Source organism: Brachybacterium sp. sponge (assembly GCF_001613775.1).
Taxonomy (GTDB): domain Bacteria; phylum Actinomycetota; class Actinomycetes; order Actinomycetales; family Dermabacteraceae; genus Brachybacterium; species Brachybacterium conglomeratum.
The window spans coordinates 562387-788810 of the sequence record NZ_LRMP01000001.1 but is presented as its reverse complement, the minus strand read 5'-3'; the positions used below and the strand labels follow the sequence as shown (position 1 = coordinate 788810).

Genomic DNA, 226424 nt, shown 5'->3' with positions numbered 1-226424 from the left:
CGTCGAGGTTCCACTCGTCGTCGAAGTAGCTGTCCAGCGGGGCGAGCGCGTCGGAGTTGTGGAACTGGAGCCACTGCATCTCGGGGAAGCAGACGATGTCCGGGACCGTGCGGGCCTGGAGGGCCGCGGTGAACTTCTGGTTGAGGTCGGCGTAGCCGCCGACGGACTCGGCGATCGCGACGATCTCGTCCTGGGATTCGTTGAAGGCGGCGAACTGCTTGGCGAGGACCTCGTAGTTCACCCCGGTGAAGGGCGCCCAGAACAGGATCGGGGTGCGGCCCTCGTACTCGGAGGGGACGGTGAGGTCGGCCTGCGAGAAGCCGTCGCGGACGGAGGCGTCGGCGCTGCCGCCGCCCCCGCCGTTCGGGGCGCCGCAGGCGGCAAGGCCGGCGGCGCCGGCGCCCAGGCCGAGGGCCGCCATCATCGTGCGGCGGGAGAGGTTCAGGGGGCTGCGGGACATGTGCATCGCTCCTTGGAGACGGGCCGGACCGGAGGGCTCCGGTGCGGTCGGGCGGGGTCGTCGGGTCGTGCGGGACCGGGCCGGGCGCTCGTGCGCCCGGTCCGGCGGGTTCGGGGGTCGGGCCGGAGGGGCCCGGGACGGTCGGGACGGAGCGGAGCTCGTCCCGTCGGCCTCACTTCATGGCGCCGGCGGCGAGGCCGCCGATGATGCGCTTCTGGGCGAGGAAGAAGAGGATCAGCATCGGCAGGGAGACGAACACGGCGCCGGCCATGATCACGCCCCAGTTGCTGTAGCCCTCCTGGCTGCGCAGGAACAGCAGCCCGATGGGGAGGGTGCGCATGTCCTCGGTCGAGGTGACGATCAGCGGCCACACGTACTCGTTCCACTTCCCGACCATGACGATCAGGGTGGCGGTGAGGATCATGGGGCTCGACAGCGGCACCACGATGGTGAGCATGCGGCGGATGTGGCCGGCGCCGTCGATCTCCGCGGCCTGCAGGATGTCCTTGTCGATCGTGCGCATGTACTGGTAGATCAGGAACATCGCGAAGGCGCTGGCGATGCCGGGCAGGATGATCCCGGCGTAGGTGTTCAGCCAGCCGAGGTTCGCCACGGTGATGTAGTTGACGATCAGCGTCACGTGACCCGGCAGCATCAGCGAGGCGACGATCAGGCCGAACACGATCTTCTTGAACCGGAACTCGACGAACACGAAGGCGTAGGCGCACAGGATCGCGAGCACGATCTCGAGCACGGTGCCGACGCCGGTGGTGATGATCGAGTTCAGGAAGAAGCGATCGAACGCGGCGGCCTCCCAGGCGCCGACGAAGTTCGAGAACGTCAGCTCGGTGGGGATCCACTGCAGCGGCCAGGTGTAGATGTCCTGGTGCGGCTTCATGGCCGAGGAGAACAGCCAGTACAGCGGCACCAGGAACACCGCGATCGTCGCGAGGACGCCGAGGACCAGCAGACCGGTGACCCACGGCCGACGGCGGGGACCGCGACGGCGACCGGTGTTGCGGGGCACGGGGGCGCCCGCGGGGGCGGCCGTCCCGTCGGGGAGCTGGGCGGAGGGGGCGGAGCTCAGGGTGCTCATGAGTCGTAGTTCACCTTCTTCTCGCCGTAGCGGACCTGCACGTAGGTGATGACCAGGAGGATCGCGAGCAGCACGGTCGCGGCGGCCGAGGCGCTGCCGATGTCGAACTTCTGGAAGGCCTCCTCGTAGACCATCCAGCTCAGCGTGCTGGAGGAGGTCCCGGGGCCGCCGTTGGTCATGATCGAGATGATGTCGAAGGCCTGCGCGGCGGAGATGATGCCCGTGATCGAGAGGAAGAACGTGATCGGGCTGAGCAGCGGCAGGGTCAGGTGGCGGAAGAGCTTCCAGCCGTGCGCGCCGTCGAGGGCCGCGGCCTCGTAGAGGTCCTTCGGCAGGTCGAGGATCGCGGTGTAGCAGATGACCGTGACGAAGCCGAGACGCTGCCAGGTGTAGGCGATGGTGATCGACCACAGCGACCAGTCCGAGGTCGTGGTCCACGCCGGGGAGTCCGCGCCGAACAGCGAGAACGCCCAGCGGGAGAGGCCGTAGTTCGGGTCGAACATGAACAGCCACAGGATGCCGACGGCGGCGCCGGGCAGCATGTGCGGCGCGAACGCCATGGTCTGCGCGAAGCCCGTGAACGGGACCTTCGTGGCCAGCAGGCTGCCCAGCAGCAGGCCGAGCACGAGGGAGCCGATCACGCTGACCCCGGTGAAGATCAGCGTGTTCATCAGGACCTGGCCGAAGCTCGCCGAGGTGAACAGATCGACGTAGTTCGCCGCGCCCACCCACTCGGGGACGGGCTCGACGAAGTCCCACTCGAAGAAGCTCAGCCCGATGTTGTACAGCGCCGGGTAGTACGAGAAGACGATGATCGCGATCAGGTTCGGGGCGATCAGTGCGAGGAAGAGCAGCGCGTCGCGACGGACGCGGCGGCGGCGCTGGGGGGAGCGCCGACGGGCGGGCCGCTGCGCGGCGGGGGTCGCGCCGGCCGGCGCGGACTCGGCGGTCGCCTCGCTCGGCGACGCACCGGCAGCGGCGGCGGCCGTGCGGTCCGGGCCGTGGGTGCGGACGGGGGTTGTCATGGGAGCGCTCCCAGCTTCCTGGTCGGGACAGCTCCGAGGGGGCTGTCGGGGGACGACGGGCTGCGCGACGGACGCGCCCTGCCCGGGGCGGGCGGCCGTCGGCGGACTCGCGGGTCCGCCTCGCCCGCTGCGCAGGACCGGGATCCGGGAGCGGGCACATCGAGGATCCCTGCGGCCGCGGGGCGGGCGCCGGCGTCCTCGACGAGGCCACCGTAGGAAGGTGGGGGACGATCCGCCAAGGAGCCGTCGAGCTCGGTGAACCGACCGTGAACAGCGCCTGACCTCGCAGGTGGGAGCGCTCCCACGCCGTGCTCATCCGGCCTCCGGGTACCCCTGGGCACCGTCGGTCCGCCGCGCGTCCACCGGAAGTTCATCGTCCCGGTGCCGATTGTTCGTCGTCGGCCCGGTCGCGCTCCGGACCCCTTCCCCCGGTCTTCACCTGCAGGTCACCTGGGCGGTCCGCGGCGCCTTTCCGGCCGGGCTATCCTGCCCCGGACCAGCCGCCGACGCGACGCGCACCGGAGCGCACGCGCCGCACCCCGAGGCATCCGGGACGGGAGGAGCCGCCATGCCGCGCCAGCCCACCATGGAGGACGTCGCCCGCGCGGCCGGGGTCTCGCGCTCCACGGTCTCGCGGGTCTTCCAGAACGACGGGGAGCGGGTCTCCCCCGACACCCTCATCGCCGTGCACGAGGCCGCCACGCGCCTGGGCTACGTGCACAACCTCGTCGCCAGCGGACTCGCCATGCGCCACGGCCGCCAGCTGGGCCTGCTGATCCGCGACGGCACGAACCCCGCCTACGGGCATCTGCTCTCCGAGACGAACCGGGCGGTCGAGCGGGCAGGACGCACCCTCATCTCCGTGACCGCCTCCCGCCACGACTACGGCACCGCCGAGGTGGCCGGGCTGCGGCGCCTGCTCGGCCAACGCGTCGCCGGGGTGTTCGTCGGCACCGGCGTGACCGCCGCCGAGGACCTCGTGGAGACCGTGACCTCGGTGCCGCTGATGATCGTCGGCCGCCCCAACGAGCACCCCCGCATCGAGTCCATCAGCTACGACGAGCGCGCCCACGGCCGCGCGGTCGCCGACGAGATCGCCGCGCACGGGCACCGACGGGTCGTCGTGCTCACCGCGCCGCTGCTCTACTCGCGCGTGTTCGACCTGCGGATCCGCAGCCTGGTGGAGCGGTGCGCGGAGCTCGGCATCGCCACCCTCCCCGTGGACCTGCTGCCGGTGGAGCAGGGCGTGGTGCGCGCCCTGGACACCGCACGCGAGGAGCGCGCGAGCTGCATCGCCTGCCCCGTGGACTACGTCGCGCTCGATCTGCTGCGAGCCGCCGCCGAGCGGGGCGTGCGCATCCCCGAGGACGTCAGCACCCTCGGCTTCGACGGGCTCGGCGACGGCCTGGACCTGGTGGGGCTCGCGACGGTGCGCCTGCCCGTCGAGGAGGTCGCCGCCCGGGCGGTCGAGCGGATGGAGGAGCTGCTCGTCGCCGCGCAGGACGACCCCGAGGGCCCGCTCGCCGTCGCCCCGCCGCCGGCGCAGCACACACTCGTCGAGGGGGAGCCCGTGCCCGGACGCACCCTCGGGCCCGTGCCCGCTCACCTGCGGGGCTGAGCCGGCCGCGCACGGTCAGGCAAGCCTGCCCGAAGTGCATCATCGCAGGTCAGGGAAGGCTCACCAGGGGTGACAACGACTGGTCGGAGGACTACCGTCGTGGCCATGAAGATGAGCAACGATCTCGAGAAGAAGTTCCAGGAGCAGATCACCCTGGAGTTCGCCGCATCGATCACCTACCGCCAGCTCGCCATCGAGGCGGACGAGCAGGACCTCTCCGGCATCGCCGCGTGGCTGCGCCACCAGGCCGACGAGGAGATCGTCCACGCCAACAAGTTCATCCAGCACGTCTCGGACCGCGGCAACCACGCCGCGATCGGCGCCCTCTCCGAGCCCGGCGTGAAGCCCGGCCTCTCGGTGCTGGAGATCTTCGAGGCCGCGCTCGCCCACGAGGAGAAGGTCTCCGAGGCGATCCGCGAGCTCTACCGCAGCGCCGACAAGGAGGGCGACTACGACTCCCGCCCGCTGCTGAACTGGTTCGTCGACGAGCAGATCGAGGAGGAGGCCACCGTCTCCGAGATCATCGGCCGCGTGAAGCTGATCGGCGCGGACGGCTCCGGCCTGCTGCGCCTGGACGCCGAGCTGGGCTCCCGTCCCATCGAGTCCACCGAGGCCGACGAGGACTGAGCCTCCCCTCGCGGCCCGGGGCGTGGAAGACTGGCGCACCGGGCCGCGACGTCGCCGCCCGCCGACGAACCCGGAGGTCAGCATGCCGCAGCCGCAGAACTCGCCCTACGTCGCCTTCCCCGGAAACGGCCAGGAGGTCCTCGCCCACTGGCAGGAGCTGTTCGGCGGCGAGCTGGAGATGATGACCTACGACGAGATCCCGGATCTCTCGGGCTTCCCCTTCACCCCGCCCCGCGGCGCGGTCGCCCACGGCACGCTCACCGGCGGCCTGTTCACCGTCTCGGGCGGCGACGCGATCGGCGGGCCGGGTGACGAGCTGCCGCCGCTGGGCTCGGACGTCTACTCCTTCCTCATCGGGCTCGAGGACGTGGAGTCGGCGAAGGACCTCTTCGCACGGCTCGCCGAGGGCGGCGGGAAGGTCGCGATGCCCTTCGAGCTCGCACCCTGGGGCGACCACTACGGCCAGGTCGTCGACCGCTTCGGCGTGATGTTCGCGCTGGTCGTGGGCGGCAGCTCGACGCAGGGCTGAACGCAGGGTGTCGTCGGGCGCTCGACTCGGAGCCGAGCGCGCGGCGCGCTCGAACGGCGGTCGCGGCGCACCGCGGGCGCGCCGGGCACGACGCGCGTCGGCACCTCGCGGTGCCGCCCCTCAGCGCGCGCCCGACCCGCCGCCGCGCAGCCGGCGCACGGCCCGGGCGACGGCCCGCTCGCGCGCAGGGGCGTCGCGGGCGGAGAGCACCGGGTGCAGGACGCTGAAGCGGTTAGTGCGGTTCAGCGCCGCGAAGGCGGCGCGTGCCGCGTCGTCCTCGGCGAGCGCAGCCTCGAGCTGGGGCGGGACCTCGGCGGTGGCCGGGCCGGCATAGGCTGCGTCCCAGCGACCGTCCGCGCGGGCGCGCTCGACCTCTGCGCGACCGCGCTCGCGCATCCTTCCCTCCTCCTCGAGTCGGGCGATGAGCGCGACGTTGCGCTGCGACCAGATCGAGCGCGGCCGGCGCGGCGTGAAGCGCTGGAGGAAGGTCCTCTCGTCCCGGCTGCGCCGCTGGCCGTCGATCCAGCCGCTGCACAGCGCCTCGTCGAGGGCGTCCTGGTAGGACAGGGAGGTCGGCCGGCTGGTCCCCTTCTTCGCGAGCACGAGCCACTCGCCGTCGCTGCGGCCCTCGTGCGCGAGGAGCCAGTCGTGCCAGGCCGACGCGTCGGCCAGGACGAGAGGCTTCTCGGGGGTGCTCGCGGTCATGGCGGCATCCTTCCACCCCCTCTGGTTCTGTTTTCAACTACTTGGTATGGTTGCGGCCATGCGTGCCTTCGGATTCCTCAGCTTCGGCCACTACGGCGGCAGCCCCGCCCAGGGCGGGATCACCGCCCGCCAGATGCTCCACGACGCGATCGACATCGCCGTCGGCGCCGACGAGCTCGGCGTGAACGGCGCCTACTTCCGCGTCCACCACTACGCCCGCCAGTCCGCCGCGCCGATGCCGCTGCTGTCCGCGGTCGCCGCGCGCACGCAGCGGATCGAGGTGGGCACGGGCGTGATCGACATGCGCTACGAGAACCCGCTCTACCTCGCCGAGGAGGCCGCGGCCCTCGACCACATCGCCGACGGCCGCGTGGCGCTGGGCATCTCCCGCGGCGCGCCCGAGGCGGCCGATCGCGGCTGGGAGTCCTTCGGCTACACCGGCTCGACCGACCCGCGCGGCGCGGACATCGCCGCGGCGAAGTTCGAGACCTTCCTGCAGGCCATCCAGGGCCACCCGATGACCCGTGCGGCGGCGCAGCCCTACATGTCCGACGCCGCCCCGCACGCCCCGCTCGCGATCGAGCCGCAGTCCGAGGAGCTCATCCGCCACATCTGGTGGGGCTCGGGCTCCCGCGCGACCGCCGAGCGCACCGGGCAGCAGGGCCTGAACATGATGAGCTCGACCCTGCTCACCGAGGCGAACGGCTCCGCCTTCGGCGACCTCCAGGCCGAGCAGATCGATGTCTTCCGCGAGGCGTTCCGCGAGGCCGGGCACACCCACGTCCCGCGCGTCTCCGTCTCCCGCAGCGTCTTCCCGATCCTCAGCGATCGCGACCGGGTGCTGTTCGGTGCGGGCGGCGGCAGCGGCGGCGACCAGATCGGGATCATCGACGGCACCCGCTCCACCTTCGGCCGCACCTACGTGGGCGAGCCCGACCGGCTGATCGAGCAGCTGAAGGCCGACGCCGCCGTGATGTCCGCCGACACCCTGCTGCTGACGATCCCGAGCCAGGCCGGCGTCGATCTGAACCTCGAGATCCTCGAGAACTTCGCGACGCACGTCGCCCCCGAGCTCGGCTGGAAGCCCAACACCGAGGGCCCCGTCGTCGGCGACCCCGTCACCGCCTGACGAGATGTTCCGGCGACCGGGCAGGCTCGGCGGCCGGTCGTGCGGACGGACAGGCGGGCACGTGACCTGGCGTGGCGCGCGGCCCCGGCGCGGACGGGCGCTCTACGGCACGACGTGGCGATATCGCCACGTCGTGCCGTAGAGCGCCCGCGCAGCCCGGCCGACGACGACGAGACCGACGGAGACGGCACCGCGTAGCCTGCGGGGATGCTCCGCATCGCCTCCGCCAACGTCAACGGGATCCGCGCCGCCCACCGCCGGGGCTTCGGCGACTGGCTCACCACGCGCGGCTGCGACGTGATCGCGCTGCAGGAGGTGCGAGCCCAGGCCTCGAAGCTCCCCGAGGAGGCCTTCGGCGACTTCCACGTCGCCCTCGAGACCGGGACGCTGCCGGGCCGGAACGGGGTCGCGGTGCTGACCCGTCGGCCGCCCGCGGCGGTGCGCACCTGGTCCGGGACGGCGCTGCTCGGCGGCCCGCCGGGGGAGCCCGCCCAGCTCAGCACGCCGACGGGCGAAGTGCTGGCGCTGGATCCCCCGCGGCGGCCGACGGACGACGTCGCCGCCGGCCCCGCGCTCAACCCGATCCCCGCCCCGGACCGGGTGCCGCTCGCCCGCGGACTCTCGCGCTTCGTCGCCGAGGGCCGCTACCTCGAGGTGGACCTCGCGGACGCCCCGGTCACGATCGCCTGCCTCTACCTGCCCAAGGGCGGGCTGCCCGCGCATCTGCAGCGACCCGAGCGGATGCGGGAGGCGCCCGACGGCGGCGCGAAGTACGCGCGGAAGATGCAGTTCATGGACGGCTTCGCCCGCTACCTGACCCGCACGCGCCGCGCCGCCGCGGCCGACGGTCGGGAGTTCCTGCTGATGGGAGACCTGAACATCGCCCACACCCGGCAGGACCTCGCCGCCTGGCGCCGCAACCAGCAGACCGACGGGTTCCTGCCCGAGGAGCGGGAGTGGCTCGGGCAGCAGCTCTCCCCGCGCACGCTCGTGGACGTGGTGCGGCGCCTGCACCCGGACGAGGACGGCCCCTACTCGTGGTGGTCCTGGCTCGGGCAGTCCTTCACCAACGACACCGGGTGGCGGATCGACTATCACCTGGCCACGCCTCGCCTGGCGCGTTCGGCGGTGCGCGCGACCGTGGACCGGGAGCACGACGGCATGCGGCTGTCCGACCACTCCCCCGTCGTCGTCGACTACGACCTGGGCTGACCAGGCGCCCGGCTCGGACGGAGGGCACGCCGCCGGCGTCGCCGACGAGGACGCCTTCCCACGCCCTGCCAGGTCGACCATGACGCTTCCGTGAACCGCCGCGCACGCACGAGTGGCCACTCGATGCACATCTCGCGTGCTCGGGGCGAAGCGACCGCGCACGCCGTCCCGTCCGGTGAGCATGGTCGTCGCCCTCCCCCTCCCGGACAAGGACGACCATGGACCTCTCCTCCGACCTCCGCCCCGCCGAGCCCGCCCCGCCCACCCGCTTCGTCGCCCCCGACCGCGGCGCGAACCTCGCCCGTCGGCGCCGGATGACCCGCCGCCACTTCACCGCCGCCTCGCTGACCACGCTCACCGCGGCCGGGGTGCTCGGCACGGCGCCGGCCCTCGCCGACGACGGGGCCTGGCGCCGCCAGGACCCGTTCACCCTCGGCGTCGCCTCGGGCGATCCGACCTCGAGCTCCGTGGTGCTGTGGACCCGCCTGGCCGTGGACCCGCACGTGCTGGACGGCCGCGGCGGCATGCCCTCGGTGCCGGTCGAGGTGCGCTGGGAGCTGGCCCGCGACGAGCGCTTCCGCGACATCGTGCGCCGCGGCACCGAGATCGCCCTGCCCGAGGAGGGCCACAGCCTGCATGTCGAGCTCGAGGACCTCCCCGCGGACTCCGAGTTCTTCTACCGCTTCCGCACCGGCCGCCACGTCTCCCGCACCGGCCGCACGCTGACCACGCCCGCCGCGGGCAGCAGCCGGAACCTACGCATGGTGCACCTGTCCTGCTCCCACTGGGAGGGCGGCTGGTTCACCGCCTACCGTCGTGCGGCCGAGGACCGCCCCGACCTGGTCTTCGCCCTCGGCGACTACATCTACGAGGGCGGGCCCGGCTCCTCCACGATCCGCAAGCACCCCCACAAGCTGTGCACCACGCTGGAGGACTACCGCCTGCGCTACGCGACCTACAAGACCGATCCCGACCTGCAGGAGCTGCACGCGACCGCGCCGTGGATCGTGACCTGGGACGATCACGAGATCCAGGACAACTGGGCGGGCGTGCACCCGAAGGACGGGGTGCCCACCGACGCCTGGATGGCCCGCCGGATCGCCGCCCAGCAGGCCTACTACGAGAACATGCCGCTGCGGCGCAGCAGCGCCCCCGTCGGCTCCTCCATCCAGCTGTTCCGCCGCCTGCACTGGGGCGACCTGGCGACCTTCCACGTGCTGGACACCCGCCAGTACCGCGACCTCCAGGCCTGCCACGACGGCGGGAAGACCTGGTGGTTCACCGACTGCGCGGAGCAGGAGGACCCCGAGCGCACGATCCTCGGCGCGGACCAGATGCAGTGGCTGCAGGACGGGATGATCGAGGCGGGGACGACCTGGCAGCTGCTCGCCCAGAGCGTCTTCTTCGCCAAGCGAGACAACGCCCCCGGCCCGGAGAGGACGACCCTGAGCTCCGACGGATGGGACGGCTATCGCGCCGACCGCGACCAGATCGTGCGCACCTGGGACGAGCACGAGGTCGCGACCCCGGTCGTGCTCACCGGCGACGTGCACGTCCACTTCGCCAACGAGCTCAAGGCCGACTTCTGGGAGCCGGACTCCTCGACCCTCGGCGTCGAGCTGGTGACCACGGCGGTGACCTCGGGCGGCGACGGCAGCGACAAGGCCAACGGCGAGGACGACGTGTACGCCGAGAACCCGCACATCAAGTACATCAAGAGCCGGCGCGGCTACGTCCTGTCCGAGTACTCGACCGAGGAGCTGAAGGTCGAGTACAAGACCCTCGACGCGGTGACCCGCCCAGGCGCCGAGATCCAGGTGGACCGCACCTACGTGGTGCCCGCCGGGGCGCCGGCGCTGCACCAGGCGTGAGAGGCGGGCCGAGCCCCGTCGGCCGCTCGCCGAATGACCGCGGTGATCTGCACCAGCACCCCTTCCGCGGAGGTTCCCGTCGAGTAAGCTGGGCGCCGTGAGCGTCGGTGGGGCGCTCGCCCCACACACCAGCACGGAGGACCGTGATGCCGCAGCATGCCGCCGCCCCGGCCGCGCCTGCTGCACCCTTCTCCCCGTCCTCGGCCCTGACCGGCACCGAGGCCTCGCGCCGACTGCTGCATCCGGAGTCCGAGGCCCCTGCGCTGACGCTGTGGGGCTCCTCCTCGATGAGCTCCGAGGGCGGCGACGAGGCGACCGCCGTGCCGGTGCGCATCCACGAGCACCTCGCGCTCGCGGCGGCCCCCGCTCCCGTGCACCCCTTCGGCGTGGGCGCGTCCTGGTCCCGGCACACCCTGCTCCAGCGCGGCCTGGACACCCCGACGCTGATCGGCCGGGGCGACCCCGAGCCGGGCACCTCCCGCCTCGAGGTCACGCTCGACTCCGACCTCGCCCCGTCCGGCCCGATCCGGGTGCCGGGCCGGGTCGACGGGATCGACGGGGTCCTCGACGGCAGCTCGGGGACCTGGTACTTCACCCCGTCGGACCCCGCGGACGCGGTCACCGGCGGCGTGTTCGTCTCCTCGCTCGCCGAGATCGCGGAGGGATCGCGGCAGGTGCTGTGGATGGGAAAGAACAACATCCGCGACGTCGAGGGGGTGCTCGAGCACACCGCCCGGATGGCCAAGGCCGCCGCGCCCGGGGACACGCTCGTCCTCGGCCACTGGTGCACGGAGCACGACGAGGCCGGCTCGGCGACGGGAGCGGCCGTCGCTGAGGTCAACGCCGGGCTCGCGGAAGCTCATCGCGATCACTTCCTGGACGTGCAGCACCTGCTGACCGGGGAGGAGGGCCTGGCCAGCTCCCCGCTCGCGCCGCTGCAGCTGCTCGAGCAGGGCACCACCCACGACGCCCTCGCCCGGGCCGTGGTGCCGCCGCTGCTGATCGCCTCCGACGGCATTCACCTCAACGGCTGGGGGAACCTGGTGCTGAGCTGGGCGATCGTGCGACGGATGCAGGAGCTGCGGTGGCTCTGAGACGACCTGCGGCGCCGCGCGTGCGCCCCGACCGGCCCGGCGCCCCGGCCCCGGCCGCCACCCGCGCCGTGCTCGTGACCCCTGCGGCCTCCGCACCGGAGCCGGTCGCTGCGGCACCCGTCGACGAGCCGACGGCCGTGGAGCCGACCGCCCTCGCCGCCGCACCGGCCCTGCCGGAGGTGCAGCCTGCCCCCTTCGAGGCCGCGCCGCAGACCGTCGCGCCGGCGCCGGAGCAGCGCCCCGTCGGCCCCGCCCCTGCCCGCCCCGCGCCGCCGCGCCGCACCCTGCTGCTCGCAGGGGCCGCGGCCGCCGCCGTGGTCGGCGCGGTCTCCGCCGGGGTCGTGCTCCCGCGCGTGCTCGGTCCTGCCACCAGCCCGTTCTCCGATGTGGCCGACGGCGATGCCGGGCTCGAGGCGATGGTCTGGGCGGACGTCACCGGCGTGCTGCCCGCGGCCGGCGGCGCCTTCTCGCCGGAGGCGGTCGTGACCCGGGGCGAGGTCGCCGCGGCCCTGCACCGCTTCGCAGGCACCCCGGCGGTGCCGCTCGAGGACGTGCCGGTGCTCATCGTCGACCTCGGCGAGGACCCGGAGCAGGCCTCCGCCCTGCTGTGGCTGCACGGCCGCGGTGCGCTCTGGGGCGATGCCGAGCTGAAGGTCCATCCCGACGACCCCGCGACCCGCGAGGGGGCCTCGGGGATGCTCGCCGCGCTGCTGCGTCCCGCCCTCGCGGGGATCGGCGCGGTCTGGCCCGCGGGCGGGGCCGACGGGCCCGGCGCGGCCGAAGGGAAGGACATCCCCGGGGGAATCTCGCCGGACGCGGCCTGGCTGACCAGCGCCGGGATGGCTCCCGACGGGTCGACGCACTGGCAGGGCGAGCAGGCGGTGACCCGCGCCGAGCTCGCGGCCGTGCTGCACCGCGCCGACGGCGTCATCGCGGACGCGCTCGGCTGAGCGACCCACCCGCGCCGCGATCGCTCCTCACCGCGGCCGCCCCGCCGGTCGCCGGTGCCCGTCGGCCCGTCGGACCATCGGCCCCGTCGACCCGGCTGCCCCGTCGACCCCGTCGGCCCGGCCGCCCCACCGACCCGGCTGCCCCACCGGCCCGTCGGCCCCGAGGCATAGGGTGGAAACCATGCCGACGACGCCTGCTCATGCCGCCTATCTCCGCCACCCCGACGTCCGGGGCGATCTGATCACCTTCACTGCCGCGAACGACGTGTGGCTCGCCCCGCTCGAGGGAGGCCGCGCCTGGCGCCTCACCGACGAGGGCGCCCCCGTCTCCCACCCGCGCTTCTCCCCCGACGGCGCCCACATCGCCTTCACCTCTCGCACCTCGGGCGGGCCGGAGGTGTGGGTCGCGGACGTCGCCGGCGAGTCCGCACCGCGCCGCCTGACCTTCTGGGGCCGCCCCGCCACGAAGGTCGTCGGCTGGCTGCCCGACGGCCGCATCGTCGCGACCACCAGCTACGCCGCGCCGGTCGCGCGCGATGCCCAGCTGTGGGCCGTCGACCTCGAGGGCACCACCACGCTGCTGCCGCTGGGCCGCAGCGGCGAGGTCGCGATCCACCCCTCCGGCACCACCGTCGTCGCGACGCCGTGGCGCCGCGACCAGGCCTCCTGGAAGCACTACCAGGGCGGCACGGCCGTGAAGCTGTGGCTCTCGCGCGAGGACGTCCCGCTGGACGCGCCCGCCGAGACGCATGCGGCCCGCACCTGGGAGCCGCTGCTCGACGAGATCCTCGCCTCCAAGCTGCGGATCGCCTGGTACGGGGATCGGCTGCTGTTCGCCTCCGACACCCCCGGCCCCGGCGCGGCCCTCACCGATCGCGCCTCGGCGAACCTGTGGTCCGTCGCCGCCGACGGCACGGACCTGCGCTCCCACACCTCCCTCACCTCCGAGGAGGGCTACCTGCGCGAGCCCGCGACCGACGGAAGCGCGATCGTGTTCAGCTCCCGCGGGCGCCTGTTCGCGATGGACTCCCTCGAGGCCGCGCCGCGGGAGATCGAGGTGCTCGCCTCCGGCGTCGGCGCCGCCCGGCTGCCGCGCCCCGCCTCGGCGAGCGAGAACCTGCTGGCCATGCGGCCGCTGCACGACGCGCGCGCGAGCGTCGTCGAGTGGCGCGGCTCCGCGCACGCCCTCACCCATCGCGGCGGTCCGGCGCGGCTGCTCGCCGGGGCCTGCGGTCTGCGACTGCGGGAGGTGCGGCCGCTCGGCCGCTCCCCCTTCGCCCTGTTCGTCTCCGATGCGGAGGCCCTCTCCGATCGTGAGCAGGGCGGCGTCGGCTCCGACGTGCTGGCGCTGGCGCGGCTGGACGGCGGCGGCGAGGAGATCCGGCTGGCCGTGGGCGAGGTGGGCCGGATCCTGCACGCGATCCCCTCGCCCGACGGCTCCCGCATCGCGATCGTCAGCCACGACAACGTGGTGCGCCTGGTGACCCTGCGCGGCCTCGAGGACCCCGCCAAGGAGACGCACGGGAAGGGCGCGCAGGCCGCGACGGCCGCGGACGCCGGCTGGGAGGCCGACGCCGACCGCTCCGTCGCGGCGCCGCGCCTGGACCACGTGCGCGAGATCGGCCGCAGCAGCGGCGGCGAGGTCAGCGACCTGGCCTGGTCGCCGGACGGCCGCTGGCTGGTGTGGGCGGAGCCGAACTCCTGGCAGCTCTCGCGCCTGATGATCTCGGACACCGAGGCCCAGGAGCCGACGGGCCGCGCGCTGACCTCCGGGAAGTTCCAGGACTCCGCCCCCGCGTTCAGCGCCGACGGCAAGCACCTGGCGCTGCTGAGCCTGCGCACCTTCGAGACGGTTTACGACGACATGGTCTTCGACCTCGGGTTCGTCAACGCCGAGCGGCCCTTCCTGCTGCCGCTCGAGCGCACCACCCCCGACCCCTTCGGCCCGCACCCCGACGGCTGGGGCCCCGCCCCGGAGAAGCCCGCGGCCGACGGCGCCTCCGGCTCCGCGGACGACGGCACCGGTCACGGCCCGGCGGGCGGCGCGGGATCGGGGACCCCGTCGGGGGCGGCCTCCGACCCGTCGGCGAGCGCCGCCGCGACCGCCGCGGCCGAGGCCTCCTCCCGCCCCGCGACCTCGCACTCCGCCGCCGGGGCGGAGGACGCGCACCGCCCGCCGGCCACCCGCATCGACCTCGAGCAGGTCGAGTCGCGCCTGGTGCCCTTCCCCGTCGTTTCCGGCTACTACTCGCATCTCACCGCCGTGACCGGCGGCTTCGTCTGGCTGCGCCACCCCCAGCAGGGGGTGCTGGGCTCGGCCCGAGCCGGTGTCGAGGGCGAGGCCCCCTCACCGACCCTCGAGCACTGGTCGCTCACGGACCGGAAGCTCACCGTCCTCGCCGAGGACGTCACCGACCTGGCCGTCTCCGGCGACGGCGAGACCCTGGTGATCCGGCAGGGCGAGAACTGGGTGCAGGTCCCCGCGACCCGCAAGGCCGAGGACGAGGACCCCGCCCGGATCGTCATCGACACGGGGCGCCTGCGCCTGACCGTCGACCCGGTCAAGGAGCGGCGCGGCATGCTCTGGGACAACTACCGGATCATGGCCCAGCAGTACTGGCGCGCGGACATGGACGGCATGGACTGGCACGCGATGACCTCCTGGTACGACCCGGTCATCGAGCGCCTGGTCACCGAGGACGACTTCCAGGACATGATGTGGGAGGTCCAGGGCGAGCTCGGCACCTCGCACGCCTACGTGCAGGGCGGGGTGTACAAGGCCGATCCGCCGATGCTGCCGGCCCATCTCGGCGCGGACCTCGAACGCCAGGGCGGGCGCTGGGTGATCACCCGGATCCTGCCGGGCGACTCCTCCGACCCGGACGCCCGCTCGCCGCTGCTCGCCCCCGGCGTCGATGCCCGCGTGGGCGATGCGGTGCTGCGCGTGGACGGCCGGGACGTCGGCCCCGAGGGGATCGAGGCAGCGCTCGTCGGCTCCGCCGGGAAGGCGACCGAGCTGGTCCTCGGGCGCGACGGCGCCGAGCACCGGGTGGCGGTCACGCCGCTGGGCGACGACTCGGAGCTGCGCTACCAGGCGTGGGTCGAGTCGCGTCGCGCCCTGGTCGCGGAGCTCTCCGGCGGCCGGCTCGGCTATCTGCACATCCCCGACATGGTCTCCTCCGGCTGGGCGCAGATGCACCGCGACCTGCGCGAGGCGACGACGAAGGAGGGCCTGGTCGTGGACGTGCGCTACAACAGCGGCGGCCACACCTCGCAGCTGGTCACCGACCGGATCGCGCGTCGGGTGCTGTCCTGGGACTACCCGCGCCACGAGCGGCCGGGCACCTACCCCGCCTTCGCGCCGCGCGGCGCCGTGGTGCTGGTGACGAACCAGGAGGCCGGCTCCGACGGCGACATCGTGAACGCCGTCTCCCGCGCCCTGGAGGTCGGTCCGATCATCGGCACCCGCACCTGGGGCGGCGTGATCGGGATCGACGGCCGCTACGACCTGGTCGACGGCACCGGCGTGACCCAGCCGAAGTACGCCAGCTGGTTCGAGGGCGAGGACTGGGCGATCGAGAACTACGGCGTCGAGCCCGACATCGAGGTGCCGCTTCCGCCCAGCGCCTGGGTGGCGGGCGAGGATCCGCAGCTCGCCCGCGGCGTGACGGAGGCGCTCGCACTGCTGGAGCAGACGCCCGCCGCGGTCCCGCCGCCTCTGCCCGCCCCGCGCTTCGGCACGCCGAGGGGCTGAGCCTCCCGGCGGTCGCTCCGCCGCGTCTCGCCCGGCCGCGCGCATCAGCGGTCGGGCGAGGTGCGTCCGGGACGAGGTCTGGGCGCGCCCGGGGCAAGGCCAGGGACCTCGGCCCTGGCCGCGCAGGCCGGACGGTCGTACCCTCGGAGGTACCGACGGCGGGCTCGACCGATGGGGGCATCCCGTCGACGGTCGCGCCGCGCCCCCGGAACGGAGGCCCCGATGCCCGCCGACGACAGCTCCACTCCCCTGCTCTTCGATCCCGAGTCCCGTCCGGTCGGGGTGCTCGTCGGATACGACGGCTCCGACCAGGCGATCCAGGCCCTCCACTACGCGGCGACGATGGCGCTGGGGATCGGCTGCCGGCTCACGGTGGTCTCCGCGTTCACGGTGCCCGTGATGGTCTACCCGAACATGGCCTCGCTGCCGCCGGTGCCCGAGGATGAGGCCCGTGCGGCCGCGTCCCGGCAGGTCGCCGCGGGCGCCCTCCCGCACCTGGAGGGCTATCCGGGCGAGGTCGCGCTCGAGTCCGTCCAGGGCGATGCGGCCGGCGTGCTCGTCGAGCTCTCCGCGCTCGCCCGCCTCGCCGTGGTCGGCTCTCGCGGCCGGGGCGGCTTCCTGGGGCGCCTGCTGGGCTCGGTCTCCGAGGCGCTGCCCGCCCATGCGCACTGCCCGACGGTGGTGGTCCCCTCCAGCTACGTGGTGCCCGAGACCACCGGTCGCGAGCGCTTCACCCAGGTGCCGGGCACGGAGCCCGTGGTGGTGGGGCTGGACGGCAGCGAGGACAGCACGCTGACCACCCTCGCGCAGCGGGCGGCGGCGGCTGCCGGGGCGCCGCTGCACCTGCTGCAGGCGATCCCGCCGCTGGACACCTGGTCCGCCTCCGCGCTCGCCGCGGTGCCCGACCAGCAGTTCCTGGACCGACAGCGGGAGGAGCTCCTCGCCCTGCTCGAGGGCGAGGCCCGGGCGCTGCGCGACCGGAACCCCGAGGTGGCGGTCACCGCCTCGGTCGAGGTCGGCGATCCCGTCGCCCTGCTCGTGGAGCGCTCGCGCGACGCGCGGCTGACGGTGGTGGGGACCCGTGGACGGGGCCGCATGATGAGCGCCCTGCTCGGCTCGGTCTCCCGCGGCCTGCTGGAGCGGGCGCAGGGCCCGGTGATGGTGGTGCCGGACCTGGACATCTCGCGGATCGGCCACGACCGGCGACGCCCCCGCTGAGTCGGGCCGTGCCCGGCGCCCCACCCGCTCAGCGCAGCGAGTGGGCGGCGATCTCCGGGAAGCGCACGGCGAGGTCCTGCCGCGGCTCCCGCCCGGGCTCCGCGGCGGCCCCGTCCGTGCGCTCGGCGGTGCGAGCGACCGGATGGGTCCCGTCGGGCCGGAGCTCGCGGGCGATGAGCGCGTTCCCGCGCGCGATCCGCTCGGCGACGGAGAGGCGCTCGTGCTCCTCGCGCGGGGTGACGATCCGGGCGGCGAGCAGGCGGGTGAGGGATCCGAGGGCGACGGCGAGGAGGGCGATGAGGACGATGAACAGGAGTCCGAGGAGTGCTGCGGTCATGGCTCGATCCTTCGCCCGCACACTCTTCAGCACAAGCGATGATCTGCACCCCTCTGTTCAGTCGGACTGAACAGAGGTAGGGTCGCGGCATGCTCGATCCGCTCAAGCTCCGCGTCCTCCGCTCCGTCGTCGAGACCGGCAGCATCCGCGCGAGCGCGGAGGCGCTGGGCTACACCCCGTCGGCCGTGAGCCAGCACCTGTCCAGCCTGCGGCGCGAGACGGGTCTGGAGCTCGTGGAGCGCTCGGGCCGCGGGATCGTGGTCACGGCGCACGGGAGGGCGCTGGCCGAGCAGGCCGGCCCCGCCCTCGAGGCGCTCGCCGCACTCGACCGCACCGTGCAGGACCTGCGCTCCGGGCGCACCGGCACGCTCCGGCTCGGATATGCGGGCTCCTTCGCCGCCACCTGGATCCCGCAGCTCACCCTCGACGTGCGTCGGCACTTCCCCGAGCTGGGCCTCGACTTCCGCGTGCGCGAGTGCACCGATGCGGATGCGGGCGCGGACGGCTTCGACATCGTCGTCGGCGAGGGGCTCCCCCTGGAGAGGGCCGAGGAGTGGGAGTGCCAGGACCTGCTCGAGGAGGGGTACGTCGTCATCGTCGGCCTCGACCACCCGCTCGCGTCGCGCTCCGAGGTGACGCTCAAGGAGCTGGCCGACGAGCCCTGGGCGACCGACGACCCGCTGGACTCCTCCTGGTTCGAGCGCATCGCGGCGGCCTGCCGCGCGGCCGGGTTCAGCCCCGCCGTCGCGGTGAACCCGCGGGACTTCCCCACCGTGCTCGGCTTCGTCGCGACCGGGGACTACGTGACCGTCCAGCCCTCGCTGATCGCGGAGGACCTGCGCCCGGACGTGGTCGCGGTGCCCCTCGCCGGACCGGGCCCGCGTCGCCGGCTGCGCGTGCAGGTGCGCTGCGCGGTCTCCCGCAGCCCGGCGTCGCAGTTCATCCTCGACCGCCTCCACGACCGGGCCGAGCACAGGGCGCGCACCATCCCGGGCGCGGTGCACCTGGGCTCGGGCGCTCGCCCCGCGGTCCCGACGGGCGGCCGCTCCGGCACGACGGGCGACTCGTTCGGCGCGACGAGCGGCCCCTCCGGCGCGACGGACGACTCGTCCGACGCGACGAGCGGCCCCTCCGGCGCGACGGACGGCCACGTCGACGCCGATGCGGGTATTCCCGCCGCCATGCTCTGACACCCCCGCCCGCCCCGGCCCGCACGACACCGACACCGACACCGACACCGACACCGACACCGACACCGACACCGACACCGACACCGACACCGAGGAGGATCCATGACCGCCGAGCACCCCGACCCCGCTGAGAACCCCACCATCGCCGGGAATCCCGACATCGACGCCCGCATCCGCGATCTGCCCGTGCGCGCCGAGCTCGCCGACGGCACCCTGGTGATGGAGGTCGACCTCGCCGGCACCGCCGCGCAGCTGTGGCAGGCGCTCACCGACCCCGCCCAGCTCGCACGCTGGTCACCGGTCGTGCCGGACCGCGCCCTGACCTCGCCGGGCCCGGCCCTCTCGCGTGAGAACCCCGAGGAGGACCCGGTCACCGCCGACGTGCTCGCGATCGCCGGCGAGCATGCGCTCACCCATCGCTGGGGCGAGGCGACACTCGGCTGGATGGTCGACGAGGGGCAGCTCGACCTGCAGGTCACCCTGCCGGACCCGCAGCAGGCGCAGTACTTCGCGGCAGGGTGGCATGTGTGCCTGGCGGTGCTCGACGCCCGGCTCGAGGGTCTGGACCAAGAGCGGATCGTGGGGATGGACGCCCTCGACCACGGCTGGGAGGAGCTGCGGGCCCGTTACGCCGACGAGTTCGGCCACCCGCACGGCCCCACCCCCGGCCAGGACGCCTGACCCGGCGCGCTCAGCGCTCCTCGATGTGGAGGGCGACCTCGATCTCGTCGCCCACCTCGACCCCCTCGGCGCGCTGCACCGCGACCTTCACCGGCACCAGATAGCCGCCCTCCCGCGGGAACAGCGAGGTGGTGAAGTCGGTGTCGCCGATCCGGGCCTCGACCGCGATGCAGCCCCACCCGTAGCTGGCGCTGCTCGAGATCGCGGCGATCGCGTCGGCCTCCTCCTCCGGCACGCGCGCGAAGACGAACGGGGCGGGGCCGCGCCATTCGATCGTCGGTGCCCGGAAGCGGAGGTCCATGCGGGGAGCGTAGACCGGCCCTCTTCCCGCCCCCAGGGGTTACCGAGAAGTCATGCCCCAGCGGGCCACTTGTCAGTCGTCCCGGGCTCCGACGAGCCGGGGTCAGTGGCCTCCGCCGGTGTAGAGCTCGGGCTCGGGCAGGCCGTGCTCCCGGCGCACGCGTCGCGACAGCTTCTCGAGGGCGGTGAGCGCGGCCAGGACGTCGTCGGCCGTCACCGGGAAGGGCATCGAGTGGATCGTCTCGCCCTCCACCGTCGCGGCCTCGGCGACTGCGCGGAGCTCCTTCCGGTTTTCGGGGGTCAGTCCGATCTCGGTGAGGGTGTTCGGCAGACCCACCTTCGTCGTGAACACGATGAAGTCCTCGATCTCCTGGGCGGGAGCGCCCTCGAGGACGAGCTGGGCGAGGGAGCCGATGTTGACCTTCTGGCCATGGGTGAGCCCGTGCGTCTGCGGGGCGGCGGTCAGCCCGTTGTGAATCGCGTGCGCGGCGGCGAGGCCTCCGGACTCGAACCCCAGCCCGGACAGCAGCGTGTTCGCCTCGACCACGGCCTCCAGGGCGGGGGTGACCACGCGCGCGGCGACCGCATCGAGCGCCGGCAGCGCGTTCTCCCACAGGATGTCCCAGCTCAGCTCGGCCAGCGCGGTGCCGGCGAGGGTGGGGCGACCGCCGGCCATCGCCGTGCCGGTGCCGCGGCGGGTGGCACGCGCCTCGAGCCAGGTGGCCAGCGCGTCGCCGATCCCGGCGGCGAGGAAGCGCACCGGCGCCTCGGCCACGACCTGGGTGTCGATGAGGACGAGGTCCGGGTTGCGGGGGAAGAAGCGGTACTCGTGGAACTCGCCCTCGGCCGTGTAGATCACCGCGAGCGCGGAGGTCGGCGCATCGGAGGAGGCCGCCGTGGGCACGCTCGCCCAGCGGATCCCGGCGAGGTGCCCGGCCGCCTTCGCGGCGTCGATGCTCGATCCGCCGCCGAAGCCCACGACCACGTCATGGCCGCCGGCGGCGATCGCGACGACCAGCGCGTCGACGGCATCGGGCGTCGCGAAGCGCTCGAAGCCGACGCGCACGACGGGCAGGCCCGCTGCGGCGAAGGAGGCGGTGACCTGATCGGAGAAGAGGCCCCAGACGGTGTCGTCGGCGACGAGCAGCGGGCTGCTCCCGAGGGCGGAGAGGTGGGTGCCGAGCGCGTCGAGCGCGCCCTTCCCCTGGACGTAGCGGCTCGGGCTGGCGAGGACGGTGAGCTCGGACATGGCGTGGCGCTCCTTCGGGCCGACGGTCGGGCCCGCGACCACGAGCCCGCGCCCCACCCTCGTCCCGTCCCGGGTGCGCGGCAACGAGGCTTCTCGTCGGCCGAGAAGTCCGGCCGCCCCTCCCCGGAGGCGGACCCGAAGATGCCCGACCGCGGCGCTCGCCCCCGCCGCGGGACCTCTGCCCCGCGCGGGCGGGTCCGGCCGCGACTAGGATCGACGGACCGGCGGAGGAGACCCACGGGGGCGGCCCCGTCGGCCCAGGGAGCCCCCGGCCCAGGAGGTCGAGATGCCCGACGACGACGTCACCGCCCAGCCCGCCCGGACCAGCCCCGCCGAGACCGCCGCACCGACCGACGACGCCCCGGCGTCCGTCGCCTCCGACGCGCCCGGCACCTCGCCGGACGGGGACCGGCCGCTCGGCGTGCTGATCGGCTACGACGGCTCCGAGCAGGCCGTCCAGGCACTGCACTACGCCGCCCGCGCCGCGCTGCGCCAGGATCTGCCGCTCACCGTGGTCACCGCCTACACCGTGCCGACCATGGCCTACGCCGAGGCGGCCCTCACCCCGGTCGTCCCGGCCGAGGTCGCGCGGTTGAACGCCGCCCGCGAGCTGCTCGACGAGGCGCGGGAGCACCTGCGCGACTACAGCGGAGCCTTCGACCTGCGCGCCGAGTGGGGCGATGCCGCGGGCGTGCTCGTGAAGCTGTCGGCCCAGGCCGCTGTGGCCGTCGTCGGCGCGCGCGGACGCGGCGGCTTCCTCGGCCGGCTGCTCGGCTCGGTCTCCGCCGCGCTGCCCGCCCATGCGCACTGTCCCACCGTCGTGGTGCATCGCGGCTACGAGCTCGGCGAGGGCGCGCACCGCTTCCAGCCCATCGAGGAGGACGCCCCCGTGACCGTGGGCACCGACGGCTCCGCCCGGGCCGAGGCGGCGCTGGACGTGGCCGCGCAGGCGGCGCTGTCCCGCGGCACCTCGCTGCGCGTGCTCATGGTGATCCCGTCCCTGGAGGACTGGGGCGGCTCCTATGCGGCCTGGCTCCCCGATCCCGACGTGGTCGAGACCCATCGCTCCCGGGCCGCGACCGGGCTCGAACAGGGCCTGGAGCAGCGTCGCAGGGAGCACCCCGAGCTCACGATCACCAGCGAGGTACTGGTCGGCGACCCCGTACGGCTGCTGATCGCGGAGTCGGCGGATGCGCAGCTCACCGTCGTGGGCACCCGCGGGCACGGGCGCGTGACCAGCACCCTGCTCGGCTCGGTCTCCCGCGGCCTGCTCCAGCACGCCGAGGGGCCGGTGATGGTGGTGCCGTCCCACGCGACGTAGTACGCCCGGGACGCCGGCCGGTCGCGCCGACGAGGACATCTCGCGCCGCGCTGCCCGGCCCGACCGGGCAGAATAGGGGCATGTCCGCCTCCCGCTCTCCGCTGCGCCTGCTGCGCGGAGGGACCGCCGCCTCGATCGCGACCGCCGTCGCGCTCGGCGGCCACCTCGCGGGTGGCGGGGCGATGCCGGCCTGGCTCGGAATCCTCGTGCCCTGGTGGCTCGCGGTCGCCGTGTGCACGCTGCTGGCGGGCACGCGCTTCTCCCTGGCCCGGATGGGCGTCGCGGTGCTGGCCAGCCAGGCGCTGTTCCACGGACTGTTCAGCGCGGGCACGCCCGGTGACCCAGGGCGGGCCTTGGTGGACCCGCCGGGCTCCCATCTGGGCCACGGCGCGGGCTACGCAGGGCACGGCGCCGGGAGCGTCGCCGGGCACGGCGCCCACGGCGGCGGCGAGGGCGTCGCGTCGGTCGCCGACCACGCCCTGCACGGCAGCCATTCCGATCTGCGGATGCTCCTGCTGCACGTGCTCGCCGCGATGCTGACCGCGGTGCTGCTGCAGCACGGCGAGTCGGTGCTGATGCGCTGCGCGCGCCTGGCCCTCGCGGTCCTCGCGGTGCTCGCGCATCCACCGCTGCTGCTGCTGATCACGCTGCTGGTGCCCGAGCGGCCGGCCCGGCCCCTGCCCGCGGCACCCCATCTCCTGCACGCCCAGCGTGCCGTCCTCACCCCGCAGCTGCGCCGGGGCCCTCCGGTGGTCCTCGCGGCCTGAGCAGGGACGACGCCCCTCGTCGTCCGGCAGCACCCGGCGCCCCGTGCCCGGGACCTCGCCGCCGCGCGGCACGATGCCCGGCGCCCCCGCGCCCGGCGGCACGGCGCCCGACGCCGACCGCCCCGCGCGTGACGACCGCGCACCGACGCGCCCGCTCAGGCCCTCCCCGATCGACCATCACCCGTCCGGTCTCCCTGCCGCACGGGTCCGCGCCGACCGCTGCCCGCGCGCCCTGCGCCGCGGACCGTCGGCCCTTCGAGAGGACCTTCCATGTCTCAGCTTTCCCTGTCCCAGCATTCCCTCCTGCCCTCCCTCGCCCGTCCCACCCGCCGGGCCGCCCTGGCCGCGGCGCTGCTCCTGCCGCTCGCGGCCTGCAGCTCCGACCCCTCCGACAGCTCCGGGACGGGCGGCGCCTCGGACGGCAGCGGCACGAGCGCCGAGGGGCTCACCCTCGTCGACCCGTGGGTGAAGGCCGCCGAGGAAGGCATGACCTCCGCCTTCGGCACCCTCACCAACGACACCGGCCGTGATCTGCAGCTGATCTCGGCGAGCACCCCGTCGGCCGGGATGGTCGAGCTGCACGAGACCATGGGCGACGGCTCCGGCGGCATGAGCATGCAGGAGAAGGAGGGCGGATTCCCCGTCCCCGACGGCGGCGAGCTCGTGCTCGAGCCCGGCGGGAACCACCTCATGCTCATGGACCTCGCCGCCCCGCTGCAGCCCGGCGACGAGGTGGAGCTGACGCTGCAGTGCGAGGACGGCACCGAGCTGGTCGTCACCGCCACGGTGAAGGACTTCGCCGGCGCCCAGGAGCACTACGAGCCCGAGGGCTCGGCCGGCTCCGGCGCCTCCGACGGCGGCGGCGAGCACGACGGGCACGCCGACGGACACGGCGATCACGGCGGCCACAGCGCCGACGAGCCCGCGGAGGGCTCCGAGGCCGAGGGCGGTGCCGAGTGACCTCCCGCGACGACCGCGCTCCGGCCCGCCCCGGCCGGCGCCACCTGCTGCGGGCCGGCACCCTCGGCGCCGGAGCGCTCGGCATCGGCGCCGCGGGGGTCGGGCTCGGCCGCTCCCTCGGCGACCCCGCCGCCCCTGCCGACTCCGCGGAGGAGGCTTCGACCCACCAGGCGCCCTACGGCGGGCCGACCGTCCCCTTCCACGGCGTGCACCAGGCCGGGATCGAGACGCCCGCCCCTGCGTCGGCGACGCTCCTGGCCCTGGACCTGCGCGAGGACGTGGACCGCGACGGGGTGCTGCGGATGCTGCGGCTGCTCACGGACGACGCCGCCCGACTCACTCGGGGCGAGCCCGCGCTCGCGGACACCGAGCCGGAGCTCGCGACGGAGCCCGCCTCCCTCACCGTCACCGCCGGCTTCGGCCCGGGGCTGATGTCCCGGGCCGAGCGCCCGGCGCCGGACTGGCTCGCACCGCTGCCCGCCTTCGGCATCGACGAGCTCGAGGAGCAGTGGTCGGGCGGGGACCTGCTGCTGCAGGTCGCGGCCGACGATCCGCTGACGGTCTCCCACGCCGCACGGATGCTGCTGAAGGACGCCCGCGCCTTCACGACCCTCCGATGGGGGCAGACGGGCTTTCGCCGCTCCCCCGGCGTCGTGAGGCCAGGCAGCACCCTGCGGAACCTGTTCGGCCAGCTCGACGGGACCGCGAACCCCGCCCCGGGCAGCGGGCACTTCGCGAAGGTGGTCTGGATCGAGGACGGTCCCTTCGCGGGCGGCACCTCGATGGTGGTGCGTCGGATCCGCATGGACCTCGACGGCTGGGACGAGGCCGACCGCGGGGCGAGGGACGCCGCGACCGGCACCCGGCAGGACGACGGCGCGCCGCTGTCGGGCGGGGACGACAGCACCCCGCCGGACTTCGAGAAGGTCTCCGCGAACGGCTTCCCGGTGATCGGGGAGTTCTCGCACATGCGTCGGGCCCGCGGGGTCGACGACGGCGAGCACCAGGAGATCTACCGCCGGCCGTACAACTACGAGCACGCGCCGGCGCCCGGCTCGGGGCTGCTGTCCGAGGCGGGGCAGGTGTTCGTGTCCTTCCAGGCCGATCCGCTCGCGCAGTTCCTGCCGATCCAGCGCCGCCTGGACGAGCTGGACCTGCTGAACCAGTGGACCACCCCGATCGGCTCGGCCGTCTTCGCGATCCCGCCCGGCTGCGCCGAGGGCGAGTTCCTGGGGCAGAGCGTGCTGGAGTAGCCGAGCCGCCGCCGTCCCGTCCGGCCGCGACCGAGCGCCGTCTGCACAGAAGGGACTCCAGCGGCACGGTGCGGAGCTGAGCCCCTCGCCGTGCCGCTGGAGTCCCCTTTCTGCCGGGCCCTCCGCGACGAACCGACGAGGCGAGCGGCGAGGGCGGGAGATCGACAGCCGCCAGGTGGCAACCCGTGGCGAGCCCGTCGGCCTTGTGCGAGGTCCTCGTATGCTGGCCGGAACCCCCTGCGCCCCGGCACGACCGCCCGGACCGTCGTGCTCGCACGCGCAGGCCCCGACGACTGCAGGAGATCATCCATGCCCCGCTTCAACATCCCGGCCGAGGACGCCCAGGGACCCCTGGTCGTCGGGATCGACATCGGCTCGGGCGGCACCCGCGCCGCCGTGTACGACGTCTCGGGCCGCGAGGTCGGCAAGCTCCAGCACAAGGAGATCCACGCCTTCACGGTCGACGACGACGGCACCAGCACGATCGACGCCGACCAGATCGTCGCGGAGATCCGCTCCGCGCTCTCCGCCGTGCTCGGCCACGGCGAGCTGCCCGGCGACGTGCGCGCGATCGGCTTCGACACCTTCGCCTCCTCGCTGATCGCGGTCGACACGGCCGGCAACGCGCTGACCCCGTGCATCACCTACGCGGACACCCGCTGCCACGCCCAGGTGGGCGAGCTCGCCTCCCGGATCGACGTCGAGGACCTGCACGAGCGCACCGGCGCCCGCCTCCACTCCTCCTACACCGCGCCGCGGCTGCTGTGGCTGCGCAAGGAGCATCCCGAGGTCTTCGCCCGCACCAAGCGGTTCATGGCGCTCGGCGAGTACGTCGCCTTCAAGCTGCTGGGCACCCCCGCGCTCGGCACCGCCTCCGCAGCCTGGTCCGGCATGATCGACAGGCGCACCGGGCAGTACGTGCCCGAGCTGCTCGACGCCGTCGGCGTGGACGAGTCGACGATGGGCCCCGCGATCGACCCCGACGACGCCCTTCCCGTCGGCGGCACCCCGCTGGCCGCCGAGTTCCCGCAGCTCGCCGACGCCGTGTGGCTGCCCGTGATCGGCGACGGCCTCGCCGCGAACCTCGGCATCGGCGCGCTCGGCACCGGCACCTGGGGCATCTCCACGGCGACCTCCGGCGCGATCCGCCAGCTCCTGGACACCGACATCCCCGCCCTCCCCTCCGGGCTGTGGGCATACCGCGTGGACCAGCGCCGCACCCTCGTCGGCTCCGCGATGAGCGACTGCGGGCGCGTGCTGGACTGGTGCCGCAACGAGCTCGCGATGCCCTTCGACATCGACGCGACCGACACCGCGACCCTCTTCTCCGGCCCGCCCTCGGCCGGCACCCCGCTGGTGATCCCGTTCTTCTCCGGAGAGCGCGGCACGAAGTGGCGCGGCTCCTCCCGGGCGGTGTTCGCGAACGTCGGCGCCTCCACCACCTGGAAGGACATGCTGCTCGGCGCGATGGAGGGCGTGGCTCTGTCGTTCCTGCGCATCGCCGACCAGATGCGCGAGGCCGGCGGCGAGCCCGAGCGGATCGTGCTCTCGGGCGGCATGACCGGGGCGATCCCCGGCTGGCTGCACCTGCTCTCCGACGCGCTCGCCATGCCGATCGACCACGTGGCCGTCTCGCGCTCGACCATGCGCGGCGCGGCCGTGATGGCCCTCGAGCAGGCCGCACCCGAGATCCCCGTCGCCGAGGCGCCGGTGCTCGCCCGGGTCGAGCCCGTCCTCGCCCACCAGGACTACTACCGCGAGCGCCTCGAGCGCTTCGAGAAGCTCGCCGACCTGGCCTGAGGCGGACCGGCTCGCTTGCACCGGCACTGTACGCGCTGACCGCGGTACATGGTCTGCAGATGGCGCATGGCGTTCCACTATGCCTATATAGGCGTAATGGAACGCCATGCGCCATCACCGCCCACCCCGGGCACGGCGTGGACCAGAGCAGGGACGTGGAAAGGCCCTTGTGCCGGTGAGAGCCCGGCCGCGGACAGGACCTGGTGCACCCAGGCTCAGGTGCACCGCACGGACAGCACGACGCCCCGCGGAACAGATCCGCGGGGCGTCGTGTCGAGTCCGGCCGGAGCCGGGGCACCGGGCCTCAGGGGCGGGGCAGGCGCTGCTCCTCGGCGACGACCGCCGCGACCAGCGGGTCGCCGGCGGCCACGTCGAGCAGGGCGAGCAGGGCGGTGATCCGCTCGGTCGCGTCCTGGATCCCTGCAGCCTCGGCGATCTCGGCGCTCTTCGGGTCCTGCACCTCGTGGCCGCCCCGCACGCGGTCGGTGACCCAGGCGGTCCAGGCGGCGACGGCCGCGACCTCGCCGGGGGCCTTGTCCGGGCCGCCGAGCTCGGCGATCACGGGCAGCGCGCGCACGGGCAGCTTCGCGGTGCCGTCGGCGGCGATGCGGATCAGGTTGTCCGCGAGACGCGGGTTGCGGAAGCGCTCCTCGAGGGCGGCGGTGTAGGCGTCGAGCTCGTCGGCCGGCAGGGGCAGCGTCTCCCGCGCCTCGCTCCAGAGCTGCTCGACCAGGGCCCGCACCTCGCGGTGGCCGATCGCCTCGTCCACGCGCTCCACACCGGCGACCTGGCCGGCGTAGGCCATGAGAGTGTGGGCGCCGTTGAGCAGGCGCAGCTTGCGGCGCTCGTGCACCTCTATGTCGTCGGTGAACTGCACCCCGGCCTTCTCCCACTCGGGGCGGCGGCCGCGGAACCGGTCCTCGATGACCCACTCGGTGAAGGGCTCGGTGACCACCGGGACGGCGTCGGCGAAGCCGGTCTGCTCGCGCACCGTGTCCGCGGCACCGTCGTCGGCCGAGGGGGTGATGCGGTCGACCATCGAGGAGATGACGTCGACGTGGTCCTCGAACCAGGCGGCGGTCTCCTCGTCGAGCTCGGCGCGAACGGCCTTCCCCAGCACCTCGCCGTTGCCGGTGAGGTTGTCGCAGGAGACCAGCGCGATCGGCTCGTCGACGCCGGCCTCGCGGCGGGCCTTCAGACCCAGCGCGAGACGGGCGGGGGCGGAGGTCGCCGGATCCGACCCGGCGGCGTAGCCCTTCTCGGTGATGGTCAGGGTGACCACGGCGGTGAAGGGATCGGCGAGCATCTGCACCAGGGCATCGACGTCGGCGGCGGGGTGGACCTCGTCGATCACGTCCAGCACGCTGACCTCGTCGGCCTCGGGGCCGCGCACGATCAGGCCGTACCTGCCGCCCTGGGCGTTCAGCGCATCCGCCATCGCGGCGGAGCGGCCGGTGAAGGCGACGACGGACCAGCCGCCGGCCACGGCGGTGGCCTGCAGGGTGTGGGCTCGGGCGAAGTTGCCGATGCCGAGGTGGACCAGACGGCCGACGTCGGAGGGGGCAGGAGCGTTCATCAGATCGGTTCCTCTCACGCGGACTCGCCGAGGCGGAAGACCTCGCGAGGCTGCTGGGTGGGCAGGGTGGCGACGAGCTCGACGGCGTCCTCGAGACGCATGCGGTGCTCGGCGACGAGGCCGGCCAGGTGAGTCGCGTCGATGCGGCGCGACATGTCGTGGCGCGCCGGGATTGAGCAGAAGGCGCGGGTGTCGTCGATGAAGCCGCTGGTGCGCGTGTAGCCGAGGGTCTCGGAGACGGCGCGGCGGAAGCGCAGGATCGCATCGGGCGAATCGATGAACCACCACGGCGCCCCTGCGTAGACCGACGGATACACGCCGGCCAGCGGCGCGATCTCGCGGGAGAACACGGTCTCGTCGATCGTGAACAGCACGGTGCGGAAGTTCTCCGCGTGGCCCACGTCGTTGAGCATGGGGCGCAGGTGGTGGACGTAGTCGACCGCGACGGGGATGTCGAAGCCGACGTCCGCGCCGAATTTCTCGAACATCGCGTCGGAGTGGTTGCGGGAGACGGCCGGGTGGAGAGTCATCACGAGCCCGTCCTCGGCGGCCAGGCGGGCCTGGTCGGCGAGCAGGTGGCGGCGCAGCGCCACGGCCTCGTCGGCCCCGATCGTGCCCTCGAGCGCTGCGGAGTAGAGGCGGCGGGCGTCCTCGATCTCGAGCCGCTCGGTGCCGGGGTCGATGTGGGCGTGGTCGGAGGAGACGGCGCCGTGGTCACGGAAGTAGAGGCGGCGGGTGCGCATGGCCTCGAGGTGGCCGTCGTAGGTGCCGGTGTCGACGCCGGCGGACTCGCCGAGGGCGGCGACCAGCTCGGGGAAGTCGGCGCGGGCGGGCTCGAGGTACTTGTCGGGCCGGAAGGTGGGGATCACGCGGCCGGTGAAGGAGGCGTCGGCGGCGAGCGCGTCGTGGGGGGCGAGGTCGTCGACCGGGTCGTCCGTGGTCGCCATGACCTCGATCCTGAACTGGTCGAACAGGGCACGGGGACGGAACTCGGGGCGGGTGAGCTTGTCCGCGATCTCTTCGTACATCGCGTCGGCCGTGCGCAGGTTCAGCACGGTCTCCAGGCCGAACACCTCGGAGAACTCGTGCTCCATCCAGTAGCGGGAGGGGGTGCCGGCGTAGGCGTGCCAGTGCTCGGCCAGCAGGTGCCAGGCCCTGCGGGAGGCCTTCTCGTCCAGCGGTCCCTGGCCCACGCCGAGGTCGGCGAGGTCCACGCCGCGGGCGTGCATCAGGCGGTTGACGTAGTGGTCCGGGGTGATGAACAGCGAGGTCGGGTCGCGGAAGGGCTCGTCGTCGAGCAGGAGGCGAGGATCGACGTGCCCGTGGGGCGAGACGATCGGCTGGTCCTTCTCGAGCTCGTAGAGGCTGCGCGCGACCTCGCGGACGGCGGGGTCCGCGGGCAGGAGTCGGTCGGGGTGCGGGACGAAGGCGTCGTTGCTCATGCGGCCATCCTCGCAACCTTTCGCGAGAGCGTCGGACGGTTGTCACGGGTTGCCGGGGAAAGCGCCCTCCATCAGACTGATCGACGCCCCAGCAAGCGGCCGGGGACCGCGACGGGCGCGCCGCCTCAGGGGGTCTCGCGCGGTCCCGTGCTGCCTCGGGGCACGAGCCGCACGGGCAGCGAGCCCTCGACCGGGGTGCGGTGGGCGGAAGGGTTCTCGATGCGGCGGATGAGGCGCTCGACGGCGGCACGGCCCTGGGCGCGCTTGGGGCTGACGATGGTGGTGAGCCCGCCGCCGACGAGCCGGGAGAGCTGGATGTCATCGTGCCCCATCACCGACAGCTCCTCGGGCACGCGGATGCCGGCGCGCAGGGCGGAGACCAGGAAGCCGAAGGCGACCAGGTCGTTGTAGCAGATCACCGCATGGGGCAGGGAGTCGCGCATCTCCTCGAAGGCCTGCTCGCCGCCCGCGATGGTGGGGGCGAAGGGGCCGTGGCGCTGGATCTGCAGCCCGTGCCGGCGGGCGGCGACGCGGACGGCGCGCCAGCGCTCCCCGTCCGACCACGAGTTCACGGGCCCGGCGACGTAGGTGACGGTGCGCAGGCCGTTCTCGGCCAGGTGGGCGATCGCCTGGCCCATGCCGTGCTCGAACTCGGGGGTGACGGAATCCAGCCCTGCCACGCGCCGGTTCATCACGACGACGGGGATGCGCTTCGACAGGTGGTTGAGCATCGCGTCGGACTGCCGGGTGCCCGAGAGCACGATCCCGTCCACGACGTCGACGGCGCTCTCGAGGCTCGCGCGCTCGCGCGCCTCGTCCTCGACGGCGTCCAGCAGGAGCAGCAGGAAGCCCTGCTCCTGGGCGGCCTCCTGCATGCCGGAGACGAGCTCGGCGAAGTAGGGGTTGGTGAGGTCCGGGACCTCGATGCCGAGGCGCTGGTGGCGGTGGCCGCGCTCCTGCGAGGGCGGGGCGGAGGTGCGGTAGTCCAGGACCTTCGCGGCCGCCATGACCTTCGCATGGGTCGCGGCGCTGACCCGGCCGGGGCGGGAGAAGGCGCGCGAGACGGTGGAGGGGGCGACACCCGCCTCCTTGGCGACGTCGTAGATCGTCACGCGCGCGTCCGCCACTCGGCCGGCTCCGTCCCGCACCCACCGGGCGCTGTCCTCGCGGGCGCTGCGCGCCCGCTGTCCTCGGCAGAGCTTACCCCGAGCCGAAGGCAACCGGCGGCAACCGTCCGCCCGTCACGCGGAGGGGTCCAGCTGCTTGATCACGGTCGCGGGGACGCCGCCGACGACGCAGTGGTCGGGGACGTCCTTGGTGACGACGGCGCCGGCGGCGATGACGACGTCGCTGCCGATCGTGACGCCGGGCAGGATCGTGCAGTGCGCACCGATCCACACGTCATCGCCCAGGGTGACGGGCTCGCCGAGCCCGAGGTGGGCGCGTCGGCCGGCGGCGGTCAGCGGGTGGCCGACGGTGGAGATCACGGTGCCGGGACCGATCATGCAGTGGTCGCCGATGCGCACGGGGGCGATGTCGAGGATGGTCACGTCGTAGTTCGCCAGGAAGTTCTCGCCGACGTGGATGTTCGCGCCGTGGTCGCAGCGGAACCCGGGCTGGACGTCGACGACCTCGCCGCAGGAGCCGAGCAGGGTGCGCAGCGCCGCAGCGCGCGCCTCGGCATCGCGCGGGTCGATCGCGTCGAGCTCGCGGCAGGCCAGCAGCGCGGCCTGCTTGCGGGCCGCGACCTCCGGGTCGTCGAAGCAGTACTCGAGCCCGGCGTCGAGCTTCTCGAGCTCGGTCATCGCCGGGGCGGCGTCATCCGGGGTGCGAGTCATGGGGACCAGTCTCCCAGGCCCGCGGGCCGGGAGCCGCACACCGTCAGTGCACCCCTCCGTCAGTGCACCCCGCCGAGCTCGACGAGCAGGACGCCCACGACGATCAGCCCCATGCCGCCGAGCATCATCGGCGTGAGCGGCTCGCGGAACAGGATCCGGGAGAGCACGGCGGTCAGGACGATGCCGACCGCCACCCAGACGCCGTAGGCGACGCCGAGGGGCATGCCGAGCGAGAGAGCGCCGGAGATCAGGAAGAAGGCGAGCACGTAGCCGAGCACGAGCGGCACGTACCAGCGGCGGTCGCCGCCGGTCGAGGCCATCCGGAGGGACAGCGTCCCGCCGACCTCGGCGAGGACGGCTCCGGCGAGCAGCAGCCAGGTCATCGGGACTCCTCTCCGGTGGCGGGGACGGCGTCGGCGCCCGTCGCGGTGACGGGCGTGGCCGCGTCGGCGGAGGCCTGGTGGGCGCGCTGAGAGCCGATCTCGACGACCACGACCCCGGCGGCGACCAGCACGAAGCCGACGATCTTGAGGACGGTGAGCACCTCCCCGAACAGGATCGCGGAGCCGGCGGCGGCGAGGACCACGCCGGAGGCGCCCCAGATGCCGTAGGCGACGCCGAGGGACATGCCTCGCCGCAGCACCTGGCCCAGCAGGGTGAAGGCGAGGACGTACCCGGCAACGACCAGCACGTACAGCGCAGGGTTGTCGAGCGCTCCGCGCAGGGAGAGCGTGGCGGTGACCTCGCTGAGGATCGCGCCGATGAGCAGCAGCCAGGTCGTCATGCGTCACCTCCGAGCAGGTCGCGGGCGAGCTCGCGCGTCTGGTCCAGCTGCTCCTCGGAGCCGACGTCGAGTCCGCTGGCGCGGTCGAACCAGAGCCCGTCGGCCATCAGGCGCACGGCCAGGAGGCGGGCGCCGCGGCCGGCGTCGACCCCGGAGGGGATGCCGAGCCAGCGGGAGAGCTGGTCCTCCCAGCGCTCGGTGAGGGCGACGCGAAGGTGGGGGTCCGCGAAGATCACCAGATCGGCGGCGTCGATCGAGCCGGTGCAGGCCCAGTCGAGATAGGCGAGCACGCGGTGCTCGGCGGGCGCCTCGGCGAAGTCCTCGATCTCGGCGCCGTGGCGCGCGGCGACCAGGGCGAGCATCTCGCGCTCGTAGCGCGCGGCCATCCGGTCGAGGATCGCGCCGAGCAGCTGCTCCTTGGTGGAGAAGTGGTACATCAGCCCCGGCTTGGTGACGCCGGCGGCGCGGGCGGCGGAGTCGAGGGTGAGCGTGCCGCCCTCGCCGAGATGGGCCTCGGCGGCGTCGAGCATCGCCTCGCGGGCCGAGGGGCGGTGCGCGGGGCGTGCGGGCGGTGTGGAGCGTGCGGGTGGCATGGGACCTCCGATTCCGAGGGGAACACCCGTTACTTTACCCACCGGATGGCCAAGTAACGCAAGCCTGAGTCGCCTCCTGCGTGAGCCGCTTCTCCCCCTGCTACTCCCCCGGCGCAGGGGCCCAGCGGGCGATCTGCGCGGCGAGGTGCCCGGCGCCGTAGCCGTTGTCGATGTTGACCACGCCGATGCCCGGCGCGCAGGCGGAGAGCATCGTCATGAGCGCGGCCTGGCCGCCGGCGGCGATGCCGTAGCCGACGGAGGTGGGCAGCGCGACGACGGGCGCGGGGATCTGTCCCGCGATCACGGTGGGCAGCGCCCCGTCCATCCCGGCGGCGACGACCACGCAGGCCGCCTCACGCAGCTCGGGCAGTCGGGACTGCAGGCGGTGCAGGCCCGCGATGCCGATGTCGGCGATGAGCTTCGTGGGCCGGCCGAGGTGGCGGGCGGTGAGCTCGGCCTCGCGCGCGACGGGCAGGTCGCTCGTGCCGGCGCAGGCCACGATCACAAGGCCCCCGCTCGGCGCGGGCGGCTCGGCCGGCCAGGCGAGGAGGCGGGCCGAGGGGTCATGGGAGGCGTCCGGCAGGGCCTCCAGGATCGCGCTCGCGCGGGCCTCGTCGGCCCGGGTGAACAGCACCGGGCCGAGATCCTCGCGACCCTCGGCGGCGAGGCGCCCATAGGTCCGGGCGATCTCGCGCACCTGCTCGACGGACTTCGCGTCGCAGAGCACCGCCTCGGGCGCCCCGCGGCGGGAAGCGCGGTCGAGGTCCAGGTCGAGGAAGCCCTCGATCCGCCCGGCCCCGTCGGCCGCGCCCGTCCCGTCGGCCAGCGCCTCAGCCACGGCCGCCCTTGCCGACGATCTGCAGCGAGAACAGGCCCGAGCGGATCCCGTCGAGGTCGATCGTGACGTGCTGGAAGCCGGTCTCCTTGCCCGCGGCGACGAGCGCCTCGCGGATCTCGGGCTCCATCGCGCGCGCCAGCTCGTCGGTGGGCAGCTCGATGCGGCCGACGCTCCCGTGGTGGCGGACCCGGCAGTCGCTGAAGCCCTGCTCGTAGACGGCGTCCTCGAGGTCGTCGATCTGGCGCAGCTTCTCGGGGGTGACCTCCTGCCCGAAGGGGATGCGGGAGGCGAGGCAGGGCGCGGCGGGCTTGTCCGCGACGGGCAGGGACAGCTGCCGCGCCACCTCGCGGACCTGCGACTTCGTCATGCCCGCAACGGACAGCGGCCGCAGCACCCGGTGCCGGGTCGCGGCGCCGGCGCCGGGGCGGTCGTGGCGGGTCGCGTCGTCGGCGTTCTCGCCGTAGGCGACCGCGTCGAGCTGCTGTTCGCCGACGACGTCCTCGCCGATTCGGGTGAACAGCTCGTCCTTGCAATGAAAACACCTAGCAGCGTCATTCTTCTGGTAGTCGGGGTTCTCGCCCTCGTGGGTGGGGACCTCGAGCACCTCCGCGCCGATCACGCGCGCGACCTGGTGGGCGAGGCGCCGCTCGCGCCGGGCGAGGGACGGGGAGACGCCCAGCAGCGCGACCACGTTCTCGGCGCCGAGCGCGCGCACGGCGAGCGCGAGCAGGGTCGCGGAGTCGACGCCGCCGGAGTAGGCGACGCCGAGCTTCCTCACGCCCGCGAGCTCGGCGCAGACCGCGTCGGCGAGCTCGAGCGCCTCGCCGGTCAGGGCCTCCGGGGTCATCTCCTCGGCCTCGAAGCCGGGATGGCCGGGCGCGAACAGCGAGGTGGGGGCCGAGGGGGCGGTGCCGAGGGTGAGCGGGACGGGCTGGCGGACGGAGGTCACTTGCTCTGCTCCGCGGTGCCGTCGCGCTCGGAGGCGAGGCGGAAGAGGACCTCGCCCGCGTGGTCGATCACGAGGGTGTCGGGGTCGTCGCGCAGCGCGTCGATGTCGAGGGAGGCGGGGTCCATGTACAGCACGTTGTACGCCTCGGTCTCCTCCTTGGAGATGGAGGTGGCGAAGTAGCGGTTCACGCGCTGCTTCTCCTCGCCGGTCTCGGGGTCGTAGGTGCCCAGGCCCGTGACGTGCGTGGAGTGGGCGAGCTCCCCCCAGGGGTGGTCCTTGAACCGATCCCACTGCTTCGTGAAGTACTCGATGTTGTGGTACCCGATCTCGCGGATGCCGGGGTGCATCTCGGCGACCGCGGTGATGTGCGGGGCGTAGATGATCACGTCGCCGCCGTCGGCGCAGACGGGCTCGGACTTGTAGAAGCCCTTCGCGCCGGTCCACATGTCCTCGTACATCTCCGGGACGAGGGCGACGATCCGCTTGTAGGGCTTCTCGACGTAGGTGATGTGGGTCTGCGCGGAGATCTTCGCCATCGCGGCCCAGGCGGCCTGCGGGTCGCCGAAGGCGATCGCGCCCAGGTCCGCCCCACCCTCGGCGACGTCCATGGTGAAGGCGAGCTTCTCGGAGGGGATCAGCTCGCTCGCGGCGTCGATCAGCTGGCGCACGGGGGTGATGCCGAGGGTGCCGATGATGCGGCTGGCGGTGATCAGCGCACCCACCCAGTGGGAGATGTCGATGACGTCGTGCACCGAGCAGCCGGGGAAGAAGTACTTGTTGCCGCCGGAGAAGCCGACGACCTCGTGGGGGAAGACGGGGCCGACGATCAGGTTCACGTCGGACTCGACGCAGAGCCTGTTGATCTGCACGTTCATGGGGATGTCGGTGAGCAGTCCGCCGGTGAGCTCGGCGATCTGCTCGGCGGGGATGACGCCGAGGTCCGCGATCTGGGAGGGATCGTCCCAGGCATGGTTCAGGACCGTCCACTCCGGGTAGGTCGCCTTCGCGCCGCGCTCGGTGGAGCCGAGCAGCTGGTCGATGGCCTGCTCGCTCATCGCGGCGTGGGTGCCGAGCGCGATCAGCACGGTCACGGAGGAGGCGCGGCCGGCGAGCGCGTCGTGGATCGCGGGCAGCACCTTGGGGAGGGGGACCGAGCGGGTGCCGTCGGGGATGATCAGGCAGACGCTCTTGCCGTCGAGGTCCTGGTCGGCGAGCTGCTCGGTGACGAAGCCGGCGATCTGCTCGTCGGTGAGGATCCCTTCGGCGCCGCCGAGGAGGGCGGCCCGTTCGGCGAGGCCCTCGGGGATCGGGTGGATCGTGGGCTGCTGGGTCGCCGTGGTCTCGCTCATGGCTCCATCATCCCCTCCCTGCTCGCACGGCACCAGGAGATGACGCCGGTTGCCGCGGGGTCCCCAGGTCCTCGGGCGATCGGGCCTCAGTCCCTGCGACCCCTAGGCCGGTGACGATGGCGTCATCCGGCGGTCGCGACCGCGTCAGCCCGCGGGACCAGACGTCGCCCGCGTGTGCTTCGTCCACGGTCGAGGACGGCGAAGCCGATCTGGGCTGCATCGGCCTGGTGCGCCTCGAGGACCTCGAGGACCCCACTCCCCTGTTCGACCTGCGCCTGGCCGAGGAGTACTGCGGCAAGGGGCTGGGCGTCGAGGAGCTCCGCGCGGTCACGCGCCACGTCTTCGAGCACTTCGGCGAGGTGACGCGCTTCGAGGGCCAGACCCGGGAGGACAACCTCGCGATGCGCCGCACCTTTGTGCGCTGCGGCTGGGTGAAGGAGGCCCACTACCGCGAGTCCTGGCCCGTCGAGGGCGGTGCACCGCTGGCGTCCGTCGCCTACGCGACCCTGCGTCGCGACTGGGAGAGCGGCACGACGACGCCGGTGCCCTGGGAGGAGCCCGGGCTCTGAACCGTCCGGCTCGAAGCGCACGCAGGCCCGTGGTCGATCACCCAGCTGGCCACCGATCCGGAGGCCACCGCGTTCTGGCGCCGAGCGATCCCGGTCCCGTTCGAGGAGATGGTGCAGGCCGACTGGGTCGTGGAGCAGAGGTTCACGATTGACCGGCCGTAACCGCGTCGCCCCTGGCCGGAGGCCTCCTCGGGGATCTCGATCGTGCCCTCAACGGAGACGGGGAAGGGCGGGGCATAGGCCGTCTCCCACAGATGCCCGCCGGGGTCGGCGAAGTAGCCGGCGTCGAGCAGCTCCCCAGCGGGCAGATCGGCGAGCAGTCGTGCGGCGGCGCCGTCGCAGAGGGTCGCGAAGGACCGGTCGTAGGCCTCGGCGGCGGCGGTCCAGTCCCTCATGCCTCCAGTGAACCGCACTGCGGCCGCAGGGACGACCGACGCTCGCGAACGGCCCCGCACGGCCCATCTCGACCCCGCGACGGAGCACCGCATCTCGGCCTGGCCTTGCATCCATTGATGCATGCATTAGGATCGCCCCCATGCATTCCCCCACCCTCCCCTGGCTCGATGACCGCGAGAACCGTCCGATCGCGACGCAGATCGCCGCGAGGACGGCCCGACAGATCGCCACCGGCGATATCGAGCCGGGCGCCCTGCTGCGTGAGGTCGACGTCGCCGAGGAGCACGGCGCGAGCCGCACCCCGGCGCGCGAGGCGATGCTGCAGCTGGAGACCTGGGGGCTGGTGCGCCTCCTGCCGAAGAAGGGCGCCCAGGTCACGACCCCGACCGCCCGGGAGCGGGAGGAGCTGCTCTCTGTCCGCGCGATGCTCGAGGGGCACGCCGTCTCCCGCATCGCGCCCGACGAGACCCGTCGCACCTCCCTCGTCGAGGCGCTCGCGCCGGTGCTCGCGGCGCAGGAGGCCGCGACCGGCCGACCCGCGGACTTCGCCGTCCACGACTACGCCTTCCACCTCACCCTCGCCTCCCACGACGACAACCGCGTGGTCGAGGAGGTGCTGCGCGCGCTCGGACCGCGACTGTTCCGCCTCACGCATCTGGCAGTCCTCTCCCCCGCCGCGGACCTGCCCGCCCTGCACCGCGAGCACATCGAGCTCACCGATGCGGTGGCGCGCGGGGACGTCGCCGGCTTCCGCGAGATGATCGAGGGCCACCTGCACACCGGCCACGATGCCTACTCGGTGGTGTCCGAGTGATGCGCGCACGGATCCCGGCCTGGCTGGCCGTCGCCCCGACGGGCTTCCTCCTCGCCTGGGGCGGCAACCACTTCACGCCGCTGCTGCACGTGTACGAGACCGTCGGCGGCTATGCGCCCTGGCAGGCGAACCTGCTGCTGGGGATGTACGTCGCCGGTCTCGTCCCGGGGATGCTGCTGGCCGCGGGGCTCTCCGACCGTCACGGCCGTCGGCCGATCGCGATCGCGGGGCTGCTCGCCGCGGCGCTCGGCAGCGTGGTGCTCGCGGCGAGCATGTCGAGCTTCGTGCTGCTGTGCGCCGGCCGCGTCCTCGCCGGGATCGGCGTGGGTGTCGGCATGTCGGTCTGCTCGACCTGGATCAAGGAGCTCTCCTGCGCCCCGCACGACCCGGGCGCGACGCCGACCGCCGGGGCCCGACGCTCCTCGATGATCCTCACCCTCGGCTTCGCGCTCGGCGCGGGCGTGACGGGCTCGCTCGCCCAGTGGGCGCCGTTGCCGGGGCAGCTGCCCTTCCTCGTCCATCTCGGGCTGTGCCTTCTGGCCGGGATCGCGCTGCTCGCGGCGCCGGAGAGCCTGCCACGCGAACTGCGGGCCCGCGGCGCGCTGCGCGATGACCTGAGGGTCTCCTCGGTGAAGCATCCCGTCTTCGCGCGGATCGTGCTGCCGGCCGCGCCGTGGGTGTTCGCCGCCGCCGGGGTCGCCTACGCCATCCTGCCTGCGACGGTCGAGGCGCAGATCGGGGACTCCGCGACGATCTACGCGACGGGCCTGACGGTGCTCACCCTGGGCGTCGGCGCGATCGCCCAGGGCACCGTGGGCCTGATCGACCGCCTCACCCGCGGCCGCGCGCTGGTCGTGGGCCTGAGCGGCATGAGCGCGGGGATGATCCTCGCCGCCGTCGCCGCGGATCTGCGCCGCCCGGTGCTGGTGGTGGGCGTCGCGGCGCTGCTCGGCGCGTCCTACGGGGTGTGCGTGGTGGCGGGCCTCGTCATCACGCAGTCCCTCGCCTCCCCGCGGGAGCTCGCCGGGATGACCGGCGTATACTACTCCCTCGCCTATCTCGGGTTCCTGCTGCCGACGATCCTCGCCGCCCTCACCCCGGTCCTGCCCTACACGGGAGGCCTCGTGATCGTCGCGGCGGTGTGCGTGCTGTGCCTCGCGGCCGTCGCCTGGGGTCTGCGCCGCCCGCTCCCGACGCCGACGGCCGACGCGGTGGAGGACGAGCTCGTCGACCCCGAGGTCGCCTCGGTCGCCGCCTCCTGAGCAGTCCTCACCGCATGGTCGCGGCGAGCTCCGCCTCGCTCAGCGCGCGGTCCGCGAACACCAGGCGCACGGCCGACGGATCCGGGTTTCCGGCGTCGGGACCGCGATGGCGCAGCGCGAGCCCGACCTTCCGGGCGACTGCGGCGGAGGCGGGGCTGTTCTCGAGCAGGTAGGCGACCACCGGCAGCTCCGGGCGGCGCTCGCGGGCGGCGCTCGCGGGCGGCGTCGACGGCGGCGCGGGCCAGCCCGGTCGCGAACCCGCGCCCCTGCGCCTCGGGCGCGAAGCGGTACCCGAGGTTCCAGAACGCGTCCTGCCGCACCGCGCAGCCTCCGTGCCCCACCCGACTCGCCGCGGTGGCGCTCCCGTCGGCCGGACCCGCGCTCCGCCGGACGTGGCCGGACACACGTGGCCGCGCGCCACCCCGCCCCGTACCGTGTCAGGTGCACAAGAAGTGCCTGCGGCGTCCGCGCCGCCTCCCTCCCCTCCTCGGAGCCACCCCGCGATGAGCACGTCCACGCAGCCGACCGACACCCCCGCGACCACGCGTCGCCGTCCCGGCCTCTCGGCGCGACACCTGCACTTCATCGCCCTCGGCTCCGCGATCGGGACCGGGCTGTTCTACGGCTCGGCCGGCGCGATCCAGGCCGCGGGCCCCTCCGTGCTGCTGGTGTACCTGCTCGGCGGCGCGGTCGTGTACTTCATGCTCCGCGCACTGGGCGAGATGGCGGTGCGGATGCCGATCTCGGGCTCCTTCGCCGAGTACACGCGACGCTTCCTGGGCCCCTGGGCCGGGTACATCACCGGCTGGATGTTCGCCTTCGAGATGCTGATCGTGTGCCTCGCGGACCTCACCGCGATCGCGATCTACATGCGCTTCTGGTTCCCGGACACGGCCCAGTGGATCTGGGTGGCCCTCACGCTGCTGATCGTGGGCGCCGCGAATCTCGCGAGCGTGCGCTGGTTCGGGGAGCTGGAGTTCGCCTTCACGATCGTGAAGGTCGCGGCGGTGGTCGCGATGATCGCGGGCGGCGTGGCGATCCTCGCCTTCGGGCTCGGGGATCCCGCGACGCCGACGGGCCTTGCGAACCTCACGGCCGACGGAGGCTTCTTCCCGAACGGGCCCGGCGGGATGATCAGCGCGTTCATCCTGGTGCTCTTCGCCTTCGGCGGCACGGAGATCATCGGCGTGGCCGGCACCGAGGCGGAGGATCCCGCCACGGCGATCCCGAAGGCCGTGAACACGGTCCCGGTGCGGATCCTGCTGTTCTACGTCCTCGCGATCGGCGTGATCCTGCTGCTCACCCCGTGGCAGCAGATCACCGGCGAGGAGTCCCCGTTCGTGCAGATCTTCGACACCCTCGGCGTGAACTGGGCGGCGGCGCTGCTGAACATCGTGGTGATCACCGCGGCGCTCTCCGCGATCAACGCGGACCTCTTCGGCGCGGGCCGCGTCGTCGCCGGCATGGCCCGTCAGCGCCTGGCACCGGCGGCCCTGTCCCGCACCGTGCGCGGGGTGCCGGTGGTGACCACGCTCGCGATGCTGGGCGTGCTCGTCGTCGGCGTGGTGCTGAACCGGATGCTGCCGGACGAGGTGTTCACGATCGTCGCGTCGCTGGCGACCTTCGCGACCGTGTTCGTGTGGCTGATGATCCTGCTGGCGCAGGTCGCCTCCCGCCGCGGGATGAGCCGGCAGGAGCGGGCAGCGCTGCAGTTCCCGGTCCCCTTCTGGCCCTACGGGCAGGCGTTCGCGATCGCGTTCATCCTGTTCACCTTCGGGATCATGGTGTGGCAGTCCGAATACCACACGGCCCTCGCCGTGGGTGCGGGCTTCACCGTGCTGATGACGCTGCTCTTTGCCCTGACCGGCCGGCGGGCCCAGCGCGTCTGACCGCCTCCCGGGTGGGTCACTGCGGGAGCGGGAGCTTCACGCTCCGGCCCCCGTCGAGCACGATCGCCTCGCCGGTGAGGAAGCCGGAGCGGTCGCCGGCGAGGAAGACCGCCAGGTCGCCGACGTCCTCTGCACGGCCCAGCCGGCCGACGGGGTGCAGCCGCTCGAGCCGCTCCCGTGCGGTCCCGGGATCCGTGGCGGAGTCCAGGTAGCCGTCGCTGAGATCGGAGCTGATCCAGCTCGGGGCGATCGCGTTGCAGCGGATCCCGTGCGCTCGCCGAGGTTGACGGCGAGCGCACGGGCCCGCCTCCTGCCGGTCACGCCCTCGAGGCTATCGCCGCGCGGCTGCTCCTGCCCATGATGCATCCCGTCGCGGGACGCGGAGCCGCCTCATCCCGCGCAGAGGTCGGTGTCCGCCGTCCTGGTGTCGCGGGGAGCCGACGGAACAGCCTCGGGCTCCGACGTCCGCGGGGCGTCGCCCGGTGCGGGCGTGTCCGCACCCCCTCCGTCGTCCGCACCCTCTGCGTCGACCGCGTCCTCTGCGTCGTCCGCGCCCTCCGCCGTCGCCGTCTCGTCGGGCCCGCTGTCCGGGACGTCCGCGTCCTCGTCCTGCGAGACCACCGGCTCGTCGGCCGCGAGCGCCGCGAAGAGCCCGGCGGCCTCCGCGGAGGGCACCACGCGGTTGCGGTCGGTGGGCGCCGGCTCCCACGGCATGGTCGCGAAGGTGATGTGCGAGGGGTCGACGCGCGAGGCGCGCGTCGCGAGGCCCGCGAGGTCCGCGGCCCGGCTCAGGCCCGGATCCACCGTGAGAGAGGACGAGGTGGCGTCGAGGAAGGCGTAGAGCCTGTCGGGCCGGGAGATGACGCGGGAGCTGGTCGCCTCCTGCACCACCGCCGACATCACCATCTGCTGGTCGCCGAGGCGGGCGATGTCGCTGCCGTCCCCCACCGCGTGGCGGGTGCGCGCGAGCGCCAGTGCGTCCGTCCCGCCGACCACCTGCTCGCCAGCCGGGAGATCGAGGTCGGCGGCGGGGTCCTCGAGCGCCTCCGGGAGGCAGACCTGGACGCCGTCCAGCGCGTCGACGATCGCGATGAATCCCTCGAAGTCGAGCTCCATGAAGTGGTCGATCTGCACCCCGGTCAGCTCCTCGACCGCCGCGACCGTGCAGGCCGGGCCGAAGTTCAGGGCGGAGTTGAGCATGCCGCGGCCTCCCCGGGAGGCGCCGCTGCCGGTGTCGGGGCAGGCCGGCAGGTCCATGAGGGTGTCGCGCGGGAGCTGGACCGCGTCGATCCGGTCGTCCTCGGCGGAGAGGTGCACCAGCACGAGGGCGTCGCTGCGGCGCGACCCGTCGCCCTGGCCGTAGGACGCCTGCTGGAGGTCACGGCTGTCCGAGCCGATCAGCAGCACGTCCATCGCCCCGTCGATCTCGCGCGGGACGGGGGTCCCGTCGGCGCGCAGCGGGGCGGTGGCGAGGTTCCCCTCCAGATGGGACACGGTGCCCAGCAGGCCGCCCGCCACGACGAGGGGCGCCGCGAGCGCGAGGATCGCGAGGGCGCCGACCGTCCTCCGTCGGCGACGTACGGTCTCCGGCTGTGCCCTGCGCCGACGGTGCGCGGGTCCGCGGCGTGCGGGTCGGTTCGCCCTCAGAGGCTCCATGGATGTGCCGCCCTCCCGCTGCCCGGTCTCGTCCTGCTCGGTCCGCGGGTCAGAGGACCACGGCGGGCGCCGCCTCCGCCAATAGCCGCCGCGGTCGGATCCATACGAGCGGCGCATGGGTGGCCGGACCTCGCTGGTCAGACGGTGGGAAGGGCCGGCCGACGGCAGAGGTGAAGACTCCGTGCAGGTTGAGCGACCGGACGGGTCAGACGTCGCCGGCGCCGACGTCGGCGGCCCGCACGAGCGCGAGGAATCCCGCGAGCGCCGGGTTCGGCAGCTCGTCCGGGCGGTGGACGATGCCGATCGACCGCTGCACCGCCTCGCGCAGCGGCACGACCCGACCGCCGAAGGCGGGGGCGGTGCGGGCGAGGGCCGCCGGGACGATGGTCAGGCCGTCCACGGCGACCGCGAGCGGGACGAGGCTGTCGCGCTGGGTGGTGGTGATGCGCTGCGCCGGGCGGGCGTCCAGGCTCTGCAGGGCGGCATCGGCGAGCTGGCGCATCGAGGTGCCGCGGGGCAGGGTGACGAAGGACCGCGCCGCGACGTCCTCGCCGGTCAGCGGCTCGTCGTCCCCGTCGGCGCGGGAGTCCTCGGCGAGCACGGCGGCGAACTCCTGGGCGGGCAGCGGGATCGCCGCGAGATCCTCCGGCACGCGGTCGATGACGCCGACGGCGGCGTCGACCCGTCCCACGCGGACCGCCTCCACCAGCGCGTCCGCGTCCTCGACGGTGGAGACCTCGAGCCGCACCCCGGGGTGCGCGCGGTGGAAGCGGCCGAGGTGCGCGGGCAGCTCGGTCGCGACCAGCGAGGGCAGTCCGCCGACGCGCAGCGATCCCGAGGTCAGGGCTCGGGCGGACCCGACCAGCGCCTCGATCGATCCCATCTCCGCCAGGGCGCGACGGCCCGCCGCGACGACCCCGCGGCCCGCGTCGGTGAGCTCGGTCCTGCGGCCGACGGGGACGAGCAGCCTCGTGCCGAGCGCCTTCTCGAGCGAGTGGATGCGACGCGAGAGGGAGGGCTGGGAGATCCGCAGGACGTCGGCCGCGGCGGTGTGGGTGCCGTGGTCGGTCACCGCGATCAGCGCCTCGAGCTGGGCGAGGCTCGGCACGATGTGCGACAGGGGCGGCGCACCGTCCGTCGCGTTCCGCCTCGGTTCGCGGTCCGCCTGCACCATCTGGGTCAGCCTCCGACATCGTCCCGGACGGCTGCCGAGAATCGCTGCACCGAGGATACCCACGCGGCACCGCCCGGGCCCCTCTGCAGGGTCCCGGGCGGTGCGGTGCGGCCGATGCCCTCCACCGCTCAGCGGCGGCTCACTTGCGCAGCGCGCACCCGCCGGTCCAGCCGGTGACCTCGCGCGCGGCGAGGGTCATCTGCAGGAAGCCGACGGTCTCCATCTCACCCGCGAGAGACTGCGCACCTATCTCCGCACCACTCCGCCGCACACCGAGCTCGCGCGCGACACGATCCTCGGGGACCTCTCCGACGAGGAGCTCACCACCCTGGCCGGACTGCTCGAACGGGTCACTGGCCGGCTCGACGCCCGCTGAGGGACGCGGTCGCCGCGGGGGGGTGCGGCACAATGACGGCAGACACCGTCGTCGCCGCCGGGAGGCACCCCATGTCCGAGATCGTCATCGTCGCCGCCGCCCGCACCGCGCAGGGCCGGCTCCAGGGGGCGCTGTCCTGCTTCTCCGCCCCGAAGCTCGGCTCCGCCGCGATCGCCGGGGCGCTCGAGCGCGGAGGCGTGGAACCCGCCGCGGTCGACGCCGTGGTCATGGGGCAGGTGCTGCCGGCCGGCTCCGGCCAGAACCCCGCCCGACAGGCCGCGCTCGGCGCGGGCATCCCGTGGTCCACCCCCGCCAGCAGCGTGAACAAGGTGTGCCTCTCGGGCCTGACCGCCGTGATCGACGCGGCGCGGATGATCGCGTCCGGGGACGCGGAGGTCGTGGTGGCCGGCGGCATGGAGTCGATGTCCCAGGCGCCGCACCTGCTGATGGGCTCCCGCGCCGGCTGGAAGTACGGGGCGGTCGAGGCGCTGGACCATATGGCGCACGACGGCCTCACCGACGCCCACGACCAGGTGAGCATGGGCGAGTCCACCGAGCGGCACAACCCGCGCTTCGAGGTCACGCGCGAGGACCAGGACCGGGTCGCGGCGCTGTCCCATCAGCGCGCGGCCGCCGCGGCCGAGCTGCTGGCAGAGGAGATCGTGCCGGTCTCGGTGCCGCAGCGCCGCGGGGAGCCGATCGAGGTCACGGCCGACGAGGGCATCCGCCCCGACACCACCGCCGAGTCCCTCGCCCGCCTGCGCCCCGCCTTCGCGAAGGACGGCACGATCACGGCCGGGAGCTCCTCCCAGATCTCCGACGGCGCCGCCGCGCTCGTGCTCACCACCTCCGCCCGCGCCGACGCGGAGGGCTGGCAGGTCATGGCCCGGATCGGCGCGAACGGGCAGACCGCGGGACCGGACAGCTCCCTGCAGGCCCAGCCGGCCGACGCGATCGCCCGGGCTCTCACGAAGCAGGGGATCACCGCCGCGGACCTCGACCTGGTCGAGATCAACGAGGCCTTCGGCGCCGTCGTCGCCCATTCGCAGCGCGCGCTCGGCGTCTCCGAGGAGATCGTCAACGTGCACGGCGGCGGGATCGCGCTCGGGCACCCGATCGGCGCCTCCGGCGCCCGGCTCGTGGTGCACATGGCACATGAGCTGGCCCGACGCGGCACCGGCACGGCCGCCGTGGGCCTCTGCGGCGGAGGCGGGCAGGGCGAGGCGCTCGTGCTGCTGCGGTGACCGGGCCGAGGGGGCGAGGGCCGATGCACCCGGGCCAGCTCGTGCTCGCCGCGCAGGACGCGATCCGGCAGATCACGGACCTGCTGCCCGGACTCGAACCCGACGATGGCCGAGCTGGGCCGCTCGACCTGTCAGCGGCTGCTGGAGGACCCGTCGGCGGCGGCGGGAGCCTGATCGAGCACGAGCTGGAGGAAGGCCAGGTCGAGCCAGCGCCCGAACTTGGTCCCCACCTGCGGCAGCACGCCCACGCGGTCGAAGCCGAAGCGCTCGTGCAGGCGCACCGAGCCTTCGTTCGCCGCATCGATGCCGGCGACCATGACGTGCAGGCCCTGTGCCCGGGCGCGCTCGATCAGCGCGGACAGCAGCGCCGATCCGGTCCCGCGGCCGCGCAGTCCCTCGCGCACGTAGAGGGAGTGCTCGACGGTGTGGCGGTAGCCGTCGTGCGGACGCCACGGCCCGTAGGTCGCATAGCCGATCACGGTCCCACCGTCCTCGAGCGCGACGAGGACGGGGAAGCCATCCGCCTGCCGCTCGGCGATCCACTCGGCGCGATCGGCCGCGTCGACGAGGCGCTCGTTCCAGATCGCGGTGGTGTGCTCGACGGCATGGTTGTAGATCTCGGCGATGCCGCGGGCATGCTGCGCGGTCGCGTCGAGGATCTGCATCGGGGCCTCCCAGGGCGTCGTGGACCCGCAGAGCATAGTCCTCCGCACCCCGACCCGCTGGCCGTACCGTGCCTCCATGGACATCGCCCCCTTGGACGACCTCCGCGTGCCGACCGCCCTCGCACTCCTCGCCGAGCTCGGCCTGCCCGTGGTACCCCTCGCGGAGCGCGTCGGGCACGCGCTGGACCTGCAGCGGGACCCTGCGCGCACCCCGTCGCTCGCCCCCGCTCACGCCGAGGCTGCCGCACACCATCCGGGCCACGACCCGGCGCTGCTCGAGGAGTGCCGCACCCTCTCGCTGACGCTCGCGACGACCTGGCGCTGGGGACCGGGAGGACACCTCGCCGGACGGCCGAGCGATCGGCGTGGCGTGGCTGGCCGAGGTGCGGGCGCGCGCCGAGGGATGAGGCCGCGGGGCCGCGGTCCCAGCTCGCACATACCCTGCCCGGGTATCCTCGGGGGTCCTCGCCATCGTCCCGAAGGATCCTCCGATGACTGTCGCCCTGCCGCGTCGCACCCTGCTCGCCGCCCTCGCCGCGACCCCGCTGGTGCTCGCCGGCTGCTCCGCCGGCCCGTCGGCCGCGGAGGAGCTGCTGTCCGCCCACGACCTTCCCGCCGGCACGGCCCGCGAGGTGATCGACGCGCTCGAGGCGCTGCCGCTCGACGAGCGGCCCTCGGAGCTGCTCGCCTCCGTCGGCACCGACGTGCTCACCCTCTCCGACGCCGCCGGGCGGGAGGCGACCCTCAAGCTGCCCACGGAGGAGCTGTACGTCTCGGTCGCGCCGTTCGTGTCCGGCACCCATGAGTGCTTCCTCCACAGCCTCACCACGTGCCTCGGCGAGCTGGGGGAGGAGGAGCTCGCGGTGCGGGGCGAGGACGCCTCCGGGGCGGTGCTGATCGACGAGGAGCGCACCACCGCGCCGAACGGCTTCCTGGGCCTGTGGCTGCCCCGGGACGCGGAGCTCACGCTCACCCTGGCCGGAGAGGCCGGTGAGGCCACGACGACGCTGCGCACCGACGCCAAGGCCCCCACCTGCATCACCACGATGCAGCTGGGGGCCTGAGCAAGGCAGGGCATCAGCGCCGGACGGCGACCGCCTCGGGGCGCAGGTCCAGGCGGCGCAGCAGCTGCGCGTTCAGCGCCACCACGACGGTCGAGGCGCTCATCAGCAGCGCGCCGACGCTCATCGGCATGACGAACCCGATCGGGGCGAGCACCCCGGCCGCCAGCGGCACGGAGAGCAGGTTGTACCCGGCTGCCCACCAGAGGTTCTGCCGCATCTTCCGGTAGGCGGCGCGGGACAGCTCGATCACCGAGAGCACCGAGCGCGGGTCCGAGGAGGCGAGCACCACCCCGGCGGAGCCGATCGCGACGTCGGTGCCGGCGCCGATCGCGAGGCCGACGTCGGCCCGGGCGAGGGCGGGCGCGTCGTTGACGCCGTCGCCGACCATCGCGACCGTGCGGCCCTCGTCCTGGAGCGCGGCGACGCGGCTCGCCTTGTCCTCGGGGCGCACCCCGGCGAAGATCCGGTCGATGCCGAGCTCGGCACCGACGTGCTCGGCGACGTTCTGCGCATCGCCGGTGATCATGACGACCTGGATGTCGCGGGCGTGGAGCGCGTCGATCGCCTCGCGGGACTCCTGGCGCACCGCGTCGGCGAGCTTGAGGGCGCCGACGGCCTCGCCGTCGCGCAGCACGTGCAGCACGATCGCGCCCTCCTCGCGCCAGGCGGGGGTCTCCTCGAGCTCGGCGGCACCGGTCTCCTCGAGGAGGCGCGGCCCGCCGACGCGGATCTCGTGCCCGTCGACCTGCGCGCTCACGCCGAGCGCGGGGGCGGAGGCGACCTCGGAGGCGGCGGGGGCGGAGACCCCGTCGGCCGCGGCGCGCTCGCGGATCGCGCCGGCGAGCGGGTGCTCGCTCTCGGACTCGGCCGCGGCGGCCAGGCCCAGGAGCGTCGGCGCGTCGAGCCCGCTGCCGGGGGCGACGGCGATCTCGGAGAGCTCGGGCTCGCCGCGGGTGAGGGTGCCGGTCTTGTCGAACAGGACGGTGTCCACGGTGCGCATGCCCTCGAGGGCGAGCCGGTCGGTGACGAGCACGCCGGCGCGGGCGGCGCGCTCGGTGGCGAGCGAGACGACCAGCGGGATCGCGAGGCCCAGAGCGTGCGGGCAGGCGATGACCAGCACGGTCACGGTGCGGATGACGGCCTCGTCGGGCATGCCCAGCAGCGCCCAGACGAGCGCGGTGATGACGGCGGCGCCGAGCGCGAACCAGAACAGCCAGGCGGCGGCGCGGTCCGCGATGCGCTGGGCGCGGGAGGAGGAGCTCTGCGCCTCGGAGACCAGGCGCTGGATGCCGGCGAGCGCGGTGCCCTCCCCGGTCTCGGTGACCTCGATGCGCAGGTTCGAGTCGGTCGCGACGGTGCCGGCGACGACGCGGTCCCCCGTCGTGCGCTCGACAGCCCGGGATTCGCCGGTGATCATCGATTCGTCGACGTCGGCCCGACCGTCGACGACGGTGCCGTCGGCCGGGATCGAGGCGCCGGGGCGGACCAGCACGACATCCCCCTCGCGCAGGTCATCGGGGCTGACGGTGACGATCTCGTCCCCCTCGATCCGCTCGGCCTCATCCGGCAGCAGCGCGGCGAGGGAGTCCAGCGCCGAGGAGGTCTGCGCGAGGGAGCGCATCTCGATCCAGTGCCCGAGCAGCATGATCACGATCAGCAGCGCGAGCTCCCACCAGAACTCGAGCTCGTGGTGGAGCAGGCCCAGGGTCGCGCCCCAGGAGGACAGGAACGCGACGGTGATGCCGAGACTGATCAGCAGCATCATCCCCGGTGCGCGGGAGCGGAGCTCGGAGAGCCCGCCGCTGAGGAACGGCTTCCCGCCCCAGACGTACATGACGGTGCCGAGGATCGGGGCGATCCAGCCGAGGCCCGACACGTCCGGGATCGTGTAGCCGATCAGGTCCGCGAACATCGGCGAGAGCCCGACGACCGGCACCGCGAACACCAGCATGATCCAGAACATCCGACGGAACTGCGCGACGTGATCGCCGTGCCCGCCATGTCCCCCGTGCCCGTGGTGCCCGGCGTGCGCGCCGTGACCGGCATGCATGTCGTGGCCGCCGTGATCGTGGTGAGCCCCGCTCCCGTGGTGCCCGGCATCCATGTCGCGCCCGACGTGCGCGTCGTGACCGGTGTGCATGTCGTGGCCCTCGTGGCCGTCGTGCTGGTGCGTGCCCCGATCGCCGCCCTCGACGCCGAGAGCGACGTGGGAGTCCTGTCGTCCGTGTCCCTCGTGCTGCGTGCTCATACTGCGACCCTATACCCCTAGGGGGTATAAGCCAAGGGCGTGGGCCCGACGTCACCCACCGCTCCCCGCCGAACCCCGACCGCCCGCCTCCGAGCCGAGGAGTCGTCGAAGAAATCCACGTACATCACGCACATGAAGCACATGACGTCCACGGAAGTCGCCACGAGAACCCCCGCCACGCACCCCTCCCATTCATCGCCATTCATCGATATGATCGCCGCATGGCGATGCCGATGGAATCCTCTCCCCCGCTCTTCGACGTGGACGAGTCCCAGGCCGCGCTCTTCCACGCACTGGCCGAGCCGACCCGGCTCACCCTGCTCCAGCACCTCTCCACCGGCGAGCACCGGGTGCGGGATCTCGTCGACCACCTGCACCTGGCCCAGTCCACGGTCAGCAAGCACCTCGCCTGCCTGCGGGACTGCGGGCTGATCCGCTCCCGCAGCGAGGGCCGTGCCTCCTGGTTCTCCCTGTCGGACCCGGAGCAGCTGCGCTCCCTGCTCGCCATGGCCGCGACGATGCTCTCCGGCGCGGGCGCGGCGCCGACGATCCACGAGCACCTGCACGACCCGCGCGTCGGCGGCGGTCCGGCCGAGGACGACTCCCCCCGTGGCGAGGACAGCCCGTCATGACCGCCTCGCACACCCACGGCCACGGCCACAGCCATGCCTCCCCGACGACCGGCCGCACCCGCCTCGCGATCGCCTTCGGGCTGACGGCGCTGATCGTCCTCGCGCAGGCGGTCGGCAGCGTGGTCACAGGCTCCCTCGCCCTGCTCACCGACACCGCGCACGCACTCGTGGACGCCTCCGGCCTGCTGGTCGCCCTGATCGCGGCGACGATGCTGCTGCGCCCCGCGAGCCCCACCCGCACCTGGGGCTTCGCCCGGATCGAGGTGCTCGCGGCGCTGGCTCAGGCGACGCTGCTGATCGTAGTCGGCACCTACACCGCGGTCGAGGGGCTGCGCCGCCTCGCCTCCCCGCCCGAGATCGCCTCGACCGAGCTGCTCGTCTTCGGCGCGGTCGGGCTCGCGGTGAACCTGGTGGCGATCCTCGTGCTCGCCGGCGGCAAGGACGCGAGCCTGAACATGAAGGCGGCCTTCCTCGAGGTCGCGAACGATGCGCTCGGCTCCCTCGGCGTGATCGTCGCGGCGCTCGTCATCCGCTTCACCGGCTTCCAGCAGGCCGACGCGCTCGCAGGCCTGTTCATCGCGGCGCTGATCGTGCCGCGCGCGGTGCGGATCCTGCGCGACACCCTGCGGATCCTCATGGAGTACACCCCCGAGGGCGTGGACCTCGACGAGGTGCGCGAGCACCTGCTGGCCCTCGAGCACGTCCAGGACGTCCATGACCTGCACGCCTCCTCCGTCGGCAGCAGCCTGCCGATCCTCTCCGCGCACGTGGTGGTGGCCGAGGAGTGCTTCGGCTCGTCGCACGCGATGGAGATCCTCGAGGAAGTCCACGAGTGCGTGCGCACGCACTTCCCCGTCGCCTTCGAGCACGCGACGATCCAGATGGAGAGCCCCGACGTGCACGCCCGCGAGGCGGCCCGCACCCTGCACGCCTGAGGCCGACGCGGCCCCGAGCCGTCAGTCGAGCACGCGCCGGACGATCTCCTGCATCTGCGCGAGGCGCCCCCACTCGTCGTCGTCACGGCCCGCATAGACGAGGGAGAGCCGGCCGGCGTACCCGGCCTCGTCGAGCACCTCCAAGGACTGCTCGAGGTCGGCCTCGTCGAGCACTCCGGGGGCGGATTCCCGCGCCTTGACCTGGGAGCACTCCGCCTGGCCGGCGACCGCCGCGATCTGGCGGTACTTGTCCTCGCCGTCCCAGTTGCCGGTGTCGATGAGCAGGCCCACCTCGCCGTCGAGCAGGTCCAGCAGGCGTGTGGTCGCGGCCGCGTCCACGAGCAGGCCGCGCCAGTTCTCGGTGAGCACGCGCAGGTCCGGGTGCTCAGCCGCGAGCTCCCGCAGCCGCGCGGCGCTGAGGGCGAGGGTGTCCTCGCTCGGGAGCTGGTCACCGGCGGGCACCCGCACCCGCGGCGCCCCGAGCTGCTCGACGACGTCGAGCCAGGTGGCCAGCCAGCGCTGCTGCTCACGGCCGTGCTCGGGATGGACCACGTCCCCGTCGTCCACCAGCAGCACCTCGAGGTCGACGCCCGCCGCGTCGAAGGCGGCGCGCAGCTCCGCGAGATAGGACGCCTCGGTGGTGGGGAGGTAGAAGTGGCACAGCTGGGCGCTCGCGAACCCGTGCGCCGCGAGCTGCGCCGGCAGTTCGAGCAGCGGCAGGCCCCCGCCGTCGGTGTTCTCCGCGAGCGCTCCGGAGGGCGCCGATCCGGGGGCGACGTAGCGGCCCATCGTGCGGAACAGCGACCAGGTGTGCACAGCATGCGTGGGGTCGAGGGTGAGGGCCATGGGATCTCCAGCGATCGGCGTCGGGCGGATCCGCCCATCATGGCGCACGGAGCGACGCCGCGCAGGGCGGGAGCCGACGCTGCGGCCGACGGGTGTGCACCGCCCGAGCGCGACGCGCCGACGACCCTTGACCGCTCGTCCCGGGTGGAGTGTCCTGGCCCCATGACTTCGCTGAGCGCACGCGCCGAGACCCTCCTCGCCCTCCATCACCGCTCCACTCCGGTGGTGCTCCCCACCGTGTGGGACGCCTGGTCCGCCCGTGCCGCCGTCGAGGCCGGCTTCGAGGCGCTGACCATCGGCAGCCACCCTCTCGCCGACTCGCTGGGCTCCGGCGACGGCGAGCAGATCAGCCTCGACGAGGCCCTCGCCGGCATCGCCCGCATCACCGGGGCCGTGGACGTTCCCGTTTCGGCGGACATGGAGTCCGGCTACAACACCGCCCCGGCCGAGCTGGTCGAGCGGGTGCTGGAGGCGGGAGCCGTCGGCGTGAACATCGAGGACACCGTGCACTCCGAAGGCCGGCTGCGCGGAGCGCAGGAGCACGCCGACTACATCGCGGGGATCCGCCGGGCGGCCGACGAGGCCGGGGTGCACCTGGTGATCAACGCCCGCACCGACGTGTTCAAGACCGAGGAGCAGATCCCGGACCGGCTCGCCGAGGCGATCACGCGGCTGAACCTGCTCGAGAAGGCGGGGGCGGACTCGCTGTACCCGGTGGGCGTGCCGGACACCGCGGCGCTCGAGGTGCTGCTCGCCGCCGTGCGCACGCCGCTGAACGTCACCGCCCACCCGTCGAAGGGCGCCATCCCCGACGGCCTGGGCCTCGACCGACTCACAGAGCTCGGCGTGCGCCGCGTCAGCTTCGGCCCGCTGCTGCAGGCCGCCCTGGGCTCGCACCTCGACGAGGTCACCGCGGCCTGGCGCTGAGCGGCCCTCCACGGACCGGGCGGCCCTGGTCCTCCACCACCCTCCGGGAATAGGGTTTCCCGCGGCGGATCCTGCTCGCGATCGCGACGCCGCCCACCCTCGAGGAGTGATCAGCGATGCAGTACTCCCAGCTCGGCCGCACCGGAGCCACCGTCTCCCGTCTCGTGCTCGGCACCATGAACTTCGGCCCGCACACCTCGGAGGGGGACTCCTTCGCGATCCTGGACCGCGCCCTCGAGCAGGGCGTGACCTTCGTCGACACCGCCAACGTGTACGGCGGGAAGGACCATAAGGGCCGCACCGAGGAGATCGTCGGCCGCTGGCTCCAGCGCTCCGGGAAGCGCGAGGAGATCGTGCTGGCCACCAAGGTGTTCGGCGAGATGGGCCCCGGGGCGAACGACCGCGGTCTCTCCGCGCTGAACATCCGCCGGGCGGTCGACGCGTCCCTGCGCCGCCTGCAGACCGACCACATCGACCTCTACCAGATGCACCACGTGGACCGCTCCGCGCCCTGGGAGGAGATCTGGCAGGCGATGGACCTGCTGGTCGCGCAGGGGAAGATCAGCTACGTCGGCTCCTCGAACTTCGCCGGCTGGCATCTGGCCCAGGCGAACGAGGCCGCGGCCCGCCGCGGCTCGCTGGGGCTGGTCTCCGAGCAGTCGCTGTACAACCTCCTCTCCCGCGAGATCGAGCTGGAGGTGCTGCCGGCGGCCGAGCACTACGGCCTCGGGGTGATCCCCTGGTCCCCGCTGTCGGGAGGGAAGCTGGGCGGGCGGCGGGAGGACGGGGTGCGGCGCCGGGCCGCCGACCGTCGCCACGACCCCGCCGACCTCACCGCGCAGCTGGATCGCTGGGAGGCGTTCTGCCACGAGCGGGACCTGGCGCCCGGGCAGGTCGCCCTCGCCTGGCTGCTGCACCGCCCGGGCGTGCTGGGCCCGATCATCGGCCCGCGCACCATGGAGCAGCTGGACTCCGCGATCGAGGCGATCGACATCGCGCTGTCCGAGGACGACCTCGCAGCGCTCGACGAGATCTTTCCCGGCCCGGGCGGTCCGGCCCCGGAGGCCTACGCGTGGTGAACAGCATCGACGCCCTCCGCGCCGCCGCGGACGTCGGCTGGAAGGACATCGACGAAGGCCGCTGCCACGACGTGCAGCCTGCTGAGCTGGAGGCCTTCATCCACTCGCTCGGCGCCCATTCCCCCGAGGGCGCGACGCACGAGCGATGAGGCGGATTCGGCTCTCCGACTCTGCACAGCAGGACATCTCCGACCTTCTCGGGCACTACGAAGCGACAATCGGACCGAGGGCTCGAGATCGACCGCTGAGCGCCGCGGTCACCCCACCAGCAGGCAGAACGGGTGGCCCTCCGGGTCGGCGAGGACGTAGAGCGGCTCCTCCGGCACCTGCGTGCGGTCCATGAGCACGCGCGCGCCGAGGGCCTCGGCCCGTTCGCGCTGCAGCTCGAGCTCGGCGGCGTCGGGGACGCGGAAGTCCATGTGCAGCTGCATCGGCACGTCCTCGCTCGGCCAGGTGGAGGAGCGCAGCTCGGCCTTGCCCTGGACGGCGAGGACGCGCCGGTCGCGGAAGTCCAGGAGCACGAGCCAGTCCGCGTCGTCGGGCGCGGGCGGGGCGGGCGGCTCGTCGCCGGGCCGGTAGTGCAGCCCGAGCAGCTCGCGGTAGAACTCGGCGAGGGCGCGCGGGTCGCGGGCGTCGATCGCGGTGTGGAGCAGCTCGGGGTGGGTCATCGCGGCCTCCTGGTCGGTCCCGTCACGGTATTCCGACCGCGCCGCGACGACCAGGGCCCTCGCGGAGATCAGACCGCAGGAGGACCCTTCGCCATCCCGCGGTCCGATCCGTCGGCCCCCGCCCCGTTCCTACGCTGGCGATCACGCTCAGGGATCTGGGCGCGCATCGACCACGAGGAGGGCGTTCCCATGACCGCCACGTACGCACCCGCCGTCCACCACGGCACCGGCAAGGGCACCGCGAGCCTGCTGCTCGGGATCTGCTCGCTGCTGGCGGGATGGACGCTGATCGCCCCGGTCCTCGGGCTGGTCCTCGGGTTCATGTCCCGCGGCGACGAGCCCTTCGCCCGCGGCCGCGCCGGCTGGGGGATCCTCCTGAACCTGCTGGCCATGCTGGGCTGGATCCTCGCAGGCCTGCTCCTCCTGGCCACCAGTGCCGGATGGATCGTCTCGGAGGTCGACCTCAGCGGGCTGTTCGGGGGCTGAGGCGAGCTCGCGACAGTACAGGTATTCCTGTACTGTCGCGGCATGCTGGAGACCGTGACCCTCAGCCACACCGCGGCCCTCGCACGCCTCGGCCACGCCCTGTCCGACGACACCAGGGCGCGCGTGCTGCTGGCGCTGCGCGAGGCGCCGGCCCTCCCCTCCGAGCTCGCCGACACCCTCGGCGTCTCCCGTCAGAAGCTCTCGAACCACCTCGCCTGCCTGCGCGGATGCGGGCTCGTGACGGCCGAGCGGGACGGCCGCACCGCCCGCTACCGATTGAGCGACCCCCTGCTGGGCGAGGCGCTCGGCGACCTCATGCGTCTGACCCTCGTGGTCGATCCGGAGTGCTGCACGGGCGAGGAGTGCCGATGCCTCTGACCTCCGCCCTCGCCTCGGACCGCCGACGGGTCCTCCAGCGCCGCATCCGCCTGATCGTCGCCGCGACGATCACCTACAACGTGATCGAGGCGGTCATCGCCCTGATCGCGGGCCGTGCCGCGTCCTCCGCGGCGCTGATCGGATTCGGCCTCGACTCGCTCGTCGAGGTGCTCTCCGCCGCGGCCGTCGCCTGGCAGTTCGCGGGCCCCGATCCGCACCGTCGCGAGCGCGTGGCGCTGAAGATCATCGCCCTCTCGTTCTTCGGCCTCGCCGCCGTCGTCACCGTCGATGCGCTGCGCTCCCTGCTGGGCGGGGAGGCGGCCGGTCATTCCCCCGTCGGCATCGCCCTGGCCGCAGTGAGCGTGGCGATCATGCCGGCGTTCTCCTGGTTCGAGCGCCGCACCGGGCGCGAGCTCGGCTCGGCCAGCGCCGTGGCCGACTCGAAGCAGACCCTGATCTGCTCCTACCTCTCCGGGGCGGTGCTGCTGGGTCTGCTCGCGAACAGCGTGCTGGGCTGGGCCTGGGCCGATTCGGTCGCCGCTCTTGTCATCGCCGCCTTCGCGGTGAGGGAAGGGCTCGAGGCGTGGAGCGGCGAGGCCTGCGCACAGCCCGTCTCGGCCCTGGTGGGCGACCGCAACGGCGGGAGCGACTGCTGCTGACCTCCGCCGGATCGCCGAACATCCCCGAAGGCATGAGGGCCACGCGCCCGCGCACGCTGCCGACGGCCGGGCCCCTCACGGCTCCGGCACGGACTCCAGCTGCTCCTCCGCCGTCGGCCGACGGGACGCGGTGGCGGGGCTGAGCGCCGCCGCGAGGAGCGCGACCGCAAGCGGCACCACCAGTGCGCCGCGCAGCCCGATCTCCTCGCCGAGGAACCCGAGCGTCGGCGGGCCGACGAGGAAGGCGAGATAGCCGATCACCGAGGCGAGGGCGACGCGCGCGGCGGAGTCCGGCCCGGAGTCCCCGGCGGCGGAGAGCGCGAGCGGGAAGCCGAGGGAGGCGCCGAGCCCCCAGAGCACGACGGCGACGACGGCCACGATCTGACTGTCCACGTAGGCGATGAGTGCGAGGCCGGTCGCGGCGAACAGGGCGCTGACCAGGAGCACGCGGGAGCGGCCGACGCGCTCCACGATCGGCCCGCCGGCGAAGCGGCCGACGGTCATCGAGGCCGCGAACAGCGCGAACACGAGCGATCCCATCGTCGCGTCGAAGCCGTGCCCATCGACCATGATCAGCGGCAGCCAGTCGTTGGCGGTGCCCTCGGCGAGCGCCATCGCGAGCACGACCCCACCGATGCACACCAGCCGCAGGTCCTTCCAGATCGCGGGCCGCGGCGTCGCCGCCTGCGCGGCGCGATCGTCGGCGGTGACCTTCCCGGTCCCGACGGGGATCGCGCGCATGGCCCAGAGCAGCAGCCCCGCGCCGACGGCGGCGGTCGCCACCAGATGCGGCACCACCGGGAAGCCTGCGCCGTTGGCGAGGATGCCGAGCACCGCGCCGATCACGGTGCCGAGGCTGAAGCAACCGTGCAGGGAGGGGAGGAAGGAGTGCCCGCCGAGTCTCTCGACGTCCGCGCCCTCGACGTTCATGGCGACCTCGCCGCCGCCCATCCCGCCGCCGAACAGCGCGAGGCCGAAGGCGGTGAGGAGCGGCTGTCCCGTCGAGGCGCCGAGCGCGATGGTCGGCAGCGCGACGACCACGAGCGTCGAGCCCGCGAGCACGACGGGCCGGGTGCCGAGCCGCATCACGAGCGGACCGGAGGAGAGGATCCCCAGCATCGACCCGATCGAGAGGCCGAAGAGCACCAGCCCCATCTGCGCGGTGGAGGCGTCCAGCAGGTCACGCACCGCGGGGGTGCGGGTGACCCACGCGGACATGCTCAGCCCCGGCAGCAGGAACAGGGCGTAGAGCGCGAAGCGGCGTCGGCGCAGGGAGATCGGGGGCGAGGAGGTCACGCGGACGAGCGTACGCAGGAGGCGACCGCAGGTCACGGGCTGTCCGTCGCATCGCCCCTGGTGGACTGTCGGCCCCTGTGCCTACGCTCTCCCCGGGCGCCCGGCACCGAGCCGGCGCCGACACCGAGGAGGACGTCCGCCATGCCCGCCGCACTGCACCCCTACCTCAACTTCGACGGCAACGCCCGCGAGGCGTTCGAGTTCTACGGCGAGGCACTCGGGGCCACGCCCCAGTTCGCCACCTTCGGGGAGTTCCAGGCCGTTCCCGAGGGTGACCCCGCGTCCGACAAGATCATGCACGGCTCCCTCGAGGTCACCGACCTGATCCGCCTGTACGTCTCCGACGTGATCGAGGGGATGGGCGGGTACACCCGCGGCACCAACGTCACCCTCTCCCTGATGGGGGATGACGAGGCGGTGCTGCGCAGCGCCTACGAGAAGCTGTCCGTGGGCGGCGAGATCACGATGCCGCTCGAGAAGCAGATGTGGGGCGATGTCTACGGCGCCTTCACCGACCGCTTCGGCATCGTGTGGCAGGTCAACATCTCCGGCAGCGAGGGCTGAGTGGTCTCCGACGACCTCCGCGGCCTGCTCGAGGCCGAACGCACCCGCACCCACGAGCGGATCGAGGCGCTCCGCCGCGACCACGCCGCGATCCTCGACGGGATGGCGCTGACCTCGACCGACGACGAGCACGACCCCGAGGGGCAGACCACCGCCGTGGACCGCTCCCGCACCGAGGCGCTGCTGGCCGGTGCCGAGCAGCACCTCGTCGATCTCGACGCCGCCGAGCAGCGGCTCGAGGACGGCAGCTACGGCATCTGCGAGGTGTGCGGGCGGCCGATCCCGCGCGCCCGCCTCGAGGTCCGGCCGACGGCGAGGACCTGCGTGGACCACGCCGCCTGACCGTAGGCTTCCCGTCATGACCGCTGCGACCGCCTCCTCGCCCGACGGCACGATCGTCGTCGTCGGCTCCGTGAACGTCGACCTCCTCGCGCAGGTGCAGCGCCATCCCCGGCCCGGGGAGACGCTGCACGGCACGGGCGGGCAGATGCTGCCCGGCGGCAAGGGAGCGAACCAGGCCGTCGCCGCCGCGCGCCTCGGCGCACGGGTCGCGATGGTGGGTGCCGTCGGCTCCGACGTCCAGGCGGAGGCGGCGCTGTCCGCGCTGCGCGAGGCCGGCGTCGACCTCGGCCATGTCGCGGAGATCGAGGGACCGACGGGACTGGCGATCGTGACGGTCGCGGAGGACGGCGAGAACTCGATCGTCGTCATCGCGGGAGCGAACGACGCCATGGACGCCGCCCGCGTCCGGGCCGCGGCCGAGGCCATCTCCGCAGCGCGCATCGTCGTGTGCCAGGGGGAGATCCCGCGGGACGGCATCGAGGCGCTGCCCGCGCTGGTCACGGGGAGATTCCTCCACAACCCCGCACCGGTGATGGAGCTGGATCCGGCAGTGCTGCGCGCCTCGGACCCGCTGGTCGTGAACCAGCACGAGGCCGGGCTCGTCCTCGCCCAGCTCGCCCCCGGCCAGGAGGCGCCCGAGGATCCCGAGGCCGTCGTAGGCGCCCTGCGCGAGGCGGGCATCCCCTCAGCCGTCCTCACCCTCGGCGCCGACGGCTCGCTGGTCGCCGACCAGGGCGGCGCGCGCCGCATCCCGCCCGCCCCGGTCGAGGCGGTGGACACCACCGGCTCCGGCGACGCCTTCATCGGCGCGCTCGCGCTTGGGCTCGCCCGCGGCGACGATCTCGCCACGGCCGCCCGCCTCGCCTCCCGCGTCGGCGCCTTCGCCGCGACCGGCGAGGGCGCCCAGCCCAGCTATCCCACCGCGGCCGACGCGCTCCCGCCGCTGCAAGAGGCCTGAGGCGACGCCCTCACGGCGGACGCCACGGAGCCGGAGCGGACGCGGGAGTATCCTGCGGCGGGGCGTGAGCCCGCGAGGTCGCGCCCCTGCGCCGAGCGGACCCGCCCGGCGGACCCCACCACGAAGGATCGCCCCCATGACTACTCCCCGCGTCACCGTCCAGCAGGCCTGGGATGCCCTCGCCGAGGGGAACGAGAGGTTCATGGCCGGGGAGCTGCGCCACCCGCAGCAGAACGCGGCCCGTCGCTCCGAGCTGACCGGGGCGCAGGCGCCGAACGCGGCGTTCCTGGGCTGCTCCGACTCGCGCGTCGCGGCGGAGATCCTCTTCGACTGCGGCCTGGGCGATCTCTTCGTGGTGCGCAACATCGGCCAGATCGCGAACGAGAACACGGTCGCGACCATGGAGTTCGCGGTCGCGGAGCTCGGCGTCGCCGTCATCGTGGTGCTCGCCCACGGCTCCTGCGGCGCGGTGAAGGCCGCGATCGACCAGACCACCGCGAACCCCAGCGAGGTCACCCCCGCGATCCGCAAGGAGCTCGAGGAGATCCGCCCGGCCGTGCAGCAGGAGTGGTTCGCGACCCAGCAGGTCAGCCCCTACGTCGAGCCGACGCTGATCGATGTGGACGCCGTGGGCCGTCGCCACCTCGACGAGACGGTCAACGCTCTCATGCGCCAGTCCACCGTCATCTCCGACGCGGTCGCCGAGGGGCGGCTCGGGATCGTCGGCTGCCAGTACCAGCTCGAGGAGGGCCGGGTCTCCCCGATCTCCTGGGTCGGTCAGCTCGACGTCGCGCGCTGAGCAGGGCGTTCAGCCGCCGAGCTGCGCCTCGAGGTCGTCGGTGGTGACGTTCGCGCCCGAGGCCGGCTCGACCACGTCGGCCGCGAGCACCCGCAGGGCGGCATCGCCCTCGGGATGCGCCTCGATCCGCACGAAGGCCCGTCGCACCCCGGGCTGCTCGCGGTAGGTCCGGGAGACGGTTCCCAGCACCGTGCGCAGGGACTGCTCGACGCCGGCCCGGTCCTCGCCCGCCAGCACGAGCACCCCGCCGATCGTGGTGCCGGCGTTGGTGGAGTCCTGGAATTGCACGAGGCCGCCGCGGTGCTCGGGCAGCGCCTCCACGTCGGTGCGCAGCGCGTCCTGCACGGCGCCGACGTCGCTGCGCCCGCCGAAGCCGCACGCGGCGAGCAGGCTTCCCACGATCCCCACCAGCACTCCTCTGCGGCCGACGCCTCCCATCGGCCCATCATCCCCCACCGTCACCTCGCGACGCCTCAGTTCTCGCGGTGCACGCCCGAGCGGTAGTGCTGCACGTTGCCGGGGTCGCCGGTGAGGAAGGGGGCGAGGCTCGGGTCCTGGCTGTACTGGGAGAGCGGCGAGTTCGGGTCCTGCAGCTGGGTCTGGACGGAGTTCTGGTACTCGCCGCCGCTGTGGTTGGTCAGCGGGTTCCAGCTCGGGCTGTCGAGGGTGATGTTCGTGGCCCCGTCGCTTCCGCCGCCGCCCGGGCCCAGGGCGAGCCCGCCGAGGTCGATCCTGGGCACCGCGTCCCCGCCGTGCTGGAGGTTCAGCTGGTTCACGGAGGAGGGGACCGAGTAGTTGTCCACCGGCGAGCCGTAGGTCATGACGTTGGTGAGGTTGTACTGCGAGGCGAAGTCCTCGTTCGCGGCGAGGCTCGAGGCGATCATTCCGCCCTGCGAGTGACCGTTGAGCATCAGCGGGGTGCCGGGCGGGATGTCGTTGTCCGCATAGAGCTGCGCGATCGCGTCGGCCGTCGCCTGGGAGCCGGCGGACCAGCCGCCCGAGCCGGCCTGTTCGGCGTTCCCGGTGAGGTCCATCGGATTGTCCCCGGCGCCCGGCCCCCACTTCTCGGTGCCGGGGATGTTCACGATCACGCCGGTGGGAGGGTTGCCGACGACGGACATCGAGACCTCCCCGGTCTCCTTGTCGCCATAGGTGGTGTTGGTGTTCGCGATGATCTGGGAGAGGTCGCTCGGGGGCACGAGGCCGGACTCCTCACCGGTGACGGGGACCGGCGCGTCCGCGTAGCCGGTGCCGTCGTCGGCGAGCTTCAGGTCGATCCCGGTGAGAGCCTCGATGGCATCGCCCGTGCCGCGGATGAGCCCGGTCGCTCCGTCGACCAGCAGTTCCGTGACCCGCGGCCATTCGAAGTCCCGCACGGCGTCGATCGCGGTGCTGACCAGGTCCTTCCCGTCCTGGACGCGATCCCCCAGCCAGTCCAGGCCCTCGCCGATCCGGTCGCCGACCCAGTCCGCACCGTCGCCGATCCAGTCGCCCAGCCAGTCCATGCCGTCGCCGATCACGTCGACGACGTCGCCGGCGGTGTCGCCCAGCCAGTCCATCATGTCGCCGAACCAGCCGCCGTCGCCGTCCTCGGAGGCGCGGTCCTGCTCCTCGACGTGCTGCTGCAGCTCGCGGGAGCGGTCCTCGAGCCCGGGCATCACGAGCGACTCGCCCTCGCGACGGGTGCTCCCCCACTGCTCGCGGAAGGCGTCGGCGTCGGGGCCGACCCAGGCGACCGACCGGACGCTGCCGTCGAGTTCGCCGAGCAGTCCCTCGAGGCGCTGCGCCGCCCGGGCGAGCGCCTCGGACTGTCCCGTGACCTGCTCGGTGTCCATGCCCTGGAAGCTCATCAGGCGGCCCTCCCCGCGGCGTGGGCGGTGACATGGTCGATCGCGCCGATCACCTTCGCGCACAGCGCATCGGCGAGGGAGCCGGGTGCGGCTTCGCGCACCTCGGCGCCGTCCTCGCCGGGGACCAGCAGGGCGAGCTGCTCGCCGTGCTGCCCGAGCGCGTACCAGGAGCCGCCGCCGACGGTGGTCTCCTCCGGGGTCGGGGAGGAGACGACGACCATCTGCACCTGCGCGATCGACGGGGCGTCGGCGAGGTGCTCCGGGGCGGGGGCGGGCTCCGCGTCGGTGAAGGCGGGGCGCTGCGGGACCAGGGCCCGCACGAGCGCGCCGAGGTGCTCGATGGTTGCCAGGCCCAGCAGCACGGCGTTCGAGCGTCGGCCGAGCCGCATCGTCGTGTCGTCGGCGCTGACCTCGTGCTCCTGGTCGATGACCAGCACGAATCGTCCGGCGATCCGCAGCGTGGTGGTCCAGCCGCGGTCCCCGTCGACGCAGACGAGCTCGGCGCCGACCGGCGAGCGCAGCCCGCTGCGCAGCAGCTGCTCCCAGTGCTGGTCGAGGACGAGCGCGTCCTCGTCGTCCGGGGAGTCGACGAGGAGCCCGGCGAGCTCGAGCTCGACGACCTGCTCCTCGGTGAGCTCAGGCGCGGGCTCCTCCCCGAGCGCGAGCGCACGCACCCGGTCGAAGGCCCCCTCGCTGATCCGCACCAGGCGCGAGGGTCCGGGCAGCGCGGTCACCCGCGGCCCCGTCCCCGGCGGCCCCGCCTGCTGTGACTCGTCCTGACTCCCCATGACCGTCCCCTCGTCCGCCGTCGCACCACTCCTGCGGGCAACCTACGGGCGGCCGACGGGGGTGGGAATGGGGAGGACTCCCCATGGACAGGCGGCGGGCAGTCGTCCGACGGACCAGCCGCCCACGCGGCGAGCGGCCTGCGCCCGGCCGCGGCGCACCGGTCGCCGCCGGCCCGGCCCGTCTCAGCCCTCCGCCAGCACCGCCCGCCGCCACCCGCGTGCGGAGCTGATGACCGCGATCTCCTCCGCCCGTCGCAGATCCTCCACCGTCAGCTCCCGCTCCACGAGCTCCCCGGCCTCGAGCGCGAGGCGCCGCCCCACCCCGTCGAGGCAGCCGTCCCCGAGCGGCGGGGTGCACCAGGTGCCGTCCAGGCGCAGGGCGAGGCTCGCGATGGTGGTCTCGACCAGCCGGCCGTGACCCCCGCGGAGGATGACGTCATCGGCCTCCGGGTGACGTTCACGCGCCGCGTCGAAGTGATCGCGCACCGTCGTCTTGTGGGCGCTGAGCCCGTCGGGGAAGACCGTCGGACCGGTGTCGACCGCGAGCCGCACCGGCTCCGGCGCGGGAGTGAGCGGGCGGGGCTCGACGGAGACGCTCCCGTCGCGCCGCAGCCGCAGCCGCACCAGCTGCTCGCCCTCGAACGCGGCGACCTGCCCCAGCGCGGCCTGCAGCGCCTCCTCGTCGATCCCGATCCCGAAGTGCTCGGCCGAGCCGCGCAGTCGCTCGAGATGGATCTCGAGGTGCTGCGCACGGCCGTCCCTCACGGCGAAGGTCTCCAGCAGTGCGAAGGGCTCCCGCTCGCCGCTCGGCAGCACGGCGGCCTTGACCAGCAGCTCGTCGTACTCCCCGTCCGCCGTGGATCCCCAGGTCACGCCGCCGCCCGCGCCGTAGACGGCGGCGCCGCCGGCCTCGTGGTCGATGACGACGGTGCGGATCGCGACGGAGAGGCTCGCCCGCGGGTGCTCCCCCTCGCGGCCCGGGGCGATGACGCCGATCGCGCCGCAGTACACGCCGCGCGGGGTGTCCTCGAGGCGGGTGATCAGCTCCATGGTGGAGAGCTTCGGGGCGCCTGTGATCGAGCCGCAGGGGAACATAGCGCCGAGCACGCCCGCGAGGCCGGTGCCGGGCAGGGGCCGGGAGCGCAGGCGGGAGACGAGCTGGAACAGCGTCGGGTACTCCTCGACGCCGAGCAGCTCGGTGACCTCGACGCTGCCGGGCTCGCTGATCCGGGCCATGTCGTTGCGCAGCAGGTCCACGATCATGACGTTCTCGGCGCGGTCCTTCTCCCCCGTCGTGAGCGTCTCCCGCGCCGCCTCGTCCGTCGCGGGATCCCCGGTGCGCGGGGCGGTGCCCTTCATCGGCGCGGTGGTGATCTCGTTCCCGTCCCAGGTCAGGAAGGCCTCGGGGCTCGCCGAGACGACCGTGTGGCGGCCGATCTCGAGATAGGCGTGGTGGGCGCCGCGCTGACGGTGGGCGAGGTCGCCGTAGAGGCCGTAGGGGTCGCCGACGAGGCGCGAGCGGAGCCGGGTGGTGAGGTTGACCTGGTAGGTGTCGCCCTCGGCGATCGCCGCCCGCACGGCCGCGATCGCCTCGGCGTGCTCGGCCCGGGTCCAGTCCGGCTGCCAGGCCTCGAGCGCGTACCCGCCCGCGGGGGTGAGCGGGGCGGGGTCGGCGTCCGGGGCCTCCGCGATCCCCGCCCACACCAGCGGCAGACCGTCCTGACCGGCATGGACCTGTGCGTCGGGGTCGAGCCCGGCGGCGGCCTCGTAGGCGATCATCACCACCGCCCAGGCGCCGTCGGCGACGGCCTGCTCGGTCTCGGCGAGCGCGGGCCGCACCTCCTCGGGCCGCTCCGCCCGGATCTCCCGCGCGAAGTGGCCGAACTGCAGCGTCGTGCCCGCGACGAGGTCGTCGAGCCGGGCACGCGGCGCAGGGGCGGAAGCGGAGGTCATCCCCGCATTCTGCCCGATCCTCGGCCCGTCGTCGGTGCCGTCCTCGGAGGCGGTGCCGATACGATCCGGTCATGGATCCCGCCACGCCCCGCACCGCCTTCGTCGACGCCACCGCCGGGATCGCCGGCGACATGCTGCTGGCCGCGCTCGTCGACGCCGGCGCGGACCTCGCGGGCGTCCAGCGCGTGCTCGACGCCCTGGTCCCGGACTCGGTGCGCTTCGTCCGCTCCGCCGTGGACCGCGGCGGGCAGCGCGCGGTGAAGGTCGACGTGGAGGTGCTGGTCGACGACCCACCGCACCGCACCTGGGCCTCGATCCGGGACCTGCTCGAGCAGGCGCGCGGCCGCGCCGACGTCCCGGGCCGCACGATCGACCTGGCCCTCGCCGTCTTCGGCCGCCTCGCCGACGCGGAGGGCGCGACCCACGGGGTCCCGGCCGATGAGGTCCACTTCCACGAGGTCGGGGCGCTGGACTCCCTGGCCGACGTGATCGGGGCGTGCGAGGCGTGGCGGCAGCTCGGCATCGAGGAGGCCACCGGCAGCGTCCTCGCCGTCGGCTCGGGCCGGATCCGCGCCGCGCACGGCGACATCCCCGTCCCGGTCCCGGCGGTCGCCCGCCTCGCGCTCGGCTGGCCGACGGTCGCCGGGGAGATCCTCCCCCCGCGCGGGCATGCGCACTCCCACAGCCACGACCACGCGCACGACCATCCCCATTCCCACGACCCGGTCCCCGTCCCCGACTCGGACGCAGCGCTGCCCGCCCACGCCCAGGGCGGTCCGCACGAGCACGGCGGCCGGCGCGTCCCCTCCGACGTCGCCCCCGGCATCGGCGAGCTCGCCACCCCCACCGGCGTCGCGCTCCTGCGCGGCCTCGCCTCCTCCGCCGGGCCGCAGCCGATCCAGGTCACCGAGGCAATCGGCGTCGGCGCCGGCACGAAGGACACCCCGGGCCGCCCGAACGTCGTCCGCGTCCTCGTCGGCCGCGCGTTCACCGCCGAGCCGCACGCCGCCGGGCGGCCTTCCATCGCGCCCCCGACGACCGCACCCCGGTCCACGACGCCGCGGGCGACCGATCCCGGCTCGGCCGATCCCGCCTCGGACGCTCCCGCGGCATCAGACCGCGCCCCCGCCCCCAGCACCCTCGCCGCGAACGAGCTGTCTGCCGACGATCTCCCGCCCGACGCCCACGCCACCCCCACCGTCGCCCTCCAGCTCGAGGCGAACGTCGACGACCTCGACCCTCGTCTCTGGCCTCGCGTCCTCGAGGAGCTGCTGGACGCGGGCGCTCTGGACGCCTGGCTCGTCCCGATCTCGATGAAGCACGGCCGCCCTGCGGTGACCATCCACGCCCTGGTCCGCGAGGGCTCCGAGGGCCCCGCCGCGTCCCTGCTCATGGACCGCACCGGCACCCTCGGCGTGCGGATGCACCGGGTCGAGCGGATCATCCGCACCCGCGAGTTCACCGAGATCGAGGTGCGTGGCCAGCGCATCGCCGTGAAGATCGCCCGCGACCAGGACGGCGCCGTCGTGCGCCGCGAGCCCGAGTTCCGCGACGTCGCCGCGGCGGCCCGCGTGCTCGGCATCAGCGAGCGCACCATGCTCGACCTCGCCAAGGAAGCCGCCTCCGGCCTCTCGACCAGCTGACACGGCCCGTGCCGACGCTCTCCCGGTCCTCACGCGACGACAACGGCACCGGCGACCGCAGCGACCAGCAGGGCTGCTGCAGAAAAGCACGTACATCACGTACATCACGTACGCCGATTTCTTCGACAGCACCGCTGCTCGCCCCCGGTTCACCGTTCCGCCGACGACCACGACCACTGGTCCTCCGTCCGCGCCCCGCCGCCGTCCCGCAGCCCCCGACTTCCCCCGTTCCACAGCGCCCCCGCACGCCCGGGGCGATACTGGGAAGGGACCGACGCCGCTCCCGAGGAGGAGGACCTCATGCCTGCCCTGCCCGACGCGATCACCAAGGCCATGACCATGGCCCGCACCGCCGAGAACGGACGCCACGCGGAGGTCCTGGTGAGCGACGGCCCGCTGCGCCAGAGCGTCATCGCGCTGCGCCGCGGCGTGCGCCTGCCCGAGCACAACTCCCCGCCCGCCGCGTCGATCCAGGTGGTGCGCGGCAGCGTGCGCGTGACCGGTCAGGAGGAGGCGGAGCTGCGCGCCGGCGACCTCGACGCGCTCACCCACTTCCGCCACGCCGTCGAGGCGCTCGAGGACTGCGCCTTCCTGCTCACCACCGTCACCTCGCAGCCCAGCGGCGGCAGCCACGCCACCCGCACCGGCGAGATGCCGGTGATGAAGGACGAGGACCGAGCCTGACGGAGCGGCCTGACGGAGCAGGGCCCGACCGCGCCCGGCAACGCTCCTAGCCCACCATGCCGCGAGCTCCCCTCGCGACGGATCGCCGGGGAGCTCGCGACGCGTCAGAGCGTCAGCCCACCTCGCCGCCGCCCTGCCCGCCGCTCAGCTTCGCGAGCCGCAGCCACGTGTCCACCACCGTGTCCGGGTTCAGGGACATCGAGGCGATGCCCTGCTCGAGCAGCCATTCGGCGAGATCCGGGTGGTCCGACGGACCCTGCCCGCAGATGCCGACGTACTTCCCCGCCGCCCGGCACGCCTCGATCGCACGCCCCAGCATGAACTTCACCGCCGGGTCCCGCTCGTCGAAGGCGTCCGCGACCAGCGCCGAGTCGCGGTCCAGGCCCAGCGTCAGCTGCGTCATGTCGTTCGAGCCGATCGAGAAGCCGTCGAAGTGCTCGAGGAACAGCTCCGGCACCGCGGCGTTCGAGGGGATCTCGCACATCATGATCACCTCGAGCCCGTTCTCCCCGCGCACCAGCCCGTGGCTCGCGAGCAGGTCGATCACGCCCTTGCCCTCGGCGGGGGTGCGCACGAAGGGGATCATGAGCTTCACGTTGGTCAGCCCCATGTCCTCGCGCACGTAGCGCAGCGCCTCGCACTCCATCGCGAAGCAGTCGGCGAAGTCCTCCGAGAGGTACCGGGAGGCGCCGCGGTAGCCGATCATCGGGTTCTCCTCCTCCGGCTCGAACAGCGTGCCGGCCAGGAGGTTCGCGTACTCGTTGGACTTGAAGTCGCTCATCCGCACGATCACCGGCTCCGGATGGAAGGCCGCGGCGATGGTCGCCACGCCCTCGGCGACGCGCTGGACGAAGAACTCGCGCGGGCCCTCGTAGGCGCTGATCCGCTCCGTCACCTGCGCAGCGACCTCCGGCTCGTCCTTCTCCAGACGCTCCAGCTCGAGCAGGGCGCGCGGGTGGATGCCGATCTGTCGGTTCACGATGAACTCCAGCCGCGCCAGGCCCACCCCTGCGTTCGGCAGGCGGGAGAAGGAGAACGCCTGCTCGGGGTTGCCGACGTTCATCATGATCTTCGTGGGCAGCGCCGGCATCGAGTCGACCTCGGAGGAGGAGACCGAGTAGTCGAGGATCCCCTCGTACACGTAGCCGGTGTCGCCCTCGGCGGCGGAGACGGTCACCTCGTCCCCGTCGGCCAGGTCGCGGGAGGCGGTGCCGGTGCCGACCACGGCCGGGATCCCCAGCTCGCGGGCGATGATCGCGGCGTGGCAGGTGCGGCCGCCGCGATCGGTGACGATGGCGCTGGCGCGCTTCATGATCGGCTCCCAGTCGGGGTCGGTCATGTCGGCGACGAGCACCTCGCCGGGCTGGAACTCGTGCATGCGGTCGATCGTGTCGAGCACCCTGACGGGGCCGGCGCCGATCCGGGCGCCGATCGCGCGGCCCTCGACCCGGACGGGGCCGCGGGAGGCCAGGAGGTACTTCTCCACGGTGTTCCCGGCGCGGGACTGCACGGTCTCGGGGCGGGCCTGGAGGATGTACAGCTTCCCGTCGGCCCCGTCGAGGCCCCATTCGATGTCCATCGCTCGGCCGTAGTGCTCCTCGATGACCAGCGCCTGGGTCGCGAGCTCGGTGACCTGCTCGTCCGTCAGGGACAGCCGCACCCGCTCGGCGGGGTCCACCTCGACGAAGGCGGTGGTGCGGCCGACGGCCGTGTCGGTCGTGTAGATCATCTTGGTGGCCTTCTCGCCCACCTGCCGCTTGAGGATCGCGGGCCGGCCCTCGCGCAGCCCGGGCTTGTGGACGTAGAACTCGTCGGGGTTGACAGCGCCCTGGACCACGCCCTCGCCGAGCCCGAAGGCGGAGGTGATGAACACGGCCTGGTCGAAGCCGGACTCGGTGTCGACGGTGAACATGACGCCGGAGGAGCCGATGTCGGAGCGGACCATCTTCTGCACGCCGGCGCTGAGCGCGACCGCGGCGTGCTCGAAGTCGTGGTGGACGCGGTAGGCGATCGCCCGGTCGTTGTAGAGCGAGGCGAACACCTCCCGGATCGCGAGCAGCACGTCGTCGATGCCGCGCACGTTCAGGAAGGTCTCCTGCTGCCCGGCGAAGGACGCATCCGGCAGGTCCTCGGCGGTCGCGGAGGAGCGCACCGCGAAGGACGCCTCCTCGCCGCTGCCGGCGGCGAGCTGCTCGTAGGCGCCCCGGATCCCCTCCTCGAGACCGGCCGGGAAGGGCTGCTCGATGACCAGCGCCCGGATCTCGCGGCCCGCCTCGGCGAGCGCGATCGTGTCGTCGGTGTCCAGGCCCTGCAATCGCTGATCGATCCGCTCCGCCAGGCCCGTCGCGCCGAGGAATTCGCGATAGGCGTCGGCGGTGGTCGCGAAGCCGTCGGGCACCGCGACGCCGAGGGCGGAGAGGTTCGAGACCATCTCGCCCAGGGAGGCGTTCTTGCCTCCGACCTGCTCGAGATCGGCCATGCCGAGCTCGGAGAACCAACGGATGCTCTGCGTCATTGCTGCTCCTTCGGGGTGGGGACGCTCACCGGGCGGTGGTGCCGCGGCGAGCCAGGGACTGGAGGATCAGGGTGGACATCTCCTCGACCGACTTGCTGGAGGAGTCGACGAAGTCGATGCCGTGCGTGTCGTACACGCGGCGTGCCCTCGACAGCTCCCAGCGGGTCTGCTCGAGGGAGGCGTAGCGGGAGGAGGCACGGCGCTCGGAGCGCACGGCGGTCAGCCTCTCCGGCGAGGTCAGCAGGCCGAAGCAGCGGTCCGCGACGGCGGAGATCGAGCCGGGCAGCACCTCGCCGGCGAGGTCCTCGTCCACCAGCGGGTAGTTCGCCACGAAGATCCCGTGCATCAGCGCGAGATACATCGACGTCGGCGTCTTCCCGCAGCGGGACGGCGCGATGAGGATGACGTCGGCCTTCTCGATCGCGCGCACGGACTGCCCGTCGTCGTGCTCGATCGCGAACTCGACGGCCTGCATGCGGCGGTTGTAGCGGCGGGAGTCGCCGACCCCGTGGAGCCGGGCTGGGGCGTGGTCGCCGGTGACGCCGAGCTGCGCCTCGAGCTGGGCGAGGTGGCCGCTGACGAAGTCGATCACGGGTGCGCGGGTGCGCAGCAGCTCCTCGCGCACCGACTCGTCGACGACGGTGAGGAACACCAGCGGCGCGATCTCGCCGTCCATCGCCGCGTCGAGGTCCTCGCGCACCTCCCGCGCCTCCTCGACGGTGCGGAGGAAGGGGATCAGCCGACGTTCGAAGGGGACCGACGGGAACTGCAGCAGCAGCGCGTTGCCCATGGTCTCGGCGCTGATGCCGGTGGAGTCGGAGATGAAGAAGACGGGCACCGCCTCGGCCGCGGGCCGGTCGTCGGCGGGGCGCGGCCGGCGGCTCGCAGGCGCCGTCCGCGCGGCGGGCAGCGGCGGGGGGATCGGAAGCGATGCGTTCATTCGGCGCCCCTTGCGGTGGGCCCGGCCGGGGCCGGGGACACGTCGGTGTGCTGGCCTCACCGTAGCGGCGAGTGCCGTCATCGCGTGCACTCGACCACGAAGGTGGCGCGGCTCACCTCCCGGCTGCGCGAGATCGCCGAGGTGAGCGCACACCCGAGCGCGATCGAGCACGACCGGGGGCGCTCACTCCTGCGAAGCCGGAGCCGCAGGAGCGCGCATCGGCCAGCGCCGCACCAGCTCGTCCCGCAGCCGCTGCTCGCGGAGGTCCAGCACCGCCGCGAGCAGGATCCCCGCGGCGAGCACCACGAGGGCGCCGAGCAGCACCGCCGGGGCGAGCGCGGCGAGGGCGCGCAGCGTCGGCCCGGCGGAGGAAAAGATCTCCCAGGAGGGGCCGTCCTCCCCGATCGGCACCACCCACAGCCCGAGGCCGATCGCGGCGAGGGCCCCGGCGAGGGAGTGCATCGCGAGCAGCAGGCGGGGCGCGCCGGCGGCGAACAGGCTCTGCAGGAGCTCGATGGCGGGCGGGGGCGCCGCGGGGTCGGCGAGGGCGGTGCGCACCGCCCGCATCTCGGCGCGGCGGGCCAGCACCTCGCAGGCCAGGGTGAGGAGCAGGCACAGCAGCACGAGCGCCCCGCACACCCCCACGCCCGCCACGACCAGGTCCACCAGCTGCTCGCCGCGGGGGTCGAGCTCGGCCCGCTCCCCCGCCCGCCCGCCGGACCAGTGCTCGCGGTCGGGATAGGCGAGGGCGAACATCAGCTGGAGGGCGAGGAGGCCGACGGCGGCGCTCGCGCCGAGCACGCCGAGCGCCGCCCCGCCCAGCCGCCGCGCTCCGGCGCCGGGGAGCACCTCGGGCCCGTCGACGCCGCGCGCCGCGGCCACGTCCTCGGCGGTGAGCGCGCGGCCCGCGGCGATGATGCGATGCGGTTCGGTCCAGTGGGCGCGCAGCCGCTGCGCCGTGCGCTCCTGCCGGGGGTCCAGCACCTTCCCGAACAGCGGGATGCCGGCGCCGATCAGGCCCAGCACCAGCAGGCCCGTCCCGATGATCGCGAGGCCCACGGCGTCGAGCCCCGTCTCGAACACGGCGAAGACGGCGATGAGGTAGAGCGGCCCGAGCACGCACAGCAGCACGATCGCGATGATCCGGTACGCGCGGCCGCTGAGCTCCGTCGCCGCCGCCCACTGGCCGGGGGCCGGCACGTCGGAGGAGGGGACGCCCTCGTCGAGCCGACGGGCGAGGGCCCGGGCCATGAGGGGGCCCTCGAGCGCGCCGAGCACGCCGAGCGCCAGGAACGCGAGCGCCAGCAGGATCAGCATCCCCGCGAGAGAGGCTCGGCCCGCCAGGTCGATCGTCGACCCCGCTTCCGAGTCGGACAGCAGCTCCTCGGACACGATCCCGGCGACGACCACGGTCCCGAAGAGCACCCCGAGGCCCACCATCACGTGGACTGAGGCCCGGAGTGCCTGGCGCTGCAGCGCCGGTCCGAGGCCGACGGGCAGCACCCGCCAGCGCGACTCCGCGATCGGTGCGGGCTCACCCATGCTGGAGCACCCCCACCAGGAAGTCGTCCGCGGCGGGGCGGAGGTCCCAGGTGGAGAAACGCTGGGAGAGCTCGAGCCCGGCCGCGGCGGCGTCGGCCGTGAAGTCCTCGATCGCGTATCCGCGGTCGAGCCCGAAGCCGACCACCAGGCGCCCCTCCGGCGCGAGATGCGCGGCGAGCGCCGCGAGCGCCGGCCGGCGCTCCGTCCCCGCGAGGAAGGTCAGCACGTTCCCCGCGCACACCGCGAGGTCGAACAGCTCGCGCTCCCCCTCGCCATCGACCAGGTCGAGTTCCGCGAGGTTCCCCACCTCCCAGCGCCCGGCCGGCTGCTCGGCCCGCGCCACCTCGATCAGCTCCGCATCCAGATCCACACCGACGACCTCATGCCCGGCCCGCGCCAGGCGCCCGCCGACCCGCCCCGTGCCGCACCCGGCATCGAGGATGCGAGAGCCGCGCTGCGCCATGGCGTCGATCAGCCGCGCCTCGCCGTCCAGGTCCTGTCCGGCCGCGGCGAGGCGCTTCCAGCGTGCGGCGTAGCCGGCCGCATGCTCAGGATTGCGCCGCACCGCGGCCGTCCACAGGTTCTCGTCAGGGCCGATGCCAGGGGTCGTCATGACCTCATTGTCGGGCCTGTCCTCAGGCGTACGCGCGCGAGTCGTCCCGGATCTGGCCCACGAGCTCCTCGAGCATGTCCTCGAGGGTGACCACGCCGATCACCTCGCCGCCGGGACCGGTCGCCGCGCCGAGGTGCGCGCCGGAGCCCTGCATCTCGGCGAGCGCGTCTCGCAGCGGCTGGTCGCCGCCGATCCGGGGCAGCGCCCGGATCCGCTCCGCGGGGATCGGCTCGTCGCGCGTGGCCTGGACCGCGTCGAGCAGGTCCTTGATGTGGACGTAGCCGGTCAGGCGCCCGTCGGCCGCCTTCACGGGGAAGCGCGAGTAGCCCTCGACGGCCGCGGCCTCCGCCTGCGCGGCGGTGACGCCCTCGGGCAGGGTCGAGACCTGCTCGAGCGGGATGACCAGGTTCGCGACCGAGCGCGCCTCGAAGCGCAGGGCGCCCAGCAGCAGCGCCTCGTCGTTGTCCTCGAGCAGCCCGCCCTCGCGGGACTCGCTCACCATCGCCGCGACCTCGTTGCGGGTGAAGGCGCTGGTGACCTCGTCCTTCGGCTCGATGCCCATCATCCGCAGCACGAGGTTGCCGATGGAGTTCAGCAGCCACAGCAGCGGCCGCAGCACGGTGACGATGCCCATCAGCACCGGCGCCAGGATCAGCGCCATCCGCTCGGGGCCGGCGAGCGCGATGTTCTTGGGCACCATCTCGCCGAAGACGACGTGGAGGTAGGTGACCAGGGACAGCGCGATCACGAAGCTGATCGGGTGGGTCAGCGCGCCCGGCACGCCGATCGCCTCGAAGGGACCCTCGAGCAGGTGCGCGATCGCGGGCTCGCTGATCGCGCCGAGCGCGAGGGAGCAGACGGTGATGCCCATCTGGGCGCCCGCCATCATCAGCGAGACCTGCTCCATCGCGGAGATCGTGACCTTCGCGGCCCAGTTCCCCTCGAGCGCCTTCGGCTCGATGACGGAGCGCCTCGCGGAGATCAGCGCGAACTCCGCGCCGACGAAAAAGGCGTTCAGGAGCAGCAGGACGAGGGTGGCCAGCAGGCCGACGTAGTCGCTCATCGGGCCACCTCCTCGTCCTCGGCCCGCACATCCGTCTCGTCGGGCACCGCCTCGACGATCACGTGCACGGTCTCGATCCGCATCCCGTCGATCTCGACGACGACGATCCGCAGGCGCGCCGGCTCCTCGCCGGGCGCCGGGTCGGTGTCCACGACGATCTCGTCGCCGACCTCGGCCAGGCGGCCGAGCTCCATCGTGACCAGGCCGCCGAGGGTGTCGTAGTCCTCGTGCTCGGGCACGGTGACGCCGAGCCGTTCGGTCGCCTCGTCGGGACGCATGCGCGCGTCGAGGTCCCAGGAGCCGTCGGGCTCGGGGGTGTCGTCCATCTCCTCGTCGTGCTCGTCGCGGACCTCGCCGACGATCTCCTCGACGAGGTCCTCGAGGGTGATGAGGCCGGCGTGGTCGCCGAACTCGTCGACGACGACGGCCATCTGCAGGCCGCCGGCGCGGAGGGTGTCCATCAGGTCGTCCAGCGGCACCGTGTCCGGCACGAACGTCGCCGGTCCCATCACGGCGTCGACCCTCGTGGTGGGCCGCTCGTCGAAGGGGACGGCGAGGCCGTGGCGGATGTGCGCGACGCCCGCGATCTCGTTCTCGTCGTCCTGCACGGGGAAGCGGGAGTGCCCGGTCTCGCGGGCGAGCTCCAGCAGGTCGGCGACGGTCTGGTCGACCTCGAGGGAGTCGACCCGGCCGCGGGGCACCATCGCGTCGTGCGCGCGCCGGTCGCCGAAGGCGAGGGTGCGCTGCACCAGCGAGGCGGTCTCCTCGGCGAGGGCGCCCTCGTCGGCCGAGCGCTTGACCAGCACGGACAGCTCATCGGCGCTGCGGGCGGAGCTCAGCTCCTCCTGCGGCTCGACGCCGAGCGCCCGCACGACCGCGTTCGCGTTACCGTTGAACAGGCGGATCGGGAGGCCGAAGATCGTGCTGAACAGGCGCTGGAAGCCGACGACCAGCTTCGCGGTGCGCAACGGCTGCGCGATCGCCATGTTCTTGGGGACCAGCTCGCCGAAGATCATGGTCATGCCGGTGGCGAGGACCAGGGCGAGGGCGACGGACGCGGAGCGGGCCGCGACCTCGCTGAGCCCGGCGTCCACGAGCGGCGGGCCGACGAGGGCCGCGATCGCGGGCTCGGCGAGGAAGCCGATGCCGAGGTTGGTGACCGTGATCCCCAGCTGCGCTCCGGAGAGCTGCGTGGAGAGGGTCTTCATGCCCCGCAGGACGCCGCCGGCGCGCTTGTCGCCGCTCTCGGCGGCGGCCTCCACGTCATTGCGGTTGACCGTGATCAGGGAGAACTCCGCGGCGACGAAGGCGCCGCAGGCCAGCACGAGCAGGAGCCCGATCGCCAGCGAGACGAGGGGACCGATCAGATCCATGGACGGATCCCCCCGCGGGAAGTGAATGAGTGCAGGCCCGAAGGCCTGGGACTGTCACTGGGGGCGTCGCTGGCGGCGCTCATGATCTCCTGGTGCTCCTAGGGAACCCCGCCGTCTCTCAGCGGGGAATGCAGGAATGCTACAGCCCGCCCCCTGGACGGCGGGAGGGGATGCGGGGGAGCGCTCAGCGCCCGTCCGCGTCGGCGGCCCGACGCTGCAGGAAGGCGGCGACGGCCCGGAGCTCGATCTCGTCGACCGCGTGCCCGAGCTGCGGGCGGCGCTCCTCCTCGAGCGCAGTGTGCGCGCTCATGAACTCGCGGACCGCCTGCTCCCGCTCGGGGTCGTAGAGGGGGTCGATCCCACCGTGGCCCCACAGCGCGGGCGGACGCACCTCGGCGAGCGCGGCATCGCCCTCCATCGCGGCGGGGAACGGGAAGCCGGAGAGGTTCACGACGAACCGGAGCGCATGCGGATCGCGGCGCAGCAGCTGCAGGGCGACCGCACCGCCCTGGGAGAACCCGATCGCGCCGAGGACGGGGCGGTCCTGCGCGTCGATCCACTCCTCGACGGCCGCGGCCGAGGCCTCGATCGCCACGGGCCGATCCAGGTCCAGGGGCATGTCGAACCAAGCGAAGCCCTGCACGTACCGGAAGATCCCGCGCACGGAGACGTACTCGAAGACGGGCGGGAGGAAGGGCACGAGGCCCGCGAGGTCGCGCTCGTCGCTGCCGAGCCCGTGCATCAGCAGCACGATCGGCGCGTCCTGCGCGCCGCCGCGCACCACGGCGCTCTGGTCGAGGTGCGGGGAGATCAGTTCCACGGGGCCGTACTGGGGCGAGGTCGTCATGGCACGAGGCTATCGACCCGCAGGCGTCGGGGCAGGGAAGAACCCCCAGGTCGCGCGGTGCGCTGGTCGGAAGGACGAGGTCCGACCCCTGGGGGTCCCGGCAGCTCGGTGGTATTCGCTGCGCGTCCGGATGAACGGTCGCCTCAGCGGCGAGCCACCTCACATGTCCGATAAGAAATCACTTCTCGGATCACCTCCTTCCCTGTGTGCTCATACCGTAGGCCCGTCGTCACCCGAGAGCAACGGATTAAACGGGGACGGCGTCGCCGCAGGTCAGGGCAGGGGCGGTTCCTGCTCGGGGAGGATCTCGTCCAGTCCGCCGTCCTCGCGGGCGAGCTGGTCGAGCTGCTCGTCGTCGACGTCGGCCTCCATGCGGTCCTCGTCGCGGTTGCCCTGCTCGGCGGCGGCGGACTCGTCGGCTCCGCGCGCGACGTCCTCGTCGAAGCCGTACCCATCAGCGTTGCGGGAGTCGCGCCCCTCGGTGACGACCCGGTCCGTCTCCAGGGCGTCGTCGATGCTCGTCTCGTCGGGCTCGGCGGCGATCGGATCGAAGCTCTCGGTCATGGACTTCCTCCTAGGCGGTGAGCGCGTCGATGATCGCGGCGTTGAAGGCGTCGAGATCATCAGGGGTGCGCGAGGTGATCAGGCGATAGCCACCCGCCTCGTCGACGACGACCTCCTGATCGGTCCAGTTCGCGCCGGCGTTGACGAGGTCGTTGCGGATCGTGGGCACCGAGGTGAGGTCGCGACCCGCGGCGAGGCCGGCGTCCACGAGCAGCCAGGGGGCGTGGCAGATCGCGGCGACGGGCTTGGCGTCCGCGGCGAAGGCCCGCGTGACCTGCTGGACGGTCTCGTCGGCGCGCAGCTGGTCGCCGTTGAGGGTGCCGCCGGGGAGCACGAGGGCGTCGAAGTCGGAGGCCTTCACCTGGTCGTAGGTGGTATCCACCGGGACCTCGGGGCCGGGGTCCCGATCACCGGCGAGCGTCTTCACGACGCCGGGCTCCGTCGCCGCGACCGTCACGGTCGCTCCCGCCTCCCGCAGCGCGGCGATCGGCTTCGTCAGCTCATCGGACTCCGCGCCGAAGTTGGTGGTCATCACGAGGATGCGTCGATCGTTCAGGGCAGCCATGGGGCTCTCCTTCCATCGGGAACACCGTCGACGCTAGCACCGCCGGGCAGTCGGAGCCCCCCGCTCGACCGACCGTTCGGGGGTGCCCCTCAGGTGCCGCAGAAGGTCATGAAGGCATCGCCCCCGTCGCCCGGCCCCTCGAGATCCTCGAGCCCCTCTCGCCGCTCGAAGGGCGAGCCCACGGCGTCGAGCATCCTCAGCGCCGGTGCCATGTCCCCCAGGTGCGCGGCCCGCAGCGCCGCCTCGAGATGGACGTTGCGCGGGACGTACCGGGGATTCGCGCGGCACATCGCCGCACGGGCCTCGTCGGCCGACCCCCCGTCGCCCCGCAGCGCTTCCCAGCGCCGCCACCAGTCCTCGAACGGTGCCGGCTCCGCGAACAGCCCCGCTGCCGCGCCCCCGCCGAGCTCCCGGAAGAACCCCGTGTGGTCCACCCGCTGCTCCTCGAGCAGGGTGAACAGCGCCTCCCCGAGCTCCCGCACCTCGCCCCGCTCCCCGCGGACACCGAGTTTCGCCGCGAGCCCGTCGGCGTACGCGTCGAGATACCGGCTCTCGAACCCCTCGAGCACCGTCGTCGCCCTGGCCACCGCGGCATTCGGCTCCTCATCGATCACCGGCAGCAGCGCCTCGGCGAAGCGGGAGAGGTTCCACAGCGCGATGCCGGGCTGGTTGCCGTAGGCGTAGCGGCCGCCGCGGTCGATCGAGCTGAACACGGCGCCACGGCGGTGCACGTCCAGCACGGCGCAGGGCCCGTAGTCGATGCCCTCGCCGGACAGCGCCATGTTGTCGGTGTTCATCACCCCGTGCACGAAGCCGAGCAGCATCCACTGCGCCACCAGCTCCGCCTGCGCCTCGGACACGGCCTGCAGCAGTCCCAGCGGCCCGTCGGCCGACGGGTGGTGCCGGGCGATCGCGTGGTCGACGAGCCGCCCCGTCACCTCGGGCCCCAGGTGCCAGGAGGCGTACTCGACGGTCCCCACCCGCAGGTGGCTGGCGGCGACCCGCACCAGCAGCGCGCCCGGCTCGTCGGTGACGCCCTGGCGCGGCGCGATCCGCTCCCCGGTGGTGAGCACGGCGAGGGCGCGCGTGGTGGGGACGCCGCAGGCGTGCAGCCAGCGCCCGATCACGGCCTCGCGCAGCATCGGGCCGAGCGGCGCCTTCCCGTCCCCGCCCCGCGCGAAGGGCGTCCTGCCCGCTCCCTTCAGGTGCAGGTCCCGTCTCCTGCCTCGGGCGTCGACGATCTCCCCCAGCAGCACCGCCCGCCCGTCGCCGAGCTGCGGGTTCGCGGTGCCGAACTGGTGGCCGGCGTAGGCCTGCGCGACGGTGCCCTCGATCTGCCCGGTCAGCAGCGCCATCCCGTCCTCGCCCCGCAGCCAGTCGGGGTCGAATCCCAGCTCGCGCGCCAGTTCCTCGTCGAGCCAGACGAGCTCGGGGCGCGGCGGGACGTCGGCCCGCCACGGCGTCGAGAGCTCGGGCAGCGCGGCGGCGCAGGTCTGGTGGAGTGCGGGGCGGTGCGATGCGGTGCTCTCCATGCCTCGAGTCTCCCATTCGCGCTGTGCAATGTCACAGTTGACATAGTGATCGGCGTCGCCCTACTGTCGTCCGCATCACACCTCCTGCCCCCAACGACGTGAGGCGGACTCCCGCAATGGCATTCCTCGGCACCCTCAACGACTGGATCTGGAACCCGATGGCGTACTTCGCGCTCGCCGTCGGGCTCTTCTTCACCGTGATCACCGGCGCGGTGCAGTTCCGACGGATCCCGGACATGCTCCGCCAGATCGTGGCCAAGCCCCAGGACGACGAGGGCGTCGCCCCGCTCCAGGCACTCCTGCTCACGCTCGCCAGCCGTGTCGGGGTCGGCAACATCGCGGGAGTCGCGACCGCGATCGCCGCCGGCGGCCCCGGCGCTCTCTTCTGGATGGTGGTCACCGCGCTGGTCGGCTCAGCGAGCTCGTTCGCCGAGACCGTCCTGTCGCAGGTGTTCAAGCGCCGCATCGACGGGGAGCACCGCGGCGGCGCGCCGTTCTACGTCGAGTTCGGCCTGAAGCTCAAGTGGCTCGCCGTCGGCCTCGCCGTCGCCTACATGGTCTGCTACGGCTTCGTGTTCTCCGGCGTGCAGTCCAACAACATCGCCGGCTCGCTCGAGGTCGCCTTCGGCATGCCCACCTGGCTGTCGGCGATCCTCCTCACCGGCCTGCTGGGCTTCACCATCATCGGCGGGACCAAGCGCATCATCGGCGCCGCGCAGCTCATGGTCCCGGTGATGGCGGTCGGCTACATCATCTTCACCGTCGTGATCATCCTGATGAACCTGGACCAGGTCCTGCCCTCGATCCAGCTGGTGCTCACCTCCGCCTTCGGCAGGGACCAGATCTTCGGGGGCATGGCCGGTGCCGCGATCGCCTGGGGCGTGCGCCGCGCCGTGTTCTCGAACGTCGCCGGCGTCGGCGAGGGCACCTTCGGCTCCGCCGCCGCCTCGACGAACCACCCCGCCAAGCAGGGCCTCGTCCAGGCGTTCTCGATCTTCATCGACACCGTGATCGTCTGCAACGCGACCGGCATCATGATCATCATCACCGGTTCCTACAACGTCTTCGACGGAGAGAGGGCCGTGGTCGAGAACGTCCCCGGCGTCGAAGCCGGCGTCGCCTACACGCAGACCGCGATCGACTCCGCCATCGGCGGCTTCGGTCCCGTGTTCGTGGCGATCGCCCTGTTCTTCTTCGCCTACACCACGATGATCGCCTTCTACTACATCGCCGAGACCAACCTCGGCTACCTCCGCGGCACCACGGGCGGCTGGCCCAGCGCAGTGCTCAAGATCGGCGCCATGGCGATCACGGCCTTCGGCGCGCTGATCTCGGCGGACGCCATGTGGATGATCGGCGACATCGGCTACGGTCTGCTCGGCTGGGTCAACATGCTGGTGATCCTCGCGCTGAGCCCCGTGGTCCTGAAGGTCATCCGCGACTACGACCGCCAGCGGAAGCAGGGCCTCGACCCGACCTTCGACCCCGCACCGCTGGGCATCGAGGGTGCGGACTTCTGGACGACCTCCCGCGCCCCGGCTGTCGACGCCGACGATCTCCCGGCCCGCTGACATCTCGAAGGAGAGAACCTCATGCGCACCACGCACGTCTACCACGCCGTCGATTCGCACACGGAGGGCATGCCCACCCGCGTGATCACGGGCGGAGTGCCCCCGATCCCCGGGGCGACCATGGCGGAGAAGCGGCTGTGGTTCATGGAGCACCGCGACGGCCTGCGGAAGCTCCTGATGCGGGAGCCTCGCGGCCACGGCGCGATGAGCGGTGTCATCCTGCAGCCACCCACCCGGACCGACGCCGACTGGGGAGTCCTCTACATCGAGGTCTCCGGGCTGCTGCCGATGTGCGGCCACGGCACGATCGGCGCGGCGACCGTGCTCGTGGAGACCGGCATGGTGGAGGTCGTCGAACCCGTGACCACCATCCGTCTGGACACCCCCGCCGGTCTCGTCATCGCGGAGGTGGCGGTCCGGGACGGCCACGCCGAGTCGGTGACGCTGCGCAACGTGCCCTCCTTTCTCCTGCGGCAGGCGGCGGAGGTGGAGGTGCCGGACCTCGGCACCGTCCGCTACGACCTCGGCTTCGGCGGGAACTTCTACGCGATCGTCGAGCTCGAGGAGCTCGGCCTCCCGTTCGAGCGGCAGGCCAAGGACCGCCTGCTCGCCGCGGGCCTGGCGATCATGGACGCGATCAACACCGCCGACGAGCCCGTCCATCCCGAGCGCGAGGACATCCGCGGGGTCCACCACGTCTACCTCGCCGCCCCCGGCTCCGACGCGGTCCACTCCCGCCACGCGATGGCGATCCACCCCGGGTGGTTCGATCGCTCTCCCTGCGGCACCGGGACCAGCGCCCGCATGGCGCAGCTGCACGCCCGCGGCGAGCTCGCCCTGGACACCGACTTCCTCAACGAGTCCTTCATCGGCTCGCGCTTCACCGGCCGCCTCGTCGGCACCGCGACCGTCGGCGACCACGAGGCCGTCCTCCCCACGATCACCGGACGCGCCTGGGTGACCGGCACCGCGCAGTACATGCTCGATCCGACGGATCCGTACCCGGAGGGCTTCGAGCTGTGACCTCGTCGCCGACCATTACCGTGGGTTCGCACGAGCCGGCCCGACAGGAGCACGCGATGACGACCAGCCCCCTCCCGCTGGGAGAGATCCAGCAGAACAAGAGCCTGCGCGCCTCGGTCACCGACGCCCTGCGCAGCGCGATCATCCTCGGCGACCTGGAGGAGGGCAGGCTGTACTCGGCCCCGGCGCTCGCCGCCGCGCTCGGCGTCTCCGCGACTCCGGTGCGCGAGGCGATGATGGATCTCGCCGGCGAGGGCCTGGTGACCACGATGAAGAACAAGGGCTTCCGGATCACGGAGATGACCGGGGCCGATCTCGAGGAGCAGACCCAGATCCGACAGCTCCTCGAGGGCCCCGCGATGCGCGCCATCGCCGGGCATCTCCCGGAGGAGGACCTCCCCGCCCTGCGCACCCTCGCCGAGGAGATCGTCGAGGGCGCCCGCCAGGGGGATCTGCACGCCTACCTCCGCGGCGACCGGGTCTTCCATGCCCGTCTGCTCGAGCACACCGGGAACCGGCGCCTGGTGGACCTCACCACCCGCCTGCGCGGTCAGACGCGTCTGCGCGCGCTGCGCACGCTGGCCGACAGCGGCCGCCTCGTGCACTCCGCCCAGGAGCACCACGATCTCCTCGACCACCTCGTCGCCGGCGACGGGGAGGCAGCCCATGAGCTCATCGTGCGACACCTCGGCCACACCTCCCGCCTCTGGTCCACCGGCGAGGAGGAGGACGGGACGGCCCCCGCCCCCCTCCTAGACCTGGTCTCCCCTCGATGACGCGCGGCACCGACGTCCTGGTCATCGGGGCCGGCGCGATCGGCGCCGCGATCGCCTACTACTCCAGCCTGCTCGGCCTGAGCGTGCGCGTGGTGGACCGGGGCGCCCCCGGCGGCGGGACCAGCTCACGCTGCGAGGGCAACATCCTCGTCTCCGACAAGGAGCGCGGCCCCGAGCTCGATCTCGCCAACTACTCGCTGGGACTGTGGCACGGCGAGCTCGCCGAGCACGGTCGCCGCTGGGAGTTCGAGCAGAAGGGCGGCATCATCGTCGCCTCGCAGGAGTCGAGCATGGTGTCCCTGCGCCGTGCCCTCACCGCACAGCGCGCGCACGGCATCGCCGTCCAGGAGCTCGAGGCCGACGACCTGCTCGCGCTCGAGCCCCATGTCTCGCCCGGCGCCGTCGGGGCGGCCCTCTACCCCGACGACTCCCAGGTCATGCCGATGCAGGTGGTCGCCCATCTCCTCGCCCTCGCGCGCGATCGCGGCGCCGAGGTGCTCCCCCACTGCCCGGTGACCGGCCTCCTGCGGAGGGGCGATCAGGTCGTCGGCGCGCGCACCACTCACGGCGACCTCCCCGCGGGCGCGGTCGTCAACGCGACCGGGCCCTGGGCCGCCCAGCTCGCCGCGCTCGCGGACGTCCACCTCCCCATCGCCCCCCGACGCGGCTACGTGATGGTCACCGAGCCGATGCCGCCCCGGGTGTTCCACAAGGTGTACGCGGCGGAGTACATCGACGACGTCGGCACCTCCGACGCCTCCCTGCAGGCCTCGCCCGTCGTGGAGAGCACCCCGGCCGGAAGCATCCTGCTGGGCTCCTCCCGAGAGCAGGTCGGCTTCAGCGATCGACTCAGCCGCGAGGCCCTGCGGCGCATCGCCCGCAACGCAGCACAGCTGTTCCCCTTCCTCGCCGACGCCCGGGTGCTGCGCCACTACCACGGCTTCCGCCCGTACTCGCCGGACCACGTGCCTGCCATCGGTGCCGACTCGAGAGCGCCGGGCCTGTGGCACGCGACCGGCCACGAGGGAGCCGGCATCGGGCTGAGCGTCGGGACGGGGAAGCTCATGGCCCAGGCCCTCGCCGGACACCGACCGGATCTCGACCTCTCCCCCTTCGACCCGTCCCGCTTCACCGCAGGAGGCACCCCGTGAGCAGCTCCCCCGAGGACACCGTGCACCTCACCGTCGACGGCGCACCCCTTGCCGTCCCAGCGCACCGCACCGTCGCCGCGGCGCTCCAGCTCGAGGGCGAGGCGGCAGGCTGGCGCACCACCCGCCGCGAGGGCGATCGACGTGGCCTCTTCTGCGGCATCGGGGTCTGCTACGACTGCCTCGCGACGGTGGACGGTCGGCGCGGGGTGCGCACCTGCCTCGTCGAGGTCACCGACGGCATGGACGTGCGGACGGGAGCCGGCGATGCGTGAGGCGGACGCCCAGGTCGTCGTGATCGGCGGAGGGCCGGCCGGATTGGCCGCCGCGGTCGAGGCCGCCCGTCGTGCCGACTCGGTCGTGCTCGTGGACGCCGGGCCGCGGCTCGGTGGTCAGTTCTGGCGGCACGGCGCGAAGGACGAGCTGCCGGGTGCCCCCGCGCCCCGCTGGCACCACGGCTGGTCCACGTTCCAGGAGCTGCACGACGGCGTGCGGGAGGCCGCGACAGCGGGGGTGCTCCGCATCCTGCCCTCCACGCACGTCGCCGCCGTCGACGCCCTCGAGGAGGGAGGCTTCGCCCTCCGCCTCGCCCCGACCCCCGAGGCCGACCCGAGCGCACCGGCTCCGCGCACTCTCCGCGCTCAGACCGTCGTGCTCTGCCCGGGGGCGTACGACCGTCAGCTGCCCGTCCCGGGATGGACGCTGCCGGGAGTGATGGCGGCGGGCGGCGTGCAGGCCTTCGTCAAGGTCCAGGAACGCTCCCCCGGGGACCGGGTGCTGCTCGCCGGGACCGGCCCGTTCCTCCTGGCAGCGGCCGCGTCGGTTCTCCAGGCGGGGGCGCAGGTCGTGGCGGTGGTCGAGTCCGGGGACCTCACCGGCTGGGTGCCCCGCGGCGTCACTGGCGCCCTCGTCCCCGGCAAGGGCGTCGAGGGCGCACACTACGCGGCGCTGCTGGCGAAGCACCGGGTCCCGTACCTGCGCAAGCAGGTCGTCTCGAGGATCCTGGGCGAGGGCCGGGTCAGCGCCGTCGAGATCTCGCAGGCCGATCGACGAGGCGCTCGCCTGCCCGGCACCGCACGACGTCTCGAGGACGTCGACGTGGTCGGTCTCGGGTGGGGCTTCGTGCCGCAGGCCGAGCTGCTCGTGCAGACCGGCGCCGCGACCCGGCTCGACGTGGACGGCTCCCTCGTCGGCCTGGTCGATGGCGAGCAGGCCTCCACGGTGCCGGGGCTCTTCCTCGCCGGGGAGATCACGGGCGTCACCGGCGCCGTCGGAGCGGTGGCCGAGGGCCGGCTCGCCGGTCGCGCCGCTGCGGCCCGATGCACCGGGCGTCCCGCGGACGCCTCCCGGCAGGATCGGCTCGCCCGCGCCCGCCATCGCCTGTTCGCCCAGGCCATGCATCATGCGCACCCGGCACCGGAGGGATGGGTCGAGGGAGCCGACGACAGCACTGTGGTGTGCCGATGCGAGGAGGTCACGCTCGGGGAGATCACCGCGGCCCGCGACAGCCTGCAGGCCGAGGACCCCCGCTCGCTCAAGGGGGTCACCCGAGCGGGCATGGGCATGTGCCAGGGACGCATCTGCGGGGCGGCGATGGTGTGCCTGGGCAGCGAGGGCGGCGGTCGCCTGGAGGCCGCCCGCGCCGTCGCGAAGCGCCCGCTGGCCCTCCCCCTGACGGTGGGGCAGCTGTCCGAGGACGAGGAATCCTCTCCCTGACCTCCCCTTCCGCTTGTGCCATTGCACATGGTACCGTCGGAGGCAGGACCGCCCAGTCCGGGCACTCGACGACGAGAGGACCTCCCGTGACCGCCACGCTCCCCGAGCCCGTCCGCACCCTCGCCTTTCTCGACGGGGCCTTCGTCCCCGCCGCGTCAGGGGCGACCTTCGAGAGCATCGACCCTGCGACCGGGACGAAGCTCGCCGACATCGCCGCCTGCGACGCCGAGGACGTCGATCGGGCCGTCGCCTCCGCCCGGACCGCCTTCGAGTCGGGGGCATGGAGCCGCAAGCACCCCTCCGAGCGTCGCGAGGTGCTGCTGAAGCTGGTCGCGCTCCTCGAGGAGAACCTCGAGGACCTCGCGCTGACAGAGGCGATCGACGCCGGCAAGCCGATCACCGACTGCCGCGAGTTCGACCTTCCGGACACGATCAACTCCATCCGCTGGTACGCCGAGGCGGCCGACAAGCTGTTCGGCAAGACCACGCCCGCCGGGGACGGCGCCGTGGGCATGATCGTCCACGAGCCGATCGGCGTCGTCGGCGCCGTGCTCCCGTGGAACTTCCCGCTGGCGATGCTGGCCTGGAAGCTCGGGCCCGCCCTCGCCTCCGGGAACTCGGTCGTGGTCAAGCCCCCGGAGCTGACCACTCTGACGACACTGCGCTTCGCGGAGCTCGCGACCGAGGCGGGTCTGCCCGACGGGGTCCTGAACGTGGTCCCCGGCCTCGGCCATGTCACCGGGAAGGCGCTCGGCCAGCACGGCGACGTCGACGCGATCTCCTTCACCGGCTCGAACGAGGTCGGTCGCGAATTCTTGCGCTACTCCGCCGAGTCGAACCTCAAGAAGGTCGTCCTGGAGCTGGGCGGCAAGGCGCCGCAGATCGTCACCGCCGACAACGCGGACCGGCTCGAGCTGGTCGCCGAGGACCTCGCCGAGGCCGCCTTCGGCAACATGGGCCAGAACTGCACGGCGGGATCACGGATCCTGGTCGACGCCTCGATCCTGGACGACTTCGTGGACGCACTGGTCGCTGCGACGGAGAAGGCCGTGGTCGGCGATCCCCTCGACCCGGCGACCACCATCGGCGCGCTCGTCGAGGAGTCCGCGCTGCACCGCGTCGCACGCTACGTCGACGAGGCCGTCGCCGACGGCGCCACCGTCCGCACCGGCGGCGAGCAGGTCCTCGAGGAGACCGGCGGCTGGTTCTACCCGCCCACTGTGGTCACCGACGTCCGCGAGGACATGGCCATCGCGCGCGAGGAGATCTTCGGCCCGGTCGTGGTGGTGCTCCCCTTCACCGATCTCGAGGACGCGATCCGGATCGCGAACGACACCCCCTACGGTCTCGCCGCGACCGTCTGGTCCCGCGACATCGACGACGCGCTGACCGCAGCCCGTTCCGTGCGGGCCGGCACCGTGGCCGTCAACGGGTACAGCGAGGGCGACATCACCACGCCCTTCGGCGGCTACAAGGCGTCCGGCTTCGGCGGCCGCGACAACGGCCTCGAGGCGTTCGCCCAGTACACCGAGACCAAGACCATCTGGATCACCCTGCGCTGACCCGCGCCCCGTCCCGAAAGGACTCTTCCATGACCGCTACCCCGATGCGGGGCGTCTTCGCCGTCTCGACCACCCCCTTCTCCTCCGACGGCACCCAGGACCTCGACATGTACGGCCGGAGCGTCGAGCGGGTGCTCGAGGCGGGCGTCGACGGCCTCCTCGCCCTCGGCGCGACCGGGGAGGCCCTCGCCCTCGACGAGGCCGAGCGCGAGGCACAGATCCGACACCTGGTGGAGGTCGTCGACGGTCGCGTGCCCGTGGTCGTCGGCTGCATGGCCTACCGCCCCGAGGACATGTCCGCGATGATCTCGAGCTCCGCCCGATGGGGCGCCTCTGCCGCCATGGTCACCCCGTCGTTCTACGGCGGACTCGGCGCCGGCGACGCGGTCGCGGCGCTCACGCCCGTCCTGGAGCGCTCGGAGCTGCCGGTGCTGGTCTACAACAACCCGCACTCGACCGGCACCGACCTCCTTCCCGAGGATCTCGTCGCCCTTCTCGAGCACGACTCGATGTGGGCGGTGAAGGAGACCTCGGGCGAGGCGACCCGCGTGCGCGAGCTGCGCGCGGCGCTCGGCACCGACGTGCAGATCTTCGTCGGGGCCGACGGCCTCGCCCTCGAGGGCTTCACCCAGGGCGCGAGCGGCTGGGTCGCCGCGTCGGCCTGGCTCACCCCCGCACGCTGCGTCGATCTCTGGGCGGCGGCGGCATCCGGCGACTGGAGCCGAGCCGTCTCCCTCTGGGACGGTCTCGCCGGCCCCCTCGGGCAGATCGAGTCCGACCCGGCCTTCATCTCGCTGATCAAGAGGGCTCTCGGCGAGCTCGGGCTGCCCCAGGGCCCCGTGCGCACCCCGCTGCCCACGGCCACCGACGAGGCGGTCAGCGCTCTGGTGGACACCCTGAAGAGTCTCGGCGACCGCCACTGACCTGCCCTCCCCCAGCGCCCCGCCGGAGCTCCGGCGGGGCGCAGTCGTACGTGGGACTGCATCGCGGAGACCTCCCAGGTCCCAGCGCTTTCCGCGCCACCCCTTGACTTCCCGACACATCCTCCCGGAGGCTTCGAGGAGTCGGCCCGCGAAGGCGGGCCGCGTGAAGGCAAGGAGGCCTCCATGTCCAGCAACCGCGCGATCGCCTACCAGGGCCCGGGGAAGGTCGACGTCGTCGACATCGACTACCCGACCTTCGAGCTGAAGGACGGTCCCGGGGTGAACCCCGCGAACGTCGGCCGCAAGCTCCCCCATGCGGCGATCCTGAAGGTCGTCACCACCAACATCTGCGGATCGGACCAGCACATGGTCCGCGGCCGCACCACCGCCCCCGAGGGCCTCGTGCTCGGCCACGAGATCACCGGCGAGGTCGTCGAGACCGGGCCCGGCGTGGAGTTCATCAAGGAGGGGGACCTCGTCTCGGTCCCCTTCAACATCTCCTGCGGCCGCTGCGAGATGTGCAAGACGGGCCGCACCGAGATCTGCCTGAACGTGAACCCGGACCGTCCCGGCAGCGCCTACGGCTATGTCGACATGGGCGGCTGGGTGGGCGGCCAGGCCGAGTACGTCGTGGTCCCCTATGCCGACTGGAACCTGCTGAGGTTCCCGGACAAGGACCAGGCCATGGAGAAGATCCTGGACCTGACCATGCTCTCGGACATCTTCCCCACCGGCTTCCACGGCGCGGTCTCCGCGGGCGTCGGCCCGGGGAAGTCGGTGTACATCGCGGGCGCGGGCCCCGTCGGCACCGCCGCCGCGGTGGGCGCGCAGCTGCTCGGCGCGTCGGTCGTGATCATGGCCGACATGAACGCGGACCGCCTCGCGAACGCGGCGAAGTTCGGCTGCGAGACGATCGACGTCTCGAAGGAGGACCCGCGTGAGGGCATCGCCAGGATCCTCGGCCGCGAGGAGGTCGACGCGGGCGTGGACGCCGTGGGCTTCGAGGCCCGCGGGCACGGCAAGGACGCGGCCGAGGCGCCGGCGACGGTGCTGAACACCCTCATGGACATCACCCGCGCCGGCGGCGCGCTCGGCATCCCGGGCCTGTACGTCACGGGCGACCCGGGCGGCGTCGACGAGGACGCGAAGGTCGGCTCGCTCTCGATGCGGCTCGGGCTCGGCTGGGCGAAGGCGCTCAGCTTCACCACCGGCCAGTGCCCGGTGATGCGCTACCACCGCCAGCTCATGGAGGCGATCCTCCACGACCGGGTCCAGATCGCCGACGCCGTCAACGCCACCGCGATCTCCCTGGACAACGCTCCGAAGGGCTACGCGGAGTTCGACTCCGGCGTCGCCAAGAAGTACGTCATCGACCCGCACGGCGTGACCGGCAAGGTCCAGGCCGTCTGACCTGGCACGATACCTGACATCGGTGTGAGGGCCGCCAGCCCTCACACCGATGTCAGGTCACCCGACGTTCACCCCGACACCACCCAGGTGTCTCCCAGGTCACATACGGTGCTCGAGGCCCTCCCCTCCAGCGAGCAGGATCCTCGATGCACTCCGCGCCCCGCACCCCCGTCCTCACGCAGACCCGCTGGCTCGCGCTCCTCGCGGCCTTCGCCCTCCTCCTCCCCGCGCTCCCGGTCGCGCCCGCCGCGGCGGAGGTCACCGACGAGCAGCTCGCCGCGGGCGGGGTGCTTCGCGACTCGCAGGACTACCGCGTCGCGCCGGGCCTGGACCTCACCACCTTCTCCCGCCTCGAGGAGGGCGGCTGGAAGGAGGGCAGCGTCCTCACCGCCGACCTCACCGAGTCGACCCTCTCGGTCGACGTCACCGACGACGGCACCGTCACGGGCCGCTCCCCGCTGAGCGACGTGATGCACGCCGGCGAGCGCGGCGACCGCGCCGTCGCCGCGGTCAACGGCACCTTCTTCGACATCAACCACTCCGATGCGCCGCTGCGCACCTCGATGAGCTCCGCCGGCGTGCGCATGGGCACCTCCCAGGCGATGCCCGCCCTCACGCTCGCCGACGGGAAGGCCGCGATCCAGGCGCTCTCCGCCTCCGGCGAGCTCACCACGGCCGACGGCGCCGTCCACGAGCTCGAGGGGATCAACAACCCCTCCCTGCCCGAGGACGGGATCGGGGTGTACACCCCGGCGTGGGGCGACTACACCCTGGACCGGCCCGTCGGCGCGCCCGAGGCGATGTCCGAGGAGATCGCGCTGGCGACCGTCGTCGACGGCACGGTCACCGAGGTCACCGACGTGCAGGACACCGCCGGCGACCCGGAGATCCCCGAGGACGGCCAGGTGCTACTGGGCCGCGAGGACGGCGCCGGCATGGTCGCGGACCTCGAGGTGGGCGACGAGGTCGACATCGAGATCGGCCCCGACCAGGACGTCGACCTCGGCATCGCCGGCAGCCATCAGATCCTCGCGGACGGCGAGGTGCCGGACATGGGCGAGGACTCCCTGGTCACGACCTCCCATCCCCGCACCGCCGTGGGCGTCAGCCGCGACGGCAGCGAGCTGTTCGTGCTGGTCCTGGACGGCCGCAGCACCGCGTCCACGGGGATGACCCTGCCGGAGCTGGGGCAGATCCTCGAGGACATGGGCGCGCACAACGCCGTCAACCTCGACGGCGGCGGCTCCTCGGCGCTGGCCGCCCGCACCGCCGGCAGCGAGAGCGAGGCGATCTGGAACAGCCCCTCGGACGGGGTCGTGCGCGAGGTGCCCAATGCGCTGGTGTTCTACTCCGACGCCCCCGCCGAGGAGCTCGCCGACGTGCAGACCTCCCTCGCCGTGGAGGGCGAGGACGCCGTCTTCCCGAACCTCCACCGCTCCCTGGAGGCGACCGGCCTCGCCGCCGACCTCTCCCCGGTGATGGCCGACGGCGCCTTCACCGCGGAGGGCGCGGTGGAGCTCGAACAGTCCGACCAGGCCGGCGCCGTCGTGCGCGGCACAGGTCCCGGCGGCGGCGCCGTCACGTTCACCGCCGCGGGCCATGAGGCACGGCAGGAGCTGCGCGTGCTCGGCGAGCCCGTCGGCCTGCAGGCCTCGGAGCGCTCGCTGAACTTCCCGGACGCCGAGACCCCCCGCACCGTGGCCCTGACCGGCTACGACGCCGACGGCCGTCGGGCCCGGATCGAGACGGCGGACGTGGAGGCCACGGCCTCCGACGGCTTCGAGGTCACCGACAACGGCCTCGGCAGCTGGGGCGTGCGCGCGACCGGCGAGGCCGCCACCGGCACGCTCACCCTCCGCGCCGCGGGCCTGGAGACCACGGTCGCGCTCATCCACGGCACCGAGGAGCAGCAGGTCCTCGACTTCTCGGACCTCTCCGCCTTCAGCGACGACGCGGCTCGGGCGACCGGCTCCTTCGAGGCGGCCGAGGGGCCGGTCGGCGAGGACGGCGAGCCGACGCCCGGCGTGCGCATGACCTACGACTTCACCACCTCCTCGGCCACCCGCGGCTACTACCTCATCGCCGACGAGCCGGCCCGGATCGAGGGCTCCACGCAGGCGCTGACGATGGACGTGCTCTCCGACGGCAGCGGAGCCTGGCCCCGGCTGCAGGTGCGCGACGGCGAGGGCACGGTGACGAACCTCGACGGCGAGAACCTGCACGGCGTGGGCTGGCAGAGCGTGCGCTTCACGGTGCCGGAGGGTCTGCCGCAGCCGCTGACCGTCGAGCGCCTGCGGATCATGGAGACCCGCCCGGAGGCGCAGTACACGGGCGACATCACGGTCGCGAACCTCCGCGCGACCACCACCCCGCAGACCGAGCTGCCGGAGGAGCCGCGGATCCATGACGCGGCGCTGCTGGCGAACGGCGACGTCTCGGACCGTCCGCAGCGGATCGCGGTGATGAGCGATGCCCAGTTCGTCGCCGCCTCCCCGGACTCGGACGCCGTCGAGGGCGCGCGCCGCACCCTGCGGGAGATCCGGGAGGCGTCCCCGGACCTGCTGGTCATCAACGGCGACCTGGTCGACGAGGCCTCGCCGGAGGACTTCGCCCTGGCCCAGCGGATCCTCGAGGAGGAGTGGACGAGCGACATCCCGTACGTCTACGTGCCCGGCAACCACGAGGTGATGGGCGGGGACATCGCGAACTTCGAGGAGGCGTTCGGGCCGACGTCGACCGCGCAGGATCTCGGCGCGACGAAGGTCATCACGATGAACAGCGCCCCCGGCACCCTCGCCGGGGACGGCCTGGGCCAGCTCGAGATGCTCGAGGAGCAGCTGGGCGCCGTGGCGGAGTCCGATGCGCTGACCGGCGTGGTCGTGTTCTTCCACCACCCGACCGACGATCCGCTGCCGAGCGAGTCGAGCCAGCTGTCCGACCAGCGGGAGGCCCGGGCGATCGAGGAGCAGCTCGCCGACTTCCGGCGCACGACGGGCAAGTCCGTCGCGCTGGTGAACGCCCATGCGGGCGTGTTCCACGGCGGCGCGGTCGAGGGCGTGACCACGCTGGTGAACGGCAACTCGGGCAAGTCCCCGGCGGGGACGCCGGCGACGGGCGGGTTCACGGGATGGACGATGCTGGGCATCGATCCGGCCTCGGGCGTGGTGGGCCGGAATCCCGCCACGCAGGACCGGGTCGACTGGCTCGCGGCGGAGACCCGGCCGTGGGTCGACTCCCTCGCGGTCGAGGGCCGGGACCAGCTGGCGGTGGGCGAGGTCGGGGAGGTCTCGGCGACGCTCACGCAGGACGGCCGGGAGGTGCCGGTCGCGTGGCCGGTCACCGCCCAGTGGGGCGGCACCGGGGTGCATGTCGCGACCGGCGGAGCGGGCGACGAGCAGCCGGACCGGCGTGACGTCGTCCGGGTCGATCCGCGCACCGGGGAGATGACGGGACTGCGCCGCGGCGCCGCGACCGTGACCGTCACAGTCAATGGCGAGACGGCGCGGATGACGGTGAAGGTCGCCGGCGAGGGCCGGTGAGCTAGAAAGGCGGGTCGCCGAGCGCGGCGATCGCGTCGGGGTCCGGGGCCCGGAGTCGGCTGCGCAGGTGGGGGTGGGGGTGGGCGATGGCCATCGCCTCGCGACGCTGCTCGTCGACCCGTTCTCGTCGTGGCCTGGCCCGCTCGGCGGCGGCGAGCCGCTCTGCGTCGGCGTGGAGTCGCTGGTGGATCCGCCAGGCGGCTTCGAGTGCCTCGGCGGTGACCGGGGTGACGAGGTCGGTGTGTTCGACGGTGCGGGCACGGATTCCGCCGTCGATCTCCCAGTCGGTGGCGACCGGTCCGGGTGAGCCGCCGAGCTCGCGGCTGGGGTCGGGAACGCGGGTGGGGTCGAGGAGCCCGGCGGTCTTGAGCTGGTGGTGGCGCCAGCAGAGCCGGTGCAGGTTCGCGAGCGAGGTCGGGCCGCCCTCGTCGGGGTTGTCGTGGTCGTATTCGAGGATGTGGTCGTCCTCCGCGGCGAGCCGGGTGGGCCTCCCACATCCAGGCACGGCGCAGACGGGGTGGCGCATCCGCAGCTGGAGCCTCATCTGTGCGGTCGGCGCATAGGTCTCGGCGACCGCATCGCAGGGCGCCCCGATGATCCGGTCGGTGAGGATCCGCAGCCAGGTCGACTCCCCGGCGGCGAGATCGCGGGCGAGCTCGGCGGGGATCGGGGTGAGCCCGTCGAGCATCGCGGGGGTGTTCTCCAGCCCCATGAGCGTCGTGACCGGCACGGTGACGAGGATCTTGTAGGGGCTGCAGGTCTCCTGGACCGGGTCGATGTCCAGCACGGAGTGGGTGAGGATCGCGTAGCGCAGCGTCGCGAGGGAGAGGGCGCGGCCCCGCTCGGCGAGGTCGCCGTCGATGTCGAAGGGCAGCGGCCCCTCCTCGCCGTCGCGCAGGGCGGCGCGCTGGGCCTTCTGCACGGTCCGCGCCGCGACGTCGAGCCGATGCGCGAGCCCCTGGATCTCGAGGATCGGTCCGGTGACGTAGAGCGAGGCGGTGCCGGCCCTCGTGTCGACGTCGAGCAGCTCGACGGAGCGGGATGCCCGCGGCGGCTCGGGGACCGTGCCCGCGGTCGCGAGCCGCACGGCGAGGCGGACCTGCGCCTCGAAGGTGGCCTTGGAGACCGCGGGGATCTCCACCCCGGCGAGGTGGCGGTCCACGGCCTCCTTCTGCTCGTCGTCCAGCCTCCGCACCTGTCGCAGCAGGTAGCGGTGGAAGTCCTCGGGCATGTCGCCGCGCGCGAGGTGGACGAAGGTCGCCGGCATGAGATCCACGGAGGTGCGCGCGTCCAGCACCATTGACCAGGCGCGGGCGGCGGAGGTGCGCAGGCCCACGGCGACCTTCACGCCGGTCATATCCGCGTTCTCGGGGATGCCGCCGGCCTCGGGATCCTCGCGGAAGAACACCGCGAGCTGCCGCAGCTGGTGGGCGTAGAGGCGGGCCCTGGTCTGCATCGTGCGGTGCAGAGCGAGCACCCGCGACGCCTCGATCGTGCCGGGCTCCACCTCGGCGAGCAGCTGCTCCTGGTCCAACGGCCGACGGGCCCGCACTCGCCAGCGTGGGGCGGTGGGCTCCGTCGCGTCGTCGGTCACGGCGGGTGTCTCGGATGTGGCGATGCTGCCCTGGGAGGCTTCGTCGGCGGTCGCCGGGTCAGCAACGCTGCCGGCGCCGGTTCCCGTGCCGGCGTCGGACTCGGACTCGCACGCGGACTCGAGCGGGGCCTCCGGCCCCTCGTCGAACTCCCCCATCACGCCCTCCTTCCCCGATCCGTGGACGGGACGGCCTCGGTGCCGTCCGCTGTCGAGACAGAGAATCTCTTTCAAGATTCCCGACACCTCATACAATACCGCCGAAACGGACATTTCAGAAGGGCTCAGGCGCAATGGGGATGAATTTGTGGATAACCCACCTGTGGGGAGGAGAGGTCGCGGTCGGCGCGTTATGCGACGGTCACTCGGGGGCGGGGGCAGGGCGCTGCGGAGGTGGGAGCGGAGGCAGGGACCAAAGCATCGCGCTGTGGGGGTGGGATCAGGGGCAGGGATGGGAGCAGGGTGTTCCTAGGGCGGGAGGGGGGCGCGAGCAGGGGTGCTGCGGGGACGGGAGCACGTGCCCGACGGGAACGGACGCCGAACGAATCCCGAACGGTGACGAAACCGGAGAGGACAGGTGCAGGACAAGGCAGTCCTCGTGAACACCGAGATCGTCGCCATCCCCGCCCGTCGTGAATTGTCAACACCATCCCCAAGAATGTGGAAAAGCGCGCCTGGGGAGGAGCCGTCGGAATTGATTCTCGGGTCGACGGCGGCGTCAGTGCGGAGCTCATCGGCGCACGCGGCAGGCGCTCGCACGCACCACCCGCACCGGCGACCGCACGCCCGGCACCGAGTAGTGTCATCCCCATGACCGAACGCACCACGTATCTCCTGGTGGACGGCGAGAACATCGACGCCACCCTCGGCGTCTCGGTGCTCGGCCGACGACCCCAGTCCGACGAGCGCCCCCGCTGGAACAAGCTGCTCCAGCACGCCGAGCACGCCTGGCGCCAGCCGGTGCGGGGCCTGTTCTTCCTCGCCGTCGGCGACAGCTTGCCCTCCGGGTTCGTGCAGGCCCTGATCGCGCTGGGGTACAAGGCGATCCCGCTGCGCGGCGAGGGCAAGGTCGTGGACATCGCGATCCAGCGCACCGCCGAGGCGCTGCAGGACCGCCCGGCGGACGTCATGCTGGTCAGCCACGACAAGGACTTCGTTCCGCAGATGACGGACCTCGCGGTGACCCCGGACCGGCGTACGGCGCTGGTCGGCTTCCGCGAGTTCATGGCCACCGACCTGCAGGACATCCCCGGGATCGAGTTCCACGACCTCGAGTACGACGTGCACGCCTTCACGAGCCGTCTGCCGCGCGTGCGGATCATCGACATCGACGAGTTCGACCCGCTGGAGTTCATCCTCTGACAGATCGACGACCGATCGGTCCTCGGACTGTACACACCACGGGGTGGGGCCTGAGGGTGGGGGCATGGCTGGATACACCACGACCAACCCGACCACGGGACGCACCGACAAGCAGTTCCCTGCTCTGGACTCCGCGGGCGTGGAGGACGTGCTCCGACGGACGCACGCCGCCTTCCCAGACTGGCGGGGGACGCCCCCGGAGCGACGCGCCGAGATCCTCGAGCGCGTCGCCGACGCCTACGACTCCCGCTCGGAGGAGCTGGGACGACTGATCGCCACTGAGATGGGCAAGCCCCTGGCGCAGGGGATCGGCGAGGCCGAGCTGGCCGGATCGATCTACCGGTGGTACGCGACGCACGGCCCCGAGCTGCTCCAGGACGAGCTGCTGGACCCGCAGGGAGCACAGGAGTCGCTCGTGCAGACCGAGCCGATCGGCCCGCTGGTCGGCGTGATGCCCTGGAACTATCCGTACTACCAGGTGGCCCGCTTCGTGGCCCCCAACCTGATGACCGGCAACACGATCATCCTCAAGCACGCGGAGATCTGCGCCGGCTCCGCCGAGGTGATGGCCGGGATCCTGCACGACGCCGGGGTCCCCGACGACGCCTACGTCAATGTCTTCGCCGATCACGACCAGATCGCCGAGATGATCGCCGATCCGCGCGTGCGCGGCGTGTCCCTCACCGGCAGCGAGCGAGCAGGGGCCGCCGTCGCCCGGACCGCGGCGGAGCACCTCAAGAAGTCCGTGCTGGAGCTGGGCGGCTCGGACCCGCTGATCGTGCTCGAGGACGCCGACATCGCCCGGGTCGCCCGCGCGGCGGCCACCGCGCGGCTGTCGAACGCGGGCCAGGCCTGCAACTCCCCCAAGCGCATGATCGTCCCGAGCGCACGGCTCGACGAGTTCGTCGCGGCGATCGTCGAGGAGTTCGAGGGCGCGACGCTCGGGGATCCTCTGGACGAGAGCGTCGACGTCGGTCCGCTCTCCTCGCTCGGCGCGCGCGACGGCGTCGTCGAGCAGGTCGCCCGCGCCGTCGAGCAGGGAGCGACTCTGCACACGGGAGGCGACGCGCTGGACCGGGAGGGCGCATTCATGCGGCCCGCCGTGCTCACGGGGGTCACCCCCGACATGGACGCCTACTCCGAAGAGATCTTCGGCCCGGTGGCGGTCATCTACGGTGCGGAGTCCGTCGATCACGCCGTGGAGCTGGCGAACGACGTGTCGTTCGGGCTGAGCGGCTCCGTCTGGAGCGAGGACCTGGCCCGGGCGCAGGAGGTCGCCGACCGCCTGGACGTGGGGATGGCGTACGTCAACGAGCACGGGACGACGCTGCCCGGGCTGCCCTTCGGCGGGGTGAAGCGCTCCGGCTACGGCCGTGAGCTCGGCCGCTGGGGCATGGGCGAGTTCGTCAACGTCCGCCTGCGCCGCACCGCCGTGCGCTGAGCGGTGCCGGGGGACGCACTCCGGGGCGGCGATCGTCGGCAAGTGCTCAGCCCGTCGTCACCCGCTGGTCACTTCCCGGTGCTGGGGTGGAGCGCATGCTCCACGCACCCCGGACCCCCGCCCGCCGACACGATTCCTCGCTCGCCCTCCCTCCCCTCGGCCGACGCGCCCTCCTGGTCGGGGCGGGCCTCGCTCTCGGCGGCACCGCCGCCTCGGCCCTCCCCGACCAGCGCGCCTTCGCAGAGGACGCGGGGCTGGACCCCACCGGCACCACCCTTGAGGCCGTCGCGGTGCCCGAGGCCGGGGAGAACGACTCCTACCGTCGTCTCACCGCCGGCCCCGGCTACGCCTTCGAGGTGCGCGAGGACGCGCTGGACCGCGCCCCGCAGGCCTCCCGCGCCGACACCCGCGTGCCGCTGGCGGCCTTCGTCCAGTTCACCGACCTGCACGTGCTCGACGCCCAGTCCCCTATGCGCTTCGAGTTCCTCCACGACATCACCGGCTCGGCGTTCCGCCCGCAGGAGTCGCTGACCACCCAGGGCGCCGTCTCCCTCATCGAGCGGGTCAACGAGCTGCGCCGCGGCCCCCACACCGGGCGCGACCTCGACTGCGTGGTCACCACCGGCGACAACACCGACAACCACGAGCACGTGGAGCTCGACTGGTTCCTCGCCCTCATGAACGGCGGGGAGATCACCGCGAACACCGGGGCCGACGGGACCTGGGAGGGCGTGCAGACGGGCGGCTCGACCCACTACTGGCATCCCGGCGGCGAGGTCGAGGACCGCTACGCCGAAGCCGGTTTCCCGCAGCTGCCCGAGCTGCTCGCGGGCGCCATGACCACCCACACGAGCCCCGGCCTGGACATCCCCTGGTTCAGCGTCTTCGGCAACCACGACGACTCGATCAGCGGAACCCTCCCCACGGACTGGGACGTCCTGCGGGAGATGTACACCGGCTCGTGGAAGTTCACCGGCTTCGCCTCGGAGACCGCGAACCGGCAGCTCGAGGCGCAGGTGCGCACCGCGGAGGCCGGCGGCACCGGCGAGGCGCAGCGCCAGGCGCTCTCCAGCTCCTTCGACCCCGAGCGCCGGTACGAGGTCACGCCCGACGAGCGCCGCGAGCCCTTCACCCCCGAGGAGTACATCCGCGCCCATCTGGGCCAGACACCGCGCGTCGGCACCCCCGGGCACGGTCTCACCGAGGAGAACGCGGTGGAGTCGACCGGCTACTACACTTTCGAGATCGCGCCGGGGGTGGTCGGCATCGCGCTGGACTCCACCAACCGCGCCGGCTTCACGCAGGGCTCCCTGGGCCACGCCCAGTACCGCTGGCTCGAGGAGACCCTCGAGGAGGGCTCCAGCCGCTACTACGACGGGATCGGGCGCCTGCAGCGCACGCAGTCCGAGGACACGTACTTCGTGGTCTTCAGCCACCACAGCCCGGACACGATGAACAACCTGCTGCTCGAGCCGGGCAACGGGGAACTGCGCCATGCCGGCTGGGACGTGGAGAACCTGCTGGGCCGCTTCCCGAACGTGCTCGCCTGGGTCAACGGCCACACGCACACCAACACGATCGCGCTGCACGGCGACGACGTCGCCGAGCGCCGCTACTGGAAGATCACCACCGCCTCGCACGTCGACTTCCCGCAGCAGGCGCGGGTGCTCGAGGTGGTCGACAACCGCGACGGGACGCTCTCGCTGCTCAGCACCCTGATCGAGGCGAAGGCCCCGTACCAGGGCGAGTGCCTGGCGAGCCTGTACCGGGAGCTGTCCTTCAACGACCTCCACGCCGAGCGGGCCCAGGAGGGCGAGGGGAAGGACCGCAACGTCGAGCTGCTGCTGGCGGCGCCCGGGCACTGAGAGCGGGCCGGCCCGGTCCTGCGGGACCGGGCGCTCCGCCCGCCGCCCTGAGACGAAGAATCCCCTCTGACCTGCTGGTCAGAGGGGATGTCTCGCGGTGCGCAAGGGGGGACTTGAACCCCCACGCTGTTGCCAGCACACGGACCTGAACCGTGCGCGTCTACCAATTCCGCCACTTGCGCGTATCTCCGGCACCGGGTCTCGTGGCGCCGAGGCCGAAGGTTCCCTTAGGTTACCCCCGCCGAACCCTGAGCCCAAGCCGACATCCTGCACAGTAACGAACGCCACTCCGAGCCGGTTCAGCGCTCGACGCTCAGCGCATCGACTCGGCCTCCTCGAAGGCGGAGTCGATGTCGGCCGGATCGATGCGGCGTCGGCCCACCACCACGTAGAGGACGGTCGCGACGATCACCGCGGGGATGCCGACCATCGCGGCGACCTGCATGCTGGGCCGCACGAACACGGTCGCGAAGACGGCGGCGAGGCCCACCAGGCCGACGCCCGCGGTGACCACGCCGCCCGGCATGCGGAAGGTGCCGCCCCGCTCGCCGCGTCGGCGGAAGGCGATGTAGGTCGCGAGGATCAGCGCCCACACCATGATCACCGAGAACACCACGAGGCTCATCATGTAGCCGAACACCCCGCCCACGCCGCTGAAGGCCAGCAGCGCCGCGCCGATCAGGCCGATCGAGCTCAGGGCGATGCCGACGGCGGGGACGCGGCGGGCCGTGACGTGCGCGGAGAAGCGCGGCGCGAGCCCGTCGGAGGCGAGGGAGTGCAGGATCCGGCTGCCGGCGTAGAGGTTCGCGTTCGCGGCCGACAGCGCCGCGATCAGCACCAGCAGGTTCGTGATGTGCGCGGCGCCGGGGATGCCGATCCGGTCGAAGACCATCACGAAGGGCGAGGTGGCGACGTCCTCGCCGGTGCCGGCGGCCTGCTGCCACGGCACCAGGCACACCACGATCCCGATGCACAGCACGTAGAAGAAGGCCAGGCGCACGATCGTGGTGCGGGCGGCGGTGCGGATCGAGCGGGCGGGATCCTTCGCCTCCGCGGCGGTGATCGAGAGCAGCTCGATGCCGCCGAAGGAGAACATCACCACCGACAGGGCGACCCACACCGCGGACCAGCCCATCGGGGCGAAGCCCCCGTCGGCCGTGAGCTCGACGAAGCCGGGCGCCTCCTGGCCGGGCATCCCGAAGAGCACCAGGACGGCGCCGATCAGGATGAACACGAACACCGCGATCACCTTGATCGAGGACAGGAAGAACTCGATCACGCCGAAGGAGCCGACGCTGGAGAGGTTGATCGCGATGATCAGCGCCGCGAACAGCAGCATCCCGGCCCAGATCGGCACCGCGGGCACCCAGTAGGCGAGATAGGCGGCGCAGGCGACCAGCTCCGCGCCGGTCACGCAGACGGTGACGATCCAGTACAGCCAGCGGCTGAGATAGCCCCAGAACGGGGAGAGGTAGCGGGCGGCGAGGGTGCCGAAGCCGCCGCGCACGGGGTGGCGGGAGGCCATCTCGCCCATCGCCAGCGCGATCGTCGCGGCGATCATGGCGCCGAGCGCGAAGGAGATGATCACGGCGGGGCCGGCGATGCCGATCGCCTCGCCGGAGCCGAGGAACAGGCCGGTGCCGAGCGCGGAGCCCATGGCGATCATCGCCATCTGGCCGTGGCCGAGCGAGCGGGCGAGCCGCCCGTCGGCGCGCTCGTCGGAGGAGGAGGTCTGGGTGGTCACCCGTCGAGGGTAGCCCCGACCTGCGGCCGGGTCCGGGACCTGTCAGCCCTCGGTGTCGAGGTCGTCGCGCACGGAGGCGCTCAGCCCGACGAGCAGCAGCACGCCGGCCGGGACGAGGACGAGCAGGCCGATGTCGGCGATCTCCGGGACGAGGGTGAGGCCGTAGCCGGCCGAGAGCAGGAGCACGGCGAGGGCGACGAGCCACATCGCGGAGGGTCCGCGGGGGCGAGGAGCACGGGGACGGCGGGTCGGAGAGCGGGTGGGCTTCTGGAAGGTCGTCATGTCCTGACTCTTCCGGATCCCGTCTCCCGGCACATCCTGCGATGGGAGGAGGCGTCGTCGGGGATGGTCGACCCCGGGGCCGACGATGGTCGCAGTCCGCTCAGGCGACGCCGCGGCTGCGGTCGATCGCGTCCTTGGCCTCCTTGAGGCCCGCGCCGGTGTGCTCGCGATACATCTTGATCGCCTCGATGACCTTGCCCTCCGCGACGAGCCGACGGCACTCCTCCGGAACGCGCGGAGCGCCCGACTCCTCACGGAGCCGCTCGAGCTCCGCCTCGCCGACGCCGGCCCGCTCGGCGAGGAGCCCGACGAGACCCTCGAGCCGTGCGTTCTGGGTCTGGAGGTGCTCGATCTGGATCTGCTGCTGCCTGGCGCGTCCGAACATGGCGACAACCTATCCGGCAGGCGGCCCGAGGAGCCTTCGACGAAGGTCTCGGGAACGCAGCAGCGCCCCGCACCGTGGGGTGCGGGGCGCTGCGGGGGGATCGCGCGGAATGTCGATCAGGCGCTGCCTGCTTGCCTGATCTCCTACCGCTCGTACCTCGCAGTACGTCGATCAGGCCTGGGCGGCACCCTTGGCGGCGACGACCTGGACGACGAGGTTCGCGAAGATCTCGTCGTGCAGGCGCACGGTCGCCTTGTGCTCGCCGAGCGAGCGGATCGGGGTGGCGAACTCGACGGTGCGACGGTCGATGTCCTTGTCGAACATCGCCTTGACGCCCTCGGCGACCTCCTTGGAGGAGACCGCACCGAACAGACGGCCGTTCTGGCCGGCGCGCTCGGCGATGACGACGGGCTTCGACTCGAGCGTCGCCTTCAGGGCCTGCGCCTCCTCGATGTTCGCGATGGCGCGCTTGCCGCGGGCCGCACGGATCTGGTCGAGCTGACGCTGACCGCCCTTGGTCCACGGGGTCGCGAGACCGCGGGGCAGGAGGAAGTTACGGGCGTAGCCGTCCTTGACCTCGACGACATCGCCGGCGGCACCGAGGCCGGTGACCTCGTTGGTGAGGATGAGCTTGCTGGTCATGTGCTTCCCTTCCTCGCTCAGCGACCGGAGGTCGAGTACGGCAGCAGGGCGATCTCGCGGGCGTTCTTCACGGCCTTCGCGATCTTGCGCTGCTCCTGGACGGAGACGCCGGTGACCCGACGGGCGCGGATCTTTCCGCGGTCGGAGATGAACTTGCGCAGCAGCGCGGCGTCCTTGTAGTCGACGGTCTCGAGACCGGCGGCCTTCAGCGGGTTCTGCTTCTTCTTCGGCTTGCGAAGAACAGGCTTGGCCATCGTGGTGCTCCTTCTTTCTGAGGGGAGCCCGGGCATGCACCCGGGATGGGGTTGTTCTGAGGGGTTCTCTGCGCGGGGTGCCGGGATCCGGCGCGCCGATCAGAAGGGCGGGTCGTCGTACCCGCCCTGGTTGCCTCCGCCGGCCCACGGGTCGGCGTTGGGAGCGCCCTGGGGCGCGCTGTAGCCGCCCTGACCGCCCTGGTTGCCGTATCCGCCCTGGCCGCCGAAGCCGCCCTGGCCACCGCCCTGCGGGGCTCCGCCGCCGAAACCGCCTCGGCCGCCGCCACCGCCGCCGCGCTGGACCTTGGTGGCCTTCGCGGTCGCGTAGCGGAGGGAGGGGCCGATCTCGTCGACGTCCAGCTCGATGCTGGTGCGGTTATTGCCCTCGCGGTCGGTGAAGGAGCGCTGCTTGAGGCGACCCTGTGCGACCACACGGGAGCCCTTCTCGAGCGACTCGGCCACGTTCTCCGCGGCGTCGCGCCAGATGGAGCAGCGGAGGAACAGCGCCTCGCCGTCCTTCCACTCGTTCGACTGGCGGTCGAAGGTGCGGGGGGTGGACGCGATGGTGAACGACGCGACCGCGACGCCGGACTGCGTGAAGCGCAGCTCGGGGTCCGCGGTGAGGTTGCCGATCACCGTGATGACGGTGTCATTCGCCATGGGTGCTCCTCTGCTCCGGGGGTGTGGTGGATCGTGCGGGGGTCAGAGACGGCAGGTCACTCGGCGTCGAGACGCATGAGCTTGGTGCGCATGACGGACTCGTTGAGCCCGAGCTGACGGTCCAGCTCCTGCGCGGTCGACGACTTCGCGGTGAACTGCAGGACGATGTAGATGCCCTCGGACTTCTTGTCGATCTCGTAGGCGAACTTCCGCTTGCCCCAGACGTCGACGTTGTCGATGGTGCCGCCCTCGGTCGGGACGACCTGGACGAGCTTCTCGAAGGTTCCGGTGACGGTCCGCTCATCGACGGACGGGTCGAGGATCACGACCATTTCGTACTTGCGCATGTTCTGGTACCCACCTCCTGTGGTCTCTGCGGCCACGGTCTCTCCGTGGCAGGAGGGTTCATGCCGCCCGTGCGGGCATCGGCGATGCACGTCACGGACCGCAACATCCTACCCGTGCGCTGGAGCATCGGCCAGGGAGTGCCCGCCGGTGCGCGGCGCATCACAGGGCGTGCCCGAGCGGAGCCGGGCGGCGCGGCACGACCGATCGGTCCGTCCGCACCACCGCGCCCGCCCTACCGTGGGTGGATGACCAGCACCGATGAGCGCCCCACGCTGCGCCGCACCGTCACCACCACCGGGCTCTTCCTGTTCATCCTCGGGGACGTGCTCGGGGCGGGGGTGTACGTGCTGGCCGGGGAGATCGCGGGCATCGCCGGCGGCGCCCTGTGGGTGCCGCTCGTGGTGGCGCTGCTGCTGGCCCTGCTGACCGCCGGCTCCTACGCCGAGCTCGCGACCAAGTACCCCCGTGCGGGAGGCTCCTCCCATTACGCCACGCGCGTTCGGCCCCTTCGCGGGGTTCCTCGTCGGGTTCTGCATGCTCTCGGCCGGCATCGTGTCCGTCGGCGCGCTCGCGCTGGGCTTCGCCGGTGACTATCTCGGTGCCTTCGTCAGCCTGCCCGCCGTGCTCGTGGTGGTCGTGTTCCTCGCCCTGCTCGCGGCGCTGAACACCCGCGGCATCTCCGAGTCGCTGGGTGCGAACCGCGTGGCCACCCTGATCGAGGTGGGCGGCCTGCTGCTGGTGATCGTGCTGGGCGCGATCGTGATCGGCCGGGGCGAGGGCGACCTGGGCCGGCTCACGGAGCTCGGGACCCCCGAGAACGGACCTTTCGCGGCGGTGCTGGCCGGCAGCGTCCTCGCGTTCTACTCCTACGTCGGCTTCGAGACCAGCGTGAACATCGCCGAGGAGACGAAGGACCCCTCGCGCTCCTACCCCCGCGCCCTTTTCGGTGCGCTGATCGTCACCGGTGTGGTCTATGCGCTGATCGGGGTGGTCGCCTCCGCCGTCGTGCCCACCGAGGAGCTCGCGGGCTCCTCCGCACCGCTGGCCCTCGTGGTCGAGGCGGCGGGCATCGTGCCTCCGGTCGTGTTCAGCGCGATCGCGCTGATCGCGGTGGCGAACGGGGCGCTGCTGACGGGCATCATGAGCTCCCGCCTCGCCTACGGCATGGCGTCCGACGGACTGCTGCCGCGGGTGCTCGCACGGGTCCTGCCCGGGCGCCGCACCCCGTGGGTCGCGATCCTCGTGACCACGGCGCTGTCGATCCTCCTCGCCCTCACCGGGACCATCGACGTGCTCGCGGGCACCATGGTGCTGCTCCTGCTGGTGGTCTTCCTCTCCGTGAACGCGGCCGTGCTGGTGCTGCGCCGCGACCGGCCGGAGCACCGCCACTTCCGCGTCCCGACCGTGCTCCCGGTCGCGGGCCTGGTCTCGTGCCTGCTGCTGATGACGCAGGTCGAGTGGGCGGTGTGGCGACTGGGGCTCCCGTTCCTCGTCGTGGCGGCGCTGCTCGCGGCCCTCGCCGCATGGCGGCGGCGCCGGGCCGGTGAGCTCACCGGCGCCGACGCCGCCTGAGGCTCAGGCGCCCGCGGGGAACCGCTCCCAGACGCGATGGCTCCCGAGCAGGGCGATGATCTCGCCGAGCACGCTCTCGCCGTCCTCGCCGGCGACGAGCCCTGCGCCGCCGGGGGCGGTGCGCGCCTCGAGCGCCTCGCGGCCGGGGCCCCAGGCGCCGATCGCCTTCGCGTGGCGCCAGCACTCGTCGATCAGCTTGCCCACCCGCGGCTCGACCTCGCCGTCCCCGGGCGCGCCGGCCTTCGAGTCCACCGACGGGCGGGAGTCCGGGGCCAGGAGCGGGTTGCCGGCGAGCAGCAGGGCGTCCACCTCGACGGAGGCGGCGGTGCCGAGCGTGCGAGCCACCGGCACTCCGGCGACCTCGCCGCCGCGCGGCGCGATGACCAGCGGGGTCATCGAGGCGGCGACGATCGCCTCGTGCAGATCCAGCAGGCCCGCGTTGTCCGCCTCGGGGTCGACGACGATGCCGATCTTCCTGCCGTCGACGGGCCAGCTGCCGCCGAGCTGGGACAGCGGTGCGCTGGTGGCCGGCCCCTCCTCGGACCCGTCTGCCGGGACCGTCGGCTCCGGGGCGGGCAGGCCGAGGGCCGAAGCGACCCGCGCGCAGAGCTCGCCGTCGATGTTCGCCAGGCTCTGCAGCTGGCGCTCCTTGATCGTGTTCTCGTAGCACTTGCCGAGCTCGAAGGAGTACGCGTCGACGATGTGGTCCTTCTCGACCGGCGTCATGCTGCGCCAGAAGAGGCGGGCCTGGCTGAAGTGGTCCTCGAAGGTGGCCGAGAGCTCCCGCTCCTTCACCCCCTCGGGCACCCGGACCGGCAGATCCTCGAAGGCGTCGTCCATCTCGCCCGCCATGAACGGGCAGCCGCCGTCCAGGGAGTTCGGCTGATAGGGCGCGACACCGGCGTGGTCGCCCTGCTGACCGTAGCCGTCCCGGAGCATGTCGTTGACCGGGGCGTGCGCACGGTTGATCGGCAGCTGCGCGAAGTTCGGCCCGCCGAGCCGGGTGAGCTGGGTGTCGACGTAGGAGAACAGCCGCACCTGCAGCAGCGGATCATCGGTGACGTCGATGCCCGGCACCAGATGGCCGGGGTTGAAGGCGACCTGCTCGGTCTCGGCGAAGTAGTTGCTGGGGTTGCGGTCCAGGGTGAGCCGGCCGATGGGCTGCACCGGCGCCAGCTCCTCGGGCACGAACTTCGTGGGGTCCAGCAGGTCGATGCCCTCGAAGCTCTGCTCCTCGTTGTCGGGGAACACCTGGATCCCGAGCTCCCAGCCGGGGTGGGCGCCGGACTCGATCGCATCGGCGAGGTCGCGGCGGTGGAAGTCCGGGTCGTTGCCGCCCAGGAGCTGCGCCTCCTCCCAGGTCAGCGAGTGCACGCCGAGCTGAGGCTTCCAATGGAACTTCACCAGCGAGGTCTCCCCGTCGGCGTTCGCGAGCCGGAAGGTGTGGATCCCGAAGCCCTCCATCATCCGGTAGGACCGCGGGATGCCGCGATCGCCCATGAACCACAGGGTGTGGTGCTGAGCCTCGGTGTGCAGGGAGACGAAGTCCCAGAAGGTGTCGTGCGCGCTCTGGGCCTGGGGGATCTCCCGATCGGGATGGGGCTTGGCGGCGTGGACGACGTCGGGGAACTTGATGCCGTCCTGGATGAAGAACACCGGGATGTTGTTGGCGACCAGGTCGAAGGTGCCCTCGTCGGTGTAGAACTTCGTGGCGAAGCCGCGCGTGTCCCGGGCGGTGTCCATCGAGCCGCGCGAGCCGACGACGGTGGAGAAGCGGGTGAACACCTCGGTGCGCTTCCCCTTGGCAAGGAATCCGGCGCGGCACACGGGTTCCGCGGTGCCGTACCCCTCGAAGACCCCATGGGCGGCGGCGCCGCGAGCATGGACTACCCGTTCGGGGATCCGCTCGTGGTCGAAGTGGGTGATCTTCTCGCGCAGGTGGTGGTCCTGCAGCAGCACGGGGCCGCGTCTTCCCGCCTTCAGCGAGTGGTCGGTGTCGCGCAGCCGCGCTCCCTGCGAGGTGGTCAGAAAGGCACCCTGCTGGGCGTTCGTGCTGTGCTCCGGTCCCGGCTCGGCACCGGTGGGCGTGCGCGGCTGCGCACCCTGCTGATCGGGCTTCGGCGGGAGGGGCCCGTCCGGTGTGGTCGGCTCCTCGAGCTGGGGCGGACGGCTGCCGGGCCGGCCGGGAGCGGGGGTGGGGGTCTTCTTTGGAGGGGTCATGACGTGTCTCCTCGGGGGCTCGCGCGGGTCATCGCTGACGCAGGTCACGGTAGGCGTGTACGCGGCGGACCGACAGTCGCCCGGGCGTTCGTGCAGGGCAGTGCGCAGAACGATCGGTCCGTGCGGCCGGGCCGATCGGTCCGAGGAGATCAGCAGGCGCCTGCCCGGCCGACCTCGCGATCAGCCCTTCGACCGGTTCCCGCGCATGGCGCGCTTGGCGCGGGCGAACCAGCCTCCGGTGGAGATCGCGTTCGGGACGCCGCCGCCGGCCATGAAGCCGGCGGTCTGCCCCATCAGGCGGGTGTGGCAGCTCTCGCACAGTCGGCGTCCCGTGATCGAGCGGTGCACCCTCCCGCGGATCCGGTTGCGGCACTGCTCGCAGCGGGCGGCCACGGTCAGTCCCCTTCTCGGCTGCCGCCGCGGCCCTCGCGGCCGCCGCCGAGCCCCTGGCCCTCGCCGGGCAGCAGGTCCTCGACCTCGGGGAGGCCAGCCTCGGCCTCCTCGTCGCCACCCTGCTCGTCGGCCGGCGGCTCCTCGGTGGGCTGGTCCGCAGGGGGCTCCTCGTCCGCGGGCGGCTCCTCCGACGGGGGCTGCTCGGTGGGCTCGGGCTCCTCCGTCGTCGGCTCCTCCGTGGTCGGCTCCTCGGTGGTGGGCTCCTCCGTGGTCGGCTCCTCGGTGGTGGGCTCCTCCGTCGTCGGCTCCTCGCTGGGCTCCTCCTGCGTCGGCTCCGGGGCCTGGGTCGGCTCGGGCTCCTGCGTGGGCGGCGGGACGTAGCTGCGCTCCTGCGTCTCGTTGTCCAGCTGCACCTCCTCGGGGAACTCGAGGTACTCCTCGCCCTCCAGGGAGGTCGACATGATGTCGCCCCAGATCTGGGTGGGGAAGGTGCCGCCGGTGATGTTGTCCTCGCCGCCGAAGGGGGTCAGGGTCTCCTCGGAGGTGCCGTCGGCCGAGGGCTGGAACATGCCCACGGCGGTGACCAGCTGCGGGGTGAAGCCCACGAACCAGGCCGAGCGGAAGCTCTCCGAGGTGCCGGTCTTGCCGGCGACCGGGCGGCCGTCCATGACGTTCTGCAGGTCGCGGGCGGAGCCCTGGGTGGGCGGGCCCTGCAGGGCGACGGTCGCGTTGATCGCGACCTCCTCGTCCATGCCCTGGGTGTCGGTGGTCTCGTGCTCGTAGCGCGAGGAGCCGTCGGGCCGGGACACGGACTGCACGACGTAGCTGTCGCGGTGCACGCCGCCGGAGGCGATCGAGCCGTACACCTCGGCCATCTCCGCGACCGTCGGGGAGGCGGAGCCGAGCACGTTCGAGGACTCCGCGTTCAGGCCCGGGGTGTCCTCCGGCAGGCCCAGGGAGATCGCGGTCTCCTGGGTGCGCTCGGGGCCGATCTCGAGGTTCGCCTCCGCGTAGGCGGTGTTGATCGAGTTGGTGGTCGCCTTCTCGAGGGTCACCCGCCCGTAGTCGACGTCGTTGAAGTTCTTCACCGTCCAGCCGCCGCGGAAGGTCTTCGGCGAGTTGCCGTCCCAGCGGGAGTCCAGCGGGTAGCCGTCCTCGAGCGCGGCGATGAGGGTGAAGGTCTTGAAGATCGAGCCGGCCTGCATCCGGGACTGGGTCGCGTCGTTCTGCGCCTGGGTGACGTAGTCGGCGCCGCCGTACATGCCGCGGATCGCACCGGTGGAGGGGTCCATCGTCACGGTGCCCACGCGGTTGTTCTCGGGCCGGTCCTCGGGCAGGTTCTCGACGGCCTGCACGGTGTTCTCCTGGATCGCGGGGTCGATCGTGGAGACGATGGTGAAGCCGCCGGTGTTGATCTCGTCCTCGGTGAAGCCCTCGGCGATCAGCTCGTTGCGCACCTGCGACAGGAGATAGCCGTTGGTGCCGCCGAGGGAGTTCTCGGAGTTCGGCTCGATCGTCTCGGGGAACTCGAGGGCGTCCGCCTCGGCGGGGGTCATCTGCTCCTCGGCGACCTGACGGGTGATTACCCGGTCCCACAGCTGCGTGGACTTCTCCGGATCGTTCGCCGGATCGTAGGTCGAGGGGCTCGGGATCACGGCGACCAGCAGCGCGGCCTCCGCGTCGGTGAGCTCGGAGGCGTCCTTGCCGAAGTAGGCCTGGGAGGCCTCCTGCACGCCGTACGCGCCGCGGCCGAAGTAGATGGTGTTGAGGTAGCGGGAGAGGATCTCGTCCTTGGAGAGCTCCTGGTCCGCCTTCAGCGCCATGATCGCCTCCTTCGCCTTGCCGACGTAGGAGGTCTCGGTGCCGGTGTAGTACCGCTCCACGTACTGCATGGTGATGGTGGAGCCGCCCTGGCGGGCCCCGCCCTGGAGGTTGTTGACGAAGGCGCGGACGATGCCGCGCGGGGAGACGCCGCGGTTCTCGTAGAAGCTCGAGTCCTCGCTCGCGACGACGGCCTGCTTGACGTTGTCGGGGACCTCGTCTGCCGGGAGCTCGGTGCGATTGATCTCGCTGAACTTGCCCATCTCGGTCTCGCCGTCGGCGAAGTAGACGCGAGAGGTCTGGGCGAGCGCGAAGTCGGAGGGCTCGGGCACCTCGGTGTCGTTGTACAGCCACACCGCGAAGCCGAGGCCGGCCAGCACGAACAGCGCCATGGCGCCGACGATCATGCGCAGCGAGGGAATCCAGCGCCAGGGGTTCTTCCTCCCGGCGCGGGGGTAGTTCAGGAAGTTCGTCGCCGCGACCTTCTTGCCGCGGCCCTTCCCCGCGCCCTTCGGGGCGGCGCCGGCGTGGCGGGCGCTCACGGAGGTGCGGGAGGTGGGGCGCTTCGCGGAGCTCGCGGAGGCGGCCGACGTGGCGCCGGCGGCGCCGGCCTTCGCGCCGGAGGTCCCCTTCGACGACGAGGTGCGGCTGGTGCCCTTGGCGCTGCCGGTGCTCTTCGAGGAGCCGCTGCGGCTGCTGCCCTTGGCGGCGCCGCCCTTCGCGGACTTCCCGGAGGGCGTGCGGCGCACACCCGCGGCGCGACGGTTGCCGCCGCCGTTCGACGGGCGTCGGGACTCGCTCATGGCTGCTCCTGGTCCTTCGGGGGCACGGACGGATGAGGGCGCGGCAGCGTCCAGCTCCCCAGTATGGGCACGACCCGGTCCCGACGGAACGATCCGGCGGCGAAACACACAGGGTGTGCACGAGCCGTGCGGCCTCGCTCACACCGCCCCGCACCCGGGGGCGGGAGGGCCCTACCCCTCGGTCCGGGCCTCCCACCAGGCACGCAGCTCCTGCTCGGCGCGCTCGGCGCCGAGCGGGCCGTGCTCCATCCGCAGCTCGAGCAGATGCTTGTACGCCTCGCCCACCTCGCGGCCGGGCGGCAGGTCGAGGATCTCCATGATCCGGTTGCCGTCGAGGTCGGGACGGATCCGCCCGATCTCCTCCTGCTCGGCGAGATGGTCGATGCGGGCCTCGAGCTCGTCGTAGGCGCGGGCGAGGGTGCGGGCCTTGCGCCGGTTGCGCGTGGTGACGTCGGCGCGCGTGAGGCGGTGGAGGTGCTGCAGCAGGTCGCCGGCGTCGGTGACGTAGCGGCGCACCGCCGAGTCGGTCCACGGCGAGTCGACGTAGCCGTGGAAGCGCAGATGCAGCTCCACCAGGCGCGCCACCTTCTTGGTGGTGTCCTTGTCGAAGGTCAGGGCCTTCATCCGCTTCGCGGTCATCTTCGCGCCGACGGTCTCGTGGAAGCGGAAGGTCACCGCGCCCCCCTCCTCGAAGCGGCGCGTGGCGGGCTTGCCCACGTCGTGCATCAGCGCGGCAAGGCGCAGCACCAGGTCGGGGCCCTCGCAGGGCCCTCCCGAGCCGGCCGGGCTCTCGAGGTCGATGGCCTGGTCGAGCACGGTGAGGGTGTGCTCGTAGACGTCCTTGTGGTGGTGGTGCTCGTCGATCTCGAGCTGCAGGGCCGGCAGCTCGGGCAGCACGTGCGCGGCCAGGCCCAGCTCGGTCATCAGCTCGAGGCCGCCGCGGGGATGGGCGCCGAGCATGAGCTTGACCAGCTCCTCCCGCACCCGCTCGGCGGAGACGATCGTGATCCGCTCCGCGAGCTGCTCGATCGCGTCGGCCGTGGCGTCCTCGATCCGGAAGCCGAGCTGGGCGACGAAGCGGACCGCACGCATCATCCGCAGCGGGTCGTCGTCGAAGGACTGCACGGGCGCGACCGGGGTGCGCAGCAGGGTACGGGCGAGGTCGGCGAGCCCGTCGAAGGGGTCGACCAGCTCGAGGGAGGGCAGGCGCACCGCCATCGCGTTGACGGTGAAGTCGCGGCGGGAGAGATCGCCCTCGAGGGTGTCGCCGTACTCGACCTGCGGCTTGCGGGAGGCCGGGTCGTAGGACTCGGTGCGATAGGTCGTGATCTCGACCTTCACCCCGTCACGCACCCCGCCGAGGGTGCCGAAGTCGCGCCCCATGTCCCAGATCGCCCCGTCCCGCGTCCAGGAGCGGAGGATCGCCTCGGTCTGCTCGGGCCGGGCGGAGGTGGTGAAGTCGAGGTCGGCGCTCGAGCGGCCCAGCACCGCGTCCCGCACCGGCCCACCCACCAGGGCGAGCTCGTGGCCGGCGGCCTCGAACAGCCTCCCCAGCTCGTGGACCTCCTCGGGCAGGGCCCGGAACATCGAGGCGGCACGGGTGCGGGCGGTCGCGAGGCGCTCGGCGGTCTCGTCGGCAGGTTCGGTCACGGGCGGTCCTGTCCAGGGGAGGAGGGGATGGAGATGTCGTGGAGGCGGGCGCGCCTCCTCGGCGCCTCTACGGTAGCGGCCGCTTACAGTGTCCCCATGCCGTCGTCCCAACCTGCCGTGCGCCCGGTGCTCGCGGCACTGCTGACGGCACTGGTCATCGCCTCATCAGTGCTGGTCAGCGGCCCGGCGACCGCGCTCCCGGCCGCGCCGGCCGCGCCCGCGGCGGGCCCGTCGGCCCCGCCTGTCCCGGACGACGACGCGCCGGTGACCATGGACCTCGTCTCACTGACCCCCACCTCCCTCGCCCCCGGCGGCACGCTCCGTGCCGAGGTCGAGGTGACCAACGCCTCCTCCGCGCCGCTGACGGACCTCGACCTCGAGCTGCGCACCCGCACCTCCCGGGTCACCGACCGGGGGGCCCTCGCGAGCTGGCAGGCCGAGACCGGGCCCGACGTCGAGGGACCGGCGCTGGCCACCGCCTCCGGGACCCCGCCCGCGAGCCTCGCGCCCGGGGAGAGCACCACCCTCGTCGTCGAGGCCACCGCGGAGGAGCTCGGCTACTCGGAGGAGACCTACTACTGGGGGACGCGCCGCGTCTCCCTCACCGCCGTCGCGGACGACGAGCCGCTCGCGGGCCTGCGCACCTTCGCAGTGTGGCGGCCCGACGGCGCCGAGGAGACCATCACCCAGTCCACGCTGCTGCCGGTGTCCGAGGCCGACGCCGCCTCCGCGGTGCTCGCCCCGGAGGAGCACGCGGCCTCCGCCGAGCAGGGGCGGCTCGCCTCCCTGCGGGCCCTCGCCGCCCGCGAGGACGTCGACTGGTGGCTGGATCCCGCGCTGATGGATCCGCCGACCCTGCCCGAGCCCGAGGCCGACGGCGGCGAGGAGGCGGAGGGCTCCTCGGCCGCGCCGTCCCTGCGCCCCGACCCGGCGTCCACCGCGATCGCCGACGAGCTCGACGCCGCCGTCGGCGAGCGCACCGTGCTCGCCGCCCCCTACGCGGGCGCCGATCTGGTGAGCCTGCGGGAGTCCGGGGCGATGCTGCTCGAGGGCGCCGCCCGGGACGCGGCCGACGGGGTGTGGGAGGCCCGCGGCATCTCGCCCCGCGCCCAGGTCCTCGGCGTCCCCGGCGCGGAGGCGGATGCCGAGGCCCTCGAGGACATGATCGAGGTCGGCGCGACCGCCGCCGTGGTGCCCTCCAGCTCGCTGCGCCCCGACCCGAGCTCCTCGGTGACCCCGAGCTCGGTGGGCGTGTACGAGTCCTCCCGCACCGAGGGCGCGCAGCTGTCCGTGCTCGCCCCCGATCCCGTGCTCTCCGAGGAGTTCTCGCAGCTGACCGGGGACTCGGACGCGGAGCAGACCCGTCAGCGGCTGCTCGCCGAGACCGCCACGATCGCCTCCGAGTACTCCCGCGCGCCCCGCCACCTGCTGATCTCCCCGTCGGCCGGGGCGGACCTGGACCCCGCGTCCGCCGGGGCGGTGCTCGACGCCTTCGCCGAGGCGCCCTGGATCGAGTCGGGCCGCACCTCGACGCTGCTGGACACCGCGGACCAGCAGGCCTGGACCACCGACCCGGGCGCCGACGGCGAGGAGCCGTACGCGCTCGGCCGGCTGCAGGCCGAGGACGTGCACCCCTCCGGCCCGTCCGACGGGAGCTGGCGGGTGCTCGAGGAGACGACCGAGGCGCAGCTGCTGGACCCGGCGGTGCTCGAGGACCTCGAGGGCACGTGGCGCCGGCTCGACGCGCTCAGCGCGGCGATGGAGGACGACGCCCCGCTGGACGCGGCGCGCCGCGAGATCCTCTCCGCGACCTCCCTCGCCTGGCGCGGGGATCCCGGGACCCCGGCCGCCCGGGCGCAGGACGCCGCCGAGCGGGCCGACGCCCTGCAGGACCGGATCCAGGTGGTCCCCGCCTCCGGCTACAACGTCGTCTCCGACACCGCCGCCGTGCCCATCACGATCACCAACGGCCTGGACACCCCGATCACCGTGAAGGTCACGGTCACCTCCGACCGGCCCCTGGTCCAGGTCGGGGAGCCGGCCGTGGTCACCGTCCCGGCGCACGGCCAGACCAACGCGAGCGTGGACGTGGAGGCGGTCGCCAACGGCTCCGTCACCCTCACCACCACCCTCACGACCGAGGACGACCGGCAGCTGACCGACCCCGTCGACGTGCCGCTGACGGTGAACCCGTCGTGGGAGAACTGGACCACGCTCCTGCTCGTCATCGCGATGGGCCTGCTGGTCGTCGTCGGCGTCGCCCGCGCGCGCCGCACCGGCTCCAGCACCCGCGCCCCCGCGATCCGCGGCCCCGAGGACCCGGAGGAGCTCGCCCGCACGGGCCGCACCACGCTGGACACCTCGGTGCCGGAGCGGACCTGGATCGAGCGGGCGAGGCACCGCGACGGGGACCCCGCAGGCAGGCCCGACGAGAGGCCCGAGACCGCGCCCGACCCCGACGATGCCCCTGACCACGACCCCGACGACGCCCCCGAGGAGGACCCCCGATGAGCACCACCCGCCGGGTCCGCAGGGTTCATCACATACCCCGCCACCGCCGCCACGGCAGCCCCTCCAGCCGCTCGAGGCTGCTGCAGGCGAGCGTGCTCATGGCCTCGGGGTCGATGGTCTCCCGCCTGCTCGGCTTCGTGCGGAACTTCCTGTTCGGCGCGATCCTCGGCGGCTCCATGTCCTCGGCGGCCAACGCCTTCTCCGCCGCGAACACCCTGCCCAACACCATCTGGCTGCTGGTCGGCGGCGGCACCCTGAACGCGATCCTGGTGCCCGCGATCGTGCGCGCCGTGAAACGGCCCGATCGCGGCAGCGACTACATCTCGCGCCTGATGACCCTGGTCGCGGCGCTGTCCCTCGGCGTGACCGTCGTGTGCATGGTGGCGGTGCCGCTGCTGCTCACCCTCACCAGCGGCGTGCTGCCGCCGGCGACCTATGCGCTCGCGGTCCAGCTGGGCTACTGGATGATGCCGCAGATCTTCTTCTCGGCCCTGTACGTGATGTGCGGGCAGCTGCTGAACGCCCACGACTCCTTCGGCCCGTACCAGTGGGCGCCGGTGCTCAACAACCTCGTCGGCATCCTCGGGGCGGCGCTGTTCCTGGGCCTGTGGGGCACCGTCGGCGATCCCGCGCAGTGGACGACCCCGATGATCGCGGCGATGGCGCTGATCAACGTCGGCGGCTCCGCGGCGCAGGTCGTGTTCCTGTTCTGGTATGTCAAGAAACTCGACCTGCGCCTGCGCCCGAAGTGGGGGCTGCGCGGCCTCGGGCTCGGCAAGCTCTCCCGGATCGGGCTGTGGTCGCTGGCGATGCTGGGCCTCGGGCAGCTGGGCATCTGGGCGTCTCGCTGGGCGACCGGCGGCGCGGTGCGGATGACCGAGCAGCTGCAGGGGCAGCCCGAGCTCGCGGCCCGCTATCCGGCGCTGCTGACCCTGGAATGGGCGTATCTCGCGTTCATGATCCCGCAGGGCATCATCGCGGTCACCCTGGTCACCGCCGCGTTCCCGTCCATCTCCCGCAGCGCCGCCGCGGAGGACCATGCCGGGGCGCTGGCCCGCTACACGGACACCAACCGGATGCTGTCGGTGCCGATGGTGCTGTGCACGGCGGTGTTCGTCGCGCTGTCCGGGCCGATCATGTGGGTGATCGGCGGCGGCACCGGCGAGATCGGCGCGCGTGCCAACGGCAGCGTGCTGGTGGCCTACATGCTGGGCCTGATGCCCTTCGCGTCCCTGTACCTGATCAAGCGGCTGTTCTACGCCTACGAGGACGCGCGCACCCCGTTCCTCGCGCAGATCCCGATCGCCGCGGTCACGCTGATCTCCGTGCCGGTGATCCTCACGCTCGTGGACCCGCGGTACGCGGCGATGAGCGCGGCGGGCGCGACCAGCCTCGGCAACCTGCTGGCCTGGCTGTTCGGGCTGTGGCAGCTGCGACGTCATGCCGCACGGCACGAGGTGGCGCCGCCGAGCCTGCGCGCCGAGGCGCTGCTGCTCGGGAAGCTGATCGCCGCCGGCGCGGTGAGCTGGGCGGCCGGCACGGGCCTCGTGGCCCTGCTCGACGGCCTGATCTGGCAGCACCGCGCGCTCGCGGTGGTGCTCGGCATGGTGATCGGCGCGGTGATGATCGTGGTGTTCACGGCGGCAGGGCACGTGCTGCGCGTGCCGGAGGTGCGCCAGCTGGTCGGTGCGACGCGACGCCTGGTCCTGAGGCTGCGCCGTCGCGGAGCGGGGGCGACCTCGTAGCATGGTCGACGCAGATGACGGGCATCGACCCGCCGGACGAGGAGAGGGAGGGTCCGTGAGCACGAACCCCGAGCAGGATGCACTGCACGCGAGGTGGACCCTCGAGGGCAGGATCCCGCTGTCCGGTGTGGCCGACGGCGCCGTCTGGCGCCGCGCCCGCTCCGTCGCGACCGGCGAGTCCGTGGTGCTGTTCATCGTCCGCGGCGAGGCCGCGCTCGAGGCGGCCGATGCGGTGCGCCGCGCCTATCTCGTCGAGGAGCCCCGTCTGCTGCCCGTCCGGGAGATCGTCGTGCTCGACGACCCCCGGGAGGAGTCCGACACCACCTCGACCGGTGCGCCCGAGGACGGGCCGACGACGGTCGTGGAGTACCCGATGCCTCCCGCCCCGCCGCTCGCGGCGCTACTGACCGACGGTCCGATGCACCCCGAGACGGCGCGCGCGATCATCGGCGAGGCCGCGACCGGCCTCGAGGCCGCCCGGCGCCGCGGCGTGCGCCATCAGTTCCTCGACTCCAACCGCGTCTTCGTCGACACCCGCTCCGGCGGCGTGCACATCCTCGGCATCGGCGTCGAGGCCGCCTCGCACCCCGGCCTGGACCGCTCCAGGGAGGTCGCCTCCTTCCAGGACACCGCGGCGCTGGTCGCCCTGCTCTACCGGGCGCTCACCGGCCGCACCCCCCAGCACGACGGCACCGGCACCGTGCCGCGGCCCTCGACGCTCGTGGACACAGAGATCCCCGCGGACCTCGACCTGCTGTGCGACCTGGTGCTCAACGAGTCCGCCGACGACATCCCCGAGACCACCCGCGGGCTGATCGAGGCGCTCGAGCCGTGGCAGTCCATCCCGGTGACCTTCGAGGCGTATCCGCGCGGCGCCGCCGGCGGGGCGTCGGGTGCCGGAGCTGCGTCGGGCGACGATGATCGCCCGGAGGCCGCTGCGGAGACCGCAGGGGCGGTCGACGCGGGGTCCGCGACCCGGGACGCGCGGGAGGACGAGGAGAGGGGCGCCGCCGGTCCGGCCGTCGGGGCAGGCGCTGCCGCTGCCGGAGCTGCCGGTGCGGTGACAGGTGCCGCCGTGGTCGCGGGCACGACGTCGGCGCAGGAGCCTTCCGGATCGGGCGCGGACGCGGGAGTGACCGGTGGCGACGCCGGCGAGAGCACTGCGGCCCTTTCGCCCGTCGACGACGCCGCGGAACGCGCAGGCGAGGAGCAGGTCGTCGACGAGCGGTCGGCGGACTCGCGAGCGGACGAGGCGCAGGCCGCGGCGAGCGAGACCGCTCCCGTCTCCGCAGCGAGCGCGGCCACCACGGGCGAGAACGCGCCCACGGACGACGGCGCCTCCGCGGGCCAGGACGCCCCTGCCGGCGAGGAGACCCCGGCGGCGCCGCGGGAGGACCACTCCGCGGCGGCCGCGACCCTCGTGAAGGACCTGCATCTCGACGAGAAGCGGGGCACCAGCCCGTTCCCGGGCCACCTCGACATCACCCAGCCCCGTCGGCCGCAGGCGGAGGCGGCTCAAGCGACCGACGCGGAGCAGGACTCCGCCGCGTCGGGGACCGGTGCGGCGGGAGCCGCAGGCCTCGCCGCAGCCGCCGGCGGGGCCGGAGCCGCAGGCGCCGCCGCAGCGCAGTCCCCGTCCGCCCAGCAGTCACCGTCGGCCGGGCAGTCCCCGTCGGCCGCACCCGAGGCGACGCAGCAGATCCCCTCGCGCACCTCGGGGACGCACTGGCCGCTGAGCCCCGCCGGCTCGCCCGCGGGCAGCGACGGGCGCGCCGAGCAGCCCGGGGCCGGCGCGATCGCGCCGACGGCGGACCACGCCGCCCCCACCCCGTCGGTCGCTCCCCAGCAGTCCAGCGCCGCAGAGCCGAACGCCGCCGCGGGCGAGGACGAGCCCACCGCGGCGATGCCGGCCGTCGGCGCCGCCGCAGGCCCCGCCGCCCACGAGACCGGCCCGATCGTGGTCCAGGGCCGCCGCACCTCCTATCTGGACGAGACCCCCGAGGAGACGACGGTCCCGCACTCGCGCGGCTCCCTGCTGCGCGACGTGGTCGGCGTCGCCGTCGACGCCGACGACCCCGACACCTTCGCCCTCGGTCCCCGGGACCGCGAGAAGCGCTCCCTGCAGTCGCAGTGGATCGTCGTCGGCGGCGTCATCGTGGTCATGCTCGCGCTGGTCTTCGCGGTCACCGCCATCACCCGCGACCTCCGCGAGATCATCGCGGACCCGCTGGCGACCGCCCAGCCCGAGACGACCACGCCCGTCGAGGAGGACACCGGCGAGGCGCCCGCCGAGCCGACCCCCACGGACACGGAGGAGCCGGAGCTGCCCGCCCCCGAGCTCACCGGGGTCGAGGTGTTCACCCAGGGCACCGACCTCGAGCCCGACAACGCCGATCAGCAGGACCGCATGACCGACGGCGACCCGGGGACCTTCTGGTCCACCAAGCACTACCAGAGCGCCGACTACGGCGGTCTCAAGGAGGGCGCGGGCGTGCGGCTGACCTTCGCCGAGCAGTCCACGCTCAGGACCGTCAAGGTCACCACCGCACGCAACACCGGCGGGCTGATCGAGCTGCGGGCCGTGCACGACGACGGCTCCCTCGGCGACGTGCTCGCCAGCGGCGAGCTCGCCGGTGACGGCGAGGTGCTGCTGGAGACCCCGGAGCCCGTCGAGGCCGACGAGGTCGCACTGTGGATCCCGGAGCTGCCGCCGGACAGCAACGAGCAGGGCCGCTATCGCGCCCGCATCGCGGAGATCCAGGTCGGATGACCCCCCGCACTGTGCGCCGGGGCCCTGCACAACGTGGGGGCACCGGCAGGCCGCGCATCCGCTCGGTGCTCGGCATCCCGCTGCCGATGATGATCATCGCCCTGGTCATCGCGGCACTGCTCGGCCTGCAGCTCGCCACCGCCCTGGAGAAGTCCACCACCAGCGCCTCCCACATGGCCGGGGCCTCCGTCGACTCCGCCTCGGGCACCGGGAAGAATTCGACCGGTCTGACCGTTGTCACTGAGGCGACCCTCGGCACCGAGGTCCAACGGCTCGTCGACACCGGCACGATCCAGCCGATGACCAGCTTCGATGCCGCGCAGTGCCTGCAGGAGCAGGGCATCACCGAGTCGATCCTGATCATGGAGGAGGTCTCATGGGGCGGGGAGGACACCACCGGCTGGCTGCTCGTCCACGGTCCTGTGGACCGCGACACCCTGCGCGCCAACGGCGGCATCATCTCCGCGACGGTCGTGCTTCCCACCTGCGGGACCGGCGCGAACGACGAGGACCCCGGCCAGGACCGACTCTGGGCCGGCCATGTGATGATCGGCCCGCTCTGACCCCGTCGGCCCCGCCCGAGCCCCCATACTGGACAGCGGTCCTCCCGCCGACCGCCTCCGCCCCATTCCACGGAAGGACACCCGCATGACCCAGCCGATCCAGGCCCTCAACATCCTCGGCGGCCCCGCACCGGCCGCGCAGCCGCTCGTGCAGCCCGTCGCCAACGACGACGGCACCGTGCACGAGGTCGTCATCGTCGGCTCCGGTCCGGCCGGCTACACCGCCGCGATCTACACGGCGCGCGCCGAGATGAAGCCGATCGTCATCGCGGGCGCCCTCGACGCGGGCGGTGCGCTCATGACCACCACCGACGTCGAGAACTTCCCCGGCTTCCCCGAGGGCGTGCAGGGTCCCGAGCTGATGGCCTCCTTCCAGGAGCAGGCCGAGCGCTTCGGCGCCGAGGTCGTCTACGAGGACGCCGTGGATCTGCAGCTCGACGGCGACGTGAAGAAGGTGACCCTCGAGGACGGCACCGTGTACCGCGCGAAGTCGCTGATCATCACGACCGGCTCCGCCTATCGCAAGCTCGGCATCGACGGCGAGGCAGACCTCTCCGGCAAGGGCGTCAGCTGGTGCGCGACCTGCGACGGCTTCTTCTTCAAGGACCAGGACATCGTCGTGGTCGGCGGCGGCGACAGCGCCGTCGAGGAGGCCACCTTCCTCACCCGCTTCGGCAAGTCGGTCACCCTCGTGCACCGCCGCGACGAGCTGCGCGCCTCGAAGATCATGGCGCGCCGCGCCGAGGCTGATCCGAAGCTCACCTTCGCGTGGAACAGCGAGCTCGTGCGGATCAACGGCCGCGACAAGGTCGAGTCCGTGACCCTGCGCGACACCGTCACCGGGGAGGAGCGCGATCTCGTGACCTCCGCCGTGTTCGAGGCGATCGGGCACCTGCCCCGCACGGACCTGGTGCGCGGCAAGCTCGAGCTCGACGACGAGGGCTACATCGTCTGCCAGGGACGCAGCACGTACACCTCCGTGCCCGGCGTCTTCGCCGCCGGCGACGTCGTGGACCACACCTACCGCCAGGCCATCACCGCCGCCGGCACCGGCTGCCAGGCCGCCCTGGACGCCGAGCGCTGGCTCGCCGACCGCGCCGCCGGGATCGACGCCGCGGCCGACGCCGAGCAGCCCGTGGCGGAGGCCGTCTCGCAGTGACCGTCCCGGCGGTGCCCGAGCCGGCAGTGCCCGAGCCGGAGTCCCCCGTCCGCCCTCCTCGCGTCCCCTCCCGGGGGAGCGCGGGGAGGGCGGATCGCGTCCTGCCCGCGGGGCAGCGCGACCACCCCGACGGCTCGCGCGACCCGTCCCTGGGCGCGGAGCTGGGCGCGGAGCGGGTACCGGTGCTCGTGCTGGTGAGCGCGGACTGGGCGGCGCCGTCCCGGCCCGCCCCCACGCTGCTCAGGGAGCTCTCACGGCGCTGGGGGACCTCCATGCAGTGCCTCCTCGTCGAGGACCCTGCGGACGCTGTCCTGGACCGCTGGGAGATCCAGCACCTGCCCACCTGGCTCCGCTTCGTCGCCGACGACGAGGACGGGGAGGAGATCGCGCTGCACGGCCTCACCCCCGGGGGAGAGGAGCTCGCTCTGGACGGTCCGTGGCGGCTCACGCACCGACGCAGCGGAGCGCTGCCCAAGCACGTCGTGGACGCACAGCTCGGACCCGAGGCCGGCTGAGCGGAGTCTCTGAGGCCGTGAGATCGCCGGCGGCTGCACCGCCGTCTCGAGGCCGCGTCGTCCCTCCCGGGGCGGGACGAGCTCAGCGGCCACGCCGTGTTCACGTTCCGGTCGTGGTCGACGCGCCCGCGCGAAGGACGAGACCTCGGGGCGACATCCTGACTCCGTGCCGCCGTGGCCGTATCCCGCACCGTCCTTGCGGGGTCATCACCGCGGCCGACGAGACGGACTCGCGCTGCGCCCGACCGAGCGGGTCATGCGAGGCGTTGTCCACGTCGTGTCAACCTAGGTGCAACCGCCCGCTCTGACGTGCACCGACAGCGCATCCACATCGCTGTCCACAGCGGTATCCACAGAGCTGTCCTCGTTTTTCCACAAGGTTGTCCACAGTCGGGTGTGGATAACGGTGGAACCTCTCTGACCACGACCTTCGTCACATAAGCTGCCCTGACCTGCAGGTTCATTGAATCCATCGGTCCGGCTGACGTCGGCCCGGGGATGTGCTACTGGACCGGTTGTATCTCAGGTCACATTCTGGACGGTTGGCCTGAAGCGGTTGTCCACAGGGTTCTGCACACTGTGAATGACCGTCGATGGTGCACGTGAATCACAAGGCAGGCGGCGGGGAGAGGGCGCTCCTCACCGCTCCGCTCCCGTGGGCGTCCGCCTTCATCGTGCAGCCCTCCAGACGGCCCGCAACAGCTCCGAGCTCCGTGCCCCACTCCTTCCGCCCTGAAGGTCGCTGACTCGCCCGGTGCACGGGAAGCAGCGCGCTGTGCCCGATCCACAGGGCCGCGCCAACCGGAAGATCACAGCGGTTGGCGGTGGGAGGAGCGTGAGCACGTCACGTGTGACTCGCTCAGCCAGGCTCCGCTGGGCCTTCGACCATCACGGCGCCATGTTCTCCGTGAAACCCTCCTGATCGGTTGAGTCAGGCCTCTGCCGACCGCGACGGCGTCCGCTCAGCGATCCGCTGAAGGCGCGTGCACTTCTCAAGGGGTTTCACGAGGAACTGTGCCTCGCCGGAGACACGCTCCCTTGGACAGGCTGCGCATGCGCTCAGAGCTGACTGAGGAGGCCGCCACGTCACGTGGTCAGCACGTCAGTCGTTGGTCATGAGGTACCGGAGTTGCCGCCGCGCCGCTGACTTCCTCCACGCCGCTGGGAGATTAACACAGCCGTTCCACGTGCAACGAGAAGGTCCAAGAGTGCACAGATTTCAGTACAAGTTCGGCGTGACGCATCGTCCACCATGTCAGCGGAGCAGCCCCTTCTGGCGGGACGGAGCCACACGCTTGGCAGCACGGGATGGGATAGTGAAGCAAAGCTTCGCAACTGACGACCTGCAGAGCCCCCGCCGCGCGCCGTTTCACGGGAAACTGACGGGCGTTCTGCGAGTGTACGGGGGCCGCCACGGCGCCCTGCCGCTGTGCGGGTTTCACGTGAAGCAGGCTCAGTACGGGAGACAGCGGATCGCGCAACTCTAGGCTGCGGCACACGATGCGGGAGTCGTTGCTTAACAGCGTTTCACGGGGAACTCATCCACCTCCCCAGTGGTGGCGAGTCGCGGCACGAAATCGTCAGGTCCTTCTTGGCCTCGCGCGGCCCGACGTAGATCCGCAGGGGAAGCGGTCCTCACAGAACCATCCGGGAAGTCGCGCACCATGTTTCACGGCAAACACTGCCGAAAGAGCGACGGTTGCGAGCTGGCTTGCCCAAGCATGCACCCGGCAACATCGTATGCACGCACGAAGCATCGGTCCCAGGACTAGGCGCTTCATCGAGGGACTATGCAGCTGGAAGCGGAGTGATGCGGCGCCAACGTCACGTACTGCAGTTCCACGCGAAACCTCAAGGGCCGGAGTACGGCAGCGCACATGCAGTCGCTCGGATGTAGACGGGGGACTCGCCGCACGGTCGTCGCCAGCGGCTTCGCCCGCCAAACCGAAGTTTCACGCGAAACGAGTATCAGGGCCACTGCCCGTCCGCATCTGATGCGCGTCGCGCCACGCACTCACTGCGAGCGGGAGAGTGCTTGCGTCCCACCCGGCTCGGTCTCGATTCAGCTGCACGCACAGGTGAAGGGCCGCATCGGCTCGCTTCACGTGAATCTCTTAGTTAACGATGCATTCGCGCCGCCGACTAGGGTGTCCGCTGGGAAGGAGTCACTCATGCCCAGACGCGTGCGTTTCACGGGAAACGTAGGCGGCCTGAAGGTGGTGCGGTCCTCCAGGACAGGCTTTCCCCCGCTGCGTGTATGTCGATTGAAGTCCATGGAGAGAGCGCTGTTGACATTCCGGGGGCGCGACTCAGTAACGGTTCACGTGGAGCCACTCCTCACCACGGCTTCGATCACACATCCGACACCGGAACTCTACCTATGACCCGTCCGGTGTCGCGCGAAGTCACGGAAGACCGATCTGAAAGCCTCACTCGTCGGACTTTGGCCAGCGTTTCGCGTGAAACAGTGCAGTGGGCACGGTGCATGACGGGATCACTGCGACAGATACGGCATTAGTCCCTACGACAGCCAGCTTCCACGTGGGTGCCACAGGCACGGCAGGGGCGGCGCAGCCCGTCCCCCGGAAGCGGAGGACTCTCCTCTTTCGAGGATCATGCACCACGAGCTCTGGAATGCACGTCCAAGGACCGGGCGACTCGGTTTCCCGTGGAACTCCCCCAGGGGAGTGAGTCAGGGCTGCATGAATGGCATCAGATGCTCGCGCAGGCACCCTCAGGAGAGCGGAGCATCTCAGCGCCGACTGCTGAGGCCGCTCACGATCTGCAGCGGGCTGCCACATGTTTCCCGCGAAACCACGACGGACAGAGGCACGTACGGACTCCGCTTCCACAGGGGTGCACACAACTGTGGACAGCCATTCTCCGATGGACGAACGCAGTCCACAGAGTTGTGCACAACGGTGGACAAGCTCCGTTCAGCACTCTGGCCTGCACCGATGGCACGGAAGCATCCTCGTGCGAGGGTGACGCGGGGCTGCGGAGGGAAGCGGAGGACACGTGCGTCCACACCACGTGCACCGAACGGAGATGACACACAGAGCACCTATGGCAGATCCGAAAGCACTGTGAGGCCGCTCACACGCGAGAGGGGGCCCATCCTCTGATGGGCCCCCTCGGGGTGCTGGTGCTCCGCGCGGGCGGACGCGGAGTTCGGTCGGCAGGGTACGGGACGAGCACGCTCCCATCGGTCAGGAGAGGAGCGCGCTCTTCATCGGAGCGACGACATGGTGCACGTTTCACGCCGCGGCGCTTCAGCGCCGCAGCGAGCGGGTGCGGAACGGACCCCGCACTCCCTGGGTCACTCCGGGGCCGGGAGCTCCAGGCCCATGTTCTCGATGAGGCGCTCGAGGTCCTCGAGGTTCGTGAACTCGAGGGTGATCTTGCCCTTGCGCTTGCCCACATCGATGCGCACGGGCGCCTCGAGGCGGTTCGACAGCCGGCTGGTCAGGTCCACGACGTGAGGATCGTAGGTGCCGCGGCGCACGGTGCGGGGAGCCTGCTGCTGACCGCCGCGCGCCACCAGACGCTCCACGGCGCGCACGGAGAGCCCCTCGCTCACGATCCGTTGGGCGAGCTCCTCCATGAGGGTCGGATCGTCCAGGGACAGCAGCGCACGGGCGTGGCCGGCGCTGATCGCTCCGCTGGCGAGACGGCGCTGCACGAGGGCCGGGAGCCGCAGCAGACGGAGCGTGTTGGTGATCTGGGGACGGGAGCGCCCGATGCGCTCTCCCAGCTCGTCCTGAGTGCATCCGAAGTCGTCGAGCAGCTGCTGGTAGGCGTTGGCCTCCTCCAGCGGGTTCAGCTGGGTGCGGTGCAGGTTCTCGAGGAGCGCGTCGCGCAGGAGGTCGTCGTCGCTCGTCTCGCGGATGATCGCGGGGATGGCGGTGAGACCGGCACGGCGGGCGGCGCGCCAGCGGCGCTCGCCCATGACGAGCTCGAAGGACTCCCCGTCCTCGGTGACCGGGATCGGGCGCACCACGACGGGCTGCAGCACGCCGACCTCGCGCAGCGAGTACGCGAGCTCGTCGAGCTCCTCCTCGTCGAACATGGTGCGCGGGTTGCGGGGGTTCTCCCGGACCTCGTGGATCGGGATCTCCGCGAACTCCGCGCCCGGGACGCTGACGAGGCCCTGGCTCTCGAGAGGAGCTCGCTCCGAGCCGGCGTCGGACTGTCGGACAGCGTCGGAAGGCGCTTCCGCGGAGTCGTCGTGCGCATCCTCCTCGGGAGCGACCGCAGCTGCGGGCTCGGCGTCCGTCTCAGAGGACTCATCGGTCACGGAGGGCTCGTCGGCCGGCGCGGAGCCGTTCTCGGGAGCAGGGGCTTTCTGAGGGGTGGCAGCAGGCTGCTCGGTCGTGGAGGACTCGGCAGGAGCTGCCGGCTCGGCGTCCTCCGACGCGGCCGTGTCGCGCACTCGGGTGTACTCGACCGCTTCGACATCGACGACCGGGCTGTCCTCGCCGCGCGCGGGGGCCTCCGACTCCGCAGAGCCGGTCTGCGGGGCCTCCTCGGGCGCGTCATCGGTCTCGGGCTGCGCATCCTGCGCGCTCGACGCCGGGGCCGTCGCCTCGTTCTCCGCGGCGTCAGGAGCGGACTGCGAAGGAGCCTGCTCCTGCTCGACGGGCGAGGAGGCGGCGGTCGGGACCTCGTCGGTCCTGGCCGGAGCGGTCTCGTCGCCTGCTCCGCCTGTCGCGGGGGCGGAGGCGGGGGCCGTCGGCGTCGAGGTGGCCTGAGCGGTCGTGCTCGCATCCTTCGAGGCGGCGGTGCCGTCCGCGGTGCCGGTCGAGTCAGCGGCAGCCGTGGGCGCGGCCGTGCTCTTCTCGCCGGCCGAGCTCGTCGAGCCGGTGGATCCCTTCGTCGGGGAGGAGGTGCTCTTCGGGGAGGGGGCGCTCTTCGCGGGCGAGGAGGTCCTGGTTGAGGAGGTGCTCTTGGCAGACCCGGTGCTCTTCGCGGTCTTCGCCGGCGCGGACGTCCCCGAGGCGCTCTTCGAGTCAGTGCTCTTCGAGGCAGCGCTCTTCGTCGTCGTGCTCTTCGAGGCCGTGCTCCTCGCCCCGGTGCTCTTCGACGTGGTGCCCTTCGAGGCAGTGCTCTTGGACGCGGTGTTCTTGGATGCGGTGGTCTTGGACGCGGTCGAACGGGAGCCGGTGCCTGCCGAGCTCGACGTGCCGCGCCTCGCCGCGGTGCCCTTGGAGGTCGTCGAGGCCTCGGTGGCCGTCGCGGCGCCGGAGCCGCTCGCGTCCGCGCCACCGGAGGAGCTCGCAGCGCCGGAGCGCTTCGCGGTCGACGAGCCGCCGGAGCGGCCCGCGGTGCGGCCGCGTCGCTCGGCAGCGGCGCGCGCCATGCCGGTCGCCAGGTCACGGGCGCCGCCCCGCTGGGGGGCGTCCTCGGAGGAGACCTTCTCGCCGGAGAAGAACATGTCCACGGGGCGCGTGCTCGACGCGGCGGAGCCGCCCTCGTCCTGCGGACGGGTGCGCGTGCGCAGCTCCTGCTCAGGAGCGGGCGAGGAGCCTGCCCCCGGGATCAGGGCGCCGAGACCTCTGCCGAGTCCTCGCTTCTGCGTCATGGCCGTTGTCCTTCCGAGAAATGTCGTCACCGTGGGGGTGACCTCCGTGCCGGGCGCGACATCGCGCGGTGAAGGGAGGTCGAGGTCAGGGAGCGGGGCGGGAGTTCAGCTCGAAGGCCGCCGCCCGGTAGGCGAGCGCCCCGCTGGAGCCGGGATCGTAGGTGAGCACGGTCTGGCCGTAGCTCGGCGCCTCGGAGATCCTCACCGATCGCGGGATCGTGGTCTCCAGGGTCTGGTCGGGGAAGTGGTCCCGCACGTCCTGGGCGACCTGTGCGGCGAGGCGCGTGCGCGCGTCGTACATGGTCAGCAGGATCGTGGAGACCACGAGGTCCGGGTTCAGGTGCTGCCGGATCAGGTCGATGTTGTTCAGCAGCAGCGTCAGGCCCTCGAGCGCGTAGTACTCGGCCTGGATCGGGATCATCACCTCACGGGCCGCGACCAGCGCGTTGACCGTGAGCAGGCCGAGGGAGGGCGGGCAGTCGACGAGCACGTAGTCCAGGCGCGGAAGGCCCTGGGCCTCCCGCTCCTCGAGATGCTCACGGATGGCGTTGCGCAGCCGATTCTCGCGGGCGACGAGGGAGACCAGCTCGATCTCGGCGCCGGAGAGGTTGATCGTGGCGGGGGCGCACTGCAGGCGCTCCATGTCCGGGACGTCCTGGACCACCTCGGACAGCGGCGCCGACTCGACCAGCACCTCGTACATGCTGGGCACCTCGGCATGGTGCTCGATGTTCAGCGCCGTGGAGGTGTTGCCCTGCGGGTCGGCGTCGATCACGAGCACGTGCAGGCCGCCCATGGTCAGCGCGGCCGCGAGGTTCACGGTGGTGGAGGTCTTCCCCACCCCGCCCTTCTGGTTCGCGATGGTCACGATCCTGGTGTGCTCGGGGGAGGTGAACTCGACCTCCTCCAGCTGCCGGCGGCGGGCGTGGTCCCGGGTGAGCTCGCGCATCAGCGGGGTGTCGTCCATCGACCCCGCCCCCTGGGAGGAGCCCTCGCGCTTCTCAGCCACGCGCATCTCCCTTCCTGCTCGCCTTCGGCCGGCGACGCACTTGGACCACTGTAGTGGGAACCTCGACCTCTCCCATCCCGTACCGGGTGATGGTGGGGTCGATCCCGCCGAGCTTCGTGAGCACCTTCTCGGCCTTCTCGATCTCGTCGGCGGCCGAGGCGCCCTTCATCGCCAGCAGCAACCCCTCCTCCTGCACCAGCGGGAGGGTCCAGCGGGCCAGCTTGTCCAGCGCCGCGACGGCCCGGGCGGTGACCACCTCGAACTCACGCTCGCCGTGCAGCTCCTCGGCACGGGCGCGGACGACCTCGAGGCCGAGGCCGAGCTCGGCGTCGACCTCCTCGAGCCAGGTCGTGCGACGCTGCATCGTCTCGATCAGCGTCACCTGCAGCTCCGGGCGGGCGATGGCGATCACGACGCCGGGCAGCCCGGCCCCGGAGCCGACGTCGGCCAGGGTCCTGACCGACGGGTCGATGGCGTCGGCCATCAGCGCGCAGTTGAGCAGGTGGCGCTCCCAGAGCCGCTCCACCTCGCGCGGTCCGATCAGGCCGCGCTCGGGACCCTGCTCGGCGAGCAGGGCGGCGAAGCGCTCGGCGAGCTCGAGCCGGTCGCCGAAGAGGCGCCCGGCCAGGGGTCGGAGCGAGGCGGGGAGCGTCGTCACGGCAGGCCTCAGGACGCCGGGTAGATCACGACGTGACGGCCCTTGCCGTCGCCGTCGGACTCGGAGCGCAGCCCCTCGCGCTTGGCGACGTCGTGGACGACCTTGCGCTCGAAGGGGTTCATCGGCCGCAGCGGGACCGGCTGCCCGGACTCCTTCGCCTCGGCGATCGCGGAGGCGGCGAGCTCCTCGAGCCCGCCCTTGTGCTCCGCGCGGAAGCCGCCGATGTCCAGCATCAGGCGCGACCGGGCACCGGTGCGGGTCTGGACAGCGAGGCGCGCGAGCTCCTGCAGCGCGTCCAGCAGCTCGCCCTTGGGACGGTTCAGCTCTGCGAGACGGTCCGCGCCGCGGATCTCCACGGAGGCCCGGTCGCCGTCCACGTCGATGTCGATGTCGCCGTCGAGGTCCGCGATGTCCAGCAGCTCCTCGAGATAGTCGGCGGCGATGTCGCCCTCCTCCTCCAGGCGGCGCAGGCGCTCCTCGTCGGATTCGGCGTCGGATTCGCCGTCGGCCTCTTCCTCGGACTCGCTCTCGCCCGCGTCCTGCGGCTCGGCGGTCTCGTCGGAGCCGGCGGTCTCCGCGGGGGCGGCGGTCTGCGCGGCCTCGGCGGCCGGGGCGTCCGTGCCCTCGTGCGCCTGCTCGGCGGCGGTCTCGTCGGCCGACGACGGATCGGTGATGGTCTCGTTCATTCAGGGTCCTCCGGGAATGCAGGGATGGACGACCCGGGAGCGACCGTGCTCCCGGGTCGTGAGGTCACTTCTTCCGCTTCTTCTTGCCCTTGTCCAGGGGAGAGCTCTTCGGCGGGGGCACCGGGAAGTCGCCGGACTCCTCCTGCGCCCTGCGGCGCTCCTCGGCGGCCTTGGCGCGGGCCTCGCGGGCGCGCTCGAGCTTCTCCTGGTCGGAGAGCTTCTTCCCGCCCTTGTTCTTGGAGGAGGGCTGGACGCGGATGTTCCGCTCGGGCTCCGGATCGGGCTCCGAGACCTTCTTCGGCGGGGTGAAGTCCAGCGGCTCCAGGCCCTTCCGCTCGCGCTTGGCGTTGATGCGCTCCTGGCGCTCCTTCTCCGCGTCGGACCCGGGGGTGGGGGTCGCGCGGATGACGATGTACTGCTGGACGAAGGTCCACACGTTCGTGGTCAGCCAGTAGATGAGCACACCGATCGGCATGCCCGGCCCCGTGATCACGTAGATGAACGGGAGCATGTACAGCATCATCTTCTGAGTGCTGGCCATGGGGCCCTCGAGAGCGGCCTTCGGCATGTTCTTCATGGTCAGCGACTTCTGGGTGAAGAAGGTGACCGCGCACATCGCCGCGATGATGATGCCGGCGACGATCTTGGTGGTGACCCCGCCGTCGCCGGAGTTCAGGAAGCTGTCGGCGATGGTGACGTTGCCGAGGATGGTCGAGTTGCTCGCGCTCTGGGCCAGCGGGGTGGTCAGCGGGCCGAAGGCCTCACCGCCGGCGGCCTCGGGAAGCTTGTTGAACAGCACCCGGAACAGGCCGAAGAAGATCGGCATCTGCAGCAGCACCGGCAGGCAGGAGGAGAACGGGCTGGCGCCGGCCTCCTTGTAGACCGCCATGGTCTCCTCGGCCATCTTCTGCCGGGACTCCTGGTCGGTCTTGCCCTTGTACTTCTTCTGCACGGCCTGCAGCTCGGGCGAGACCATCTGCATCGCCCGCGAGGCGCGGATCTGGCGCACGAACAGCGGGATGATCAGCGTGCGGACCACCGCGGTGAGGCCGACGATGGACAGCACCCAAGTGATGCCCGAGTTCGGATCCATGAACAGCGACAGCACCGCATGGAACTTCACCATGAGCCATGCGACGGCCCACTCGATCGGATACAGGGGATTCATCGGCCTGGTCTTCCTGCCGCACGGATGCGCATGTCGTTCATGCGAGGTGCCGGCTGTGGTCGGGAGTCTCGGTCAAGGGTAGGCCCTAGGGGGCCGGGTGCCGCAGTCGGCGTGGATTGCTCCACATGCCCGGCGCAGGGACCGGATCGAGCCCTCCGCGGGTGAGGGGATTGCAGCGGAGGATCCGCCAGGCGGTCAGCAGCGTCCCCTTCAGGGCTCCGTGCGTGCGCAGGGCGTCCATGCCGTACTGCGAGCAGACGGGGTCGTAGCGGCAGGCGGGCGGGGTGTAGGGCGAGATGCCCACCTGGTAGCCGCGCACCGGCAGCATCAGCAGCCGGCGCGGCAGGCGGCCCAGACGGCGCAGCGCACCCTCGCCGCCTCGCGCGCGCACCGGCGGGCCGGCGTTCACCGCGACCGCTCCTGGCGGCGGGCGAGCTTGCGGGAGGCGGAGGCGAGCGCCGAGTCCACGTCCTCGCGGAGCTCGGCGAAGGCCTGAGCCTCGATGCCCGGCAGCGCCCGCAGCACGATCGCGCTGCCGGCGGGGAGGGTCTCGAGATGCGGGCGCACGATCTCGCGCAGGCGCCGGGTGACGCGGTTGCGCACCACGGCGTTGCCGATCTTCTTGGACACGACGAATCCCACGCGGGGTGCCTCCTCCCCCTGCGTGAGCAGGGTCAGGTGCACGACCACGTGGGATCGAGCGCTGCGCGCGCCACCGCGGGTGACCGCACGGAACTCGTCGCCGCTGTGGAGCCGGCGACTAGACCAGTACACGACGACGTGACGCCTCGGCCCTGGTCACCGTCGTCTCAGGCGGAGAGCTCGGCGCGGCCCTTGGCACGGCGGGCGTTCAGGATGCTGCGGCCGGCGCGGGTGCGCATGCGGGCGCGGAAGCCGTGCTTCTTGGCGCGGCGGCGGTTGTTCGGCTGGAACGTGCGCTTGCTCATGGTTCTCCTCGATCGTGGGCACGGGCGTGCCCCTCGCGGTGGCGTGTGGTCTGCTGCGCGAACGGATGTCCGGGCGCACCCGCCGGGGCGGGGCGGCTGCCGTGTCCCACATCGGGACGGTGCCGTCGGGCGGCGCGCAGCGCTGACTGCACGATTTTAGGCGCGGGGGTGCACGGGGTCAACGGAGGAGCCCCGCTGAGGGCCGGTTGTGGCCCGATTCTCACTTCCGGGGGCGTGTCGTGACGGCCCCGGAGGGCCGTCGTGCCCTTCGGCTCCCGCCCCTCCGGCCCGGCGGCGCCTGCCGGGGCGGCGCCGCTCACATCGTCACGGTCGTCCCGGTCACGTCGGAGGCGGATCCCCGACCTGTTGTCCACATCGTCGATCCACAGCGGTGAGGATAATGTGGAAAACTGTGGCGACCCGCGCCCGAGACCTGAGGGGGACACCTGATGCCGGAGGCGAACGCCGACGCGATCTGGGACAGCACGCTGAGCATCCTGCGCCGCGACGACACCGTCTCCCAGCGCGTGATGGCCCTGCTCACCCTCTCCCGCCTGATGGCCGTGGTCGCGGACACCGCCCTGCTCGCCGTGCCCTCCACTTCGGCGAAGGAGCTGATCGAGAACCGGATCGCGGGCTCCCTGAAGGCCGCCCTCAGCGAGGCCACCGGCAAGGACCTCCGCTTCGCCGTGACGGTCGACGAGTCGCTGCTGCTGGAGGGGGACGACGAGGACGAGGCCCCCGCACCGCCGCTGACCTCCTCCTCCACCGCCCGCAGTGCACATCCTGTGGACAACGATGTGGACAGTTCCACGGGGGATGTCCACACCCCGCCCTTCCGTCGTGGACGGGGCTCCGTGCTCCCCTCCGAGCCCGCCTCCGGCCGGCCCGCGCTGCCCTCGAGCAGCACCCCGGACTCGGCCTCCTCCGGCGCCTCGCGCCTCGGCCTCGGGGAGGACGAGTTCCACGGCTCCGCGGCCGACGATCCCAGCGCCTACGCGGGGATGTCGGCGCTCAGCGGCGTCTCCGCCCCCTCCCCGGGGCCGGCGCCGCGCCGCCCCGCCCCCGCCGGCGGCTCGACCCTCGGCGAGGACTCGCGCCTGAACAGCAAGTACACCTTCGACACCTTCGTGATCGGCTCCTCGAACCGCTTCGCGCAGGCGGCCGCGTCGGCCGTGGCGGAGACGCCGGCGAAGGCGTACAACCCGCTGTTCATCTACGGCGGATCCGGTCTGGGCAAGACCCACCTGCTGCACGCGGTGGGCCACTACGCCCAGAGCCTCTACCCCGACGTGGTGGTGCGCTACGTGAACTCCGAGGAGTTCACCAACGAGTTCATCAACTCGGTGCAGTCCGGCCAGTTCGGCAAGGCGCAGGAGTTCCAGCGCCGCTATCGCGACATCGACATCCTGCTGATCGACGACATCCAGTTCCTGCAGCGGGCGCCGGAGACGATGGAGGCGTTCTTCCACACCTTCAACACGCTCTACAACTCGGACAAGCAGATCGTGATCACCTCGGACCTGCCGCCGAAGGAGCTCGGCGGCTTCGAGGACCGGATGCGCTCCCGCTTCGAGATGGGCCTGATGACGGACGTGCAGCCGCCGGACCTCGAGACCCGCATCGCGATCCTGCGCAAGAAGGTCGCCCAGGAGAACACCGGCGAGGTGCCGCACGACGTGCTGGAGTACATCGCCAGCCACATCGCCACGAACATCCGCGAGCTCGAGGGCGCGCTGATCCGCGTGCAGGCGCTGCACTCCCTCTCCCGCCAGCCGATGGACGTCACCCTCGCCGAGTCCGTGCTGAAGGATCTGCTCTCCCACGACGACGGCGCGCAGATCACGGCCTCGACGATCATCGCCCAGACCGCGACCTACTTCGGGCTGTCGGTGGAGGAGATCGTGGGCACCGGTCGCAGCCGGCGCCTGGTCTCCGCGCGGCAGATCGGCATGTACCTGTGCCGGGAGCTGACGGACATGCCGCTGATCCGCATCGGCGAGGAGTTCGGCGGCCGCGACCACACCACCGTCATGCACGCGAACAAGAAGATCAGCGAGCTGATGAAGGAGCGTCGGGCGATCTTCAACCAGGTCACGGAGCTCACGGCGAGGATCAAGAGCTCGAGCTCCTCTGCCCGGCAGTGACGCGGGAATGACACGGCAGTGACGCAGCCGACCGCGTGAGCGCGCCGGAGAATGTCATCCCAGGTCAGCCCGACGTTCTCCCCAATTGTGGATAACTCTGTGGACAGTGTGGAACGACGAGCATCTGCGCAGGAGCCGATGTGCACGGAGGAATGACAAGAATCTGACGGCGGCGGCGATCCGTGCACAGGTCGTGCACGAGCTTCCCGTGATTGTCGACGAGTCGTCCACGTCGACAGTGTCGGCTGTGACCTGCTGAGATGTCGGTTATCCACGAGATCCACAGTCGTGATGATGAGGTCTGTAGTTTCTTGCTCGTCGTGGATGTGGAGGGCGGGGGTCGGCAGCAGCGGCCGAGGAGCACGGAGGAGCAGGGGCGGAAGTCAAGGATCTGCGGCGGTGTGTCGTCGGAGGGCTCCGGGAACCGATACGCTGTCCACCGTTCGATCACGATCCGGCTTTCGACCACTGCGAAGGAGTGGCAACGGTGAAGTTCCACCTCGACCGCGGCGTCCTCGGCGACGCCGTCTCCTGGGCCACCCGCACCCTCCCTGTCCGTCCGGCGATGCCGATCCTGCAGGGCGTGCGCATCGTCGCCGATGCGGGCGGCGAGCTGCAGCTCTCGACCTTCGACTACGAGGTCAGCGCCCAGATCCGTCTCGAGGCGGAGATCGAGCAGCCGGGCGAGGTGCTGGTCCAGGGGCGCATGCTCTCGGACATCGTCCGGGCCCTGCCGAACAAGGACGTCACCGTCGCGCTCGAGGGCACGAAGCTCCAGGTCCGCTGCGGCAGCGCCCGCTTCGCGCTCGCGACCCTCCCGGTCGAGGAGTACCCGCAGCTGCCCACGATGCCCCCGGTCGCCGGCACCGTCGCGGCCGACGTGTTCTCCGAGGCGATCTCGCAGGTCACCGTCGCGGCCTCGAAGGACGACACCCTCCCGCTGCTGACCGGCGTGAAGGTCGAGATCAGCGGCGAGACCATGACCCTGATGGCCACCGACCGCTACCGCCTGGCGCTGCGCGAGCTGACCTGGAACCCCTCGTCGCCCGGCACCGAGCTCACCGCCCTGGTCCGCGGCCGCACCCTCCACGAGGTCGCCCGCTCGCTCGCGACCGGCGGCGGCGTCGAGATCGCGCTGTCCGACGAGGACTCCGCGAACCTGATCGGCTTCGAGGCCGGCGGCCGCCGCACGACCTCCACCCTCGTCGACGGCGACTACCCGCCGGTGCGACGCCTGTTCCCCGAGACCACCGCGATCACCGCCGTCGTCTCCACCGGCGCGCTGATCGACGCGGTCAAGCGCGTCTCCCTGGTCGCCGAGCGGAACACCCCCGTGCGCCTGTCCTTCTCCGAGGGCCAGGTCGCGCTCGAGGCCGGCGCCGGCGACGACGCTCAGGCCAGCGAGGTGCTCGAGGCGCAGCTCGAGGGCGAGGATCTCGTCGTCGGCTTCAACTCGGGCTTCCTGCTCGACGGCCTCGGCGCGCTCGGCAGCGAGTTCGCCCGCCTGACCTTCACCGACTCGATCAAGCCCTCGGTGATGACCGGGCAGGACTCGCTCGAGGGCGAGCCCGACAACTCCTACCGGTACCTCATCATGCCGATGCGGATCTGAGGGAGGGAGAGCTCCCTCCGTGCACCTGACCGCCCTCGAACTCACCGACTTCCGCTCCTACCGGCAGCTGAGCCTGCCCGTCCGTCCCGGCATCACCGTCATGGTGGGCCCGAACGGGCAGGGCAAGACCAACATCGTCGAGGCTCTGTGGTACCTCGCGACGCTCTCGAGCCACCGCGTCCCCCACGACGCGGCGCTCGTGCACCGCGGCGAGTCCACCGCGATCGTCCGCGCGAGCTTCGAACGCGCCGGCCGGCCCCTGCAGATCGACCTCGAGATCACCCCCGGCAAGGCGAACCGCGCCCGGCTCCAGGGGCAGAACGTCTCCCGGCTGCGCGACCTGCTCGGCGAGGTGCGGGCGGTGCTCTTCGCCCCGGAGGACCTGGGACTGGTCAAGGCCGATCCGGAGGGCAGGCGCCGCTTCCTCGACGAGCTCCTGTTCGAGATCGCGCCCCGCTTCGCGTCGATCAAGGCCGACTACGACCGGGTCCTCAAGCAGCGCGGCAACCTGCTCAAGCAGATGCGCTCGATGCGGCGGGGCGGCTCGGGGCGCAGCGTCGGCGGGCTGGACCCGGCCGAGTCCGCGGCCTCCACGCTCGAGGTCTGGGACCAGCAGCTCGCCCGTCACGGCGCCGAGTTGCTGCGTGCCCGGCTCCACCTCGTGAACCGTCTGCGCCCGCACCTGGGGTACTCCTACCTGCGGGTCTCGACCGACGAGGGGGCCGAGCAGGCGCTCGACCTGCCCCCTGACCAGCGCGGCGAGGTGGTCTCCCCGGCGGACGTCCGCTACCGCTCCGACGTGCTCGACGAGCTCGGCGCCGCGCCCGGCGAGCTGCCCGGCACCCGCGAGATCCACGACGCCCTGCTCGCCCTGGTCGCGGCGCGCCACGACGAGGAGATCGACCGCGGCACCAACCTCACCGGCCCGCACCGCGACGACCTCGAGATCCGCCTGCACGACTTCCCCGCGAAGGGCTACGCGAGCCACGGCGAGTCCTGGTCCCTCGCGCTCGCCCTGCGCCTGGCCAGCTACGACCTGCTGCGTCTCGAGGAGGGCGACCTCGGCGACGGCGAGCCGATCCTGATCCTCGACGACGTCTTCAGCGAGCTGGACGTGCACCGCCGCGAGCGGCTCGGCCGGATCGTCACCGACGCTTCGCAGGTGCTGATCACGACCGCGAACGACACCGACATCCCCGCCTCCCTCGACGGCGAGATCCACGTGGTCGACGTGACGCTCGGCGAGGCGGTCCCGCGCAGCGGGGGCGGGCTGCGATGAGCGGCGGTGCTCCGCGCCCGAGGATCGCGAACCCGTATGGGCTCGGCACCTGGAGCGGGGCAGCGGCGGGGTCCGAGGAGCAGGCGGCCTCGCCGACGGCTCCGGCCGCCGCGCCCGCGCGGGGCGGTGCCCGCAGCGGCAACGGTGCCGAGCGGGCCCGCGGCGGAGCGCGGCCGGGCGCCGAGGAGGCTGGTGGGCCCGTCGGGTCCCGCTCCGGGGCACGGACGCCCGTCGGCCCTGGGGATCCCGACCGCGAGGAGCAGGTGCTCTACGATCCGCCGGACCTGCCGGCGCCGGCGGATCCCTTCGAGCTCGCCCGCCGCACCGTCAACCGCTCCCGTGCTGCCGCCCGTGACCGCGGCCTCTTCCCGATCTCCGCGAAGACGCAGGCCAGGGACGTGCGCGACCGATCCGGCCGGGCGCCGGGCTACTCCGGCTCGCGTCCGGATCCGCGGGACCCGCAGGGCATCGAGCTGGTGCTGAAGAAGGTGCTGGGGAACCTCGGCTGGAACGCCGGGATGAGCACCGGACGGGTGCTGGACGAATGGGATCAGATCGTCGGCGAGAGGCTCGCGACGCACTGCCGCCCGGTCTCCTTCGAGGACGGGGTGCTCGTGGTCAGCGCCTCCTCCTCGGCGTGGGCGGCGCAGCTGCGGATGCTCACCCCGCAGCTGATCACCACCATCGAGGAGCACGTCGGCTCCCACGTCGTCTCGGAGCTGAAGGTCACCGGGCCCGCCGCCGCGGAGCGCAGCTGGAAGAAGGGCCGACGGACGGTGACCTGGCGCGGTCCCCGGGATACCTACGGGTAGAGCGCCCGGCGGCGTTCATCCGCCGTCATCCTCCCGGCCGACCCTGCTACGGTGTGCTCTCGACGAGCTGATGATGCTCGCGTGCACTGGGGTCGGTGAAATTCCGAGCCGGCGGTGACAGTCCGCGACCCGAGGGCCCATGGCCCGAGGCTGACCAGGTGGAACTCCTGGACCGACGGTGAGAGTCCGGATGGGAAGCGCACGCGGTCGACGTCGCCTGGCGTACCTGCCGACCCTCCGGGCCCGGCCGGCGCCCCCGGTGACGTCGTCCCCTCTCTTCCCCTCCCTCCGGGACCGCGAGCTGCGGACGGAGGAGAGGCCATGGACCCCGGCACCACGCAGGACGCCCCCCGGAGCGACCGCGCAGGGATCACCCCCGCGGAGACCGTCGCGCTGCGCCGCGCGCTCGAGATCGCCGCGGACCCCGCCGTGCCGCTCGGCCCGAACCCCCGCGTCGGCTGCGTGCTCCTGGCCGCCGACGGGACCGTCCTCGCCGAGGGCCGTCACCGCGGGGCCGGCACCGCCCACGCCGAGGCCGACGCCCTCGCCCGTGCCCGGGAGTTGCCCGGAGCCGCGGCCCTGCGCGGCGCGACGGCGGTGGTCACCCTTGAGCCCTGCGACCACACCGGCCGCACCGGCCCCTGCACCCAGGCGCTCCTCGAGGCCGGGATCGCCCGCGTCGTCGTCGCGAGGCGCGACCCGAACCCGCAGGCCGCGGGCGGCATCGACCGCCTGCGCGCCGCCGGGGTCGAGGTCGTGGACGAGGTCCCCGCCGAGCTCGCCGCGGCCGCCGCGGCCCTGAACCGCGGTTGGGAGCACGGCCTCGGCGCGTCCCGGCCGCTGGTCACCGCGAAGATCGCGCTCACCCTCGACGGGCGCGCCGCCGCGGCCGACGGCACCAGCCGGTGGATCACCGGCGCCGCCGCCCGCGAGGAGGTCCACCGGCTGCGCACCACCTGCGACGCCGTCCTCGTCGGCACCGGCACCGCCCGCAGCGACCGCCCCACGCTCACGGCCCGTCGCCCGGACGGGACCCTCCACCCCCGCCAGCCGCTGCGCGTCGTGGTGGGAACCTCCGACGTCCCGGACCTGCCCGCGATCGACGGCGCCGGGGAGGCGATGCACCTGCCCACCCGCGACCCGTCGGCCGCGCTCGCGACGCTCTTCGACCGCGGGATCCGGCACGTGCTGCTCGAGGGAGGACCCACCCTCGCCGCCGCCTTCCTCCGCGCCGGGCTGGTCGACGAGCTGATCGTGCACGTGGCCCCCACCCTGCTCGGCGCCGGCCGCCCCGGCGTCGCCGAGCTCGGGATCACCACCCTCGCCCAGCGGCTCGACCTCGAGCTCACGGACGTCGCCTCGCTGCCCACGCCGGGCGGCGCGAGGGACCTCCGCCTCACCCTCCGTCCCCGCACCACCCCCACCCCGGCCTGACCAGGAAGGACACCACCATGTTCACCGGAATCATCGAGGAGCTCGGCACCGTCGAGGCGCTCGACCTCGGCGCCGACCCCGCCGCCCTGCGGATCCGCTCCCCGCGCGTGCTCGAGGGCATCGCGCTCGGCGACTCGATCGCCGTCAACGGCTGCTGCCTCACCGTCACCGCCGTCGTCGGCGAGACGTGGAGCGCCGACGTCATCGCCACCACCCTCGCCGCGACCACGCTCGGCACGCTCCGCCCCGGCGACCGCGTGAACCTCGAGCGCTGCGTGCGGGCCGACGGCCGCCTGGACGGGCACATCGTGCAGGGCCACGTGGACGGCGTCGGCGAGATCCTCTCCCGCGACGAGCAGGACGGCACCACCCTGCTGCGCCTGCGCCTGCCGGGCGGCCTCGTCCGCTACGTGGTGCCCAAGGGCTCCCTCGCCGTGGACGGGGTCAGCCTCACCGTCGCCGCGATCGACGGCGACGAGGTCACCATCGGCCTGATCCCCGAGACCCTCGAGCGCACCACGCTGGGCACCCGCGCCGTCGGCGAGGGCGTGGACCTCGAGGTCGACGTGCTCGCGAAGTACGTCGAGAAGCTCACCGCCGGTCTGTTGCCCGCGCGCGCCCCGGAGGCCGTGACCGGGACGGAGCAGGGACGATGACCGGCCTGCGCCTGGATCCCGTGCCCGCCGCGATCGCGGAGATCGCCGCCGGCCGGCCCGTCGTGGTGGTGGACGACGAGGACCGCGAGAACGAGGGCGACCTGATCCTCGCCGCCGCGACCGCCACCCCCGAGCAGGTCGCCTTCGCGGTCCGGCACTCGAGCGGGCTGCTGTGCGCACCGATGAGCGCCGAGCGGGCCGACGCCCTCGATCTGCCGCTGATGGTCGCCGCCAACGCGGACCCCTTCCGCACGGCGTACACGATCACGGTCGATGCGGCGGAGGGGGTCACCACCGGCATCTCCGCCGCGGACCGGGCCCGCACGCTCACCGTCCTCGCCGATCCCGGGTCCGTCCCGAGCGACCTGATCCGGCCCGGGCACGTGCTGCCGCTGCGGGCGAGGGCCGGCGGGGTGCTCGAGCGGCGCGGCCACACCGAGGCCGCCGTGGACCTCACACGGATGGCAGGTCTGCCCGCGATCGGGATGATCGTCGAGCTCGTCCACGACGACGGCACCATGCAGCGCGGGCCTGCGCTGCGCGCCTTCGCCGACGAGCACGGCCTGGCGATGATCTCCATCGAGGACCTCGCCGCGCACCGGCGGGAGATCGGGGAGGCGGTGGCGCCGCTCGCGTCGGCAGTGCCGTCCGCCGCACCGGCCGACCCGTCGTCGGCCGCGTCGGCCGGGCCGGTCCCCGCCCTGCTCGAGTTCACCGAGGCTGTGCCGCTGCCCTCGGCCCACGGCGCCTTCCGCGCCCTCGCGGTGCGGGAGGGCACGGCGGAGCACCTGGTGCTGGTGGCCGGGGACGTCACCGGGGAAGAGCCAGTGCTCACACGGGTCCACTCCGAGTGCGTGACCGGCGACGTGATCGGCTCGCTGCGCTGCGACTGCGGCCCCCAACTGCAGGAGTCTCTCGCCCGGATCTCCGCCGCCGGGCGCGGCGTGCTGGTGCTGCTGCGCGGGCACGAGGGCCGCGGCATCGGCCTGGTCCAGAAGCTGCGGGCCTACGCCCTGCAGGACGCGGGCCGCGACACCGTCGAGGCGAACCTCGACCTCGGACTGCCCGTGGACGAGCGCAGCTTCGCCGCGGTCCCACGGATCCTCGAGCACCTCGGCGTCACCGCGATCGACCTGCTCACCCACAACCCCGAGAAGGCCGACGCCCTGCGCGCCGGCGGCACGCGCGTGCACCGGGTCCTCGACCTCGAGGCCCACCCCACCTCCGAGAACCTCGCGTATCTCACCACCAAGCGGGACCGGCTGGGCCACCACCTGACCGGGCTTCCCGCGCTCGACCTCGCCACCACCCCAATCACGACCCCCGGAGGAACCTCATGAGCGGCCACGGCGCCCCCACCCCGCAGATCACCGCCCGTCCCGATGCCCGCGTCGCGATCGTCGCCGCGTCCTGGCACGAGGAGGTGATGGACGGTCTGGTCGCCGGCGCCCTGCGCGCCTGCGCCGAGGCCGGCATCGACGCACCCACTTTGGTGCGCGTGCCCGGCTCCTTCGAGCTGCCCGTGGTCGCGGACCGCCTCGCCCGCAGCCACGAGGCCGTGATCGCCCTCGGCGTCGTCATCCGCGGCGGCACTCCGCACTTCGACTACGTCTGCTCCGCGGCGACCGACGGGCTGAATCGGGTGTCCCTCGACCACGGCGTCCCCGTCGGCTTCGGGCTCCTGACCTGCGACACCGATGAGCAGGCTCGGGATCGGGCCGGCCTGCCCGGCTCCGTGGAGGACAAGGGGCACGAGGCGGCCGCGGCGGCGCTCGCCACCGCGGAGGTGCTCGCGGGGCTCCCGGACGCCGCCCGCTGAGCCCCGACGCGGGTACGCCCGAGAGCGGACATCCCAGGCGCGTCTGTGCCGCCTCCGGACCCCCTCGGGCGTACCCGCCCCCATCCGAGGCTCCCGGAGCGCGTTGAAGAGGCCGTCACGGAGCGTCTGGGACGCATCCAGCGTCGCGTCGTCCACAGGAACGGGGCGTCGAATAGGCCCAGCACCCGTTCTCCGATAGAATGACGGTGGTTCGGCCGACGTCGACCGGGGTCGAAGCAGCCCGGTCACCTCGATGCCGTCGGCCCGATCGCCGAGGCCTGCGGGTGCCGCTCGCGCGCGTGCGCGAGGAGCTCCTGCGGATCCCGCACGCGTCGGGCCGCAGGGACACCGCCGCACGGTGTCGCCGGACCACCCTCGGTCCGTCCGACCGAGGGACGACCGGACTGCGAGGAGCCACATCAGGTGAGCGACAGCGACCGCCCCATGCCCGACCAGGACCTGCCCGAGGGCACCTCGGACCCGTCACCGGGAGCGGACGGCGCAGCACCGGCCCCCGAGGCGGCGACGGCCCCCGCGGCCCCGGCGCCGACCACCGCGGGCGAGAAGGCGGCCCGTGCGCCCGAGCACTACGAGGCCTCGGACATCACCGTCCTCGAGGGCCTCGAGGCAGTCCGCAAGCGTCCCGGCATGTACATCGGCTCCACCGGTGAGCGCGGCCTGCACCACATGGTCCAGGAGATCGTCGACAACTCCGTGGACGAGGCGATGGCCGGCCACGGCGACACCATCGAGGTCACCCTCCTCGCCGACGGCGGAGTGCGCGTCGTCGACCACGCCCGCGGCATCCCCGTGGACATGCACCCCACCGAGAACAAGCCCGCCGTCGAGCTGGTGCTCACCGTGCTGCACGCCGGCGGCAAGTTCGGCGGCGGCGGCTACGCCGTCTCCGGCGGCCTGCACGGCGTCGGCTCCTCCGTGGTCAACGCGCTCTCCATCCGCATGGAGGTCGAGATCCGCCGCCAGGGCCACGTCTGGCGCCAGGCCTACGCCCGCGGCGTCCCCGTCGCCCCGCTCGAGAAGGGCGAGGAGACCGACGAGACCGGCACCACCATCACCTTCTGGGCCGACGGCGAGATCTTCGACTCGACCGTGTACGACTTCGAGACGCTGCGCAAGCGGTTCCAGCAGATGGCCTTCCTCAACAAGGGACTGCGCATCACGCTGACCGACGAGCGCGCCGACGAGGCCCCGGAGGACGAGGAGGTCGACGTCGAGCTCGAGGCCGAGAAGGCCGAGCAGGGCGAGTCCTCCGGCGGCCCCCGCACGGTCTCCTACCTCTACGAGCGCGGTCTGCAGGACTTCGTCGAGTTCATCAACTCGGCCAAGCGCGCCGAGGTGATCCACCCCGACATCATCTCCTTCGAGTCCGAGGACACGGACGCGAAGATCTCCGTCGAGGTCGCGATGCAGTGGACCGGCGCCTATACCGACTCCGTCCACACCTACGCCAACACGATCAACACCCATGAGGGCGGCACCCACGAGGAGGGCTTCCGCTCCTCGCTCACCTCGATCGTGAACCGCTACGGCCGCGCCCAGGGCCTGCTCAAGGAGAAGGACGCCAACCTCACCGGCGAGGACATCCGCGAGGGCCTCACCGCGGTGATCTCCGTGAAGCTCGGCGAGCCGCAGTTCGAGGGCCAGACCAAGACCAAGCTCGGCAACACCATCGCCCGCACCTTCATGGTCAAGGTGATGACCGACCAGCTCACCGACTGGTTCGAGTCCCACCCGAACGAGGCCAAGGCGATCGTGCTGAAGGGCCAGGCCGCGGCGATGGCCCGCGAGGCGGCCCGCAAGGCCCGCGACGCGACCCGTCGGAAGTCCCCGCTGGAGACCGGCGGCATGCCCGGCAAGCTGCGCGACTGCTCCTCGCGCAACCCCGCCGAGTCCGAGATCTTCATCGTCGAGGGCGACTCCGCCGGCGGCTCCGCCGTGCAGGGCCGCGACCCGCGCACCCAGGCGATCCTGCCCATCCGCGGCAAGATCCTGAACGTGGAGAAGGCGCGGCTGGACCGGGCGCTGGACAACCAGGAGGTCCGCTCGCTGATCACCGCCTTCGGCACCGGCATCGGCGAGGACTTCGACGCGACCAAGCTGCGGTACCACAAGATCATCCTGATGGCCGACGCGGACGTCGACGGCCAGCACATCTGCACCCTTCTGCTGACGCTGCTGTTCCGCTACATGCGCCCGCTGATCGAGCTGGGCCACGTGTTCATCGCGATGCCGCCGCTGTACCGCCTGAAGTGGTCCAACGCCCCTCACGAGTACGTCTTCAGCGACGAGGAGCGCGACGAGCGCCTCGCCGCCGGGCAGTCCGCCGGGCGCCGCATCCCCAAGGACAACGGCATCCAGCGCTACAAGGGCCTCGGCGAGATGGACTGGAAGGAGCTGCAGTCCACCACCATGGACCCCGCCACCCGCACCCTCAAGCAGGTCACGGTCGACGAGGCCGCCGACGCCGACACCATCTTCTCCGTCCTGATGGGCGACGACGTCGAGTCCCGGCGCCGCTTCATCCAGGAGAACGCCAAGGACGTCCGCTTCCTCGACATCTGAGCGGGCCCCGGGGCGGCGCCGATCCCTCTCGCGCGCCCCCGGGGACCCCCACGACCCACCGGCCCCACCCGAAAGGCCCTCCCCGCCATGAGCGACACCCCGAACGACCCCACCGGCCCCGAGGACGACCAGCCGTCGGCCGAGACCCCGACCCCCGCCGAGAGCGCCGGGATCGGCGGCCAGGAGATGCCCGAGGGCTCCAGCGAGCTCTCGGCCGACGAGGCCGCCTCCCGCACCGTCACGCTCGTCGACCCCCTCGACGAGGACGAGGTCGACCGCATCACCCAGGTCGACCTCAACCAGGAGATGCAGCGCTCCTATCTCGACTACGCGATGAGCGTCATCGTCTCGCGCGCCCTCCCGGACGTGCGCGACGGCCTCAAGCCCGTCCACCGCCGCATCGTCTACGCCATGTACGACGGCGGCTACCGCCCCGACCGCTCCTTCTCCAAGTGCGCGAAGGTCGTCGGCGAGGTCATGGGCAACTACCACCCCCACGGCGACTCCGCGATCTACGACGCGATGGTCCGCCTGGTCCAGCCCTGGAACATGCGCTACCCGCTGATCCTGGGCCAGGGCAACTTCGGCTCCGCCGGCGACGACGGCGCGGCCGCCCCCCGGTACACCGAGTGCAAGATGGCGCCGCTGGCCCTCGAGCTGGTCCGCGACATCGAGCAGGACACCGTGGACATGCAGGGCAACTACGACAACACCGTCGACGAGCCCTCCGTCCTCCCCGCCCGCTTCCCGAACCTGCTGGTCAACGGCTCCGCCGGCATCGCCGTCGGCATGGCCACGAACATCCCGCCGCACAACCTGCGCGAGGTGGCCGACGCCGTCCAGTGGCTGCTGACGAACCACGAGGCGACCAAGCCCGAGCTGCTCGAAGCGTGCATGAAGTTCATCAAGGGCCCCGACTTCCCCTCCGGTGCCACGATCGTCGGCACCGACGGGATCGAGGACGCCTACCGCACCGGCCGCGGCTCCATCACCCAGCGCGCCGTCGTCTCCACCGAGGAGATAGGCGGGCGCATGGCGCTCGTCGTCACCGAGCTGCCCTACCAGGTCAATCCCGACAACCTCGCCCGCAAGATCGCGGAGATGGTCAAGCTCGGCAAGATCCAGGGCATCGCCGACATCACCGACGAGACCTCCGGCCGCACCGGCCAGCGCCTGGTCATCACCCTCAAGCGCGACGCCGTGGCCAAGGTGGTGCTGAACAACCTCTACAAGCACACCCAGCTGCAGGAGAACTTCTCCGCGAACATGCTCGCCCTCTCCGGCGGCGTGCCCCGCACCCTCTCGATCGACTCCTTCGTGCGCGAGTGGACGAAGCACCAGATCGACGTCATCGTGCGCCGCACCAAGTTCCGCCTGAAGAAGGCCGAGGAGCAGATCCACATCTACCGCGGCTACCTCAAGGCGCTGGACGCGCTGGACGAGGTCATCGCGCTGATCCGCCGCTCCCCGGACGTCGACGAGGCCCGCACCGGGCTGATCGACCTGCTCGAGATCGACGAGATCCAGGCCAACGCCATCCTCGCGATGCAGCTGCGGCGCCTGGCCGCCCTGGAGCGCCAGAAGATCATCGAGGAGCACGACCGGCTCCAGGCCCTCATCGAGGAGTACACCGCGATCCTCGCCGACCCGGCGCGGCAGCGGCAGATCGTCTCCGAGGAGCTCGGCGAGCTGGTCGACAAGTACGGCGACGACCGTCGGACCCAGATCCTCCCCTTCCACGGCGACATGTCGATGGAGGACCTCATCCCCGAGGAGGACGTGGTCGTCACGATCACGCGCGGCGGCTACGTCAAGCGCACCCGCGAGGACCAGTACCGCGCCCAGAAGCGCGGCGGCAAGGGCGTGCGCGGCGCGTCCCTGCGCGAGGACGACGTGGTCGAGCACTTCTTCACCACGACCACCCACCGCTGGCTGCTGTTCTTCACCAACCAGGGCCGGGTCTACCGCGCCAAGGGCTACGAGCTGCCCGAGGCGCCGCGGGACGCGAAGGGCCAGCACGTCGCGAACCTTATGGCCTTCCAGCCCGACGAGCACATCGCCTCCGTCCTCGCGATCGACTCCTACGAGGACGCCGAGTACCTGGTGCTCGCCACCGAGTCCGGCCTGGTCAAGAAGACGGCGATGACCGCCTTCGACTCCAACCGCACCGGCGGCATCATCGCGATCAACCTGCGCGACGTCGACGGCATCGACGGCACCCGCCCCGACCGCGTCATCGCCGCCCGCGCCGTGAACGGCGACGACGAGCTGCTGCTCGTCTCCCGCAACGGCCAGAGCGTGCGCATGCCCGCCGCAGACGACGTGCTGCGCCCGACGGGCCGCGCCACCAGCGGCGTCACCGGCATGAAGTTCCGCCACGACGACCAGCTGCTGGCGATGGACGTGGTGCGCCCCGGCACCTTCGTGGTCACCGTGACCGACGGCGGCTTCGCCAAGCGCACCAGCATCGACGAGTACCGCCTCCAGGGCCGCGGCGGCCTCGGCATCCGCGTCGCGAAGCTGCCCGACGACCGCGGCCACCTCGCCGGCGCCGCCGTCGTCGAGGAGACCGACGAGCTGCTGGTCGTGATGGAGCGCGGCCGCGTGGTCCGCTCGAAGGTCTCCGAGGTGCCGCCGAAGGGCCGCACCACCATGGGCGTCACCTTCGCCAAGCCCGACAAGGGCGACCGCATCCTGCTGGTCACCACCGGCCCGGAGAGCGAGCTCGACGAGGACGAGGCCGAGACGCCGGTCCTCGAGGACGCCGGCGACGGCGGTGAGGGCTCCGCGGACAGCGCGGCGAGCCCCGCCTCGGCCGACGAGGCCGGAGGCGAGGAGGATGTGGAGATCTCCGACATCGCCGCCTCCGCGACCGAGGACGGGCAGGGCGATGCTCTAGGCTCTGACGAGTCCGAGACCTCGCCCGACGACGCAGACCAGAACGAGGAGTGACCCGTGAGCACCAGTGACTCCAGGACCGGCACCGGGAAGACCGACGCCGCCGAGTCCACCTCGAAGCTCCCGGCCTTCGACAGCGCCTCCTCGCCGTCGGAGCAGGGGCTCGGCTCCGGCAAGGGCTCCGCGGCCCGCGGCGCGAGCCGCAGCCCGAAGAAGTCGGCACCGGCCGGCGGGGCGGAGAAGGAGCGCCGCGGCCCGCGCCGGGTGCGCCTGACGCTGGCCCGCCTGGACCCGTTCTCGGTGATGAAGCTGTCCTTCCTCGTCGCGATCGCCGTCGGCATCGCGACCGTGATCGCGGTCGTGCTGCTGTGGAACCTCGTCGAGGCGATCGGCCTGTGGGGCAAGATCGACCAGCTGGGCCGCGACCTGAACGGCGGCAACCCGCTGCCCTTCATGGAGTTCTTCAGCTTCTCGAAGATGACCAGCTACGGGACCATCGTCGCGGTGGTTAACGTCGTGATCATCACCGCGCTCGGCACCCTGGGCGCCTTCCTCTACAACCTCGTCGCCGCGCTGCTGGGCGGGCTGAAGATGACCTTCACCGACGAGTGAGCCCGAGCGGGGTCACCCGCTCCCGCCGCCGCGGACACCCCGACGCCGCCGCGCCTCCCCGAGGCCGGCGGCGTCGTCGTGTCCGGGCTGCGGAACATCTCGGGGCCGCGCGACCTTTTGTGACCGCTAGGACTCATGCGGGCTCCGACATGAGTCGCCAGGGCGGCAAAACCTCACCGGCAGCCCGGGGTCAGGGCTGCTGGAGCTCGGTGACGTCGGCGACCTGGGCGTCGAGGCGCGCGAGGGTCTCCTCGGCGGGGACGGTCGCGGCGACGCCGTGCGCGCCGGCGCCCATCGAGATCCGCCGCTCGGGATCCCCGGCCAGGGACACGTCGGCCACCACCGGCCAGGCCGTGGTCGCGCCGAAGGGCGTGATCGTGCCGCGCTCGTAGCCGGTGACCTCCTTCGCGACCTCCTTGTCCGGCATCGACAGGCGGTTCACGCCCAGCAGCGCGCGCAGCTTCGGCCATGAGATCTCCCGGTCCCCGGGCACCAGCACGAAGAGGTAGTCCCCCTCGCCGCGGCGCACCACGAGGGTCTTGACGATGTCCCGGGGTTCGACGCCACGGGCCGCGGCCGCCTCGGCGAGGGAGCCGACCCTCCCGTGCCGGGTGATCTCGTGGGGCAGGCCCAGGGCCTCCAGGGCGTCGGTCGCACGCTGCTCGCTCATGAGGCCAGCGTAGGCCCCGAGCCCGGGCCCGCAGTCTCCGGGAGCGCAGTCACCGGGAGCGCAGCTCCATCCAGTCGTCGGGCCCTCGAGCGGCGTCCAGCCAGCCCGCTCGTACGGCGGCCTGCCCGCCTCGGACGCCCTCAGCACGATCCGCTTCGCCCCCTCGGCTCCAGGTCCTCGAGGATGCGGTCGACCAGGGCGGCGCCCAGTCGTCGTCCCCTGTGCGCGGGAGCCACGATCGACCCGGCGAGCCGGGCGAAGGAGACGCCGTCGGCGGCAAACGTGAGCGCGGTCGCGCTGACCTGGGGAGCTCGCGGGCTCCGCGCTACGGTCGAGGGATGTCTGTCGCGCGTACCGATTCCCTGCCGAGCACTGTCGCCCCTGAGGAGTACCCGTGGCTCGGTCCGTCGGCGACCTCTGCCCTGCTGCTGGCCGACGGGGTGGTGGGTCTCGAACCAGGCGCGGACGGCGGCGGAGCGGCCCGCGACGGCCTGCAGCACGCCGGTCGGGAGGCCGACCGCGTCGCCCGGGAGCGTCCGGCCGAGGACCAGGATCACCCGGTCGTGGACCGCCGGGTGATCGAGCAGGCCCTCGCCGCCGCGGGCGCCGCGCCGCTGGCCGAGCGGACCCTGGTCCTCGCCGTCGGCTCCAACCAGACTCCCCGGACCATCGCGCGGAAGTACCGACGTGCTGGGCGCGAGCTCGACGTGACCACGCCCTTCGTGCGCTGCACCGTGCACGGCCTCGCCGTCGGGCACGTGCCCCGGGCCGCCGCCCCCGGCTATGTGCCGGCCGCCCCGTACCGCGCCGAGGGGGAGCGGATGGAGCTGGTCGCGACCTGGTTCGACGAGGAGCAGCTGGCGGTGGTCGACCAGACCGAGCCGAACTACGACCGGCTGCGGCTCGGCGCGGCGGACGTCCCGCTCGTGCTCGCCACGGGAGAGCGGCCGGAGCACGTGGACGTCTACGCCTCGCGCTGGGGCGTGCTGGCCCGCGACGGGGTGCCGATCCCGCTGCGGCACCGGCAGCAGGAGCTGTTCGACGAGCTCCAGGGGCTCACCGGCGAGACCCGGCTGATCGGCGACGCGGCGGAGGTCTGCGGCCGGCTCGCCGCGCAGCCCGACCTGGTGCACGACCTCGCCCGCGAGGACCGCCTCGTGGTCACCGACGGGCTGCCGAGGCCCTGAGCTCCGCACGAGCCCGGGCGGTCAGGGCACAGGGGGCGGGGGATGTTTCACGGCGGTCATTCGCTAGCTAGGCTACGCAATGACGGGGCCCTCGCCCACCCGTGATCCGTCGAGGATAGGAGCACCTCCGATGACCGCTCTCTGGTGGGTGCGCGACGACCTGCGCCTGCACGACAATCCCGCGCTCGCCGCCGCCGCGGAGGACGGCGACGTGATCGCCGTGCACGTCGAAGAGCGCATCGAGGGCGTGCGGGAACTGGGCGGGGCGACCCTGTGGTGGCTGCACCACTCGCTGGCGCGCCTCGGTGCTGCGCTGCGCGCACGGGGCGTCCCGCTGGTGCTCGTCAGCGGGGATCCCGAGGAGCTGATCCCCCAGCTGGTGCGCGACAGCGGCGCCGACTCCGTGCTGTGGAACCGCCGGTACCACGCCCCTCGCAGGGCCGTGGATGCTCGGCTGAAGAGCACGCTGCGCGAGCAGGGCCTGCGGGCGGAGAGCTTCGACGGCTATCTGCTGCATGAGCCCTGGACGATCACCACGCAGTCCGGCGACCCGTACAAGGTGTACTCGGCCTTCGCCCGCGCCTGCGGTGAAGCGGGCCCGCCCCGCGCCGCCGACGGTCTCCCGCCGCGTCTGAGCGGACCGCCCGACGCTGTGCGCGCCGGCGGGCACGAGATGCGCACCTGGCTCCGCGAGGAGCACCTCGAGCGGGTCCTCGACCGTCGCGGCTGGCTGCCGACGTCACCGGACTGGGCGGGCGGGCTGCGCGAGGCCTGGTCCCCGGGGGAGCAGGGCGCCCGGCAGCGCCTCGAGGACCTCGACGGGGTGCTGGGCGCGTACGCGGAGGACCGGGAACGGCCCGCCACGGAGGGGACCACCCGCCTGTCCCCGCATCTGCGCTTCGGCGAGGTCTCGCCCCACGAGGTGTGGCATCGGAGCGTGGAGTGCGGCCGCGGGAGGGGCCCGGAGTCCTTCCGCAGGGAGCTGCTGTGGCGGGAGTTCGCCTGGCACCGGCTGTTCCACCTGCCGGATCTCGCGACACGCAACGTCCGTCGACAGTTCGACCGCTTCGACTGGCGGGAGGACTCGAAGGACCTCCGCGCCTGGCAGCGGGGACGCACCGGCATCGACCTCGTCGACGCCGGGATGCGACAGCTCTGGGAGACCGGGTGGATGCACAACCGGGTGCGGCTCGTGACCGGCTCCTTCCTCACCAAGAATCTCCGGCAGCACTGGCGGCGCGGGGAGGAGTGGTTCTGGGACACGCTGGTGGATGCCGACGAGGCCTCGAACCCGTTCAACTGGCAGTGGGTGGCGGGGAGCGGGGACGACGCCGCGCCGTACTTCCGCGTGTTCAACCCCGCCCGGCAGCAGGAGCGCTTCGACCCCGACGGCGACTACGTGCGACGGTGGGTGCCCGAGATCGGCACCGAGCGTCGGGACGACCCGATCGTGGACCTGCGCGCCTCGCGGCGAGAAGCGCTGGCCGCCTACGAGGAGGTCAAGGGCGCGCCGGCATCCTGAGCATCACACCACGGTGAACTGCACGGTGTGCCAGCCGCTCGCACCGTTCGGGGCCGGATCCGCCCGCTCCTCGGTCTGTACCTCGCCCTCGCCGTCGGTGGCCCGCACCGAGACCGAGTGGTCGCCGGGCTCCGCGTCCTCCCAGCGCAGTGACCACTGGGTCCAGGTGTCGGTGGAGACCTCGGCGCCGAGGTCGGCCTCCCGCCAGTCGCCGTCGTCGATCCGCACCTCGATCGCCGCGATGCCGCGCTGCTGCGCCCAGGCGGTGCCCCCGAGCGTGACGGCGCCCTCCGCGTCGGGGGAGAGCTCGGCGAAGGAGCGGGGCACGTCGATGCGGGAGGCGATCTTGATCGGGCCGCGCTCCGACCAGCCGCGGGTGGTCCAGTAGGCGGTGTCGTCGGCGAAGCGGGTGACCTTCAGCTCCGTGAGCCACTTCGTCGCCGAGACGTAGCCGTACAGACCCGGGACCACCATCCGCACCGGATAGCCGTGCTCGGCCGGCAGAGGCTGCCCGTTCATGCCGACCGCGAGCAGGGAGTCGCGGGAGTCGGTGAGCGCCTCGAGCGGGGTGGAGGCGGTGAAGCCGTCGATCGAGCGGGAGAGGACCATGTCCGCGCCGTCCTGCACCCCTGCCCGCTCCAGCAGGGTCCGCACGGGCACGCCGAGCCAGGTCGCGTTCCCGGCGAGGTCACCGCCGACGGTGTTGGAGACGCAGGTCAGCGTCACATGGGTCTCGGTCATCGGCTCCTCGAGCAGTGCGGCGAAGTCCAGCTCGAGCTCCTCGTCGACCAGGCCGTGGATCCGCAGCGTCCACGTGCCGGGGTCCACGTTCGGCACCGCGAGGGCGGTGTCGATCCGGTAGAAGTCGTCGTTCGGGGTGACGAAGGGCGGCATGCCCTCGAGGTCCACCTGGGCGCCGGCGGGGATCGGGGCGGCGAACTCCCGCGGCGCGGGCAGCACGAAGCGGGCGACCTGGCGGGCCCGTTCGCGGCCGGCGTTCACCCCGCGCGCCCCGGCGGCAACGACCACGGCGAGCACGCCCACCAGGCCGACGCCGACCAGCGAACGGCGGCGCAGCCATGCGGCGTCCGGCGCGCCCGTCGGCTCCGACGAGGCCGTCGGCTCCGCCCCGGTCGTGCCGCGCACGGCCCGTCTCAGGAGCAGCAGGGTCGGCACGGCGACGAGGGTGCCGAGCAGGGTGGGGAGCACGTCGAGCGGGGTGTTCTGGGCCCGCGTGAGCACGACGGCCATCGCGAACAGGCCGAGGCCCCCGAGCGCCGCGGCGGCGGGCACGGGGCGGGAGCTCGCCAGCTGCCCGATCATCGCCGTGATGAGGGCGTACACCACGAACATCGAGGCGAACAGGATGAGCTTGTCCCAGGTGCCGAACAGCCCGATGACGAGGTCCTTCACCGCCGGCGGGACGATGTCCACGAAGCCTCCGCCGACGGCGACGAAGGGGGCGGAGGAGGAGCCGAAGGCCAGGGAGGCGAGCTCCGCGACGGCGACCAGCACGAGCCCGGCGACCACGCCGACCAGCGCCGACCGGCGGCCCGGGGCACGCTCCGGGCGGTGCACAGGCGCTGGACCCGACCCTCTCCGAGGCCCGGCCGTACCGTCCTCGCGCTCCCCGTCGGTCGCCGGGGCCCCGCGCCCGCTCATGTCAGCTCTCCCTGCGCCATCGGGGCCATGGTGGGCTGGTCCGAGCCGCCGGCGGGCTCCACGGTCAGGCCGACGACGACGCCCTCCGGGATCGCGCCGGGATGCATCATCGCGGCGGACGGGTCCTCGAGCAGCCCGGCGCTGGTGATCTCGTCACCCTCGATCATCCACACCTGGTAGGTCCGGTCGGCGGGGAGCGCCTCGAGACCGTCGGGCTGGACGATCATCGCCTGCTGCTCGCGGGAGTACATCAGCTCCAGCGAGCCGCCGTCGCCGACGGGGACGGAGAGCCGGGAGGCATCGTCCGCGGCCAGGAGGGTCGAGAGCATCTCCCGCTCCTGCTGCGCCGCGGCCTGCTGCGACTCCATCGCGGTCAGGGTCGCCTGCACCTCCTCCTGCGCGGCGCGCTCGCCGTTCCACAGGCCGATGCCCACGATGGTCGTCAGCAGCAGCGCGGCGGCGGCGACGGCCGTCCACCGGCTGCGTCGCACGCTCGCGCGGTAGCGGTCGAGGGAGACGACCGGCTCCGGTGCGTCCGTGCTCGTCGCCGACCCCTCGGCGGCGGGCGCGCCCGGCGCCGGCGGCGTCGAGGGCTCCGAAGGTGCCGAGGGCGGAGCGGGCTCCGTGCTCGTCGTCGGCCCGGCGACGTCCGCGGCGTCGATGGCCTGCGGGGGATCCTGCTCGACCTGCTCGTCCTCCGGCAGCGGGGAGAGCTGGCGGGTGGTCGCGATGCGCGCCATCACGGCGGATCGCAGCTGCGGGGGCGGGGCCAGCGGGGGCAGACTCGCGGCGAGCTCGCCCGCGGTCTCCTCGAAGGCGCGGGCCTCGGCGGCGGCCTCGGGATCCTCGTCGAGATAGCGGCACATCCGCTCACGCTCGTCGGCGTCCAGGGCGTTCAGCGCCCAGGCGCCGGTCATGGTGTGCTTCTGCTCGTTCACGAGGTCACCCCCAGCCTGTCGCGCAGCACGATCATGCCGTCACGGATCCGAGTCTTCGCCGTCCCGACGGGGATGTCGAGCAGCGCGGCGACCTCCCGATGGGTATAGCCGCCGAAATAGGCGAGGCGGATCGCCTCGGACTGCGCCGTGGTCAGCGCCTTCATCGCACTGCGCACCCGTCCGCTCTCGACCCTCATGATCCCCTCCTCCTGCACATCGACCACCTGCTGCTCGAGCGTGAGCAGACCGTCCTCCGAGTCCCTGCGCCGCGCCGCCTCGCTCGAGCGCACCGTGTCCACCGCGCGACGATGGGCGATCGTGCACAGCCAGCCGCGCGCCGAGCCGCGTCGGGCATCGAAGCGGGTGGCCTGCCGCCAGACCTCCACATACACCTCCTGCAGCACCTCCTCGCTCATCGCCACATCTCGCACCACGCGCCTGATCAGCGCGAACAGCTGCGGTGCGGTCTCGTCGTAGAGGCGGGCGAAGGCGTCCTCGTCCCCGAGCGCGGCGCGGTGCAGCAGCTCGGCGGGGTCGTCCGACGGAGGCCGCATCGCGTGCGGCCCCGGATCGACGGAGGACGCGTCGCCGTGCAGCGGGCGCGGCCCGGCGCTCTCGGGCGGCGGGTGCTCGGGCTCGGAGGGGGTGGGCTCGGGGGGCATGGAGCTCCTTCGGGGAGGGGGCCGAGGGGGCCGGGCCGGGCGATCAGCTCGCCCCGCCCCCTCGGGCCGACAGTGCAGTCTGCTCCGCTCAGTCCTGCTCCGCCATCGACGGCGGCATCAGGACGGTATCGATCAGGTACACGGTCGCGTTCTGGGTCGTGACGCCGCCGCAGATCACGGTCGCGCCGTCCACCATCAGCTCGTCGCCCTCGCCGGTGACCTCGACCTCCTCGCCCTCCACCGTGGTGTGGGTGCCGGCGATCTCGTCGGGCGAGAGCTGTCCGGGCACGACGTGGTAGGTGAGCACGCCGCTCAGCGCGTCGGAGTCCTCGGCCAGGGCGCTGAGGTCCTCCTCGGGGATCGCGGCGAAGGCGTCGTCGACCGGGGCGAAGACGGTGAACTCGTCGCCGTCGAGCGTGTCGGCCAGATCCACCTCGGGGTTCAGCTCACCGGAGACGGCCGAGGTCAGGGTGGTGAGCATCGGGTTGTTCGAGGCGGCGACGCTGACGGGATCCTGCGCCATGCCCTCCACGGAGCCGGCGCCGTCCGGCACCATCGCGGCGTAGTCCGCGCAGCCCGCGCCGACGAGGTCCGCGGCGGGACCGGAGGCCATGTCACCGCCCTCGTCGGAGGCCATTCCGCCGCCGTCGGAGGCCATCCCGCTGTCCGCGGGCTCTTCCTGGCCGGCGGCGGGCTGGCCCTCCGCGGCAGGGGAAGCGTCCTCTCCCATCCCGCCGGAGCAGGCGCTCATCAGGGCGATGGTCGCAGCGAGCGCCCCGAGGCGGGGAAGCATTGTCCGAGTGGTCATGACGATCTCCTTCGTGGTGCTGCGATCGTCCTCGAGGGGTCCGAGGGCGGGACGCCCCGGGAGGGGAATCACGTGAGGAGTTCGGAGCCGCGACCCCGGCGGATGGGAGGAGATCGTCACTGGGCTGCCCAGCCGGTGCGCCGCGCCGCGCCGGGAGGGGTGTGACCTCGCGAACAACCGACCGGACCGGTTGGACTCCGCGGGCAGGCTCGGGGTAGCGTTGTGCGTCGGCGGAGATCCCCGGGAGTCCTCCCGAGATCGCCCTGCACGGGCCTATAGCTCAGTCGGTTAGAGCGCTGTCCTGATAAGACAGAGGTCGCTGGTTCAAGTCCAGCTAGGCCCACTTCGAGGATCGGAGGAACTCATGAAGAAGTTCATCACGACCACCGCTGTCGTGCTCACCACGGCAGTCGCGGGGATCCTCACCTGGCGGAAGGTCGAGTCCGACCGGATCCGCAACGATCTGTGGAACGAGGCGGAGCGCGTCTCCGTCGAGCAGGACATGGCGGCGCACAAGCAGGCGCAGCACTCCTGATCCGCACCGGTGCTGCAGCGAGTACGATCGGCACCACCCACGGGGACTTAGCTCAGTTGGTAGAGCGGTAGCTTTGCAAGCTTCAGGTCAGGGGTTCGACCCCCCTAGTCTCCACCAGGCACGACAGGCGAAGGCCCCCTCCTCCGGGAAGGGGCCTCTTCCTATGTCTGCGCAGGTCAGACGGGTACTCGGGGGTATGGTGGCGACGAGGCGCACCTCCGACTGTGGTAGCGATACGGTAGCATGTGGGTAGTAGTTCGTGATGAGCCAGGTGCGCCCTGTGCGCCCCGAGGGCGACTCTCTGACCAGGGACGATGCAGGCGGCTCTGCGCGGTGCGCCCCGTGCGCCCCGGCTCACGCGATAGCGTCAGGGTGGAGGAGGTGCCCATGGCGAGCAACCTGATCCGCGGGCTGGCAAAGCGGCTATCGAGCACCTCGGTGCCGAAGCAGCGGCGCTCGGGCTATCGCGCAACGAGTACCTCCGGCGGAGGCTGGAGCGGGAAGCCTCAGCTCTCTCCGCTGCGCCGATCACGGCGGAGGACTGGAGTCGATCGGCGGCGACCTTCGGGGATCTCGCTGGCCCCGGCGTGATCGATGCCGCGTAGCGGTGAGGTGCCGGCGGCGTCATCGTCGTCGCGACCTCCTGACGTCCTTCATCGCTCGGTCGGAGTAGTCGTAGTAGTAGTCCGATAGTCGTGACCGTCGGCCTGTCCGACTACCTTGTCCCAGACCTCGCTCGTAGTCGGAGTGAGCGCGCCTGTCGCACCGCTCGGGGCCGGACACCAAGAAGCCTCGCAGCCGATTGACTGCGGGGCTTCTTGGCGTGTGTGGTGTTGTGGGGCAGGATCGACTTGCCGGCAGGGGTGTTTCACGACGAGTCCACTAATTTCGTTCCCGGTCTGACCTGGCGATATGAGCCACTGGAATCGTGAGAAGGGGCTCGCACGTCAGGTTCATTCAATAGGCTAGGGGCATGGCTCTCCAGACCGCTTTGCTCGAGGACCGTCCGCTCGGTGCGCGGGGGTCTCGACGCCGTATCAGCTCCGCGGAGGCCTCTGCGGAGCTCTCGCCCACTGCCTCCGCTGTCTTGGCGGCGCTCCCGTCATGGTGGACCTCGAGGGCACAGGCGGCTGGTCTTAACGGGATATGGCTGGACGTGACCCAGGCCGTCGAGGCGGAGCCGCCGTTCTCGATGTCCGAGCTTCCCCAGCTCGAGGAGGAGTGGGGGGCGCTGACCGGTGAGGAGGTCGGGCAGGCCTACGTCGAGTCGCTCAGCGCGGCGACCCGTTCTCGCCATGGCCGCCATTACACCCCCGCGGAGCTGTCCGGATCGCTCTGGTCGCAGGTACGCGAGACCCTGGGGCAGGGCGGAGCGACGCCGAAACCGTTGCCTGGCCTGGTACGAGACCCCGCCTGCGGTGGCGGCGCGCTATTGCTCCCTGCCCTGCGTGAGCATCTTCGTGCCAGTACTGCCGTCAGCCCACGACTGGTCCTGGCGGGGCTGCCGAGCTTGATCGAAGGCATCGACAACGACCCTGCCGCCGTGTGGGTCGCGAACCTCGTGCTCGCCGCCGAGATGCTGCCCACCCTGGCTCGCATCCCGGAGAAGAGCCGTAGGCCCCTGCCGGCACTCTGTCGTGTCGGCGACGGTCTCGGGCCAGCTGAGCGTCGAGCACGAGCCGTCGTCATGAACCCGCCCTACGGACGCGTGAAGCTGTCCGAGCAGGAGCGCGAGCGGTTCTCCCATGTCATCTACGGCCACGCCAACATCTATGGCCTCTTCATGGCTGCCGCGGCGGAGGGACTGGACGCTCAGGGCGTCCTCGGAGCACTTGTGCCGACATCTTTCCTGGCTGGGCGGTATTTCTCGCCGCTCCGCGAGTTTTTCTCGTCCACGTTCCGGCTCCGAGAGCTCGGATTCGTCGAGAAGCGTTCCGGTGTGTTCTCGACTGTCCTGCAGGAGACCTGCCTCGCCACCTTCACGACGGCGCGCGTTCGCCAGGCCAACATCACGACGCTGAGCGATGACGGTGTCTCCAAGGTCGCGAAGGTCCCCTCGCCGCGTGGCCCTGAGCCGTGGATCCTCCCTCGCCGGACTGACATCGCGGCGGTGTCCGCGGCGGCGTCGCAGATGCCGCTCACACTGGGCAGCGCCGGCTGGAGGGCGTCGACGGGTCCCCTCGTCTGGAATCGGAGACTCGAGGACCTCAACGAGTCCTCAGGCATTCCGGTGATCTGGTCGGCCGACTTCGACGGCGGCACGCTGCACACCGATGCCCGCCGGGGCGCGATGCGGTACTTCGTGGTGCGCTCCGAACAGGACAGACGCACGATGCTCCTCTCCGAGCCAGCCGTCCTCGTCCAGCGCACTACGGCTCCTGAGCAGGCACGTCGCCTGACCAGCGTCCACCTGACGGCCGAACACCTCGAGGAGTTCGGCGGATCTGTGGTCATCGAGAACCACGTCAACGTGCTCAGGCCGACCTCGCCCAAGCCGGCCCTGTCGATGGGTCTCCTGAGCCGCCTCCTCGAGAGTGCCGCGCTGGATGCGGTCGCCCGCTGCATCTCGGGGTCCGTGGCACTGTCGGCCTTCGAGCTGTCCGCGCTGCCGCTACCGGCCGCAGAGACGCTCGCCTCGTGGGAGACGCTCAGCAACAACGAGCTCGCCCACGCCGTCAGCCGGGAGTATCGACTTGGGAGCCGCCCGTGAGGACGGTCATCGATCCCGAGCTCGCCGAGGAACGTCTCGGGTGGATCTTTCCCCGAACCGCTTTCGACACCACGCTCTCCGGCCCGATCGCCGCATGGGCGGTCGCGAGCTTGATCTATATGGATGCCGTCGCACCAGCCGATGAGGATCCGCCGGCCTGGGCACGACCCACGACGATCCTCTGGCAGCAGCAGAACGTGCTCGACGGTCGCACGGAACAAGCTGACCGCGAGGAGTGGAGAACAGCCGCTCTCCGGGGGAGGAAGGCGTACGAGGACCTTCTGGTCGACTGGGAGCTCGAGATCTCACCCCGATACCGTGAGAACAGCCGCGAGACGCTGCGTGACGAGGTCTTCAAGGAGTGGCTCAGCCTCAACGTGATGCGGCAGCGGCCCGGGCTCAGCACGACCAGCAATCTCCCGCGCTGGGCGCTCGAGGGGCATTTTGCCGACCTCTTCGACCCCACGCTCGAGGGTGACGAGCTCACGGAGGCGATTGGCCGCTGGACCGATGACTATCTCGACGCCGGGGCTCGGCTCCGTGCTCACCGTGGACGTGAGTCCGCCTCATCCGAATACGCGGTCACGGTCTCCCTCCCGGATGGGCAGCAGCGTACGCTTGAGCACGGGCAGTCCTCGGAGATCCTCAAGGGCGTCATCGAGGAATGGGCACCGCGTAAGCTGGTCGACCCCGTGGTCCTGACTATCAGCGAGCCGGGAGACAAGGTCTACGTCGGGGACCAGCGAACGCTCGCGGTCCTCGGAGTGCAGATCGATGTCGCAAGCCTGCTTCCCGATGCTGTCCTCGTTGAACTCGGGACAAAGCCCGCCGAGTTCTGGATCGTCGAGGCGGTGTACAGCGACGGCCCGATTCACGAGCGGCGCAAGGCCGAACTGCTCGAGTGGGCCGCTGAACAACGCATCAACCCTGACTCCTGCCGCTTTCTCACGGCGTTCTCCTCGAGGAATGCCTCGCCGGCCAAGCGACGATTGAAGGACATTGCCGCGGGCACGTTCGTCTGGTATCTCGATGAACCTGGCCTTGAGCTCGAGCTGTCCCTGATCGAGGATGGTTCGGAGAAGGTCATCCCGCTGCGACCCTCGGCTCCGTGACGACCGCGATCCCGTTCCCCGCCCCCGTGACCCCTGGCTCGCGCATGGCCCCGGCGGCATGGGCCGAGCCTATGCCGGGAACATGCGCCTGCGGATCCGTCTGCCACATCGTCGGCTGGCACACGTGCCCCTGCGGAAGAGGGCCGCTGCAGGGCGGTCATTGGACCTGGGAATGCTGCTCCTGCAGGCATAATCGCCACATCGGGTGCCGCATCCCCGCTGGCGCTCCTGTGGACGACGCCCGGGTCAGCACCTCCTGGCCAACCCTCGCTCCATGACCGACCCCGAGCCCCTGCGCCGTTTCGTGCCGCTCGAGCACGTCCAGCAGGAACTCTCGATCGCCTACACACAGGCCCTCGCGCTCGTCCGCTCTGGACAGCTGCGCGTGATCAAGGTCGGCGGCCGCGGTCAGTGGCGGGTCTCCCTCGAGACGCTCGAGGAGTACGTGCAGGCGCGCTACGCGGAGACCGCGGCGATGGTCGCTGAGGAGTCCGGTGACGAGCTTCCCGCGCCGGCGTGCGAGTACGGCTACCCGCTGAATCAGCTGATCGACGTCCTCGGCGAGGAGCATCGCGAGCGGCTTCGCGAGTTCTCGATGATGCGCGCGAGCTACTCATGCCCGCAGCACGGGCACGTCATGTACGTCGTCGATGCGGAGCGGTACGTGAGCCTGCGGTCGCGCCGGGGCTGACAGCAGACGCGGCGACGAGCAGCTGGGCGAGCTCCGAGCCGTCAGCTGCGCCGCCGGGCACTCCGCGGCCTCAGGATGGCCTCCTGGAGCCGGTCAGCGGCATCTTCTGAGCCCAGTCTCTGGATCTGGTCCCACAGGACGACCAGGGGGTCGGCGAGGAGCAGGCCCCGGCGGTGCTCCGCGAGCCGCCACAGGGTCGGGTCGCGGGGCTCGCACAGGATCAGGCTCGCCTCCTCGAGCGGGGACGGGACGAAGCCGTGGTGCGCGAGATCGACGGGTCGGTCGATGTACAGCCGAGCCGTGCGGGGGAGCTGCCACGGAGCAAGGAGATCAGCGGCCACGTCGCCGCTCGCCATCGGTGCTGCTCTCGAGTCGTGGGCGACCGCGTACGCGGTCCGCGCTTGTGTGACGGCGTCTTCGAGGCAGTACCAGCCGATCTCGTGGCCGCCTGGTCCCGGGTATTCCTGCAGCCAGAGATCGAGCAGCGCTGCACGATCGCTGACCACAGCGCCCTCACGACTGGTCGCGACCACGTCGCCGAGACTCCGGAGCCCGATGGACACAGCCTGCTGCGTCAGGCCGAGCGAGCCGGCGATGCTCACCTGGCGTGCAGGGGTGTCTGCCAGCACCAGATAGCGCATCACCGCCCAGCGGCCCCACGCGGGACGCCCGGGACGCGCTGCAGGGGGCGGGGTCGGCGTAGCCGGGCCCGCTTCGAGGGTCACGTCGCCGTGAATCAGGCGCGGCGGGTTGCAGATCAAGAGGTCGAGCTCGCCGCGCTCGGCACGGGCGACGACAGCAGGGGTCGCCGAGTCCCCGATGTGCAGCAGCGGGAGTCGACCGCGGTGCCGAGCTGCAGCGAGACGGACCGCCCTCGTGTCGATCCGGGCGACCGGGAGCGCCGGGGACACCTCAAGATCCAGCACGCCCTCGTGGCGCAGACGCCACGTGCCCGGGCCAGCGCCGGCACAGATATGGACGCCAAGCTCGAGCAGGGCGGTGGCAGCGTCGATGGCCATGGTGCCTCTCTACAAGGAAATGGCGACAGCAGGGGATGTTAATTGTGTCCTGAGCGACTCTGGGATGGCAACAGGGTGGTTGCGCGCGGCAACATGAGCTGCTGTTGTTGCGCTGACCTGCCCTGATATGTCGTCGAGAACGGTTGCCAAAGTGTTGATAACTTTATCGAGCTGTGCCCGTCATCCCTCGCCCTCGTCCCCGAGGCCCAGTTCCGTCATGAGCTCGCGGTGCGAGATCGTGCCCGGCTCCTGGCGCGCCTCGGCGACGGCTTCGATGTCGGCAACCAGGGCCCTGTCGGCGTGCAGGTGGCCCGCTCCGGCTGCGGAGTCGTCACGGGCCGGCGGCAGCGTCAGCGGTGAGGGGTGCCTCCGTCCAGAGGTCCCTCCGTGGCAACAGGTTGGTATTGGCTGGCAACTGAATGGACGTGCAGGGCTCTGACCTGCACAAACGATCCGCTGCTGGTCGAATCTCGGGTTGCGGTAACTTGAACGAGCCCCCTAAGGGCGGCCAACTTCTCGTCGCCGTCGGGGTGAGTGATAAGAAACTCGGCCGCCGAGGTGGGGTGGAGGCGGTCGGTGCTATCTTCCGCACGACACGTGTCCACGCACGAGGAGAGCTTGGCGATGAATGAAATCAAGGTTATGTGGCCTGGGGGCTTGAGTCCCGAGGAGTTCGAAGAACGCAAGGGGGAGCCGCTTGATCCAGCACTCATGGAATATGTGCGCGCATATGAATATCTAGGCGAGATGGTGGATCACCCGCTTGTCAGATACTCGGCGTCTATGCCGTGCGTTGCTAATGCCATCTATTCGTCCAAGAAGGCATGGCTTGAACAGGCAATTGCTGCGGGTGATTGGGCTGCAATTGTGGAATTGCATGAGAATCATCATCGTCTCGAGGCATTCCTGCAATACGTCGCTGGGCGCGATGCGCGGCTGATCGATCTTGACATCGAGATGCGCGAACTCGCGACTTTTATCTGGTCCAATTCTGAGAGGATCTGGGAAGAGAGAGGGCTCTGGGAAGGGCTTTTTCGTGGGTGGCGACCTGGTGACGGCCTCCTCCTCGCCGATGGGGAAAGCCGCGATGTCTTTGAGTTGATGCCGGAATCGTTCGTAGTGTTCCGGGGGTCGCGGGGGTCGGAGCTGGAGGGGACGCGCTCATGGACGACGTCTAAAGAGCGAGCACTGTGGTATGCGCAGCGCTTTCCTGGTTCCGCGACATTGATGCGTGGCATGGTCGACAAGGCCGCGGTTGTAGGCTGCATCTCAAGCGAACAGGATCCTGAGTTCATAATCGATACCCGGCATATTCGCAAGTTTAAGTACACCAAGGTATCTCGCACGGTAGACGGCCGCGCATCGGCAACAGAACTCGCTATCGTGGACTCGCTACGGTGAGTGTCCGCTCTCGGCCAGAGTGACCGGAAACGCGTCGAGTTGCTGGCGGTACGCCGGGCACATGCCTTCGACGACCGATTCAACGCGGCAAGATCTGCTGCGCGAATACGGGTCCGATGAGCATCGCGGATCCGATGTCGCAGAGGCCCCGGAGCTCGAAGCGCTCGGCCCGCCAGATCAGGCCGAGCGCCTCGGTGACGTGCGCCTGGCATGCCGGCGGGGTCTGCCGGGGTGGGGGTCTCGGGGCAAGGATGGCTTCGAGGATCTCGACGCCGTGGAACAGCCGCGGCGGGCTGCGGTTCAGGCGTTTGAACTCGCCGTCCCCCGCACGCCGACCACGGCAGGGGCCGCCGGGTCCCTGATGCGCGTCACCCCTCATCCGTCATGAGCTCGCGGTGCGAGATAGCGGCCGGCTCCTGGCGCGCCTCGGCGGCGTTATTCGATGTCGGCGACCTCGTTGGCGTCGTAGATCTCCAGCCAGGTCCGGTACGCGTCCCACAGCGGGTGCTCCGGGCTCACGATACGGCCCGCGATCTCACGGCCGCGCTCGTCCGTGGCGGCGATCTTGGCGCTGATGAGGTCGCCTCGGTGGTCGAGGTGGTAGCGCACCACGATGCACGGCGTTTCGTTGATCTCGACCTCGAAGACCGACTGATGTGCGAGGCCATTCCACATCATGTCGAGCTGGTCCGGAAAGGTATCTGGATCCTTTTTGAATGCCTTCCTGAATCGCGTCAGCTGGGCGGTGATATGAGAATCGAGCGACTGTGCCATGGGGTAATCATTCCATGGGGTGCCCCGAATTGCACGACCCATAGGTGGCCAATTTTAGGCAGAGTGCGAGTGGTTTGTGGCGGCCATGGTGCCAGGTGAGGTAGCAGCGCTCGCGGAGGTCGTGGCTGTGCGCGGATACTGGTCCCATGAGCACCACCGACCACACCTCCGCCTCTGATGTCGACCGTGAGCTGGTCATCGCCCGCGCTCAGGGTCTGGGACGAGGCCGTGATCGAGGACTGGCTGGACGGCAGCAGCGCGTACCTTGGTGGGGCGACGCCGAGGGTGGTGATCCGCCGTGGCCGGAGTGCCGAAGTGCTCGCCGCGATCGCCGACGACGAGGTTGGCGTCTACGGCTGAGGGTGCCCGCGTGACGTGGTCGCGATCGGGACTCGTCGCTGGGGCCCACATCGCCAACCAGACCGATCCCGACGCTTTCGTCTAATCAGTGTCGTCGCAGTAGTTGGGGGAGGTGCTCCATCGATGGGTGATCCTCGATATGAGTGTGTTCGGGTAACTCGCGCGGGCGCTTATTGGAGGGGCGTGAGCGGACGGAAGAGTCTATTGGACAGATCGTGTCCCAATGAAATAGCGCCGGTCGGTCACAGATAGTGGAGATGATACATAAGATCGCTTTGTACCCGCCAGCGTGGTTCGTGTAGGCATTGTGGGCGCATATTCTAATCGCATGCGAAGTGCTTACCGTCTGAATGTATCGTTACGTTTGTTTGCGTTCCCTCGGCCTCTCAACAACTATCGGCTCCTCGAGCCACTCAACCGGATCCGCACCGAGCCGCGCGGCGATGGCCTCCGCGCTGTCGCGCCAGGAGTTGAGTGCGCCGAGGGCGAGATCCGGCCGCCCCCTGCTGAGCGCGGCGCGCGCGGCGGCGACCAGCTCGGCCGTGCAGAGCTCCCGGTCCTCCGGAGAAAGTGCGCTCATCCATGGATACGCCTGGGCGAGCCCTACCTCGAGCGAAGGCGCGTCAAGTGCCGCGGTCACGATCTCCCCCGCGAGACTGAGGAGGGCGTCCTGAGCCTCGAGCTCGTGTTGGCTCATGAGCACCAAGGACTCTCGGTCCTCTCGGAGAAGCGCGACAGGTTGCTGCTCGGCGTCTCGGAGTACCTCCTCGGTGTGCTGGATGAGGTCGGAGACCGGGCGGGTCGATGCAGGGCGCGGGCGGGCTGTGTGAGCCATGAGGTCAGCGTAGGACGCGAGTTCCCTTGCCCTGCCCGGGTACGCGCGGATACTGGGGAGATGGGCAGCGCTCACGAGCCAATCCACCCGGGCGAGATCCTGCGCGAGGAATACTTGCGGCCGATGGGTATCAGTGAAGACCAGGCCGCCGAGACGCTGCAGGTGTCGGGCCAGCAGATCGCTGAGATCCTCGAGGGCTCGCAGCCCATCACATTAGACCTCGATCTCGGGCTCTCCGAGCTGCTCGGGACGAGCTCCGGCTTCTGGGTCGGGCTGCAGGCGGACTACGACCGCGCCATAGGTCGTCAGTCCCGGTAGGCTCCAGCGCCCTTCAGTGCGGTGTACAGCGTCTGTCGGCTCACGCCGAGGTCGCGGGCGACGACTGCCTTCGGCACACCGGTAGCGATTCGCTCCCGCGCCGTGGCGATCTGCTCCGTGGTCAGCGCGGGAGAGCGCTCATAGACCCCGCGCTGCTTCGCGAGCGCGATGCCTTCAGCCTGGCGCTCCCGGATCGTCGCGCGTTCGAGCTCGGCGACGGCCGCGAGGATGGTCAGCATGAAGGTGCCCTGCGGGGTGCCGGTGTTCAGCGCCGGATTGTCGACGAACTCGACGTCTACGCCCTTGCCTTTCATCTGCTCCATGAGCGCCAGCAAGTCGGTGGTGGAGCGGGAGAGCCGATCGGGCGACTTGACTCGGACCAGGTCACCTTCGCGGACGTAGGCGATCAGCTCCTGCAACATCGGGCGGCTACGAACGTCTTTGCCCGACACCCGCTCGGTGAAGAGGCGATCGACGTCGCCGAGAGCCGCGACCTGCCGGCTCTCGTTCTGGTCGATGGAGCTGACCCGCACGTAGCCGACGACCTGTCCCTTGTGTCCAACCACCTCTGACCCCCTCCTCTGATCTGTCCAACCTAACGAATCGTAACCACGCTGGACAGCGTCGCGTGTGGATGTGCACGGTTGATGGCCGCGTTCTTACGGCGCTACTTGGCTCGGTGCGCCCCTTGTCAATCTGCGTCTCCCCGTTGGGGTCGAATGCCATGAGGGTCAGGGGGCGATGCGGCCCCGTTGATACCTCACGACCGTTCCCGAACAGCATTCTCGAGGCGGTAGCCCATGCCGGGCTCGGTGAGGAGGTGCCGCGGGCGGGAGGGATCGTCCTCGAGTTTCTTACGCAGCTGTGAGATGTACAGGCGGAGATATCCCGTGTCCTCGACGTGTTCGGTGCCCCAGATGCGGGTGAGGAGCGTGCGGCGGGAGACGAGCTTGCCGCGGTGGCGGACCAGGGTGTCGATAACCTGCCACTCGGTGGGCGTGAGCCGGATCTGGCGGCGGCCGGAGGGCAGGTTGCGCACCACGCTGCGGGCGGCGAGGTCGATCGTGACCTGACCGAGGCGGACCACCAGCACCTCCTCGTCCTGCGGGACCCGCCGGGTGAGGGCGCGGATGCGGGCCAGCAGCTCCTCGACGGAGAACGGCTTGGTCACGTAGTCGTCGGCGCCCGCGTCGAGCGCCTCGACCTTGTCCGAGGCGCCGGCCCGCCCCGAGACCACCAGGATCGGAGCTTGCGACCACCCCCGCACGGCCTGGATCACCTCGACCCCGTCGAAGCGGGGCATGCCCAGGTCCAGGAGGTAGAGGTCGGGGTGCTCGTCGATCGCCGTGTTCACCGCGTCGGCGCCGTCGGTCGCGGTCACCACGGTGTGTCCCTTCGCCGAGAGCGTGATCCTCAGAGCGCGTAGGATCTGCGGGTCGTCGTCCGCGATGAGGATCTTCATGGGGTCTCCTGTGTCGGGAGCGGAGCGAGGGGGAGCGAGACCACCATCGTCAGGCCGCCGCCGGGGGTGTCCTCCGGGGTGAGCGAGCCGTGCATCGCTTCGACGAAGCCGCGGGACAGGGCAAGTCCGAGGCCGAGGCCGCTGGTGTTGTCGGTGTCGCCGAGGCGCTGGAAGGGGACGAAGACGTCGTCGTGGCGGTCCGGGGGAATGCCCGGCCCGTGGTCGATGATCCGGATCTCCAGTCGGGAGTCGAAGGTGCTGGTCGTGAGGGTCACGGGTCGGTCCGGTGGGGAGTGGCGGGCCGCATTGGCCAGCAGGTTCACCAGCACCCGCTGCAGCAGCACCGGGTCCGCCCCGACGGTGTGCTCGTCATGGGCGAGGGCGAGATGCACCTCGGTGGGGCCGAGACCGAGCTCGTCGAGCGCCGGGGCGATCGCCGAGGAGGGATCCGTGGGGAGGGTCGTGATGGTGAGGACCCCGGCCTGCAGCCGGCTGACGTCGAGCAGGTCGCCCACCAGGGCGGCGAGGGAGTCCAGGCTCTCCTCGGCCGTGAGCAGGAGCTCCCGGGCGTCCTCGGCGGAGAGGTCGCCGTCGGCGGTGCGGAGCCCGCCCACGGCCGTCGCCGCGGCGGCGAGAGGGCGGCGCAGGTCGTGGCTGAGCGCCGAAAGCAGCGCACCGCGCACCTTGTCGGAGGCCGCGATCGGAGCGATCTCTTCCGCGGTCGCAGCGAGCCGGCGGTGCTCGATCGCGGCATCGATCTGCGCGGCGACCACGCTGAGGAGGCGCCGTTCGGAGGCGCGGAGGTCCCCGCCGTGCAGCATGAGGCGGGCGTCCTGGGCGAGCGGGACGGTCGTGGTCCCCGCCTCGGCCCGGGGATCGCCCGAGGTGGAGTGCACGGTGCCGTCCTCCCCGAGGACCTCAACCGCGTCCAGTCGGAAGGCCTCGCGGGTGCGGTCCACGAGGGCCTGGATCGCGTCGTCACCGCGCAGCACGCTGCCGGCGACGGTCTGCAGCAGCTCGGACTCCGCTTCGGCCCGTCGGGCGGCCCGGGTGCGCCGTGCCGCACGGTCCACGACGACGCTCACCAGCACCGCGATCGTCACGTACAGCAGCAGCGCGAGGAGGTGGTGCGGCTCGGCGATCGAGATCGTGTGCAGCGGGTCGATGAAGAAGAAGTCGAGGGTGAGACCGGAGAGCAGCGCGGCGAAGAGAGCGGGCCAGATCCCGCCGGTCAGCGCAACCACTACCACGAGCAGCTGGTAGCTGAGCACGTCGGAGGTGATCGACTCCTCGGTGCGCAGGGCCAGCAGCGCGGCGGTCAGCAGCGGACCGCCCAGCAGCGCGAGGACGAACCCCGCCAGGCGCCGGGCGGGGGTGAGGGCGCCTCCGATCCTGGGCAGGGCGAGGCGCCTGCCCGCGGCGGAGTGGGTCACGATGTGCACGTCGATGTCCCCGGACTCGCGCACCACGGTCGCCCCGATGCCGGGGCCCGTGAGGGCGGCGGCGAGGCGGCCGCGCCGGCTCACCCCGATCACCAGCTGGGTCGCGTCGACGGAGCGGGCGAAGCCGACCAGGGACTCGGGGACATCCTCCCCGACCACCTGGTGATATGTGCCGCCGAGTTCCTCCACCAGGGCACGCTGCCGGGTGAGCGCCCCGGGGCTGCTGCGCAGCAGCCCGTCCTGGCTGGTGACGTGCACGGCGATCAGGTCGCCGCCGGCGGAGCGCGCCGCGACACGGGCGCCGCGGCGCAGCAGAGCCTCCCCCTCGGGCCCGCCGGTCAGCGCCACGACCACCCGTTCGCGGGCCTCCCAGCGGTTGTCGATCGAGTGCTCGGAGCGGTAGTCCTTCAGCGCCTGGTCGACCTCGTCGGCGAGCCACAGCAGGGCCAGCTCGCGCAACGCGGTGAGGTTCCCGAGGCGAAAGTAGTTCGACAGCGCCGCGTCCACCCGCTCGGCAGGGTAGACCAGGCCGCTGCGGAGCCGGTCGCGCAGCGCCTGCGGCGCGAGGTCGATGACCTCGATTTGATCGGCGCGGCGCAGGAATCCGTCCGGGACGGTCTCGCGCTGCGGCACCCCCGTGATCTGCTCGACCACGTCGTGGAGGGACTCGATGTGCTGGATGTTCACCGTGGAGATCACGTCGATCCCGGCGGCGAGCAGTTCGTCCACGTCCTGCCAGCGCTTGGCGTGGGCGGCGCCGGGGGCGTTGGTGTGGGCGAGCTCGTCGACCAGCGCGATGTCGGGTGCGCGCTCGAGCACGGCCTCGAGATCCATCTCCTCGAGGGGCACCCCTCGGTGCTGGTGCCGACGCAGCGGCAGCTTGGCCAGTCCCTCAACCCGTCGTGCGGTGTCCGCGCGGCGGTGGGTCTCGACGATGCCGATGACGACGTCCTGGCCCTCGGCGGCGAGGCGATGGCCCTCCTCGAGCATGGTGCAGGTCTTGCCGACGCCGGGAGCGGCTCCCAGCAGCACCCGGAGCCGCCCCCGTGCCGTCATCGTCAGTCCTCCAGTTCGTCCAGGGCCAGGTTGAGCGCGGCGACGTTCACCGTCGGATCACCGAGGTAGCCGAGATCGCGACCCTCGGTGTATTCAGCCACGAGGTCCTCCACCCGGTCCAGCGACAGGCCTCGCGCCTCGGCGACCCGAGCGGTCTGGAGGGCGGCGTACTCAGGACTGATGTGGGGGTCGAGGCCCGAGCTCGATGCCGTCAGGGCGTCGGCGGGGACCTCCTTCGGGGCCACGTCGTTGAACTCGGCGATCTCGGCGCGACGCTCGGTGATCGCGGCGATCAGCTCGGGGTTCTCCGGTCCGTGGTTGGTGCCGGAGGAGGAGCGGCCGTCGTAGCCGTCGCCGGCCGCGGAGGGACGCGGCTGGAAGTACTCCGGCAGCGGCTCCCCGTCCTGGTCGAGGAAGGACTGGCCGATCAGGGTCGAGCCCACGATCTGTCCGTCGCCGTCGCGCAGGGGCGACCCGTCGGCACGGGCGGGCAGCAGCAGCTGTCCGATGCCGGTGATGAGCAGGGTATAGCCCAGGCCCAGCACGAGCGTGCACAGGAGCAGGGTCCGCACGGCGACGGCGGTGGTCCGCAGGGTGCTGCGGAGGGTGGTGTTCACGGGAGGGTCCTCTCGGAGGTCAGAAGCCGGGGATCAGCCGGACGAGCAGGTCGATGAGCCAGATGCCCGCGAAGGGCGTCACGATCCCGCCGAGGCCGTAGATCGCGAGGTTGCGGCCGAGGATCTTCGAGGCGATCATCGGGCGGTAGGCGACGCCCCGCAGGGCCAGCGGCACCAGGGCGATGATCACGATCGCGTTGAAGATCACCGCGGACAGGACCGCCGAGGCGGGTGAGCTGAGCCCCATGATGTTCAACGCGGACAGGCCGGGGAAGACGCCCATGAAGATCGCGGGGATGATCGCGAAGTACTTCGCGATGTCGTTGGCGATCGAGAAGGTGGTCAGTGCGCCGCGTGTGATGAGCAGCTGTTTCCCGATCGCGACGATGTCGATGAGCTTGGTCGGGTCGGAGTCGAGGTCGACCATGTTCCCGGCCTCCTTCGCGGCGGAGGTGCCAGTGTTCATCGCGACGCCGACGTCGGCCTGGGCGAGCGCCGGGGCGTCGTTCGTGCCGTCACCGGTCATCGCGACGAGCCGCCCGCCCTCCTGCTCCGCGCGGATGTATTCGAGCTTCTGCTCGGGGGTGGCCTCGGCGAGGAAGTCGTCGACCCCTGCCTCCTTCGCGATCGCCGCGGCGGTCAGAGGGTTGTCGCCGGTGACCATCACGGTGCGGATGCCCATGGCGCGCAGCTCGGCGAACCGCGCGGTGAGACCGTCCTTGACGACGTCCTTGAGGTGGATGACGCCGAGGACGGCTCCGTCCCCGTCCCCGGTGAGGCAGGCGACAACCAGGGGGGTGCCGCCCGAGGACGAGATGCGCTCGACGTGCTCCTCGAGGGTCGCCCGGTCGGAGGCCGAGGGCACGACGCCCTCGGTCTCGAGCCAGGCGAGGATCGCAGAGCCCGCGCCCTTGCGGAGGCGGGTGCCGTCGGGCAGGTCCAGGCCCGACATGCGGGTCTGGGCGGTGAACGGCACGACCTCCCCCCGCGGCGCGGTGCCGACGTCGACGCCGCGCTCCCGTGCGAGCTCGAGGACTGAGCTGCCCTCGGGCGTGGGGTCGGCGAGGGAGGACAGCGCGGCCGCCTCCACGAGCTCGTGCATCCCGGCGTCGCCGACGCGGACGAAGTCCGTCGCCCGTCGGTTGCCGTAGGTGATGGTGCCGGTCTTGTCCAGCAGCAGGGTGGTCACGTCGCCCGCCGCCTCCACCGCGCGCCCGGACATCGCCAGCACGTTGCGCTGGACGAGCCGGTCCATCCCGGCGATCCCGATCGCGGACAGCAGGGCGCCGATGGTGGTGGGAATCAGGCAGACCAGCAGCGCCACGAGCACCGTGATCGAGGCCGGGCTCGCCGGGTAGGAGGCGATGGGGTTCAGTGTGATCGCGACCGCGAGGAACACGATGGACAGCGAGGCCAGCAGGATGTTTAGGGCGATCTCGTTGGGGGTGCGCTGCCGGGCGGCCCCCTCGACCAGCGAGATCATCCGGTCCACGAAGGTCTGGCCTGGCGTCGAGGTGATGCGCACGACGATCCGGTCGGACAGCACCCGGGTGCCGCCGGTGACGGCGGAGCGGTCGCCGCCGGACTCGCGCACGACGGGCGCGGATTCGCCGGTGATCGCGGACTCGTCGATGCTCGCGATGCCCTGGATGATGTCGCCGTCGCCGGGGACGAGATCGCCCGCGGTGACCACCACGATGTCGTGCCGGGCGAGGTCCGCCGAGGAGATCTCCTCGGTCGGCACGGTCTCCGCGCCGGGGTCGGCCGTAGCGTCGTACCCGTCGACGAGGCGCGCCAGGGTGCTGGTGCGGGTGCGGCGCAGGGTCGCGGCCTGGGCCTTGCCGCGCCCCTCGGCGACGGACTCGGCGAGGTTCGCGAAGAGCACGGTGATCCACAGCCAGCCGGCGATCGCCGCGGAGAACGTCGCCGGCACCGCAGTGCCGCCGGACGGGGCCGGGCCGTCGCCGATCAGCTCGACGACGGTCATCACGCTGGTCAATAGAGCACCGACCCACACGATCAGCATGACGGGGTTGCGCCACTGGGCGCGGGGGGTCATCCTGCGCAGCGCGCCTGGCAGGGCGGCGCGGAGCTGCGCGAGGGTGAGGGTGCGGCGCGGCGCAGGGGGCTGCGCCGGCGACGACGTGGGCGTCGGCGCGGAGGACGGGTCGGAGTGTTCGGAGTGGATGGTCTTGTCGATGGTCGGCATGGTCACTGCAGCCCTTCAGCGAGCGGTCCCAGGGTGAGGACGGGGAAGAAGACGAGTGCGGTCACGAGCAGCGCCGTGCCGACGGTGAGGCCCACGAACAGCGGGCGGTGGGTGGGCAGGGTGCCGGAGGTCGCCGGGATCCGGTCCTGCGCGGCGAACGAGCCGGCCAGGGCAAGGACCAGGGCGATCGGGAGAAACCTGCCCAGCAGCATCGCCACGCCGATCGCGGTGGTCAGCCACGGCGTGCTGGCGGTCAGCCCCGCGAAGGCGGAGCCGTTGTTGTTCGCGCCCGAGGCAAAGGCATAGAGCACCTCGGACAGGCCGTGCGAGCCGGTGTTGGTCAGCGAGACGTTCTCGATGCTGTGGCGCAGCGGAGGAACCGCGAAGCTGAGGGCGACACCGCCGAGCACCAGCAGCGGCATGACCAGGATGTAGAGGCTTGCGAGCTTCATCTCCCTGGGGCCGATCTTCTTCCCGAGGTACTCGGGGGTGCGACCGACGAGGAGGCCCGCCACGAACACGGCGATGATCGCGATGACGAGCATGCCGTACAGCCCGGCGCCCACGCCGCCGGGGGCGATCTCGCCCAGGAGCATGTTCACCATCGGGACCATTCCGCCCAGCGCCGTGTACGAGTCGTGCATCGAGTTCACGGAGCCGGTCGAGGTGAGGGTGGTGGTCGCCGCGTAGAGCACGGACTGGGGCAGGCCGAAGCGGGTCTCCTTACCCTCCATCGCGGCGCCGGCGAGTTCAGGGGCGGTGCCCTGCCCGGCGAACTCGAAGGCGGCCAGTACGGACACCGAGGCGAGGTACAGGGTCCCCATCGTCGCGGCGATCGCGTAGCCCTGACGGTGATCGCCGACCATCGTCCCGAAGGTCCGCGGAAGGGAGAAGGGGATCAGTAGGATAAGGAAGACCTGGAACAGGCTGGTCCAGCCGGTCGGGTTCTCGAAGGGGTGGGAGGCGTTGGCGTTGTAGAAGCCGCCGCCGTTGGTGCCGATCTCCTTGATCGCCTCCTGCGACGCGACCGGACCGCCCGGGAGTGTCTGGGTGCCGCCCGCGACGGTCGTGACGTCCACGTAGCCCTGGAAGTTCTGCACCACGCCGCCTGCGATCAGCACGACGGCGCTGAGGATCGATACCGGCAGCAACACCAGGAAGGTGCCACGCAGCAGATCGACCCAGAAGTTCCCGATCGTTCCCGTGCGGCGCCGGGCCAGGCCTCGCACCAGCGCGACCGCGACGGCGATGCCGGTGGCGGCCGAGACGAAGTTCTGGACCGCGAGACCGGCGAACTGGACCGTGTAGGAGAGGTCCTCGCCGGAGTACGCCTGCCAGTTGGTGTTCGTCACGAAGGAGATCGCGGTGTTGAACGCGACCCCCGAATCGATCGACTCATTGCCCAGGGAGTAGGGCAACAGCTCCTGGAGCCGCAGGAGACCGAACAGCGCGAGGACGCCCACCAGGGAGAACAGCAGCACGGACCGCAGGTAGGCGGGCCAGGACTGCTCGCGGGAGGAGTCGACGCCGAGGACGGCGAACACGCGCGTCTCCCAGCGCGAGGAGACTGGGGCGGTGAAGACCCAGGCCATGTAGTCGCCCATCGGGCGGTACACGACCGCGAGAGCGGCGACGAGTGTGAGGACGCTCGCGACGAGGTAGAGCCAGTCCATCAGAAACGCTCCGGTGCAAGCAGGGCGATGAACAGGTACACGATCGCGGCGAGACCGAGGAGGAGGGCGAGGATCTCGAGTACGATCACAGCTTCTCCACCGCCCGCGCGATGAGGGCGACGACCGCGAATAGGGCGATCACGCCGACCACGGAGAGGACGTCGAGCACAGCAGGACTCCGTTCTGAGTAGGGGCGGCCGCCGTCCGGCGGTCGCACGCCGAGGTGCGGCGCGATACCGAGCACACACCGTTCACGGCGGCGGGACAGGCGTCCTCACGGAATCCATACGGCTCTCGAGCCGATCCTCATGGACTGCTTACGCCAGTCGTCCCCCGGCTGGGGCTCAGGTCACCGACAGCACTCGGTGCGACACCACACTGGGCTCCCACACACCGGAATCTGCAAAACCGTCACCATTCGCTGTGGGGACGCTAGATAGGGCCTCCAACACAACTCGCAGCGTTCCACGCCACACACTGCCGACGGCCTACCTAGTCGCGTTGCGGAAACCTACAGCTTTACGAGACACACAGCCGAGCGGCGAAGGGATCGTCTCGAGCTGGGTCGATACCGAGCGGCGGTGTCTCGTGAAGTCGTCGCACCGTGTTGCGTCTCAGATCTTCCAGAGCAGCGAGTTTGTGAGGCATCATGTGGTGATGAGGCTTCTGGGGTACACGCGGGTGTCGACGGCGGGGCAGGATCCGGCGCTGCAGCTCGACGCTCTCCATGCGGCGGGGGTGCAGAAGCGGGACGTGTTCTCGGACGTGACGTCCGGGGCGAAGAGTGCGGCGGAGCGTCCGGGCATGAAGAAGCTCCTGGCCTACGCGGAACCTGAGGACACGGTGGTGGTCTGGCGGATCGACCGACTGGGCCGGTCGCTCATCGACGTACTCAACACCGTGAGCCTGCTGCGGGACAGTGGCGTGAAGATCCAGTCGGTCTCCGACGGGATCGATCCCGAGACGTCGTCGGGCCGGCTCATGCTGGGGATGCTGGCAACGCTGGCGGAGTACGAGCGAGAGCTGATCACCGAGCGCGTCAACGCGGGAATCGCAGCAGCCCGGGCCCAGGGCACCAAGTTCGGCCGACCCCCCGTGAACCCGGAGGTCGTGGATCGCAAGCTGGCGATCGCTGCCGAAGAGAGAGCCAAGGGCCGTACCGCTGAGGAGGCGGCGCGCCTGGTGGGGTGGTCACGGGCGACGCTCTACCGCCACCAGCGGGACGCGGCTGCTCGCGAGAGCATCGCGCAGGCGTGACATGGACGGGTCGCAGAAGTGGAAGATTCTGCGGCTCCACGTCGAAGACGGCATCCCGCTGGCGAGTCTCGCACGGGAGACTGGGGTGGGAGAGCGAACGCTCTCGCGCTGGCACAGTCTCTACCGGACAGGTGGCATTTCGGCTCTTGAGCGGGCGCAGCGCGCCGATGCCGGCGTGCGGCGGACCGCGCCTGAGCTGGTGGCTTTCGTGGAGCACCTGGCTCTGACCAAGCCTCGCCCGAGCATCGCGACGCTGCACCGCCTGGCCGTAGCCGAGGCTGCACGAAGAGGCGTGAGTACGCCGAGCTACGCGACGGTGCGGTCGGTCGTGCAGGCATTGGATCCAGGGATGGTGACGCTCGCTCTCGAGGGGCCAGAGTCCTACCGGGACCGCCACGAGCTCGTCTTCCGCCATCGCGCTGAGCGGCCCAATGCCCTGTGGCAGGTCGACCACACCGAGCTCGACATCCTCATCAAGGACCCCAGTGGGAGACCATCCAGGCCCTGGCTGACCACGGTCATGGACGACTATTCGCGGGCGATCTGCGGGTACATGGTCTTCGAGGGCGCACCGTCGGCGATGAACACCGCGCTGGCGCTGCGCCAAGCGATCTGGCCTAAGAGCGACCCCGCCTTGCCGATGTGCGGCATCCCCGACGTCCTTTACGTCGATCACGGCAGCGACTTCACCAGCCGTCACCTCGAGTACACCGCGATCGCGTTGAAGATCCGCATCATCCACTCCGCCGTCGCCCGCCCCCAGGGCAGAGGGAAGATCGAGCGGTTCTTCCACACCGTCAACACCGAGCTGCTCGCGACCCTGCCCGGGCGCCTCACCCCTGGACGCCCACACCCTGTGCCGGTGCTGGACCTTCCTGGTCTCGACCGGGCCGTCGGGGAGTTCGTTGACCAGTACAACCAGCGCGCGCACACCGCGATCCGCACGAGCCCGAAGGCGGCCTGGATCGCTGAGGGATGGTTGCCGCGACTCCCCGAGAGTCTCGAGGAACTCGACGGGCTGCTTCTGCGGGTCTCCAAGCATCGCACCGTCCAGCGCGATGGGATCCGCTTCCAAGGTCAGCGCTACCTCTCGCCCACGCTCGCCTCGTTCGTCGGACGTACGGTCACCATCCGCTACGACCCCCGGGACCTGTCCGAGATCCGTGTGTACGACCACGACACTTTCGTATGCACAGCGATCGATGAAGCTCACCCCAACCAGCGGTACAGCCTCCACGACATCGAAACCGCCCGACGGGCCCGCCGCCGGCAGCTGCGCAAGGACATCAACGACCGTATCCCCACGACTCCACGACCCCCTGCCGACCCTCCCACTCCAGCCACTTCCGTACGCCGGCCCAGGAAGCGCCTGAAGACCTACGAAGAGGACGAGTAGATGAACCGCGACTTCATCGTCACCAAGGAACACCGCCGCTTCACCGAGTTCGCCGGCGCCATCCGCAAGGACGTCACGATCGGCATCTGCCACGGCGAGGCCGGGGTCGGTAAGACGCAGTCCGCCCGCCGGTACGCCCACTGGGACACCCTCGAACCCTTCATCCACGCCTGGGGGCCACGCACCGAGGCCGACCTGAAGCACTACGCCGCCGCCCACCGATCCCGCACCGTGTTCTACACCCCCGAGGTCCTCGCCAAGCACCGCGATCTCATGCGCGACATCGAGTTCTACCGCGGCAAGGTCGGAGTGCTGATCTACGAGCACCTCTGCGCAACCGGGAAGATCACGACCACCGACGTTCCCCGCACCATCGACTTCACCGAACTGATCATCATCGACGAGGCCGAAAGGCTCACGCCGACCTCGCTCGAACTCCTCCGAGACCTCCACGACCGCCACCACGTCGCCCTCATGTTCATCGGCATGCCCGGCATCGACCAACGCTTCCGCCACTACCCCCAGCTCTACAGCCGCCTCGGCTTCTCCCACCGCTACCGCGCCCTCGCACGTGAGGAACTGCTGTTCGTCCTGACCCGCCACTGGAAGCGCCTCGGTCGCACCCTCGACCCCGAAGACTTCACCGACGCCCAGGCCATCGCCGCGATCGAACGCATCACCCGAGGCAACTTCCGCCTCCTCGAACGGCTCTTCCCTCAAATCGGACGCGTCCTGAAGATCAACCAACTCGACACCATCACCGACGACGTCATCGAAGCAGCCGCCAGCACCCTCATCACCAGCTAACGCCACTCACCCCCACCAGAAGCGCGCCATTTACTGATCAGCTTCACAAGCGTCGCGGCCGTAGACGAGCCATGTCCAACAGGGTATGCGTGATTCGACTAGGCGAGGCATCCCTAGGCAGAGGCTCAAGGAGCGCGATATGACCGACTCGACCTACGATCCGATCTCTCGACCGCTCGGCTCTCCCTGAGGGCGGCTCCCTGACTCGTCACGGGCTCATCTCGCGCGGGTGGACCCCCGCACTGATCCGCACTCTGCTCGGCGAGACCCGCTACGCGACTGAGCGCATCATCGCGGCCGAGGCGGACCCGAAGTTCCTGGCGAGGCTGCGCCGGGTCGCGGGTGAGGAGCGGCGGATGGATGTGGATGCACAGTCGTACCGTGAGGCGGCGGCTCGGGTTCGAGACCGGGTCGTCCTCGACGTGCCCGAAGGGGTCACGCGTCGTACGATCGAGCATCAGGCGCTCGAGCAGCGGTATCGCAGCTACTGGCCTGGGGACTACGAGATGGAGCCTGAGCTGCTCGAGGAGCTGCGTGCGGAGGCTGATCCCGAGGATCTCAAGGCGGAGGTGCTGGCGGAGCTGGCCCGCATGGCAGAGGACTCGAGCGTCTACCGCCTGTACCTCGAGGCTTGTCGTGACCTGCCGCCGACGCTGGCCCAGCTCGAGGGGATGTCCCACGACCGCCGGTACCGGTTGGTCCGTGGATGCCGGCGGATCTGCGAGGAGGTCCTTGCTCCTCGCGTCGACGAGGTTGCTCGGGAGGCCCTCGAGGGCCTCCCCTTCACGTCCGCCCGACCGTCCTGCTGAGCTTTCCTCATCATCACCTGAAGCGGGAAGTGCAGCGCCGCGGCACAGTTGATAGCCGAGCTCGATGACTGTCCCTTTCCACACATGGACTGAGCGTGCTCCTCAGGCGACCGATTCGACCTCGTCCGGCGGCACCCCGCGTCGGAACGCTTCCCGCGCTGCCTCGAGGCTGAGCGGCTTCCCGTACAGCAGGCGCGGGATCTCCTCGATCGGGAAGTCCCAGAGCAGGCCGAATCGGGCGAGGTACCAGCCGGCGCGCGTGATGGGCTGCTTCTTCTCGAGCGCGGGCGGCACCGAGAGGACGTACCCCAGCAGCTGGTGAATGTGCTCTCCGGTCAGCAAGGACTGGATCCTGGTGCTGCCGCCGGACTTCACCTCGATCAGCGTCTCGTCCAGCAGCAGGTCAGCCTCGCCGTGTCCGCACAGGGGTCTCGTCATCGACCGTGTCAGCTGCGAGGGGGCCGGGAGACTCTGCGTCGCCAGGTGGAGCATATCGGCGACGGCTGTGACTTCCGCCGGATCCGGGATCTCGAGCATCTCCCCGAGGTTCTCGGTCTTCAGCCGGCTGTGTCGGCGCTCCGGGGTCTGTGCGAGCATCGGCTCCCGGCCTACAGCCGCGTGCAGGCCGAGAAGCATCCCGTGGCGGCCGAGCCCGGTCCTGCGGTGCTCGTCCTCGATCGTGTCCGCGCGCAGGTCGGGGAGCACGCCGCCGAGCATGTGCAGGTAGTGCTTCCACACCTCGTCCCAGGCCTCGAGTTCGGCACGGGTCCTGCTCTTCCCAGTCGCGCGGTCCCTCGGCCCGAACTTCAGTTGGCGCACCTTGTGTCGGCCTGACTCGGCCGTGTCGGTGCACGGATCCTTCGAGTAGCGCAGGGTCAGCAGCTCATCGATGGCGTTGCCGGCCGTAGCGTTCCCGGCGGCCTCGGTCACGAGGCAGGTCAGACCATGAAGGCGCGTGGACGTCGTGAAGACCAGCGGGCCGGTCGACGTCTGCACTGTCGTCGCCGGCTCACCGGTCGGCCGGAACCTCACACCGTCGAGGTTGCTGTAGTGCGCATGCAGGTACCGCTTCCGCGCGTGCCAGTCCCGCATCGGCTTGTCGAACGTGAAGCGAGCGCTCATCCACGCCGGCCCGGGCTTGGGGCAGTCATCCGGGCCTCCTGGGGGCTGTGTGCTGGTCCCGCCCATCTTACCGAGCCGTCTCTCGCTGGACACTGACCGCGAGGGGTCGGCTGACGCCGGTCTCGGCCAGTACTGGTATCTCGCTCGGACCTTCCGGCAGGGCGACCTAGCCCTGTGCTTCCTCGGCCGTCGACCGACCTGTCTACCATAGCCACCCACGACGCCGAAGGAGACCATCATGTGCGGCCGGTACGTGCTCGAGATCGATCTGAGTGCGCGAGTGGCGAGGCGCTCCGTTGCGGCAGACCTGCGGACGGGTTCAGGTCTGCCGCGGCACGGTCTGCGCTGAGTGCTTGCCCCGGACCGGAGCGATCTAGGGCAAGCGCGGTACCGCTTCGCGTTCGACAGGTGAGTCTGCGTGTCTAGAAGTCCCAGTCGTCGTCGCTGGTGTGCTCGGCCTTGCCGATGATGTACGACGATCCGCTTCCGCTGAAGAAGTCGTGGTTCTCGTCGGCGCTGGGGGCGAGGGCGGCGAGGATCTCTGGGCTGACTGACGTCTCGTCGGCGGTGAACCGTGCCGGGTACCCGAGGTTCATGAGGGATTTGTTCGCGTTGTAGCGCACGAAGGCGGCGACGTCGCCCATCAGACCGAGGGGTTCGTAGAGCTCTCCGGAGTAGTCGAGCTCGAGTTCGTAGAGCTCTTCGAGCAGGGTGTACGTGAACTCCTTCATCTCGTCGCGGCGGTCGGGGTGAGCCTCGAGGCCGCGCTGGTACTTGTACCCCGAGTAGTAGCCGTGCACGGCCTTGTCGCGCAGGATGAGTCGAATCATGTCGGCGGTGTTGGTCAGGGTGGCGTGCACGGAGAAGTGCAGCGGCAGGTAGAAGCCGGCGTAGAGCAGAAGGCTGGAGAGCAGGGTGGAGGACACCTTCCGCTTCAACGGGTCGGGCCCGTAATAGTGCTGCAGCACCTTCTTGCATCGCTCCTGCAGCAGGTCGTTGCCGATCGCCCAGCGGTAGGCCTCATCGATCTCTCGGGTACTGGTCAGGGTCGAGAACACCGAGGAGTACGAGCGGGCGTGGACGGACTGCATGAAGGCGATGTTGGTGTAGACGGCCTCCTCGTGCTCGGTGCGGGCGTCCTGGATCTGGCAGATCTCCCCGACGGTGGCCTGCACGGTGTCGAGCATGGTGAGGCCCGTGAAGACTCGCATAGTGAGGGTTCGTTCATGGGGCGCGAGTGCTTGCCAGGCCTGGTGGTCGTTGGACAGGGGCACCTTCTCGGGCAGCCAGAAGTTCGCGGTCAGGCGGTTCCAGATCTCGAGGTCCTTCTCGTCGCTCACGCGGTTCCAGTTGATCGGACGCAGCGGTGCGCTGGGGTCGTGTCGGTATGCCGGAGGGGTGATGGAGCCTTCTACGGCTGTTGTGGCGGTCATGCTGTTCTCCTCTGTTCGTTGTTCTTGTCGTTCGTCGTGGCGGTTCGTGCCCAAAAGCGGTCGAGCCCTTCGCTCACGCGCTCAATGTCGCGCTGGGTGCCCAGGAGTTCGAAGCGATAGAGCTCTGGGACGCCGCACTTTCGGGAGATGACTGGGCCGGCGAGGCAGTAGTGCTCGCCGAAGTTGGTGTTGCCCGCAGTGATGACCCCGCGCAGCAGAGCACGATTGGCGGGATCGTTGAGGAAGGCGATGACCTGCTTCGGCACGGCCCCGGCCTGCTCGCCGCCGCCGTAGGTGGGGACCACCAGAACAAAGGGGCGGCACACGCGGATCATCCCCTCGATGCGGGGTCGGAGCGGGATCCGCACCGCAGGCCGCCCCAGCCTCTCCACGAAGCGCAGCGTGTTCTCGGAGACGCTGGAGAAGAACACAAGATCTGCTGACTCCTGTGGTGTCAGGTCACGTGTCCCGAGTCCCGGTGCTGCGCGCTCGATGCCTGCCGTCATCGATCCCTCCTTCGTTGTCGTCCCATCCGACTGACCTCGAACTACTAGATGTTGGGTCCGCACCCCGCGGGGGTGACACATGTAGTGATATCAGGCCTGGCAGCCCTCAAGCGTACGCCACGCCGGGTTTGTAACTTCGGCATACCGAACCTTACGATCTGAGGGTCCAGAAGTGGCCACGCCTGTGGCCGTGAACGAAGAGAGGTCACCGATGCACGTGCGAGGACGATGGAAGGCTGCGCTCGGCGCAGTCGCTGCGAGTGCGGCGCTGGTGCTCACCGGCTGCTCCGGTGGAGCCAGGCCGGATGCTGCCGACGACGGAGAGAAGCCGGTGGTGTTGACGACGTTCACCGTGCTGGAGGACATCGCGGAGAATGTTGCGGGCGACCACCTCGTGGTCGAGTCAATCACGAAGCCTGGCGCGGAGATCCACGGGTACGAGCCGACGCCAGGAGACATCCGGAAGGCCTCGGATGCCGACCTGATCCTGGACAACGGCTTGAACCTGGAGGTGTGGTTCGGCCAGTTCGTCGAGGAAGTCGATGTACCTCATGTCGTGGTCTCGGAGGGGATCGATCCTATCGACATCGCGGGGGACGCCTACGCGGGCAAGCCCAACCCGCACGCCTGGATGAGCCCGAAGAACGTGCAGGTGTACGTCGACAACATGGTCGCAGCGTTCAGCGATCTCGACCCGGAACACGCTGAGGACTACGAGAGGAACGGGGAGACCTACAAGCAGCAGCTCCAGCAGGTGCAGGATGACCTGACGGGCGAGCTCGAAGGCCTTCCGACCAGCCAGAGAGCGCTGGTGACCTGCGAGGGCGCATTCTCCTACCTCGCCCGAGATGCTGGGCTGACCGAGAAGTACATCTGGCCCGTCAACGCCGAGCAGCAGGCCACTCCGCAGCAGATCACATCCGCGATCGAGTTCGTCGACGAGAACGAGGTCCCCGCCGTGTTCTGCGAGTCGACGGTCTCCGACGACCCCATGCAGCAGGTCGTGGGTGCTACGGATGCACGCTTCGGAGGAACGCTGTATGTGGACTCGCTCTCCGAGGAAGGTGGCCCGGTGCCCACGTACCTGGATCTGATCCGCCACGATGCGGACACCATCACTGCGGGACTCACCGGGCAGGACTCATGACGACAGCGGTGATCAATGTCAAAGGTGTCACCGTCCGCTACGGCGATGTGCTCGCCCTCAACGACGTATCTGTTGCGGTGCGGGCGGGTGCGGTGACGGGGTTGATCGGAATGAACGGCTCCGGGAAGTCCACCTTGTTCAAGGCGATCACCGGCATGGTCCGGCCTGATGCAGGCAGCGTCCTGCTGAATGGCGCGCAGCCGGCGCAGGCCAGGCGGCGAGGCCTCGTCGGCTACGTCCCCCAGAGCGAGGACGTCGACTGGGCTTTCCCCGTCTCTGTCCGAGACGTCGTGATGATGGGAAGGTACGGCCACCAGGGCGCCACGCGCCGTGTTCGGCCCGCTGACCGCATCGCTGTGGACGAAGCCTTGGAGAGGGTGGAACTCACGGAGTACGCGAATCGGCAGATCGGCCAGCTCTCCGGCGGGCAGAGAAAGCGCGCCTTCGTCGCCCGCGGGATCGCCCAGGACGCACGGATCATGCTGCTGGATGAGCCCTTCGCCGGCGTGGACAAGCGCAGCGAAGCCACCATCGTCGATCTTCTCCGCGCACTCGCTGACGACGGCCGTACCGTCCTGGTCTCCACCCACGACCTCCATGCTCTGCCGCAGCTGGCCGACGACGCCGTGCTACTGCTGCGAACCATCCTCTTCCACGGCCCGGTGGACGAGGCCCTCACGCCCGAGAGGCTCGCTCTCGCCTTCGGTCTGGACGTTCTGCAGCAGGAGGGTGCCGCATGACCCCGCTCGACTGGCTCCTCGAGCCGCTCTCCTACGACTTCATGACCCGTGCGCTCGTCACGACCGTGATCGCTGCCGTGGTGTGCGCACTGCTGTCGTGCTGGCTGGTGCTCATCGGATGGTCGCTCATGGGGGATGCCGTCTCTCACGCCGTCCTCCCAGGAGTCGTCATCGCTTACATCCTCGGTGTCCCGTTCGCCATCGGCGCGGTCGTCTTCGGGTTCCTGGCGGTCGGCATGATCGGTCTCGTCCGCGGGACGAGCCGCGTGAAGGAGGACGCCGCCATCGGCATCGTCTTCACCACTCTCTTCGCCCTCGGGCTGGTCCTGATCTCGGTCACACCCAGCCAGACCGACCTCAACCACATCATCTTCGGCAACATCCTCGGCGTCTCCCGCGCAGACCTCGTCCAGATCGCGATCCTGGCCACCGTGGCTCTCATCGCCCTGGTGCTCAAACGCCGCGACCTCACGCTCTACGCCTTCGACCCGACACACGCCCACGCGATCGGCCTATCTCCCCGATTCCTCGGCGCGCTGCTGCTGGGCCTTCTGGCGCTGACCGCAGTTGCCGCTCTCCAGGTCGTGGGAGTGGTGCTCGTCGTCGCGATGCTCATCATTCCCGGAGCGACGGCCTATCTGCTCACCGACCGCTTCGGGCGGATGCTCGTGATCGCGCCGGTCCTCTCGTCACTCTGTTCCGTGGTCGGGATCTACATCAGCTACTGGGTCGACGCCTCACCAGGCGGCCTCGTCGTCCTCACCCAGGGATGCGCCTTCGCACTCGTTTACCTCATCAGTCCCAAGCACGGCTTGCTCAGCAGGAAGGTCGGAGCTCGCCGGTATCGACGCGATACGGCTCGCCGGCGTGAGGATCAGGTGGGATCCGCAGAGACGTAGAGGGCATCTGTCGCAGAGCGTCCCAGCAACGTTGGCGAGCCCGCCTCTTCAGCTCGGACTTCCAGCGCATCGGAGAACGGTGCTCCCGCCGCGACCACAAGAGTGGCCCCGACTCCGATGCCCTGGGACTCGAAGAACTGCAGCATCACCGGGTCCGTGTCCGAGATCCGCTCGACCACAAACCTGCCCGCCAATCCGACGTCGGTGAGACGCCGCGCATCAGGCACGGTCACTGTTCCGTCCGCTGCAGGGATCGGATCGCCGTGCGGGTCACGCCGGGGGCGACCCAGAACGTCATCGATCCTCTCCACCATCAGGTCCGAGACGGCGTGCTCGAGCTGCTCGGCCTCCTCGTGGACCTCGTCCCACCGATACCCGAGCGTCTCCACTAGGAACGTCTCGATCAGGCGGTGCCGCCGCACCATCACCAGCGCGTACGATCGACCAACCTCCGTCAACTCGACCGAGCCATACCTCGCATGGGACAGCAGACCCTGCTCGGTCAGCTTCCGCACCGCATCCGAAGCGGACGACAGAGCAACGCCAGCTCGCTGCGCGATGAGCTTCAACGTGACCGGCTCGTCACTCCACTCGGACAACCCCCAGATCGCCTTCAGATAGTTCTGGGCACTCGCAGACAGCTCATCGACGGACATGGCACGACGATAGCCTCGAACCTTCAACTTCACTATCTACAACTCAAAGCTTCGGAGCACGAGGGGCTCACGTAGTAGGCATCGAACCCGAGGCGCGACCCAGAGCCGGGCTCTCGCCTCATCCGGCACTGACGCAGAACCCTGAGAACAATGCTCAGCCGAATGAATCTCTCCCCCGGCAACACCCAGGGACTGCTCCACTCCTACGCCATCGGCTCCGAACCCGCCTTCGACTGGGACCCCGTGTTCTCCATCGCGCCGCGCACCAAGGCTCCGGTCGTGCGCGAGCACGTCGACGACGCCGGTGAGGTGCAGCGCACGCTCGAGCTCGCCCGCTGGGGCTTCAAGCCCGCCTGGGCGAAGGAGAAGGGTCCGCGGCCCATCAACGCCCGCTTCGAGACGGCGCACACGAACGGCATGTTCCGTGCAGGCTTCGCGAGCTCGCGCGCCGTGGTGCCGATGTCCGGCTACTACGAGTGGGTCGAGATGGACGACGGCAAGCAGCCCTACTACGTCCACCCCGAGAACACAGAGCCCGGAGAGGTGCTGCACGCCGCGGGGCTGACCACCGCCGAGCAGAACGACGAGGGCGGCTGGGACGTGTCCTTCACGGTCATCACCCGCGAGGCGCGAGACGCCGCCGGCGACGTCCACGACCGGATGCCGGCGTTCCTCGACGAGGAGACGATGGGGGAGTGGCTCGCCCCGGGCAAGGTGGAGAAGGACGAGCGCGAGCACCTCCACGGCCTGCTCGGCGAGGTGTCCGAGAAGATCGCAGGCTCGCTGGTGACCCACCCGGTCGACCGCGCCGTGAACAACGTGCGGACTCTGGACCGGAAGGACTCCGGGCTCATCGCGCCCGTAGAGCTCGGGTGAGTCAGTCAGTCGGCATCATCATCTCGTCACTTTGGCACCGGGGTCGTTTCAAGTGTCGACCGCACGACCACAAACTCCGTCGACCAGAAGAAGAAGCAGATGAGCAGGACTACCGTCACCGCCACCCGCTGGGAGCACGGATCTCCGCGTGTGACTATCCGCTGACGAAGCTCGCCGCTCCCGCTCCTTACCACCGTGGGCATGGAGAGCGAGAGCGGGGAGTCAGCAGGAGGCGTCGACTCAGCGAGGAGTCGGACCTCCCGAACGCACCGGAGAGTGCTGATGGTCGTGTGCTCCGGCCGCACTCGAGCGTTCGGCTCGACGCTCCACCGCGATGATGGACATCAGGAACCCGAACAACCACGCAAAGGTACTGGCTACCGCCGTCCCCTCCGGGAGGGCGACGATCTCACTGTGGTTAGCCACGATGCTCAAGAGGACCAGGACCGCCGGCGTCACGATGCTCGCCAGGACTCTCTTGCCACCGGCCAGCCCCGAGCCGAAGCTCAAGGCGGCTAGGGCAAGGACCAGTAGAACTCCCGCGGACATGGGTGCCTCCATCGGATTGTATGGGGAGGGCAGGAACTACTTGCACCAGCCTCCAGTGTAGATGGTCGGGACAAGCACCGGAGGAACGGTGGTGCGAAGTGTGAGAACGGCGCACTGATTGTGATTCAGACTTACGCTCCAAGCGGCGGCTGCGGCTGCGCAAATCACTCCCGCGCCGACTCCGGCAAGAGGTGTCCCGACGAGCCCGATTACTGCCGCGACAGACCCGCAGGTAAAGTTGTTCACCGTAGTGAAGTCCTGCGAGTATTTCTTGTTCAGGAAGATGTCGGCCGCTCCGCCGCGGGTCGACGGCACCACAGCCCTCGCACCGCCGACTGTCCACGTGGGATCGGCGACCACCGGGAATGACGCATCGGTGACGTCCACCGTCTGCACGACGGTGTCCCCCTCGACCGAGTACGACGTGGCGAGATCTCTGCCCTCGGCGTCCTTGGCCCACGGTGCTGAGAGCACTGTGACGATCACGTACTCATCCCCGTCCTCCTCGTAGACGAACGGGATTCCCTCGTCGGTCACATCCAACGCCTGGTTGGGTCCGAGATCGAACTCGTACCGGAAGGAGCTCGCGTCATCAGAGTCGTCGATGCTGGTGATGACCCGCTGCTGGTGATCGTTCAGCTGCTGAGCGTAAATCGGAGAGCCCGAGGAGTCCTCTCCGACCGGACTACTGGCATCGGCACTCTCCATGTTCAGTGACGTTGCGTCACCTACTGTGACCGGGACGCTGTACTCACCGGTCGAGTCGCTGAGGATGAGCCCCACTCCGTCACCGTTCTGCGCAGAAGCGTCGTTGCCGCCCGAACGCCTTTCCGGCGTGCTTGGTTCGGCGATGTCGAGTCGCGTCGCCTCGTCCGGTGTGACCGTTTTGACGAGTTCATCGGTCGTTGGTGCTGCCACTGCGACTCCTGGCGTTGCCGCCAGGAGAAGGCCTGTGACCGCGGCTGTTGTCAGGATCCCCATCTTTGAGGCGCGCACTTTGATCCCCATCGTCGTCGGTGCGTGACGCCAATCACGTTACCCGTGGGGAAGTACGTTGTGAAGCGTTTCGGGAAAATTGCCCATTCAACTATTGTTCGTGGCGGCGAAGTTCACGAACAAAGACCATGAGGTAAACGTTATGCATCCTGCGTGTTCGATGCAGGCCGACCCCATGGCGCTCCGGGTGTCGACCACTGCGGCCGCGGAGAGCTAAGCGTCTCGAGAGTCGATACCCACCACCGAATCCGCCGCATCGACGCGCAGTAGATGTTCGAGTCGTCGCGTGATTGCCCCCGACCGCGAGCTGACGGCTCAGGTGGTCGTCCTGGCCTCGTGCGACGCTCGGTACCGCCGAGCTCGCTGCACCTTCGACGTGTGCTTCTTGACCGGCATCTTCTGAGGTGAGTCGCTTCGGGCCACGACCTTAATCTCGAGGTCGAGCGCTGCGAGCACCCTCGTCAGCGTCGACCAGGTCGGATTCCCGTTCTCCGACAGGGCCGTGTACAGCCCGTCGCGGCTCATCCCGACCTCGGACGCAAGCGCGCTCATGTTGCCGCTTTGGGCGATGATGCCGAGCGCGGCCGGCAGAGCGGTCGGATCCTCCGCAGACTCCTCGAGCGCGACATCAAGAAGCGCCCGCTCGTCCCGCTCGTCCCGCAGGTGGTCACCGGCGTCGAAGGGCTCGAAGGTCTCGACGGCGTTGATCTCGTTGCTCATTCGCGTGCACCTCTCCCGTTCTGGTCCCGCCATGCTCGGGCGATGTCGTGGGCCTGCTCGATGTCCCTGTCCTGTGACGACTTGTCCCCGCCGCACAGCAGGATGATCAGTTGGTGGCCGTCGCGGAGGCAGTAGACCCGGTAGCCCGGGCCCGTGTCGATCTTGAGCTCGAAGACGCCGTCCCCGACTCCTCGAGTGACACCAGCTTTGCCCTGCTTCAACCGCTCGAGTCGCATCAGGATCTTCGCCCGGCCTCGACGATCCCTCAGCCCGTCGAGCCACTTCGTGAACGTCGCGGATCGACGGATCGAGACCATGTGTCGATTCTATCCGACACGTCTGTCGTGGTCCATGTCGCCTGCTAGCTCGCAGCGGCATGATTCGCCAGCGGTGTGCTGTGTGGTCTGCGGTGGACTGGATGGGCAGCTCAGGCGAACCCCGAGTGAAGGGAGGGGGCCATGGACCGAGGTGGCATCCACGGAGTGACAGCTGCAGGAGCTTTGACGGCTCTTCCGGGCGTGCCCCGAGGCTCCGCGGAACCGGCCCGGGCACCGCGAGGCGAGCGACGAGGTGGCAGAGTCGTGTGCTGCGCAGGTCGCCGGCGGCGTGCCCATGTAGCCGCTGTCGCTCGCGATCGGACGCGGGGCGACGTGGGTGTAGTGGAAGCTCGGCCAGCATGGTCTGCAACCACCGACCCGGCGCAGCCTAAGCGCAGGGGCTGCACCCCGGACGGCCGACCGGATGCGCCCGTGGGTTAGGTCGTGTCGACGATGGACAGGGGCCCCTCCCGGCCTCATACTTCAGCTCATGCCAGGACACCTGCCGGGCACCGCACAGATGCCTCGGCGGTTGCTCTTCTCGACGCTCATCGCCGGACTCGCCGGCACTTCCCTCTGCGCTCTCCCCGCGCCGTCAGCACACGCTCTTCCCGCGCCCACCAAGGGCGGCGGCGTGCCCAAGTACGTGACCGACCGCAATGCGTTCTGGGCGCTGCCGGTCCTCGAGACGGGCATGGATCTCGGGATTCGCGACGTCTACGGCTTCTACCGTGCGTACGTCCCCCTCACCCTCGACCAGGGACGCGTCCGAGAGGCAGCGATCTCGGCGATCCAGACGCTGCGCCGAGAGCTATTCGCGCGGGAGGACATGCTGTACCAGGGCATGCCGCTGCGCGCGTGGCTGCTCCGGAACGGCAACGTCCGCGACGCCGAGACGTTTGCTGCCCAGGCCCAGTGGGACTCGCGACTCGAGCTGGCCTCCCTGCAGCGTGTCGCCGAGCTCGTCGCCCGCTTCAGCACCACCAGGCCCACCGGTTTCTCGGGATTCTCGATGAAGCAACTGGGGAGCAAGTACGCCCCGATCAGCGTGGAGTACATCGCCAGAGGTGATGCCTCCGCCGTCTACCAGCTGCTCCTGCAGACATGGGGCCGGGACCAAGTGCCCGCCCTGATCGCCAGTGGGGGAAAGAAGGCAGAGGGGTGCAGTGAGCTGTGGTGGATGCTCAACGCCGAATCAGCGCAACTCGGAGTGGCGGTAACCACGGCTGGTGGCAATGTGCACGCCACCTTCAGACGGGGACTTAGCGGTTCCGCCGAGGTGCCGAGCGAGGGCTCCTATCGCGTGCAGATCGGGTTCCAACCCGGGACCGTGAAGGGTCTCGTACTGCACGCGCCGAAGCTCATGATGATCGGCGACACCGCGATGTCGGACCTGCGCACACCGTCCGGCATCCGTCCACTCGTCGACCTCTTCACAACGTGGGGCCCGGAGTACCTGGATACCACCCCCGAAGGCCAGATCAACGCTAACGCTCCCGGCGTCTACGAGGTGAGCAGCGACATCCAGGTCGAGAAGTACCGAGCCTCGATCGAGGTGCGGCGCTTCACCGACGTGCCGGTCAAGAACGTGTTCTTCCGGGAGATCGAGGACGTGGCAATCGTCGGTATCGCCCGCGGCTGGGACGACGGTACGTATCGCCCTGGGGCGACGGTCAGCCGCGACGTCATGGCGGCGTTCCTCTACCGGCTCGCGAAGTCGCCGTCGTTCACCCCGCCGAAGAAGTCGCCGTTTCGCGACGTCTCCCCGCGCCACGTCTTCTACAAGGAGATCTCCTGGCTGGCGCACAAGAAGATCTCGACCGGCTGGCCCGACGGCACCTACCGGCCGGCCCAGGCCGTCACGCGCGAGGAGATGGCCGCGTTCATGTACCGACTGGCCGGTTCCCCGAACCCGAAGAGGCCGGGGGGAGGTGACTTCGTCGATGTCCCCGCAAGCGCTGGCTTCGCTCGACCGATCAGGTTCATGGCTGAGAACGGCATCTCGCGCGGGTGGGGCAAGTGGCCGCGCTTCGAGTACCGGCCGAAGGAGCCGATCCTGCGCGATGCGATGGCGGCATTCCTGTCCCGCTACAAGAGCCGAGCCGAAGGCGACGGGTTCTTCTAGCCGAGTGGTGAGGCGGCGCTGCGCAGAGAACGGCTCTGACTCAATACGTTGCTGTGAGCTCGCATGCGATCGAGCTAGGACTGCCTCCAGAGCAGATGTTCGAGCTCGGGGTGACGATGCGGTGGAGCGAATCCTCTGACTGGCGTCAGAGAGCCGCCGAGATGCAGAGCGCGCCACCGATACAGATCGATGGCGCGCTCTGCATTGGTCACCTTGTGATCAGCACTGGGTGGGGCGGTTCGTTCGGAATCCTGTGACGAACACTGCCTGGTCGTTGTTCACGCCGCTGGTGATCGCCTGTCGTCCCATGTTGTCGTAGCGGATGGTGAACGTCTGGACGGGCCCGGTGAAGGCGATGTCGATCTGTCCGCCAGGGCCGTCCTCGCTCTTGTTGCCCTCGGTGCTGTTCTGCCACGGGCTCGCGGCAGTGCCCGCCCCAGTGACGGTGGATCCGCTCGGGACTGTGGCGGTGAACCGCGAGCTGCTGGTCAGGGAGACTCCGTCGATGAAGTCCCTCGTCGTGGTCGTCCAAGCGCGGTCGATATCGGTGATGGAGAAGCGCAAGTTGCTGACGCTCTCGCTGAACGTGAATCGGATCGTCTGATAGTCGTTAGCGCTGGGCGTCGCGCTTCCCGTCGCCCCGATCTGCTGCCGGACGTAGTAGCCGACCTGACCGATGCCTCCGACGTTGAAGGTCGAGATGGTGCCGTTCGGGGTGGAGCCTCGCGCCTGACCGAAATACGTGTGCACGATCGTGGCCCGGAGCGGCGAGTTGAGGCTCGGATAGGTGCTGTTCGGGGGGTTCGGGTTGAACGTCACGTTGGTCGTGAACGATGAAGTCAGCGACGGAGTCCCCGAATACTGGGCGAAGCCCCAGTTGAGAGTCACGTCCTGGCTCGCGCAGGTGGGGGACACGGCGAGGGCGGGTGCCGAGACGCCGGCGATGGCGACAGGTGCTGCCCACGCAGCTCCGCGCATCACGCTTCGTCGAGTCGGTGAGTGAGAACTTGCGGAGCGCGGCACGTTACCTCCAGGGCTGGGCGTCGAAGGATGCCCCGATGGCCGCGCGAGCGCGCAGCAACCCAGGCCATCGTTGGTTTCGGTCGCACACTACCCGCGGGTTACCTACAACAGATCGAGGAATCTGGACGTGTGATCGAGACGACGGTGAAGCTGGGAATCTCCAGGCAGAATCCTGAAACTGGGATCCCGAGCGGCTCGGATCCCGACGGCTGCTGTCGCCACCATCGCCATGAAGCGAGGAAACGCCCTGGGGATCGAGCCACACTGATTCAGGTCAGCACGTCAACTAACAGTGACGCCGAGGGTGAATATGGCGAGCATGGCCGGCATCAAGACGAGCACGTCAAAGGCCGGGCTTGAGCAGTACAGAATCACCATCCCGGTTCGCGAAGGGTCGACGTAGAGACCGCGACGGAGCGTGCCGGGAGTGACCGACACCAGCGCCCACGGCAGCGCGAGCGGTGCGAGGACGACGTGCGGGGTGGAGCCATGATCCACGTGGCGCGATCGATGCGATAGCTGGGCCGAGGGGGCCGGGCCAGCAGCTTGACAGGATGCTGAGGAGTCCCATCCAATCCGCGGCCGTTGCGGCTCCGAACTTCAATGGGGGACACCCTGTTCCTCGTGTCGCTCGGTCCAATGACGGGCCGACTCCGCACATGTTCCCGCACGTGTCTTCGGTGCCATAATCCTTGCTCGGAGTTCGCAATGATGATTGATCCGCTTGAGCTGTCCGATCGCGACCATGACGCGCTCACCATGCACCACGACGGCTCTGGAGTGTGGGTGACGTGCACCAGTGGCGACCAGGAGGTCACGATCGGGCCGGTCGCCCGTGACGCTATCTCGGAATGGTTGGCTGCCGGCATCACGATCGCCTAGTCGACGCGATCTCGACGCCGAGATCGCGGTATTGCAGGCCGGAGCGCGACGGATCGACCTCGCCGCGCTCGTCGCGGACTCCAGCTCAGCGCTGGAATCGATTGCAGACGCTGTTGCGGACGTGTGACGACAGCTTGACCCCGCCGACAACCGGGCGCACGAGTGCGCTGTGCCCGATGATTGATCCGCGATCAGTCTCCAACGGTCGCACGTACCCGCTACGGTCTGCCTCATGACCACATGGCGACCGAACGACCTCGTAGAGAAGCTCGGCCTGAAAGCGAACGAGCACGTTCGTCGCACTTTGCGTGCGAAGTACCCCGAGCACCCGAGAAACAAGCCCTGGCGACTCACGCGCGAGATGATCGAAGCCGTCACCGAGTGGAACGTCGCCCGCGGGAACGTCACTTCCCAGCGCGCAGAGGAGGTTCTGGCCGAGTTCGACGCCGCTCAGCCCAATGTCCCCGAGGTCGCCTTCGGTCCGATCCTGGGTGAACCCCCTGCATGCGAGGTCATCGACAACGACGGGCCGGTCAGCCGGGAGGCAGAGCGGCTACTCGAGTGCGCTCGCAACGGGGGCTCCGTGCTTACGGATCATGATGTCTGGACGGACGAGAACATCGAGATCCTCGTCGAACGCTTCGTGAAGCACCCGGACGTCTCAGGCAAGGACTTCTTCACCAAGCTGGACCTGCAGTTGGAAGGCGTCGCAGACGACGTCAGGGTGCTGTTCGCGGAAATCTTCCTGCTGCAGATGCTGCCGCTCATGCAGTTCCTCCCGGCCACCAAGATCGCGAACCTCGAGCGGGTGCTGAGGAACGCGAGCGAAGAGTACGAGATCCCTGCTGAGGTCGTCGAAGCGCTCGAGTCGCCGATCTTCCGTGGCGGCGTCTCCTTCAGCATGCGCCGCTTCCAGCAGCTGTCCACGCTGATCGAGTTCGTGCGTCACCTGCGGACGCTCACTGCGGAGGAGCTGGACCGGGGGTTCGAGGAACCGCTCGCGTGGCGCGAGATCGTGAACAGCTCGCCCGGCTCCCCAGAGCTCTCCCTGCGAGGCTCCCTCACCTATATGGGTCACCCCGACTACTTCTTCCCAATCGTCAACGACGCCCACAAGAAGAGGATCGTCGCGGCGTTCTTCCCCGAGGAGACCGGCCGAGCCGCGAGCGGTGATCTCGATGTCGATCTCGCGGCACTTCGGGAGTGGATGTCGCCGTCACCGGGCCCGTTGCCGGAGTTCTACGAGCCCCCGCTGTCCGACTTCTGGATCGACAGCGACGACGAGGAGTCGCTGGATAACGGGGAGATCGACGCAGCGGGCGATGCACCTTACACAGTGGAGTCGATCATCGGGGACGGAGCCTTCCACTCCCCGCAGGAGCTCCGGCGGATCGTCGACCGCTGGCAGTCGACGAAGAACATCGTCCTGCAAGGTGCGCCCGGCACGGGCAAGACCTGGCTCGCACGACGGCTCGCCTACGCGTTGATCGGCTTCGATGACGAGGAGAGCGTCCGGGCGGTGCAGTTCCACCCCGGCACGTCCTACGAGGACTTCGTGCGCGGATGGCGACCGAGCGGTGACGGCACCCTCGAGCTCGTCGACGGTCCACTGCTGCAGCACGCAGAGCTCGCGCGGCAGGACCCCGACATCCCGCACGTGATCATCATCGAGGAGTTCAATCGGGGGAACCCCGCGCAGGCTCTCGGTGAGATGCTGACGCTGCTCGAGCACACCAAGCGCTCCGAGCGTGAGGCTCTCGAGCTGACCTACACCCGGGAGGACGAGGACCGCTTCCACCTGCCGGAGAACCTCCACGTCATCGGCACGATGAACACCGCGGACCGGTCGCTGGCGCTGGTCGACTTCGCCTTGCGCCGGCGCTTCGCGTTCTTCGAGCTCGAGCCGCAGTTCAATGACGCCTGGAAGGCGCATTTGCGGGACCGATTCCGGGCGGCTCCGGCCGAGCACATCGACGAGGTCCAGCGACGAATTACGGTGATGAACGACGAGATCGCGGCGGATCCGAGCCTCGGGAAGTCGTTCCGGATCGGCCACTCTTACTTCACGCCGGAGACCGAGGCGAGCGAGCTGTGGCCGTGGTTCGAGGCCGTCGTCGAGACGTCGGTCGCGCCGCAGCTGAGCGAGTACTGGCACGACGACCCCGAGGCCGTGGAGCGGACGGTTCAGCAGCTGCTCGCGGAGCTCTGAGGTGTTCGTCGCTGGCGAGGGCGCGACCCGCATCGACGTTCGGAGCGTCTGGTTTCTGCTGCTGTACGCCTCGGACCTGCTCGAGAAGCTCACGGGGGAGACGCGAGAGCACCTGCTGCGCGGGGAGCGCGACAACGACCTGCTGGACGCCCTGGCTGATGTGCTCGCTTCGAGGGTCGAGCGGCGAATACGGACGATGCTCGCGCGCGGCTACCGCCGTCGTGTCGAGCCGCTGACCCGTGTCCGGGGCCGGATCGACCACCTCGGCACCGCGCGCGGGCAGCTCATGCAGTCCGGACGGGTGCTGTGCCGCTACGACGAGCAGACCGTCGACCTGCCCCGTTACAGGTCGATGCTGGTGACGCTGCGCCGAGCTTCCCGTCGTGCGGTGTCCGTGGACGTGCGCCGGCGCTGCCTGACCACGGCGCAGATACTCGAGCGCTCCGGCGTGAGCCCGGTGGATCCGACGCCGGCGCAGCTCTCCAAGGAGCAGTTCGGGCACTTCGATGCCGAGGATCGCACGCTCCTGGCCCTGAGCGCCCTGGTGCGGGACATGTGCGCGCCGGAGCACTCACCGGGTGAGGCCGAACTGCCGGCGATCCTGCGGGACGAGCACGCGCTGCGACGACTGTTCGAGCAGGCCGTGCGCGGGTTCTACCGTCACCATCTCGGGCCGAGGGGCTACTCGGTCCGTGCCGAACGGCGACCCTGGCCGGCCACCGGAGATCCGGCCGACCTCGCGTTCCTGCCGAACCTCAACGCCGACGTGGTGATCCGCGGGCACGGCGAGCAGGTCATCCTCGAGTGCAAGTTCGCGCCGATCTTCACCCACCACCAGGGCAAGGCGATGATCAAGCCCGGCTACGTCCGGCAGCTCGTCTCCTATGCTTCCGTCTTCCGCGGTGAGTTCGCGGGGGCGACCCATGCTGTGCTACTGGGTGCTCGCGTCGACAGCTCCCCGGGCCGCGACCTGGACATCGTGATCGACGGAATCCTCTTCGCGGTGCGACAGGTCGATCTGGCCGCGGGCCCCGCGGAGATTCGGACGGCGCTAGCGGCGGCTGCAAGCGTAAGGGCAGACGTGTGACAACAGCCTGAACCTACTGACGACCAGGCGTACTGGTCCACGGCGTCCTGTGCCTGCGGCTTGATCATCAAGACGTTGTGTTTGTGGTGTTTGGCGGTAGAATAGGCGACATGCAGAACGATTGGCTGACCACGGGAGAGACGGCGACGATGCTCGGCGTCTCCCGTCAGCATGTCGTCGACCTCTGCGACCGCGGCGAGCTGAACTTCTCCCGTGCCGGCACCCACCGCCGGATCCGCCGAAGCGACGTCCAGCGGATGCTCGAGCCGCAGCTGACTCGCGAACAGGAGAGGAGCCTCTGGCTCCACCGCGCGCTGCTCGGACCGCTGATGATCGACCCGACCGCCGTCCTGGAGCAGGCCCAAGAGAACATCCGGCGCTGGCTTCCGCGCCATCGCGCGGACGGCATGGCGGCGAGCTACCTCACCCAGTGGCAGAAGCTCCTGGACGGCGGCGTCGACGACGTCGTGGATGTCCTCGTCGGCACCGACGAGCACTCGAGTGAGCTCCGGCAGAACTCGCCCTTCGCGGGCGTGCTCTCGGACGAGGATCGCCGGCACGTGCTCTCGTCCTTTCGGGACCACTGGAACCAGGAGCACGCGGCCGCGTGAAGCGACAGGAGCTCGCGCACCTGCTTCGCGCCGCCTGCAACATCACGGGCGATCGCGAGGTCCTGGTCATCGGGTCGCAGGCGATCCTCGGCACTTTCGACGAGGACGATCTTCCGGCGGCGGCGACGGCGTCCATGGAAGCTGACATCGCCTTCCTCGATGATCCAGGGCGAGTCAAGGCAGACGACGTCGAAGGCGCGATCGGAGAGTGGTCCTCATTCCACAGCACCCACGGCATCTACGCCGAGGGAGTCCATGTCGAGACGGCGACGTTCCTCCCGGACGGCTGGCGGGACCGCCTGATCAGCTGGCAGCTGCGATCGTCCGAGCCTGCTAATCCTCACTTCCTCGAGCCGCACGACTTGGCGATCTCGAAGCTCGGTGCGGCTCGGGAGAAGGACATGGACTTCGTGGACGCACTCATCACCGCGGGTCTCCTCGATGTCGCGACCCTGGTCCAGCGATGTGCACGGCTCGGTGACGAGCATGCCCTTGTGCGAGCTCGCATCGGGGACTTCCTGGCGCGCTACTCCAGCTGACATGCGAGGTCGCCTGACTGCCGCCGAGCGCGAGGAGATCGCCCGCGCCGGCCACGAACGCTACAAGGCAGGGGAGTCCTGGGAGACGATCGCCCGGGACCTCGACCTCCATCCCGGCAGCCTCCGGCGCATCGTCGCACAGCTCGCACCGGTCGAGTACCGCCGCTGGGGCCAACGAGCCGTCGCGGACCCCGCCGAGATCGCCCGCCGGCGCGGTGAGGGCGAGAGCATCCAGTCGATCGCTGAGTCGCTGAAGTGCTCCCGCACCGCGGTGCGGACTGCGCTCGAGAGCGTGAGCGGTCCGTCGGCCACGCGATACCCGCGGCTCTCCACACGCCGCGACCCCACGAGCGATGAGGTGCAAGAGCTTCGCCGGCTCTACGAGGCGTGCCCCGAGGCCCCGCGGAACCGACCCGGACACCGCGAGACCCGCGCCGAGGAAGGCGCAGAGCTCGCAGAGGCGTGCGCGGCCCTCGTCGCAGAAGGTGTGCCGATGCAGACGCTGTCGCTCGCGATGGGACGCGGCGCGACGTGGGTGCACTGGCTGCTCGGCCAGCACGACCTGCGTCCGGTCCAACGGCAGAGCCGCAGCACTCGCACGCGAGTCCCGCTCGGGGCGGGGCGCACTACTCGGCCGGCCGATCCCTCGTGAGCTCGAAGATCGCGAGCTCCACCTGAGTCCGCGTGCGACCGTACGGCGCGCCCCAGGCGTCGAGCAGTTCGAGGTACCGCTCGTAGCTCGGGGTCCTCGTGGTCATCAGCTTCTCGGAGGGCGTGGTGTTCTCTCGGATCCAGCCAATCACGCGCTTGTCGAGGATCGGGGCGACCTCGGGGCCGTCGATCGTGCCGGTCATCGAGGTGAACGCGAGCCACTTCGTGAAGAACGCGCCACCGAGGTGCTTCACGTGCCCCTCGTTGTTCAGGTAGTAGAAGCCGGCCACTGCGCCGTCCTCCTGCAACCGGCGCGCACCCTCGAGGAGGCGGTCCCGGATCGAGTCGTCGACCGGCTCGTCGCGGTTCCCTCGCCGTGCCACCCCGGTCAGCATCGCCCGTGCGAAGAACGCCCGGCGCGGCTGGGGTCCACCCCAGATCAGCATGGGCACGAACGCCCCCAGCACCCAGTCCCGGGTGAGGTTCGCCTGGACGACGTCGCGCACGCACTGCCGGTCGATCCGGTCCGGCAGGTCCCGCAGCGCGTCAGCCGCGTCGGGGACGTCATGGACGACCGGCTCCCAGACCGAGCGATCCCAGGGGAAAGCCCGCTGGGCTGGCGGTTCCTCGCGCAGGCGGGGGACAAGGACGTCGGGGATCTCCGGGGTGCTCATGGTCCATGTCTAGCGCATTGCGCACAGGGTCATTACCGGGCGCACTTCCACATGAGCCTGGTCTGGATCCCACCGCCCGCGGGTTCCCGGATTCGAGCACCGGGGGCCCTTTCATGCGAGCCGCCAGCACGCCCGCTACGAGCCCCCTGCAATGGCCGTGTTGCGGAAGATTCGATCGCTGGCGACGAGTCCGTGGTCTTCGCCTGATGCAGCGCTGTTTGGACCTCACGTTCTTGCGATAGTGCCAATACCTTCGACGGCAGGAGGCGCGCCCTAGTTTTGGTGAAGCAGTGCAGCGATCACGGGCTTGCTGCCGTCGAGATGGCGGGGGCCATACATGTCCATCAAGCTTCCCCCCACTCCGGTAGTTGCGGCTGCAAAGGCTGCAACGCCCGGGCCGCCCGGAATCGCGGAGATCCCTGCAATAAGCGCTAGGCCAAGGTTCTTTGGTGCATTTCGTTTCGGGACATCAGATTTCGACACCGCCTTCCGTACTTCGTCGATTCGCGGCAGCATCCGGTCGCTGACGAGCTGCGGAAGTTCCTTATCGGATAGGCCTACACTCGCCCGCTGTAATTCGCGTAGTTCGATGCGCCAAGAATTGAATGCTTCTTCCGACGCGCGCACCTTGACGGCGGTATCGGGGTCTAGTGTCAGGTCGGGTGCCATTTGATTGAGCACCTCCTCAACAAGTGGCCGACTCGGAGCGGAGGCCTGACTTCCCCGGACGTAACTCGCGCTTTTTGCTTGGAGGAGTGCCAGTTCGTTGGCGCTTGCGGGTGCGTATCGAGCGCCTAAAGAGCCGCTGAACAGCAGTGTTTTCGCGAGATAATAGAACTCGGGCCTCCAGCGTTTGGGATCTGCGGAATTCTGCAGACCTCCAGGCGGAGAGGCGTGAAGGCCGCGGATGTTATCCCATCTAGGAAGGGGCACTCCTTCCTGCCTGGCTGCGATCTCCACCATGGAGTCAGACCGCAAGTCGTTGCGCACGGAGGAGTCCAATGCATGCCACTCCCTTTCGATGACAGGAAACTGGCTCCGCATTACAACTATGCCACTTCGAAGCAGCGGTTCGAAGTGCTCAAGAGTGCTGAAGATGGCTTTAAGGTCGGCCCGAACCGCATTAATGTCATCCTCTCGATTTGCGCGCCTCCCGGAGTTCGCCCAAAGTTTCGCGCCGTGGATCATTTGGATGCCATTGCTTCCCTTCAGGGTCACTTCCGGGAGGATGCTGAAGTCGGAAAAAAAGTATTCAGCGAGCGGGTCGTGAACGAGGAGCCGCGGCTGGTACAAAAGTGAGCAGTTTAGTTCGGGTCGAAAGACTTCATGCTGCCAACCGTTGCCAAGCCATCCGCCCGGATATATCAAGTCACCGATCGGCTCTGCGCTGGGCTTCATCCGTGAGAGCTTCTGTGCCGCGGCGTTGACTCTCGTGCCCAAGTCGTCAACCTGCGCGGCAGTCAGGCTTTCAGCAACGTCGGCATCGGGGAGACCGCCAAAGAAGTCGTCGAGGACATCTAGTGAGGTCACCAGCTCACCTGCGGGGGGGAGTCGTCATGACCTAAGGATGCACGAGATTTATCGATGAAGCGTAGGTGCCCGGTCCCAGCGCATAGTCCGCGTGCAGCGCAGGTGGAGAAGCGCCGGGATGGCGGTGCGCGGGGCAACCTGGCCCGGGAGGCCAGGTTGCGCTCCTGATCGGGTTCGAGAGCGCGTTCGCGTGACGACGTGCTGACAGAGATCATTGCTCGAGTTGCGAAGGACCTGCTGCTCTTCATCGCAGGTTCGCTTAGCGGCGACGGTGCCCGCGGTAGATCAGCGCGAATCGTCGCCGTCGTTGTGAATGCTGGAGCGCATCAGCTCGAGAAGGATGCCGAGGGGGATCTCGAAGACTGGGTCGAGTGGTTGATCCAGAAAGTCGTCGACGGCAGCCATCAGATCTTCATGGCGATCTTCGCGGATCCCCGTGAGTGGAGTCGCGCCGAGGCGCTCGTTCCCGAGGATGAACCAGGCGCGCGCGACGTCGGCCCCCTCCACGTCGCTGATCCGGAAAAAGGTTTCGCGGGCCAGCCGAAGTCGCCGTGCCTCGGCGGGGGAGGGACGCGGACCAGACTCCAGTGCCCACCTTCGGGGGAGCGTCCGGTCGCGTGTGCCGGAGAGAGCCGCGGCTAGCGTCGGTCCGAGGGTGTCGAGAAGATCCTGTGCGACCAGGTGGATGTCGGGCTCGGCGGTGTCCAGGCCGAGCTCGGCCATTAGAGCTCGGTGGGAGATCTGCTCGTCATCGGCTCGCGCAGCGGCGGCCTCTGCGACGTCGAGCTCGTCGTCCTCGCTGTCCTCGTCGTTCTGGTGGATGGGCATCTGTGTCTCCTGTCCGGGAAGGGTGATGGTGGGAACGCGAAGGCAAAGCACCGGCGTTGAGGGGCTATTCGTAACTAGGGTGCCCCGTTCCGAGGACGAACGCGGCGAGGGGCTTGCCCGCGTCCTGACACATTCCGGCGTAGTCCTGCAGCTCGAGCTCCGTGCGCGTGGACGCGATGGTGTCGCTGCCGCCAGGGACGGGACGCAGGGTCCGCTCATCGATCTGCAGCACGGACTCGCTCGATGCAGACCAGCCTACGAGCTCGCCAGGAGCGTCCCCTTCCCAGCGCGCGGTCACTGTCAGGTCGCCGTTGTCGACGAGGGTCGCGTAGACCTCGTGGGTGAGTCCGCCGGCGCAGTTGTACGAGCGGAAGTGCACATCCGCGCCGTCGATCTCCCAGACCTCGAGCTCAGGAGAGAAGGCCTGCATCGGCCGGAGGTACGTCACCGCCGAGTCGGACTCGGGGGCCAGATCCACGGTCACCTCGGGGAGCGGTGCAGGGATCTCGAAGCCGGACTGCTCGCCGCCGCCGCCATCGCTGGGCTCGGGTGCGTCGCTCTCTCCAGCCGAGGGGGTTGCGTGGTCCCCGCCGCCGTCCGAGTCGGCGGGCGAGTCGGCGGGAGTCTCAGGCACGCTCGCGGGCGAGGATGCTGTGGTGACCGCCCCGGGATCGGTCGGCTGCCCCTGAGCCGTCGGCTGCCCGGGGGCAGCAGCGCGGTCGGCCTCCGCTCCCTTGTAGGCACACGCGGCGCTGCTGGTCAGGAGCGCCGCCGCGAAGATGGTGACAGCGAGGCGACGCACGATGTCGATGCCCATCTCAGGCCTCCCGTCGGGTCTGGCTGCGCAGGGCGCGCAGGAGGCCACCGATGAGCGTCGGGAAGCAGATCATCGACGCGATGATGCCGCCGGCCGCCAGAGCGATCCAGATGTTCCCGAAGACGGTCAGTGCATAGCTGATCAGCGTACGGACGAGCACGAAAGTGATCGCGTAGCCGGCAGCGATGAGGGTGAGGCGCAGGAGGGATGAGCGGTCGAGGATCGCCTGGACGAGGCCGGCGATTGCCCGCAGTGCACCGACGCCCTCCGTGATCCGCTGGTCGTCCGACGGGGCGCTCGGCAGGACGATCACGCCGTTGCGGAGCATGAGCTGGACCAGCATGGTCAGAAACGCGGTGACGCCGGTGGCGGCGATGTCGATCAGACCCCACTGGGCGAGGCCGTAGGCGAGCGAGACCATGCCGCCGATCGCAAGGAAGGTCGCCAGGACCCGCCAGATGTGCGCCCCAGCGTCGGCCGCGGCGTTGTGGATGTGGATCTGCGGCGCGGGGCCGGCGTTCGCGGCGCGGTCGTCGATGGTCATCGGTCGTGGTCCTCTCGAGCAGATGCGGCGGCGTCCTCGCAGACCTCCGCCATGGGGTCACGGTCGGGGGAGGGCTCGCCGTACCAGAGCCACGCGGGCTCGAGCTCGCCGCGCAGCGCACGGCGGCGACCGGCGACGTAGCCGGCGGCGGCCGCGACGGTGAGCAGGATCAGCCCGGTGAGCACTGCCCAGAAGCGGTCGTGGGGGTCAGTGGCGGTCATGCCTTGGTCTCCTCGGTCTCTGCGGCGTGTGCGGTAGCCAGCTGGCTGATGAGCTTGGTCGGGTCGGAGGCGACGGCCTTTGGAGACGGTGCCGTCGCGGGTGCTGAGCGGCGCGCGGACGCCAGAGCCTCGCGCTGGCCGCGGCGGACCGCCGGTGCGGTCCAGCCCCAGGCGTAGGTCGACCAGGCGGCGGAGAGGAAGCCGAGAACGACCTGGGTCTCGAGCCAGGAGAGGATCCCGGCGGCGTACCAGCGCGAGAGCGCAGCCGGCGCGAGCAGCCCACCGGAGACGATCTCGAGCTGAGTGGCGATCAGGTAGATGATCGGCAGGTCCAGGCCGAGCCAGCGCACGAGGATCGCGGCGGCGACCACGACGGCGGCTGCAAGGATCAGCGGGGCGAGTCGCGGTCGGTGCCTGCCCCCGACAGAGGCGAGCGCGCCGTACACGGCCGCGCTGATCAGCCAGGTGAGTCCCAGCACGACGACGCGCAGCGCGACCAGTAGCGAGACTGCCGTGACGGCTAGAGCAGCGCCCTGCACATCCTCGGTGCGGCGCGTCCATCGTGCCCACAGCCCCGGAAGGTCGGCCTCGTGTAGTTGTCCCTCGCCGAGCCCGGCGGCCGAACGCTGTCCGCGGCGAGCACGACGGGCGAGGATCTCGGCGCGGCGAGCAGCGCCGGCCTTGTCCAGCCATGGCCTGCCCTTGATCCATGCGGAGCGCTCGAGCTCCCAGGTGTAGCCGTCAGTCACGGATCACCACCGAAGCGGCGACCTGGGTGGCGGCGGGCGACAGGGGAGTGACGGTAGTGCCGACCACGAAGCCGACGAGGAACGCGCTGAGCATGGCGACGGCGATGATGACCAGCACGAACAGCAGCTTGGCCACGGTGATCCCCTCTCGGTAGTCGAAGCCGCGATGATCGACGAGGGCCTCCGGGCCCCTGGTCCTGCGGCATGGCACCATAGTAAAGTAGTAATTACTACGAGGCAACAAGTGGGAGGGGGTCGGTAGCGTAGTGGAGTAGTAGTCACTACCGATCCCTCCGCAGGAGCACCCCATGACCCAGCCGACCCGACGCCACACCCTCGTCCTGGACCTCGAGGCCGACCAGCGCCTCCGGGAGGCTGCCGCCGAACGCGGCACCCGCCCGGGGATCCTGGCCCGCGCGCTCGTCGCCCTCGGCGTGGACGCCCTCGAAAAGGGCGATGTGGCGACGGAGGGAGCGGTGGCCGCGGCGGTGCAGTCCGAGAGAGCGCGACGAGCCGAGATCGGCCGCGCAGCCATGGCCTCACGGTGGGGCCATGAGGAGCGACTACAGGAGGGTCAGGATGGGGCTGCTGGACAAGGCGACGAGATGGGCGGCGTCAGCCGCTGAGCAGGCGACACCCGCCACTGTCGAGAAGGCCGCCGCAGGGGTGCGCGATGAGCGGACGCCGTACTGCGGATTCGAGATGGACCAGCACGGCAACGCGACGGGGCGGGCGGAGAGCGGGCCGCACCTGCTGGTGCTCGCGGGGTCCGGGGCCGGAAAGTCCCGGCGGGTGCTGGTGCCGCAGATCGTGACCTGGGACGGACCTGTCTGCGCCGTCTCGGCGAAGAGCGACCTCGCGGAGATGTCGGCGAAGCTTCGCGGGCGGCGCGGTGGCCCGCTGTACGTCATGGACCTCACCGGCCAGGCCGACTGGGACTCGATCCCCGACCGCGCGATCCCGGTCATCAACGACCCGTGTTCACTGCTGATCCCGGATGCCGACGGGTCCACCGACGATTCCGCGCTCGCCCTCGCGACCCTCCTTCTGCAGGTGGGCTCGCTCGGCATGAGCGCGACCGGCGGAGGCGGCGGCGACTCTGGGTTCTGGGCGACGTTGGCGCTGCGGACCCTCGCTGCGCTGCTGCAGGCCGGCGGTTGGTACCCCGACCCCGAGACGGGGGAGCCGATCTGGGGCGGCGGCATCGGCTGGGTCCTCGAGGCCGCGATCAACTACGGCGAGATCGGGCAGGAGAAGCCGGAGAGCGACGATGACGACGAGGATGAGCCCGTCTTTGACGAGCCGGCCGACCTCGAGACGCCGTCCTGGGACACCGCGGCACTGCGCGGAGCGCTGATCGGCTCCGCGCACGCCATGGAGCTCGGAGCGTCGAAGGCGTTGGATGCCCGCCAGCGGGACTCGATCGGCATCAACCTGCGCGTCGCGCTGTCTCCGTGGCAGCTGAGGACGGTACGCGGCACCGGCGGCGAGGATGCTGTCGCTTTCACCCCGGAGCTGCTCGAGGATCCCGGGGCGATCTTCTATCTGATCTCCCCGTCCTCCGGCAGCGCCGCGGGCGCGGCGACGGCGGTAATTGAGGCGCTCGTGTCCCACTGGACTCTCAACGCGATCCAGAAGGGCCTGCCGAAGATCGCGATGGTGATCGACGAGTGCCCGCAGATCTGTCCGATCCCGCGCCTCAGCGAGCACGTCGGCCTCATGCGCAGTTACGGCTGTCACTTCACTGTCGCCGCCCAGCACAGCAGCCAGTTCGAGCCGCGGTGGGGAGCAGCGGGGATGAAGATCCTGCTCAATGTCTTCCCGGCCGTACTGATCGGCATCGGGGCGATCGAGAAGGATCTGCTCGAGCAAGCCGCTTGGACCGAGCCGCCGACCGAGCGGCAGGTGGCGTCCCGAGATGCTGGCGGCAGGGCGAGCTACTCTGCCGACCGCGTGGAGTCCCTGCACCCGGCCGAGCTGCTTCCGCGACACCAGGGGGAGGGGCGGCTCCTCCTGCGCGGCCGCCAGGGCCGACGGGTGAAGCTCGTCGACTACTCCGAGATGTGACCCGACCCCGACGTCTAGAACCCCCTGGTGGATATCCACCAGGGGGTTCTCGGAGAATGCGGTCAGTCCTCCTTCAGTGCGGGGCACTCCTCGTCATGCTCGATCGGCTCCCACGGCCCGGCGGCCGCGTCGCAGGCGAGACAGATGTCGTACGGACCCGCACCCAGCAGCAGCATCCCGCTCATCACATACCCTGCCCGGCATTCTGAGAAGGCTCGATCCCGCGGGCCTTCATCCGCGCCTGCCGCGTGCGCATGGTGGCCATGCGCTGACGGGCCGCGGCGACCTGCACGGCCCGCGAGTTCTTCGCGCCGGTCTGCTTCTCCTGACCCTCCTGGGCCTTCTTCTTCGTGTCGGTGGTGCTCATGGTGTTCTCCTCCATCATCCGGTGCCGCCGGCCGGCGGCACGCTTCTTGTCCTGCTGCTCCTGCTGCACCGCGCGCCACTCCGAGCTGTCCGTCCCGAAGCGCCGCGCGGCGACGTTCCTGCCCTCGGCCGCGATCGCGGCGCGGACCTTCTGGACCTCGCGCGGGTCCACTTTCTGCTGTGCCATGCCTGCCCCCTTCGTGACGGCCTGACCGGGAGTCACATCTCGAGTCCGTGGTCTTGCTCCTGCCTCCTCTCCCGCTCGCGTGCTTCAGACGCCCGCACGCGGGCCTGCATCGCTCGGAGTCGCTGCTGCGCTGGGGAGCGGTCCGCCGCCGCCTTCGCGTCCGGATGCGGACTCGCCACCTCGTCCAGTGCCTTCGCGAAGGGCAAGACCTGCTCGAGCGCGCGGTCCGACTCTCGGGAATGTTCGACCCGCTGCGCCTTCCGGTCCTGCTGCTCCTGCCGTGCCCCGGGCGTGTCCTTCTCGTAGACGCCCTGACGCATCTCGTCCTTCAGACGCGTGATGGTGGAGCTGAGCTGCTCCACGTGCTGGGCAGCGTCCTGGGCTCGGGGATCTCGGGCCTGTTCAAGGCGGAACCGCTCCTGAACCGCCGCAGTCCGCTGTTCGAAGGTCTCCGTGCGCGCGGCGCGCTTCGCGACCCGCAGCTGCAGCTGCTCGCGGACGCGAGGGTCCATGTGCTCGCCGAACTCCTCGAGGAACCGAGGGCCGATACCGCGCGGCACGAGGGCCTCGTCCAGCCGCTGCCCACTGGCCAAGGCATCGCGGGCGTGGTCCTCTTCGAACGCGGCCAGCGCTGCGACGACGGCGGCCTTTCGGTCGTTCGTCGGGGTGAGGTCTCGCAGCGCGGAGCGCCAGGGTTCCGGGGTGCTCGGGCTGATTGCAGTCTCGTCCTCCTCGATCGTGCGCAACAGCTCATCGAACGACGCGTCGGAGGAGTCGCCGCCCTCGAGCCAGTCCATGCCGGCCAGGGTCTCGTCGAAGAGCTCGTCCTCCCGCGTGCGGGGCCGAGCGGCGGCAGCGGCGCGGCGGGCGGCAGCGTGCTCGCGCTCCCAGCGCTCGTCCTCCTCGAGAGCCCCCGCCCATGCCGAGGCGAGCAGGAGCTGCTGGCCCTCGACGACGAGGGGCTCGATGTCGGCGCGCTGAGCGTCGATCGCCTCACGGGAGCTGTCGATCTGCTGCACCGGCCCTGCAGTGCGGCGCTGGGGCAGCTCCACCTCGAGGCCCTGCGCCTTGCGGTTCAGCTGCTCGTCGACTGCGGCGATCTGGAAGGCAGGTCCGAGCTGGCGGCCGGTGACGCCGCGCTTCATCGGCGCATCACCGTCGGTGAGCCGGTACGTGAGGTCGTGGGTCCGTCCCGGCTTGCCGCGGCGAAGGCCGGTCTCGGTGACCTCCACGCCCCGTTCCATGAGGGCGGCGACGTAGCAGGCGCGGTCCCGGACCTCGTCGTCGGTGAGCGCCTCGGTAGCGAGGCGGCGGATGCGGTCCGATCCCGACTCCTGCCCGCGACGCGCGTCGTGATAGTCCTTCTGAGAGCTGCGGCGCTGGGCCTGCTGGTACTCGGGCGTCCCGACCCGGGGGAGCTCCTGGCGAAGACCACGCTCGGGATGCTCGTCGAGATAGGACTCGAATCGCGATCGGATCGCATGGATGTCGGTGATCCCCTTCGCGACCTTCTGTCCGGCGCGGTAGTCCCGGCCGTCAAGCGAGAAGTCGCTGTAGACCGTGGCGTTGGTGGCGACGTGGATGTGCACGAGCCCGCTCTCGCCGTTGCGCTCCAGCCAGATGGACTCCTGCAGCCCGGGATAGTGCTCCTCGCGCTCGGCGACCACGGCGTCGAAGAATCTGCCGATGCCGTCCATGTCGTCGCGATGGATCAAGTCCGGCCCCGCGGCGTAGATGGTGTGCAGCGCCTCGGACTGCTTGATCGGGGTGCGGTCGTCCGGCTCGACGCGCAGGTGAGTCGGAGTCTCGCCGTCCCGCACCGGGCGGTACCGCCAGCGCTCGCCCCGGCGCTCCCTGATATGCGTCCCGCGTTCCCCGGTGGCGTGCAGACCGGTCTCGGGATCGACGCTCTCGTGGGCGGCGCGAGCGACCCGGGTGGCTCCGTCGGTGCCGTGCAGTTGGCGCACGGCCTTCCACTCGCCAATCTGGGTGGCGAGGTTCTGGGAGCAGTGCCGCGTCGTCATCAGCATCGGCGGCTCCTGGCCGTCCTTGAGGCTGTCGCGGTAGCGCTGCAGCGGGGCGGCGGCGCGGCCAGCGAGGACCTTGATGGTGATGCTCATGCCGTTGCCGTCCCGAGCAGCACGCCCCGCAGGGCATCGACCAGGAAGCGGCTGTCCGCATCGTCCAGCAGCAGCGGCTCCAGACGGTGCTCCAACGCGGTGAGCGCGGCGGTGAGGTCCTGTACGTCCTGAGCGGTGATCTCGGTGGTGCTTCCGTCCACGGCGACGCGCAGGGTGTTGGCGAGCTTCGCGACCTGGTTGGTGTGCGCGCCGATCTTGGCGTGCTGGGTGGCGACCTGACGCCATGCGTGCTCGAGCCCGGCGATGGTGTTCCGGAGATCCGCGACCTGCGCTGCCGCTTCGGTCGCAAGCTGCTGCGCAGCGAGTGCCTGCTCCACTGCCTCGGAGCCGACGTGCGTCCAGACGGTCTTGAGCGCGGTGGCGCGGGGGAGCGGGGTGCCGGTGGTGGAGAGTGCATGGGCCTGCTGGTCCAGGCGCTCGAGCTCCTGCGGCGACAGCGAGACACCGACGGTGGTGCGCGTCGACGGAGTCGACGGTGATGTCATTTGGGTGCCCCTTCCGGATCGCGCTGCAACAGCTGATGCCGTCCAGGAACCCGAGGGCTTGGACAGCGATCGCTCGTGGCGATCCGGATGAGGCTCATTCTATCGAGCGAAGGTCCGACACGTCTATGACCAGCGACGATGTTGAGCACGGTACCGCGGTACCGTGCCCTGACCCGCGGCGATGCTTTCGAAAGTACTCTGATGCGAAGGAGAAGCGGCAAGCAATCCCCCCTGCTAGCGCGTCCCGCTTCGCGGCCCGGGCTTCGCCCGGATGGGGGTTGCTTGTCCCTCACGGTGCACACCGGGTCCTCGCTGACGCTCGTCCCCGCTGTGCACCTCCGGGCGGGAGGGGCTGCCGCCCCTCGCGCTGCGCGCTCACCCTGCAGCGGATGCCGGAGCATCCGGAGGCCCAGCTGAGCGCACAGGGTGCGCCGACATGGCGACACCCTCTGCACCATCGGGTGCAGAGGGTGTCGCATAGGAGTGAGGGCGCTCAGGCCGTGATGAGCTCGTCCTCCTCGACGTCGGGAAGCAGAACCTCGTCGGTGTTCATGAGCGCGGAGGTCGCGGCAGGGACCTCGCGGGGTGCAGGCCGGCGCTCCTCCCGGCCGGCCTCGTCCTCGAGCTGCAGCTGCTCGAGCAGCTCGGGGTTCGAGGCGGCGAAGGCGGCGACGATGCGGTAGAGCCGCTGAGTACGCACGACCTCGGAGCGGTCGACCGCGACCTTGGTGAGACGGCCGCGGGTGATGCGGGAGCCCGGGTGCTCAGGGTCGACGCCGAGCAGGTCATAGAGGGCGAGGACGAGGCCGACGTGCGCGTCGGCGGCGTGCCGCTTGGCCTTGTCGACGGCGGCGCGCAGAGAGGCCTCGTCAGCCTCCTTGGCAGCCTCGGCCGCCTCGAGCTTGGCGCGCAGGGCAGCGATGGTCTCGTCGTGGGAGGTGGTGGTGAACATGATCAAGCCCTTTCGGTAGATACGGCGGATGTTGCGGCCTCATCTCGTGGCCGCACTGTGGTCAGGGAAAGGGCGGCTGGGGTCGCCTTCGGCCCGGAACTGACCACGATCAGGCCAGTGCTAAGTGCGGTCCGGTGTTGCTGGCCCGTTCGTGGTCCGTCTGTGGTCACGGTCTGGTCGGGGGAGGTGACTTCGTGGGCGGGATTGGACCGCGAACGGCCCGGCGGAGACCATCCAGGAGTGCTGGCCTCTTCGTGGTCAGAACTTGGTCGGTGACGGGCAACCCGTGACCACGGTTCGATCGATGCTGGCCAGGATCGGGCCAGTGATCGACCACGATGAGGCCAGGAGCGGTGAACGGTATCGAGGCGGTACCTTTCGGGCCGCCCACGGGCCGAAGCTGACCGAGATAAGGCCACGGACAGTCAACGAGTGGGCCACGCACCTGCGAGGAGCGGACGATCCGGAGCCTTCAGCGCTGGCGGCGATCAGGGTGGTGGCTGAGAAAGAAGCCGACGATCGCACGGGTGAGGGTGTCCTCGAAGAGGGGCGGGTCGGTGAACCCCTTCGGCGACGGCGAGGGGAGGATGCTGTCCAGAAGGACGAATACCTCTTCCGGCGCGGTAGCGAGGAACTCCTTGACTTCTGCGGGGGTCGCCGGCTCCGAGTTGATCGCCCCCTGGAAGATGAACTCCTTGACGTCCTCCCGACGCATGTAACTGTTGAGCACATCCTGCCGGGGGCGACGGTACTTGCGGTTGCGGACGGTCATGCTGCGATCTCCTCAGTGGTGTTGTTGGTGTGCCAGGTGCAGTCGCGGTAGGTGCAGTTCGGCTGGTCGCGGTGTGCGCGGGCGACTTCGGGCCAACCGGGCTTCTCGGAGCGGTAGCAGTCAGCCCAGTCCGCACCGCGGTCGCCCTTCTCGGCGAGGATCGGCACGGATAGTGCATCTGGGGTGATCCGGTACTCGAACTGGAGCGCACCGAGGATGGCTTCCTCTGCCTCGTCCGCACGGTCGATGGGGACGGACAGCACGATCTCGTCGTGGACGATGGCGCGGAGACCGGGGAGCAGCCACTCCGGCAACCGCAGGATCCCCTCCATCATCAGATCCCTTGCGGTCCCCTGTCCCATAAAGGCAGGAGCCTGTGTGTACTCCTTGCCGGGCTGCACCCTGACCCAGCGCCCGAAGGCGGTCCTCAGGACCTGGGCCGCCGCCTGGCGTCGGATGACGGCCTTGAAGGCCGCGAGGTATGGGTAGCTCTGGTCCAGGCGTGCGAGGTGCTGCTGGGCCTCTTCGAGGCTGATCCCCGCGGACTCGGAGAGCCTGCGGGCCCCCATCCCGTACGACGTCGCGTGGGTGAGGGCCTTCGCCTCAGAGCGAAGCGGATGATGGCCGACAGCGCGGTTCCAACCGTCCTCCCCGAACACCGCGGCGGCCATCTCGCTGTGAAGATCCATCCCTGGCTCGAACGCCTGGAGATAATCGGGGTCCTGCGAGTGGGCGGCCATTGCGCGCGCGTCGATCTGACTGAGATCGGCACAGAGGAGGACATGTCCCGGGTCGGGGAGGAGGAGCGCACGTTCGAGGATGTTCTCCCGGTCCCTCTTCCCAAGAACGGTGAGTCCCGGCTTGGTGATCGAGATGCGACCGGTGGCCTGGCGAGCATCTACGTCGGGATGAATGCGACCATCGGGAGCCGTGTGGTCCAGGAGCATCTGCGCCGTCGATCGCTCCCCGTTCAGGGCACGCAGGACGCTGCAGAGCTCGAGGAGCTCGGACTTGTCCGGGTGCTGCTCCGCGAAGGCGCTGAGCGCCTCCTTGCCGGTTGCGATCGCGCCCTTCGAGGTCCGCGGGGGCTCCACACCGAGCGACTGAAATGCCAGCTCGAGCGCAACCTTCCCCGCCGAGGTCGTGTGCGGCCTCGCCCCACAGAGAGGGAGACCGAACCGCTCGTGAAGGAGGGCCTTCCAGCGGCCGACGCGCTCCTGCTGCTCCGAGACGATGCGCCGTGCGGAATCGACATCCACTCGCCATCCGGAACTCGTGATGTGCCCGAGCCGCCACATGATCTGGTGCTCGCGCGCGGCGTAGTGGTCGACCCGAAGGACGCGGGCGAGCCCTCGCACAAGCTCCACGTCCTCCCGGGCGTATGCCCTGTAGGTCGGATCGTCGACGGGGATCCGGTCGTAGCCTCCATGGTCCCGCGCGAGGCGGGCCAGGGCCGACACCCCGGACTCCTCATCGGTGAGCTTCGATCCGATGCCGTAGCGCTTACACATCGCGTCCAGGCCGTAGCGACGCTCATCGCCGCCCCCGGAGAGCGGGGGGTCGGCGAGACGGCCGACGATGTAGGTGTCGATGACGCGGTGGGTCCGGACGAGCTGCGCGAGATCCAGGCCGTGGTACCGGGCAAGGGCCGGGAGATCGTACGCGAGGATATTGTGGCCCACGACGAAGTCGGCCCGCGCGACCTCGGCAACCACAGTCGAGATGTCCGTGGTCACGATGACCTCGGCGTTCCCGATGGCGTAGGCGGCGAGACGAACGAACCCGGGGTCGCCGTACCAGAGCCGATCGGCGCTGCCGGTCTCCGTATCGAGATAGACGATGTGACTCATGCTGCTGCACCTCCGAGCTCTGCAATGGTGGGGCCGCTGATCTCCGGCGTCGCGCGGGGCACGGTCGGGCCCGCGCCGTTCCCGTGGACCGGGATCGTCTCCAGTGCAGGGGTCGCCTCAGAGGGAGCGGTCGGTTCCGCAGGCTCAGCCGACTTCGCTGAGGGTGTCGGGATCGGGGCGGTCGCGGTCTGCGAAGCATGGGCCGTCGGGGCGCTGGCCCGGAACCGCCATCCGACGAGGTACTGCCCCTGCTCGGGCGGCACCTGGAGTCCACCAGCGCCAAGGGGCCGGCTCAGGATCAGAGAGCGACCGCGCTGCGCCGCCAAGGTCGAGATGCGCGTCCGTCCGGTGAACCGAGCGTCTTCGCTCTTGCGCCAGATGCTGTCCTGCAGGCGCTGACGGAACCGTGGCACGCCCATTCGCTTCTGGCCATTGTCGATGAGATGGGTCATCAGCTGGTCGTAGAGGTCGTTCCCCCAGATCACGGCGTCGGGGTCCTTGACGAGGTGGTCGGCGGCAAAGCTCCAGAAGGGGTCGCTCTCTTCGCGCCACCGCCGAGTGTCGTCCGACACCGACGTCGGCGGTTCCGGCATCGTGCAGTCAGCCTTGTACCAGCGCTGAGCACCTGCCACGATCCAGGCCAGCACGGCCTCCTTGACCCGCTCGTCACTCGAGACGCGATCCCGGAGTCGCGGATCGCCGTGGCGGTCCATCGGCCCCTCAAGCGTCTCGTGAGGCTTCCGGTATCGGAACGGGAACGCGATCTTGATGAATCGTCGCCACGAACCGTCATCACCCTCGAGAATCATCAGATCGTGATTGGTCGAGATAAAGAGCGAGTCGGTCGCAGCGAATTCGATGTAATTCCCGTACATCGGACGGGCGCGCCGAACCTTCGTCCCCACCAATTCCTTGACCCGTAGCATGTCGAGAACACCGCCGTCTGCAGCTTCTTCCTTCACCCCAAGACGCAAGCCGCGCAGGGGCATCACGACGGTCGGGTGGACCTCGCCCTTGCTCATAAACAGCTCCCGGGCGAGGGAGCCGGAATAGGATCCGAGCGCGGCCATGACGGCGTTCAGCAGGGTGGACTTCCCGTTCTCGCCGCCGCCCTGAAGGACGGAGATCCTGTCGTCGTCGGGAACGAGGCCGGTCGCGGCCTGGCCGAAGCGGATCTGCAGGTAGTCAGCGACCTCTGGCGGCACCGCGCGGAGAACCTGATCCCAGTCTCGATGCTGGGAACTGGGATCGAACCGAACTGGGGTCATCTTCGTGACCAGCCGGGACGGGTCATGAGGGTAGGTCTTCGAGGTCCGCAGGTCCACGACGCAGTCCGACGTCACAAGGATGTGGGGATCGGTGTCGAAGTGCTCAAGCCGCTCGGCCAGGTGGCCGCGAAGGAGGAACGTAGCCGCTGCGATCGCAGACTTGCCGAGCCGGTTGAGGGCCTTGCGGACCTGCTCAGGGTCGCCGCCACGGGTGACCTCGGCGAACTCCTTCTTCGAGAACTTCTCAGTCTCCAGAGTGATCAGGGCCTCGTCGGTCAGTGGAGCCCAGATGCGACCATCCCAGTGGTGCCAGCCGCTGCCCAGGACGTAGTGCCAGCTGCCGCGGAGCGCGTCTGCGAGGCGGCTCGTAAAATAGGCGTCGGTGAATCGGGCTGCGGCGCTCCTCGTCGGGCTCAGATCGCTGTCCGACCCGCCGTCAGCGCTGCCTGCCCCGCTTCCCGGCTTCCCGGGCGCAGCGGGCGCGGGGTCGACCCGCACGAGATCGGTGAGGTCGAAGCCAGCTTCCAACATGTCGGTGACGTCGGACTTCTCGGGCATCCCGGTCGGCACGTCGAAGAGCTCGACGGTCTCGGCGACCTCCTCGAGGAGCGCGCAGGCGGTGGAGCCGTGCCGACGGCCAGCCTCGTCGTTGTCCTGGATGATCCGGACCTGAGCTCCGCGCAGCTGCTCCGCGTGGGCGGAGGTGAGCTTGCCAGCCCCGCCGGCGTTCGTGGTCGCCACGACGCCAAAGGAGGCAAGAGTGTCGACGTCTTTCTCTCCCTCGACCAGATAGATCGGCTGAAGGTTCTCGATGCCCGCCTTCACGGCGACCGCGTTGTACAGAGTGGTGCGTGCCTGGCTGCTGATCCCCTGGAGGTTCCAGACATGACCGCTAGGCCGGCTGGCGTCGACGACGCGGTTGCGGATCTGCTTCCGACCCTCGTCGTCCACGCCGCGCACCACCTCGAAAAGGTAGGTGCCTTCCGCGTCGCGGTACGGATAGGTCGCGACGACCTCGCCGCCACCGGGCATCCACTCGGGGAGCCCGAGGGCGGACCGGATGCTCTCGGCGGAACACCCCGCGAAGCAGTGGGTGTTCACGGAGCCGTTCGACTTCTCGGTGATCGCGAGGGACGGGGTCGAGTCGTCGTGGGCAGGACAGCAGGCCTTCCACTCCCGGCCATACTGCGTGTCGCGGGGTCCCGTGACCCGGGACAACATGGCGAGGACGTCGTCGATGCGGCTCTTGCGAGGGTGCGGAGAATGTGCAAGACTCATGATGAATCCCTTTCATGGGGTGTCACCCACGCGAGACAAGTTCCCGCTCGATCGCGTGAGGTGCGGTTTCTGTAAAAGGCCCTCGGCTCAGCTGGGGGCCTTTTGCGTTGTCGTTCTCAGTTGGCCTGCTCTTCAGTCACCTCATGGGCGAGCAGCCACTCCATGACGGCGGTCCGCCGGTAGAGCACTCGACTGCCAATCTTGATGTGCGCCGGTCCGACGCCTCGGTAGCGGAGATCGCGCATGCTCCGAAGCGTGCGGTGGATCATCTCTCCGGTCTCGGTCTCAGTCATGAACTGCTCGGTGTCCGCGGCGGCCATCAGTGTCCCCTCCTGTCGCGACATGTCACTTGGCGTACCTCAATGGTAGTAGATGATGGCGAAGTGCACAACATCGAGGCGTGACGCAGGCTGCTCTTCTGGTCGAAACGTATTGCGACTAGGTCTTGTGCAGGACGTGCAGGACGTTTTGGAAGTTCTCCATAGGGCTTCCTCGCGGGGACTTTCCGATCGTCCTGCACATCCTGCACAGGATGCCACTGACCAGGCGTTTCGTTGTTGCAGGGAGTTCTTCGACGGTCCGGCGACCACCTCCGTGGCTCGTCCGAACCGCCCCCGAGCCAGATGCGTCGACTCCCCACACTCCTTGTAGTACTTATCAGTACTGAGTACGCTCGCCTCATGAGTGAGCGCGCGGATCGTCGGCTGGAATTGGGTCTGACGCAGGCGGAAGCGGCACGGCGTGCCGGGCGAAGCCTGGACACCTGGCGGAAGTGGGAGGCGGACCCCGAGTCCGTTGGCGAACGATCGCGTCGGCGATGCGCGGCCGTGCTGCGCATGGATGCGGGTGAGGTCACGGTCGACTCCGCCATCGGTGCCCACTACGCCCGCACCTGGGGTGAGAATCCCGCGATCACCCCGCGGCAGGCCTATGCGATCAGCCTGCAGCTCAGCGTATGGGCAGATATGTACATCGCCGAGTGGCTGCTGAGCCCCGACGGCCCCCTCCATGCGATCTCCCCGTTCGACGATCTCGATCTCCGCGTAATGATGATGGTCGGCGACAATCGCGCCTGGGCTGAGGGTGTTCGTCGTCGATGCCGAGAGATCGCGGGCGAGATCGAGGACGGCGTCCTGCCCTGCGACCGGCCCGGCCCATACATCGACGAGGTGCTTGTCGGTGCCGCGATGTCGTCTGCCGCGACCTGGATGGCGGACGACCCCGACATCGTCGATGGCGTGCCCGCGCGCGAGAGCGTTGTGCCCGCGGATGATGAAGAGGGCTACATCGTCGGCGACTATGACTGGGGCGAGCTCGAAGACGAGTACGACGACCGGTGCCTTTGGGGCGACTGGGATATCCCACTGCTCCCGGGTAGTCCGATGCTCCGCACACTCTTGCAGCAGCGGCACCCGTACACCTGGCTCGATCCGCAGGTTGACGTCGCCCCTAACGCGGAAGGTGGTCTCGATCGGCTCCTCGGGGCAAAGTAGAAGTTCCCGGCGCGTTGAGCCGTTTTCGGCCTCGAGCTGCACGCCGCTTCGCGCGATGATCGCGAGTGCAGCCGCCACGGCCCCGGGCTCCTCGGTCTCGTTCTCGCGGGCGGTTTCGAGCAGGACGCGCGTGTCCTTCGTGGTCCGGACACGATCCGTAGGGCCGAACCCGCTGAGGTTCGCGCTCATGTGTGTCCGCCTTCTTCGACGCTCCCGCCGCCGGAAAGGGCAGGACCCCCTCGGGCGATGCGCTCGAGGGGGTCCTGTGAATGGGGTGGTGGCAAGTTCTCAACTGGCCAGTAGGTCGCGCCTGCGGTTCTCCCGCGATCTGATGTACGCCGCGAGATCCTCGGGGTCGACTCGCCAGCGGGCTGTCTTCTCCGGCCCGCCGACATTGGTCGCACGAAGCTGGCCAGTCCGGATGAGCCGCCTGGTCCACAGGGGCGTGATGCTGAGCAGCTCCGCCACCTCTGTGGTGGTGAGCAGGCGCTGGGTCTGAGCCAGCTGTCGCATCGAGGTAGTAATCAGCATGCCATCAGCGTACCATCGATGGTTGTGGTTGGTGGCGAATCGGGTAGTGTCTGCTCGAGACCAGGTGAGGTCTCTTCGACTGAGAAACGAGGCGATCCAGATGGCCGACGAACCGCACCAAAACTCTGCAGGGGGGGCCGAGGTTCCGGAGACCGCGTACAGGAACGGGGTGGCGATCCCGGCCGAGAGCGGGATCTTGCATAGCGCATATCAACGGTCAGGGCTGACCCATGGCGAGCTCGCTGTCGCGACCGGCATGAGCGTCGGATCGGTGCGGATCGCGCTGGCCGGCTTCCGCCACCGAGCCGGGGAGGCGCAGAGCGTCCGCCCTCCGGACGACACGCTCGCGAAGCTCGCCGCAGTCTTGGGAGTCGAGCCGCGGATTCTGCGCCTCGTCGGCCGCGACAACGCTGCGGGGATGATCGAAGAGGTCGACGTGACCCCGATCGACCTTGATGCCCCCGCAGCGATCGCGGGCCGCCGTGCATTGATGCAACAGGTCCTCGCTGTCTTCTCCACCGAAGAGCTGCGGTCCGAGATCACGCGCCGTGACGCCACCGGGGAGGACCTCGAGCCGTGACGGTGCACGATCTCTGGGCCGGGCTCTCCCGCGCGGAGATCGCGGATCGTCGAGCCCGGAACGCGCCGCGATGGCAGCGGAGATGGCGTGAGGGCGGCGGCCGGGATGGTCGGCAGCGGAAGGCGTCGTACAAGGAGGCGCAGAAGGCGCAGGCGCTTCTGGACGATGCGGCGCAGCTCGAGCAGCCTCGCGCCCGCCGCATCATGCGGGAGTCCGTCACCGTCAGGACACTCATCGACCGGCACCTCGCGACCAAGGCGGATCGGTCCGAGGGCACTCTGCGCGACTACGACGCGCAGGCGCGCCACGTCAACGACGCGTTTGGCGACAGGGTCGCGTCGACCCTCGAGGCGACCGAGGTCGCGACCTGGGCCGCGCGCTCCGGCGTAGCCGCGCGATCACGGAAAAAGCAGGTGGAGCTCCTTCGCGCCGCTTACCGCCGCGGGGCTCGGGACGGCCTTGTCGACGTCGACCCGACCCACGACATCGTCGTGTCCCTCGGATACAAGGAGGTCTCATACCTGTCCTCCGAAGAGCTGGTGGCGGTGCTCGCCGCGGCCCGCGATGACGTCGACCGTGCGCTCCTCGGCGTGATGGGCCGGATGGGCCTGCGGCAGGGTGAAGCGACGTCGCTCCGGGTTCGCGACCTCGCTAACGGTGCACTGAGCGTCACCACCTCCGGAGCGGCCTCCGACCGGACGAAGACTCGGGCGGGCACCCGGGTCCTGCCGGTGTCGGCGTCGCTGCTGCCGCTTCTCGAGAGCCTGGCCCGCGACCGCGACCCGTCCGCCTGGCTGTTCGAGAGCCCGCGCCGACCCGGGCATCCCGTCGGCGAGAGCTACGCAAAGGGTGCGCTGCTGCGCGCGATCACGGCCGCGAACATCGGCCGCGCCCACCCGATCCAGCACCTCACCCCACACGGGCTCCGGCACACTTTCGCGGCCATCGCTCTCGGCGAGCTGCACTACGACCTCGTGACCGTCTCTCGCGCCCTCGGGCACGCCCGCCCGTCAATTACGCTCGATCGCTATGGCCACCTCTCGCGCAGCGGGCTCGGTGACCTCATGTCAGCGATGGATTTGGCGGTTGGGACTGCCGCATCGATAGGTGACATCTGATCTGGCTTGCCCGCTGGGCGGCCTGGAAGAATGTGCACCATGCCCACCCCCTACCCCCAGGAGTTCCGCGACGATGTCGTGCGAGTGGCCCGGTCCCGTGAAGACGGCGTCACCATTGCGCAGATCGCGAAGGACTTCGGCGTCCACGAGATGACGCTGCATAAATGGCTCCGCCAAGCTGACGTCGAGGCAGGAGTCCGCACCGGGACGACCCGCGAGGAGGCCGCCGAGACACGAGAGCTCAAGCGCCGTGTTCGCCTACTGGAGCAGGAGAACGAGGTCCTCCGCCGTGCTGCGGCTTACCTCTCCCAGGCGAACTTGCCGGGAAGAGGTTCTACCCGCTCGTGAGCGAGCTTGCCGCTGACGGGTTCCCCGTCGCGGTGTCCCTGCGGGTTCTCAAGCTCTCCCGCCAGCCCTACTGCCGCTGGCGAAACCAGCAGGTCACCCGGGCCGAGCTGATCGAGGCATACCGCGCCAACACCCTGGTGGACGCCCATCGCGACGACCCCGACTACGGGTACCGGTTCCTGTCGACGAGGCCGGCGAGGTGATGTGCGAGCGGACCGCGTGGAAGATCTGCCGGGACAACCAGTGGTGGTCCGTGTTCGGGAAGAAGCGGGGCAGGAACGGGAAGCGTCCCGGGCCACCAGTCCACGATGATCTCGTGAAGCGGGATTTCTCCACCGATGACATCAACGAACTGTGGCTGACCGACATCACCGAGCACTGGACCGACGAGGGCAAGCTCCACCCCTGCGCGATCAAGGACGTGTTCTCCGGCCGCATCGTTGGCTACTCGATCAGCGACCGGATGAGGGCCCGTCTCGCGGTGAACGCCCTGGATAACGCGGTGTCTGGTCGTCGCGATGCTGCTGGATGCATAGTGCACTCGGACCGCGGGAGCCAGTTCAGGTCACGGAAGTTCGTGTACGCCCTGAACCGTCATCACCTCATCGGATCGATGGGGAAAGTCGGTGCCGCCGGGGACAACACCGCTATGGAATCCTTCTTCGCACTCCTCCAGAAGAACGTCCTGGATCGCAAGCGCTGGAGAACCAGAGAAAAGCTTCGCATAGTGATCATCACCTGGATCGATAGGACCTATTACCGCCGTCGCCGGCAGGCTCGCCTGGGCAGATTGACCCCCATCGAATACGAGACCATCATGAACCCCGCCGTGGCCCTCGCGGCCTGACACCCCAACTGTCACCTGATCGTGCGGCAGTCCCGCCGTTCTGCCTCGCCGTGGGCCCGCTACGGCTCGCTGATCGACCCCTTCAACCGCGTGGGCGCGGGGTGCGTGCGGGACGCCAGATCGAACGCACAGGCGACGGCCGTGAGTGCTTCGCAGTCCCGGGCCATGAGGAGCTAATCGGAGTTCGCGATCTGCGTGTTGGTGACGCCCGCACTTCATCGGGCAACACGTAGTGCGACGTGGACGCAGAACTCACTGGTCAAGGCAAGGACTCTGTGCCCACCCTCCAGGCCGTCGAGCCGACCAGCTCAGTGTCGCGTCAACCGTCCGCACGCTAGCTCCGGTGTGTTGTCCGCTGAGCAACTCGGCGATGCCTTAGCTGACGTTACCGCATCGTTACCTGCCAGCTACTAGGCGTCCGGCAGATCCAACAGTGCATCGGAGTCCTCCCACAGCGACTTCCCAGGAAAGTGGGTCTTACCTGCGCAAGCCGACCGACGCCAGGCCGCAGTCAAGAGGGGTGGCTCGTAGCAGTCACGTCAGAAGATCCCTCCCTCCCGACGTCGACAAAGCGGACATACGGCGCAACGCTTGGGCGGAGCAGGTTGCCTCACGTCGGCCAGGAATGTACGGTCAATTGACGACAAAATTTCAGCAAAAAGGGGTTTCAATGTTGAACATTGATGTTCGCAACGCGACCGGATTGAAGCTGGGGGGCATGAATCTTTCGCGATTGCCGCTGTTACTTACGCTTGGTGTGGCGGCAATTTTGGCGTTTGGAGTACCGGCCGCCAATGCGGCGAACTACTATTATGCCTCAAATACGAAGACCGCTGAGAACTCGGGGCACGACTCCGGCCTTCGTTCAGTGATCACCGGAGGCTCTGCAAGAGCAGACGACCTGAATGCTGAAGGCGCACAGCCAACGGTTATCATCAAGACGTATCACCCCGCTCCGGGATATTACGAGATTGGGTATTCAACGGGGGGTAGCGGAGCGAACCTGACGCACACCCGCGCAACAAATGTGCATTCTTCATGTGCATGGTACTGGAGCTTCGGGAGCGGAAATATTGGCAGCTTGCCAATGACATGTTCAGCGCGATCCTAGTACCAATACAGGCTGCTAGTGGAATGACGAAATGGAGACGATGATGGAAAAGCTGAGTAAGAAAACTCTACTGGTCCCTGGTGCACTGATCCTGGCCGTTGCATGCACGGCGGTCCCTGCGTACGCGGACGGTGAACATTCGACGTCGGTTGAAACCTTGCTGCCAGAGCTCGGCGAGAGTCAGAGCGCTGAGGATGAAGTCCTCGCAGAAGAGGCTGACCTGGAAGCCTTGGGCGGGATTGATCCGGCGAGCGTGCGTTTCTTGGGTGAGGATGAGCTTGGGGCATACTGGCTTGGACGAGCTGGTAGTTCTGAGGTTTGTCTCGTTGTCCAAGCGCCCGGCCATTATGAAGTTACTTCTTCGAGCTGCGCGGATATCTCCCAGTTTAGTCGAACAGGTCTTTCGTTGCGAACCGGAGAAACCGCAGACAAAGAAAACAACCCGGAGGCGTACCTCATGCCTGCGGACGTCTCGTCGAGTGAACTTGAGCCTTATTCAACGTCGAGTGCTAGTGTTATGAGCCAAACTGCGGAGCCTGGAAGCCGGAGCGGACTTCTAGTTGTTCGAAGCGGAGATGCGCATCGTGACCTCAAGCCAACGGAGATTTCGAGGGGTGACGGCTCGACCTTTGAATTTACCCCCCTTGATAGTGAGGAGTGAACTTAGTCATGAGTGAAAAGCGCGTGTCTGTGGCTCCAGTTTGGAAGAAGATCCTGGTGATTGCCGCCGCGTTGGCAATGTCAGTCCTCATTCTGGGACCTTCCGTATCGGCTCAGGCGGCAACGTATACTTATGCGAATGATGCCCGCCTCGCGTCGGGAGCTGAAATCAATAGCGGCACCCGCCCCACTATTAGTGGAGGGTCAGTGCAAGTTACTCTGGGAATTTCGGTAACTCAGTACATTAAGACATACTACCCGGCTCCTGGCTATGTTGAGATTGGGAAGAATGTTACCGGTGCTGGTCAGGTTGGGAACCTAACGCACGAACGCGTGAAGAACGCCACGAGTGGGTGTGGCTGGTATGATAGCGGTGGGGGAGTTGCGAGTATTACGTGCAAGATGAGGACTTGATGGGAAGGCTCCCATTCGTATTGTATCGGCGAGGCGGTGGCGTGGGATGAGAATGATACTAGGATTCCTTGCAGGGGCAGCAATCGCGATTGTTAACTGCCTTCTCGTTGGAGTCGGCTCGATCCAGGCTTCCGGAAGCAAATCTGGGGCTGTCTATGATCTAAGCAACATGGTCGTAGCGGTAACTGAGCCGCGACTGCCCATCCTTTCCTCATCATCGATCGTGGCTTCAAGTGCGCTGTGTGTTGCGGTGATCGTGATACTTGTTAGTCGCTATAGTCCCGGGGTTCGCGCTTGTGTGCGTCTTGGATACTCGGTGCTTGGTGTGATTGCGATCGTGATGGCGTATTCGATGATGGATGTGCCACCGGAGGGGTTCCTTGAGGGGTGGCGTGGCTGGGTTGTTGAAGGTGGCTCCTTGCCGGTGTTCCAACTCTGCGTGGTCGCTGCCGTTGTCAGTCTGCTTATGGGAGTGGGTAGGCGGGCGAGAACAATTGAGGTTCCGTCTTCTTGAAATGCGGCAGAGGCCGAGGCGAGCATAGGGTAGGAGTGGTCATTCCTGGCTTAGGTGTCGGTTAGTGATCGGCGCTCCTTGCGGAGTCTCGCAATGCAGTGTGAGAGGAAGTGGCGGAACGATTTCGAGCACTCGGCGCGATGCCGCCATGAAGCGCTCTTTGCGCTTCATGGCGGCGTTCCGCGTTTATAGCAATGCCGGCCGCTGTTATCGCCGTGACGCTCGTGACCCATCCGGTGGACCGCCAGGTCAACAACGCCCGGAAGGTCGACCGCACCGACCCCTCGCTGATCGAGCCGATCGAGCTCGACTAAGTCACCCTCCGGTCTGCGGCCGTCAGGGCCTCGCGACGTGCTGAGCGATCAGCGCGGCCGTGCGGGGGCGCTCGACGTGGCTGGGCACGGGCCTTGGACTGGACCTTTTCGAGAGCGTGCTAGCCAGCTCGTGCAGCAGCCGCGCCCCGTCCAGGCTGGGGACTGGTGCATGGGTAGGTGACAGTCCCTACCCATGCACCAGTCCCTTCGCCGAGCTCTCGGATGCCGGAGCCGACCTCGTCACGGTGTCCCGGGCGATCAGCGACGCCCGACCGTCCATCACCCTTGACCTCTACGGCCGCTTCGAGACTGTCGGGGCCGGGCCGCACTCATGGCGAAGATCGACAGCTTCGTCGCTTCGCTGCTCAGGGCCGAGTACTGCGGAGTCCGATCCATCGATCATTGACGCGTCTGCTCCAGTCGCGTAGCCTTCAACCAACACGACAGGCCCGCTTCTCGCGATGAGACGCGGGTCTGTTCTCTTTCTACCCCTTGCCGGGGACGCCAGGATGATGCACACGTGACGACCCCGGACAGCACCTACGCGAAGCCGTTCTTGACGGTGCGCGAGCAGATCCGTCGACTGCGCGAGCGCGGGATGGAGTGTGGCACTCACGCCTACGCCGCCGCCGTCCTGGAGCGCTACGGCTACTACCGGCTGTCGGGATACTGGCACCTTTACCGCGTGCGTCCCGCGCCGCCTGCGCCCGGATTTGATGAGGAAGGCCGCGAGATTCGGCTGGACTCGTTCGTCCCGGGCGTCGAACTCGCGCACGTGGTTTCCCTCTACGAGTTCGACCACGAACTGCGTTCGCGCCTGGGCGACGTCCTCAGCGCCATCGAGATCTCTTTCCGGTTCTTCATAGGCCATCGTCTCGGCAGGGTGGATAAGTTCGCGCACCGGAAGCCGGAGCTGCTGGGCGCGATGCGTGACGCAGATGAGCGCCCTCTCGCTCGCGCCTGGCACGCACTCATCCGGCGACCCGTGGCTCGCCGAGAGACGCCGACCAGGGCCTACCTCGACTGGCTCGATGAGTACGACCGGCACGAGAAGCGTGCGCGGGGAGACTTCGTCCTGCATTTCCGCGACAAGTACGGCCCACATCTGCCGATCTGGGTCGCCACGGAGGTGATGTCCTTCGGCGTCCTGAGCAAACTCTACGGTCTGATGCCCCAAGCGGACCAGGAGGTGCTGGCGGCGCGATTCCAGATCAATGCGGCCGACGGCCGCGGCGATCGCGGGGCCCTGGCGAACTGGCTGAACAGTCTCAGGAACATTCGGAACATCTATGCGCACTACGGTCGTCTGTGGAACCGCACGTTCGACGTTCTGATCGACGCTCCGGGGCGTTCGCGCAAGGACGCCGAGGACCCGCTCCACTCCCTCGCCGGCGAGGGAGTGAACAACAAGCTCTACGGCGTGCTCCTCGTTATGCAGCACTTGCTGCGGAGCATCTCGCCGACCCGAGAGGACGTTGTCGAGATCGTCGACCTCATCGAGGAGCGATCACGGACCGTGGGCTTCAGTACGACTCAACTCGGGTTCCCGTCTGACTGGCGCGACAACCCAATCTGGGATCGCGGCCGCGCGCTCGACGACGCACCCATGCTGGCGGCGAGCCTGCTCGATCGAGTCGATGCCCTCACCGCACCGCAGGCCCGTGCCACGCTGACCGCTGCCGAGCCCGAGCCCAGTGCGGAGCCGAGGACCCCTCGGCAGATGGACGGAGCGAAGAGGGGAGCGCAGAAGTCCCTGCTACGAACCTACCTCCGATACAAGGTGGTCATCGAGATCGAACTCGGCGCGACCAAGTACTACCCTGCGTTCCAGTTCCGCGACGGGAAGATCATCGACGCGCTCGCGGAGATCAACAGGAACTTCGCCTTCAAGTGCCCCGGAGCTTCATCGGCCGAGCTCGCGAAGGCCATGGTGGACTGGTGGCAGGCTCCCCACCCTGATCTCCCGGCTGCTTTGGACGGCTCCGACCAGTCGCCGCTCGACCTCCTTGTAGCGGTGCCCGAGTATGAGTTCGAGGAGACAGTCCGTCGAGCGGATGCCACGAGCAGCTTCGCCGTGCGAGGGAAGGGATGACGCCGATGTCTGCGTGCCGCTCGACACGCGCAGTCGCTTGAAGCGAAAGTGCGCGAATTATGTGGCATACTAAAGTCATGTCCTGGTCGACAGTCGGCTTCGGACGAGATCCCAGGAGGTCCCCCATGGTCCCAGGCTCGCCCGTAGATGCGCTCGGCCCGCACGCCGCCATCGTCCGTGAAGTCGCAGTCGACGTGGTTCGCACCCGGCACGGCTACGCCGCCGACGCCCACCAGGCGGCGCACACGCGGAACGCCCGCGGCTACTCGACTCTCTGGCAGGACCTCCTAGTCGACATGCAGGAGGCGTTCGGGGACCGGAGACATGATCTCCACAGGCTCGCTCCGGCGGGCCACAGAGTTCCGATCGTCAACGGCTGCCTGGTGTACGTGTGGCGTGTCCCCGCCTCAGGCGATCCCGCGCGCTTCGCGACGAGCCCGACGAAGATGAGCTGCTTTGACGCGTCGCCCCCGGACCCGGTTCTATTCGGGCCCGACTTCATAGACGAGCCCGATCCGGTGCGCGAGGTGTCCGCGTCGTCGGGCGACCTCGAGGCAGTGGTGGGCTCGGTGGGGGGCGCGATGCCGGTCGTGCTCGTCATGGTCCACTCGTCGCCGCGGCAGCTGCAGGCAATCAACTGGGCCGTCGCCGAGATCGACCGGGAGAGCGGGAAGGTCAACTTCAACGGGGAAGAGACCATCTGGCAGCTGGAGCCCTCGACGGAAGCCGAGGTCCCCGACGCGGAGTCCTTCGACAGCGGAGCGCCGGTCGTGCCGGCCCTCGAGCCGCAGACGCAGGAGAGGCCGCAGTCCGATGCGTGAGGACTCCCCAGGGCTATTCGATCTGCCCGGGCAGGGGCAAGTGCACGGCCGATTCGAGCCTGCTCGGCTGACCCAGGCGCGGGTGCGGCAGGCGATCAGCAAGACGCAGCTCGCCGGGAAGGTGGGCGTCTCGGCGGCCGCGATCGGCCAGTACGAGGCTGGCGTGAACTCGCCACGGCCGGACGTGCTGGACCGCCTGGCCGACGCCCTGGAGGTTCGCCCGGGCTTCTTCGGCGCGGGACGCCCCCTCGCCCGGCTGGAGACGGTCAGCACGCACTTCCGTAGCTTGCGCTCGGCGCGCGTGAGCGACCGGCAGAAGGCGCTGGCCACGGCGACTCTCGTGTGGGAACTGACGTTCGCCCTGGAGCGCTACGTCAAGCTCCCCGAGGCCGACCTGCCCGTTCTTCCGGCAGGCACTGCGCCCTCGGAGGCGGCCGCGCGCCTCCGTGAGCACTGGGAGCTGCCGGACGGGCCGGTGAAGCACCTGGTCGCGACCGCCGAGTCCCGCGGCATCGTGGTCGCCGTGCGCCCAGAGGGCGAGATCGACGCGGTCGACGCCTTCTCCGCCGTCATCGTGGGCCGCCCGATCCTCATCACGACCCCTCGACGTAGCGGGAAGGTCTTCCCCCACCGGTTCTCTGTGGCGCACGAGATAGGGCACCTCCTGCTGCACGGTGACGCCGAGGAGCACAGTGCGGTGATTGAGAACGAGGCCGACGAGTTTGCCGCGGCGTTCCTCACCCCTGCGTCATCGATGGACGCGCTCCTTCCCCAGCGACTCGACCTCGCGGCGCTGGACAGGCTGGGGCGGACTTGGGGCGTTTCGCCGCACTCGCTCGTGCGGCGGATGGTCGAGCGCGGCCGCACCACCGAGTCCTCCGCACGCAGGGCCTACCAGCGCCTGGCGACGACGGTGGACCCGTCCGCGGACCCGACGACCGCATATCCCGGCGAGTTGCCCACTCTTCTGAAGAAGGCGGCGGAGCTCGCTGAAGACCACGGGGCCGGCATTCCGGCCCTGGCCGAGCTTCTGAAGATCAGCCCCAGGCTGGTTCGCGACCTCCTCGGCGAAGTGGATGAGCGTCCGGTCCTTCGTCTCGTCGGCGGGGGCTGACTGTTGGAGTTTCGGATCCGGTTCCGCATGTCGGCTGTGCTGCTCGGTGTGTACCGCGTCGTGCATGATCGGATTGATCGCCACGAGCCGATCTAGCGTTTGTGATCGAACGACGGAGGTGACGGCATGGAGGCCGTGGCGATGCTCGGCTTCGGCCCGGTGCGCCCGAGGTGCGCCCCGGCTGTTGTAGACGGCCTGTTTGACCAGGCATAAGGAGCCCTGACCCTCTGCTTTGCAAGCTTCAGGTCAGGGGTTCGACCCCCCTAGTCTCCACCAGTGATCACGAGGGCCCCTCCGCACGGAGGGGCCCTCGTCGTCGTTCTCGAGCCGTCCTCACGCGCAGGCTCTTCCCGACCGGTGGACGGTCGGCTAGATTCTCCAGGCATGACACTCGACCCCGTCATCCGCCTCCGACTCTCGACGATGATGTTCCTGGAGTTCTTCGTGTGGGGCGCCTGGTTCGTCACGCTCGGCACGTATCTCGCCGCGGATCTAGGGGCGAGCGGCAGCCAGATCGCGCTGGCCTTCCTCACCCAGTCCCTCGGCGCGATCCTCGCCCCCTTCATCGTGGGCCTGATCGCGGACCGCTGGTTCGCCGCCCAGCGCATCCTCGGCGTGCTGCACCTGTTCAGCGCCGTGATGCTCTTCCTCGCCGGCCGGCAGGGCGAGTTCGGGGCGTTCTTCGTGTTCGCGCTGCTGGCGATGATCTCCTTCATGCCGACGCTCGCTCTGGCGAACTCGATCTCCTTCCGCCGCCTGACCAGCCCGGAGAGGCAGTTCCCGGCGATCCGCGTGTTCGGCACCATCGGCTGGATCGTGGCGGGGCTGCTCATCGGCTGGCTCGGCTGGGAGGCCGGGGGAGCGCTCGAGAACACCTTCGTCATGGCCGCGATCGGCTCGGCGCTGCTGGGCGTCTACGCGTTCACCCTTCCGCACACCCCGCCGGAGACGACGGGCGACCGCGTCACCGTCCGCGACGTGCTGGGACTGGACGCTCTCGCGCTGCTGAAGTCCCGCTCCTACCTGGTCTTCTTCCTCGCCTCGATCCTGATCTGCATCCCGCTGGCGTTCTACTACAACTTCACCAACCTCTATCTCAACGAGATCGGAGTGCAGTCCGCCGCGGCCGTACAGTCCCTCGGCCAGGTCTCCGAGGCGCTGTTCCTGCTGGTCATGCCGCTGATGCTGAGGAAGCTCGGCGTGAAGCGGACGCTGCTGATCGGCATGCTCGCCTGGGCGCTGCGCTATGCCCTGTTCGCCTTCGGGGACGCCGGCTCGCTGCTGTGGCTGGTGATCATCGGCCTCGTGCTGCACGGGGTCTGCTACGACTTCTTCTTCGTCGCCGGGCAGATCTACACCGACCGCTTCGCCCCGAAGCACGTGCGCAGCGCCGCCCAGGGCCTGATCTCCCTGGCCACCTACGGCGTGGGCCTGCTGATCGGCTCCCTGATCTCCGGCCCCATCGTCGACGCCTTCCTCGCGGCCGACGGCACGCACGACTGGCGCACCGTCTGGCTCATCCCGGCCGCGCTCGCCGTCGGCGTCGCGCTGTTCTTCGCCGCGCTCTTCCGGGAGCGGGAGACGGCAGAGGCGGCGGAGGTGTCGCAGGGGGCCTGAGGGCCGCCCTGCACGATCCCCTCCCTACACCGTCCGCAGCGAGCTGAACAGCAGGTTCGTCTGCGTGGTGCGGACGCCCGGGATCGCCCGAACCCGCTCCAGCACGAGGTCGAACTCGGCGAGGTTCCGCGCCCGGATCTGCAGCACCAGGTCCCAGGTGCCGGTGGTGGAGTGGAACTGCTCGAGCTCGGGATAGCCGCGCAGCTCGCGCACGATCTCGGGGCTGCGGCTGTTCTCGGTCGCGACGAGCATCACGCCCTGGACCGAGTCGTGCTCGATGTCGCCGCTGACCCGGATCGTGAACCCCTCGATCACGCCGTTGT

General features: G+C 70.8%; 207 protein-coding genes, 3 tRNA genes, 2 pseudogenes and 1 riboswitch (2 of these 213 only partly in view). Of the genes and pseudogenes, 107 read left to right on the top strand and 105 right to left on the bottom strand.

The window, feature by feature from the left end; all coding sequences use genetic code 11:
• From A4A78_RS03515 to A4A78_RS03505, 3 genes are all read right to left on the bottom strand, one after another.
• Positions 1-460, bottom strand: partial view of an ABC transporter substrate-binding protein gene (locus tag A4A78_RS03515; protein WP_062947017.1) — the start only. The gene continues 941 nt to the left of window position 1, outside the view; the window shows 460 of its 1401 coding nt (coding positions 1-460); the start codon lies at positions 458-460; its stop codon lies off the left edge, out of view.
• A 172-nt stretch (positions 461-632) separates the two neighbouring features.
• Positions 633-1556, bottom strand: a complete 924-nt coding sequence (locus A4A78_RS03510; RefSeq protein WP_062947016.1) for a carbohydrate ABC transporter permease — start codon at positions 1554-1556, stop codon at positions 633-635.
• A complete protein-coding gene (locus A4A78_RS03505) occupies positions 1553-2581 on the bottom strand; it encodes a carbohydrate ABC transporter permease (protein ID WP_062947015.1) in 1029 nt (342 codons plus the stop codon). Before A4A78_RS03505 ends, A4A78_RS03510 begins: the two co-directional genes overlap by 4 nt.
• Positions 2582-3149: 568 nt before the next feature.
• On the opposite strand from A4A78_RS03505, the gene A4A78_RS03500 reads away from it, so the two are divergent.
• The 3 genes from A4A78_RS03500 to A4A78_RS03490 all read left to right on the top strand — a co-directional run bounded on the left by A4A78_RS03500 (position 3150) and on the right by A4A78_RS03490 (position 5355).
• Positions 3150-4199, top strand: coding sequence for a LacI family DNA-binding transcriptional regulator (locus A4A78_RS03500; RefSeq protein ID WP_062947014.1), 1050 nt, complete (start codon positions 3150-3152; stop codon positions 4197-4199).
• A 105-nt stretch (positions 4200-4304) separates the two neighbouring features.
• The gene (locus tag A4A78_RS03495; protein WP_062947994.1) at positions 4305-4826 is read left to right on the top strand and encodes a ferritin; all 522 of its coding nucleotides are present in this window, start codon (positions 4305-4307) and stop codon (positions 4824-4826) included.
• Between the two features lie 82 nt (positions 4827-4908).
• On the top strand, positions 4909-5355 hold the full coding sequence (locus tag A4A78_RS03490; protein WP_062947013.1) for a VOC family protein: 447 nt from the start codon (positions 4909-4911) through the stop codon (positions 5353-5355).
• 120 nt (positions 5356-5475) lie between these two features.
• Here the strand turns inward: A4A78_RS03490 and A4A78_RS03485 are convergent, their stop codons facing one another.
• Positions 5476-6060 carry a YdeI family protein gene (locus tag A4A78_RS03485; RefSeq protein ID WP_062947012.1) on the bottom strand — a complete coding sequence of 195 codons (585 nt, stop codon included), beginning with the start codon at positions 6058-6060 and terminating at the stop codon, positions 5476-5478.
• 58 nt (positions 6061-6118) lie between these two features.
• On the opposite strand from A4A78_RS03485, the gene A4A78_RS03480 reads away from it, so the two are divergent.
• From A4A78_RS03480 to A4A78_RS03450, 7 genes are all read left to right on the top strand, one after another.
• Positions 6119-7189 (top strand): LLM class flavin-dependent oxidoreductase, encoded by a 1071-nt coding sequence (locus A4A78_RS03480; RefSeq protein ID WP_062947011.1) that lies wholly within the window; start codon positions 6119-6121, stop codon positions 7187-7189.
• 207 nt (positions 7190-7396) lie between these two features.
• Positions 7397-8401, top strand: coding sequence for an exodeoxyribonuclease III (locus tag A4A78_RS03475; RefSeq protein ID WP_062947010.1), 1005 nt, complete (start codon positions 7397-7399; stop codon positions 8399-8401).
• A 218-nt stretch (positions 8402-8619) separates the two neighbouring features.
• Entirely contained in the window at positions 8620-10272 is a 1653-nt protein-coding gene (locus tag A4A78_RS03470) for an alkaline phosphatase (protein ID WP_197466621.1), read from the top strand.
• 146 nt (positions 10273-10418) lie between these two features.
• Positions 10419-11366: a hypothetical protein gene (locus A4A78_RS03465; RefSeq protein ID WP_062947009.1), complete on the top strand. Its 948-nt coding sequence runs from the start codon at positions 10419-10421 to the stop codon at positions 11364-11366.
• Positions 11357-12316, top strand: coding sequence for a hypothetical protein (locus tag A4A78_RS03460; protein WP_156488543.1), 960 nt, complete (start codon positions 11357-11359; stop codon positions 12314-12316). Before A4A78_RS03465 ends, A4A78_RS03460 begins: the two co-directional genes overlap by 10 nt.
• A gap of 181 nt (positions 12317-12497) precedes the next feature.
• Positions 12498-16070 carry a S41 family peptidase gene (locus tag A4A78_RS03455; RefSeq protein WP_062947007.1) on the top strand — a complete coding sequence of 1191 codons (3573 nt, stop codon included), beginning with the start codon at positions 12498-12500 and terminating at the stop codon, positions 16068-16070.
• 222 nt (positions 16071-16292) lie between these two features.
• Positions 16293-17288 carry a universal stress protein gene (locus A4A78_RS03450; protein WP_062947006.1) on the top strand — a complete coding sequence of 332 codons (996 nt, stop codon included), beginning with the start codon at positions 16293-16295 and terminating at the stop codon, positions 17286-17288.
• A gap of 28 nt (positions 17289-17316) precedes the next feature.
• Here the strand turns inward: A4A78_RS03450 and A4A78_RS03445 are convergent, their stop codons facing one another.
• Complete coding sequence (locus A4A78_RS03445; RefSeq protein WP_062947005.1) at positions 17317-17625, bottom strand: hypothetical protein; 309 nt, start codon at positions 17623-17625, stop codon at positions 17317-17319.
• An 89-nt stretch (positions 17626-17714) separates the two neighbouring features.
• On the opposite strand from A4A78_RS03445, the gene A4A78_RS03440 reads away from it, so the two are divergent.
• Together A4A78_RS03440 and A4A78_RS03435 are read left to right on the top strand one after the other, a co-directional pair.
• Positions 17715-18815: a LysR family transcriptional regulator gene (locus A4A78_RS03440; protein WP_062947004.1), complete on the top strand. Its 1101-nt coding sequence runs from the start codon at positions 17715-17717 to the stop codon at positions 18813-18815.
• Between the two features lie 102 nt (positions 18816-18917).
• A complete protein-coding gene (locus A4A78_RS03435; protein WP_062947003.1) occupies positions 18918-19496 on the top strand; it encodes an SRPBCC domain-containing protein in 579 nt (192 codons plus the stop codon).
• Positions 19497-19506: 10 nt separating this feature from the next.
• Here the strand turns inward: A4A78_RS03435 and A4A78_RS03430 are convergent, their stop codons facing one another.
• Both A4A78_RS03430 and A4A78_RS03425 read right to left on the bottom strand, forming a co-directional pair.
• Positions 19507-19797, bottom strand: a complete 291-nt coding sequence (locus tag A4A78_RS03430; RefSeq protein ID WP_062947002.1) for a DUF1905 domain-containing protein — start codon at positions 19795-19797, stop codon at positions 19507-19509.
• A gap of 102 nt (positions 19798-19899) precedes the next feature.
• Complete coding sequence (locus A4A78_RS03425) at positions 19900-21045, bottom strand: glycerol dehydrogenase (RefSeq protein ID WP_062947990.1); 1146 nt, start codon at positions 21043-21045, stop codon at positions 19900-19902.
• A 286-nt stretch (positions 21046-21331) separates the two neighbouring features.
• Between A4A78_RS03425 and A4A78_RS03420 the strand changes: the two genes are divergently transcribed.
• From A4A78_RS03420 to A4A78_RS03400, 5 genes are all read left to right on the top strand, one after another.
• Positions 21332-22366: a universal stress protein gene (locus tag A4A78_RS03420; protein WP_062947001.1), complete on the top strand. Its 1035-nt coding sequence runs from the start codon at positions 21332-21334 to the stop codon at positions 22364-22366.
• A gap of 80 nt (positions 22367-22446) precedes the next feature.
• Positions 22447-23133, top strand: a complete 687-nt coding sequence (locus A4A78_RS03415) for a hypothetical protein (protein ID WP_062947000.1) — start codon at positions 22447-22449, stop codon at positions 23131-23133.
• Positions 23134-23403: 270 nt separating this feature from the next.
• Entirely contained in the window at positions 23404-24093 is a 690-nt protein-coding gene (locus A4A78_RS03410; RefSeq protein ID WP_062946999.1) for a copper chaperone PCu(A)C, read from the top strand.
• The gene (locus tag A4A78_RS03405) at positions 24090-25346 is read left to right on the top strand and encodes a Dyp-type peroxidase (RefSeq protein ID WP_062946998.1); all 1257 of its coding nucleotides are present in this window, start codon (positions 24090-24092) and stop codon (positions 25344-25346) included. The genes A4A78_RS03410 and A4A78_RS03405 overlap by 4 nt, the downstream gene beginning before the upstream one ends.
• A 309-nt stretch (positions 25347-25655) precedes the next feature.
• Positions 25656-27146, top strand: a complete 1491-nt coding sequence (locus A4A78_RS03400) for a gluconokinase (RefSeq protein ID WP_062946997.1) — start codon at positions 25656-25658, stop codon at positions 27144-27146.
• A gap of 304 nt (positions 27147-27450) precedes the next feature.
• On the opposite strand, the gene A4A78_RS03395 is transcribed toward A4A78_RS03400, so the two are convergent.
• From A4A78_RS03395 to A4A78_RS03350, 10 genes are all read right to left on the bottom strand, one after another.
• Positions 27451-28722 (bottom strand): mannitol dehydrogenase family protein, encoded by a 1272-nt coding sequence (locus A4A78_RS03395; RefSeq protein ID WP_062946996.1) that lies wholly within the window; start codon positions 28720-28722, stop codon positions 27451-27453.
• Between the two features lie 14 nt (positions 28723-28736).
• The gene (gene uxaC, locus A4A78_RS03390) at positions 28737-30164 is read right to left on the bottom strand and encodes a glucuronate isomerase (RefSeq protein ID WP_062946995.1); all 1428 of its coding nucleotides are present in this window, start codon (positions 30162-30164) and stop codon (positions 28737-28739) included.
• A gap of 125 nt (positions 30165-30289) precedes the next feature.
• Positions 30290-31276 carry a LacI family DNA-binding transcriptional regulator gene (locus A4A78_RS03385; protein ID WP_231880819.1) on the bottom strand — a complete coding sequence of 329 codons (987 nt, stop codon included), beginning with the start codon at positions 31274-31276 and terminating at the stop codon, positions 30290-30292.
• A 129-nt stretch (positions 31277-31405) separates the two neighbouring features.
• The gene (locus tag A4A78_RS03380) at positions 31406-32002 is read right to left on the bottom strand and encodes a sugar O-acetyltransferase (protein WP_231880818.1); all 597 of its coding nucleotides are present in this window, start codon (positions 32000-32002) and stop codon (positions 31406-31408) included.
• Positions 32003-32061: 59 nt separating this feature from the next.
• Positions 32062-32385 (bottom strand): multidrug efflux SMR transporter, encoded by a 324-nt coding sequence (locus tag A4A78_RS03375; protein ID WP_062946993.1) that lies wholly within the window; start codon positions 32383-32385, stop codon positions 32062-32064.
• A complete protein-coding gene (locus tag A4A78_RS03370; RefSeq protein ID WP_062946992.1) occupies positions 32382-32786 on the bottom strand; it encodes a multidrug efflux SMR transporter in 405 nt (134 codons plus the stop codon). Before A4A78_RS03370 ends, A4A78_RS03375 begins: the two co-directional genes overlap by 4 nt.
• Entirely contained in the window at positions 32783-33379 is a 597-nt protein-coding gene (locus A4A78_RS03365) for a TetR/AcrR family transcriptional regulator (protein ID WP_062946991.1), read from the bottom strand. The genes A4A78_RS03370 and A4A78_RS03365 overlap by 4 nt, the downstream gene beginning before the upstream one ends.
• A 100-nt stretch (positions 33380-33479) precedes the next feature.
• A complete protein-coding gene (gene larB, locus A4A78_RS03360) occupies positions 33480-34217 on the bottom strand; it encodes a nickel pincer cofactor biosynthesis protein LarB (protein WP_231880817.1) in 738 nt (245 codons plus the stop codon).
• A complete protein-coding gene (gene larE / locus A4A78_RS03355) occupies positions 34210-35166 on the bottom strand; it encodes an ATP-dependent sacrificial sulfur transferase LarE (protein WP_082835163.1) in 957 nt (318 codons plus the stop codon). The genes larB and larE overlap by 8 nt, the downstream gene beginning before the upstream one ends.
• Positions 35163-36515: a lactate racemase domain-containing protein gene (locus tag A4A78_RS03350; protein WP_062946990.1), complete on the bottom strand. Its 1353-nt coding sequence runs from the start codon at positions 36513-36515 to the stop codon at positions 35163-35165. The genes larE and A4A78_RS03350 overlap by 4 nt, the downstream gene beginning before the upstream one ends.
• Positions 36516-36631: 116 nt before the next feature.
• On the opposite strand from A4A78_RS03350, the gene A4A78_RS03345 reads away from it, so the two are divergent.
• Complete coding sequence (locus A4A78_RS03345) at positions 36632-37084, top strand: GNAT family N-acetyltransferase (protein WP_082835162.1); 453 nt, start codon at positions 36632-36634, stop codon at positions 37082-37084.
• Here A4A78_RS03345 and A4A78_RS03340 read toward each other — a convergent pair.
• Entirely contained in the window at positions 37012-37479 is a 468-nt protein-coding gene (locus tag A4A78_RS03340; RefSeq protein ID WP_062946989.1) for a hypothetical protein, read from the bottom strand. The genes A4A78_RS03345 and A4A78_RS03340 overlap by 73 nt on opposite strands.
• A gap of 140 nt (positions 37480-37619) precedes the next feature.
• Between A4A78_RS03340 and A4A78_RS03335 the strand changes: the two genes are divergently transcribed.
• On the top strand, positions 37620-38294 hold the full coding sequence (locus A4A78_RS03335) for a GntR family transcriptional regulator (protein ID WP_062946988.1): 675 nt from the start codon (positions 37620-37622) through the stop codon (positions 38292-38294).
• Positions 38294-39556, top strand: a complete 1263-nt coding sequence (locus A4A78_RS03330) for an MFS transporter (protein WP_062946987.1) — start codon at positions 38294-38296, stop codon at positions 39554-39556. The genes A4A78_RS03335 and A4A78_RS03330 overlap by 1 nt, the downstream gene beginning before the upstream one ends.
• A 7-nt stretch (positions 39557-39563) precedes the next feature.
• Here the strand turns inward: A4A78_RS03330 and A4A78_RS18335 are convergent, their stop codons facing one another.
• Positions 39564-39737, bottom strand: a complete 174-nt coding sequence (locus tag A4A78_RS18335; RefSeq protein WP_197466620.1) for a hypothetical protein — start codon at positions 39735-39737, stop codon at positions 39564-39566.
• A 322-nt stretch (positions 39738-40059) separates the two neighbouring features.
• Between A4A78_RS18335 and A4A78_RS03325 the strand changes: the two genes are divergently transcribed.
• Positions 40060-41445 (top strand): amino acid permease, encoded by a 1386-nt coding sequence (locus A4A78_RS03325; RefSeq protein WP_062946986.1) that lies wholly within the window; start codon positions 40060-40062, stop codon positions 41443-41445.
• Positions 41446-41461: 16 nt separating this feature from the next.
• On the opposite strand, the gene A4A78_RS18330 is transcribed toward A4A78_RS03325, so the two are convergent.
• The 3 genes from A4A78_RS18330 to A4A78_RS03315 all read right to left on the bottom strand — a co-directional run bounded on the left by A4A78_RS18330 (position 41462) and on the right by A4A78_RS03315 (position 44275).
• A complete protein-coding gene (locus A4A78_RS18330; protein WP_369816735.1) occupies positions 41462-41680 on the bottom strand; it encodes an SDR family oxidoreductase in 219 nt (72 codons plus the stop codon).
• 155 nt (positions 41681-41835) lie between these two features.
• Positions 41836-43101 (bottom strand): LCP family protein, encoded by a 1266-nt coding sequence (locus A4A78_RS03320; RefSeq protein WP_082835161.1) that lies wholly within the window; start codon positions 43099-43101, stop codon positions 41836-41838.
• A 205-nt stretch (positions 43102-43306) separates the two neighbouring features.
• On the bottom strand, positions 43307-44275 hold the full coding sequence (locus A4A78_RS03315) for a LysR family transcriptional regulator (protein WP_062946985.1): 969 nt from the start codon (positions 44273-44275) through the stop codon (positions 43307-43309).
• Positions 44276-44375: 100 nt separating this feature from the next.
• Here A4A78_RS03315 and A4A78_RS17720 point away from each other — a divergent pair, with 100 nt between their 5' ends.
• On the top strand, positions 44376-44651 hold the full coding sequence (locus tag A4A78_RS17720; protein ID WP_156488542.1) for a hypothetical protein: 276 nt from the start codon (positions 44376-44378) through the stop codon (positions 44649-44651).
• A gap of 71 nt (positions 44652-44722) precedes the next feature.
• The gene (locus A4A78_RS03310; protein WP_062946984.1) at positions 44723-45895 is read left to right on the top strand and encodes an acetyl-CoA C-acetyltransferase; all 1173 of its coding nucleotides are present in this window, start codon (positions 44723-44725) and stop codon (positions 45893-45895) included.
• Positions 45896-46026: 131 nt separating this feature from the next.
• On the opposite strand, the gene A4A78_RS03305 is transcribed toward A4A78_RS03310, so the two are convergent.
• Complete coding sequence (locus tag A4A78_RS03305) at positions 46027-46560, bottom strand: GNAT family N-acetyltransferase (RefSeq protein ID WP_062947983.1); 534 nt, start codon at positions 46558-46560, stop codon at positions 46027-46029.
• Positions 46561-47051: 491 nt separating this feature from the next.
• Between A4A78_RS03305 and A4A78_RS03300 the strand changes: the two genes are divergently transcribed.
• Positions 47052-47624, top strand: coding sequence for a CueP family metal-binding protein (locus A4A78_RS03300; protein WP_062946983.1), 573 nt, complete (start codon positions 47052-47054; stop codon positions 47622-47624).
• 13 nt (positions 47625-47637) lie between these two features.
• On the opposite strand, the gene A4A78_RS03295 is transcribed toward A4A78_RS03300, so the two are convergent.
• Entirely contained in the window at positions 47638-49872 is a 2235-nt protein-coding gene (locus tag A4A78_RS03295; RefSeq protein WP_369816727.1) for a heavy metal translocating P-type ATPase, read from the bottom strand.
• A gap of 221 nt (positions 49873-50093) precedes the next feature.
• Between A4A78_RS03295 and A4A78_RS03280 the strand changes: the two genes are divergently transcribed.
• Both A4A78_RS03280 and A4A78_RS03275 read left to right on the top strand, forming a co-directional pair.
• On the top strand, positions 50094-50504 hold the full coding sequence (locus A4A78_RS03280; RefSeq protein ID WP_062946979.1) for a metalloregulator ArsR/SmtB family transcription factor: 411 nt from the start codon (positions 50094-50096) through the stop codon (positions 50502-50504).
• Positions 50501-51439: a cation diffusion facilitator family transporter gene (locus tag A4A78_RS03275; protein ID WP_062946978.1), complete on the top strand. Its 939-nt coding sequence runs from the start codon at positions 50501-50503 to the stop codon at positions 51437-51439. Before A4A78_RS03280 ends, A4A78_RS03275 begins: the two co-directional genes overlap by 4 nt.
• Positions 51440-51460: 21 nt before the next feature.
• Here the strand turns inward: A4A78_RS03275 and A4A78_RS03270 are convergent, their stop codons facing one another.
• Entirely contained in the window at positions 51461-52285 is an 825-nt protein-coding gene (locus A4A78_RS03270) for a sugar phosphate isomerase/epimerase (protein ID WP_062946977.1), read from the bottom strand.
• Positions 52286-52447: 162 nt separating this feature from the next.
• Between A4A78_RS03270 and A4A78_RS03265 the strand changes: the two genes are divergently transcribed.
• The 3 genes from A4A78_RS03265 to A4A78_RS17715 all read left to right on the top strand — a co-directional run bounded on the left by A4A78_RS03265 (position 52448) and on the right by A4A78_RS17715 (position 54440).
• A complete protein-coding gene (locus tag A4A78_RS03265; RefSeq protein ID WP_062946976.1) occupies positions 52448-53212 on the top strand; it encodes an isocitrate lyase/phosphoenolpyruvate mutase family protein in 765 nt (254 codons plus the stop codon).
• A gap of 116 nt (positions 53213-53328) precedes the next feature.
• Positions 53329-54291: an aldo/keto reductase gene (locus A4A78_RS03260; protein WP_062946975.1), complete on the top strand. Its 963-nt coding sequence runs from the start codon at positions 53329-53331 to the stop codon at positions 54289-54291.
• Positions 54288-54440, top strand: a complete 153-nt coding sequence (locus A4A78_RS17715; RefSeq protein ID WP_156488541.1) for a hypothetical protein — start codon at positions 54288-54290, stop codon at positions 54438-54440. The genes A4A78_RS03260 and A4A78_RS17715 overlap by 4 nt, the downstream gene beginning before the upstream one ends.
• 108 nt (positions 54441-54548) lie before the next feature.
• On the opposite strand, the gene A4A78_RS03255 is transcribed toward A4A78_RS17715, so the two are convergent.
• Positions 54549-54959, bottom strand: coding sequence for a VOC family protein (locus A4A78_RS03255; RefSeq protein WP_062946974.1), 411 nt, complete (start codon positions 54957-54959; stop codon positions 54549-54551).
• A gap of 189 nt (positions 54960-55148) precedes the next feature.
• On the opposite strand from A4A78_RS03255, the gene A4A78_RS03250 reads away from it, so the two are divergent.
• Genes A4A78_RS03250 through A4A78_RS03240 form a run of 3 tightly spaced genes read left to right on the top strand, consistent with a single transcriptional unit; the run spans position 55149 to position 56482 of the window.
• Positions 55149-55445 carry a hypothetical protein gene (locus tag A4A78_RS03250; protein WP_062946973.1) on the top strand — a complete coding sequence of 99 codons (297 nt, stop codon included), beginning with the start codon at positions 55149-55151 and terminating at the stop codon, positions 55443-55445.
• Between the two features lie 42 nt (positions 55446-55487).
• Positions 55488-55823, top strand: a complete 336-nt coding sequence (locus A4A78_RS03245) for a helix-turn-helix transcriptional regulator (RefSeq protein ID WP_197466619.1) — start codon at positions 55488-55490, stop codon at positions 55821-55823.
• The gene (locus tag A4A78_RS03240; protein ID WP_062946971.1) at positions 55814-56482 is read left to right on the top strand and encodes a cation diffusion facilitator family transporter; all 669 of its coding nucleotides are present in this window, start codon (positions 55814-55816) and stop codon (positions 56480-56482) included. The genes A4A78_RS03245 and A4A78_RS03240 overlap by 10 nt, the downstream gene beginning before the upstream one ends.
• A gap of 75 nt (positions 56483-56557) precedes the next feature.
• Here the strand turns inward: A4A78_RS03240 and A4A78_RS03235 are convergent, their stop codons facing one another.
• Complete coding sequence (locus A4A78_RS03235) at positions 56558-57778, bottom strand: MFS transporter (RefSeq protein ID WP_062947981.1); 1221 nt, start codon at positions 57776-57778, stop codon at positions 56558-56560.
• Between the two features lie 141 nt (positions 57779-57919).
• Here A4A78_RS03235 and A4A78_RS03230 point away from each other — a divergent pair, with 141 nt between their 5' ends.
• The 4 genes from A4A78_RS03230 (at position 57920) to A4A78_RS03215 (ending at position 60441) form a co-directional block, all read left to right on the top strand.
• Positions 57920-58342 (top strand): VOC family protein, encoded by a 423-nt coding sequence (locus tag A4A78_RS03230; protein WP_062946970.1) that lies wholly within the window; start codon positions 57920-57922, stop codon positions 58340-58342.
• Positions 58343-58684 carry a TraR/DksA C4-type zinc finger protein gene (locus tag A4A78_RS03225; protein ID WP_062946969.1) on the top strand — a complete coding sequence of 114 codons (342 nt, stop codon included), beginning with the start codon at positions 58343-58345 and terminating at the stop codon, positions 58682-58684. It begins immediately after the preceding gene.
• 16 nt (positions 58685-58700) lie between these two features.
• A complete protein-coding gene (locus tag A4A78_RS03220) occupies positions 58701-59642 on the top strand; it encodes a ribokinase (RefSeq protein WP_062946968.1) in 942 nt (313 codons plus the stop codon).
• Between the two features lie 136 nt (positions 59643-59778).
• On the top strand, positions 59779-60441 hold the full coding sequence (locus tag A4A78_RS03215) for a carbonic anhydrase (RefSeq protein ID WP_053917169.1): 663 nt from the start codon (positions 59779-59781) through the stop codon (positions 60439-60441).
• A 9-nt stretch (positions 60442-60450) separates the two neighbouring features.
• Here A4A78_RS03215 and A4A78_RS03210 read toward each other — a convergent pair whose 3' ends face one another.
• From A4A78_RS03210 to A4A78_RS03195, 4 genes are all read right to left on the bottom strand, one after another.
• Entirely contained in the window at positions 60451-60849 is a 399-nt protein-coding gene (locus tag A4A78_RS03210; RefSeq protein ID WP_062946967.1) for a hypothetical protein, read from the bottom strand.
• Between the two features lie 65 nt (positions 60850-60914).
• On the bottom strand, positions 60915-62291 hold the full coding sequence (locus A4A78_RS03205; protein WP_062946966.1) for a WXG100 family type VII secretion target: 1377 nt from the start codon (positions 62289-62291) through the stop codon (positions 60915-60917).
• A complete protein-coding gene (locus tag A4A78_RS03200; protein ID WP_231880816.1) occupies positions 62291-63079 on the bottom strand; it encodes a hypothetical protein in 789 nt (262 codons plus the stop codon). Before A4A78_RS03200 ends, A4A78_RS03205 begins: the two co-directional genes overlap by 1 nt.
• Before the next feature lie 183 nt (positions 63080-63262).
• Complete coding sequence (locus tag A4A78_RS03195) at positions 63263-65032, bottom strand: bifunctional chorismate-binding protein/class IV aminotransferase (RefSeq protein ID WP_062946964.1); 1770 nt, start codon at positions 65030-65032, stop codon at positions 63263-63265.
• Between the two features lie 71 nt (positions 65033-65103).
• On the opposite strand from A4A78_RS03195, the gene larC reads away from it, so the two are divergent.
• Positions 65104-66675, top strand: coding sequence for a LarC family nickel insertion protein (gene larC, locus A4A78_RS03190; protein WP_062946963.1), 1572 nt, complete (start codon positions 65104-65106; stop codon positions 66673-66675).
• A 300-nt stretch (positions 66676-66975) separates the two neighbouring features.
• On the top strand, positions 66976-67359 hold the full coding sequence (locus A4A78_RS03185; RefSeq protein WP_062946962.1) for a hypothetical protein: 384 nt from the start codon (positions 66976-66978) through the stop codon (positions 67357-67359).
• A 112-nt stretch (positions 67360-67471) separates the two neighbouring features.
• On the opposite strand, the gene ppsA is transcribed toward A4A78_RS03185, so the two are convergent.
• The 10 genes from ppsA to A4A78_RS03135 all read right to left on the bottom strand — a co-directional run bounded on the left by ppsA (position 67472) and on the right by A4A78_RS03135 (position 78913).
• On the bottom strand, positions 67472-69874 hold the full coding sequence (ppsA, locus tag A4A78_RS03180) for a phosphoenolpyruvate synthase (protein ID WP_062946961.1): 2403 nt from the start codon (positions 69872-69874) through the stop codon (positions 67472-67474).
• Positions 69875-69899: 25 nt separating this feature from the next.
• Positions 69900-70814, bottom strand: a complete 915-nt coding sequence (locus A4A78_RS03175) for a pyruvate, water dikinase regulatory protein (protein WP_062946960.1) — start codon at positions 70812-70814, stop codon at positions 69900-69902.
• Positions 70815-70997: 183 nt separating this feature from the next.
• Positions 70998-72356, bottom strand: coding sequence for a hypothetical protein (locus A4A78_RS03170; RefSeq protein WP_062946959.1), 1359 nt, complete (start codon positions 72354-72356; stop codon positions 70998-71000).
• Positions 72349-72969 (bottom strand): bifunctional 2-polyprenyl-6-hydroxyphenol methylase/3-demethylubiquinol 3-O-methyltransferase UbiG, encoded by a 621-nt coding sequence (locus A4A78_RS03165; protein WP_062946958.1) that lies wholly within the window; start codon positions 72967-72969, stop codon positions 72349-72351. The genes A4A78_RS03170 and A4A78_RS03165 overlap by 8 nt, the downstream gene beginning before the upstream one ends.
• Positions 72970-72991: 22 nt before the next feature.
• Positions 72992-74032 (bottom strand): hemolysin family protein, encoded by a 1041-nt coding sequence (locus A4A78_RS03160; RefSeq protein ID WP_062946957.1) that lies wholly within the window; start codon positions 74030-74032, stop codon positions 72992-72994.
• On the bottom strand, positions 74029-75405 hold the full coding sequence (locus tag A4A78_RS03155; RefSeq protein WP_062946956.1) for a hemolysin family protein: 1377 nt from the start codon (positions 75403-75405) through the stop codon (positions 74029-74031). Before A4A78_RS03155 ends, A4A78_RS03160 begins: the two co-directional genes overlap by 4 nt.
• A 184-nt stretch (positions 75406-75589) precedes the next feature.
• Positions 75590-76252, bottom strand: a complete 663-nt coding sequence (locus A4A78_RS03150; protein WP_062946955.1) for an alpha/beta hydrolase — start codon at positions 76250-76252, stop codon at positions 75590-75592.
• Positions 76253-76525: 273 nt separating this feature from the next.
• On the bottom strand, positions 76526-76816 hold the full coding sequence (locus tag A4A78_RS03145; protein WP_062946954.1) for a hypothetical protein: 291 nt from the start codon (positions 76814-76816) through the stop codon (positions 76526-76528).
• Between the two features lie 10 nt (positions 76817-76826).
• Complete coding sequence (locus A4A78_RS03140; RefSeq protein ID WP_062946953.1) at positions 76827-77381, bottom strand: type 1 glutamine amidotransferase domain-containing protein; 555 nt, start codon at positions 77379-77381, stop codon at positions 76827-76829.
• Positions 77382-77470: 89 nt separating this feature from the next.
• Positions 77471-78913 carry a YdiU family protein gene (locus A4A78_RS03135; protein WP_062946952.1) on the bottom strand — a complete coding sequence of 481 codons (1443 nt, stop codon included), beginning with the start codon at positions 78911-78913 and terminating at the stop codon, positions 77471-77473.
• A gap of 116 nt (positions 78914-79029) precedes the next feature.
• Here A4A78_RS03135 and A4A78_RS03130 point away from each other — a divergent pair, with 116 nt between their 5' ends.
• The 10 genes from A4A78_RS03130 to A4A78_RS03085 all read left to right on the top strand — a co-directional run bounded on the left by A4A78_RS03130 (position 79030) and on the right by A4A78_RS03085 (position 92581).
• Positions 79030-80484, top strand: coding sequence for a sodium:alanine symporter family protein (locus A4A78_RS03130; protein ID WP_062946951.1), 1455 nt, complete (start codon positions 79030-79032; stop codon positions 80482-80484).
• A gap of 21 nt (positions 80485-80505) precedes the next feature.
• A complete protein-coding gene (locus tag A4A78_RS03125; RefSeq protein WP_062946950.1) occupies positions 80506-81507 on the top strand; it encodes a proline racemase family protein in 1002 nt (333 codons plus the stop codon).
• Positions 81508-81563: 56 nt separating this feature from the next.
• The gene (locus tag A4A78_RS03120) at positions 81564-82283 is read left to right on the top strand and encodes a GntR family transcriptional regulator (RefSeq protein WP_062946949.1); all 720 of its coding nucleotides are present in this window, start codon (positions 81564-81566) and stop codon (positions 82281-82283) included.
• Positions 82280-83434, top strand: a complete 1155-nt coding sequence (locus A4A78_RS03115; RefSeq protein WP_062946948.1) for an FAD-binding oxidoreductase — start codon at positions 82280-82282, stop codon at positions 83432-83434. The genes A4A78_RS03120 and A4A78_RS03115 overlap by 4 nt, the downstream gene beginning before the upstream one ends.
• Positions 83431-83706 carry a (2Fe-2S)-binding protein gene (locus A4A78_RS03110; protein ID WP_062946947.1) on the top strand — a complete coding sequence of 92 codons (276 nt, stop codon included), beginning with the start codon at positions 83431-83433 and terminating at the stop codon, positions 83704-83706. The genes A4A78_RS03115 and A4A78_RS03110 overlap by 4 nt, the downstream gene beginning before the upstream one ends.
• A complete protein-coding gene (locus tag A4A78_RS03105) occupies positions 83699-85147 on the top strand; it encodes an NAD(P)/FAD-dependent oxidoreductase (RefSeq protein ID WP_062946946.1) in 1449 nt (482 codons plus the stop codon). The genes A4A78_RS03110 and A4A78_RS03105 overlap by 8 nt, the downstream gene beginning before the upstream one ends.
• 86 nt (positions 85148-85233) lie before the next feature.
• Entirely contained in the window at positions 85234-86709 is a 1476-nt protein-coding gene (locus A4A78_RS03100; RefSeq protein WP_062946945.1) for an aldehyde dehydrogenase, read from the top strand.
• Between the two features lie 29 nt (positions 86710-86738).
• On the top strand, positions 86739-87632 hold the full coding sequence (locus A4A78_RS03095; RefSeq protein WP_062946944.1) for a dihydrodipicolinate synthase family protein: 894 nt from the start codon (positions 86739-86741) through the stop codon (positions 87630-87632).
• Positions 87633-87815: 183 nt separating this feature from the next.
• Entirely contained in the window at positions 87816-89042 is a 1227-nt protein-coding gene (fdhA, locus tag A4A78_RS03090; RefSeq protein WP_062946943.1) for a formaldehyde dehydrogenase, glutathione-independent, read from the top strand.
• Positions 89043-89188: 146 nt separating this feature from the next.
• Positions 89189-92581: a phosphodiester glycosidase family protein gene (locus A4A78_RS03085; protein WP_062946942.1), complete on the top strand. Its 3393-nt coding sequence runs from the start codon at positions 89189-89191 to the stop codon at positions 92579-92581.
• A 1-nt stretch (position 92582) separates the two neighbouring features.
• On the opposite strand, the gene A4A78_RS03080 is transcribed toward A4A78_RS03085, so the two are convergent.
• Complete coding sequence (locus A4A78_RS03080) at positions 92583-94331, bottom strand: HNH endonuclease signature motif containing protein (protein ID WP_062946941.1); 1749 nt, start codon at positions 94329-94331, stop codon at positions 92583-92585.
• A gap of 651 nt (positions 94332-94982) precedes the next feature.
• Between A4A78_RS03080 and A4A78_RS03075 the strand changes: the two genes are divergently transcribed.
• The 3 genes from A4A78_RS03075 to A4A78_RS03065 all read left to right on the top strand — a co-directional run bounded on the left by A4A78_RS03075 (position 94983) and on the right by A4A78_RS03065 (position 98840).
• On the top strand, positions 94983-95534 hold the full coding sequence (locus A4A78_RS03075) for an NYN domain-containing protein (protein ID WP_062946940.1): 552 nt from the start codon (positions 94983-94985) through the stop codon (positions 95532-95534).
• 64 nt (positions 95535-95598) lie between these two features.
• Entirely contained in the window at positions 95599-96975 is a 1377-nt protein-coding gene (locus A4A78_RS03070; RefSeq protein WP_062946939.1) for an NAD-dependent succinate-semialdehyde dehydrogenase, read from the top strand.
• A gap of 95 nt (positions 96976-97070) precedes the next feature.
• Positions 97071-98840: a TIGR03767 family metallophosphoesterase gene (locus A4A78_RS03065; RefSeq protein WP_062946938.1), complete on the top strand. Its 1770-nt coding sequence runs from the start codon at positions 97071-97073 to the stop codon at positions 98838-98840.
• Between the two features lie 98 nt (positions 98841-98938).
• Here the strand turns inward: A4A78_RS03065 and A4A78_RS03060 are convergent.
• The 8 genes from A4A78_RS03060 to rpsF all read right to left on the bottom strand — a co-directional run bounded on the left by A4A78_RS03060 (position 98939) and on the right by rpsF (position 103154).
• A tRNA-Leu gene (locus A4A78_RS03060) sits at positions 98939-99022 on the bottom strand.
• A gap of 131 nt (positions 99023-99153) precedes the next feature.
• The gene (locus A4A78_RS03055) at positions 99154-100584 is read right to left on the bottom strand and encodes an amino acid permease (protein ID WP_062946937.1); all 1431 of its coding nucleotides are present in this window, start codon (positions 100582-100584) and stop codon (positions 99154-99156) included.
• A 42-nt stretch (positions 100585-100626) separates the two neighbouring features.
• On the bottom strand, positions 100627-100866 hold the full coding sequence (locus A4A78_RS03050) for a hypothetical protein (RefSeq protein ID WP_062946936.1): 240 nt from the start codon (positions 100864-100866) through the stop codon (positions 100627-100629).
• A 100-nt stretch (positions 100867-100966) separates the two neighbouring features.
• Entirely contained in the window at positions 100967-101251 is a 285-nt protein-coding gene (locus A4A78_RS03045) for a hypothetical protein (RefSeq protein ID WP_062946935.1), read from the bottom strand.
• 171 nt (positions 101252-101422) lie between these two features.
• Positions 101423-101893: a 50S ribosomal protein L9 gene (rplI, locus tag A4A78_RS03040; RefSeq protein WP_062946934.1), complete on the bottom strand. Its 471-nt coding sequence runs from the start codon at positions 101891-101893 to the stop codon at positions 101423-101425.
• Positions 101894-101910: 17 nt separating this feature from the next.
• Complete coding sequence (gene rpsR / locus A4A78_RS03035; RefSeq protein ID WP_010533203.1) at positions 101911-102147, bottom strand: 30S ribosomal protein S18; 237 nt, start codon at positions 102145-102147, stop codon at positions 101911-101913.
• A 99-nt stretch (positions 102148-102246) separates the two neighbouring features.
• Complete coding sequence (locus tag A4A78_RS03030) at positions 102247-102807, bottom strand: single-stranded DNA-binding protein (protein ID WP_062946933.1); 561 nt, start codon at positions 102805-102807, stop codon at positions 102247-102249.
• A 56-nt stretch (positions 102808-102863) separates the two neighbouring features.
• Positions 102864-103154 carry a 30S ribosomal protein S6 gene (gene rpsF, locus A4A78_RS03025; protein WP_010552048.1) on the bottom strand — a complete coding sequence of 97 codons (291 nt, stop codon included), beginning with the start codon at positions 103152-103154 and terminating at the stop codon, positions 102864-102866.
• Positions 103155-103400: 246 nt separating this feature from the next.
• Here rpsF and A4A78_RS03020 point away from each other — a divergent pair.
• Positions 103401-104727: pseudogene (locus tag A4A78_RS03020) on the top strand (APC family permease).
• Between the two features lie 3 nt (positions 104728-104730).
• Here the strand turns inward: A4A78_RS03020 and A4A78_RS03015 are convergent.
• The 4 genes from A4A78_RS03015 to A4A78_RS03000 form a co-directional block, all read right to left on the bottom strand.
• Complete coding sequence (locus A4A78_RS03015; RefSeq protein WP_062946932.1) at positions 104731-106947, bottom strand: catalase; 2217 nt, start codon at positions 106945-106947, stop codon at positions 104731-104733.
• Between the two features lie 180 nt (positions 106948-107127).
• Complete coding sequence (locus tag A4A78_RS03010; protein WP_062946931.1) at positions 107128-107340, bottom strand: hypothetical protein; 213 nt, start codon at positions 107338-107340, stop codon at positions 107128-107130.
• Between the two features lie 2 nt (positions 107341-107342).
• Positions 107343-109964: a transglycosylase domain-containing protein gene (locus A4A78_RS03005; protein ID WP_062946930.1), complete on the bottom strand. Its 2622-nt coding sequence runs from the start codon at positions 109962-109964 to the stop codon at positions 107343-107345.
• Between the two features lie 171 nt (positions 109965-110135).
• Positions 110136-111614 (bottom strand): CCA tRNA nucleotidyltransferase, encoded by a 1479-nt coding sequence (locus tag A4A78_RS03000; RefSeq protein ID WP_062946929.1) that lies wholly within the window; start codon positions 111612-111614, stop codon positions 110136-110138.
• Between the two features lie 96 nt (positions 111615-111710).
• On the opposite strand from A4A78_RS03000, the gene A4A78_RS02990 reads away from it, so the two are divergent.
• The 6 genes from A4A78_RS02990 (at position 111711) to A4A78_RS02965 (ending at position 120877) form a co-directional block, all read left to right on the top strand.
• Positions 111711-114125, top strand: coding sequence for a DUF6049 family protein (locus A4A78_RS02990; RefSeq protein WP_231880815.1), 2415 nt, complete (start codon positions 111711-111713; stop codon positions 114123-114125).
• A complete protein-coding gene (murJ, locus tag A4A78_RS02985; protein ID WP_062946926.1) occupies positions 114122-115870 on the top strand; it encodes a murein biosynthesis integral membrane protein MurJ in 1749 nt (582 codons plus the stop codon). Before A4A78_RS02990 ends, murJ begins: the two co-directional genes overlap by 4 nt.
• A 55-nt stretch (positions 115871-115925) precedes the next feature.
• Positions 115926-118640, top strand: coding sequence for a hypothetical protein (locus tag A4A78_RS02980; protein WP_062946925.1), 2715 nt, complete (start codon positions 115926-115928; stop codon positions 118638-118640).
• Positions 118637-119203 (top strand): hypothetical protein, encoded by a 567-nt coding sequence (locus A4A78_RS02975; RefSeq protein ID WP_062946924.1) that lies wholly within the window; start codon positions 118637-118639, stop codon positions 119201-119203. Before A4A78_RS02980 ends, A4A78_RS02975 begins: the two co-directional genes overlap by 4 nt.
• 85 nt (positions 119204-119288) lie before the next feature.
• Complete coding sequence (gene trxB, locus A4A78_RS02970) at positions 119289-120362, top strand: thioredoxin-disulfide reductase (RefSeq protein WP_062946923.1); 1074 nt, start codon at positions 119289-119291, stop codon at positions 120360-120362.
• Positions 120363-120373: 11 nt separating this feature from the next.
• Positions 120374-120877, top strand: coding sequence for a hypothetical protein (locus A4A78_RS02965; RefSeq protein ID WP_156488540.1), 504 nt, complete (start codon positions 120374-120376; stop codon positions 120875-120877).
• Between the two features lie 3319 nt (positions 120878-124196).
• Here A4A78_RS02965 and A4A78_RS02960 read toward each other — a convergent pair.
• From A4A78_RS02960 to rpmH, 8 genes are all read right to left on the bottom strand, one after another.
• Positions 124197-126458 carry a ParB/RepB/Spo0J family partition protein gene (locus tag A4A78_RS02960; RefSeq protein WP_062946921.1) on the bottom strand — a complete coding sequence of 754 codons (2262 nt, stop codon included), beginning with the start codon at positions 126456-126458 and terminating at the stop codon, positions 124197-124199.
• A gap of 85 nt (positions 126459-126543) precedes the next feature.
• Positions 126544-127473 carry a ParA family protein gene (locus A4A78_RS02955; protein WP_224765401.1) on the bottom strand — a complete coding sequence of 310 codons (930 nt, stop codon included), beginning with the start codon at positions 127471-127473 and terminating at the stop codon, positions 126544-126546.
• Positions 127460-128125: a 16S rRNA (guanine(527)-N(7))-methyltransferase RsmG gene (gene rsmG, locus A4A78_RS02950; RefSeq protein ID WP_062946920.1), complete on the bottom strand. Its 666-nt coding sequence runs from the start codon at positions 128123-128125 to the stop codon at positions 127460-127462. The genes A4A78_RS02955 and rsmG overlap by 14 nt, the downstream gene beginning before the upstream one ends.
• 8 nt (positions 128126-128133) lie before the next feature.
• On the bottom strand, positions 128134-128811 hold the full coding sequence (locus A4A78_RS02945; RefSeq protein ID WP_062946919.1) for a R3H domain-containing nucleic acid-binding protein: 678 nt from the start codon (positions 128809-128811) through the stop codon (positions 128134-128136).
• Between the two features lie 64 nt (positions 128812-128875).
• The gene (yidC, locus tag A4A78_RS02940; RefSeq protein WP_062946918.1) at positions 128876-129979 is read right to left on the bottom strand and encodes a membrane protein insertase YidC; all 1104 of its coding nucleotides are present in this window, start codon (positions 129977-129979) and stop codon (positions 128876-128878) included.
• A gap of 85 nt (positions 129980-130064) precedes the next feature.
• The gene (yidD, locus tag A4A78_RS02935; protein WP_082835160.1) at positions 130065-130388 is read right to left on the bottom strand and encodes a membrane protein insertion efficiency factor YidD; all 324 of its coding nucleotides are present in this window, start codon (positions 130386-130388) and stop codon (positions 130065-130067) included.
• The gene (gene rnpA / locus A4A78_RS02930) at positions 130385-130753 is read right to left on the bottom strand and encodes a ribonuclease P protein component (protein WP_062946917.1); all 369 of its coding nucleotides are present in this window, start codon (positions 130751-130753) and stop codon (positions 130385-130387) included. Before rnpA ends, yidD begins: the two co-directional genes overlap by 4 nt.
• A gap of 35 nt (positions 130754-130788) precedes the next feature.
• On the bottom strand, positions 130789-130926 hold the full coding sequence (rpmH, locus tag A4A78_RS02925; protein ID WP_010552021.1) for a 50S ribosomal protein L34: 138 nt from the start codon (positions 130924-130926) through the stop codon (positions 130789-130791).
• Between the two features lie 449 nt (positions 130927-131375).
• Between rpmH and dnaA the strand changes: the two genes are divergently transcribed.
• The 11 genes from dnaA (at position 131376) to A4A78_RS02865 (ending at position 146778) form a co-directional block, all read left to right on the top strand.
• The gene (dnaA, locus tag A4A78_RS02920) at positions 131376-133073 is read left to right on the top strand and encodes a chromosomal replication initiator protein DnaA (RefSeq protein WP_062946916.1); all 1698 of its coding nucleotides are present in this window, start codon (positions 131376-131378) and stop codon (positions 133071-133073) included.
• A 487-nt stretch (positions 133074-133560) separates the two neighbouring features.
• Entirely contained in the window at positions 133561-134685 is a 1125-nt protein-coding gene (gene dnaN / locus A4A78_RS02910) for a DNA polymerase III subunit beta (RefSeq protein WP_062946914.1), read from the top strand.
• A gap of 19 nt (positions 134686-134704) precedes the next feature.
• Complete coding sequence (recF, locus tag A4A78_RS02905; RefSeq protein WP_062946913.1) at positions 134705-135964, top strand: DNA replication/repair protein RecF; 1260 nt, start codon at positions 134705-134707, stop codon at positions 135962-135964.
• Between the two features lie 263 nt (positions 135965-136227).
• Positions 136228-136776 (top strand): DciA family protein, encoded by a 549-nt coding sequence (locus A4A78_RS02900; protein WP_231880814.1) that lies wholly within the window; start codon positions 136228-136230, stop codon positions 136774-136776.
• Positions 136777-136853: 77 nt separating this feature from the next.
• Positions 136854-136983, top strand: a riboswitch (FMN riboswitch).
• 114 nt (positions 136984-137097) lie between these two features.
• Entirely contained in the window at positions 137098-138210 is a 1113-nt protein-coding gene (gene ribD, locus A4A78_RS02895) for a bifunctional diaminohydroxyphosphoribosylaminopyrimidine deaminase/5-amino-6-(5-phosphoribosylamino)uracil reductase RibD (RefSeq protein WP_082835159.1), read from the top strand.
• 17 nt (positions 138211-138227) lie between these two features.
• On the top strand, positions 138228-138866 hold the full coding sequence (locus A4A78_RS02890) for a riboflavin synthase (protein WP_062946911.1): 639 nt from the start codon (positions 138228-138230) through the stop codon (positions 138864-138866).
• Positions 138863-140206, top strand: a complete 1344-nt coding sequence (gene ribB / locus A4A78_RS02885; RefSeq protein ID WP_062946910.1) for a 3,4-dihydroxy-2-butanone-4-phosphate synthase — start codon at positions 138863-138865, stop codon at positions 140204-140206. The genes A4A78_RS02890 and ribB overlap by 4 nt, the downstream gene beginning before the upstream one ends.
• Entirely contained in the window at positions 140203-140685 is a 483-nt protein-coding gene (gene ribH / locus A4A78_RS02880) for a 6,7-dimethyl-8-ribityllumazine synthase (protein WP_062946909.1), read from the top strand. Before ribB ends, ribH begins: the two co-directional genes overlap by 4 nt.
• A gap of 423 nt (positions 140686-141108) precedes the next feature.
• Positions 141109-143268, top strand: a complete 2160-nt coding sequence (gene gyrB / locus A4A78_RS02875; protein WP_156488539.1) for a DNA topoisomerase (ATP-hydrolyzing) subunit B — start codon at positions 141109-141111, stop codon at positions 143266-143268.
• Positions 143269-143355: 87 nt separating this feature from the next.
• Positions 143356-146220 carry a DNA gyrase subunit A gene (gyrA, locus tag A4A78_RS02870; RefSeq protein WP_062946908.1) on the top strand — a complete coding sequence of 955 codons (2865 nt, stop codon included), beginning with the start codon at positions 143356-143358 and terminating at the stop codon, positions 146218-146220.
• A gap of 3 nt (positions 146221-146223) precedes the next feature.
• Positions 146224-146778, top strand: a complete 555-nt coding sequence (locus A4A78_RS02865) for a DUF3566 domain-containing protein (RefSeq protein ID WP_062946907.1) — start codon at positions 146224-146226, stop codon at positions 146776-146778.
• Between the two features lie 190 nt (positions 146779-146968).
• Here the strand turns inward: A4A78_RS02865 and A4A78_RS02860 are convergent, their stop codons facing one another.
• Entirely contained in the window at positions 146969-147448 is a 480-nt protein-coding gene (locus A4A78_RS02860) for an aminoacyl-tRNA deacylase (protein ID WP_062946906.1), read from the bottom strand.
• A gap of 338 nt (positions 147449-147786) precedes the next feature.
• On the opposite strand from A4A78_RS02860, the gene A4A78_RS02855 reads away from it, so the two are divergent.
• Positions 147787-148635 carry a hypothetical protein gene (locus A4A78_RS02855; protein WP_062946905.1) on the top strand — a complete coding sequence of 283 codons (849 nt, stop codon included), beginning with the start codon at positions 147787-147789 and terminating at the stop codon, positions 148633-148635.
• 130 nt (positions 148636-148765) lie between these two features.
• Positions 148766-150157 carry a deoxyribodipyrimidine photo-lyase gene (locus tag A4A78_RS02850; protein ID WP_062946904.1) on the top strand — a complete coding sequence of 464 codons (1392 nt, stop codon included), beginning with the start codon at positions 148766-148768 and terminating at the stop codon, positions 150155-150157.
• A gap of 3 nt (positions 150158-150160) precedes the next feature.
• On the opposite strand, the gene A4A78_RS02845 is transcribed toward A4A78_RS02850, so the two are convergent.
• From A4A78_RS02845 to A4A78_RS02830, 4 genes are all read right to left on the bottom strand, one after another.
• Positions 150161-151735, bottom strand: a complete 1575-nt coding sequence (locus A4A78_RS02845) for a molybdopterin-dependent oxidoreductase (RefSeq protein WP_231880813.1) — start codon at positions 151733-151735, stop codon at positions 150161-150163.
• An 80-nt stretch (positions 151736-151815) separates the two neighbouring features.
• Entirely contained in the window at positions 151816-152757 is a 942-nt protein-coding gene (locus tag A4A78_RS02840) for an anti-sigma factor (RefSeq protein WP_062946903.1), read from the bottom strand.
• Positions 152754-153419 carry an ECF RNA polymerase sigma factor SigK gene (sigK, locus tag A4A78_RS02835; protein WP_082835157.1) on the bottom strand — a complete coding sequence of 222 codons (666 nt, stop codon included), beginning with the start codon at positions 153417-153419 and terminating at the stop codon, positions 152754-152756. The genes A4A78_RS02840 and sigK overlap by 4 nt, the downstream gene beginning before the upstream one ends.
• An 88-nt stretch (positions 153420-153507) precedes the next feature.
• Positions 153508-154227: a fasciclin domain-containing protein gene (locus tag A4A78_RS02830; RefSeq protein WP_062946902.1), complete on the bottom strand. Its 720-nt coding sequence runs from the start codon at positions 154225-154227 to the stop codon at positions 153508-153510.
• A 269-nt stretch (positions 154228-154496) separates the two neighbouring features.
• Here A4A78_RS02830 and A4A78_RS02825 point away from each other — a divergent pair.
• The 6 genes from A4A78_RS02825 (at position 154497) to A4A78_RS18325 (ending at position 159275) form a co-directional block, all read left to right on the top strand.
• Positions 154497-154570, top strand: a tRNA-Ile gene (locus tag A4A78_RS02825).
• A 21-nt stretch (positions 154571-154591) separates the two neighbouring features.
• Positions 154592-154762, top strand: coding sequence for a DLW-39 family protein (locus A4A78_RS17900; RefSeq protein ID WP_197466618.1), 171 nt, complete (start codon positions 154592-154594; stop codon positions 154760-154762).
• 41 nt (positions 154763-154803) lie between these two features.
• Positions 154804-154879, top strand: a tRNA-Ala gene (locus tag A4A78_RS02820).
• Positions 154880-155918: 1039 nt separating this feature from the next.
• A complete protein-coding gene (locus A4A78_RS02815) occupies positions 155919-157472 on the top strand; it encodes an Eco57I restriction-modification methylase domain-containing protein (protein WP_197466617.1) in 1554 nt (517 codons plus the stop codon).
• Positions 157469-158584 (top strand): BsuBI/PstI family type II restriction endonuclease, encoded by a 1116-nt coding sequence (locus A4A78_RS02810; protein ID WP_082835156.1) that lies wholly within the window; start codon positions 157469-157471, stop codon positions 158582-158584. The genes A4A78_RS02815 and A4A78_RS02810 overlap by 4 nt, the downstream gene beginning before the upstream one ends.
• A gap of 274 nt (positions 158585-158858) precedes the next feature.
• Positions 158859-159275, top strand: coding sequence for a hypothetical protein (locus A4A78_RS18325; RefSeq protein ID WP_369816726.1), 417 nt, complete (start codon positions 158859-158861; stop codon positions 159273-159275).
• Positions 159276-159316: 41 nt separating this feature from the next.
• Here A4A78_RS18325 and A4A78_RS02800 read toward each other — a convergent pair whose 3' ends face one another.
• Positions 159317-160294 (bottom strand): hypothetical protein, encoded by a 978-nt coding sequence (locus A4A78_RS02800; RefSeq protein ID WP_062946900.1) that lies wholly within the window; start codon positions 160292-160294, stop codon positions 159317-159319.
• 624 nt (positions 160295-160918) lie between these two features.
• Here A4A78_RS02800 and A4A78_RS17710 point away from each other — a divergent pair.
• Together A4A78_RS17710 and A4A78_RS17705 are read left to right on the top strand one after the other, a co-directional pair.
• Positions 160919-161695, top strand: coding sequence for a hypothetical protein (locus A4A78_RS17710; protein ID WP_156488538.1), 777 nt, complete (start codon positions 160919-160921; stop codon positions 161693-161695).
• A gap of 61 nt (positions 161696-161756) precedes the next feature.
• Positions 161757-162083, top strand: a complete 327-nt coding sequence (locus A4A78_RS17705) for a hypothetical protein (protein ID WP_156488537.1) — start codon at positions 161757-161759, stop codon at positions 162081-162083.
• A 47-nt stretch (positions 162084-162130) separates the two neighbouring features.
• On the opposite strand, the gene A4A78_RS02790 is transcribed toward A4A78_RS17705, so the two are convergent.
• On the bottom strand, positions 162131-162469 hold the full coding sequence (locus A4A78_RS02790) for a hypothetical protein (protein WP_156488536.1): 339 nt from the start codon (positions 162467-162469) through the stop codon (positions 162131-162133).
• A gap of 177 nt (positions 162470-162646) precedes the next feature.
• Here A4A78_RS02790 and A4A78_RS02785 point away from each other — a divergent pair, with 177 nt between their 5' ends.
• The gene (locus A4A78_RS02785; RefSeq protein WP_062946897.1) at positions 162647-162829 is read left to right on the top strand and encodes a hypothetical protein; all 183 of its coding nucleotides are present in this window, start codon (positions 162647-162649) and stop codon (positions 162827-162829) included.
• A gap of 358 nt (positions 162830-163187) precedes the next feature.
• Here the strand turns inward: A4A78_RS02785 and A4A78_RS02780 are convergent, their stop codons facing one another.
• Positions 163188-163664, bottom strand: coding sequence for a hypothetical protein (locus A4A78_RS02780; RefSeq protein WP_062947967.1), 477 nt, complete (start codon positions 163662-163664; stop codon positions 163188-163190).
• Between the two features lie 60 nt (positions 163665-163724).
• On the opposite strand from A4A78_RS02780, the gene A4A78_RS02775 reads away from it, so the two are divergent.
• The gene (locus tag A4A78_RS02775; protein WP_062946896.1) at positions 163725-163982 is read left to right on the top strand and encodes a HigA family addiction module antitoxin; all 258 of its coding nucleotides are present in this window, start codon (positions 163725-163727) and stop codon (positions 163980-163982) included.
• Here the strand turns inward: A4A78_RS02775 and A4A78_RS02770 are convergent.
• The 8 genes from A4A78_RS02770 to A4A78_RS18240 form a co-directional block, all read right to left on the bottom strand.
• The gene (locus A4A78_RS02770) at positions 163970-164548 is read right to left on the bottom strand and encodes a recombinase family protein (protein ID WP_062946895.1); all 579 of its coding nucleotides are present in this window, start codon (positions 164546-164548) and stop codon (positions 163970-163972) included. The two genes, A4A78_RS02775 and A4A78_RS02770, sit on opposite strands and share 13 nt — an antisense overlap.
• Before the next feature lie 194 nt (positions 164549-164742).
• Positions 164743-165444, bottom strand: a complete 702-nt coding sequence (locus A4A78_RS02765) for a response regulator (RefSeq protein ID WP_062946894.1) — start codon at positions 165442-165444, stop codon at positions 164743-164745.
• Positions 165441-167942 carry an ATP-binding protein gene (locus A4A78_RS02760; RefSeq protein WP_062946893.1) on the bottom strand — a complete coding sequence of 834 codons (2502 nt, stop codon included), beginning with the start codon at positions 167940-167942 and terminating at the stop codon, positions 165441-165443. The genes A4A78_RS02765 and A4A78_RS02760 overlap by 4 nt, the downstream gene beginning before the upstream one ends.
• Positions 167943-167944: 2 nt before the next feature.
• Positions 167945-168559: a potassium-transporting ATPase subunit KdpC gene (gene kdpC / locus A4A78_RS02755; RefSeq protein ID WP_062946892.1), complete on the bottom strand. Its 615-nt coding sequence runs from the start codon at positions 168557-168559 to the stop codon at positions 167945-167947.
• Between the two features lie 19 nt (positions 168560-168578).
• Positions 168579-170768, bottom strand: coding sequence for a potassium-transporting ATPase subunit KdpB (gene kdpB / locus A4A78_RS02750; protein ID WP_062946891.1), 2190 nt, complete (start codon positions 170766-170768; stop codon positions 168579-168581).
• A 2-nt stretch (positions 170769-170770) separates the two neighbouring features.
• Positions 170771-172441: a potassium-transporting ATPase subunit KdpA gene (gene kdpA / locus A4A78_RS02745; RefSeq protein WP_062946890.1), complete on the bottom strand. Its 1671-nt coding sequence runs from the start codon at positions 172439-172441 to the stop codon at positions 170771-170773.
• Positions 172441-172530 carry a potassium-transporting ATPase subunit F gene (locus A4A78_RS17700; protein ID WP_062946889.1) on the bottom strand — a complete coding sequence of 30 codons (90 nt, stop codon included), beginning with the start codon at positions 172528-172530 and terminating at the stop codon, positions 172441-172443. Before A4A78_RS17700 ends, kdpA begins: the two co-directional genes overlap by 1 nt.
• The gene (locus A4A78_RS18240; RefSeq protein ID WP_255360952.1) at positions 172527-172658 is read right to left on the bottom strand and encodes a hypothetical protein; all 132 of its coding nucleotides are present in this window, start codon (positions 172656-172658) and stop codon (positions 172527-172529) included. Before A4A78_RS18240 ends, A4A78_RS17700 begins: the two co-directional genes overlap by 4 nt.
• Positions 172659-173098: 440 nt before the next feature.
• On the opposite strand from A4A78_RS18240, the gene A4A78_RS02735 reads away from it, so the two are divergent.
• The 4 genes from A4A78_RS02735 to A4A78_RS02720 all read left to right on the top strand — a co-directional run bounded on the left by A4A78_RS02735 (position 173099) and on the right by A4A78_RS02720 (position 176710).
• Positions 173099-173698 carry a recombinase family protein gene (locus A4A78_RS02735; protein ID WP_062947965.1) on the top strand — a complete coding sequence of 200 codons (600 nt, stop codon included), beginning with the start codon at positions 173099-173101 and terminating at the stop codon, positions 173696-173698.
• A gap of 1 nt (position 173699) precedes the next feature.
• The gene (locus A4A78_RS02730) at positions 173700-175094 is read left to right on the top strand and encodes a Mu transposase C-terminal domain-containing protein (RefSeq protein ID WP_062946888.1); all 1395 of its coding nucleotides are present in this window, start codon (positions 173700-173702) and stop codon (positions 175092-175094) included.
• Positions 175095-175901 (top strand): AAA family ATPase, encoded by an 807-nt coding sequence (locus tag A4A78_RS02725; protein WP_062946887.1) that lies wholly within the window; start codon positions 175095-175097, stop codon positions 175899-175901.
• 356 nt (positions 175902-176257) lie between these two features.
• Positions 176258-176710: a hypothetical protein gene (locus A4A78_RS02720; protein WP_062946886.1), complete on the top strand. Its 453-nt coding sequence runs from the start codon at positions 176258-176260 to the stop codon at positions 176708-176710.
• A gap of 102 nt (positions 176711-176812) precedes the next feature.
• Here the strand turns inward: A4A78_RS02720 and A4A78_RS02715 are convergent, their stop codons facing one another.
• The 3 genes from A4A78_RS02715 to nrdI all read right to left on the bottom strand — a co-directional run bounded on the left by A4A78_RS02715 (position 176813) and on the right by nrdI (position 179771).
• Positions 176813-178072: a hypothetical protein gene (locus A4A78_RS02715; protein WP_156488535.1), complete on the bottom strand. Its 1260-nt coding sequence runs from the start codon at positions 178070-178072 to the stop codon at positions 176813-176815.
• Between the two features lie 182 nt (positions 178073-178254).
• Positions 178255-179265: a class 1b ribonucleoside-diphosphate reductase subunit beta gene (nrdF, locus tag A4A78_RS02710; RefSeq protein ID WP_082835154.1), complete on the bottom strand. Its 1011-nt coding sequence runs from the start codon at positions 179263-179265 to the stop codon at positions 178255-178257.
• On the bottom strand, positions 179262-179771 hold the full coding sequence (gene nrdI / locus A4A78_RS02705; RefSeq protein WP_062946884.1) for a class Ib ribonucleoside-diphosphate reductase assembly flavoprotein NrdI: 510 nt from the start codon (positions 179769-179771) through the stop codon (positions 179262-179264). The genes nrdF and nrdI overlap by 4 nt, the downstream gene beginning before the upstream one ends.
• A gap of 211 nt (positions 179772-179982) precedes the next feature.
• Here nrdI and A4A78_RS02700 point away from each other — a divergent pair, with 211 nt between their 5' ends.
• The 3 genes from A4A78_RS02700 to A4A78_RS02690 are packed head-to-tail and all read left to right on the top strand — an operon-like array spanning position 179983 to position 182557.
• Entirely contained in the window at positions 179983-180918 is a 936-nt protein-coding gene (locus tag A4A78_RS02700; protein WP_082835153.1) for a metal ABC transporter substrate-binding protein, read from the top strand.
• Positions 180915-181658 carry a metal ABC transporter ATP-binding protein gene (locus tag A4A78_RS02695; RefSeq protein WP_062946882.1) on the top strand — a complete coding sequence of 248 codons (744 nt, stop codon included), beginning with the start codon at positions 180915-180917 and terminating at the stop codon, positions 181656-181658. The genes A4A78_RS02700 and A4A78_RS02695 overlap by 4 nt, the downstream gene beginning before the upstream one ends.
• A complete protein-coding gene (locus tag A4A78_RS02690; protein WP_062946881.1) occupies positions 181655-182557 on the top strand; it encodes a metal ABC transporter permease in 903 nt (300 codons plus the stop codon). Before A4A78_RS02695 ends, A4A78_RS02690 begins: the two co-directional genes overlap by 4 nt.
• Here the strand turns inward: A4A78_RS02690 and A4A78_RS02685 are convergent.
• The gene (locus A4A78_RS02685) at positions 182533-183213 is read right to left on the bottom strand and encodes a metal-dependent transcriptional regulator (protein WP_062946880.1); all 681 of its coding nucleotides are present in this window, start codon (positions 183211-183213) and stop codon (positions 182533-182535) included. The genes A4A78_RS02690 and A4A78_RS02685 overlap by 25 nt on opposite strands.
• 162 nt (positions 183214-183375) lie before the next feature.
• Between A4A78_RS02685 and A4A78_RS02680 the strand changes: the two genes are divergently transcribed.
• A complete protein-coding gene (locus tag A4A78_RS02680; protein WP_156488534.1) occupies positions 183376-184089 on the top strand; it encodes an SOS response-associated peptidase in 714 nt (237 codons plus the stop codon).
• 585 nt (positions 184090-184674) lie between these two features.
• On the opposite strand, the gene A4A78_RS02670 is transcribed toward A4A78_RS02680, so the two are convergent.
• The 3 genes from A4A78_RS02670 to A4A78_RS02660 form a co-directional block, all read right to left on the bottom strand.
• Positions 184675-185646 (bottom strand): hypothetical protein, encoded by a 972-nt coding sequence (locus A4A78_RS02670; RefSeq protein WP_156488533.1) that lies wholly within the window; start codon positions 185644-185646, stop codon positions 184675-184677.
• A 303-nt stretch (positions 185647-185949) separates the two neighbouring features.
• Positions 185950-186354: an addiction module antidote protein gene (locus A4A78_RS02665; RefSeq protein ID WP_082835152.1), complete on the bottom strand. Its 405-nt coding sequence runs from the start codon at positions 186352-186354 to the stop codon at positions 185950-185952.
• Entirely contained in the window at positions 186351-186671 is a 321-nt protein-coding gene (locus tag A4A78_RS02660; protein ID WP_062946876.1) for a type II toxin-antitoxin system RelE/ParE family toxin, read from the bottom strand. The genes A4A78_RS02665 and A4A78_RS02660 overlap by 4 nt, the downstream gene beginning before the upstream one ends.
• 490 nt (positions 186672-187161) lie before the next feature.
• On the opposite strand from A4A78_RS02660, the gene A4A78_RS02655 reads away from it, so the two are divergent.
• Positions 187162-188796 (top strand): S-layer homology domain-containing protein, encoded by a 1635-nt coding sequence (locus tag A4A78_RS02655; RefSeq protein WP_197466616.1) that lies wholly within the window; start codon positions 187162-187164, stop codon positions 188794-188796.
• Between the two features lie 219 nt (positions 188797-189015).
• Here A4A78_RS02655 and A4A78_RS02650 read toward each other — a convergent pair whose 3' ends face one another.
• Positions 189016-189774, bottom strand: a complete 759-nt coding sequence (locus tag A4A78_RS02650) for a hypothetical protein (RefSeq protein ID WP_062946874.1) — start codon at positions 189772-189774, stop codon at positions 189016-189018.
• Between the two features lie 753 nt (positions 189775-190527).
• Between A4A78_RS02650 and A4A78_RS17695 the strand changes: the two genes are divergently transcribed.
• The 6 genes from A4A78_RS17695 (at position 190528) to A4A78_RS02620 (ending at position 195799) form a co-directional block, all read left to right on the top strand.
• A complete protein-coding gene (locus tag A4A78_RS17695; protein WP_156488531.1) occupies positions 190528-190701 on the top strand; it encodes a hypothetical protein in 174 nt (57 codons plus the stop codon).
• Between the two features lie 232 nt (positions 190702-190933).
• On the top strand, positions 190934-192910 hold the full coding sequence (locus tag A4A78_RS17895; protein ID WP_197466615.1) for an McrB family protein: 1977 nt from the start codon (positions 190934-190936) through the stop codon (positions 192908-192910).
• A 1-nt stretch (position 192911) separates the two neighbouring features.
• Positions 192912-193997: a hypothetical protein gene (locus A4A78_RS02635; protein ID WP_062946871.1), complete on the top strand. Its 1086-nt coding sequence runs from the start codon at positions 192912-192914 to the stop codon at positions 193995-193997.
• Positions 193998-194107: 110 nt separating this feature from the next.
• On the top strand, positions 194108-194608 hold the full coding sequence (locus A4A78_RS02630; RefSeq protein WP_062946870.1) for a helix-turn-helix domain-containing protein: 501 nt from the start codon (positions 194108-194110) through the stop codon (positions 194606-194608).
• On the top strand, positions 194605-195147 hold the full coding sequence (locus A4A78_RS02625; RefSeq protein WP_062946869.1) for a DUF6036 family nucleotidyltransferase: 543 nt from the start codon (positions 194605-194607) through the stop codon (positions 195145-195147). The genes A4A78_RS02630 and A4A78_RS02625 overlap by 4 nt, the downstream gene beginning before the upstream one ends.
• A 1-nt stretch (position 195148) precedes the next feature.
• Positions 195149-195799 carry a hypothetical protein gene (locus tag A4A78_RS02620; protein ID WP_062946868.1) on the top strand — a complete coding sequence of 217 codons (651 nt, stop codon included), beginning with the start codon at positions 195149-195151 and terminating at the stop codon, positions 195797-195799.
• On the opposite strand, the gene A4A78_RS02615 is transcribed toward A4A78_RS02620, so the two are convergent.
• The 8 genes from A4A78_RS02615 to A4A78_RS17685 all read right to left on the bottom strand — a co-directional run bounded on the left by A4A78_RS02615 (position 195774) and on the right by A4A78_RS17685 (position 201297).
• Positions 195774-196472: a hypothetical protein gene (locus A4A78_RS02615; RefSeq protein WP_062946867.1), complete on the bottom strand. Its 699-nt coding sequence runs from the start codon at positions 196470-196472 to the stop codon at positions 195774-195776. The two genes, A4A78_RS02620 and A4A78_RS02615, sit on opposite strands and share 26 nt — an antisense overlap.
• Positions 196473-196745: 273 nt before the next feature.
• Positions 196746-198002 carry a hypothetical protein gene (locus A4A78_RS17690; protein ID WP_156488530.1) on the bottom strand — a complete coding sequence of 419 codons (1257 nt, stop codon included), beginning with the start codon at positions 198000-198002 and terminating at the stop codon, positions 196746-196748.
• Positions 198003-198287: 285 nt separating this feature from the next.
• On the bottom strand, positions 198288-198830 hold the full coding sequence (locus tag A4A78_RS02610; protein WP_062946866.1) for a hypothetical protein: 543 nt from the start codon (positions 198828-198830) through the stop codon (positions 198288-198290).
• Between the two features lie 64 nt (positions 198831-198894).
• Positions 198895-199464, bottom strand: coding sequence for a hypothetical protein (locus tag A4A78_RS02605; protein ID WP_156488529.1), 570 nt, complete (start codon positions 199462-199464; stop codon positions 198895-198897).
• 184 nt (positions 199465-199648) lie between these two features.
• A complete protein-coding gene (locus A4A78_RS02600) occupies positions 199649-200191 on the bottom strand; it encodes a hypothetical protein (RefSeq protein WP_062946864.1) in 543 nt (180 codons plus the stop codon).
• Positions 200188-200412 (bottom strand): hypothetical protein, encoded by a 225-nt coding sequence (locus A4A78_RS02595; protein ID WP_062946863.1) that lies wholly within the window; start codon positions 200410-200412, stop codon positions 200188-200190. Before A4A78_RS02595 ends, A4A78_RS02600 begins: the two co-directional genes overlap by 4 nt.
• Positions 200409-201161, bottom strand: a complete 753-nt coding sequence (locus A4A78_RS02590; RefSeq protein ID WP_156488528.1) for a hypothetical protein — start codon at positions 201159-201161, stop codon at positions 200409-200411. The genes A4A78_RS02595 and A4A78_RS02590 overlap by 4 nt, the downstream gene beginning before the upstream one ends.
• Complete coding sequence (locus A4A78_RS17685; RefSeq protein ID WP_156488527.1) at positions 201154-201297, bottom strand: hypothetical protein; 144 nt, start codon at positions 201295-201297, stop codon at positions 201154-201156. Before A4A78_RS17685 ends, A4A78_RS02590 begins: the two co-directional genes overlap by 8 nt.
• 172 nt (positions 201298-201469) lie before the next feature.
• On the opposite strand from A4A78_RS17685, the gene A4A78_RS17890 reads away from it, so the two are divergent.
• Together A4A78_RS17890 and A4A78_RS02580 are read left to right on the top strand one after the other, a co-directional pair.
• Positions 201470-201787: a hypothetical protein gene (locus A4A78_RS17890; protein ID WP_062946861.1), complete on the top strand. Its 318-nt coding sequence runs from the start codon at positions 201470-201472 to the stop codon at positions 201785-201787.
• The gene (locus A4A78_RS02580) at positions 201741-203228 is read left to right on the top strand and encodes a type IV secretory system conjugative DNA transfer family protein (protein WP_062946860.1); all 1488 of its coding nucleotides are present in this window, start codon (positions 201741-201743) and stop codon (positions 203226-203228) included. Before A4A78_RS17890 ends, A4A78_RS02580 begins: the two co-directional genes overlap by 47 nt.
• A 62-nt stretch (positions 203229-203290) precedes the next feature.
• On the opposite strand, the gene A4A78_RS18235 is transcribed toward A4A78_RS02580, so the two are convergent.
• The 9 genes from A4A78_RS18235 to A4A78_RS02540 form a co-directional block, all read right to left on the bottom strand.
• Complete coding sequence (locus A4A78_RS18235; RefSeq protein ID WP_255360951.1) at positions 203291-203413, bottom strand: hypothetical protein; 123 nt, start codon at positions 203411-203413, stop codon at positions 203291-203293.
• Positions 203413-203781, bottom strand: a complete 369-nt coding sequence (locus A4A78_RS02575; protein ID WP_062946859.1) for a hypothetical protein — start codon at positions 203779-203781, stop codon at positions 203413-203415. Before A4A78_RS02575 ends, A4A78_RS18235 begins: the two co-directional genes overlap by 1 nt.
• Before the next feature lie 32 nt (positions 203782-203813).
• On the bottom strand, positions 203814-205901 hold the full coding sequence (locus A4A78_RS02570; RefSeq protein WP_062946858.1) for a hypothetical protein: 2088 nt from the start codon (positions 205899-205901) through the stop codon (positions 203814-203816).
• On the bottom strand, positions 205898-206407 hold the full coding sequence (locus tag A4A78_RS02565) for a hypothetical protein (protein ID WP_062946857.1): 510 nt from the start codon (positions 206405-206407) through the stop codon (positions 205898-205900). The genes A4A78_RS02570 and A4A78_RS02565 overlap by 4 nt, the downstream gene beginning before the upstream one ends.
• Positions 206408-206900: 493 nt before the next feature.
• Positions 206901-207359: a hypothetical protein gene (locus tag A4A78_RS02560; protein WP_062946856.1), complete on the bottom strand. Its 459-nt coding sequence runs from the start codon at positions 207357-207359 to the stop codon at positions 206901-206903.
• 472 nt (positions 207360-207831) lie between these two features.
• Entirely contained in the window at positions 207832-208131 is a 300-nt protein-coding gene (locus tag A4A78_RS02555; protein ID WP_062946855.1) for a hypothetical protein, read from the bottom strand.
• Positions 208128-209981 (bottom strand): DNA polymerase, encoded by a 1854-nt coding sequence (locus A4A78_RS02550; RefSeq protein WP_062946854.1) that lies wholly within the window; start codon positions 209979-209981, stop codon positions 208128-208130. Before A4A78_RS02550 ends, A4A78_RS02555 begins: the two co-directional genes overlap by 4 nt.
• Entirely contained in the window at positions 209978-212527 is a 2550-nt protein-coding gene (locus A4A78_RS02545) for a phage/plasmid primase, P4 family (RefSeq protein WP_082835149.1), read from the bottom strand. Before A4A78_RS02545 ends, A4A78_RS02550 begins: the two co-directional genes overlap by 4 nt.
• A gap of 116 nt (positions 212528-212643) precedes the next feature.
• On the bottom strand, positions 212644-212847 hold the full coding sequence (locus A4A78_RS02540; RefSeq protein ID WP_062946852.1) for an AlpA family transcriptional regulator: 204 nt from the start codon (positions 212845-212847) through the stop codon (positions 212644-212646).
• 360 nt (positions 212848-213207) lie between these two features.
• Between A4A78_RS02540 and A4A78_RS02535 the strand changes: the two genes are divergently transcribed.
• A complete protein-coding gene (locus tag A4A78_RS02535) occupies positions 213208-214020 on the top strand; it encodes a DNA-binding transcriptional regulator (RefSeq protein ID WP_156488526.1) in 813 nt (270 codons plus the stop codon).
• Between the two features lie 288 nt (positions 214021-214308).
• On the opposite strand, the gene A4A78_RS02530 is transcribed toward A4A78_RS02535, so the two are convergent.
• Positions 214309-214551: a helix-turn-helix domain-containing protein gene (locus A4A78_RS02530; RefSeq protein WP_062946850.1), complete on the bottom strand. Its 243-nt coding sequence runs from the start codon at positions 214549-214551 to the stop codon at positions 214309-214311.
• Between the two features lie 100 nt (positions 214552-214651).
• On the opposite strand from A4A78_RS02530, the gene A4A78_RS02525 reads away from it, so the two are divergent.
• The 8 genes and pseudogenes from A4A78_RS02525 to A4A78_RS02485 all read left to right on the top strand — a co-directional run bounded on the left by A4A78_RS02525 (position 214652) and on the right by A4A78_RS02485 (position 226101).
• Positions 214652-215131: a helix-turn-helix transcriptional regulator gene (locus tag A4A78_RS02525; RefSeq protein WP_062946849.1), complete on the top strand. Its 480-nt coding sequence runs from the start codon at positions 214652-214654 to the stop codon at positions 215129-215131.
• A complete protein-coding gene (locus A4A78_RS02520; protein ID WP_062946848.1) occupies positions 215128-216249 on the top strand; it encodes a site-specific integrase in 1122 nt (373 codons plus the stop codon). Before A4A78_RS02525 ends, A4A78_RS02520 begins: the two co-directional genes overlap by 4 nt.
• Before the next feature lie 39 nt (positions 216250-216288).
• Positions 216289-217444 (top strand): annotated as a pseudogene (locus A4A78_RS17680) (IS3 family transposase).
• 1142 nt (positions 217445-218586) lie between these two features.
• Positions 218587-219216 (top strand): hypothetical protein, encoded by a 630-nt coding sequence (locus tag A4A78_RS17675; RefSeq protein WP_156488525.1) that lies wholly within the window; start codon positions 218587-218589, stop codon positions 219214-219216.
• Positions 219217-220977: 1761 nt separating this feature from the next.
• Positions 220978-222549, top strand: coding sequence for an Abi family protein (locus A4A78_RS02500; protein WP_062946845.1), 1572 nt, complete (start codon positions 220978-220980; stop codon positions 222547-222549).
• A 125-nt stretch (positions 222550-222674) separates the two neighbouring features.
• Positions 222675-223370: a hypothetical protein gene (locus A4A78_RS02495; protein WP_062946844.1), complete on the top strand. Its 696-nt coding sequence runs from the start codon at positions 222675-222677 to the stop codon at positions 223368-223370.
• Positions 223363-224484, top strand: a complete 1122-nt coding sequence (locus tag A4A78_RS02490; RefSeq protein WP_062946843.1) for an XRE family transcriptional regulator — start codon at positions 223363-223365, stop codon at positions 224482-224484. Before A4A78_RS02495 ends, A4A78_RS02490 begins: the two co-directional genes overlap by 8 nt.
• A gap of 384 nt (positions 224485-224868) precedes the next feature.
• Positions 224869-226101: a nucleoside permease gene (locus A4A78_RS02485; protein WP_062946842.1), complete on the top strand. Its 1233-nt coding sequence runs from the start codon at positions 224869-224871 to the stop codon at positions 226099-226101.
• Between the two features lie 24 nt (positions 226102-226125).
• On the opposite strand, the gene A4A78_RS02480 is transcribed toward A4A78_RS02485, so the two are convergent.
• Positions 226126-226424: the 3' portion of an Lrp/AsnC family transcriptional regulator gene (locus A4A78_RS02480; RefSeq protein WP_053918947.1), read on the bottom strand. 130 nt of this gene lie beyond the right edge of the window; the window shows 299 of its 429 coding nt (coding positions 131-429); its start codon lies off the right edge, out of view; it ends in the stop codon at positions 226126-226128.

Excerpts from the sequence above, each read along its gene's own strand:
- A4A78_RS03510 (WP_062947016.1), bottom strand. The coding sequence starts at position 1,556 with ATGAGCACCCTGAGCTCCGCCCCCTCCGCCCAGCTCCCCGACGGGACG.
- A4A78_RS03505 (WP_062947015.1), bottom strand. The coding sequence starts at position 2,581 with ATGACAACCCCCGTCCGCACCCACGGCCCGGACCGCACGGCCGCCGCC.
- A4A78_RS03500 (WP_062947014.1), top strand. The coding sequence starts at position 3,150 with ATGCCGCGCCAGCCCACCATGGAGGACGTCGCCCGCGCGGCCGGGGTC.
- A4A78_RS03495 (WP_062947994.1), top strand. The coding sequence starts at position 4,305 with ATGAAGATGAGCAACGATCTCGAGAAGAAGTTCCAGGAGCAGATCACC.
- A4A78_RS03490 (WP_062947013.1), top strand. The coding sequence starts at position 4,909 with ATGCCGCAGCCGCAGAACTCGCCCTACGTCGCCTTCCCCGGAAACGGC.
- A4A78_RS03485 (WP_062947012.1), bottom strand. The coding sequence starts at position 6,060 with ATGACCGCGAGCACCCCCGAGAAGCCTCTCGTCCTGGCCGACGCGTCG.
- A4A78_RS03480 (WP_062947011.1), top strand. The coding sequence starts at position 6,119 with ATGCGTGCCTTCGGATTCCTCAGCTTCGGCCACTACGGCGGCAGCCCC.
- A4A78_RS03475 (WP_062947010.1), top strand. The coding sequence starts at position 7,397 with ATGCTCCGCATCGCCTCCGCCAACGTCAACGGGATCCGCGCCGCCCAC.
- A4A78_RS03470 (WP_197466621.1), top strand. The coding sequence starts at position 8,620 with ATGGACCTCTCCTCCGACCTCCGCCCCGCCGAGCCCGCCCCGCCCACC.
- A4A78_RS03465 (WP_062947009.1), top strand. The coding sequence starts at position 10,419 with ATGCCGCAGCATGCCGCCGCCCCGGCCGCGCCTGCTGCACCCTTCTCC.
- A4A78_RS03455 (WP_062947007.1), top strand. The coding sequence starts at position 12,498 with ATGCCGACGACGCCTGCTCATGCCGCCTATCTCCGCCACCCCGACGTC.
- A4A78_RS03450 (WP_062947006.1), top strand. The coding sequence starts at position 16,293 with ATGCCCGCCGACGACAGCTCCACTCCCCTGCTCTTCGATCCCGAGTCC.
- A4A78_RS03445 (WP_062947005.1), bottom strand. The coding sequence starts at position 17,625 with ATGACCGCAGCACTCCTCGGACTCCTGTTCATCGTCCTCATCGCCCTC.
- A4A78_RS03440 (WP_062947004.1), top strand. The coding sequence starts at position 17,715 with ATGCTCGATCCGCTCAAGCTCCGCGTCCTCCGCTCCGTCGTCGAGACC.
- A4A78_RS03435 (WP_062947003.1), top strand. The coding sequence starts at position 18,918 with ATGACCGCCGAGCACCCCGACCCCGCTGAGAACCCCACCATCGCCGGG.
- A4A78_RS03430 (WP_062947002.1), bottom strand. The coding sequence starts at position 19,797 with ATGGACCTCCGCTTCCGGGCACCGACGATCGAATGGCGCGGCCCCGCC.
- A4A78_RS03425 (WP_062947990.1), bottom strand. The coding sequence starts at position 21,045 with ATGTCCGAGCTCACCGTCCTCGCCAGCCCGAGCCGCTACGTCCAGGGG.
- A4A78_RS03420 (WP_062947001.1), top strand. The coding sequence starts at position 21,332 with ATGCCCGACGACGACGTCACCGCCCAGCCCGCCCGGACCAGCCCCGCC.
- A4A78_RS03415 (WP_062947000.1), top strand. The coding sequence starts at position 22,447 with ATGTCCGCCTCCCGCTCTCCGCTGCGCCTGCTGCGCGGAGGGACCGCC.
- A4A78_RS03410 (WP_062946999.1), top strand. The coding sequence starts at position 23,404 with ATGTCTCAGCTTTCCCTGTCCCAGCATTCCCTCCTGCCCTCCCTCGCC.
- A4A78_RS03400 (WP_062946997.1), top strand. The coding sequence starts at position 25,656 with ATGCCCCGCTTCAACATCCCGGCCGAGGACGCCCAGGGACCCCTGGTC.
- A4A78_RS03395 (WP_062946996.1), bottom strand. The coding sequence starts at position 28,722 with ATGAACGCTCCTGCCCCCTCCGACGTCGGCCGTCTGGTCCACCTCGGC.
- uxaC (WP_062946995.1), bottom strand. The coding sequence starts at position 30,164 with ATGAGCAACGACGCCTTCGTCCCGCACCCCGACCGACTCCTGCCCGCG.
- A4A78_RS03380 (WP_231880818.1), bottom strand. The coding sequence starts at position 32,002 with ATGACTCGCACCCCGGATGACGCCGCCCCGGCGATGACCGAGCTCGAG.
- A4A78_RS03375 (WP_062946993.1), bottom strand. The coding sequence starts at position 32,385 with ATGACCTGGCTGCTGCTCGCCGGAGCCGTCCTCGCCGAGGTCGGCGGG.
- A4A78_RS03370 (WP_062946992.1), bottom strand. The coding sequence starts at position 32,786 with ATGACGACCTGGCTGCTGCTCATCGGCGCGATCCTCAGCGAGGTCACC.
- A4A78_RS03365 (WP_062946991.1), bottom strand. The coding sequence starts at position 33,379 with ATGCCACCCGCACGCTCCACACCGCCCGCACGCCCCGCGCACCGCCCC.
- A4A78_RS03350 (WP_062946990.1), bottom strand. The coding sequence starts at position 36,515 with ATGAGCGAGACCACGGCGACCCAGCAGCCCACGATCCACCCGATCCCC.
- A4A78_RS03345 (WP_082835162.1), top strand. The coding sequence starts at position 36,632 with ATGGCGTCATCCGGCGGTCGCGACCGCGTCAGCCCGCGGGACCAGACG.
- A4A78_RS03340 (WP_062946989.1), bottom strand. The coding sequence starts at position 37,479 with ATGAGGGACTGGACCGCCGCCGCCGAGGCCTACGACCGGTCCTTCGCG.
- A4A78_RS03335 (WP_062946988.1), top strand. The coding sequence starts at position 37,620 with ATGCATTCCCCCACCCTCCCCTGGCTCGATGACCGCGAGAACCGTCCG.
- A4A78_RS03330 (WP_062946987.1), top strand. The coding sequence starts at position 38,294 with ATGCGCGCACGGATCCCGGCCTGGCTGGCCGTCGCCCCGACGGGCTTC.
- A4A78_RS03325 (WP_062946986.1), top strand. The coding sequence starts at position 40,060 with ATGAGCACGTCCACGCAGCCGACCGACACCCCCGCGACCACGCGTCGC.
- A4A78_RS03320 (WP_082835161.1), bottom strand. The coding sequence starts at position 43,101 with ATGGAGCCTCTGAGGGCGAACCGACCCGCACGCCGCGGACCCGCGCAC.
- A4A78_RS03315 (WP_062946985.1), bottom strand. The coding sequence starts at position 44,275 with ATGGTGCAGGCGGACCGCGAACCGAGGCGGAACGCGACGGACGGTGCG.
- A4A78_RS03310 (WP_062946984.1), top strand. The coding sequence starts at position 44,723 with ATGTCCGAGATCGTCATCGTCGCCGCCGCCCGCACCGCGCAGGGCCGG.
- A4A78_RS03305 (WP_062947983.1), bottom strand. The coding sequence starts at position 46,560 with ATGCAGATCCTCGACGCGACCGCGCAGCATGCCCGCGGCATCGCCGAG.
- A4A78_RS03300 (WP_062946983.1), top strand. The coding sequence starts at position 47,052 with ATGACTGTCGCCCTGCCGCGTCGCACCCTGCTCGCCGCCCTCGCCGCG.
- A4A78_RS03295 (WP_369816727.1), bottom strand. The coding sequence starts at position 49,872 with ATGAGCACGCAGCACGAGGGACACGGACGACAGGACTCCCACGTCGCT.
- A4A78_RS03280 (WP_062946979.1), top strand. The coding sequence starts at position 50,094 with ATGGCGATGCCGATGGAATCCTCTCCCCCGCTCTTCGACGTGGACGAG.
- A4A78_RS03275 (WP_062946978.1), top strand. The coding sequence starts at position 50,501 with ATGACCGCCTCGCACACCCACGGCCACGGCCACAGCCATGCCTCCCCG.
- A4A78_RS03270 (WP_062946977.1), bottom strand. The coding sequence starts at position 52,285 with ATGGCCCTCACCCTCGACCCCACGCATGCTGTGCACACCTGGTCGCTG.
- A4A78_RS03265 (WP_062946976.1), top strand. The coding sequence starts at position 52,448 with ATGACTTCGCTGAGCGCACGCGCCGAGACCCTCCTCGCCCTCCATCAC.
- A4A78_RS03260 (WP_062946975.1), top strand. The coding sequence starts at position 53,329 with ATGCAGTACTCCCAGCTCGGCCGCACCGGAGCCACCGTCTCCCGTCTC.
- A4A78_RS03255 (WP_062946974.1), bottom strand. The coding sequence starts at position 54,959 with ATGACCCACCCCGAGCTGCTCCACACCGCGATCGACGCCCGCGACCCG.
- A4A78_RS03250 (WP_062946973.1), top strand. The coding sequence starts at position 55,149 with ATGACCGCCACGTACGCACCCGCCGTCCACCACGGCACCGGCAAGGGC.
- A4A78_RS03245 (WP_197466619.1), top strand. The coding sequence starts at position 55,488 with ATGCTGGAGACCGTGACCCTCAGCCACACCGCGGCCCTCGCACGCCTC.
- A4A78_RS03240 (WP_062946971.1), top strand. The coding sequence starts at position 55,814 with ATGCCTCTGACCTCCGCCCTCGCCTCGGACCGCCGACGGGTCCTCCAG.
- A4A78_RS03230 (WP_062946970.1), top strand. The coding sequence starts at position 57,920 with ATGCCCGCCGCACTGCACCCCTACCTCAACTTCGACGGCAACGCCCGC.
- A4A78_RS03220 (WP_062946968.1), top strand. The coding sequence starts at position 58,701 with ATGACCGCTGCGACCGCCTCCTCGCCCGACGGCACGATCGTCGTCGTC.
- A4A78_RS03215 (WP_053917169.1), top strand. The coding sequence starts at position 59,779 with ATGACTACTCCCCGCGTCACCGTCCAGCAGGCCTGGGATGCCCTCGCC.
- A4A78_RS03205 (WP_062946966.1), bottom strand. The coding sequence starts at position 62,291 with ATGAGCTTCCAGGGCATGGACACCGAGCAGGTCACGGGACAGTCCGAG.
- A4A78_RS03200 (WP_231880816.1), bottom strand. The coding sequence starts at position 63,079 with ATGGGGAGTCAGGACGAGTCACAGCAGGCGGGGCCGCCGGGGACGGGG.
- A4A78_RS03195 (WP_062946964.1), bottom strand. The coding sequence starts at position 65,032 with ATGACCTCCGCTTCCGCCCCTGCGCCGCGTGCCCGGCTCGACGACCTC.
- larC (WP_062946963.1), top strand. The coding sequence starts at position 65,104 with ATGGATCCCGCCACGCCCCGCACCGCCTTCGTCGACGCCACCGCCGGG.
- A4A78_RS03185 (WP_062946962.1), top strand. The coding sequence starts at position 66,976 with ATGCCTGCCCTGCCCGACGCGATCACCAAGGCCATGACCATGGCCCGC.
- ppsA (WP_062946961.1), bottom strand. The coding sequence starts at position 69,874 with ATGACGCAGAGCATCCGTTGGTTCTCCGAGCTCGGCATGGCCGATCTC.
- A4A78_RS03175 (WP_062946960.1), bottom strand. The coding sequence starts at position 70,814 with ATGAACGCATCGCTTCCGATCCCCCCGCCGCTGCCCGCCGCGCGGACG.
- A4A78_RS03170 (WP_062946959.1), bottom strand. The coding sequence starts at position 72,356 with ATGGGTGAGCCCGCACCGATCGCGGAGTCGCGCTGGCGGGTGCTGCCC.
- A4A78_RS03165 (WP_062946958.1), bottom strand. The coding sequence starts at position 72,969 with ATGACGACCCCTGGCATCGGCCCTGACGAGAACCTGTGGACGGCCGCG.
- A4A78_RS03160 (WP_062946957.1), bottom strand. The coding sequence starts at position 74,032 with ATGAGCGACTACGTCGGCCTGCTGGCCACCCTCGTCCTGCTGCTCCTG.
- A4A78_RS03155 (WP_062946956.1), bottom strand. The coding sequence starts at position 75,405 with ATGGATCTGATCGGTCCCCTCGTCTCGCTGGCGATCGGGCTCCTGCTC.
- A4A78_RS03150 (WP_062946955.1), bottom strand. The coding sequence starts at position 76,252 with ATGACGACCTCGCCCCAGTACGGCCCCGTGGAACTGATCTCCCCGCAC.
- A4A78_RS03145 (WP_062946954.1), bottom strand. The coding sequence starts at position 76,816 with ATGACCGAGAGCTTCGATCCGATCGCCGCCGAGCCCGACGAGACGAGC.
- A4A78_RS03140 (WP_062946953.1), bottom strand. The coding sequence starts at position 77,381 with ATGGCTGCCCTGAACGATCGACGCATCCTCGTGATGACCACCAACTTC.
- A4A78_RS03135 (WP_062946952.1), bottom strand. The coding sequence starts at position 78,913 with ATGGAGAGCACCGCATCGCACCGCCCCGCACTCCACCAGACCTGCGCC.
- A4A78_RS03130 (WP_062946951.1), top strand. The coding sequence starts at position 79,030 with ATGGCATTCCTCGGCACCCTCAACGACTGGATCTGGAACCCGATGGCG.
- A4A78_RS03125 (WP_062946950.1), top strand. The coding sequence starts at position 80,506 with ATGCGCACCACGCACGTCTACCACGCCGTCGATTCGCACACGGAGGGC.
- A4A78_RS03120 (WP_062946949.1), top strand. The coding sequence starts at position 81,564 with ATGACGACCAGCCCCCTCCCGCTGGGAGAGATCCAGCAGAACAAGAGC.
- A4A78_RS03115 (WP_062946948.1), top strand. The coding sequence starts at position 82,280 with ATGACGCGCGGCACCGACGTCCTGGTCATCGGGGCCGGCGCGATCGGC.
- A4A78_RS03105 (WP_062946946.1), top strand. The coding sequence starts at position 83,699 with ATGCGTGAGGCGGACGCCCAGGTCGTCGTGATCGGCGGAGGGCCGGCC.
- A4A78_RS03095 (WP_062946944.1), top strand. The coding sequence starts at position 86,739 with ATGACCGCTACCCCGATGCGGGGCGTCTTCGCCGTCTCGACCACCCCC.
- fdhA (WP_062946943.1), top strand. The coding sequence starts at position 87,816 with ATGTCCAGCAACCGCGCGATCGCCTACCAGGGCCCGGGGAAGGTCGAC.
- A4A78_RS03085 (WP_062946942.1), top strand. The coding sequence starts at position 89,189 with ATGCACTCCGCGCCCCGCACCCCCGTCCTCACGCAGACCCGCTGGCTC.
- A4A78_RS03080 (WP_062946941.1), bottom strand. The coding sequence starts at position 94,331 with ATGGGGGAGTTCGACGAGGGGCCGGAGGCCCCGCTCGAGTCCGCGTGC.
- A4A78_RS03075 (WP_062946940.1), top strand. The coding sequence starts at position 94,983 with ATGACCGAACGCACCACGTATCTCCTGGTGGACGGCGAGAACATCGAC.
- A4A78_RS03070 (WP_062946939.1), top strand. The coding sequence starts at position 95,599 with ATGGCTGGATACACCACGACCAACCCGACCACGGGACGCACCGACAAG.
- A4A78_RS03065 (WP_062946938.1), top strand. The coding sequence starts at position 97,071 with ATGCTCCACGCACCCCGGACCCCCGCCCGCCGACACGATTCCTCGCTC.
- A4A78_RS03050 (WP_062946936.1), bottom strand. The coding sequence starts at position 100,866 with ATGACGACCTTCCAGAAGCCCACCCGCTCTCCGACCCGCCGTCCCCGT.
- A4A78_RS03045 (WP_062946935.1), bottom strand. The coding sequence starts at position 101,251 with ATGTTCGGACGCGCCAGGCAGCAGCAGATCCAGATCGAGCACCTCCAG.
- rplI (WP_062946934.1), bottom strand. The coding sequence starts at position 101,893 with ATGACCAGCAAGCTCATCCTCACCAACGAGGTCACCGGCCTCGGTGCC.
- rpsR (WP_010533203.1), bottom strand. The coding sequence starts at position 102,147 with ATGGCCAAGCCTGTTCTTCGCAAGCCGAAGAAGAAGCAGAACCCGCTG.
- A4A78_RS03030 (WP_062946933.1), bottom strand. The coding sequence starts at position 102,807 with ATGGCGAATGACACCGTCATCACGGTGATCGGCAACCTCACCGCGGAC.
- rpsF (WP_010552048.1), bottom strand. The coding sequence starts at position 103,154 with ATGCGCAAGTACGAAATGGTCGTGATCCTCGACCCGTCCGTCGATGAG.
- A4A78_RS03015 (WP_062946932.1), bottom strand. The coding sequence starts at position 106,947 with ATGACCCCTCCAAAGAAGACCCCCACCCCCGCTCCCGGCCGGCCCGGC.
- A4A78_RS03005 (WP_062946930.1), bottom strand. The coding sequence starts at position 109,964 with ATGAGCGAGTCCCGACGCCCGTCGAACGGCGGCGGCAACCGTCGCGCC.
- A4A78_RS02990 (WP_231880815.1), top strand. The coding sequence starts at position 111,711 with ATGCCGTCGTCCCAACCTGCCGTGCGCCCGGTGCTCGCGGCACTGCTG.
- murJ (WP_062946926.1), top strand. The coding sequence starts at position 114,122 with ATGAGCACCACCCGCCGGGTCCGCAGGGTTCATCACATACCCCGCCAC.
- A4A78_RS02975 (WP_062946924.1), top strand. The coding sequence starts at position 118,637 with ATGACCCCCCGCACTGTGCGCCGGGGCCCTGCACAACGTGGGGGCACC.
- trxB (WP_062946923.1), top strand. The coding sequence starts at position 119,289 with ATGACCCAGCCGATCCAGGCCCTCAACATCCTCGGCGGCCCCGCACCG.
- A4A78_RS02960 (WP_062946921.1), bottom strand. The coding sequence starts at position 126,458 with ATGACGCAGAAGCGAGGACTCGGCAGAGGTCTCGGCGCCCTGATCCCG.
- A4A78_RS02955 (WP_224765401.1), bottom strand. The coding sequence starts at position 127,473 with ATGCGCGTGGCTGAGAAGCGCGAGGGCTCCTCCCAGGGGGCGGGGTCG.
- A4A78_RS02945 (WP_062946919.1), bottom strand. The coding sequence starts at position 128,811 with ATGAACGAGACCATCACCGATCCGTCGTCGGCCGACGAGACCGCCGCC.
- yidC (WP_062946918.1), bottom strand. The coding sequence starts at position 129,979 with ATGAATCCCCTGTATCCGATCGAGTGGGCCGTCGCATGGCTCATGGTG.
- rpmH (WP_010552021.1), bottom strand. The coding sequence starts at position 130,926 with ATGAGCAAGCGCACGTTCCAGCCGAACAACCGCCGCCGCGCCAAGAAG.
- dnaA (WP_062946916.1), top strand. The coding sequence starts at position 131,376 with ATGCCGGAGGCGAACGCCGACGCGATCTGGGACAGCACGCTGAGCATC.
- ribD (WP_082835159.1), top strand. The coding sequence starts at position 137,098 with ATGGACCCCGGCACCACGCAGGACGCCCCCCGGAGCGACCGCGCAGGG.
- A4A78_RS02890 (WP_062946911.1), top strand. The coding sequence starts at position 138,228 with ATGTTCACCGGAATCATCGAGGAGCTCGGCACCGTCGAGGCGCTCGAC.
- ribB (WP_062946910.1), top strand. The coding sequence starts at position 138,863 with ATGACCGGCCTGCGCCTGGATCCCGTGCCCGCCGCGATCGCGGAGATC.
- ribH (WP_062946909.1), top strand. The coding sequence starts at position 140,203 with ATGAGCGGCCACGGCGCCCCCACCCCGCAGATCACCGCCCGTCCCGAT.
- gyrA (WP_062946908.1), top strand. The coding sequence starts at position 143,356 with ATGAGCGACACCCCGAACGACCCCACCGGCCCCGAGGACGACCAGCCG.
- A4A78_RS02860 (WP_062946906.1), bottom strand. The coding sequence starts at position 147,448 with ATGAGCGAGCAGCGTGCGACCGACGCCCTGGAGGCCCTGGGCCTGCCC.
- A4A78_RS02855 (WP_062946905.1), top strand. The coding sequence starts at position 147,787 with ATGTCTGTCGCGCGTACCGATTCCCTGCCGAGCACTGTCGCCCCTGAG.
- A4A78_RS02850 (WP_062946904.1), top strand. The coding sequence starts at position 148,766 with ATGACCGCTCTCTGGTGGGTGCGCGACGACCTGCGCCTGCACGACAAT.
- sigK (WP_082835157.1), bottom strand. The coding sequence starts at position 153,419 with ATGCCCCCCGAGCCCACCCCCTCCGAGCCCGAGCACCCGCCGCCCGAG.
- A4A78_RS02830 (WP_062946902.1), bottom strand. The coding sequence starts at position 154,227 with ATGACCACTCGGACAATGCTTCCCCGCCTCGGGGCGCTCGCTGCGACC.
- A4A78_RS17900 (WP_197466618.1), top strand. The coding sequence starts at position 154,592 with ATGAAGAAGTTCATCACGACCACCGCTGTCGTGCTCACCACGGCAGTC.
- A4A78_RS18325 (WP_369816726.1), top strand. The coding sequence starts at position 158,859 with ATGACCGACCCCGAGCCCCTGCGCCGTTTCGTGCCGCTCGAGCACGTC.
- A4A78_RS02800 (WP_062946900.1), bottom strand. The coding sequence starts at position 160,294 with ATGGCCATCGACGCTGCCACCGCCCTGCTCGAGCTTGGCGTCCATATC.
- A4A78_RS17710 (WP_156488538.1), top strand. The coding sequence starts at position 160,919 with ATGAATGAAATCAAGGTTATGTGGCCTGGGGGCTTGAGTCCCGAGGAG.
- A4A78_RS17705 (WP_156488537.1), top strand. The coding sequence starts at position 161,757 with ATGCCTTCGACGACCGATTCAACGCGGCAAGATCTGCTGCGCGAATAC.
- A4A78_RS02790 (WP_156488536.1), bottom strand. The coding sequence starts at position 162,469 with ATGGCACAGTCGCTCGATTCTCATATCACCGCCCAGCTGACGCGATTC.
- A4A78_RS02785 (WP_062946897.1), top strand. The coding sequence starts at position 162,647 with ATGTCGACCGTGAGCTGGTCATCGCCCGCGCTCAGGGTCTGGGACGAG.
- A4A78_RS02780 (WP_062947967.1), bottom strand. The coding sequence starts at position 163,664 with ATGGCTCACACAGCCCGCCCGCGCCCTGCATCGACCCGCCCGGTCTCC.
- A4A78_RS02775 (WP_062946896.1), top strand. The coding sequence starts at position 163,725 with ATGGGCAGCGCTCACGAGCCAATCCACCCGGGCGAGATCCTGCGCGAG.
- A4A78_RS02765 (WP_062946894.1), bottom strand. The coding sequence starts at position 165,444 with ATGAAGATCCTCATCGCGGACGACGACCCGCAGATCCTACGCGCTCTG.
- A4A78_RS02760 (WP_062946893.1), bottom strand. The coding sequence starts at position 167,942 with ATGACGGCACGGGGGCGGCTCCGGGTGCTGCTGGGAGCCGCTCCCGGC.
- kdpB (WP_062946891.1), bottom strand. The coding sequence starts at position 170,768 with ATGCCGACCATCGACAAGACCATCCACTCCGAACACTCCGACCCGTCC.
- kdpA (WP_062946890.1), bottom strand. The coding sequence starts at position 172,441 with ATGGACTGGCTCTACCTCGTCGCGAGCGTCCTCACACTCGTCGCCGCT.
- A4A78_RS02735 (WP_062947965.1), top strand. The coding sequence starts at position 173,099 with ATGAGGCTTCTGGGGTACACGCGGGTGTCGACGGCGGGGCAGGATCCG.
- A4A78_RS02730 (WP_062946888.1), top strand. The coding sequence starts at position 173,700 with ATGGACGGGTCGCAGAAGTGGAAGATTCTGCGGCTCCACGTCGAAGAC.
- A4A78_RS02725 (WP_062946887.1), top strand. The coding sequence starts at position 175,095 with ATGAACCGCGACTTCATCGTCACCAAGGAACACCGCCGCTTCACCGAG.
- A4A78_RS02720 (WP_062946886.1), top strand. The coding sequence starts at position 176,258 with ATGGATGTGGATGCACAGTCGTACCGTGAGGCGGCGGCTCGGGTTCGA.
- A4A78_RS02715 (WP_156488535.1), bottom strand. The coding sequence starts at position 178,072 with ATGATGGTCTCCTTCGGCGTCGTGGGTGGCTATGGTAGACAGGTCGGT.
- nrdF (WP_082835154.1), bottom strand. The coding sequence starts at position 179,265 with ATGACCGCCACAACAGCCGTAGAAGGCTCCATCACCCCTCCGGCATAC.
- nrdI (WP_062946884.1), bottom strand. The coding sequence starts at position 179,771 with ATGACGGCAGGCATCGAGCGCGCAGCACCGGGACTCGGGACACGTGAC.
- A4A78_RS02700 (WP_082835153.1), top strand. The coding sequence starts at position 179,983 with ATGCACGTGCGAGGACGATGGAAGGCTGCGCTCGGCGCAGTCGCTGCG.
- A4A78_RS02695 (WP_062946882.1), top strand. The coding sequence starts at position 180,915 with ATGACGACAGCGGTGATCAATGTCAAAGGTGTCACCGTCCGCTACGGC.
- A4A78_RS02690 (WP_062946881.1), top strand. The coding sequence starts at position 181,655 with ATGACCCCGCTCGACTGGCTCCTCGAGCCGCTCTCCTACGACTTCATG.
- A4A78_RS02685 (WP_062946880.1), bottom strand. The coding sequence starts at position 183,213 with ATGTCCGTCGATGAGCTGTCTGCGAGTGCCCAGAACTATCTGAAGGCG.
- A4A78_RS02680 (WP_156488534.1), top strand. The coding sequence starts at position 183,376 with ATGAATCTCTCCCCCGGCAACACCCAGGGACTGCTCCACTCCTACGCC.
- A4A78_RS02670 (WP_156488533.1), bottom strand. The coding sequence starts at position 185,646 with ATGGGGATCAAAGTGCGCGCCTCAAAGATGGGGATCCTGACAACAGCC.
- A4A78_RS02665 (WP_082835152.1), bottom strand. The coding sequence starts at position 186,354 with ATGAGCAACGAGATCAACGCCGTCGAGACCTTCGAGCCCTTCGACGCC.
- A4A78_RS02660 (WP_062946876.1), bottom strand. The coding sequence starts at position 186,671 with ATGGTCTCGATCCGTCGATCCGCGACGTTCACGAAGTGGCTCGACGGG.
- A4A78_RS02655 (WP_197466616.1), top strand. The coding sequence starts at position 187,162 with ATGCCAGGACACCTGCCGGGCACCGCACAGATGCCTCGGCGGTTGCTC.
- A4A78_RS02650 (WP_062946874.1), bottom strand. The coding sequence starts at position 189,774 with ATGCGCGGAGCTGCGTGGGCAGCACCTGTCGCCATCGCCGGCGTCTCG.
- A4A78_RS17695 (WP_156488531.1), top strand. The coding sequence starts at position 190,528 with ATGATGATTGATCCGCTTGAGCTGTCCGATCGCGACCATGACGCGCTC.
- A4A78_RS17895 (WP_197466615.1), top strand. The coding sequence starts at position 190,934 with ATGACCACATGGCGACCGAACGACCTCGTAGAGAAGCTCGGCCTGAAA.
- A4A78_RS02630 (WP_062946870.1), top strand. The coding sequence starts at position 194,108 with ATGCAGAACGATTGGCTGACCACGGGAGAGACGGCGACGATGCTCGGC.
- A4A78_RS02620 (WP_062946868.1), top strand. The coding sequence starts at position 195,149 with ATGCGAGGTCGCCTGACTGCCGCCGAGCGCGAGGAGATCGCCCGCGCC.
- A4A78_RS02615 (WP_062946867.1), bottom strand. The coding sequence starts at position 196,472 with ATGAGCACCCCGGAGATCCCCGACGTCCTTGTCCCCCGCCTGCGCGAG.
- A4A78_RS02610 (WP_062946866.1), bottom strand. The coding sequence starts at position 198,830 with ATGCCCATCCACCAGAACGACGAGGACAGCGAGGACGACGAGCTCGAC.
- A4A78_RS02600 (WP_062946864.1), bottom strand. The coding sequence starts at position 200,191 with ATGACCATCGACGACCGCGCCGCGAACGCCGGCCCCGCGCCGCAGATC.
- A4A78_RS02595 (WP_062946863.1), bottom strand. The coding sequence starts at position 200,412 with ATGACCGCCACTGACCCCCACGACCGCTTCTGGGCAGTGCTCACCGGG.
- A4A78_RS17890 (WP_062946861.1), top strand. The coding sequence starts at position 201,470 with ATGACCCAGCCGACCCGACGCCACACCCTCGTCCTGGACCTCGAGGCC.
- A4A78_RS02580 (WP_062946860.1), top strand. The coding sequence starts at position 201,741 with ATGGGGCTGCTGGACAAGGCGACGAGATGGGCGGCGTCAGCCGCTGAG.
- A4A78_RS18235 (WP_255360951.1), bottom strand. The coding sequence starts at position 203,413 with ATGAGCGGGATGCTGCTGCTGGGTGCGGGTCCGTACGACATCTGTCTC.
- A4A78_RS02575 (WP_062946859.1), bottom strand. The coding sequence starts at position 203,781 with ATGGCACAGCAGAAAGTGGACCCGCGCGAGGTCCAGAAGGTCCGCGCC.
- A4A78_RS02570 (WP_062946858.1), bottom strand. The coding sequence starts at position 205,901 with ATGAGCATCACCATCAAGGTCCTCGCTGGCCGCGCCGCCGCCCCGCTG.
- A4A78_RS02565 (WP_062946857.1), bottom strand. The coding sequence starts at position 206,407 with ATGACATCACCGTCGACTCCGTCGACGCGCACCACCGTCGGTGTCTCG.
- A4A78_RS02560 (WP_062946856.1), bottom strand. The coding sequence starts at position 207,359 with ATGTTCACCACCACCTCCCACGACGAGACCATCGCTGCCCTGCGCGCC.
- A4A78_RS02555 (WP_062946855.1), bottom strand. The coding sequence starts at position 208,131 with ATGACCGTCCGCAACCGCAAGTACCGTCGCCCCCGGCAGGATGTGCTC.
- A4A78_RS02550 (WP_062946854.1), bottom strand. The coding sequence starts at position 209,981 with ATGAGTCACATCGTCTATCTCGATACGGAGACCGGCAGCGCCGATCGG.
- A4A78_RS02545 (WP_082835149.1), bottom strand. The coding sequence starts at position 212,527 with ATGAGTCTTGCACATTCTCCGCACCCTCGCAAGAGCCGCATCGACGAC.
- A4A78_RS02540 (WP_062946852.1), bottom strand. The coding sequence starts at position 212,847 with ATGGCCGCCGCGGACACCGAGCAGTTCATGACTGAGACCGAGACCGGA.
- A4A78_RS02535 (WP_156488526.1), top strand. The coding sequence starts at position 213,208 with ATGAGTGAGCGCGCGGATCGTCGGCTGGAATTGGGTCTGACGCAGGCG.
- A4A78_RS02530 (WP_062946850.1), bottom strand. The coding sequence starts at position 214,551 with ATGCTGATTACTACCTCGATGCGACAGCTGGCTCAGACCCAGCGCCTG.
- A4A78_RS02525 (WP_062946849.1), top strand. The coding sequence starts at position 214,652 with ATGGCCGACGAACCGCACCAAAACTCTGCAGGGGGGGCCGAGGTTCCG.
- A4A78_RS17675 (WP_156488525.1), top strand. The coding sequence starts at position 218,587 with ATGGAGACGATGATGGAAAAGCTGAGTAAGAAAACTCTACTGGTCCCT.
- A4A78_RS02495 (WP_062946844.1), top strand. The coding sequence starts at position 222,675 with ATGGTCCCAGGCTCGCCCGTAGATGCGCTCGGCCCGCACGCCGCCATC.
- A4A78_RS02490 (WP_062946843.1), top strand. The coding sequence starts at position 223,363 with ATGCGTGAGGACTCCCCAGGGCTATTCGATCTGCCCGGGCAGGGGCAA.
- A4A78_RS02485 (WP_062946842.1), top strand. The coding sequence starts at position 224,869 with ATGACACTCGACCCCGTCATCCGCCTCCGACTCTCGACGATGATGTTC.